The sequence below is a fragment of the Flavobacterium humidisoli genome (assembly GCF_023272795.1).
In the GTDB taxonomy this organism is placed as follows: domain Bacteria; phylum Bacteroidota; class Bacteroidia; order Flavobacteriales; family Flavobacteriaceae; genus Flavobacterium; species Flavobacterium humidisoli.
Map to the genome: position 1 here is coordinate 2,017,979 of NZ_CP096829.1, position 230,686 is coordinate 2,248,664.

207 protein-coding genes and 10 tRNA genes (1 of these 217 only partly in view) are annotated in these 230,686 nt (G+C 33.4%); 121 read left to right on the plus strand and 96 right to left on the minus strand.

Annotated elements, in window-relative coordinates; all coding sequences use genetic code 11:
* Positions 1–8 precede the first annotated feature (8 nt).
* Both M0M44_RS09040 and M0M44_RS09045 read right to left on the minus strand, forming a co-directional pair.
* The gene (locus M0M44_RS09040; protein ID WP_248729457.1) at positions 9–1,199 is read right to left on the minus strand and encodes a pyridoxal phosphate-dependent aminotransferase; all 1,191 of its coding nucleotides are present in this window, start codon (positions 1,197–1,199) and stop codon (positions 9–11) included.
* Between the two features lie 73 nt (positions 1,200–1,272).
* On the minus strand, positions 1,273–2,370 hold the full coding sequence (locus tag M0M44_RS09045) for a fatty acid desaturase family protein (protein ID WP_095928544.1): 1,098 nt from the start codon (positions 2,368–2,370) through the stop codon (positions 1,273–1,275).
* A 107-nt stretch (positions 2,371–2,477) separates the two neighbouring features.
* On the opposite strand from M0M44_RS09045, the gene rsmG reads away from it, so the two are divergent.
* Positions 2,478–3,107 (plus strand): 16S rRNA (guanine(527)-N(7))-methyltransferase RsmG, encoded by a 630-nt coding sequence (rsmG, locus tag M0M44_RS09050; protein ID WP_248729458.1) that lies wholly within the window; start codon positions 2,478–2,480, stop codon positions 3,105–3,107.
* A gap of 56 nt (positions 3,108–3,163) precedes the next feature.
* Here the strand turns inward: rsmG and M0M44_RS09055 are convergent, their stop codons facing one another.
* The 8 genes from M0M44_RS09055 to map form a co-directional block, all read right to left on the minus strand.
* Positions 3,164–3,895: a hypothetical protein gene (locus M0M44_RS09055; RefSeq protein WP_248729459.1), complete on the minus strand. Its 732-nt coding sequence runs from the start codon at positions 3,893–3,895 to the stop codon at positions 3,164–3,166.
* Positions 3,896–4,228: 333 nt separating this feature from the next.
* A complete protein-coding gene (gene pruA, locus M0M44_RS09060; protein WP_248729460.1) occupies positions 4,229–5,854 on the minus strand; it encodes an L-glutamate gamma-semialdehyde dehydrogenase in 1,626 nt (541 codons plus the stop codon).
* Positions 5,855–6,007: 153 nt separating this feature from the next.
* On the minus strand, positions 6,008–6,394 hold the full coding sequence (gene apaG / locus M0M44_RS09065; RefSeq protein ID WP_008467225.1) for a Co2+/Mg2+ efflux protein ApaG: 387 nt from the start codon (positions 6,392–6,394) through the stop codon (positions 6,008–6,010).
* Positions 6,395–6,473: 79 nt separating this feature from the next.
* Complete coding sequence (locus M0M44_RS09070; protein ID WP_248729461.1) at positions 6,474–7,727, minus strand: type IX secretion system plug protein; 1,254 nt, start codon at positions 7,725–7,727, stop codon at positions 6,474–6,476.
* Between the two features lie 74 nt (positions 7,728–7,801).
* The gene (locus M0M44_RS09075) at positions 7,802–10,705 is read right to left on the minus strand and encodes a DEAD/DEAH box helicase (RefSeq protein WP_248729462.1); all 2,904 of its coding nucleotides are present in this window, start codon (positions 10,703–10,705) and stop codon (positions 7,802–7,804) included.
* A gap of 112 nt (positions 10,706–10,817) precedes the next feature.
* Positions 10,818–11,591 carry a class I SAM-dependent methyltransferase gene (locus M0M44_RS09080; RefSeq protein WP_008467221.1) on the minus strand — a complete coding sequence of 258 codons (774 nt, stop codon included), beginning with the start codon at positions 11,589–11,591 and terminating at the stop codon, positions 10,818–10,820.
* Between the two features lie 82 nt (positions 11,592–11,673).
* Positions 11,674–12,048 carry a GxxExxY protein gene (locus M0M44_RS09085; protein ID WP_248729996.1) on the minus strand — a complete coding sequence of 125 codons (375 nt, stop codon included), beginning with the start codon at positions 12,046–12,048 and terminating at the stop codon, positions 11,674–11,676.
* A gap of 64 nt (positions 12,049–12,112) precedes the next feature.
* Positions 12,113–12,931: a type I methionyl aminopeptidase gene (gene map / locus M0M44_RS09090; RefSeq protein WP_057117239.1), complete on the minus strand. Its 819-nt coding sequence runs from the start codon at positions 12,929–12,931 to the stop codon at positions 12,113–12,115.
* A gap of 234 nt (positions 12,932–13,165) precedes the next feature.
* On the opposite strand from map, the gene M0M44_RS09095 reads away from it, so the two are divergent.
* Positions 13,166–14,416, plus strand: a complete 1,251-nt coding sequence (locus M0M44_RS09095; protein WP_248729463.1) for a DUF445 domain-containing protein — start codon at positions 13,166–13,168, stop codon at positions 14,414–14,416.
* Positions 14,417–14,675: 259 nt separating this feature from the next.
* Here M0M44_RS09095 and gpmI read toward each other — a convergent pair whose 3' ends face one another.
* Both gpmI and M0M44_RS09105 read right to left on the minus strand, forming a co-directional pair.
* Complete coding sequence (gene gpmI / locus M0M44_RS09100) at positions 14,676–16,193, minus strand: 2,3-bisphosphoglycerate-independent phosphoglycerate mutase (RefSeq protein ID WP_248729464.1); 1,518 nt, start codon at positions 16,191–16,193, stop codon at positions 14,676–14,678.
* 141 nt (positions 16,194–16,334) lie between these two features.
* A complete protein-coding gene (locus M0M44_RS09105; RefSeq protein WP_248729465.1) occupies positions 16,335–18,764 on the minus strand; it encodes a DUF5916 domain-containing protein in 2,430 nt (809 codons plus the stop codon).
* A 304-nt stretch (positions 18,765–19,068) separates the two neighbouring features.
* Between M0M44_RS09105 and M0M44_RS09110 the strand changes: the two genes are divergently transcribed.
* Positions 19,069–19,794, plus strand: a complete 726-nt coding sequence (locus tag M0M44_RS09110; protein ID WP_248729466.1) for a murein L,D-transpeptidase catalytic domain family protein — start codon at positions 19,069–19,071, stop codon at positions 19,792–19,794.
* On the opposite strand, the gene M0M44_RS09115 is transcribed toward M0M44_RS09110, so the two are convergent.
* Together M0M44_RS09115 and M0M44_RS09120 are read right to left on the minus strand one after the other, a co-directional pair.
* On the minus strand, positions 19,783–21,366 hold the full coding sequence (locus M0M44_RS09115; RefSeq protein WP_248729467.1) for a L,D-transpeptidase family protein: 1,584 nt from the start codon (positions 21,364–21,366) through the stop codon (positions 19,783–19,785). The two genes, M0M44_RS09110 and M0M44_RS09115, sit on opposite strands and share 12 nt — an antisense overlap.
* A 1-nt stretch (position 21,367) precedes the next feature.
* Positions 21,368–21,805, minus strand: coding sequence for a GNAT family N-acetyltransferase (locus M0M44_RS09120; protein WP_248729468.1), 438 nt, complete (start codon positions 21,803–21,805; stop codon positions 21,368–21,370).
* Between the two features lie 134 nt (positions 21,806–21,939).
* On the opposite strand from M0M44_RS09120, the gene M0M44_RS09125 reads away from it, so the two are divergent.
* Both M0M44_RS09125 and M0M44_RS09130 read left to right on the plus strand, forming a co-directional pair.
* A tRNA-Gly gene (locus M0M44_RS09125) sits at positions 21,940–22,012 on the plus strand.
* A gap of 98 nt (positions 22,013–22,110) precedes the next feature.
* Positions 22,111–22,183: transfer RNA gene (locus M0M44_RS09130), tRNA-Gly, on the plus strand.
* 140 nt (positions 22,184–22,323) lie between these two features.
* Here the strand turns inward: M0M44_RS09130 and pepE are convergent.
* On the minus strand, positions 22,324–23,031 hold the full coding sequence (gene pepE, locus M0M44_RS09135; protein WP_248729469.1) for a dipeptidase PepE: 708 nt from the start codon (positions 23,029–23,031) through the stop codon (positions 22,324–22,326).
* A gap of 163 nt (positions 23,032–23,194) precedes the next feature.
* Here pepE and M0M44_RS09140 point away from each other — a divergent pair, with 163 nt between their 5' ends.
* The 7 genes from M0M44_RS09140 to M0M44_RS09170 all read left to right on the plus strand — a co-directional run bounded on the left by M0M44_RS09140 (position 23,195) and on the right by M0M44_RS09170 (position 29,296).
* Positions 23,195–23,962 carry a carboxypeptidase-like regulatory domain-containing protein gene (locus M0M44_RS09140; protein WP_248729470.1) on the plus strand — a complete coding sequence of 256 codons (768 nt, stop codon included), beginning with the start codon at positions 23,195–23,197 and terminating at the stop codon, positions 23,960–23,962.
* A 61-nt stretch (positions 23,963–24,023) separates the two neighbouring features.
* A complete protein-coding gene (locus M0M44_RS09145) occupies positions 24,024–24,677 on the plus strand; it encodes a carboxypeptidase-like regulatory domain-containing protein (RefSeq protein ID WP_338030084.1) in 654 nt (217 codons plus the stop codon).
* Positions 24,667–25,422, plus strand: coding sequence for a BamP family beta-barrel-assembly machinery protein (locus tag M0M44_RS09150; protein ID WP_248729472.1), 756 nt, complete (start codon positions 24,667–24,669; stop codon positions 25,420–25,422). Before M0M44_RS09145 ends, M0M44_RS09150 begins: the two co-directional genes overlap by 11 nt.
* Positions 25,419–25,925 (plus strand): DUF6702 family protein, encoded by a 507-nt coding sequence (locus M0M44_RS09155; protein ID WP_248729473.1) that lies wholly within the window; start codon positions 25,419–25,421, stop codon positions 25,923–25,925. Before M0M44_RS09150 ends, M0M44_RS09155 begins: the two co-directional genes overlap by 4 nt.
* A gap of 66 nt (positions 25,926–25,991) precedes the next feature.
* Positions 25,992–28,232 (plus strand): M1 family metallopeptidase, encoded by a 2,241-nt coding sequence (locus M0M44_RS09160; protein ID WP_248729474.1) that lies wholly within the window; start codon positions 25,992–25,994, stop codon positions 28,230–28,232.
* A 153-nt stretch (positions 28,233–28,385) separates the two neighbouring features.
* Positions 28,386–28,733 (plus strand): Sec-independent protein translocase subunit TatA/TatB, encoded by a 348-nt coding sequence (locus M0M44_RS09165; RefSeq protein WP_248729475.1) that lies wholly within the window; start codon positions 28,386–28,388, stop codon positions 28,731–28,733.
* A complete protein-coding gene (locus M0M44_RS09170; protein WP_248729476.1) occupies positions 28,733–29,296 on the plus strand; it encodes a phosphatase PAP2 family protein in 564 nt (187 codons plus the stop codon). Before M0M44_RS09165 ends, M0M44_RS09170 begins: the two co-directional genes overlap by 1 nt.
* A gap of 220 nt (positions 29,297–29,516) precedes the next feature.
* On the opposite strand, the gene M0M44_RS09175 is transcribed toward M0M44_RS09170, so the two are convergent.
* The 6 genes from M0M44_RS09175 to M0M44_RS09200 form a co-directional block, all read right to left on the minus strand.
* Entirely contained in the window at positions 29,517–30,158 is a 642-nt protein-coding gene (locus M0M44_RS09175) for an O-methyltransferase (RefSeq protein WP_144215353.1), read from the minus strand.
* Positions 30,159–30,268: 110 nt separating this feature from the next.
* Positions 30,269–30,667 carry a hypothetical protein gene (locus M0M44_RS09180; RefSeq protein ID WP_248729477.1) on the minus strand — a complete coding sequence of 133 codons (399 nt, stop codon included), beginning with the start codon at positions 30,665–30,667 and terminating at the stop codon, positions 30,269–30,271.
* 175 nt (positions 30,668–30,842) lie between these two features.
* Positions 30,843–31,394 carry a hypothetical protein gene (locus tag M0M44_RS09185; protein WP_248729478.1) on the minus strand — a complete coding sequence of 184 codons (552 nt, stop codon included), beginning with the start codon at positions 31,392–31,394 and terminating at the stop codon, positions 30,843–30,845.
* A gap of 10 nt (positions 31,395–31,404) precedes the next feature.
* The gene (locus tag M0M44_RS09190) at positions 31,405–32,856 is read right to left on the minus strand and encodes a hypothetical protein (protein WP_248729479.1); all 1,452 of its coding nucleotides are present in this window, start codon (positions 32,854–32,856) and stop codon (positions 31,405–31,407) included.
* Positions 32,857–32,861: 5 nt separating this feature from the next.
* Positions 32,862–33,431 (minus strand): YceI family protein, encoded by a 570-nt coding sequence (locus M0M44_RS09195; protein WP_248729480.1) that lies wholly within the window; start codon positions 33,429–33,431, stop codon positions 32,862–32,864.
* Between the two features lie 299 nt (positions 33,432–33,730).
* On the minus strand, positions 33,731–34,291 hold the full coding sequence (locus tag M0M44_RS09200) for a YceI family protein (protein ID WP_248729481.1): 561 nt from the start codon (positions 34,289–34,291) through the stop codon (positions 33,731–33,733).
* A gap of 373 nt (positions 34,292–34,664) precedes the next feature.
* On the opposite strand from M0M44_RS09200, the gene rlmN reads away from it, so the two are divergent.
* Positions 34,665–35,714 (plus strand): dual-specificity RNA methyltransferase RlmN, encoded by a 1,050-nt coding sequence (gene rlmN / locus M0M44_RS09205; RefSeq protein WP_248729482.1) that lies wholly within the window; start codon positions 34,665–34,667, stop codon positions 35,712–35,714.
* Between the two features lie 94 nt (positions 35,715–35,808).
* On the opposite strand, the gene M0M44_RS09210 is transcribed toward rlmN, so the two are convergent.
* Positions 35,809–36,669 (minus strand): hypothetical protein, encoded by an 861-nt coding sequence (locus tag M0M44_RS09210; RefSeq protein WP_248729483.1) that lies wholly within the window; start codon positions 36,667–36,669, stop codon positions 35,809–35,811.
* A 162-nt stretch (positions 36,670–36,831) separates the two neighbouring features.
* Between M0M44_RS09210 and M0M44_RS09215 the strand changes: the two genes are divergently transcribed.
* The 5 genes from M0M44_RS09215 to dnaG all read left to right on the plus strand — a co-directional run bounded on the left by M0M44_RS09215 (position 36,832) and on the right by dnaG (position 42,650).
* Positions 36,832–37,809, plus strand: coding sequence for a polyprenyl synthetase family protein (locus tag M0M44_RS09215; RefSeq protein ID WP_248729484.1), 978 nt, complete (start codon positions 36,832–36,834; stop codon positions 37,807–37,809).
* A gap of 211 nt (positions 37,810–38,020) precedes the next feature.
* A complete protein-coding gene (locus tag M0M44_RS09220; protein ID WP_248729485.1) occupies positions 38,021–38,581 on the plus strand; it encodes an RNA polymerase sigma factor in 561 nt (186 codons plus the stop codon).
* A complete protein-coding gene (locus tag M0M44_RS09225; protein WP_248729486.1) occupies positions 38,568–39,323 on the plus strand; it encodes a hypothetical protein in 756 nt (251 codons plus the stop codon). The genes M0M44_RS09220 and M0M44_RS09225 overlap by 14 nt, the downstream gene beginning before the upstream one ends.
* A gap of 36 nt (positions 39,324–39,359) precedes the next feature.
* Entirely contained in the window at positions 39,360–40,448 is a 1,089-nt protein-coding gene (locus M0M44_RS09230; protein WP_248729487.1) for a hypothetical protein, read from the plus strand.
* A gap of 129 nt (positions 40,449–40,577) precedes the next feature.
* Positions 40,578–42,650, plus strand: coding sequence for a DNA primase (gene dnaG, locus M0M44_RS09235; protein WP_248729488.1), 2,073 nt, complete (start codon positions 40,578–40,580; stop codon positions 42,648–42,650).
* Positions 42,651–42,741: 91 nt separating this feature from the next.
* Here dnaG and M0M44_RS09240 read toward each other — a convergent pair whose 3' ends face one another.
* Positions 42,742–43,371: a response regulator transcription factor gene (locus M0M44_RS09240; RefSeq protein ID WP_008467169.1), complete on the minus strand. Its 630-nt coding sequence runs from the start codon at positions 43,369–43,371 to the stop codon at positions 42,742–42,744.
* A 92-nt stretch (positions 43,372–43,463) separates the two neighbouring features.
* Entirely contained in the window at positions 43,464–44,270 is an 807-nt protein-coding gene (nadE, locus tag M0M44_RS09245) for an NAD(+) synthase (RefSeq protein ID WP_248729489.1), read from the minus strand.
* A 99-nt stretch (positions 44,271–44,369) separates the two neighbouring features.
* Between nadE and gldB the strand changes: the two genes are divergently transcribed.
* Positions 44,370–45,326 (plus strand): gliding motility lipoprotein GldB, encoded by a 957-nt coding sequence (gldB, locus tag M0M44_RS09250; RefSeq protein WP_248729490.1) that lies wholly within the window; start codon positions 44,370–44,372, stop codon positions 45,324–45,326.
* Entirely contained in the window at positions 45,326–45,658 is a 333-nt protein-coding gene (gene gldC, locus M0M44_RS09255) for a gliding motility protein GldC (protein ID WP_248729491.1), read from the plus strand. Before gldB ends, gldC begins: the two co-directional genes overlap by 1 nt.
* Positions 45,659–45,773: 115 nt before the next feature.
* Here the strand turns inward: gldC and M0M44_RS09260 are convergent, their stop codons facing one another.
* The 3 genes from M0M44_RS09260 to M0M44_RS09270 all read right to left on the minus strand — a co-directional run bounded on the left by M0M44_RS09260 (position 45,774) and on the right by M0M44_RS09270 (position 47,990).
* Positions 45,774–46,403, minus strand: a complete 630-nt coding sequence (locus tag M0M44_RS09260; RefSeq protein ID WP_248729492.1) for a hypothetical protein — start codon at positions 46,401–46,403, stop codon at positions 45,774–45,776.
* A gap of 157 nt (positions 46,404–46,560) precedes the next feature.
* The gene (yihA, locus tag M0M44_RS09265) at positions 46,561–47,181 is read right to left on the minus strand and encodes a ribosome biogenesis GTP-binding protein YihA/YsxC (RefSeq protein ID WP_248729493.1); all 621 of its coding nucleotides are present in this window, start codon (positions 47,179–47,181) and stop codon (positions 46,561–46,563) included.
* A 44-nt stretch (positions 47,182–47,225) separates the two neighbouring features.
* Positions 47,226–47,990 carry an alpha/beta fold hydrolase gene (locus M0M44_RS09270; protein ID WP_248729494.1) on the minus strand — a complete coding sequence of 255 codons (765 nt, stop codon included), beginning with the start codon at positions 47,988–47,990 and terminating at the stop codon, positions 47,226–47,228.
* 377 nt (positions 47,991–48,367) lie between these two features.
* Between M0M44_RS09270 and M0M44_RS09275 the strand changes: the two genes are divergently transcribed.
* The 16 genes from M0M44_RS09275 (at position 48,368) to M0M44_RS09350 (ending at position 65,643) form a co-directional block, all read left to right on the plus strand.
* Positions 48,368–48,841 carry a division/cell wall cluster transcriptional repressor MraZ gene (locus tag M0M44_RS09275; protein ID WP_035691746.1) on the plus strand — a complete coding sequence of 158 codons (474 nt, stop codon included), beginning with the start codon at positions 48,368–48,370 and terminating at the stop codon, positions 48,839–48,841.
* A complete protein-coding gene (gene rsmH / locus M0M44_RS09280; RefSeq protein ID WP_248729495.1) occupies positions 48,816–49,724 on the plus strand; it encodes a 16S rRNA (cytosine(1402)-N(4))-methyltransferase RsmH in 909 nt (302 codons plus the stop codon). Before M0M44_RS09275 ends, rsmH begins: the two co-directional genes overlap by 26 nt.
* Before the next feature lie 21 nt (positions 49,725–49,745).
* Complete coding sequence (locus M0M44_RS09285; protein ID WP_008467159.1) at positions 49,746–50,093, plus strand: FtsL-like putative cell division protein; 348 nt, start codon at positions 49,746–49,748, stop codon at positions 50,091–50,093.
* Positions 50,084–52,090, plus strand: a complete 2,007-nt coding sequence (locus M0M44_RS09290) for a penicillin-binding protein (RefSeq protein WP_248729496.1) — start codon at positions 50,084–50,086, stop codon at positions 52,088–52,090. Before M0M44_RS09285 ends, M0M44_RS09290 begins: the two co-directional genes overlap by 10 nt.
* On the plus strand, positions 52,087–53,550 hold the full coding sequence (locus tag M0M44_RS09295; RefSeq protein ID WP_248729497.1) for a UDP-N-acetylmuramoyl-L-alanyl-D-glutamate--2,6-diaminopimelate ligase: 1,464 nt from the start codon (positions 52,087–52,089) through the stop codon (positions 53,548–53,550). The genes M0M44_RS09290 and M0M44_RS09295 overlap by 4 nt, the downstream gene beginning before the upstream one ends.
* Before the next feature lie 110 nt (positions 53,551–53,660).
* Positions 53,661–54,893, plus strand: coding sequence for a phospho-N-acetylmuramoyl-pentapeptide-transferase (gene mraY, locus M0M44_RS09300; protein ID WP_248729498.1), 1,233 nt, complete (start codon positions 53,661–53,663; stop codon positions 54,891–54,893).
* On the plus strand, positions 54,894–56,225 hold the full coding sequence (gene murD / locus M0M44_RS09305; protein WP_248729499.1) for a UDP-N-acetylmuramoyl-L-alanine--D-glutamate ligase: 1,332 nt from the start codon (positions 54,894–54,896) through the stop codon (positions 56,223–56,225).
* Positions 56,226–56,353: 128 nt separating this feature from the next.
* Complete coding sequence (locus M0M44_RS09310; RefSeq protein ID WP_248729500.1) at positions 56,354–56,674, plus strand: four helix bundle protein; 321 nt, start codon at positions 56,354–56,356, stop codon at positions 56,672–56,674.
* Positions 56,675–56,734: 60 nt separating this feature from the next.
* The gene (locus M0M44_RS09315) at positions 56,735–58,045 is read left to right on the plus strand and encodes an FtsW/RodA/SpoVE family cell cycle protein (protein ID WP_248729501.1); all 1,311 of its coding nucleotides are present in this window, start codon (positions 56,735–56,737) and stop codon (positions 58,043–58,045) included.
* A 45-nt stretch (positions 58,046–58,090) separates the two neighbouring features.
* Positions 58,091–59,179: an undecaprenyldiphospho-muramoylpentapeptide beta-N-acetylglucosaminyltransferase gene (gene murG, locus M0M44_RS09320; RefSeq protein ID WP_248729502.1), complete on the plus strand. Its 1,089-nt coding sequence runs from the start codon at positions 58,091–58,093 to the stop codon at positions 59,177–59,179.
* Between the two features lie 108 nt (positions 59,180–59,287).
* Positions 59,288–60,637 (plus strand): UDP-N-acetylmuramate--L-alanine ligase, encoded by a 1,350-nt coding sequence (murC, locus tag M0M44_RS09325; RefSeq protein ID WP_248729503.1) that lies wholly within the window; start codon positions 59,288–59,290, stop codon positions 60,635–60,637.
* Positions 60,624–61,346, plus strand: coding sequence for a cell division protein FtsQ/DivIB (locus M0M44_RS09330; RefSeq protein ID WP_248729504.1), 723 nt, complete (start codon positions 60,624–60,626; stop codon positions 61,344–61,346). Before murC ends, M0M44_RS09330 begins: the two co-directional genes overlap by 14 nt.
* 6 nt (positions 61,347–61,352) lie before the next feature.
* Positions 61,353–62,759 (plus strand): cell division protein FtsA, encoded by a 1,407-nt coding sequence (gene ftsA, locus M0M44_RS09335; RefSeq protein ID WP_248729505.1) that lies wholly within the window; start codon positions 61,353–61,355, stop codon positions 62,757–62,759.
* A gap of 79 nt (positions 62,760–62,838) precedes the next feature.
* Complete coding sequence (gene ftsZ / locus M0M44_RS09340; protein ID WP_248729506.1) at positions 62,839–64,833, plus strand: cell division protein FtsZ; 1,995 nt, start codon at positions 62,839–62,841, stop codon at positions 64,831–64,833.
* Positions 64,834–65,037: 204 nt separating this feature from the next.
* Entirely contained in the window at positions 65,038–65,487 is a 450-nt protein-coding gene (locus M0M44_RS09345; protein ID WP_198854339.1) for a GatB/YqeY domain-containing protein, read from the plus strand.
* An 82-nt stretch (positions 65,488–65,569) separates the two neighbouring features.
* Positions 65,570–65,643 (plus strand) — tRNA-Arg (locus M0M44_RS09350).
* A 237-nt stretch (positions 65,644–65,880) separates the two neighbouring features.
* Here M0M44_RS09350 and M0M44_RS09355 read toward each other — a convergent pair.
* The 11 genes from M0M44_RS09355 to M0M44_RS09405 all read right to left on the minus strand — a co-directional run bounded on the left by M0M44_RS09355 (position 65,881) and on the right by M0M44_RS09405 (position 74,149).
* On the minus strand, positions 65,881–66,774 hold the full coding sequence (locus M0M44_RS09355; RefSeq protein WP_248729507.1) for a hypothetical protein: 894 nt from the start codon (positions 66,772–66,774) through the stop codon (positions 65,881–65,883).
* A 160-nt stretch (positions 66,775–66,934) separates the two neighbouring features.
* A complete protein-coding gene (locus tag M0M44_RS09360; protein WP_248729508.1) occupies positions 66,935–67,366 on the minus strand; it encodes an SMI1/KNR4 family protein in 432 nt (143 codons plus the stop codon).
* 120 nt (positions 67,367–67,486) lie between these two features.
* Positions 67,487–68,038, minus strand: a complete 552-nt coding sequence (locus M0M44_RS09365; RefSeq protein ID WP_248729509.1) for a GNAT family N-acetyltransferase — start codon at positions 68,036–68,038, stop codon at positions 67,487–67,489.
* A 201-nt stretch (positions 68,039–68,239) separates the two neighbouring features.
* Positions 68,240–68,419, minus strand: coding sequence for a hypothetical protein (locus tag M0M44_RS09370; protein ID WP_248729510.1), 180 nt, complete (start codon positions 68,417–68,419; stop codon positions 68,240–68,242).
* 34 nt (positions 68,420–68,453) lie between these two features.
* Positions 68,454–69,224, minus strand: coding sequence for a hypothetical protein (locus M0M44_RS09375; protein WP_248729511.1), 771 nt, complete (start codon positions 69,222–69,224; stop codon positions 68,454–68,456).
* 12 nt (positions 69,225–69,236) lie between these two features.
* Positions 69,237–70,097, minus strand: a complete 861-nt coding sequence (locus M0M44_RS09380; protein WP_248729512.1) for a hypothetical protein — start codon at positions 70,095–70,097, stop codon at positions 69,237–69,239.
* A 106-nt stretch (positions 70,098–70,203) separates the two neighbouring features.
* Positions 70,204–70,707 (minus strand): hypothetical protein, encoded by a 504-nt coding sequence (locus M0M44_RS09385; RefSeq protein ID WP_248729513.1) that lies wholly within the window; start codon positions 70,705–70,707, stop codon positions 70,204–70,206.
* Positions 70,708–71,086: 379 nt separating this feature from the next.
* Positions 71,087–71,551, minus strand: coding sequence for an Mpo1 family 2-hydroxy fatty acid dioxygenase (locus M0M44_RS09390; protein WP_248729514.1), 465 nt, complete (start codon positions 71,549–71,551; stop codon positions 71,087–71,089).
* Positions 71,552–71,596: 45 nt separating this feature from the next.
* Positions 71,597–72,112: a DUF2199 domain-containing protein gene (locus M0M44_RS09395; RefSeq protein ID WP_248729515.1), complete on the minus strand. Its 516-nt coding sequence runs from the start codon at positions 72,110–72,112 to the stop codon at positions 71,597–71,599.
* Positions 72,113–72,115: 3 nt separating this feature from the next.
* A complete protein-coding gene (locus M0M44_RS09400; RefSeq protein WP_248729516.1) occupies positions 72,116–73,363 on the minus strand; it encodes a TMEM143 family protein in 1,248 nt (415 codons plus the stop codon).
* Positions 73,364–73,684: 321 nt separating this feature from the next.
* The gene (locus M0M44_RS09405) at positions 73,685–74,149 is read right to left on the minus strand and encodes a hypothetical protein (protein WP_248729517.1); all 465 of its coding nucleotides are present in this window, start codon (positions 74,147–74,149) and stop codon (positions 73,685–73,687) included.
* A 324-nt stretch (positions 74,150–74,473) separates the two neighbouring features.
* Between M0M44_RS09405 and M0M44_RS09410 the strand changes: the two genes are divergently transcribed.
* Positions 74,474–74,893: a DoxX family protein gene (locus M0M44_RS09410; RefSeq protein WP_248729518.1), complete on the plus strand. Its 420-nt coding sequence runs from the start codon at positions 74,474–74,476 to the stop codon at positions 74,891–74,893.
* Between the two features lie 42 nt (positions 74,894–74,935).
* On the opposite strand, the gene M0M44_RS09415 is transcribed toward M0M44_RS09410, so the two are convergent.
* Both M0M44_RS09415 and M0M44_RS09420 read right to left on the minus strand, forming a co-directional pair.
* Positions 74,936–75,649: a LytR/AlgR family response regulator transcription factor gene (locus M0M44_RS09415; protein WP_248729519.1), complete on the minus strand. Its 714-nt coding sequence runs from the start codon at positions 75,647–75,649 to the stop codon at positions 74,936–74,938.
* Positions 75,625–76,230, minus strand: a complete 606-nt coding sequence (locus M0M44_RS09420; RefSeq protein ID WP_248729520.1) for a sensor histidine kinase — start codon at positions 76,228–76,230, stop codon at positions 75,625–75,627. Before M0M44_RS09420 ends, M0M44_RS09415 begins: the two co-directional genes overlap by 25 nt.
* 560 nt (positions 76,231–76,790) lie before the next feature.
* On the opposite strand from M0M44_RS09420, the gene M0M44_RS09425 reads away from it, so the two are divergent.
* The 4 genes from M0M44_RS09425 (at position 76,791) to M0M44_RS09440 (ending at position 80,869) form a co-directional block, all read left to right on the plus strand.
* Entirely contained in the window at positions 76,791–77,036 is a 246-nt protein-coding gene (locus M0M44_RS09425) for a hypothetical protein (RefSeq protein WP_248729521.1), read from the plus strand.
* A 247-nt stretch (positions 77,037–77,283) separates the two neighbouring features.
* On the plus strand, positions 77,284–78,813 hold the full coding sequence (locus M0M44_RS09430) for a SulP family inorganic anion transporter (RefSeq protein ID WP_248729522.1): 1,530 nt from the start codon (positions 77,284–77,286) through the stop codon (positions 78,811–78,813).
* A 215-nt stretch (positions 78,814–79,028) separates the two neighbouring features.
* Positions 79,029–79,937 carry a helix-turn-helix domain-containing protein gene (locus tag M0M44_RS09435; protein ID WP_248729523.1) on the plus strand — a complete coding sequence of 303 codons (909 nt, stop codon included), beginning with the start codon at positions 79,029–79,031 and terminating at the stop codon, positions 79,935–79,937.
* A gap of 92 nt (positions 79,938–80,029) precedes the next feature.
* A complete protein-coding gene (locus M0M44_RS09440; RefSeq protein WP_248729524.1) occupies positions 80,030–80,869 on the plus strand; it encodes an SDR family NAD(P)-dependent oxidoreductase in 840 nt (279 codons plus the stop codon).
* A gap of 244 nt (positions 80,870–81,113) precedes the next feature.
* Here the strand turns inward: M0M44_RS09440 and M0M44_RS09445 are convergent, their stop codons facing one another.
* The 9 genes from M0M44_RS09445 to miaB all read right to left on the minus strand — a co-directional run bounded on the left by M0M44_RS09445 (position 81,114) and on the right by miaB (position 90,743).
* On the minus strand, positions 81,114–82,313 hold the full coding sequence (locus tag M0M44_RS09445) for an alkaline phosphatase family protein (RefSeq protein WP_248729525.1): 1,200 nt from the start codon (positions 82,311–82,313) through the stop codon (positions 81,114–81,116).
* Positions 82,314–82,568: 255 nt separating this feature from the next.
* The gene (gene groL / locus M0M44_RS09450) at positions 82,569–84,200 is read right to left on the minus strand and encodes a chaperonin GroEL (protein ID WP_095928620.1); all 1,632 of its coding nucleotides are present in this window, start codon (positions 84,198–84,200) and stop codon (positions 82,569–82,571) included.
* 82 nt (positions 84,201–84,282) lie between these two features.
* Positions 84,283–84,558, minus strand: coding sequence for a co-chaperone GroES (locus M0M44_RS09455; protein WP_008467105.1), 276 nt, complete (start codon positions 84,556–84,558; stop codon positions 84,283–84,285).
* 143 nt (positions 84,559–84,701) lie between these two features.
* On the minus strand, positions 84,702–85,046 hold the full coding sequence (gene secG, locus M0M44_RS09460) for a preprotein translocase subunit SecG (RefSeq protein WP_248729526.1): 345 nt from the start codon (positions 85,044–85,046) through the stop codon (positions 84,702–84,704).
* 3 nt (positions 85,047–85,049) lie between these two features.
* On the minus strand, positions 85,050–86,828 hold the full coding sequence (locus M0M44_RS09465; protein WP_248729527.1) for a hypothetical protein: 1,779 nt from the start codon (positions 86,826–86,828) through the stop codon (positions 85,050–85,052).
* A 98-nt stretch (positions 86,829–86,926) separates the two neighbouring features.
* A complete protein-coding gene (locus tag M0M44_RS09470; protein ID WP_248729528.1) occupies positions 86,927–87,430 on the minus strand; it encodes an LptE family protein in 504 nt (167 codons plus the stop codon).
* Positions 87,431–87,528: 98 nt separating this feature from the next.
* Positions 87,529–88,788 carry a sigma-54 interaction domain-containing protein gene (locus M0M44_RS09475; protein ID WP_248729529.1) on the minus strand — a complete coding sequence of 420 codons (1,260 nt, stop codon included), beginning with the start codon at positions 88,786–88,788 and terminating at the stop codon, positions 87,529–87,531.
* Between the two features lie 52 nt (positions 88,789–88,840).
* Positions 88,841–89,212: a GxxExxY protein gene (locus tag M0M44_RS09480; protein ID WP_248729530.1), complete on the minus strand. Its 372-nt coding sequence runs from the start codon at positions 89,210–89,212 to the stop codon at positions 88,841–88,843.
* Between the two features lie 85 nt (positions 89,213–89,297).
* On the minus strand, positions 89,298–90,743 hold the full coding sequence (gene miaB, locus M0M44_RS09485) for a tRNA (N6-isopentenyl adenosine(37)-C2)-methylthiotransferase MiaB (protein WP_248729531.1): 1,446 nt from the start codon (positions 90,741–90,743) through the stop codon (positions 89,298–89,300).
* A 370-nt stretch (positions 90,744–91,113) separates the two neighbouring features.
* Between miaB and topA the strand changes: the two genes are divergently transcribed.
* The 8 genes from topA to M0M44_RS09525 all read left to right on the plus strand — a co-directional run bounded on the left by topA (position 91,114) and on the right by M0M44_RS09525 (position 102,098).
* Positions 91,114–93,630, plus strand: a complete 2,517-nt coding sequence (gene topA, locus M0M44_RS09490; protein WP_248729532.1) for a type I DNA topoisomerase — start codon at positions 91,114–91,116, stop codon at positions 93,628–93,630.
* A gap of 6 nt (positions 93,631–93,636) precedes the next feature.
* Positions 93,637–94,788, plus strand: a complete 1,152-nt coding sequence (locus M0M44_RS09495) for a formimidoylglutamase (RefSeq protein ID WP_248729533.1) — start codon at positions 93,637–93,639, stop codon at positions 94,786–94,788.
* Positions 94,789–95,051: 263 nt separating this feature from the next.
* On the plus strand, positions 95,052–96,446 hold the full coding sequence (porK, locus tag M0M44_RS09500) for a T9SS ring complex lipoprotein PorK/GldK (RefSeq protein WP_095928630.1): 1,395 nt from the start codon (positions 95,052–95,054) through the stop codon (positions 96,444–96,446).
* 56 nt (positions 96,447–96,502) lie between these two features.
* A complete protein-coding gene (porL, locus tag M0M44_RS09505) occupies positions 96,503–97,150 on the plus strand; it encodes a type IX secretion system motor protein PorL/GldL (RefSeq protein ID WP_248729534.1) in 648 nt (215 codons plus the stop codon).
* Between the two features lie 51 nt (positions 97,151–97,201).
* Positions 97,202–98,743 (plus strand): type IX secretion system motor protein PorM/GldM, encoded by a 1,542-nt coding sequence (gene porM, locus M0M44_RS09510; RefSeq protein WP_248729535.1) that lies wholly within the window; start codon positions 97,202–97,204, stop codon positions 98,741–98,743.
* A 44-nt stretch (positions 98,744–98,787) separates the two neighbouring features.
* Entirely contained in the window at positions 98,788–99,777 is a 990-nt protein-coding gene (porN, locus tag M0M44_RS09515) for a type IX secretion system ring subunit PorN/GldN (RefSeq protein WP_095928633.1), read from the plus strand.
* A 180-nt stretch (positions 99,778–99,957) separates the two neighbouring features.
* Positions 99,958–100,947: a type IX secretion system ring subunit PorN/GldN gene (gene porN / locus M0M44_RS09520; protein WP_248729536.1), complete on the plus strand. Its 990-nt coding sequence runs from the start codon at positions 99,958–99,960 to the stop codon at positions 100,945–100,947.
* A 77-nt stretch (positions 100,948–101,024) separates the two neighbouring features.
* Entirely contained in the window at positions 101,025–102,098 is a 1,074-nt protein-coding gene (locus M0M44_RS09525; RefSeq protein WP_248729537.1) for an NAD(P)/FAD-dependent oxidoreductase, read from the plus strand.
* On the opposite strand, the gene M0M44_RS09530 is transcribed toward M0M44_RS09525, so the two are convergent.
* Positions 102,079–102,462 (minus strand): DUF983 domain-containing protein, encoded by a 384-nt coding sequence (locus tag M0M44_RS09530; RefSeq protein WP_248729538.1) that lies wholly within the window; start codon positions 102,460–102,462, stop codon positions 102,079–102,081. The genes M0M44_RS09525 and M0M44_RS09530 overlap by 20 nt on opposite strands.
* Positions 102,463–102,526: 64 nt before the next feature.
* On the opposite strand from M0M44_RS09530, the gene M0M44_RS09535 reads away from it, so the two are divergent.
* Positions 102,527–104,446 (plus strand): ABC-F family ATP-binding cassette domain-containing protein, encoded by a 1,920-nt coding sequence (locus tag M0M44_RS09535; RefSeq protein WP_248729539.1) that lies wholly within the window; start codon positions 102,527–102,529, stop codon positions 104,444–104,446.
* 234 nt (positions 104,447–104,680) lie between these two features.
* On the opposite strand, the gene M0M44_RS09540 is transcribed toward M0M44_RS09535, so the two are convergent.
* On the minus strand, positions 104,681–105,643 hold the full coding sequence (locus M0M44_RS09540; RefSeq protein ID WP_248729540.1) for an App1 family protein: 963 nt from the start codon (positions 105,641–105,643) through the stop codon (positions 104,681–104,683).
* A 61-nt stretch (positions 105,644–105,704) separates the two neighbouring features.
* On the opposite strand from M0M44_RS09540, the gene M0M44_RS09545 reads away from it, so the two are divergent.
* The gene (locus M0M44_RS09545) at positions 105,705–106,574 is read left to right on the plus strand and encodes a diacylglycerol/lipid kinase family protein (RefSeq protein WP_248729541.1); all 870 of its coding nucleotides are present in this window, start codon (positions 105,705–105,707) and stop codon (positions 106,572–106,574) included.
* Between the two features lie 2 nt (positions 106,575–106,576).
* Here the strand turns inward: M0M44_RS09545 and M0M44_RS09550 are convergent, their stop codons facing one another.
* Together M0M44_RS09550 and M0M44_RS09555 are read right to left on the minus strand one after the other, a co-directional pair.
* Positions 106,577–107,722: a GNAT family N-acetyltransferase gene (locus M0M44_RS09550; RefSeq protein WP_248729542.1), complete on the minus strand. Its 1,146-nt coding sequence runs from the start codon at positions 107,720–107,722 to the stop codon at positions 106,577–106,579.
* Positions 107,723–107,842: 120 nt separating this feature from the next.
* Positions 107,843–108,331, minus strand: a complete 489-nt coding sequence (locus M0M44_RS09555) for a DUF1761 domain-containing protein (protein WP_248729543.1) — start codon at positions 108,329–108,331, stop codon at positions 107,843–107,845.
* 178 nt (positions 108,332–108,509) lie between these two features.
* Here M0M44_RS09555 and M0M44_RS09560 point away from each other — a divergent pair, with 178 nt between their 5' ends.
* Complete coding sequence (locus M0M44_RS09560) at positions 108,510–109,352, plus strand: leucine-rich repeat domain-containing protein (RefSeq protein WP_248729544.1); 843 nt, start codon at positions 108,510–108,512, stop codon at positions 109,350–109,352.
* Between the two features lie 259 nt (positions 109,353–109,611).
* Positions 109,612–109,917 (plus strand): hypothetical protein, encoded by a 306-nt coding sequence (locus M0M44_RS09565; RefSeq protein WP_248729545.1) that lies wholly within the window; start codon positions 109,612–109,614, stop codon positions 109,915–109,917.
* A gap of 75 nt (positions 109,918–109,992) precedes the next feature.
* On the opposite strand, the gene M0M44_RS09570 is transcribed toward M0M44_RS09565, so the two are convergent.
* The 3 genes from M0M44_RS09570 to M0M44_RS09580 form a co-directional block, all read right to left on the minus strand.
* Positions 109,993–111,249, minus strand: a complete 1,257-nt coding sequence (locus M0M44_RS09570) for an outer membrane protein assembly factor BamB (protein WP_248729546.1) — start codon at positions 111,247–111,249, stop codon at positions 109,993–109,995.
* A gap of 167 nt (positions 111,250–111,416) precedes the next feature.
* Positions 111,417–111,488, minus strand: a tRNA-Glu gene (locus tag M0M44_RS09575).
* 425 nt (positions 111,489–111,913) lie between these two features.
* A complete protein-coding gene (locus M0M44_RS09580) occupies positions 111,914–113,068 on the minus strand; it encodes a helix-turn-helix domain-containing protein (protein ID WP_248729547.1) in 1,155 nt (384 codons plus the stop codon).
* Between the two features lie 364 nt (positions 113,069–113,432).
* Here M0M44_RS09580 and M0M44_RS09585 point away from each other — a divergent pair, with 364 nt between their 5' ends.
* The 6 genes from M0M44_RS09585 (at position 113,433) to M0M44_RS09610 (ending at position 118,970) form a co-directional block, all read left to right on the plus strand.
* Entirely contained in the window at positions 113,433–114,137 is a 705-nt protein-coding gene (locus M0M44_RS09585; RefSeq protein ID WP_248729548.1) for a hypothetical protein, read from the plus strand.
* A 2-nt stretch (positions 114,138–114,139) separates the two neighbouring features.
* Positions 114,140–114,841, plus strand: coding sequence for a M23 family metallopeptidase (locus M0M44_RS09590; protein WP_248729549.1), 702 nt, complete (start codon positions 114,140–114,142; stop codon positions 114,839–114,841).
* A gap of 240 nt (positions 114,842–115,081) precedes the next feature.
* Positions 115,082–115,267, plus strand: a complete 186-nt coding sequence (locus tag M0M44_RS09595) for a hypothetical protein (RefSeq protein ID WP_248729550.1) — start codon at positions 115,082–115,084, stop codon at positions 115,265–115,267.
* A 306-nt stretch (positions 115,268–115,573) separates the two neighbouring features.
* Positions 115,574–115,951, plus strand: a complete 378-nt coding sequence (locus M0M44_RS09600; RefSeq protein WP_248729551.1) for a DUF4440 domain-containing protein — start codon at positions 115,574–115,576, stop codon at positions 115,949–115,951.
* 228 nt (positions 115,952–116,179) lie between these two features.
* Positions 116,180–117,658, plus strand: coding sequence for a serine hydrolase (locus M0M44_RS09605; protein ID WP_248729552.1), 1,479 nt, complete (start codon positions 116,180–116,182; stop codon positions 117,656–117,658).
* A 238-nt stretch (positions 117,659–117,896) separates the two neighbouring features.
* On the plus strand, positions 117,897–118,970 hold the full coding sequence (locus M0M44_RS09610; RefSeq protein ID WP_248729553.1) for a hypothetical protein: 1,074 nt from the start codon (positions 117,897–117,899) through the stop codon (positions 118,968–118,970).
* Positions 118,971–119,059: 89 nt separating this feature from the next.
* On the opposite strand, the gene M0M44_RS09615 is transcribed toward M0M44_RS09610, so the two are convergent.
* From M0M44_RS09615 to M0M44_RS09630, 4 genes are all read right to left on the minus strand, one after another.
* Positions 119,060–119,132: transfer RNA gene (locus tag M0M44_RS09615), tRNA-Met, on the minus strand.
* Positions 119,133–119,223: 91 nt separating this feature from the next.
* Complete coding sequence (locus M0M44_RS09620) at positions 119,224–119,748, minus strand: DUF4269 domain-containing protein (RefSeq protein WP_248729554.1); 525 nt, start codon at positions 119,746–119,748, stop codon at positions 119,224–119,226.
* Positions 119,741–121,273: a glycosyltransferase family 39 protein gene (locus tag M0M44_RS09625; protein ID WP_248729555.1), complete on the minus strand. Its 1,533-nt coding sequence runs from the start codon at positions 121,271–121,273 to the stop codon at positions 119,741–119,743. Before M0M44_RS09625 ends, M0M44_RS09620 begins: the two co-directional genes overlap by 8 nt.
* 144 nt (positions 121,274–121,417) lie before the next feature.
* Positions 121,418–121,966: a DUF4494 domain-containing protein gene (locus tag M0M44_RS09630; RefSeq protein ID WP_248729556.1), complete on the minus strand. Its 549-nt coding sequence runs from the start codon at positions 121,964–121,966 to the stop codon at positions 121,418–121,420.
* 418 nt (positions 121,967–122,384) lie between these two features.
* Here M0M44_RS09630 and M0M44_RS09635 point away from each other — a divergent pair, with 418 nt between their 5' ends.
* Entirely contained in the window at positions 122,385–122,627 is a 243-nt protein-coding gene (locus tag M0M44_RS09635) for a hypothetical protein (protein ID WP_248729557.1), read from the plus strand.
* A gap of 29 nt (positions 122,628–122,656) precedes the next feature.
* Here the strand turns inward: M0M44_RS09635 and M0M44_RS09640 are convergent, their stop codons facing one another.
* Positions 122,657–123,595, minus strand: a complete 939-nt coding sequence (locus M0M44_RS09640) for a hypothetical protein (protein ID WP_248729558.1) — start codon at positions 123,593–123,595, stop codon at positions 122,657–122,659.
* 88 nt (positions 123,596–123,683) lie between these two features.
* The gene (locus M0M44_RS09645; protein ID WP_248729559.1) at positions 123,684–124,223 is read right to left on the minus strand and encodes a helix-turn-helix domain-containing protein; all 540 of its coding nucleotides are present in this window, start codon (positions 124,221–124,223) and stop codon (positions 123,684–123,686) included.
* A 179-nt stretch (positions 124,224–124,402) separates the two neighbouring features.
* Between M0M44_RS09645 and M0M44_RS09650 the strand changes: the two genes are divergently transcribed.
* Positions 124,403–125,869 carry a glycoside hydrolase family 130 protein gene (locus M0M44_RS09650; RefSeq protein WP_248729560.1) on the plus strand — a complete coding sequence of 489 codons (1,467 nt, stop codon included), beginning with the start codon at positions 124,403–124,405 and terminating at the stop codon, positions 125,867–125,869.
* A gap of 2 nt (positions 125,870–125,871) precedes the next feature.
* On the opposite strand, the gene M0M44_RS09655 is transcribed toward M0M44_RS09650, so the two are convergent.
* Entirely contained in the window at positions 125,872–126,648 is a 777-nt protein-coding gene (locus tag M0M44_RS09655; RefSeq protein ID WP_248729561.1) for a TIGR03915 family putative DNA repair protein, read from the minus strand.
* Between the two features lie 5 nt (positions 126,649–126,653).
* Positions 126,654–127,910 carry a putative DNA modification/repair radical SAM protein gene (locus M0M44_RS09660; RefSeq protein WP_248729562.1) on the minus strand — a complete coding sequence of 419 codons (1,257 nt, stop codon included), beginning with the start codon at positions 127,908–127,910 and terminating at the stop codon, positions 126,654–126,656.
* 295 nt (positions 127,911–128,205) lie between these two features.
* Here M0M44_RS09660 and M0M44_RS09665 point away from each other — a divergent pair, with 295 nt between their 5' ends.
* A complete protein-coding gene (locus M0M44_RS09665) occupies positions 128,206–128,451 on the plus strand; it encodes a hypothetical protein (RefSeq protein WP_248729563.1) in 246 nt (81 codons plus the stop codon).
* A gap of 208 nt (positions 128,452–128,659) precedes the next feature.
* Here M0M44_RS09665 and M0M44_RS09670 read toward each other — a convergent pair whose 3' ends face one another.
* Together M0M44_RS09670 and M0M44_RS09675 are read right to left on the minus strand one after the other, a co-directional pair.
* A complete protein-coding gene (locus tag M0M44_RS09670) occupies positions 128,660–128,875 on the minus strand; it encodes a hypothetical protein (RefSeq protein WP_248729564.1) in 216 nt (71 codons plus the stop codon).
* 75 nt (positions 128,876–128,950) lie between these two features.
* Positions 128,951–130,231: a tetratricopeptide repeat protein gene (locus tag M0M44_RS09675; protein ID WP_248729565.1), complete on the minus strand. Its 1,281-nt coding sequence runs from the start codon at positions 130,229–130,231 to the stop codon at positions 128,951–128,953.
* Positions 130,232–130,660: 429 nt separating this feature from the next.
* Here M0M44_RS09675 and M0M44_RS09680 point away from each other — a divergent pair, with 429 nt between their 5' ends.
* From M0M44_RS09680 to M0M44_RS09705, 6 genes are all read left to right on the plus strand, one after another.
* Positions 130,661–131,887, plus strand: coding sequence for a DcaP family trimeric outer membrane transporter (locus tag M0M44_RS09680; protein ID WP_248729566.1), 1,227 nt, complete (start codon positions 130,661–130,663; stop codon positions 131,885–131,887).
* Positions 131,888–131,922: 35 nt separating this feature from the next.
* On the plus strand, positions 131,923–133,371 hold the full coding sequence (locus tag M0M44_RS09685) for an aspartate ammonia-lyase (protein ID WP_248729567.1): 1,449 nt from the start codon (positions 131,923–131,925) through the stop codon (positions 133,369–133,371).
* Between the two features lie 21 nt (positions 133,372–133,392).
* Positions 133,393–134,463, plus strand: a complete 1,071-nt coding sequence (locus tag M0M44_RS09690; RefSeq protein WP_248729568.1) for a type II asparaginase — start codon at positions 133,393–133,395, stop codon at positions 134,461–134,463.
* Between the two features lie 81 nt (positions 134,464–134,544).
* Entirely contained in the window at positions 134,545–135,024 is a 480-nt protein-coding gene (locus M0M44_RS09695) for a YybH family protein (RefSeq protein ID WP_248729569.1), read from the plus strand.
* 81 nt (positions 135,025–135,105) lie between these two features.
* Positions 135,106–135,585: a hypothetical protein gene (locus M0M44_RS09700; protein WP_248729570.1), complete on the plus strand. Its 480-nt coding sequence runs from the start codon at positions 135,106–135,108 to the stop codon at positions 135,583–135,585.
* 77 nt (positions 135,586–135,662) lie between these two features.
* On the plus strand, positions 135,663–136,727 hold the full coding sequence (locus M0M44_RS09705; protein WP_248729571.1) for a hypothetical protein: 1,065 nt from the start codon (positions 135,663–135,665) through the stop codon (positions 136,725–136,727).
* Between the two features lie 238 nt (positions 136,728–136,965).
* Here M0M44_RS09705 and M0M44_RS09710 read toward each other — a convergent pair whose 3' ends face one another.
* From M0M44_RS09710 to M0M44_RS09725, 4 genes are all read right to left on the minus strand, one after another.
* Positions 136,966–137,385 (minus strand): arsenate reductase ArsC, encoded by a 420-nt coding sequence (locus M0M44_RS09710; protein ID WP_248729572.1) that lies wholly within the window; start codon positions 137,383–137,385, stop codon positions 136,966–136,968.
* 131 nt (positions 137,386–137,516) lie between these two features.
* Positions 137,517–137,990 carry a DUF6428 family protein gene (locus M0M44_RS09715; protein ID WP_248729573.1) on the minus strand — a complete coding sequence of 158 codons (474 nt, stop codon included), beginning with the start codon at positions 137,988–137,990 and terminating at the stop codon, positions 137,517–137,519.
* A gap of 59 nt (positions 137,991–138,049) precedes the next feature.
* A complete protein-coding gene (locus M0M44_RS09720; RefSeq protein ID WP_095928690.1) occupies positions 138,050–138,376 on the minus strand; it encodes an ArsR/SmtB family transcription factor in 327 nt (108 codons plus the stop codon).
* A 123-nt stretch (positions 138,377–138,499) separates the two neighbouring features.
* Positions 138,500–139,597, minus strand: coding sequence for an exopolyphosphatase (locus tag M0M44_RS09725; RefSeq protein ID WP_248729574.1), 1,098 nt, complete (start codon positions 139,595–139,597; stop codon positions 138,500–138,502).
* Between the two features lie 368 nt (positions 139,598–139,965).
* Here M0M44_RS09725 and M0M44_RS09730 point away from each other — a divergent pair, with 368 nt between their 5' ends.
* From M0M44_RS09730 to M0M44_RS09740, 3 genes are all read left to right on the plus strand, one after another.
* The gene (locus tag M0M44_RS09730) at positions 139,966–140,499 is read left to right on the plus strand and encodes a hypothetical protein (protein WP_248729575.1); all 534 of its coding nucleotides are present in this window, start codon (positions 139,966–139,968) and stop codon (positions 140,497–140,499) included.
* Positions 140,500–141,107: 608 nt separating this feature from the next.
* On the plus strand, positions 141,108–141,629 hold the full coding sequence (locus M0M44_RS09735; RefSeq protein WP_248729576.1) for a hypothetical protein: 522 nt from the start codon (positions 141,108–141,110) through the stop codon (positions 141,627–141,629).
* Complete coding sequence (locus M0M44_RS09740; RefSeq protein WP_248729577.1) at positions 141,622–141,894, plus strand: hypothetical protein; 273 nt, start codon at positions 141,622–141,624, stop codon at positions 141,892–141,894. The genes M0M44_RS09735 and M0M44_RS09740 overlap by 8 nt, the downstream gene beginning before the upstream one ends.
* 183 nt (positions 141,895–142,077) lie before the next feature.
* Here M0M44_RS09740 and M0M44_RS09745 read toward each other — a convergent pair.
* Positions 142,078–142,150, minus strand: a tRNA-Met gene (locus M0M44_RS09745).
* Positions 142,151–142,267: 117 nt separating this feature from the next.
* Between M0M44_RS09745 and era the strand changes: the two genes are divergently transcribed.
* The 3 genes from era to M0M44_RS09760 all read left to right on the plus strand — a co-directional run bounded on the left by era (position 142,268) and on the right by M0M44_RS09760 (position 147,607).
* Entirely contained in the window at positions 142,268–143,149 is an 882-nt protein-coding gene (gene era / locus M0M44_RS09750; protein ID WP_248729578.1) for a GTPase Era, read from the plus strand.
* Between the two features lie 242 nt (positions 143,150–143,391).
* The gene (gene der / locus M0M44_RS09755) at positions 143,392–144,699 is read left to right on the plus strand and encodes a ribosome biogenesis GTPase Der (protein ID WP_248729579.1); all 1,308 of its coding nucleotides are present in this window, start codon (positions 143,392–143,394) and stop codon (positions 144,697–144,699) included.
* A gap of 157 nt (positions 144,700–144,856) precedes the next feature.
* A complete protein-coding gene (locus M0M44_RS09760; protein WP_248729580.1) occupies positions 144,857–147,607 on the plus strand; it encodes an outer membrane beta-barrel protein in 2,751 nt (916 codons plus the stop codon).
* Positions 147,608–147,704: 97 nt separating this feature from the next.
* On the opposite strand, the gene M0M44_RS09765 is transcribed toward M0M44_RS09760, so the two are convergent.
* From M0M44_RS09765 to M0M44_RS09800, 8 genes are all read right to left on the minus strand, one after another.
* Positions 147,705–148,448, minus strand: a complete 744-nt coding sequence (locus M0M44_RS09765) for a DUF2490 domain-containing protein (RefSeq protein ID WP_248729581.1) — start codon at positions 148,446–148,448, stop codon at positions 147,705–147,707.
* 144 nt (positions 148,449–148,592) lie between these two features.
* Entirely contained in the window at positions 148,593–151,139 is a 2,547-nt protein-coding gene (locus tag M0M44_RS09770) for a TonB-dependent receptor (protein WP_248729582.1), read from the minus strand.
* 250 nt (positions 151,140–151,389) lie between these two features.
* Positions 151,390–151,803 carry an RrF2 family transcriptional regulator gene (locus M0M44_RS09775; RefSeq protein ID WP_012023964.1) on the minus strand — a complete coding sequence of 138 codons (414 nt, stop codon included), beginning with the start codon at positions 151,801–151,803 and terminating at the stop codon, positions 151,390–151,392.
* Positions 151,804–151,896: 93 nt separating this feature from the next.
* Positions 151,897–152,733, minus strand: coding sequence for a TPM domain-containing protein (locus M0M44_RS09780; protein WP_248729583.1), 837 nt, complete (start codon positions 152,731–152,733; stop codon positions 151,897–151,899).
* Between the two features lie 3 nt (positions 152,734–152,736).
* A complete protein-coding gene (locus M0M44_RS09785) occupies positions 152,737–153,174 on the minus strand; it encodes a TPM domain-containing protein (RefSeq protein ID WP_248729584.1) in 438 nt (145 codons plus the stop codon).
* Between the two features lie 57 nt (positions 153,175–153,231).
* Positions 153,232–153,816: a LemA family protein gene (locus tag M0M44_RS09790; RefSeq protein ID WP_095928713.1), complete on the minus strand. Its 585-nt coding sequence runs from the start codon at positions 153,814–153,816 to the stop codon at positions 153,232–153,234.
* 34 nt (positions 153,817–153,850) lie between these two features.
* Positions 153,851–154,183 (minus strand): MerR family transcriptional regulator, encoded by a 333-nt coding sequence (locus M0M44_RS09795; protein WP_026730479.1) that lies wholly within the window; start codon positions 154,181–154,183, stop codon positions 153,851–153,853.
* Positions 154,184–154,231: 48 nt separating this feature from the next.
* On the minus strand, positions 154,232–155,209 hold the full coding sequence (locus M0M44_RS09800; protein ID WP_248729585.1) for a M23 family metallopeptidase: 978 nt from the start codon (positions 155,207–155,209) through the stop codon (positions 154,232–154,234).
* A 277-nt stretch (positions 155,210–155,486) separates the two neighbouring features.
* On the opposite strand from M0M44_RS09800, the gene alaS reads away from it, so the two are divergent.
* Complete coding sequence (gene alaS, locus M0M44_RS09805; RefSeq protein ID WP_248729586.1) at positions 155,487–158,117, plus strand: alanine--tRNA ligase; 2,631 nt, start codon at positions 155,487–155,489, stop codon at positions 158,115–158,117.
* A 283-nt stretch (positions 158,118–158,400) separates the two neighbouring features.
* On the opposite strand, the gene M0M44_RS09810 is transcribed toward alaS, so the two are convergent.
* Positions 158,401–160,146: an ABC transporter ATP-binding protein gene (locus M0M44_RS09810; RefSeq protein ID WP_248729587.1), complete on the minus strand. Its 1,746-nt coding sequence runs from the start codon at positions 160,144–160,146 to the stop codon at positions 158,401–158,403.
* A 358-nt stretch (positions 160,147–160,504) separates the two neighbouring features.
* Between M0M44_RS09810 and M0M44_RS09815 the strand changes: the two genes are divergently transcribed.
* The 5 genes from M0M44_RS09815 to M0M44_RS09835 all read left to right on the plus strand — a co-directional run bounded on the left by M0M44_RS09815 (position 160,505) and on the right by M0M44_RS09835 (position 170,787).
* Positions 160,505–161,254 carry a hypothetical protein gene (locus M0M44_RS09815; protein WP_095928718.1) on the plus strand — a complete coding sequence of 250 codons (750 nt, stop codon included), beginning with the start codon at positions 160,505–160,507 and terminating at the stop codon, positions 161,252–161,254.
* A 194-nt stretch (positions 161,255–161,448) separates the two neighbouring features.
* Positions 161,449–162,411, plus strand: a complete 963-nt coding sequence (locus M0M44_RS09820; protein ID WP_248729588.1) for a GSCFA domain-containing protein — start codon at positions 161,449–161,451, stop codon at positions 162,409–162,411.
* A 180-nt stretch (positions 162,412–162,591) separates the two neighbouring features.
* Positions 162,592–167,691 (plus strand): translocation/assembly module TamB domain-containing protein, encoded by a 5,100-nt coding sequence (locus tag M0M44_RS09825; RefSeq protein ID WP_248729589.1) that lies wholly within the window; start codon positions 162,592–162,594, stop codon positions 167,689–167,691.
* Positions 167,675–169,990 carry a translocation and assembly module lipoprotein TamL gene (gene tamL, locus M0M44_RS09830; RefSeq protein WP_248729590.1) on the plus strand — a complete coding sequence of 772 codons (2,316 nt, stop codon included), beginning with the start codon at positions 167,675–167,677 and terminating at the stop codon, positions 169,988–169,990. The genes M0M44_RS09825 and tamL overlap by 17 nt, the downstream gene beginning before the upstream one ends.
* A 167-nt stretch (positions 169,991–170,157) precedes the next feature.
* Positions 170,158–170,787, plus strand: coding sequence for a DUF4230 domain-containing protein (locus tag M0M44_RS09835; protein ID WP_248729591.1), 630 nt, complete (start codon positions 170,158–170,160; stop codon positions 170,785–170,787).
* A 195-nt stretch (positions 170,788–170,982) separates the two neighbouring features.
* Here M0M44_RS09835 and M0M44_RS09840 read toward each other — a convergent pair whose 3' ends face one another.
* The 3 genes from M0M44_RS09840 to M0M44_RS09850 all read right to left on the minus strand — a co-directional run bounded on the left by M0M44_RS09840 (position 170,983) and on the right by M0M44_RS09850 (position 173,820).
* A complete protein-coding gene (locus M0M44_RS09840; RefSeq protein WP_248729592.1) occupies positions 170,983–172,758 on the minus strand; it encodes an aromatic amino acid hydroxylase in 1,776 nt (591 codons plus the stop codon).
* 137 nt (positions 172,759–172,895) lie between these two features.
* On the minus strand, positions 172,896–173,333 hold the full coding sequence (locus M0M44_RS09845) for a hypothetical protein (RefSeq protein ID WP_248729593.1): 438 nt from the start codon (positions 173,331–173,333) through the stop codon (positions 172,896–172,898).
* Between the two features lie 76 nt (positions 173,334–173,409).
* Positions 173,410–173,820, minus strand: a complete 411-nt coding sequence (locus tag M0M44_RS09850) for a group III truncated hemoglobin (protein WP_248729594.1) — start codon at positions 173,818–173,820, stop codon at positions 173,410–173,412.
* A gap of 375 nt (positions 173,821–174,195) precedes the next feature.
* On the opposite strand from M0M44_RS09850, the gene M0M44_RS09855 reads away from it, so the two are divergent.
* On the plus strand, positions 174,196–176,613 hold the full coding sequence (locus M0M44_RS09855; protein ID WP_248729595.1) for an RICIN domain-containing protein: 2,418 nt from the start codon (positions 174,196–174,198) through the stop codon (positions 176,611–176,613).
* Between the two features lie 79 nt (positions 176,614–176,692).
* Here the strand turns inward: M0M44_RS09855 and ilvA are convergent, their stop codons facing one another.
* The 5 genes from ilvA to M0M44_RS09880 all read right to left on the minus strand — a co-directional run bounded on the left by ilvA (position 176,693) and on the right by M0M44_RS09880 (position 182,347).
* Positions 176,693–177,937 (minus strand): threonine ammonia-lyase IlvA, encoded by a 1,245-nt coding sequence (gene ilvA, locus M0M44_RS09860; protein ID WP_248729596.1) that lies wholly within the window; start codon positions 177,935–177,937, stop codon positions 176,693–176,695.
* 274 nt (positions 177,938–178,211) lie between these two features.
* Positions 178,212–178,748 (minus strand): DUF4136 domain-containing protein, encoded by a 537-nt coding sequence (locus M0M44_RS09865; RefSeq protein WP_248729597.1) that lies wholly within the window; start codon positions 178,746–178,748, stop codon positions 178,212–178,214.
* Between the two features lie 29 nt (positions 178,749–178,777).
* Entirely contained in the window at positions 178,778–180,754 is a 1,977-nt protein-coding gene (locus M0M44_RS09870; protein ID WP_248729598.1) for a urocanate hydratase, read from the minus strand.
* Positions 180,755–181,181: 427 nt separating this feature from the next.
* Positions 181,182–182,156: a 2-hydroxyacid dehydrogenase gene (locus M0M44_RS09875; RefSeq protein WP_248729599.1), complete on the minus strand. Its 975-nt coding sequence runs from the start codon at positions 182,154–182,156 to the stop codon at positions 181,182–181,184.
* Between the two features lie 11 nt (positions 182,157–182,167).
* Positions 182,168–182,347, minus strand: coding sequence for a C1orf53 family protein (locus M0M44_RS09880; RefSeq protein ID WP_095928730.1), 180 nt, complete (start codon positions 182,345–182,347; stop codon positions 182,168–182,170).
* A 115-nt stretch (positions 182,348–182,462) separates the two neighbouring features.
* Between M0M44_RS09880 and M0M44_RS09885 the strand changes: the two genes are divergently transcribed.
* The 4 genes from M0M44_RS09885 to hemL all read left to right on the plus strand — a co-directional run bounded on the left by M0M44_RS09885 (position 182,463) and on the right by hemL (position 185,999).
* On the plus strand, positions 182,463–182,798 hold the full coding sequence (locus M0M44_RS09885) for a hypothetical protein (protein ID WP_248729600.1): 336 nt from the start codon (positions 182,463–182,465) through the stop codon (positions 182,796–182,798).
* The gene (locus M0M44_RS09890; protein WP_248729601.1) at positions 182,795–183,703 is read left to right on the plus strand and encodes a 1-aminocyclopropane-1-carboxylate deaminase/D-cysteine desulfhydrase; all 909 of its coding nucleotides are present in this window, start codon (positions 182,795–182,797) and stop codon (positions 183,701–183,703) included. The genes M0M44_RS09885 and M0M44_RS09890 overlap by 4 nt, the downstream gene beginning before the upstream one ends.
* Positions 183,696–184,595 carry a glucosaminidase domain-containing protein gene (locus tag M0M44_RS09895; protein WP_248729602.1) on the plus strand — a complete coding sequence of 300 codons (900 nt, stop codon included), beginning with the start codon at positions 183,696–183,698 and terminating at the stop codon, positions 184,593–184,595. Before M0M44_RS09890 ends, M0M44_RS09895 begins: the two co-directional genes overlap by 8 nt.
* Positions 184,596–184,712: 117 nt before the next feature.
* Positions 184,713–185,999 carry a glutamate-1-semialdehyde 2,1-aminomutase gene (hemL, locus tag M0M44_RS09900; RefSeq protein WP_248729603.1) on the plus strand — a complete coding sequence of 429 codons (1,287 nt, stop codon included), beginning with the start codon at positions 184,713–184,715 and terminating at the stop codon, positions 185,997–185,999.
* Between the two features lie 44 nt (positions 186,000–186,043).
* On the opposite strand, the gene M0M44_RS09905 is transcribed toward hemL, so the two are convergent.
* The gene (locus tag M0M44_RS09905) at positions 186,044–186,484 is read right to left on the minus strand and encodes a hypothetical protein (protein WP_248729604.1); all 441 of its coding nucleotides are present in this window, start codon (positions 186,482–186,484) and stop codon (positions 186,044–186,046) included.
* Between the two features lie 280 nt (positions 186,485–186,764).
* Here M0M44_RS09905 and M0M44_RS09910 point away from each other — a divergent pair, with 280 nt between their 5' ends.
* The 8 genes from M0M44_RS09910 (at position 186,765) to M0M44_RS09945 (ending at position 194,628) form a co-directional block, all read left to right on the plus strand.
* Positions 186,765–188,234, plus strand: a complete 1,470-nt coding sequence (locus M0M44_RS09910) for an MFS transporter (protein WP_248729605.1) — start codon at positions 186,765–186,767, stop codon at positions 188,232–188,234.
* Between the two features lie 6 nt (positions 188,235–188,240).
* Positions 188,241–189,290, plus strand: a complete 1,050-nt coding sequence (locus M0M44_RS09915) for an MFS transporter (RefSeq protein ID WP_248729606.1) — start codon at positions 188,241–188,243, stop codon at positions 189,288–189,290.
* 83 nt (positions 189,291–189,373) lie between these two features.
* Positions 189,374–191,590 (plus strand): molybdopterin oxidoreductase family protein, encoded by a 2,217-nt coding sequence (locus M0M44_RS09920; protein ID WP_248729607.1) that lies wholly within the window; start codon positions 189,374–189,376, stop codon positions 191,588–191,590.
* Positions 191,591–191,609: 19 nt separating this feature from the next.
* Positions 191,610–192,179 (plus strand): 4Fe-4S dicluster domain-containing protein, encoded by a 570-nt coding sequence (locus tag M0M44_RS09925; RefSeq protein WP_248729608.1) that lies wholly within the window; start codon positions 191,610–191,612, stop codon positions 192,177–192,179.
* Positions 192,180–192,190: 11 nt separating this feature from the next.
* Positions 192,191–192,700: a QcrA and Rieske domain-containing protein gene (locus tag M0M44_RS09930; RefSeq protein ID WP_248729609.1), complete on the plus strand. Its 510-nt coding sequence runs from the start codon at positions 192,191–192,193 to the stop codon at positions 192,698–192,700.
* Positions 192,701–192,718: 18 nt separating this feature from the next.
* A complete protein-coding gene (locus M0M44_RS09935) occupies positions 192,719–192,973 on the plus strand; it encodes a DUF6755 family protein (RefSeq protein ID WP_248729610.1) in 255 nt (84 codons plus the stop codon).
* A 12-nt stretch (positions 192,974–192,985) separates the two neighbouring features.
* The gene (locus M0M44_RS09940) at positions 192,986–194,005 is read left to right on the plus strand and encodes a 2-hydroxyacid dehydrogenase (RefSeq protein WP_248729611.1); all 1,020 of its coding nucleotides are present in this window, start codon (positions 192,986–192,988) and stop codon (positions 194,003–194,005) included.
* Positions 194,006–194,031: 26 nt separating this feature from the next.
* Positions 194,032–194,628, plus strand: a complete 597-nt coding sequence (locus tag M0M44_RS09945) for a hypothetical protein (RefSeq protein ID WP_248729612.1) — start codon at positions 194,032–194,034, stop codon at positions 194,626–194,628.
* A gap of 62 nt (positions 194,629–194,690) precedes the next feature.
* Here the strand turns inward: M0M44_RS09945 and M0M44_RS09950 are convergent, their stop codons facing one another.
* The 5 genes from M0M44_RS09950 to lysS all read right to left on the minus strand — a co-directional run bounded on the left by M0M44_RS09950 (position 194,691) and on the right by lysS (position 202,696).
* Complete coding sequence (locus M0M44_RS09950) at positions 194,691–197,498, minus strand: VIT domain-containing protein (RefSeq protein ID WP_248729613.1); 2,808 nt, start codon at positions 197,496–197,498, stop codon at positions 194,691–194,693.
* Between the two features lie 85 nt (positions 197,499–197,583).
* A complete protein-coding gene (locus M0M44_RS09955; RefSeq protein ID WP_248729614.1) occupies positions 197,584–198,729 on the minus strand; it encodes a S1 family peptidase in 1,146 nt (381 codons plus the stop codon).
* Positions 198,730–199,070: 341 nt separating this feature from the next.
* Positions 199,071–199,580: a hypothetical protein gene (locus M0M44_RS09960; RefSeq protein WP_248729615.1), complete on the minus strand. Its 510-nt coding sequence runs from the start codon at positions 199,578–199,580 to the stop codon at positions 199,071–199,073.
* A complete protein-coding gene (locus tag M0M44_RS09965; RefSeq protein WP_248729616.1) occupies positions 199,577–200,905 on the minus strand; it encodes an AAA family ATPase in 1,329 nt (442 codons plus the stop codon). The genes M0M44_RS09960 and M0M44_RS09965 overlap by 4 nt, the downstream gene beginning before the upstream one ends.
* An 87-nt stretch (positions 200,906–200,992) precedes the next feature.
* Positions 200,993–202,696 carry a lysine--tRNA ligase gene (gene lysS / locus M0M44_RS09970; protein ID WP_248729617.1) on the minus strand — a complete coding sequence of 568 codons (1,704 nt, stop codon included), beginning with the start codon at positions 202,694–202,696 and terminating at the stop codon, positions 200,993–200,995.
* 291 nt (positions 202,697–202,987) lie between these two features.
* Between lysS and M0M44_RS09975 the strand changes: the two genes are divergently transcribed.
* The 4 genes from M0M44_RS09975 to M0M44_RS09990 all read left to right on the plus strand — a co-directional run bounded on the left by M0M44_RS09975 (position 202,988) and on the right by M0M44_RS09990 (position 206,462).
* Positions 202,988–203,791 carry a hypothetical protein gene (locus M0M44_RS09975; RefSeq protein ID WP_248729618.1) on the plus strand — a complete coding sequence of 268 codons (804 nt, stop codon included), beginning with the start codon at positions 202,988–202,990 and terminating at the stop codon, positions 203,789–203,791.
* A gap of 67 nt (positions 203,792–203,858) precedes the next feature.
* Entirely contained in the window at positions 203,859–204,602 is a 744-nt protein-coding gene (locus M0M44_RS09980; RefSeq protein ID WP_248729619.1) for a hypothetical protein, read from the plus strand.
* 5 nt (positions 204,603–204,607) lie between these two features.
* On the plus strand, positions 204,608–205,306 hold the full coding sequence (lipB, locus tag M0M44_RS09985; RefSeq protein WP_248729620.1) for a lipoyl(octanoyl) transferase LipB: 699 nt from the start codon (positions 204,608–204,610) through the stop codon (positions 205,304–205,306).
* Positions 205,307–205,610: 304 nt separating this feature from the next.
* On the plus strand, positions 205,611–206,462 hold the full coding sequence (locus M0M44_RS09990; protein WP_248729621.1) for a nuclear transport factor 2 family protein: 852 nt from the start codon (positions 205,611–205,613) through the stop codon (positions 206,460–206,462).
* Between the two features lie 31 nt (positions 206,463–206,493).
* Here M0M44_RS09990 and M0M44_RS09995 read toward each other — a convergent pair whose 3' ends face one another.
* The gene (locus tag M0M44_RS09995) at positions 206,494–207,159 is read right to left on the minus strand and encodes a ribonuclease HII (protein ID WP_248729622.1); all 666 of its coding nucleotides are present in this window, start codon (positions 207,157–207,159) and stop codon (positions 206,494–206,496) included.
* 660 nt (positions 207,160–207,819) lie between these two features.
* Between M0M44_RS09995 and M0M44_RS10000 the strand changes: the two genes are divergently transcribed.
* The 7 genes from M0M44_RS10000 (at position 207,820) to M0M44_RS10030 (ending at position 218,475) form a co-directional block, all read left to right on the plus strand.
* Entirely contained in the window at positions 207,820–211,107 is a 3,288-nt protein-coding gene (locus M0M44_RS10000; RefSeq protein WP_248729623.1) for a SusC/RagA family TonB-linked outer membrane protein, read from the plus strand.
* A 3-nt stretch (positions 211,108–211,110) separates the two neighbouring features.
* Entirely contained in the window at positions 211,111–212,625 is a 1,515-nt protein-coding gene (locus M0M44_RS10005) for a SusD/RagB family nutrient-binding outer membrane lipoprotein (RefSeq protein ID WP_248729624.1), read from the plus strand.
* 337 nt (positions 212,626–212,962) lie between these two features.
* Complete coding sequence (locus tag M0M44_RS10010; RefSeq protein WP_248729625.1) at positions 212,963–214,858, plus strand: putative porin; 1,896 nt, start codon at positions 212,963–212,965, stop codon at positions 214,856–214,858.
* A 47-nt stretch (positions 214,859–214,905) separates the two neighbouring features.
* Positions 214,906–216,267 carry a pyridoxal-phosphate dependent enzyme gene (locus M0M44_RS10015; RefSeq protein WP_248729626.1) on the plus strand — a complete coding sequence of 454 codons (1,362 nt, stop codon included), beginning with the start codon at positions 214,906–214,908 and terminating at the stop codon, positions 216,265–216,267.
* A 78-nt stretch (positions 216,268–216,345) separates the two neighbouring features.
* Complete coding sequence (locus M0M44_RS10020) at positions 216,346–216,828, plus strand: 3'-5' exonuclease (protein WP_248729627.1); 483 nt, start codon at positions 216,346–216,348, stop codon at positions 216,826–216,828.
* A 75-nt stretch (positions 216,829–216,903) separates the two neighbouring features.
* Positions 216,904–218,175: a DUF2851 family protein gene (locus tag M0M44_RS10025; RefSeq protein ID WP_248729628.1), complete on the plus strand. Its 1,272-nt coding sequence runs from the start codon at positions 216,904–216,906 to the stop codon at positions 218,173–218,175.
* A 72-nt stretch (positions 218,176–218,247) separates the two neighbouring features.
* A complete protein-coding gene (locus M0M44_RS10030; RefSeq protein WP_008466940.1) occupies positions 218,248–218,475 on the plus strand; it encodes a PspC family transcriptional regulator in 228 nt (75 codons plus the stop codon).
* Between the two features lie 49 nt (positions 218,476–218,524).
* Here M0M44_RS10030 and M0M44_RS10035 read toward each other — a convergent pair whose 3' ends face one another.
* The gene (locus M0M44_RS10035) at positions 218,525–219,991 is read right to left on the minus strand and encodes an APC family permease (protein WP_248729629.1); all 1,467 of its coding nucleotides are present in this window, start codon (positions 219,989–219,991) and stop codon (positions 218,525–218,527) included.
* A gap of 263 nt (positions 219,992–220,254) precedes the next feature.
* Here M0M44_RS10035 and M0M44_RS10040 point away from each other — a divergent pair, with 263 nt between their 5' ends.
* From M0M44_RS10040 to rpoB, 17 genes are all read left to right on the plus strand, one after another.
* On the plus strand, positions 220,255–221,142 hold the full coding sequence (locus M0M44_RS10040) for a ComEA family DNA-binding protein (RefSeq protein WP_248729630.1): 888 nt from the start codon (positions 220,255–220,257) through the stop codon (positions 221,140–221,142).
* A gap of 13 nt (positions 221,143–221,155) precedes the next feature.
* The gene (locus M0M44_RS10045; protein ID WP_248729631.1) at positions 221,156–222,298 is read left to right on the plus strand and encodes an acyl-CoA dehydrogenase family protein; all 1,143 of its coding nucleotides are present in this window, start codon (positions 221,156–221,158) and stop codon (positions 222,296–222,298) included.
* Between the two features lie 150 nt (positions 222,299–222,448).
* Positions 222,449–222,643: a 30S ribosomal protein S21 gene (gene rpsU / locus M0M44_RS10050; protein WP_026730435.1), complete on the plus strand. Its 195-nt coding sequence runs from the start codon at positions 222,449–222,451 to the stop codon at positions 222,641–222,643.
* Positions 222,644–222,732: 89 nt separating this feature from the next.
* On the plus strand, positions 222,733–223,626 hold the full coding sequence (locus tag M0M44_RS10055) for a tyrosine-type recombinase/integrase (RefSeq protein ID WP_248729632.1): 894 nt from the start codon (positions 222,733–222,735) through the stop codon (positions 223,624–223,626).
* Positions 223,627–223,658: 32 nt separating this feature from the next.
* The gene (gene hpf / locus M0M44_RS10060) at positions 223,659–223,961 is read left to right on the plus strand and encodes a ribosome hibernation-promoting factor, HPF/YfiA family (RefSeq protein WP_248729633.1); all 303 of its coding nucleotides are present in this window, start codon (positions 223,659–223,661) and stop codon (positions 223,959–223,961) included.
* Between the two features lie 90 nt (positions 223,962–224,051).
* A tRNA-Thr gene (locus tag M0M44_RS10065) sits at positions 224,052–224,125 on the plus strand.
* Positions 224,126–224,184: 59 nt separating this feature from the next.
* Positions 224,185–224,265 (plus strand) — tRNA-Tyr (locus tag M0M44_RS10070).
* A gap of 88 nt (positions 224,266–224,353) precedes the next feature.
* Positions 224,354–224,425 (plus strand) — tRNA-Thr (locus M0M44_RS10075).
* Between the two features lie 55 nt (positions 224,426–224,480).
* Positions 224,481–225,668 carry an elongation factor Tu gene (tuf, locus tag M0M44_RS10080; RefSeq protein ID WP_026730432.1) on the plus strand — a complete coding sequence of 396 codons (1,188 nt, stop codon included), beginning with the start codon at positions 224,481–224,483 and terminating at the stop codon, positions 225,666–225,668.
* A 56-nt stretch (positions 225,669–225,724) separates the two neighbouring features.
* A tRNA-Trp gene (locus M0M44_RS10085) sits at positions 225,725–225,795 on the plus strand.
* Between the two features lie 18 nt (positions 225,796–225,813).
* Positions 225,814–226,011 (plus strand): preprotein translocase subunit SecE, encoded by a 198-nt coding sequence (secE, locus tag M0M44_RS10090; protein ID WP_008466927.1) that lies wholly within the window; start codon positions 225,814–225,816, stop codon positions 226,009–226,011.
* A 10-nt stretch (positions 226,012–226,021) separates the two neighbouring features.
* Positions 226,022–226,573, plus strand: coding sequence for a transcription termination/antitermination protein NusG (nusG, locus tag M0M44_RS10095; RefSeq protein WP_008466925.1), 552 nt, complete (start codon positions 226,022–226,024; stop codon positions 226,571–226,573).
* A gap of 67 nt (positions 226,574–226,640) precedes the next feature.
* Complete coding sequence (gene rplK, locus M0M44_RS10100; protein ID WP_008466923.1) at positions 226,641–227,078, plus strand: 50S ribosomal protein L11; 438 nt, start codon at positions 226,641–226,643, stop codon at positions 227,076–227,078.
* Between the two features lie 13 nt (positions 227,079–227,091).
* Positions 227,092–227,781, plus strand: coding sequence for a 50S ribosomal protein L1 (gene rplA, locus M0M44_RS10105; RefSeq protein WP_025572415.1), 690 nt, complete (start codon positions 227,092–227,094; stop codon positions 227,779–227,781).
* Between the two features lie 22 nt (positions 227,782–227,803).
* Positions 227,804–228,304 (plus strand): 50S ribosomal protein L10, encoded by a 501-nt coding sequence (rplJ, locus tag M0M44_RS10110; protein WP_248729634.1) that lies wholly within the window; start codon positions 227,804–227,806, stop codon positions 228,302–228,304.
* 92 nt (positions 228,305–228,396) lie between these two features.
* On the plus strand, positions 228,397–228,768 hold the full coding sequence (gene rplL / locus M0M44_RS10115) for a 50S ribosomal protein L7/L12 (RefSeq protein ID WP_008466917.1): 372 nt from the start codon (positions 228,397–228,399) through the stop codon (positions 228,766–228,768).
* Between the two features lie 264 nt (positions 228,769–229,032).
* Positions 229,033–230,686 carry the 5' portion of a DNA-directed RNA polymerase subunit beta gene (gene rpoB, locus M0M44_RS10120; RefSeq protein ID WP_248729635.1) on the plus strand. 2,159 nt of this gene lie beyond the right edge of the window, so 1,654 of the gene's 3,813 nt are visible here — the first part of the coding sequence; the start codon lies at positions 229,033–229,035; its stop codon lies off the right edge, out of view.

Consider the following 230,686-nt stretch of genomic DNA (forward strand, 5'->3'; position numbering starts at 1 on the left):
GAATATTGTTATGCAGTCAAAGCCTCTTTGATTCTGCGTAATGCTTCTTTTAAAATATCGTTGCTTGTTGCGTAAGAGAAACGAATACAGTTTGGATTTCCGAAAGCGTCTCCAGTTACCGTTGCAACGTTTGCCTCAGCTAAAAGGTACATCGAAACATCGTTTGCATCTTTAATTTCGTGACCTTTTAAAGTTTTTCCGAAGAAAGAAGAAACGTCTGGGAATACATAGAAAGCTCCCTCTGGAACGTTGATTTTTACTCCTGGAATTTCTTTTAATAATCCAACTACTAAATCTCTACGTCCGTGGAAAGCCTGAACCATTTCGTTTAGTACGCTTGGATCAGCATCTACAGCTGTAATTGTAGCTCTTTGTGCTACAGAATTTGCACCAGAAGTTACTTGTCCTTGAATTTTTGTACAGGCTTTTGCGATGAATTCAGGAGCTCCGATGTAACCAATTCTGTATCCAGTCATGGCGAAAGCTTTTGCAACTCCGTTTACAGTAATTGTTTTTTCTAACATTCCTGGGATAGAACCGATACTACAGAAAGTTCCAGAGAAGTTGATGTGCTCATAAATCTCATCTGCAACTACGTAGATATTTGGGTGTTTTTCTAAAACTTTTGCAATCGCTGTTAATTCTTCTCTGCTGTAAACAGATCCAGAAGGATTACATGGAGAAGAAAACCACATCATTTTTGTTTTTGGTGTGATAGCTGCTTCTAATTGTTCTGGCGTAATTTTGAAATCAGTATCTACTGATGTTGGAACTTCAACAGGAACTCCTCCAGAAAGTTTTACGATTTCGAAATAAGAAACCCAGTATGGAGCTGGAAGAATAACTTCGTCACCATCGTTTAGCATTACTTGCGCAATGTTGTATAAAGATTGTTTTGCTCCTGTAGAAACTACGATTTGTGATGGTTTGTACTCTAAATCATTGTCCCTTTTGAATTTTCTGCAAATAGCTTCTCTTAAATCCAAATAACCTTCTACTGGAGAATATGTACTGTAATTGTCGTCGATTGCTTTTTTTGCAGCTTCTTTAATAAAGTCTGGCGTATTGAAATCTGGCTCACCTAAACTTAAGCTGATAATGTCTTTTCCTTGTGCTTTTAATTCTCTTGCCAAAGCGGCCATTGCTAATGTCTGCGAAGTTGCAAGATTGTTGATTCTGTCCGAAAGAATATGATTCATTATAAAAATTTTGAATGTCCTTAATTTGCTGCGCCTATTAAGGAAGGTTAATTATTAATAGATTTTTTTTAGTTTAAACAGATAATTCAGGTTTCATTCCTAAGTCACGTAAATGTTTGAAGTGAGCTACAATAGCGCTTCCCATTGTTTTATATTCGTAATAAGGTAAATTACATTCTTTTGCAGTTTCCTTCACGATTTTTGCAATTTTACCATAATGAATGTGACTAATATTAGGGAAAATATGGTGCTCGATTTGATGGTTTAATCCGCCTGTATACCAGTTTACGATTGCATTTTTTGGTGCAAAATTAGTAGTAGTGTACAATTGGTGAACAGCCCAAGTGTTGTCCATTTCTCCTAATTCATTTGGAGAAGGATTTGTAGTATGATCTACAACGTGTGCTAACTGAAATACAATACTTAAAATTAATCCGGCAGTATAATGCATTACGAAAAATCCAAGAAGTACTTTCCACCACGTAATTCCAATTACCATTGGTAAAACAATCCAAATAGAGATATAAATAACTTTAGTTATAATAAGGGTTGTCCAAAGAATTTTCGGACTTTTTGGTTCACCGTACGATAATTTCCTTTTAAGATAATTTCTCATCTGCTTAAAATCAGTAGTAATGGCCCAGTTAAAAGTTAGTAAACCATATAAGAAAACAGAGTAATAATGCTGGAAACGGTGAAAACTATGCCATTCTGCATGTTCTGTAAAACGGATAATTCTTCCTGCATCCAGATCTTCGTCGTGACCAGGAATATTGGTGTAAGTATGATGAAGTACATTGTGCTGTACCTGCCAGTTGTAAACATTTCCGGCAAGAACATAGATTGTTCCTCCCATAAATTTATTAATCCAGCTTTTAGTCGAATAAGAACCGTGATTACCATCGTGCATTACGTTCATTCCAACACCAGCCATTCCAATACCAATTACGATAGATAAAAGCAGCATTACCCAAAATGGCATGTCAAGTGTAAGAATTAAAAAATATGGAGTTAAAAAAACTGCAAATAGAATAACGGCTTTTAAGTGTAATTTCCAGTTTCCGGTTTTTTTGATATTATTTTCTTTGAAGTAATTGTTTACCCGAGAGTTAAGCGTTCTGAAGAACTTCAAATTGTCTTGCCTTGCAAAAGTTGGAGCCGTGTTATTCATAATTGTTTTAAATAGGTTTCAAAGGTAATTATTATAAATTCTCAATTTGCAAAATTGAGTTAAATATTTCAATCGTAAAGTAGTACTTTTGTTAAAAATTTACAGCAATGGATGAGATATTGAAATATTTTCCCAATTTGACCGATCTTCAAATCGAACAGTTTCAAAAATTAGACTTATTATATCACGATTGGAATGAAAAAATCAATGTGATTTCGCGCAAAGACATTGATTCTTTATATACAAAACATATTTTGCATTCGTTAGGAATTGCTAAGATTATGAAATTTGAACCTGGAGCGACAGTTTTGGATGTTGGAACAGGAGGTGGTTTTCCGGGTATTCCGTTAGCGATTCTTTTTCCAGAAACCCGTTTTTATTTGATTGATGTGATTGCCAAAAAAATAAAAGTAGTGCAAGGAGTTGTAGATGCGTTAGAATTAAAGAACGTGAAAGCGGAACAAAAACGTGCCGAATTGGTAAAAGGTGATTTCGATTTTATCGTTAGCCGTGCGGTAACCAATATGCCAGATTTTGTTTCTTGGATAAAAGATAAAATCAAAAAGCAGCACAAGCATACTTTAAAGAATGGAATCCTATATTTAAAAGGTGGAGATTTAACAGAAGAATTAAAAGATTTTCCGAATGCCACTTTGTATGACTTAGCAGCAATATTTGAGAATGAATTTTTTGAAACTAAAAAAGTGGTTCATCTTCCTTTAAAATTTAAGCCTTAGTTTGATATAAAAAAACCGGAAAGAATTCTTTCCGGTTTTTGAATTAATAGGCCTAATTAAGATGCTTTTTTAGAAAAATCTAAGAAAGGATTTGCTTTTATATTTAAATTATCAATGAAATTATGAATTGAGTTTTCGGCTGCTTCAACTGTATATTTGAATTCTGCATCAAAGAAAAATTCTCTAGAAATTACAGGTTCGTTTGAAGAATCGTAAACAGCTTCATCGCTTTGATCTAATTCATCGTTTTTGTATGGATTAGGATGAGAGTGAATTAAATTTATAATGGACTTACTAAACCACTTGTCAAATTTTTTCTTTTTAGGAGTAATATGACGTGCAAGAAGAACCAGTCCAATAAGTTCGCTTTGTAAAAAGTAAGAACCTTTTCTGTATCTCACATCAATCATTCTAACATTCATTAAAGCAATCCATAATGCGCCATTAATAGCTCCTTCTGCTGATGTTTCTAGGTCGGTGTCAAATAACAGAGGATTTGTTTGCTCGCGATTATTAATGGAACACCAAAGTGCTTCAATGCGTTTCTGTGTATCGGTTGTTGCTTGAGTGTACCCTGTAAAACGCCAATAAATCCATTCTAGTAATGCAGCAGTTAAACCAATTGACCCCTTGTGATTAATTTGCATTAGAGTGTCTTCAAGGTTAATATTTTCTTCTGAAGGATCTAAAAGTTCGTTTATTTTCCTTTTTGTCCATTTGTAATCTATTGGATGTCCAATACTTTTTGATTCCATAATAATCTTAGGAACATTGTTTAGATTTCTCATTCTTATATTGTTTATTGTATTAAATCTTTTAAGATCGTTTAAGATGGAAGCAAATTTATAAGGATGATTTTTTTTTGACTGGAACAAAAAGTTTTTAAAGTATTAAAATAAGGCATTTAAATTTTTTAAAGTGCTGATTTTTAAATAAATAAGAAAAGTATTACAAAATTTAAGTGTAAAATTACTTTAATGTAAGAAATGATATATTTTGATAAAGGAATTGTTGATTTGGGAAGGGTAAATGCTTAGCTCTTTACTTAAAAAAATAAAGGCTTAAACTTCAGAATGAAGTTTAAGCCTTTTTATAATCTATAATTTGAACTCTAAACCAAATTATCCTAAGAAAGGATATCTGTAATCTTCAGGAGTTACAAAAGTTTCTTTAATTGTTCTTGGAGAAGCCCAACGTAATAAGTTTAAGGCAGATCCTGCTTTATCATTAGTTCCAGAAGCTCTTGCTCCACCAAATGGTTGCATACCTACAACAGCTCCAGTTGGTTTATCGTTAATATAGAAGTTTCCAGCAGAGTTTTGTAATTTAGTTGTAGCTACTTCAATAGCGTAACGATCTTGGCTGAAAACTGCTCCTGTTAAAGCGTACTCAGAAGTAGTATCTACTAATTCTAAAGTTGCTTCCCATTTAGCATCTTCGTAAACATAAATCGTGATAACTGGTCCAAACAACTCAGTTTCCATTGTAGTATATTTTGGGTTTGTCGTTACAATAACTGTTGGCTCAACAAAGTATCCTACAGATTTATCATAATTTCCTCCAACGATGATTTCAGCATCAGCATCTTTTTTAGCTTGGTCAATATAGCTAGCTAATTTGTCAAAAGAACCTTCGTGAATAACTGCTGTAATGAAGTTTCCAAAATCTTCCGGAGAACCCATTTTCATAGATTTTACATCAGCAATTAACTGTTCTTTTACGGCTGGCCATAAACTTTGAGGAACATAAGCTCTAGATGCAGCAGAACATTTTTGTCCTTGGAATTCAAATGCACCACGAGTAATTCCTGTAACTACTTGTTTTACGTTTGCGCTTGGATGTGCAATGATAAAATCTTTACCTCCTGTTTCACCTACAATTCTTGGGTAAGTTTTGTAATTATGGATGTTAGCTCCAATTTTAGCCCAGATATCTTTAAATACGTGAGTTGATCCTGTAAAGTGAATACCAGCAAAATCACGGCTCGCTAAAACAGTATCTGTAATCATTAAAGCATCTCCAAAAACTACGTTGATAACTCCATCAGGAACTCCAGCTTCTTTGAAAACATCGATAATAACTTTTGCAGAAAATACTTGGCTGTCACTTGGTTTCCAAACCACAACGTTACCCATCATAGCAGCACTTGCAGGAAGATTTGCAGCAATAGCAGTAAAGTTAAAAGGAGTAATAGCGTAAACAAAACCTTCTAATGGTCTGTACTCTACACGGTTCCAAACAGTAGAATCTGATTTTGGCTGATCGTTGTAGATTTGAGTCATAAACTCAACATTGTAACGTAAGAAATCGATTAACTCGCAAGAAGAATCGATTTCTGCTTGGTGAATATTTTTAGATTGACCAATCATTGTAGCAGCATTAATACGAGCTCTGTATGGTCCTGCGATAAGTTCAGCAGCTTTTAAGAAAATAGCAGCACGTTGTTCCCATGCCATGTTAGCCCATGCTTTTCTTGCTTCAAGTGCATTAGCAATTGCTTTTTCAATATGTTGTTTTTCAGCTAAATGATATTTTCCAACAACATGTTTGTGGTTGTGTGGAGCTGTAATGTTTCTTGTATTTCCAGTTCTAATTTCTTCGTTTCCAATATATAAAGGAACGTCAATTTGAGAATTCCACATTGTGGTATAAGCAGCCTGAACAGCAGCTTTTTCTGGTGAGTTTGGTGCGTAGCTCTTTACAGGCTCGTTTACCGCTTTTGGTACATGAAAAAATCCTTTAAGCATGTTATTTAAAATTTGTGAATTAGACAATTTAAAGTTAGACGATTTGTTTTGTTACGAATAATCTAACGCTGCACAAAAGTACAAAGGATAAATTAATAAATTGACAATTTTATGATTAAGATAACGATAAAAGCTATAGATGTAAACTATATCTTAATTTAATGCAAAAGGAGCGCACATTCTAAAAGTAGGAACAATTACTTTGAATGTTTTTGTGGTAGTAAAATTGATCATATTGAAATGACCTTTCATTGCGCCGTAAGGAGACGATAATAAACAGCCAGAGCTGTACGTATGGTTTTCGCCAGGTTTTAAAACTGGTTTTTTACCAATTACACCTTCACCATCTACAACTTCTAGATCATTTAGAGAATCAAAAATTTCCCAGTGACGTGAAGTTAATTGTACAGAATCTTTACTATGATTTTCGATCGTAACTACGTAGCTAAAAGCAAAATGAATCTTGTAGTTTTTGAAGTATGTACCTTCAAAACTAGTCAAAACAGATATTTTTATGCCTCGTGTAATTTGAGAAACCATACTAACGCCGTATATATGTGAGTGTTATAGTGGCAAAGCTACGAAAAAAAATCGTTTAAACTAAAACCTTAACATTGTTTTAATTGACTATATTGATAGAGTTTGCATTTCCCTTTCCGATTACACGTTGATAACGGTCCGTTGCCTCTTTGTAATAAACCAGAACGGTGTACTCGTTTTCAGTCTGATAAAAGTTTCCGTCAATGGCATTTTCGTAATCGACAACCCCTTTTTTGTCTGCAACGGTATACTGAAAATTAGTAAAGCCTTGTTTGATCATAATAGCTTTTTCGAAAACTCCTTTATCAGTATTGTAATCCATTTTATATTCTGGTGAAAGGCTGTAATTGTTGAACATTCCAGTAATATAAATATCTTTGTTCATTCTAAAAGCAGGAGCAGAAAGAGTAAAATAAACCCAAGCATAATCGGCTTCAATATCGTTGTTAGAACCGTTGATATTCTTCACTACAAAATTTCCGTTTACATCTTCATAATTAGTATAAAGCTGATTTCCTCTTGCAGCATTGGTGTACAAAAACGCATTGTAAATATCATTATTCGAACCTATTTTGGCAACATTATTATTGGCCGCTCGAATGTCTTTGTTTTCAAAATACAAAAACTCATTTCCGCCCCAAAACTGGGTTTCTTTATCATATTTATAAACCAGCTGATTGCCAATTGTGTATTGAGGAACAATGTTTTTTATCTCGTTATGAAAGTTGCCATTTTGAAGTAAAAGCACTTTTACATTTTGCAAAGGAGTTTGAAAAACAATATCATTGGATAAAATGGCAAAATCAAGATTCTGCTTATACTCAATATTGCTAAGGTTGCGGCTTCTTTTTACTTGAACTCCAACTGTACAATGGTTTTCATACAAAATGAATTTTCTAGAGAAAATAACTTCTTTGTCTTCATTCAGAATTCGAAGCATATAATTACCCGAAAGCTTTAGAAGCTGTGTAAACTGATTCGGAAAAGAAAGTCTATAATGTGTATAAACCTGCAGTGTGTTAAAAGAATTCGAAAAATCGGTTATTCTCTGATTATCCATGCCGAGAATATAGTCTGTTTTTGGAATATTTGTTGGAAACCAATTGTAATCGCAATGAATAATTTCAAAGTAATAATTGGCTTCATTACCAAATAAATCATCAAATTGAAAGGTAAATCCTGAACCTAATTCGAAAATTGGCGGAACATTACTGCCATTCTGGATAAACGAAACCGTTTTAATATTATACGGTGGGTCGATTTCTTTTTCTTGAGCTTTCGCTAAAGTGAAAATAAAAAGAAAAATTAAGCTTGTATATAAAAATTTTGGCATCTTAAAACATTGTAAGATTGTAAATATAACAATTTTATATAACGAAAAAGATGCCGTTCTATTGGATTTAACGATTATGAACCCAAAATATATTCTAAGTTACCTTCAATCTCATCATTAATATAACTTTCTTCTAAAAGGGAATCAGATAATAGTTTTTTATTTTCCTGCAGTTTGATGATTTTTTCCTCAACTGTGTTTTTAGAAATAAAACGAATCACGTTTACTTTATTCATTTGCCCAATTCTGTGCGCACGTCCAACTCCTTGTTTTTCTGCGAAAGGATTCCACCATGGATCCAAGAATAATACATAAGAAGCTTTTGTAATATTCAAGCCAACTCCACCGGCTTTTAGCGAAATAAAGAATAACAACGGATTTTCTTTTTCCTGAAATAATTTTACTTGCTGTTCTCTTTTATCGGCAGGCGTTTCACCTGTAATTTCGCAAAAATCAATTTTATTTTCTTTACACCAATCGGTATAAAAACTTAAATTGGTAACAAACGAACTGAAAATAATCGCTTTCTGTTTTCCTTTTACTAAGCTTTCCAAATAATTGGTTACCGCAATATATTTTCCAGAATCAATTTCAGAATCTGCATCGATCATTTTTGGGTGATTGCTCAACTGGCGTAATTTCATCAAAGTATTGATAATACTAATTTTGTCAGGAGATCCGTCAGTTTTAAGAAGGAAATTACGAGCTTTAGATTTTTCTTTTTCGTATAATTTTTCCTGTTCAGGATCCATGGCACAGTAGTAAATCTGTTCTGTTAATTCTGGTAGATCTTTTAAAACCTGTTCTTTAGTTCGTCGTAAAATATAAGGCTGAATCAAATTTTTTAATTCTGCTAAAACTTCTTCATTCTGTTTTTTCTCAATCGGATTTTTGAAATTTTCCATAAAGAAAGCATAGCTTCCTAAAATCTCAGGATTAATAAACTGCATTTGCGACCATAAATCGTCAAGCGAATTTTCGATCGGCGTTCCGCTCAAGGCAATTTTATGTCCTGTACTGATTTTATTTATGGCTTTAAAAATCTTAGAATTTTTGTTTTTAATGTACTGGCTTTCGTCCAAAATCAAATAACGGAAATCGTATTTTTCTAAAATAGAAATATCTCGGTGAATGATGCTGTAACTTGTAAAAATCAAATCGGTTGAATTGATTCTGCTTGCTAATGATTTTCTGTCATTTCCAACATATTGCATTTTCGAAAAGTGAGGTGTAAACTTTCCTGCTTCATTAAACCAGTTGAAAACCAGCGAAGAAGGTAGAACGATTAAAGCTTTAAGTGGTTCTCTTTCTATAGTGGTTTCGTTGGCAAATAAATCAAAATTGGTAGTTTTGGTTGTAAAGCCTAATTGCTCTTGCACCGAAACCAAAACAGATAAAGTTTGCAACGTCTTTCCAAGTCCCATATCATCAGCCAAACATGCGCCCATATTGGAATTAAAATGGCCCAAAAGCCATTTTACTCCATCAACCTGATACGGTCTTAAAGTTGCTTTTATTAAGTCTGAAGCTGTAAATTCGGCTTGATGAATTTGATCTAAATCATTATCAATTTCTGAAATTCCGTCCAAAGCAGTAAAATTGCTTTTTCGTAAAAGTAAAACACCATTTTCTGTTTTGGCTAATTTGGCCAAAGAACCATATTTGCTAAACCATTCTAGCGGAATCAAAAAGTAGTTTCCGTCAGGTAATGCAAAAAGTCTTTCTTTGCTTTTTATATTCGGAATAATTTCGCTGAAATTGATTTTATAATTTCCAACGGTAATAATTATTTTAATATCAAACCAATCTCCAGTTGTTTCTTTTGAAGCAGAAATGGTGTGGTTTTCTGTAATGATTTCTTTGCTTTCCAGTTTTAAATTTTCGATAGTAAAATCTAAACGTTTCAGCTCTTCTTTGTTATTAATAATCAGTTGGATATTAACGTAAGGATCTGTGTTTTCAACTTCTGAATTTAATCCAAATAATTCGTTTTTAATTTTGGTTAAACCAATTTCATTTAATTTATCGATATATAAATTTTCGTCAGGATTTCTTTTAAATTGAATTATTTTAGGTTCATTAGCAACACTGAAATCTACAAAAGAATGTGATTTTTTAGTTTTGCTCGCATCAAATGAATATCCATTATAATCAAAATAAAGATTGAGATAATAACAGTTTTTGAAGAAATCATGAATAGGCTGGATCGTACACGAAATGATTTTATCACGAAGTTCAATTTCAAAACCAGTTGCTTCAATATCTATTTTCTTTGCAATTTGCGGAATAAAACTCTTGAAATAATCATCAACTAATTTGGATGGAATTTCAATAGATTTTTTCTTTAAAAAAGGCATTAATTTTTTAGAATTAAGCTCTTTTAACTGCCCAAGTTTTTTATTGATAATCAGCCAGCCTGGTTCATCTAAAAGAATATCAACTTTGCTATCCATTGGAGGGAAAACAGTTTCATTTTCTTTTAAAGATAGAGTATAAGTGATTCCTTCGGCATGTTTGTCAAATTGAATCTGAGGTTCAAAATCGATAGGCTCAATGCTGATTCTAGAACGGTAGAAATCTTTTTCAGGCCCGAGGTTTAAAGACAAAGGAAATTGTTCTTTTACTATTAAATCGTAAAACGAACTTAAATTGAATTTTAAGTGCTGGCGAATGGCAAATTCAATTTTTGAATCTTTCTGTAAATCAGCAATTGTTTTAGCTGATTTAATTTTGGCACCAAACTTTTTAAAAATAAATTCAGGTTTAAGAGAGTCGCAAGCTGTTAATATTCTTTTTGAATTGGAATCTAAATTGTCAAAAATGATTCCAAAACTTTCCAGTACATCGGGACTTGCTTTTTTGTCTAAGTATTTGATTTCACTAGTATTCTCAACAATGTAAGCGGTTGGAATATAGACATTCAGATTTTTTTCCAAACTGATGTCAAAACAGAACTGAAATGATTTTGTAGGTTCCAAGATTTAGGGATTTGGTTAGGCTTATATTTTAGGGATTGGGCAAAAAAAATAAAGAGTTTTCAAATCTGATATTTTGAAAACTCTTTATTAAATGAACTTATATGATGAAAAATTAGTTTTCCTGTTTAAAGCAAAGCGGAATAATCTCGCCTTTTGCTAAACAATATTTTTCAACCAATTCTGGTGCGATTTTATTGGTATAGTCTTCTTCGATAACTATAAAGCCAATGCTTCTTAGTTTATCGAAATAATCACGTCCGTAAACGCGTACATGGTCGTATTGTCCAAAGATTTTAGCGCGCTCTTTTTGATCTGTAATCGAATCATCGGCAAAAGTAACTTCGCGAGATAAATCCTGAGGAATCTGCAGAATTGCCATTCCGCCTGGTTTTAAGACACGGTATAATTCCTGCATTGCTTTTGTGTCGTCTGGAATATGTTCTAAAACGTGATTGCATAAAATAACGTCATATTCGTTGTCTTTAAACGGTAAATTACAAATGTCCGCTTTTACATCGGCCAATGGCGAAAGTAAGTCAGTTGTAGTGTAATCTAAGTTTTTCTGCTTGCGAAATCTTTTATAAAAAGCTTGTTCTGGAGCAAAATGCAATACTTTTTTTGGTGCTGTAAAAAAATCAGTCTGATCATTTAAATACAGCCAAAGCAAACGGTGTCTTTCTAAAGAAAGCGTACTTGGTGAAAGCACATTATTTCGCTGTTTTCCGTATCCGTAAGGCAAAAACGATTTGAAGCTTTTTCCGTCAATAGGATCTGTAAATTTATCTCCTTTTAAAGAGAAAGCTAAAATTGGACGCGCCACATAACTCAAACGAATTAATAATGGGCGTGGAATGGTATTAAGTACTAATTTGAAAAGTTTTTTCACAGTTAAATAAATTTGAACACGAATTTCACAGATTAACACGAATTAATACTGTGGTGAAATTTCACGAACTTTTGATTTGGGTTTAAAGTATTATTCTTTTGTATTTAAGGCTGTCTTCTCCAAAATTAACCAATAGGCCTAATTTGTTTTTTGATGCAGCTAAATAATTTAATGTTTGCTTAATTTCACTTGTTGTTAATGCTGTAATGGCTTTTAATTCCAGAATAATTTCATCGAAAATAACAAAATCTGCAAAATAGTAACTTGGCAATATAATATCCTTGTAGGCAATATTATACCTTAATTCGCGATTATACGGAATATTATTTCTTCTGAACTCGTATTCAAGAGCATCTCCATACACTTTTTCACTATGTCCTTTTCCTAAAATTTTATGGACTTCCATGCAGATTCCAATAATTTTATAGGATTCATCTTTTAGATATAACTCACTCATCATTCAATCATTCATTTCCTAAATTTCAACAAAAATTAATTCGTGTCAATTTGTGAAATTCGTGTTATAACACTAACGGCACTTGTCTAAATTCATCTTCTTCATTGCTCTCGATTCCAAGGGCTTTATAGATGTATTGGAAAGTTGATAATAATTCTGGTTTTCCATCAATTAAAGCAACATCATGCTCGAAATGTGCGCTTGGTTTTCCGTCAGCGGTCAAAATTGTCCAGCCGTCTTTAAGCTGTTTAATGTTTCTAGTTCCCATGTTGATCATAGGTTCGATTGCGACAACCATTCCTTCGACAAAAAGTTTTCCGCGTCCACGTTTTCCGTAATTTGGCATTTCTGGTTCTTCGTGCATTTTTTGCCCAACACCATGTCCAACCAATTCACGAACTACTCCGTAACCGTGAGCTTCAGTATATTTTTGAATCGCATTTCCAACATCTTCTACGCGATTGCCAGCTTTAAATTCTCTGATTCCAACGTAAAGAGATTCTTTAGTAACACGTAAAAGCTTTTTAACTTCTGGCGCAACTTCTCCAATTTCGAAACTGTATGCATGATCTCCATGGAAACCATTTTTGAAAGCACCACAGTCAACCGAAATAACATCACCATTTTTAAGAGGAACATTATTAGGAATACCATGAACAACTTGAGCATTTGGGCTCATGCAAAGCGAATTCGGGAAATCATACAATCCAAGGAAACTTGGAACTGCACCGTGATCACGAATAAATTCTTCGGCTAATTTGTCAAGATATAATGTAGTTACTCCTTCTTTAATTTCAGAAGCAATCATTCCTAATGTTTTTGATACGATTAAAGCACTTTCGCGCATTAATTCGATTTCCTCTCTAGTTTTTTGGATAATCATATTTTTTCCATTTTTCAGTTCGCAAAATTACAATTTTTATCTCATTTTTTATGTAATTTTTTTTCGCCACTAATTCATGTGTTATCGCAAATAAAAATCTTTTAAAATCCTATTTCATAGACTTCATAAATGAAGAATTTAAAGATAAAGATTTGAGATAATTGGCTAATTCGTGGCTAATAACTCATGAGTCTTTCAGAAAAAAGCCATAAATTAGTGTAAATATTTACTATTATGAAAACTATTATAGGGCGAGATATTGCTAAAGTAAAAGCTTTGAAGAAAATGAAGCAAAATGCTTTGGCGCTTTTAGGTGTTGCGGTGCTGTTGTTTATAATTGCCATTTATTTTAAAATTCCGATGCTTCAGGCTTTTAGTGAAGCAGCAATGGTAGGTGGAATTGCCGACTGGTTTGCGGTTGTGGCACTTTTTCGTCATCCGATGGGAATTCCGATTTGGCACACAGCGATTATTCCAACCAAGAAAAATGAAATAGGAGAGAACCTTGGAAATTTTGTTTCCGAAGAATTTCTAGATCGCGAAAAAATGGAGATTAAATTGGACGAATTTAATTTTGCTGTTAAAGCTTCAGATTGGATTTCACACGAAGAAAATGCCAATAAAATAGCAAATGTTGTTGCAGTAAATATTATTCCTGGAATTTTACGAACAATAAAAGACGAAGAGATCAAAAGATTTATTCAGGTTCAATTTAAAGAAAAAATAGAAGGCATTAATTTCGGAAATTGGGTTGCTGTTGCTTTGGAACCTTTGCAAAAAGGAGAATTAAAAAATCAAATGCTGACTAACCTTCTTGAAGTAATGAGCGCTGAATTAACGAACAATAAAGATTTAATTAGGCAAAAAGTAAAAGCTTCGACTCCGCTTTTAAGTTTTGGCTTGGCAGATAAAAGCATAACAGAAGGTGTTTTTAATGGCTTGCAAGATTTTTTAAATGAAGCTAAAAAAACAGAAAGTGCAGTTCGTCTAAAAATTGACGAGTACATTTTTAATTTCTTGGAAAAAGTGAAAAACTCCGAAGAAATGAGAATTAAAATCAATGATATGATTTTGGGTTTTGTTGGAAAGAAAGAGGTTCAGGATTACATCAACGGAATTTGGGATGAAATAAAATTGTCCATTACAAATGATTTAAATAAAGGTGATGATTCTTCAATAAAAAATAGCATTTCAAATTTAATTCAAACTTTTGGAAACGGAATTAAGGAAGATCCTGTTATGATTGATAAAATCAATAGTTTCATAAAAAATGATTTGTTATCGGTTCTTTTAAATAACAAAAAAGTAATTGGAGATTTGATTTCTTCAACCGTAAAAAGCTGGGACGGAAAAGAGGTCTCTGAAAAATTAGAATTAGAAATCGGAAAAGACCTTCAATACATTCGAATCAATGGGACTTTGGTTGGTGGAGTTATTGGGCTTGTTATTTATGGAGTGGAGCAGATTTATCATTTTGTTTTTTAAACCATATAAGTTATATAAGTAAATGTAAAAAGCTTTGTCTTTAAGTAGAATATTTTATTAAATGAACTTATAAAATAGAAAATATGTTGCTCCGCTGGAGCTTTTTCTGTGGAGGAATATTGTTTTTCTATAAATATTATACTCCTCCGGAGTATGATGGAGATATATAAAAAATAAAAGAGGCGAATTCTTTAGAATTCGCCTCTTTTCGTAAGTTCTTTTTAAATGAACTTATATCACTTATATGGTTCAAAATTTTTTACAAAAGCGAATGACAAGTCATTGCATTTGGCTGTTGAACTCCCATTAATTCTAAAATTGTTGGAGCGATGTCGCCTAACACACCATCTTGAATGCTTTTTAATTGTTTGTCAACTAAAATAATCGGCACTGGGTTTGTTGTGTGAGCCGTATTGGGAGAGCCATCAGGATTAATCATGGTTTCGCAGTTTCCATGATCGGCAATTACGATTGTTGTGTAGTCATTGGCAAGAGCAGCGTCGATTACTTTTTTCGCGCAAGCGTCCACAGCTTCACACGCTTTAATTGCGGCTTCCATAATTCCTGTGTGCCCAACCATATCGCCATTTGCGAAGTTTAAACAAACGAAATCAACCTCGCCTTTGTTCAATTCAGGAACAAGAGCATCTGCCAATTCGTAAGCACTCATTTCTGGTTTTAAGTCATAAGTTGCCACTTTTGGTGAATTTCTTAAAATACGAGATTCGCCTTCAAAAGGAACTTCACGGCCACCAGAGAAAAAGAACGTTACGTGAGGATATTTCTCAGTCTCTGCAATTCTTATTTGTTTTTTGCCTGCTTTTTCTAAAACCTCACCAAGTGTTTCAGTAATATTATCTTTATTGTAAACTACTTTTACGTTTTGGTACGTTTCATCGTAGTTGGTCAATGTTACATAATATAGGTTTAGTTTATGCATGTTTTGCTCGTGGAAATCTTGCTGAGAAAGCGCTTCAGTAAGTTCACGTCCTCTATCTGTTCTAAAGTTAAAGAAGATCACAACATCGCCTTCAACAATTGTAGCAAGAGGTTTTGCATTTTCATCAACAATAACAACAGGTTCGATAAATTCATCTGTTACGTCTTTTGCGTAGCTGTCCAAAACACTTGCAACAGCATTTGTGGATGGAGTTCCAACGCCATTTACAACTAAATCGTAAGCCAATTTTACACGTTCCCAACGTTTGTCACGATCCATTGCGTAGTAACGCCCAATAATCGAAGCAATTTTTACTGGAGTATCTTTAATGTAATCTTCTAAATCGTGAATATATTTTCCTCCTGATTTAGGGTCAACGTCACGTCCGTCTGTAAAAGCATGAATGTAAACTTGATCTAAACCATATTCTTGAGAAGCATCGATTAATCCGCGAAGGTGTGAAGTATGTGAGTGAACACCACCATCTGAAACTAATCCTAAAAAGTGTACTTTTTTATTGTTGTCTTTAGCATAAGTAAAAGCATCAATTAAAACTTGCTCTTTTGCTAAAGTTTTGTGTTCTACAGCTAAGTTTATTTTGGCTAAATCTTGGTATACAATTCTTCCAGCACCTAGATTCATGTGTCCAACTTCACTATTTCCCATTTGTCCTTCTGGTAAACCAACATTTAATCCATCAGTCCTAAGCTGCGCGCTTGGATAGTTTTTATATAAACTGTTTATAAAAGGAACATTTGCATTGTCTATTGCAGATACTTTAGGGTCAGGAGATTTTCCCCAACCATCTAAAATCATAAGGATAACTTTCTTGTTCATTACATTTTTGTTTTCTACAAATATAAGGCATTTCTAAAGTTTGAAACCTGAGGAATGTTACATTTATATTTAATAAAATGAACTATAAAAAAAAATATTGATTTAATTAAAGATGCCTTTATTTTTTAAAATTAATTCACGCTAAGCTCTTTTTCTGACTTTATTTTTGACGGCATTGTAGTCAATAAAGTATTTTACGCTAATAGAAAAGATATGTTTTAGGGCATCATTGTTTAATAATCCTGCCACATTGTGTCTGTAATCTTTATCAATAACTCGTTCAAAATTAGCTGCATTATTTCTATACAGGGCCGAAAGCTGACTTCCAGGCGCAAACCACCAAGAATAAGATAAATCGGCATTCCAAGAATAGAAACTTGAATTTTTGTTGTCAGTGTATTGAGGATACGGACTAAGATTTCCGTTTGATTCTAAAGTCAGAATATCTTTATTATCTGCATAGGACCAATATTGACGAACGGCCAGATTTATGGTCATAGCGCTATTTATCGCGTACTTGCCTCCTAAAGTATTAGAATACGTAATAACGTTTCGGTTGGCAAAAATGATGTCATTTGGAGTGGCGTCATTCTGGTCAGCATCAATTTGATCGATGTAACCTTTATTGTTGTTTTTTCTAATATAACTAAAGAAATAAGTCAGTAAAAGTTTATCACTGAAACGATATCTAGGGCCAATATCAAAGCCATATGTGATACGTTCAGATTCATCAAACACATTCAGTGTTCCATTTAAGTCAATCGCAAATTTATGATTGTAATTGGTTGAAATACTTCCCCAACTTTCTATCCTTCGCGGAATTGTCACATATCTGTTGTTGGCACGAGGTTCATAATAATCATAAATTTCTAAGGGGTAAAAAGTGATTCCGGTTCCGTAGTAATTGTTTTTTACCGTTGTTAGATTTAAGTTCGCATTAATATTATTGTCCTGCAGTTTTCCAGATTCTTTATTGAATTCGGTATACATATTATAATTGATTCTAAATGTATTAAAACGCTTGGTCGGATTTAAAATTCGATAATTGGCATTTCCGTAAAAGTTGTAATAATTGGTATAGAAATTAATACCCAAATCATTCGGATCATAATCTTTCGTAACAAAATCTGAACCTATGCTGTATCTGTAATTTCCGCTAGTTTCGGCTAAACTTACAGTAGAATAAAATCCATTTTTATCTTGAGAATCATTAATGTGACTGTATTTTACGTTTCCAAATAAACTATAAGTATTGGCTTTTGTGTTTAAGTCCCAAGCCAGACCAGTTACGTTTGCATCTCTAGTATGGCCATTTCGAGTTACATTGGTGTTAATAAAAGTAACCGATGAGTTTTTTCTAAAGCGCTGATCCAAAACCAATACATTATAATTGGTAAGTGGCTCTACAATTACTTGTCTCGTTTCGCCGTTTTCGGTATTTTTTATGGTAGCAAAAGTTTTTTCTGTAACAGCATTTAAAACCCCAATTCCAAGTCCGTCTTTTGTTCTTCCTGATAATTTTAAAGCATTAACTAAATTTACAGCAGCGGGCAATTCTGTAATTTCTTCATTTTCATTTAATGTAGGATCGATCGATGGAGTGCCTCCAATTCTTCTGGAATAGAAAATATTTCCTTTACTAAATAAATCTGTTCCTTCTGTAAAGAATGCTCTATTTTCATTAAACTGCTGTTCAAAAGGGCCAAGATTTAAAATCTGATCATCATATTTTGTTTGTCCAAAATCTGGAATTAAAATGGCGTCGACTGTAAAGGCGTCAGTTATGCCGTATTTGATATCCATTCCGCCTTTAATTGTTCCGTATGTTTTTTGTCCCTCAGCAGCATTTAAATAATACGATGCATAAGGCATAAAGAATAGTCGAGTAGGGGGTTTGATGTTTTCAATTCCTTCCAATGTTCCAGCCTGTTGTGTAAAAGTGCCAATCTTTCTGTCGACAAAATTCCAAGTATATTTATAACGGTCACGTTTGATTTCTCTAAAGAAATTGATTCCCCAGATTTGTTTGTTTTCTCCTGAAAAACGCAATGCCGAGTACGGAATTTTCATCTCGACAACCCATCCATTTTCTGTCAGAGCGGCTTTACTGATCCAAACAGCATCCCAAGAATAATCTTCACCATTTGCATCGGTCATGATACAATCGCCTTGAACATCGGCAGCAGAAACGTAAAACATAAAATCCTGTTGTCCGTCATTGAAGCCGTTTATGAAAACACCAAAAAGATCCGCCGTTCCAAAATTATCACGCTGAGAGATTTCCTTTAAAATTTTAGAAGGCTCGTCATCGTACATCATTGCACCAATATAAATTGCGTCATTATTATATAGGACTTTTACTTCTGTACGTTTTTCATGCGGAATAGCTTTTCCATTGTCTGGCTCCAGCATGATAAAATCTGCGGCAACTGGTACATTTTCCCAAGCAGGTTCATCTAGTTTCCCATCAATAGAAATAGTGTGCGAAGTTACTTGTGCCTGAATGGATTTTTTCTGGGCATAACTCCATACAGAGCATATTAGGAAACAGAAGAGTATGTTTTTTCTCATTGGTTTTTTTGGTGCAAAATAAAATGCAAATGTATTTTTTATAGTAGAAATAGACTCTATTTTGTTCTACTTGTTACAGTTTTAGTTTCAATATTTTCATTTTTTGTTTTATTTTTTTTAAGAAATGGGCTAAAAATGTTGTGATTTTTTCTGTAAGACAAAATCTTACAGAAAAAGCATTTTTATGTTAATTATGTTAAAGTTTAAGTAAAAAAGGCCTGAAAATCAGGCTTATATTTTGCAAGGATTGATTTTTTTATATTTTTGCGATACCCAAATTTTTTGTTTAACCTAAAGAAATTCAATGATTTACAAAATTTATCCGTTATTTGTGTTTTTGCTGTTGTCTTTTGGAAAAGATTCAAAAAGCACACCCGACCTTAAAAAAAATGCCACTGTAAAAGCGATTGCTAAAGTCGAAAAAGTTACAGTAGATTCTAAAATCGAGAGCGTTTATAATTCATTAAATTCAAACAACTTTAAAATGCCTGAACTTAAAACTTTCTCGGAAGCTTTAAAAGGATTTTATTTGTTGAAAGAAAAAGGAGTGATTAAGAAAAACATCTTAACACTGATTGATTTTAGTTTGTCATCAAACTCAAAACGTTTGTGGGTGATTGATTTAACTACCAATACTATTTTGTTTAATTCGCTTGTAGCTCACGGAAGAAATACTGGTGAAGAATTTGCTTCAGCATTTTCAAATCTTAATTCTTCATTTAAAAGCAGTTTAGGATTTTATGCAACTGGTGAAATTTATCAAGGCAAACATGGTGCTTCACTACGTTTAGACGGCTTAGAAAATGGCGTAAACGACAATGCTCGCGAAAGAGGTGTTGTAATGCACGGTGCAGACTATGTATCTGAATCTTTCATCAGAGATCATAAAAGATTAGGCAGAAGTCAAGGCTGTCCTGCAGTTCCGGTTGAATTGACAAATGAAATTATTCAATTAATAAAAGACAAATCGTGTTTATATATCTATCATCCATCTAGAAGCTTTTCGATGGAGGAGAGGCTAATTTCTTAATTGCTCATATAAATCCGAATCTAAATCATAAATATCAGCTCTGAAAATGAGCTGATTTTTTTTGCTCCATGCGGTCCAATACCATTGGTATAAAGCATATTTTTTGGTAATCTTAAAACTCATAGTTGTCTTACTTGCAATAATTGTGTCGATTCTGTCTTGAGGCCAGTTTCCGTCAACGTCTAAAATATGCTGAGCAAGTTCTAGTGGGTTTTCAACACGTACACATCCAGAGCTTAGAGAACGATTATTACGTCCAAAAATTCCGCGGTGATTGGTATCATGCAGATAAACACTGTGATGGTTTGGAAATAAAATTTTCATTAATCCCAACGAATTATCAGAGCCAGGACTTTGTACGTATCGATAATTGTTAGGTTTGTTTTCGTTCCATGCCATTGGAGAAACTACCTTTCCGGAAGTATCATAAATCGTTATGTTTTTATTGGCCAGATAATTTCGGTTTCTTTTCATTGCTGGAACGACATCTTCTTTTAAAATTGTTGGCGGAACAGTCCAAGTAGGATTAAAAACAACTGTTTTTAAGAAAGATGTGATAATAGGAGTTCTTCTTTTGCTAGTTCCTACAACAACATTTCGAACCAAAGTGGTGTCCTGATTTTCAACAACATTTAAGCTGTAATCGGGAATATTAATGATAAAATAATTTTCAGCCAATTCTGACGGATACCATCTCCAGCGCTCCAAATTGGCAATGATCTGTTTTTTTCTACTTTCTTTAGAATAGTTTAAAGCGCGAATAGTTCCTGTTCCGATAACGCCGTCAGAAGCTAAGCCATGTCTTTCTTGAAATCTTTTAACGGCTTCAAAAGTTTTTTGATTGTAAATCTTTGTAAGACTGTCTTTTCCTGACATATCGTTCCAATACAAAAGTCTTTTTTTAATGTTTATTAAAGCAGGATTGGTATCGTTTAAAACAATTTTATCAGCAGATTCAATCGTTTTTACATTGTCATCTGGAAAAGTATTTATAATCTCAAGTGCTTTTAGCAACTCTTTGTAAATTTGTGTTTTAGGCTGAATGTTTTCAACAACGCTGTCCAATTTGTTTTTGTTGAATCCTTTAATTAAAACAGAATTTACATCAAATTCCTTGGCGTCCAAATCCCAATTGGTATATAATTTTTTAGGATCGAGCTTTCCTTTATAAATATGATTGAGATATTTCTCAAAATTATAAGTCAGTAAAATGTCATAAGCGGCCAAATCTTTATTGCTAAGCGATGTCACTTTGCTTTCAAATTTTTTCAGCTGAGATATTTTGTAATCTTCTGGATCTAAGCCTAGTTCTTCAGATTTTTCTAATTGTGATAAAACAAAAGCTCTCTTTTTAAGATTTCCCCACACCGTTTGATTTTCAGATGCGATGTAAAATTGTTTCAACGTTTCACTTTTAAAAACGTTTATCGTTGCAGTATCTATTTCAACTTTTCTCTCATCAGTAAGTATGATTGCTGGCACCTTTTTTTTGACAATAGGTGTGAGTTCTGGGCGCTCTTTTTTGCAGCCCACAAGAATACATATTACTACTAAAGAGTAGATTTTTTTCATATTATAATTTTTTAAACATTAAATAATGTTCGCCAACATCTTTAATATCAAACGCTTCGCCTAGTGGCTGGTAATTCATTTTTTGATAAAAGCCTACAGCGGCTGTTCTTGCATTGAACCAAATTATATCAACTTGATTTTCATTGCAATAGGTTTCGAAATGTCTTACCAAAGCCTCTCCAAACCCCTTTTTTTGATGGGTCTCTAAAACAGCCATTCCGCGAATTTGCGCTTGATTTTGTGCGGCAAATATAGTGTTGATTTTATTAAATAAGGAAATAATTCCTATTAAATTTTCGCCTTCAAATAAACCAAAATGATGAGTAGACTCTAAATCATCACCTTCAAACACGCAACTTTCGATAGGTTTTCCTTTTCTCAATACAGGTTGGCGAACAGCATAAGTTTCTTTTGACGTAATTTCTTTAATTGTGACCATAATTTTTTTAAAAATATTGCATTTATAACGTTTTAATTTTAAATCAGTTATAAATAATTGTTGTTTTTTATTAATTTTTTTTGCCGAAAAGCTTGTTTTTAACTGAACTTTCTTTCTATATTTGCACAACCAATGCGAAAGTAGCTCAGTTGGTAGAGCTCCAGCCTTCCAAGCTGGTTGTCGCGAGTTCGAGCCTCGTCTTTCGCTCTAAAAAACAAACTTTTTAGTTTTGTTTTTGTGAAAATAAAATTTTTGATTTTTATTTGTTTTTAAAATTAAAATTTTTAAATTTGCACCCGGTTAATGCGAAAGTAGCTCAGTTGGTAGAGCTCCAGCCTTCCAAGCTGGTTGTCGCGAGTTCGAGCCTCGTCTTTCGCTCTTCAAAAGCCTCAAACATTGTTTGAGGCTTTTTTGTTTTTAGATTAAGCCTAAATCCCAATAGCTTTAAAAATTCCAAATTCCAATTCTGTATTCATTTGTTGGCTTAATTTTGGAATTTAGAATTTTTAAATTGGATTTTACTTTAAATCGCTTAAGTCGCTTTCTGGATCTAATTCAACAGGATCTTGGTTTTGTCTGAACAGACGAGCTTTAAGATCTCCCTTTAATGTAATTTTTTTTCCTTTAACTTCTAACCAGCTTCCTTCTCTTAAACCTAAAACCGGAATAGAATTGAATGCATGAAATTCTTTAATTCTTGTTTCGCGAGTTTCTCCCATGTGTTTAGATTGTAAATCGGCATCTAAATAATGTGGATTTAAGTTGAATGAAATTAATCCTAAAGTCTGAAAACTTGGAGGATAAATGATAGGCATGTCATTCGTAGTCTGCATTGACAAACCGCAAATGTTGCTTCCTGCGCTTGATCCTAAATAAGGAGTTCCATTTTTTACAGTTTCAGAAAGTAACTGCATAATATTATTTTTATAAAGCTGAGTAACTAGTAAAAACGTGTTGCCTCCACCAGTAAAAATTCCTTCTGCATTTTTTACAGCATCTTGCGGATTTTCAAATTCATGAATTCCTTTAACATCAATGTTGATGCTTGCAAAAGCCTCTGCGGCTTTTTTGGTGTACTCTTCATGTGAAATTCCGCCAGGACGCGCATAGGGAATGAATAAGATTGTTTTACAATTTTTAAAATGTGTTTTTAATGTAGGTAAAATATATTCTAAGTAGTTGCCTCCGTGTAAAGTAGAAGTGCTTGCAATAATAACGCTTTTCATGATTTTTAAACTCAAATTTTGTTTGTTAAAGATATTAAAAACTCTGTTTTTGTTTAAGTTTTTAATGGTTTAATTAACATATTTTTACGAAGTCATTAGTATTAAATTTGGAAGGACTTGAGATATTTTTACCATTTTAAGAATATTTCTAATTTATTTTATTTTGTTTCAGAAAATTACTTGTTTTTTAATTGTTATCGCGGGACAAGTTTGTTGGTCTCAAAGTCAAGATCGTTCTGCTTTCAATGGAAAAGTGGTTTCAAATACTTTAGATTTGGAAGGTATTTATGTGATTAACGCACAAACAGAAGAAACAGTAACAACAAATGCATCTGGATCTTTTTCAATCTTAGCAAAACCAAATGATGTTCTAGTTTTTTCTTCAATAAGCTTTAGGGAAAAAAGGGTTATGCTAAAACAAGAAGATTTTTCAAATCTTAATTTTACCGTTAATCTTAGTATGATTATGTATCAATTGCAAGAGGTCGTTGTAAAAAGGTATGATAATATTAATGCCGAAAGTTTGGGTATAACTCCAATGGGGCAAAAGAAATATACCGCAGCAGAACGTAAATTGCAAACGGCGACTGCATTAAATGCTACAGCAAATGCAGGATCAATGGCTGGAGGTTCTATTTCGGCAGATCCTTTGCTGAATTTCTTCTCAGGAAGAACAGCTATGCTTAAGAAAGAAGTTGCCGTTGAGAAAAAGGAATTTTTTATGAGACTTCTAGAAAATATGTTTAGTCTGGATCATTTTATTGACCGATTAAAAATTCCGGCAGATTATGTAAAAGGATTTGAATATTATGCTATTGAAAATGACAAGTTTACTGTGATTTTGAATTCTAAAAATAAAACTTCTACAGAATTTCTTTTAGGAGAATTGGCCGTAAAATATAAAGAAATGATTGCTAGTGAGGGTAAGTAAGATTATATCAATTATTGTTTTTCTTTTTTTTGTTCAGATTGGTTTTGGACAAAAAACAGATTTGAAGCTATTAGTGGGAAGAGTGCAAGAGCAATCGACTTCGATTGAAGGTGTTAATATTATAAATAATGCCACGCAAGCCGCTACAGTTTCAGATTCTGATGGTAATTTTTCCATTGCAGTGCATGAAGGGGATGTTTTGGTTTTTTCTGCTGTAAACTTAGAGCCTGTTAAACGCAGGATATCGGTAGAAGATTTGATTGTTAGCTCTTTAGTTATAAAAATGACGGCTAAGGAAGTGGAGTTAAAAGAAGTAATTGTCAATGAAAATGCAAATATAACTGCTGAGAATTTAGGAATTATTCCGTACGGCCAAAAAAAATATACGCCTGCAGAACGAAAAGTTTATACAGCAACTTCGACTTCTGTAGATAAGTTGTTAAATGCGATTTCGAGACGAACTGCGATGCTAAAAAAAGAGGTTAATGTAGAGAAAAAAGAAGCGCTTTTTAGAAAACTGGAATACCTTTTTGAGGAGAATTATTATACAGATAGATTGAAAATTCCAGTTGATGATATTAAAGGATTTCAATTATTTTGTGTGGATGATGCTGATTTTGCTGTATCTTTGAATACAAAAAACAAAACAATGAGTATGTTTTTAATCACAGATCTAGCAAGAAAATATCTAACAATTCTCGAAAATGAAAAATAAATTAGGAGTACTCGTTGTATGCTTATTTTGTCAAATTGTATTAGGGCAAAACGGTTTCAGGAAACCATTACACGGTCAGGTTATAAATGATTTTTTAGCCATAGAAAGTGGTTATGTAATGAATATTAATGCTAATGTTAGGACATTTATTGGTTCTGGCGGTTTGTTTGATATTGTTGCACAGCCAAAAGATACTTTATTATTCTCAGGGCTTACATTTCAATCAAAAAAAATAGTTTTAACTGAAAAAGATTGTGCTGAGATTCTTTTAAAAATAAAATTAGATTTAGTCAATAATCAGCTTAAAGAAGTTGTTGTTCATAAAGAATTAAAGGTAAAAGCTTTACAAGGCGGTTCGCAGAAATATGTTGATATGCAATTTGAAGACGATCAACAGTCTGCTGCCAAAAACAATGCAATGCTTTCGGATCAAACTATAAAATATGGAACCGATTTTGTGCGTATCTTTAAAGATGTCAAAAAACTATTAAGTAAAAAAGACGAAGTAAAAGAGGAGGAAGTTACAGATATTGCTTTTGTAGAATACGCGAAAGATAATTTTACAAAAGATTTTTATTCTAAAACGCTTAATCTTAAAGATGATGAAGTAGAGCTTTTCTTAATGTATTGCTCAAACGATCCGCATTCTAAAGACTTAGTAGACCCAGATCAGAAGTTTCAGTTAATGGATTTCATGATTAATAAGAATAAAGAATTTAAGAAAGCTGAGGCTACTCAAAAATGAAAAAAAAGTTAATTTATCCTTTGCTGGGAGTTTTATTTGTATTGTCTTCGGCATTTGCTTTTCATAAATTTTATGTAGGTGTTTTTCAGATAAATTATGTGGCAGAAAAGAAAATGCTGCAAATTACTTCCCGCATTTTTATTGATGATTTGAATAATGCAATGGAGAAAAAGTATCACAAAAAGACATATGTTGGTACAAGCAAGGAAACTCCGGCAGATGTTGAATTATTAAAAAAATATTTATCAGAACACTTTCTGATTAAAGTAAATGGGCAATCAAAAGCGATAACTTTTTTATCCAAAGAAGTCGAAGCTGATGATGTTTTGGTCTGTTATTCAAGAATTAAGGATATAGATAAGTTTAAAACACTTGAGATTTCAAATACGATTTTGGTAGATTGGAATTCAGAACAGCAAAACATTACACATATTTCAGCATTTGATACGAAAAGAAGTGTTCTTTTTACAGAATCTTCAAGGAAAGAATTGTTAAAATATTAATGTATTGGTAAAATTAATGTTTTAATTACTATTTTCACAGCCTAAAGAAATTACCATTAAAAATTTATGAAAAAACTTTCATTATTATTACTTTTTCCTGCAATGATAGTGGCGCAGGATAAAGCAACAACACCAACCAAACAACAGGGAAAGTACGATACTAACAAGTTTAGCCAAATGTACGATTTGCTGGCAACACCAAACATGTTTCGTACGGCTTCTGGAGCTCCAGGACCTGCTTATTACCAACAGCAAGCAGATTACAAAATTGATGTTGAATTGGATGATAAAAATTCAAAATTAAGTGGATCTGAAACAATCACTTACACCAATAATTCGCCAGACAGTCTGGAGTATTTATGGGTACAATTAGATCAAAATCAAGCAAAAGCCAATACGCAGACTTCATTAGCAGAAAGCGATAAAATTAGTCAAGTTCTTCCACTTGATGGTTTTTCTTCTAAATATTTGAAAAAAGATTTAGAGCGCGGTTTTAATATTGAACAAGTTAAAGATGCTAAAGGAAGCGCAATGTCTTATACGATCAACGAAACCATGATGCGTATTAACTTGACTTCGCCATTAAAACCAGGAGAAAAAATTTCTTTCTCAATAAAATGGTGGTACAATATCAATAACTACAGAAAAGAAGGCGGTCGTTCAGGATATGAATTATTCGAGAAAGACGGAAATAAATTATATGTAATCGCGCAATTCTACCCAAGAATGGCAGTTTACAATGATGTTGAAGGATGGCAGAACATGCAGTTCTGGGGAAGCGGAGAGTTTGCTCTTCCTTTCGGAAACTTTGATGTAAATATTACAGTTCCTGCAGATCACGTGATCGATGCAACTGGTGAATTAATGAATAGAAGCGAAGTTTTTACTGCTGAACAAGTTAAAAGATATGAGCAAGCTCAAAAATCATTTGACAAACCCGTTGTTATTGTAACGCAGGCAGAAGCAGAAGCAGCTGAAAAAGGTTTTTCTGAAAAGAAAAAAACGTGGAAATTCAGCGCAAAAAATGTTCGTGATTTTGGAATTGCTTCTTCTAGAAAATTCATTTACGATGCAATGGCTGTGAAAATTGGAAACAGAACTGTTATGGCAGAATCTGTTTATCCAAAAGAAGCAAACCCATTGTGGGGAGAAACTTCAACAATGGTTGTGGCGCATACTTTAAAAAGCTATTCGTCTCATACTTTTGATTATCCTTATCCAAAAGCAGTTTCTGTTTCAGCAGAAGACCAAGGAATGGAATATCCAATGATTTGCTGGAATTATGGCCGTCCAGATGAAAACGGAGTGACAAGCAGAGAAGTGAAAAACGGAATGATTGGTGTTATTATTCATGAAGTTGGGCATACTTTCTTCCCAATGATTGTAAACTCAGATGAGCGCCAATGGACTTGGATGGATGAAGGGTTAAATTCATTTTTAGAGTATTTGGCAGAGCAGGAATTAGATCCAAATTTCCCTTCAAGAAGAGGACCAGCAAAAAACATCGTTCCTTATATGAGTGGAGATCAAAAGTTCTTAGAGCCAATTATGTCAAACTCTGAGACCATTCACCAATTTGGAAATAACGCTTACGGAAAACCAGCTACGGGTCTTAATATTTTGAGAGAAGTAGTTATGGGAAGAGAATTATTTGATCATGCATTCAGAACGTATGCAAACAGATGGAAGTTTAAGCACCCAACACCAGAAGATTTCTTTAGAACAATGGAAGATGCTTCGGCAGTAGATTTGGATTGGTTCTGGAGAGGATGGTTCTATTCGACAGATTTCGTAGATATCGGAATTAAAGAGGTAAAACAATATTACGTTTCAGATACACCAACTACAGATATTAAAGATGTAAAAGTTAGAAAAGGACGTTTTGGTTTTGAAAAAGGGCCTTTTGTTTACTTAGTTTCTGGAGATAATGCAGAAGTAAGCGACTCTAAGAAAAAAGCTTTAAAAGTGCAAGATTTCAAGCCTTTGGCAGATTATGTAGACCAGACTTTTACTGCTGAAGAAAAAGCTTCTATTAAATCTCCTAAATATTTCTACGAAGTAGAATTTAATAAGCCAGGCGGAATGATTATGCCAATTTTAGTTGAGATTACTTACGAAGATGGTTCTAAAGATAATTACAAATATCCAGCACAGATCTGGAGAAAAAGTAATGATACAGCTAGAAAAGTGTACGCTACTACAAAAGCAATTAAGAGCATTCAAATTGATCCACAATTGCTAACAGCAGATATTGATGTGACCAATAATTCTTGGCCAAAAGTAGAAACTAAGTCAAAATTTGACTAAATAAAATAAAAATCAATAAAAAGCTCATCAGGTTTATAAAAGCTTGATGAGCTTTTTTCTTTTAATTAAATGCATTTTCAAGGACTTTTTAAGTTAATTTTAAAACTCTAAGCTTCAAAATTTAATATCTTTGCGACAACAAAAATAAAAGTTATGTTTGGTATAGGAGGAGGAGAATTAGTTTTCATACTGTTTATAGTGCTAATGCTTTTTGGTTCTGATAAAGTGCCTGAAATTGCACGTACAATGGGAAAGGCTATGGCTCAGTTAAAAAATGCAACTAATGATATTAAAAGTGAAATTCAGAAAGGAGCAGAGGCTAATGGTCTTGATGCGAAATCTTTGAATGATATTACTGGAAATATCAATGCAGAAATTGATAATGCAAAATCTAATTTGCTTGGAGATACAGGAAATCTTTTAGGAGACACTGCCACTGAAATCGAAAAAGTAAAAGAAGATATTGATACTCTTTCTGGACCTATTAAACGCCAAATGTAATGCTTGAAAAAATACAGGAATTAGATAAAGATCTTTTAATCTTTCTTAACGGATTAGGTTCTGAAACATACGACAAATTATGGCTTATTATTACTAATCAATTGTATTGGACGCCATTTTTCCTATTGCTATTCTATCTTATTTATAAAAAAATAGGAGGAAAACAAACCCTGTATTTGTTGCTTTTTATAGCTGTTCTAATTGCTTTCACAGATCAGACCTGTAATTTATTCAAACACACTTTTCAGCGTTTGCGACCATGCAATGATCCGGAAGTAAACACAATTATTAGAGTGGTTCAGGTTAGAAAATCATATAGCTTTTTCTCTGGACATGCTGCCAACACTATGGCGGTTGCAACTTTCTTATTTTTGATTTTAAAACGCTATTTCAAATATTTCGGATTCATATTTCTGTGGCCTTTAGTTTTTGCTTACAGCCGAATTTATTTAGGATTGCATTTTCCAGGTGATATCCTTACCGGATATTTCTTCGGAGCACTTTTCGGATTTTTACTTTATTTAGTTTATAGAAAACTAAAACCACAGTATTTTCCAGGATAGTTCTTTTAAGATTCTAAGGTCCTGATTTTCTGAGATTCTAAGGTTTTAAAGATATATATTGCAAAAAACCTCCAGCTAAGCTGGAGGTTTTTTTATGGGCAGATAAAAGGCTTTAGTCAAAATACAAATAGGTATTTGGCTAAAGCCTTTTTTAGCAAAAAATACTTAGAGTCTTAGCATCTCAGAAACTTAGTATCTCAGAACTTAGCATCTTAAAAATCTACAGCACTCTCGAAACCGTCAACCCATCTCGAATTGGTAATAAAACCGTTTCTACTCTCGGGTCGTCTTTTAAAAGCTGATTGTATTCTAAAAGTACTTTTGTGCTAACGTCATTTGGATGAACAGGATCAAGTATTTTTCCGCTCCATAAAACATTATCAGATAAAATAATACCGCCCTTATTCATTTTTGGAACAATCATTTCCCAGTAATTCAGGTAGTTTTCTTTGTCAGCATCAATAAAAACCAAATCAAATTTTAAGTCTAAATCTGGGATAATATTTACGGCTTCACCCAAATGCTGAAAAATCTGTTTTCCCCAAGGAGATGCGTCGAAATATTTTCTCTGAAAATCGACCAATTCTTCTTTGATATCAATGGTGTGTAATTGACCATTTTCCTGCATTCCTTCACATAAGCACAAAGCAGCATAGCCCGTATAAGTTCCTATTTCAAGAATATTAACCGGACGAATCAATTTTGACAACATGCTTAAAACACGTCCTTGAAAATGACCGCTGAGCATTCTAGGCAAAAGTATTTTCTGATACGTTTCTTTATTAAGTTTAGCTAACAATTCTGGTTCATTTTCAGAATGCTGTTCGATATAATCTTCTAATTCTTGTGATATAAAATGCATGGTGTAGTATCTTGTAATTTGAAGGCAAAAATACAAAAATATCTGCTTGCTATTGGGCATAAAAAAACCATTCGTTTTGCGAATGGTTTATTTTAAGATTTAAAAAGGTTTTATTTTTTCAAAGCTTCGTTTACATCTTTGGCTGTTTTTACAGTTCCGTCTTTGGCGGCTTTAGCTGCATTTTCAACTTTTTCGGCTCCTTTTTTAGTAGCATCTTTTACATCAGTTGCCGTTTTTTTAGCTGCATTTTCAACATCGTTTGCCGCTTTTTTAGTAGCGTCTTTTACATCTTGAGCAGCAGTTTCTGTAGCATCTTTTGCTTTAGCAGCAGCGCCTTCTGCTTTGCTTACAGCACTGTCTTTTACTTCTTCGATATCTGTTGTAAGAGAATCGACTTTGTTGCCTAGTGTTAATTCATCTTCGGCAGGTTTATTTTCTTTTTTTTCACACGACTGAACAGCAAATGCTAATAAGGCAACAACAGCTAAACTTAAAATTTGTTTTTTCATAATTACATTTTTTTAGGTTGATAAAACTTAAAGGTTATATGGCTGAAAAATAAAAGTACAAATTTTAAAATGATTGAGCTCTTTGTAAGATTATTTTTCTTTTAAGAGCAAAACAATTCTTGTGCCAAATTTTGACTTTTTAGCTCGCGGTTCGATTTTTTTTTTACAAGAAAATTTAGTTTTTATATAAACTGAAATTAATTACAATATCATCTTTCACTTTAATCAAGCCAGCCATTTTTACTGGCGGTTCCAACTCAATATCAGAGAACTTTAAACTAAGCGTTCCTTGAATTTTATCATTTGTATTATATAGTATAAAATCTTTGTATTTGAGCGTCTTGTCGGTTATGAAAAAGTTTAGTCTGCATTTGTAGTTCTTTCCCATTGGCTTTATGTCGCTTATAGAAACAGTGCTGTTTGGGAATTTTTTTGCTTTTACGGTTCCTTGTAAATCTTTCGTCATTATTTTATTGCCACAATCAAAGTCAGACATTTTAATTTCGGTATTGAAAGTGTTTTTTTTAATGCAGTTTACATAAACAGTGTCCTTTATAGCAAAGGTATTTGAGCAATTATATTTGCCAACTGTAGATAGTCCTGTGATTTCTATTTTAATTTTATTAATTGCCACAGCGCTATCTTCTGCGAAAAAAGTGGGTTTAGCACTTCCTAATAAAAAGAACATTGCTAAACCCATTATTAATATTTGAAATCTCGTTTTCATTTTTTTTATATTAGAACGCAATGGTTGCTTCGAATACTATACCTTCAAATTTACCGCCATAAAAGTTGTTTAGATTTCCAGTAGCAGGATCTCCTGTAAATTGTGAATAATTTTTATATTTTTGATTCACGTAGTTTAATTTAGCTAAAATGTTTTTAGTCATAAACCAACCAGCACTTGCTTCAAATTTATCTACGGTAACCTTTTTATCATCAGCGTTAGATAATTTTCCAGATACGGTATTGTATTTTCCTCCGATATAGAATTGTTCAGTTCCTCCAAATCTGTAAATAAGCTCTGATGCATATTGATTAGCAGTACGTTTGTCATCAGTACCCGCTTTATCTCCTCCTGAAGCTAATTCGATTGTTCCGAAGAATTCAAGTCCTTTATATTTTACAAAAGGGTTAATCATGTATGTAGTAGCCCAATTTTTGAAATTAGGGTTGAATGTTGCCTCTGGCGTAGATGTTTTACTGAAACTAGTAGGAACATCAGTAGTAGTTGTAGAAATAACAGTACCATTAGCATCAGTCTTAGTAATAGTATTTTTATAAGCGTTATTATTCAATATGCCCCAGTAGCCAAATCCAGATCTATTAGCAGAATATATGTTTGCATTTCCAAGATTTGCATTATGGTAATAAGACCCAGTTATTCTTACTCTTAAGTCTTCATTAAGCTGTTTGTCATAACCCAATTTAGCTAAGATTGAAGGACTATGTGTTGTGTTTGCATTTGGACCAGAAGGATAGAAAACTTCTTCGTTACTTTGATTTAAATTACCATTTGTAACTCCTAACATGCTTACCAACCCATTTCTGTTGTAGTAAACCTCCATACCCATTTCTGTAGTGAAAGAATACATGATGTTGTTTCCAACAAATGCATTTCTAATTGTATTACCATTATCAGAACCTCTGAAGTGAGCATCACCAAAATTGTTCTCCATTTGTCCAATTTTAATGGTAGCATATTTCATTACATCTGCCAAGAAGTCTTTTTTGATGAAGTCTAACTTGTCAATTTGTAAGTATCCACCTTTTACATAAGAATCATTGTGGTGTCTTGATGCTAAATAAACATCTAAATTTACTCGTACTCCATCAAACAATTGAGCGCCAATATACATATCAGCTGCAGGAAGAGTAAAATTGTTTTCAGTATTCATTAAACGATATCCGGTAATGGTTCTAACAGTCGTACCAGTACTTGTAGTAGTCGTAGTGGTAGAACTAGCAGGCTGATTGTTGAATGAATTTGTTGCTTGGAAATCCATGTTGAAAGCACCACCAAAGTCGATGCTAATGCCTTTAAATTCTCTATTGTCTTTTTGTACGTCAAAAACGTTGATGCCGTCTTTCCCTTTAGAGATTTGGTTTTGCATGTTTCCAAAGCTTACTTGTGCATTTACAGCGAACGTACTTAATACTGTAATAAATAGGATATAAATCTTCTTCATGGCGTTTATAAATTAAAGTTTAAATTGAATTTTATAGTCAGGTCTTGACCTGTTTTTATTGTTCCAAGCATTGCTGTTGGCGATTTCATTCCGAAGTCTGCAAAAGTGATTTTGTTACTTCCCTGCATATTTAATCCATTTGCAGTAACATTCGTTTTTACAGAAGTTTTGTAAACTTTGCTAACTCCGGCAATGGTGTAAGTACCGGTTAGTTCCCAAGTAGTTTCGTTTACTTTTTCAGCAGATTTCAGAACATATTTAATTTGCTTGTTTTTATCCGTTTTTAGCGTTTCGTAAGCCACTTTATCCATGCTTTTTTTCTCACTTTTTACGCTTTCTGCCAATAGAGTAACGGTTAGAGCATCAATGTCAGTTAGCTTTCCGCTAGCAATGTTTAGAGTTGCTGTTCCAGTTCCAGACGCCGATTTCATCTCCCAGTCGTGAAGTGTAGATGTGCCAGCTACAGAAAAAGTTGATTTACTATCTAAGGCATATGATTTTTGTGCTGTCGCAAATGAGGTAATTCCGAAAATTGCAATAACAAGAGCGAATAATTTTGTTTTATTAGTTTTCATTTTGTCATGTTTTTATTGTAAAAAATAAGTTAATAAAGCCGGCAGGTTTTCTTAATTGATCAAGTTATTATTTTAACTTGTACCAAAGGTCAGCCTATAAATCAGCTTAATACATGATAAAAATCATTGTTAAAATTTTATTAAATTGATATTTAATAACTACAACGTTTTCATTTTTAGCGAAAACAATCTTATTAATAAAAGTAGGCTTGGTTTTTTGCTAAAAAAGTAAAATAGTTAGTTGTATATAAAAAAAGGGAACCTGTAAGGTTCCCTTTTAGAGATCATATTTATATTTATTAACTTAGAACAATATTGAAAATAACAGTCAAATCTTTTCCTGCTTTAACAACTCCAAGAGCCGCTTTAGGAGGAGTCATTTCAAAATCGCCAAAAGTAATTTGGTTGGAACCTTGCAAAATAATATTTCCTTTACTAGTAGTTACTTTTACTTGAGTTTTGTATTCTTTGCTTACTCCAGCAATAGTGTAAACTCCCGTTAAGTTCCAAGTGTTATCATCTATCTTTTCAGCAGATTTTAAAACGTATTCGATATTCTTGTGTGTTTCGGTATCCAAAGCTTCGTAAGCTACTTTGTCCATACTAGTTTTATAGCTTTTTAAGCTTTCGGCCAATAATGAAATTCTTAAACTATTTATTGTAGCAAGTTTAGAATCCTTAATTATTAAGTTGGCCATTCCAGTTCCTTCTGTAGATTTCATTACCCAGTCGTGTACTGTAGAGGTTCCTGCTACTTCAAAAGTTGAGTTTGCAGCTACACTATAATTTTTTTGAGCATTTGCCTGTAATGCTATTGTTGTAAAAATTACTGTCAGTAAAAATGATTGAATTGTTTTCATGTTGATAAAGTATAGGTTAATCATTTAAATGAAGGCGTTTTAAAATTCAGTTAGTGGTTAAAGAATCAAAAACTCTCCTTATTTCTGACACCAAAATTATCGCGCGCGTGAAGAAAATGAAATGATAAAAATCATGGCTAAACTTTTATTAAATTATTATAGTAAAGGTGGTAATGGCCTATTAACGCTCAGATTTTATCTTTAAAGGAAGGGAAATAAGGTATAAGTAATTGCCTATTAGTTTATTGTGTGTTTTCATCGGAAACATCTCAGACAGCTTTTTTTCAGTCTATTTTTTTGGAAATAAATCAATAAAAAAGAGGGAAAGTGCTTTAAGTTTTAGAAAATACTGGAAATAAACTAACTTTGCAGCATGCAAATGGAGAAAAAAGACATACGGGCCTTATCAAAAGATCAGCTTCGCGATTTTTTTGTTGAAAATGGAGATAAAGCGTTTCGCGGAAATCAGGTTTACGAATGGTTATGGAGCAAAGGGGCTCACAGTTTTGAAGACATGACAAATGTGGCAAAAGCTACAAGGTCTATGCTTGAAAATAACTTTGTTATCAATCATATTAAGGTTGATACAATGCAAAGAAGTAGTGATGGAACAGTAAAAAATGCTGTTAGACTTCATGACGGACTTGTGGTAGAGTCTGTTTTAATTCCGACAGAAACTAGAACTACAGCTTGTGTTTCTAGTCAAGTTGGTTGTAGTTTGGATTGTAATTTCTGTGCAACAGCAAGATTAAAAAGAATGCGAAATCTAGAACCTGGAGAAATCTATGATCAAGTTCTAGCTATTGATAAAGAGAGCCGTTTGTATTACAATCATCCGCTTTCTAATATTGTTTTTATGGGAATGGGAGAACCTTTAATGAACTATAATAATGTCATTAAAGCAATAGACATGATTACTTCAGAAGAAGGTTTAGGAATGTCTCCAAAACGAATTATGGTTTCGACTTCAGGAATTCCGAAGATGATAAAAAAAATGGCAGATGATGATGTGAAGTTTAAGCTGGCAGTTTCTCTGCACTCAGCTATAGACGAAACTCGCGCTCGCATTATGCCTTTCAGTAAAAACTTCCCTTTAAAAGATTTACGAGAAGCATTAGAATATTGGTATAGAAAAACCAAAAGTAAAATTTCTTACGAATATGTAGTTTGGAAAGGAATCAATGATGACAAAGCTTCGGTTGATGCTTTAGTTAAATTCTGTAAATATGTGCCTTGTAAAGTTAATTTGATTGAATACAATCCAATTGATGATGGCGAATTCCAGCAAGCTTCAGAAGAATCGATTATGGCTTATATAAAAGCGCTAGAAAATATCGGTGTTGTCGTAAAAGTAAGAAGAAGCCGAGGAAAAGACATCGATGCAGCCTGCGGCCAGTTAGCCAACAAAGAAGCAGAAGTATAATCCGCTACGATATTTTATCGGTATAAAATAAAAAGAGCATTAAAAACGAGAATTTCTCGTCCTTAATGCTTCTTTTTTTGGACAAAAAGGATGCTTATTTTTTCAAATCTACTTCTTCTGTAACTCCATCTTTTGTTACTTTTACAAGTGTATCGCATTCTCCGCTACCATAATCAATAGTTGCTGCAGCGCCATTTTTAGTTATAGAGACAATTCCTTTTACAGCAATAGATTTTCTGCAAGACGCATTAAACTCTAGAGGAGTTGTAATTTCTGCCGAAAAAGTATCTCCGTTCGGGAAAGTTGTAGAACCGCTTCCGGTAACTACAAACACGTTATCATCCCAATCAAACCATGTGTCATAGCCAGAAGTCATTTCTTTTGTTAGAGTTCCTTTTCTCGTGTACACTTTTCCATCATCGAAGGTAATGGTTAAATCTATAGAAGCTGTAGAAACAGGATGTGCTGTCACCAATAAATTAGTCTCTTTAATAGTTCTCACGATACTTTTGCTTCCTTGAATTTTTTTACCATTATGATAAAATCCATCAAAAGTGTAGCTAATGGTTTGTGTAGAAGAAGTAAAATCGTTTGAAAAAGAAACAACCATTTTACCTTTTACTGTATTTCCGTTATTAAGAGTGCAGCCTTCCACGCCAAAATCTACTGTTTTGGTCCAAGTATTATTGGTTAAAACTGTAGTGATTGTAGCACAGCTAGGAAGATAATTTTTTATAGGTCCGTTTGGTTTTGCATTTACATTCAATTGAGAGCTAAATTGATCTTCAGCAATATCAGTAACATCCTCAACAGAAGCATCGATTTTAGCGTTGGTTATAATCTCATCGTTGGTAATCGCAGCTGCCGATCCGTCATTTGTTTTTTCATCAGAATTACAGCTCATGAAAAAAGACATAGTAATAAAAGTACTAATTAATAAAAGTTTTGTTTTCATAAAAAAAATGGTTTTAGGTTTTTCTTTTAACTTAATGAATTCAAATCAGTATTAGTTAGAGCTATTTTTGGAGTTTTTTTTCAGGTTAAAACATAAAATATTTAAATGCTAACCTAAAATACACAACGTATTTTTATTTAAAATAGTATATTTGGAGTCTAAATGAATATTACGTCTCAAATAAAGCAGCCTATTTTTAACGAGATGGAACTTTTCGAAAAAAAGTTCCATGAATCGATGACTTCCAAGGTTGCATTACTAAACAGAATCACTTATTATATCGTAAACCGTAAAGGAAAACAAATGCGTCCGATGTTTGTTTTTCTTACTGCAAAAATGGTTTCTGGCGGTACTGTAAACGAAAGAACCTACCGCGGAGCTTCGGTAATTGAATTAATTCACACGGCAACTTTAGTACACGATGATGTGGTAGACGACAGTAATCGCCGTCGCGGATTCTTTTCAATCAATGCACTTTGGAAAAATAAAATTGCCGTTTTGGTTGGAGATTATTTATTGTCTAAAGGTTTATTGCTTTCTATTGATAATGGTGATTTTGATTTGCTGAGAATCATCTCTGTAGCCGTTCGCGAAATGAGCGAAGGAGAATTGTTGCAAATCGAAAAAGCAAGAAGACTTGATATTACCGAAGATGTTTATTACGAAATCATCAGAAAGAAAACTGCAACACTTATAGCGGCTTGTTGTGCGCTTGGCGCGAAAGCTGTAATTGAAGATGATATTCAGGTAGAAAACATGCGAAAGTTTGGTGAGCTGATCGGGATGGCTTTTCAAATCAAAGACGACTTATTCGACTATAGCGAAGAAGCTATCGGAAAACCAACCGGAATCGATATTAAAGAGCAAAAAATGACTTTGCCTTTAATTCATGTTTTAAATACCTGTACTCCGCAAGAAAAAAAGTGGCTGATAAACTCCATCAAAAACCACAACAAAGACAAAAAACGCGTAAAAGAAGTGATTGCCTTTGTAAAAGATAATAATGGTTTGGCTTACGCCGAAAATAAAATGGTCGAATTCCAACAGGAAGCGCTTTCTCTGCTTCAAAACTTCGAAGATTCTGAGTATAAAGATGCACTTACTTTGATGGTCAACTACGTTATTGAAAGAAAAAAATAATCTTTTAAATTAGATAATCAGAAAATTTGTCAATTAGATAATTGATTTACTTTGTTGTAAATCAGTTGGGTATTGCTATGCGTTGGAATTTGGAATTTTAAAAAATTGAAATTTTTTTACAGTTGATGCAACCATTTCAAATCGACAATCGTCTATGCTAATAGAAGTCTGTTTCTAAAACCAAAAACAAACCAAAACCAAAAACTTATAAATGAAAATTATTCATTTACATCAAGAAGAAACCAAAATCATACAGTTGGCTGTCGAAAACAATCGTCAGGCACAACAACAGATTTACAGTAAGTTTTCTTCAAAAATGTTAAGTGTATGTCGCCAATATATAAAAGACATTCAATTGGCAGAAGATGTAATGATAACGGCTTTTATGAAAGTGTTTACCAATTTAAAAAACTTTGAACACAAAGGAAGTTTTGAAGGCTGGATCCGCCGAATTATGGTTAACGAATGCATTTCGTATTTAAGAGTTCAGAAAAAAGTAAAATTTGCCGAAGATGAATTTTTTGTAGAAGAAAGTTTTAACGAAATCGACAGCCAGTTTACAGTAGAACAGATTCAGTATTTAATTGATGCTTTGCCCGACGGCTATAAAATGGTTTTCAATTTATATGCGATTGAAGGTTACAAACACAATGAAATTGCCAAGATGTTAGGAATAAATGAAGGAACATCAAAATCGCAATTATCGCATGCCAGAAAGATGTTGCAAACGCAAATTACTATTTTAAAAAAACAAGATAATGGAACCGAATAATTTTGAAAAGGATTTCCGTGAAAAACTAAACCAACGCGAAATAGAACCAAGCAACAAAGCTTGGGATCGATTAGATGCGATGTTGAGTGTGGCAGAAGAGAAGAAACCAACAGTTCCTCTTCGTTCAGTGCAAGTATCAAAAAGAAAATGGCTGTATATAGCAGCAAGTTTCATCGGATTTCTATTGGTTGGAACGTTTTTTTTCAATCAAAATAAAAAGGCTGTTAAAATGCCAGAAACGATAGTTGTTGAAAAAGAAAAAGAAGCTGAAACCGAAAAAGAATCGGTAACAGAACCTGTTTTAAACACTGTTGATTCAGTAAAAACGGAAATAGCAATTGCCAAAAAAACTTCGGAGGAAACAGTAAACAAAAACAAAAAAAACAATTCCGAAGGTTCGGAGCAAATTTCAAATAAAATCATTCAAAATGAATCCAATCAAATAGCGGAGTCTTCAATCATCAAAAACAATCAAGAAAAACAATCTACAAACAATCCACCTTTAATTGACGAAATGTCTAAACAAGACAATGTCGATCGGTTATTAAAAACAGCTGAAACGAAAATTTTAGCAGAAAATGCAGTTAAATCAAAATCAAAAATCAAAATTAATTCTAACGATTTATTAGATCAGGTTGACGGCGAACTGGAACTTTCTTTTAGAGAAAAAATGATTGCAAAAATCAATAAAAGTTACCACACCGTTAAAGTTGCTGTTGAAAATCGAAACGTTAAAAATTAAATCATCAATCAAATCAATCAATCAAAAAAAGTAATCATGAAAAATTTTACAATTTATCTATTTCTCTTAGTATTCCTGTTTGTTACTAAAATGGTAGGACAAGAAACTTTTGAAAACAAGGCAAAAGCAATTGCGGTTAATATCGAAAATATAACCAATGAAGAGAAAGCGGCATTAAAGAAAGAAGTCGATGAGGTTAATAATCAATTAGTAGAAGGAACAATTTCAAAAGAAGAAGCAGAAAAAAAGAAAAAAGATTTTGCAGAAAAAAGAGCCCGTAATATCGAGAATAGAGTGGCTCTTGAACAGGAAAAATTGCAAGAATTGGTTCAGGAAAAAGTCGATGGCAAAGTGAATTATAATAAAGAAAGAGGAACGGTTTTGTTAATTGGTACTGGCGGCGATTCGATTAGTCCGCATAAAACAGAAATTAAGATTCCTGCAATGAAGGTGTACAACGGTCAAGATGACAAAATTAAAAGGGAATCAAAAAGAACAACTTCTCAATTTGTATTTGCAATGGGGTTAAACAGTACAATGATCGACGGTAAACTGCAGGATTCCAATTATGATTTTATCGGATCACATTTTTACGAATGGGGTTTAACTCTTAATTCCAGAATTTTAAATGATAATAATTTGCTGCATGCCAAATACGGACTTTCCTTAATGTATAACAATCTTAGACCAACAGATAATCGCAGTTTTGTTGTAAATGGCGACCAGACAGATTTAGTGACAAATCCGATACATTTAAAGGAATCTCGTTTTAGAAATGTGTATTTAGTGGCGCCAGTTCATTTAGAATTTGATTTTTCGAAAGACGGAAACTACGATGGGAAATCTTATTTTAGAACACATAAAGGATTTCGAATGGGATTTGGAGGTTATGCAGGAATCAATGTAAAATCGAAACAGATTTTAAAATTTGAAGACAACGACTATAAAACAACGCAAAAAACAAAAGGCGATTATAATGTAAATAATTTCATTTACGGTTTGAGTTCTTATATAGGTTATAAGGAAATAAGCTTGTATTTGAAATATGATTTAAATCCAGTATTTAAAAATAATGCTGTCGATGAGAATAATATTTCGTTAGGTATTCGCTTCGATTTCAACTAAGAATAAAATTAAGTTTAGTTAGTAAAAGGGCATCTCGTTAGGGATGCTTTTTTTGATTTAAAAATGATTAAAATTCCAACAAGATTTACGTATTTTTGCAAGCTCTCAACTTTTAAAATTTAATACACTTTGATTTCACAAACCACCATTGATTCTGTTTTTGAAACTGCTCGAGTAGAGGAGGTTATTGGCGATTTTGTGAATTTGAAGCGTGCAGGAAGTAATTTTAAAGGGCTGAGTCCATTCTCAGACGAGCGTTCTCCTTCGTTCATGGTTTCTCCGGCAAAAGGAATCTGGAAAGATTTTAGTACCGGAAAAGGCGGAAATTCTGTTAAATTCTTAATGGAACATTCGCAATTTACCTATCCAGAAGCCATTCGCTATTTAGCTAAAAAATACAATATCGAAATTGAAGAAACGGAGCAAACGGAAGCAGAAAAAGCAAATACAGATCTTCGTGAAAGTATGTATTTGGTTTCTGAATTTGCTGCTAAGTATTTTCAGGATGTTTTGGTTAATTCTGAAGAAGGAAAAGCAATTGGTTTATCGTATTTTAAAGAAAGAGGATTTACGAATGAAACCATTAAAAAATTCAATTTAGGATACTCTCCCGAAACTTGGGATGCTTTGACGAAAGAAGCCTTAGGAAAGGGATATAAATTAGAATTTCTAGAAAGTACAGGTTTAACAATTCCGAGAGAAGATCGGCCATTTGACCGATTTAAAGGGCGTGTAATGTTCCCAATTCAAAGTATGTCGGGTCGTGTTTTAGGTTTTGGAGGTCGTATTTTAACGAATGATAAAAAAGCGGCAAAATACCTCAATTCGCCTGAAAGTGATATTTACCATAAAAGTAAAGTCCTTTATGGAATTTATCATGCAAAACAATCTATAGCAAAACAAAACAATTGTTACTTGGTTGAAGGTTATACCGATGTGATTCAGTTCAGCCAAGCTGGAATAGAAAATGTTGTGGCTTCATCTGGAACCGCTTTAACGCCAGATCAGATTCGTTTGATAAATCGTCTTACTAGAAATATAACGGTGCTTTTTGATGGAGATGCGGCGGGTTTGCGTGCTTCTATTCGAGGAATCGATTTAATTCTGGAGGAAGGAATGAACGTGCGAGTTTGTTCGTTTCCTGATGGAGAAGATCCAGACAGTTTTGCGCGAAAAAATTCACACGATGATTTAGTATCTTATCTAGAAAATAACAGTAAAGATTTTATACAATTTAAGGCTTCGATTTTAATGGGCGAAGCCAAGAATGACCCGATAAAAAAGGCAGATCTGATTCGCGATATGGTTACGAGTATTTCTAAAATTCCAGACCGTATTCAGCGTGAAGTTTATATTCAGGAATGTGCTCGAATCATGGATATTTCGGAGCAGGTCTTGACGAGCACTTTGGCGCAGCTGATTCAGAAAGATATAGCTGACGCTAATAAAAAGCAGAAACAGGAACAAAAGCCTTTTGAGGTAGTCAGAAATCAGCCTCCGCAAGCGGGTACATTTTCAGGAGGAGATCCAGAAGATCCAAGAACTGGTCCTCCAGATGGTTACGATTATCCGGGGGATCCAGGATATTTTCCGCAAGAACAAAATCAAAAAGTAGATATTTTATATGGTTTCGAAAGAAAAGTCATTGAGATTTTGCTATTGTACGGAAGTGTGGTAGAAAATTTTGAAGATGTTTTTTTGAGGGCAGATGAAGAAGGAAATGTAAAAGAAGTTTCAGAAAAAAGACAGTATAAAGTATTCGAAAAAATATACTTAAGTCTGCAAGAAGATGAGGTAGAGTTGTCGAATGTTTTGTTTCAAAATATTTACAAAAATATTATTGATTTTTATAATCAGAATGAAGCATTTAGTTTAGATAAATATTTGATGCATTTAGAGCCTGAGTTTGCTCAGGAAGTAACTAATATTTTGATGGAAGATGAAAGATTAACCATTCATAATTGGGAAGGGCAGAATATTTTTCCAAAACATAAAAGTGAAACCATTGAGCAGAATGTTTCAGATACGATATTTTCTATGAGATGGTATTTGGTGTCTGGGATTATTGCAGAATTAAAGAATTCTCTTTTAACCGATCCGCAGGAAGATAATTCGGAAGTTTTGAGTATGGTGATCGATTATTCTAAATTGCTGAATAACTTTTCGAAAAAATTAGGACGAGTAGTAGTGCCCTATCACTAAAAAGAAAAAACTCTATCTAATTTGATAATTCAAAATAGATAGAGTTTTTATAATTTTCGATTCTCTTAAAAGGCTAAGATTTTCGACTTGATTAAATAATTTCTAAAGTCTTAGCTTTATTAACTAAATCAACAAGATTAGTAACATTCAATTTTGTTAATAATCTCAGTTTGTAAGTACTGATTGTTTTTTCGTTCAGATTTAAGATTTTAGAGATTTCATTGTTTTTCTTACCATCACTTAAATAACGTAAAACTTCGATTTCGCGGTTAGAAAGTTTTCTGTACAGACGTTCACTTTTGCTTTGTTTAGCAATAAGTGCCATGTTTTTACGTACTGTTTCGTTGATGATAATTTTTCCTTCGTGTACTTTAATAATAGAATGACCTAATGTTTCAAGTTTTTCTGTTTTGTGTACATACCCAGAAACTCCTGCTTTAATTGCGTTTGGAGCGTACATTTGCTCAGCAAGATCACTGAAAATAACAATTTTTGTTTTTGGGAAATTTTTTAAGATAGATTTAATTTCAAAGATGCTTGAAAGACCTTCTAACTCTAAATCTAGAATTAAAATGTCGATCTCCTTCGTTTGAAGAATATCTCTAACCATTGAAAAATTGCCTACGTTGGCAACAATTGAAATTTGATCGTGGTCTTTAAAATAAGACTTAACGCCAAAGTGCGTCACAGGATGATTGTCTGCTAGACATACTTTAATCATAATTTTTACCTTTTTTAGAATTGTTCATGTTTTTGGAGTGGTAAAATTAATAAATAAATTCTGTAATAACTCGCAGAGAATGTTAAAATGTATTATTTTAACGTTTTTGGTATTAAACAAACTGGAATTGGATCCATTTTATGCTTGTTGCTGGTGTTTAATCGTTTATAGATTTCAAAGACAGATTTTTCTCTCCCTTCAAAGTCAGATGCCGTTTTTCCTGACTCCGCGGCTAACATCGCCCATTCTAATTCGTCATAACTTGCCCCTAATTGATCTTCATCTGTACGATTGTCTCCAAATAATCCATCGGTAGGTGCGGCTGTTAAAATAGATTGTGGAATTTGCAAAAATTCTCCTAAAGCGTATACGTCAGATTTCATTAAATCAGCAATCGGACTTAAATCTACGCCGCCATCTCCGTATTTTGTGTAAAAACCTACGCCAAAATCTTCCACTTTGTTTCCTGTACCGGCAACAAGTAAACCATGAATTCCTGCTAAATAATATAAAGATGTCATTCTAATGCGTGCACGTGTGTTTGCTAAAGCTAAATTAACTTTTGCTGCATCTTCAGTTGAAGGCACTGCGCTTTTAAAAGATTCAAAAGTTTCTGTCAAATCGGTCTTAACGTCAGAAACATTAGGGAAGCGTTTTTTGAGCTGTTCAATATGCTCTCTTCCTCTTGAAACTTGATTTTCTGCCTGGTGAATAGGCATTTCGACACATAAAACATTCAGTCCTGTCTGTGCGCATAAAGTTGAAGTTACTGCAGAATCTACACCTCCTGAGATTCCAATTACAAAACCATTTACTTTTGCATTAGCAGCGTAATTTTTTAACCACTCTACAATGTGCGTATTTACTTTTTCTGTCTGAATTGTGCTTTTTTTAGCCATAATAGTTTAAGTTTTAAGATGCAGGGATGTATATTTGCAGAATTATTTTGAGTATGCAACTACTTAAAATTCTGATAACACAAATCTAATTAAAATAAAATGAAAATATATCGCTTTGCAGTGGTTCTATGCCTGTTTTTTTTGTCTTGCAATCAAAAAAGTAAGGTTGAAAAAGAAGTAGAAGAAATTCCTGTTGATATTAAAGTGGAACGATTTGATAAGGTGTTTTTTGAAACCAAACCGCAAGATCTTGCGAAAGTAAAAAAACAATATCCGTTTTTCTTTCCTGGTAATGATGATAACGTTTGGGTTCAGAAAATGAACGATCCGATCTGGAGAGAAGTTTATGAAGAAGTTCAGAAAAAATACAGCAATTTTGAGCCGGTTCGCAAAGAGTTTAATGAACTTTTTCAGCATGTAAAATATTATTTTCCTAAAACTAAAATTCCAAAGGTAATTACCGTAATTGCAGAAATGGACTATAATGCAAAATCGATTTATGCAGACAGTCTGGTGGTTGTAGCTTTAGAATTGTATTTAGGAAAAAATCATAAGTTTTATGAGTTTCCAAATTACTTAAAAGAGAACTTTGAAGAAAGACAAATTATGCCAGATGTAGTTTCTAGTTTTTCGTATCGAAATATTCCAAATTCTATAGATAAGAGTTTGGTTGCTCAAATGGTTTTTGAAGGAAAACAGCTTTATGCAAAAGATTTGCTGATTCCTGACTATACAGATGCAGAAAAAATGGGATATACTCCAGAGCAGATAAAATGGTGTGAAGAAAACGAAGCCTATATGTGGCGTTATTTCATAGAAAATGAAATGCTTTACAGTGAAGACCCAAAGTTGAGAGCACGATTTATAGCTCCAGCACCTTTCTCTAAATTCTTTTTAGAAATAGATAACGATTCTCCAGGACGAGTGGGAGCTTGGATTGGCTGGCAGATGGTACGTTCTTACATGAAAAATAATAGTGATGTTACTTTGGCTGATTTATTTAAAATTGAGCCAAAAGAAATCTTCGAAAAATCAAAATATAAACCTAAGAAATAATGGCAAATATAAACTCAGAAATTAAATTTAATATAGTATTAGACGAAAACCGCGTTCCTGAAAAATTAACATGGAGTGCGCAAGACGGCGGAGTTCAAGCGGAAGAAGCAAAAGCAATCATGCTTTCTATTTGGGACAGTAAAGTAAAAGAAACCATGCGTATTGATTTATGGACAAAAGATATGCCGGTAGATGAAATGAAGATTTTCTTCCACCAGACTTTAGTTGCAATGGCCGATACTTTTAAACGTGCAACAGACGATGAAAAAATGTCTGACACAATGAAAGACTTCTGTGATTACTTTGCAGAAAAACTGGAACTTACAAAGTAATAGAAATTCCAATATAAAAAATCCCAAATTCCAATTTTAAAGATTGGGTTTGGGATTTTTTTTTATTGTAAATTATCTAAGTAAGCCAAATAGCATTCTATTTCCCGTTATTCTTTTATTTGACAGATCTTTTGTCTAGGTCTTTGAATATCTTTTTTAAAGCTCCTGTCATTAATTTATCTGATGTTTTGTAAAACTTTACATTATCAATAAACTTGTTTGATTTTTCGGTAGACCACATCGGTTCGGTTTTTGTTTTTTGAGAAATACCGACGACATTTTGAGAATAGATGATTTCTTGGGAATTTAAATCGTAAATTTCAACAAGTACAGCGGCTTCGTTTTTCCCTATTTCATCATCGGATTGATAGAGTTCGATATAAGAAAAATCACTTTTGCGTTTTGTAGTTGAGATATTGATGAAAAAATCAAAACCGGTTCCGTCTTTTAATTCTTTTAGTTTGGTTTTACTAGGATTTAAATGAATCTTTCGGCTCACTAATAATCCGTTAACATCATTTATATAAAATAAACGGTCTCCCAAATTCTTTTTAAAAAAAGCTAAAGATTCTTCAGTTAATTTGTCCTTGGATTTTTTTGGACAATCTAATTCATTCATCAGCCATCTTCCTGAGGTAAAATTAACACCAGATCTCGGTCCAGATGTAAACATATAAGTTGGTGTTTTGCAAGATGTCAGAATCAGGGTCAAGAAAATAAAAAAGAATGGTTTTGGATTCTTCATAAACTGTTTTTGGTTGGGTCAAATGTAGTTTAAAAGATAGTTTGCGGGCTATAAAAAACGATTTATTTTTTAAGATTTTACTTTCAAAACCTAAAAATCCCAAATTCCAGATTTACAATTGGAGTTTGGGATTTTAATATTGTGAGTTTTTTAAACTTTAAAATTCAGAATTGTTTTTAAAAACCTCTTGGTTTACTTCATCAATGTAAGACAAAAGTTCTTCTTTTCCGGTAGATTCTGTAGATGAGGTTACAAAATATTGAGGCATTTCGGCCCAGTTGTTGGCAAACATCTGTTTTTTGTAAGCTGTAATATGCGAATCTATTTTCGTTTTGCTAATTTTATCTGCTTTAGTAAAAATAATGCAGAACGGAATTTCGCTTTCGCCCATATAAGACATAAATTCGATATCTATTTTTTGAGCTTCGTGGCGAATGTCAATTAAAACAAAAGCACAAACCAGTTGTTCTCTGTTTTCAAAATAATCAGTAATAAATTGTTGAAAAACTGATTTTGTTTTTTTAGAAACTTTAGCGTAACCATAGCCAGGCAAATCGACCAAAAACCAATTGTTATTGATTTTGAAATGATTTATTAATTGTGTTTTTCCTGGTTTTCCAGATGTTTTGGCTAAGTTTTTATTGTTGGTAAGCATATTAATCAAAGATGACTTACCTACGTTTGATCTTCCTATAAAAGCATATTCTGGCAAAAAATCCTTTGGACATTTTGATGCGTCAGAATTGCTGACAATAAATTCGGCGGTGTTAATTTTCATGTTCTTTCGTTTTAAAACCTCCTAAAAAAAATAAATTTTGACGGCTATAAATTCTTTTCAGTAAGCCATTTTTCAAGAATTTCATTAAATTCCTGAGGGTGTTCCATCATTGCTGCGTGTCCGCATTTGTCAATCCAGTATAAAGTTGAATTAGGCAGCAATTTATCAAATTCTTCAGCTACATTTGGAGGAGTTACAGAGTCATTACGACCCCAAATAATACAGGTTTCAACATCCATTTTTGGCAAATCTTTAGCCATATTATGACGAATGGCACTCTTCGCAATGGTTAAAGTTTTGATTAATTTGATGCGGTCATTAGCTGTAGCGTAAACTTCATCAATCAAATCGGGAGTTGCAATTTTTGGGTCATAAAATACAGCTTCAGCTTTTGTTTTGATGTATTCGTAATCGCCTCTTCTTGGATAGCTGTCTCCCATTGCGCTTTCGTAAAGTCCAGAACTTCCAGTAATTACAAGTCCGGCAACTTTCTCAGGATAAAGTTTTGTATGGTACAAAGCAATATGTCCTCCAAGAGAATTTCCTAGAAGAATAACTTTGTCAAACCCTTTGTAAGTGATAAAGTCTTTTACGTATTTCGCAAAACTTTTTACGTTCGTTTTTAAAATGCTTTGGGTGTATATTGGCAAATCTGGGATAACAACTTTATATCCTTTCGTTGGGAAATATTGTGCTACACCATCAAAGTTACTTAGACCTCCCATTAAACCATGCAGAATAACGATCGGAGTTCCTTCTCCAGCTTCGAAATAGCTGTATTTGCCTTCTTTTTTATAGTGTTTGTCCATCTAATCTAATGCCAATTTCAATTTCGACAAATATAGGGTTAATTCAACAAAAATGAATTTTTGATGCCATTTTTTAACTAGATAATTTCAGTAGAATATGTAAGATGTTAAAAATCAGTAATTAATATGGTATTTGTTAAAATACGCAAATGTTAAGAAATGTGCATTATAATCAATTTTTTAAGAAAATTAGCGCATTATTTTTTTGAATAAATAATGCAATTTAGAATCTGTTAATTAATAGTTAAGGTATTGATTAAATGTAGATTATGAAAAGTGGTAGCAAAGTGGTTAAACTTATTAACAAAGTGGTATAAAGTGGTAAAATGTGGTAAAATTTTTTATATTTTTGCTGTATAACATGTTAACTAGTTTTTTTGAACACAATTGTTGGAACATATGAATGTAAAGTCGATGCTAAAGGAAGGCTAATGATGCCTGCGCCTTTAAAAAAGCAATTGACGGCTTCTCTTCAAGACGGATTCGTTTTGAAGCGTTCTGTTTTTCAGCCGTGTTTGGAGTTGTATCCTATGGTAGAATGGGATGCTATGATGAAAAAAATCAACAAGCTTAATCGCTTTGTAAAAAAGAACAACGATTTCATTAGAAGGTTTACTGCTGGTGTTAAAGTGGTTGAGGTTGATGCATTAGGAAGATTGCTTGTTCCAAAAGATTTGGTAACGTTTGCAAGTATTTCTAAAGATGTGGTTTTTTCATCTGCGGTTAATATTGTTGAGATTTGGGACAAAGATTTATACGAGAAATCAATTAGCGGCGAAGATATGGATTTTGCAGATCTAGCCGAAGAAGTAATGGGAAATATTAATGACGACGAAGATGGAATATCATAATCCGGTTTTGCTTCATCCAACAGTAGATGGTTTAAATATTAAACCTGATGGTGTGTATGTAGATGTTACGTTTGGAGGCGGTGGTCATTCAAAAGAGATTTTAAAAAGATTAGGGCCAAACGGAAGGCTGTTTGCATTTGACCAAGACGAAGATGCGCTTGCCAATGCACTGCCAGACGAAAGGTTTACTTTGATAAACGAAAATTTTAGGTTCATAAAAAGGTTTTTACGTTTTCACGGAGTAAAAGCAGTAGATGGAATCTTGGCAGATTTGGGAGTTTCATCACATCAGTTTGATGTTCCCGAGAGAGGTTTCTCTACAAGATTTGATGCCGAACTAGATATGCGGATGAGTCAAAAAAATGATTTAAATGCTTATCGAGTGGTTAACGAATATGAAGAACAGGATTTACGTCGTGTTTTTTTTGATTATGGGGAATTGAAAAATGCGCCAGTTTTGGCTAGAACAATTGTTGAGGCAAGAAAAGATTATCCGATCAAAACGACTGAAGAGCTGAAAGATGTTCTGAAAAAGTTTTTGCCAGAGAAAGTTCGAAACAAAGTTTTGGCTCAGATATATCAGGCAATTCGAATCGAGGTAAATCAGGAAATGGATGTTTTAAAAGAATTTATTGAGCAGTCGTTGGAGATTTTAAAGCCAGGAGGAAGATTTTCGGTAATCTCGTATCATTCTTTAGAAGATCGTTTGGTAAAGAGATTTATTAAAAACGGAATGTTTGAAGGAGAACCAGAAAGAGATTTTTACGGAAATTTTTCAGTTCCATTTAAAACTATCGGAAAACTGATTGTTCCAGACAACGAAGAAATCAAAATTAATAATAGAGCAAGAAGTGCCAAATTAAGAGTCGCAGAAAAGCTATAATATATATTAAGGTAGGAAATAATGAAAAGTGGTGTATTTAGCATATTAAAAGCAAGATTCCTGATTCATGAAGATGCAGTGAAAAATTGGCGTTTTATCGTCTTTATAATTCTGCTGGCCATTTTGATGATTGCCAATACACAGCGATACGAACAAAAGGTTTTTGAGATCGCAAAATTAAATAATGAAGTAAAAGAACTAAGATCAGAATTTGTAGATCGACGTTCAGAATTGATGAAATTAAAAATGGAGTCAACCATCTCGGATAAAATGTTAGAAAAACAAATTTTTCCGTCGACGGTTCCACCAGTGAAAATAGAAGTTAAAAAAGAAGAAGAAAAAAGTTTCTTTAAAAGAATATGGCAGTAGACGATAAACATATATCCTACAGAATTTACCTCGTAGCAGTTTTCATCTTTTTGATGGCAATTGCTATTGTCGTTAAATTAACCAATATTCAATGGGTTGATGGTGATTACTATAGAAAATTGGCGAAACAGCGTACGGTTAGAAACTTTGTAATTCCTGCTAACAAAGGAAATATTTATTCTGCCGATGGGAGTTTGTTGGCAACATCAATTCCGAATTACGAAATTCGTTTTGATGCAAAAGCGCCAAAAAAAGAAACATTCGAAAAGTATGTAAAGCAATTGTCAGATTCACTAGCAACTGTTTTAGATAAGCCAAGCGGCTATTTTCAAAAAGAATTAAGAAAAGCACGCGAGAATAAAAACCGATATTATTTGATTGCCCGCAATTTAAGTTATACAGAATATGTAAAAATTAAAGGATTTCCATTATTCAATTTAGGGGCTTTCAAAGGTGGAATTATTGTTGAGCAAGAAACAGTTAGAAAACATCCGATAGGTAAAATTGCAGAAAGAACAATTGGTTACGACCGTATTGATCCTGCAACAGGAATAGAAGTAGGAAAAGGAATTGAATGGGCTTTTAAAAGCTATTTGAACGGAAAAGATGGTAAGATTCTAAAGCAAAAAATCGCAAAAGGACAATGGAAGCCTATTCGTGATGTTAACGAAGTAGATCCAATTGACGGTTACGATGTGATTTCGACTATAGATGTTTTTATACAAGATATCGCTCACCACGCTTTGTTGAAACAATTGGAAGATTACGAAGCAGATCATGGTTGTGTGGTCGTAATGGAAACGGAAACAGGATACATAAAAGCGATTTCAAATTTAGGAAGAGCAGAAGATGGTTCTTATTACGAGACAACAAATTATGCGGTTGCTGAATCTCACGAACCTGGATCGACTTTTAAACTAGTTGATTTGCTGGCGATTTTAGAAGATAAAGTGGCTGATACAAGTACAGTTTACGATAGCCATGGAGGAGAAATTAGATATTATGGAAGAGCTGTTCGTGATTCGCATAAAGGGGGTTATGGGAAAGTTACTTTGGCGCGCGGATTTGAGCTTTCGTCTAATACCGTAATGGTTCAGGCGGTTTACGAAAATTACAAAAGTAACCCTTCTAAGTTTGTAAATCATATCAATAATTTAGGCTTAAATAAACCATTGGGATTGCATTTTAAAGGAGAAGGAAGGCCTTATGTTCCACAGCCTGGAGACAAACATTGGTCGGGAACTACGCTTCCGTGGATGGCTTTTGGATATAACGTTTCGGTTACGCCAATGCAGACTTTAACTTTATATAATGCGGTTGCAAACAATGGGGTAATGGTAAAGCCACAGTTTGTGTCAGAAATTAAAGAATGGAACAAAACCATTAAAAAGTTTGATACAGAAGTAATGAATCCACAGGTTTGTTCGCCAGAAACACTTAAAAAGGTAAAAGCAGTTTTGGCAAATGTTGTGAAAAAAGGAACAGGTTCTAAGCTGTATTCAAAAGATTTTTCAATGGCAGGAAAAACAGGAACGGCTATGGTGAATTATGGTAACGCAGGAAGAGAAGGAATGTATTATGCGTCTTCTTTTGCGGGTTATTTTCCAGCTGATCATCCGAAATATTCATGTATTGTAGTGGTTCATAAGCCAAATACATCTCGAAATAATTATTACGGAGCAGATGTTGCAGGACCAGTTTTTAAAAGAATTGCTCAAAAGATTTTTACTGATGCGCCTTCAACAAATAAGATTAAAAAATTAGATACTAGGATTCCAAAACAGGAGGCTAGTTATGATAAATATACGGCTGAAGCTAATAAAAAGCTTAACCAGATTCCTAATTTAAAAGGAATGCCAGGAATGGATGCAATTGCTTTACTAGAAAATTTAGGTTTGAAAGTTAAAGTAAATGGAATGGGGAAAGTGAAGAATCAATCGATTCAAGCGGGTACCAGTATAAGTAAAAACACAACAATTGTATTAGAATTATCGTGAAAGTATTAAAAGACATATTATATAAAGTAGCTATTGAATCTGTGAAAGGTTCAACGGATATTGCTATTCAGAAAATTGAATTTGATTCTCGTAAAGTAGAAGCAAATGACATTTTCGTAGCAATTCGCGGTTCACTTTCTGATGGACACGATTATATCGAAAAAGCAATTCAGCTTGGAGCAAAAGCTATTATTTGTGATACGCTTCCTGAATATACGGCTAATGAAATAACTTATGTTCAAGTAAAAGACACTAACACCGCTTTGGCTTTTATGGCGGCTAATTATTTTGCAGATCCATCTGCAAAGTTAAAATTAGTTGGTGTAACAGGAACAAATGGAAAAACGACGATTGCATCATTATTATTTCAGTTATTTCAAAAAGCAGGCTTTAAGGTTGGATTATTATCAACTGTAAAAATCGTAGTAGATCAAACAGAATATCCAGCAACGCATACAACACCAGATTCTTTAACTATTAATCATTATTTGAATGAAATGGTTGAAGCGGGCGTTACACATTGTTTCATGGAAGTGAGTTCGCATGGAATTCACCAAAAACGTACAGAAGCTTTGCATTTTGTAGGCGGAATTTTCACGAACCTTTCTCACGATCACCTAGATTATCATCCAACTTTTGCTGAATATAGAGATGTTAAAAAGTCATTTTTTGATTCACTTCCAAAGTCAGCTTTCGTTCTGACAAACATTGATGATAAAAATGGATCAGTAATGCTGCAAAATACTGCAGCTAAAAAACTGACTTACGCTTTAAAATCTTATGCAGATTATAGAGCTCAGATTTTAGAAAGCCAATTGTCTGGATTGTTGTTGAAAATTAATGATAATGAAGTTTGGGTAAAACTGATTGGTACTTTCAACGCATACAATGTTTTAGCGATTTATGGAACCGCAGTAGAGCTCGGAATTGATAGTCTTGAAGCGTTGCGATTACTGTCTGATTTAGAAAGTGTTTCGGGTCGTTTTCAGTATATAGTATCGGATGGCGGAATTACGGCTGTTGTAGATTATGCGCATACGCCAGATGCTTTGGAAAATGTGTTGAAAACAATAAATGATATTCGTACAAAAAATGAACAGCTGATTACTGTAGTAGGTTGTGGAGGAAATCGTGATAAAACAAAACGTCCAATCATGGCAAAGATTGCTTCAGATTTAAGCGATAAAGCAGTTTTGACTTCGGATAATCCAAGAAATGAAGATCCTGAAGTTATTTTGGATGAAATGGAGCAGGGAGTTGAGCCTCACAACTATAAAAAAATGCTGCGAATTACGGATAGAAAACAGGCAATTAAAACCGCTTGTCAATTGGCTCAGCCTAAAGATATCATTTTAATTGCAGGAAAAGGGCATGAAACGTATCAGGAGATAAATGGTGTTCGCCATCATTTTGATGATATGGAAACGGTAAAAGAGATTTTAGAACAATTAAACAAATAACAAAATCAAAATTCCAAAACCCAATGTAGCATTGGATTTGGTTGCGAAGCTTCGGGATAAAAATTGGAATTTAATTCGAAACTGGAATTTTAAAAAAAAACAGAAAAAATATGCTGTACTATTTATTTGAATATTTTGATAAAACATTGGACATTCCTGGAACAGGAGTTTTCCAGTACATCACATTTAGATCAGCTTTGGCATTTATGCTTTCGTTGCTTCTGTCGACTATTTATGGTAAAAGAGTAATTAACTTTTTACGCCGTCAGCAAGTTGGAGAAACTGTACGTGAGCTTGGTCTTGCAGGTCAGAATGAAAAAGCCGGTACGCCAACAATGGGTGGATTAATTATCATTTTTGCAACCTTGGTTCCGGTTTTGTTATTTGCAAGATTGCATAACATTTATATCGTTTTACTAATTGTAACTACATTATGGATGGGAACAATTGGTTTTGTTGACGATTATATCAAGATATTCAAAAAAGACAAACAAGGTTTAAAAGGTATCTTTAAAGTAATTGGTCAAGTTGGTCTTGGAATTATAGTAGGAGCGGTTCTTTATTTTAACCCTGCTGTTACTGTAAGAACAGATACTGGGCGTACAGATGTATTTAAAGCCGCAGCAAATTCGACAATTATTGTGCCTGCAGGTGTTGAAGAAAAATCTACAGCAACGACTATTCCTTTCGTAAAAAACAATGAATTTGATTATGCTGAAGTATTGTCTTTTATGGGAGATGGATATGAGAAATGGGCTTGGTTAATTTTTATTCCAGTAGTTATTTTTATTATAACAGCGGTTTCAAATGGGGCTAATTTAACAGATGGAATCGATGGGCTCGCTGCAGGAACCTCGGCAATATCTGTCCTCGCGCTCGGGATTTTTACATTTGTTTCGGGTAATATCATTTTTTCGAATTATCTGAATATTATGTATATCCCCAATTCGGGAGAAATGACGGTCTTTATTTCAGCTTTTGTTGGAGCCTTGATCGGATTTCTTTGGTATAATTCTTATCCAGCGTCTGTATTTATGGGAGATACAGGAAGTTTGACTATTGGAGGGATTATTGCAGTTTTAGCTATTGCAGTTCGTAAAGAAATATTGATTGTTTTATTCTGTGGAATTTTCTTAGCAGAAAGTGCTTCAGTAATTATTCAGGTAACTTATTTTAAATATACTAAAAAACGTTTCGGTGAAGGACGAAGAATTTTCCTGATGTCGCCGCTTCACCATCATTATCAGAAAAAAGGGTATCACGAAAGTAAAATTGTAACCCGTTTCTGGATTGTTGCTGTAATGTTAGCCATTTTGTCAATCATTACCCTAAAATTAAGATAAATGAGATTAGTAGTTTTAGGTGGAGGAGAAAGCGGTGTAGGAACCGCGATCCTCGGTAAGAAACAAGGTTACGATGTTTTTGTATCCGATTTTGGGAAAATAAAAGAAAGCTATAAAGAAGTTCTTATCATTAATAAAATAGCCTGGGAAGAAGAGCAACATACAGAAGATTTAATTCTAAATGCAGATGTGGTTATGAAAAGCCCAGGAATTCCAGACAAATCTCCGATAGTAAAAAAGCTCATTGCCGCAGGAATAAAAGTGATTTCGGAAATTGAATTTGCGATTCCTTACACAGAAGCAATGACCATTGGAATTACGGGAAGTAATGGTAAAACAACCACCACAATGCTGACACATCACTTGCTGAAATATGCAGGATTAAATGTAGGATTGGGAGGAAATATTGGAAAAAGCTTCGCCTGGCAAGTAGCAGAAAATAAGTTTGATGCCTACGTTCTTGAATTAAGCAGTTTTCAGTTGGACGGAATAATAGATTACAGACCTGATATTGCCATTATAACGAATATCAGTCCGGACCATTTAGATCGATACGAATATAAATACGAAAATTATATCAATTCGAAGTTCCGAATAACAATGAACCAGACTGAAAATGATTATCTGATTTACGATGCAGATGATGAAGCAAGTACAGAATGGTTAAAGAAGAACAAAACAAAAGCAAAATTAATTCCTTTTTCATTGACGAAAAAATTTGATGAAGGGGCTTCTATAAATAACAACAAAATGGAAATAAAGATCAACCAAGAAGAGTTTACAATGGATACAGAACACATTGCGTTAGAAGGAAAACATAATATGAAAAACGCCATGGCAGCAAGCTCTGTAGCTAAATTGATGCAAATTAGAAATGCAACGATTCGTGAAAGTTTATCTAATTTCCAAGGGGTTGAACACCGTTTAGAAAAAGTATTAAAAATACAGAACGTTCAATATATCAATGATTCAAAAGCAACAAATGTAAATGCTACTTTCTTTGCTTTGGATAGTATGAATTCACCAACGGTATGGATTGTTGGAGGTGTTGATAAAGGAAACGATTACAACGAATTAATGTCGTTAGTACGTGAAAAAGTAAAAGCTATTATCTGTCTTGGAATCGATAACCGTAAAATTATTGATGCTTTTGGAAACGTTGTTGATATTATGGTTGAAGTAAATAATATGAATGATGCAGTAAAAACTGCTCAAAGATTAACAGAAAAAGGCGACGTGGTTTTGTTGTCTCCAGCCTGCGCAAGTTTCGATTTATTCGAAAACTACGAAGACAGAGGAAAACAATTTAAGCAAGCAGTACATAATTTATAATTTTAGATTTTAGAGTTTGGATTTTAGATTGTTCTAAAGTTTGAGATTTTAGATTTATAAATATTTAAGTTCTTTTTGATTGTATGACGACTGATGAAATGAAATTGAGAACAAAAAAGTTCTCATTAATGATAATTGAACTGGCAGAAAAAATGCCTAATACAAATGTAATTAGATCAATTACTAATCAAATAGTAAGAAGCGGAACATCAGTTGGCGCTAATTATCGAGCTGTATGCAGGGCAAGAAGTGATAGGGAATTTGTGGCTAAAATGAATATTGTTTTAGAAGAGGCAGATGAAACTCTGTTCTGGTTAGAAATCATAAAAGAAAAAATGTGGATTGCTAAATCTGAACTAGAAATAATTTGGAAAGAAGGAAATGAGCTGACAGCCATTTTTGTCAGCAGTTTAAAAACAGTAAATAATAGAATTAATAATAAAAATTGATAGGAAAGGTTTAGGGAGAAAAAATCTAAAATCTAAAATCAGAAATCTAAAATTGCACTCATGAAAGAGCTGGTAAACAAACTAAAAGGAGATAGGGTAATTTGGTCATTTGTGGCCTTATTGGCGTTGTTTTCGTTTATGCCTGTTTTTAGTGCAAGTAGTAATTTGGCTTATATTGGGCATGGTACAGGAAATACATTAGGATATTTAGTAAAACATCTGGCGCATATTTGTATCGGATTTTTAATTATTTACTGGGTGCATAGAGTTCCGTATCATTATTTTAGAGCAATTTCGAAGATTGCACTTCCAGTGGTTTGGATTTTACTGCTTTATACGCTTTTAAAAGGAACTGTTATCGCTGGTGCAAATGCTAGCCGTTGGATTCAGGTTCCTTTTATCGGAATTACGTTTCAGACATCAACATTGGCATCTATTGTTTTGTTTATTTATGTAGCGCGCTATTTGTCAAAGACTAAAGAAGAAAATGAGCCTTTTCAAACATCATTGATTCAACTTTGGGTTCCAGTATTTATCACATTAGTATTAATTCTTCCAGCAAACTTTTCGACTACGGCGTTAATTTTTGCAATGGTTTTGATGCTGACATTTATTGGTAAATATCCATTAAAATATATTGCTTTTATTATTGGTTCAGGAGTTGCGATGTTGGCATTTTTCCTTTTAGTGGCAAAAGCTTTTCCTGATTCAAGATTCTTTAGCAGGGTTTCAACTTGGGAAAGTCGAATTACAAATTTTACAACAGACAAACCAGACGAAGATGACTATCAGATTGAGAAAGCAAAAATTGCAATTGCATCTGGAAAATTAGGAGGATTAGGTCCAGGAAAAAGTGTTCAGAAGAACTTTTTGCCGCAATCTTCTTCCGATTTTATTTATGCTATCATCGTTGAAGAATACGGTTTAGTTGGAGGGGTTTCAATTGTTATTTTGTATTTGTTGCTATTGTTTCGATTTGTAATTGCTTCTCACAAAGCACCTACAATATTTGGGAAATTAGTTGTCGTCGGTGTTGGGTTTCCCATGATATTTCAAGCAATGATCAATATGGCGGTTGCGGTAGAATTATTGCCAGTTACAGGGCAGACACTTCCATTGATAAGTAGTGGGGGAAGTTCGATCTGGATGACTTGTCTTGGACTTGGAATTATAATTAGTGTAACGAGAAAAGAAGAAGAAATTGCAGAGGATAAACTTGAGAGAGAAAAACGTAAAGAAGCCTTACAGCGATTAATAGATAAAGAAATGGCGGAAGAGGATTTGCCTGCAGACGAAATATATGAAGAAGAGGCAATGTATTCGATAGAAGACAATTCTAGAAATCCGATGAATGCGGTTTTAAACAAATAAGATTAGAATATAAAAATTTTTAAAAAAGTTGTAATTTTTAGAAAGATGACAAAGTATAAATTCATACTTAGCGGAGGAGGAACAGGAGGGCATATCTATCCTGCGATTGCAATTGCAAATGAATTAAAATTACAATTTCCTGATGCAGAATTTCTTTTTGTAGGCGCCAAAGATAAAATGGAAATGCAAAAAGTGCCTCAGGCAGGTTACGAAATAAAAGGTCTTTGGATTGCTGGTTTGCAGCGAAAATTGACCTTACAAAATTTGATGTTTCCGCTTAAACTGGCAAGCAGTTTATTAGAATCGAAAAGAATAATTAAAAAGTTCAAGCCTAATGTTGTAATTGGTACAGGTGGTTTTGCCAGCGGACCTTTATTGCAAGCGGCAGGTTCAACAGGAATTCCAACAGTGGTTCAGGAGCAGAATTCTTATCCAGGAATTACAAACAAATTGTTGAGCAAGAAAGCAAATTCAATTTGTGTGGCTTATGAAAATTTAGAGCGTTTTTTTCCAAAAGAAAAAATTGTTTTAACAGGAAATCCAGTTCGTCAGGATTTGATTGATATTGAAAGCAAACGTGACGAAGCAATTGCTTTTTATGATTTAGATCCGAATAAGAAAACATTATTGGTTTTAGGAGGGAGTTTAGGAGCAAGACGAATCAATCAGTTAATTGAGAAAGAATTGCAAAATTTCCTTTCGCAAAATGTTCAGGTAATCTGGCAATGCGGAAAACTGTATTTTGAAGATTATAAAAAATACAATCAGCCGAATGTAAAAGTGGTTGATTTTATTGAAAGAATGGATTTTGTTTACGCAGCATCAGATGTCATAATTTCACGTGCAGGTGCTTCATCAGTGTCAGAATTGTGCATTGTTGGAAAGCCAGTGATTTTTATTCCGTCACCTAATGTAGCTGAGGATCACCAAACTAAAAACGCACAAGCCATTGTTGATGCTAAAGGCGCCATTTTGTTGAAAGAATCTGAGCTTGACAGTCAGTTTAGCATTGTTTTTGAAGCGCTGCTGAAAGATTCTGGAAAACAGAAACAATTAAGTGATAACATTGAAAAACTAGCAAAACCAAGAGCTACACAAGATATTGTAGCAGAGATTGTAAAGTTAATTCGATAAGCTGTAAGCTTTAAGCTTTATAACTGTTGTCTAAAGCAAAAAAGAATCAAATAATAAAGGGCAAAGTTAGAAAAGACCTAAAGCTTAAAGCAAAAAAAGAAAATAAAAATGAATTTAAATCAAATACAAAACGTTTATTTTATTGGTATCGGAGGAATCGGAATGAGTGCTCTGGCTCGTTATTTCAAGTTTATTGGGAAACAAGTTTCAGGTTACGACAAAACTCCTTCTATGCTAACTAATGAATTGATTGAGAGTGGTATTGATATTCATTTTGAAGACAATATTAATTTAATTCCGAGTGATTATTATGTAGAGAATACATTGGTAATTTATACGCCAGCGGTTCCAAAAACACATTCAGAATGGAATTATTTTATTGAAAGAAATTATGTGGTTAAAAAAAGAGCTGAAGTTCTTGGAATTATAAGTAAAGACACTTTTTGTTTTGCAGTGGCAGGAACCCATGGAAAAACAACAACATCTAGTATTCTGGGGCATATTTTGTTTCAAAGCGGTGCCGATGTAACGGCTTTTATTGGTGGAATTGTAGAGAATTATAATTCAAACTTGATAGGAAGCGGAAAAACTGTAACGGTTGTAGAAGCAGATGAATTTGACAGATCGTTTTTGCATTTACGTCCAGACATTGCTTGTGTAACTTCTATGGATGCGGATCACTTGGATATTTATGGAACTAGTGATGCAATTCAAGCTTCATTTAGAGAATTTGCTTCTAAAGTAGAAGATAAAAATAATCTCTTTATAACCAAAGAATTGCTTTTAGATGGTGTTCAATGCGCTATAAATGAGGATGCTGTATATAAGGCTTTTAATGTTCGTATTGAAGATGGGGCTTATGTTTTTGATGTGCAGACGCCATCAGAAATTATGAAGGACTTACGATTCGGACTGCCTGGAAAACACAATTTAATGAATGGATTGATGGCTATTGCGATGGCTAAAACTTATGGCACCCCGACCGATTCTATTGCAAAAGCCATTGCTTCATTCAACGGAATTAGAAGACGTTTTTCATATCAAATTAAGAGCGAAAATTTAGTATATATTGATGATTATGCGCATCATCCAACAGAAATAAATGCTGTTCATCAGGCAGTTAGAGAGTTGTATCCAGGACGTAAAGTTTTGGCAATTTTCCAGCCGCATTTGTTTAGCAGAACAAGAGACTTTATTGACGAATTTGCGGCAAGTTTATCGCAGTTTGATGAAGTGTTTTTGATGGATATTTACCCTGCTAGAGAGCTTCCGATGGAAGGAGTGACTTCTGAGTGGCTTTTAGGTAAAATGACAAATTCGAACAAAAAGATTGTTGCAAAACAAGATTTATTAGGTGAAATTAAAGCCAGTGATGCACCTATTATTGTAACAATTGGAGCTGGTGATCTGGGAGAGATGGTTCCGTCAATTAAAAAGGTTTTAAATGAAAATATTTAATTGGGCAAATATTAGATTAGTACTTATTTTCGGACTGGTTTTGTTTCTGTATTCTTTCGCTAAGCACCGAAATGGCGATCGAAAATTGAAAAAATCTGTGGTCGTTTTTGTAGGAGAAAATACGCTTTTTGTGAAGCCAGAGACGGTTAATAAATTGTTGATAGAAAATAGAAGAGACGCTTCCAGTATTAGAAAAGATGAACTAGATTTGAATAAGATAGAGAAAACCCTCGATACGCAAGAGATGATTGAGAAGTCAAATGTTTTTGTAAGTATTGATGGAGTTCTAAAAGCAGTAGTAAAACAGAAGACGCCCATAGCAAGAGTTTATGACGGCGCTGCTTCTTTTTATATTGACTATGAGGGAAATAAAATGCCCTTATCGGACAATTTCACTGCGCGAGTTCCTCTTGTTTCAGGGGCAATAAATGAAAAAAATAACGAAGATTTAGCAGCCTTATTTCGCACAATTTATGACGATGCGTTTTTGAAAAAAAACATCATTGCTGTAGAGATTATGCCGAATGGAAGCTTAAAAATGTTTAATCGTAACTATGATTACTTCATAGATTTTGGCAGAACGATGAATGTTGATAAGAAATTTAGAAACTATAAAGCCTTTTTTCAAAAAGCAGTTTTAGATAGTTCGTTATACAAATACAAAAAAATTGACCTTAGGTTTACGGAACAAGTAGTTTGCACTAAATAATAGAAAATGGAAAAAGATAATATTGCAGTAGGTCTAGATATTGGAACAACCAAAATCGTTGCCATGATTGGCAAAAAAAATGAATATGGTAAGTTGGAGATTTTGGGCATTGGCAAATCCAAAAGTTTGGGTGTTGCCAGAGGAGTAGTAAACAACATTACGCAGACGATTCAATCGATACAGCAAGCGATAGTCGAAGCAGAAAATAATTCAGGATACAAAATTAAAGATGTGGTTGTGGGTATTGCCGGACAACACATCAGAAGTATTCAGCATACGGATTACATCAGTAGAAATAATCCAGAAGAAGTAATTGGCGAAAAAGATATTCAGCTTCTAATCGATCAGGTAAACAAACTGGCGATGTTACCAGGAGAGGAAATTATTCACGTTTTGCCTCAAGAGTTCAAAATTGACGGACAGTCTGAAATTAAAGAGCCAATCGGAATGTATGGCGGAAGATTAGAATCTAGTTTTCACGTTGTAGTTGGACAGGCATCTTCAATCAGAAATGTGGGAAGATGTATTCAGAGTTCAGGAATAGAGTTGTCTGGATTGACACTAGAACCATTAGCTTCGGCAGATGCTGTTTTGAGTCAGGAAGAAAAAGAAGCTGGTGTTGCACTTATCGATATTGGTGGTGGAACAACAGATTTAGCCATTTTTAAAGACGGTATCATTCGTCATACGGCTGTAATTCCTTTTGGAGGAAATGTAATTACAGATGATATTAAAGAAGGCTGTTCAATTATCGAAAAACAAGCTGAACTTTTAAAAATAAAATTTGGATCTGCTTGGCCAGGCGAAAATAAAGATAACGAGATCGTTTCTATTCCAGGTTTAAGAGGAAGAGAGCCTAAAGAAATTTCGCTTAAAAACTTATCTAAAATTATCCACGCAAGAGTTGTGGAAATTGTAGAACAAGTTTTTGCAGAAATTAAAGCGTATGGACACGAAGATCCTCGTAAAAAATTAATCGCTGGAATTGTTTTAACAGGTGGCGGTGCACAATTAAAGCACATTAAACAGCTGGTAGAATATATTACAGGAATGGATACAAGAATTGGTTATCCGAACGAGCATTTGGCAGGAAACTCTGGAGAAGAAATCTCTAGCCCGTTATATGCAACTGCAGTAGGATTGGTAATGAACAGTATCGAAAACAGTTCGCAAAGCGCTGTTAGAATGGAAATGGTGCAAGAGCAACCAAAAATTGTTTATAGAACTGCTCCACCAGTACAGCGATACGAAGTTGAAGAAAACTACGTTGAAAGAGTAGAAACTATTGATGAGCCTGAAGAAGTTGTAAGTCAGAAGGCACCTAAAAATGAATCTACTGAAACCAAAATAAGAAGATCATTTTTTGATCGATATGTCGACAAAATCAAAGAATTTTTAGACAACGCAGAATAATAAAAAGAGAAGGATTATTTCTTGCCCCAAGTCAAGAAGTAAAAAATGTACTTAATAAGAATTTCAAAAAACCAAAAAGATGATGAGCAACTCAGAATTTGGAAGTATTTCATTTGATTTACCAAAAAATCAATCAAATGTAATCAAAGTAATAGGTGTAGGTGGAGGCGGAAGTAACGCAATTAACCACATGTTCAAACAAGGTATTAAAGGCGTAGATTTTATCGTTTGTAATACCGATTCGCAAGCGCTTCAAAATAGTTCAGTACCCAATAAAATTCAGTTAGGAGTTAATTTAACTGAAGGATTAGGAGCTGGAGCAAATCCAGACGTTGGACAGCAGTCGGCAATTGAAAGTATTTCGGATATTGAAAAAATGTTGGACCGTGGTACTAAGATGGTGTTCATTACTGCCGGTATGGGTGGTGGAACAGGAACTGGTGCGGCTCCAGTAATTGCGCAATTAGCAAAAGAAAGAGAAATATTGACAGTTGGTATCGTGACCATTCCGTTTCAGTTTGAAGGGAAAGTACGTCAGGAGCAAGCTATTATTGGAATTGAGAAATTGCGCAAGCAAGTCGATTCTTTAATTGTAATCAACAATAATAAATTAAGAGAAGTATACGGAAATCTAGGTTTTAAAGCTGGATTCTCGAAGGCGGATGAAGTTTTGGCAACAGCCTCTAGAGGTATTGCTGAAGTAATTACGCACCACTATACTCAGAATATCGATTTACGTGACGCGAAAACTGTTTTGGCTAACAGTGGGACTGCTATAATGGGGTCTTCTGTAGCGGAAGGCGAAAACAGAGCTAAAGATGCTATCGTTTCGGCTTTGGATTCTCCATTGTTGAATGATAATAAAATTACAGGTGCCAAAAACGTATTGTTGCTTATCGTTTCTGGAACTAATGAGATTACTCTGGACGAAATTGGAGAAATCAACGATCACATCCAAGCTGAAGCGGGTTACAATGCAAACATTATCATGGGAGTTGGTGAAGACGAAAGTCTTGGCGAAGCTATTGCAGTAACTATTATCGCAACAGGTTTTGATGTAGAACAGCAAAATGAAATTGTAAATACAGAACCAAAGAAAATCATTCATACGTTAGAAGATGAGCAAAGAAGTGTTCATAATCTAACAAATAAACCGCTTGCATCTTTTGATTTAACTGTGGATACACCAACAGCAAAAGTGGAAGATAAAGTAGTGTTTGATTTAATTGATGACGACGAAACTTTTACTCCAACTCCAGTTCAAGCTGTTGCTCCAGCTATCAATCAGGAAGAGTTAGTGGTTATGTCTGAGTTTATCAAAAATCTGGATGTAACTTTCGAAATTGTTTCGCCAATTACAGATATCGATTTTACAATCTCTGCTCCTGAAACACCAGCAGCAAGAGAAGTGCAACAGCCGCAAGTACAGCAGCCGCCAGTGCAACAGCAAAGAGTTTTTGAAAGAGAAGAGCAAACTACTTTTTCTTTTGATCTTCCTTTGTTTAAGCAAGAACCTATAAAAAGAGAACCAGTTGTTGAAGATAACAGAGTTTTATTTGAATTGACAAATGAAACTCGTGATATTAAAGTAAACGATCCAGTACAATTTGTTCCTGTAACTGAAGTTTCTGATAACGGAATAATTAAGTATTCTCTAGAAGAATATATGGAAGTTGAAAACGATTTATTAGCTTCTAAACCAGTTGAAAAAGTAGTTGAAGATACAATTCCAGAGGAATTAAACATTACGTTGAAACCGAGACCAGATTTTGCTAGCCAACCTGATTTCGCTACAACTTCTGAAGTTTCTCCTTTAGAATTAACTATTGAAGAAACATTACATTTAAGAGCTGAAGAAAGAAGAAAGAAACTAAAAGAGTTTAACTATAAATTTCATAACAATGTTTCTAGAATTGATGAGTTGGAAAAAGAGCCAGCTTATAAAAGATTAGGAATAGATTTATCGAATTCACAGTCTAACAATACAAATTCTAGAATTTCTGTTGGAACAGATAGTAACAACGATTTGCAATTACGTTCAAACAATTCATTTTTGCACGATAACGTAGATTAATTTTACAATCATAATATTTGGTAACCCGAAAATTGGATTTAATTTTCGGGTTATTTTTTTTATCTTCGCACAGAATTTCAAAATTTGACTCCTTAAATAGGTTTTTAAAGTGAATCTTATTGTTACTTTGAATAGAGTCGAGAAAAAATTCCAAATTAATATATCAATTAATAGGCTTTGGCTTATTTAAAATAAAACATAAACATGAGTTTACAAACACAAATAATGGACGAGATCAAAACGGCCATGAAAGCAAAAGATACAGTAGCTTTAGAGGCTTTAAGAGCTGTTAAATCAGAATTGTTATTGGCTTCAACAGCTTCTGGATCTAAAGAAGATTTATCTGAAGATGAAGAGATTAAATTACTTCAGAGATTGGTTAAAACTCGTAAAGAAAGCGCAAGAATCTTTACAGAGCAAAACCGTCCAGATTTAGCTGAACCAGAATTGGCTCAAGTTGCGGTAATCGAGAAGTTTTTACCAGCTCAGTTAAGCGAAGAAGAAGTAGAAGCTGTAATAGCAAAAATTATTGCAGAAACAGGTGCTTCTGGAATCGCTTCAATGGGTAAAGTAATGGGATTAGCATCTGCTCAATTAGGAGGAACTGCTGAAGGAAAAACCATTTCTACAATTGTAAAGAAACTATTATCATAAATAATAATTTTAGATTTTAGAATGTAGATTTTAGATTCCAATCAGTAATCTAAAATCTATAATCTGAAATCATAAATAAACTGACCTCGTAGTTCAACTGGATAGAATATCAGATTTCGGCTCTGAGGGTTGGGGGTTCGAACCCCTCCGGGGTCACTATAAAAAATGAAAGCCTGTAAAGTATTATTTTACAGGCTTTTTTATGGTTCGAAAATTTTCATTATTTTCTTCTATATCTTGAAAGGGTCTATATTTAAAGGAGTTATTGGTTCGAACTCCATTATGGATTTATTTTTACATTAATTATACAGATAATATAATTTTTAAATTCGCCTCCAGCTTATTTCAAATTCAAAATCATGACTAACGTATAGTAGTTGTTTTGGTGTGTAGTTATGTAGTTCTTTCTTTTAATATTTTGTCAAAATCTGTTCCCACTTTATCAATCAGCCCCGAAAAATGGCAAAAATAAAGTTCGCCGTTTTTATCATTTTCTTTTATGGCAATTATACCATCGTCAAATTCCGCTAAATGAAAATAATCTCCATCATCTAATCCCGTTCTCTGTATTTCAGAGATTCCTGAAATTCGAAATTCCTGAAATTCCAAGCCCTCGGTTTGCTCAATGATTTGTATGTAACCATGTGGAAGGAATGATTCAATTTTCCGTTTAAATATCTCAATTTGCTGTGGAATTAACGGATTATATGCAGTTTTAATTGGTTTCACTTTTGCAATCTCTCCAATCACGCCATCAAAATTTGGAATCGTCTTGAATTCTGTTTTTTTTATACTAATTACAACTTTCTCATTTGGATCATTGTTGATCTTTTTACTAATTACTTCAATATTGTCTGTTTTTTGAATTCGCTTGGGATTGGGGCTTATTTTCCATCCCCAAATCCTACCGTCATAACTATCAAATTCAATGCTGTATTTTTCTTTGTTTACTTTAAATCTAATCGTTGCAATTTTACAATCGTCTTGTCTTGAGTATTTTAGGTCAGGCGACATTTTTTTATCTCCATATAGTTCTATTGACATACTCTTCTCCCAGTACTGCCTCCATTTACGCTTATTTTCGAAGTATTCAATTTGCTTCTTGATTTTTCCAGCTAAATCAGCATCAAACATAGATGTAAAAAGATCCAAAAGTTTTTTTTCGAGTTTCGTATAACCTTTTTTATTGAATTTTGGTCTGCGGATTTGAATTAAAATAAATGCTAGCCCAAAATACAAAATTATTAATCCTGTAATTATACTTAATAATATTATGAGTATTTCCATTGTTTAGTGTTTCGGTTCTTTTCTATGCACCACAACGCCTTGGTATTAAAGGGGGGCAAAATGAAGCCCATTCTTGAAATTTTGGTTTTAAATCTTTTCGAGCACCAAATTAAATTTAATAGAGCATAATCTCTCATCTATCGATGTATCATTTCAGTTTTTAGAGACTGCTTTCAGTTTCTTCTTGCAAATTATTTATAAAATCTTCAAAGCTATTAGCGACTAATTCAAAAGCATCTTTTTTTGTTTTCCACTCTATTTCCATTTGGTATAATAATATTTTATCAATTGATTCATCATCAAATGATATACAAAAAACCCAGCCTCCATTATCTATTGCAAAAGGTAGTTTTTTTCCCAAACCTTGTTCTTTGAATTCTTTTACAAAATCGTACATCATCTTATAAGTTATAAATTGTGAAATTTCAAACAACTTTCCATCACTATTTATATACTTATTTTCCTTTACTGACAAATCTGCATATTCTGAAATAAAATCTTTAATATTATCAGGAATTTTTATACCGACTTCATTTTCAATTCTACGGAATTGATGCGGTAAAAAGCGATCATTTAGAGTTAACTTCCTCATAGTTTTTTTTGCTTGTACTTTTTCATTTAATGGATTATTTCCACGGCAGTTTTTTTAGATCAATGATGCAGCTAATATCATTCTTAAATTCGTTTTATTAGCTACGAATTGGCTGCAATTCTAGTTGTTAATTTGATTATTTCTTAAAGTATAAGTTACCAAGTTTTTTATATTCTGATGGGTGTTATTATATTTTTTCTTCTCCAATTCAAAGTTCAATTTTTTTAATATTGATACAGAATTAATATTGTCAGAAGACGGAAAAGCAGTTATTATTTTTGCTTTGATTTTTTCAAATGTATATTCTACAATTTTTTTGATTGCTTCGGTCATTATGCCTTTACTTTGAAATTCACTCAACATTTCATATCCTATTTCTACAATTTCATTTTCTACATCAAAATTCCATAAACAAATTGAACCCATTAGATTATTATTTCCTTTTTCCGTTATAACCCAATAAATGCATTCATTTTTCGCTATTAAATTTTGCATTTTAATTATGTATTCTTCTGCTTTTTTTAAGCTCGAGGAATTCTCTCTTCCAACAAAAGCATTTACAATTGCATCAGAATGTAATTTATGGATTAAGACAACATCAGTGTTTTCAATATTTCTTAATGTTAATCTTTCGGTTATTAGTGTCGGAAAATCTTTAAAATCCAATTCCATTCTGTAATTTTTTTGATTAAAATTTTATGTGAAATTTTAGCTTTTGCTTGCCGTTAACGGGAATATGCTACTGATAACATAAGACAGCTCAGCCCCAAATTGGATGGATATGTTTTATAGATTTCAGGGTTTGCTTTTTATCAAATATAAAATTAATTACTTCAATTTGATTTGTCTATGTTTCAGTTTTGGCTCGTTGGATTATTTTTTAGAATTTTTAATGATGTAATAAACCGAAAACGCAAAAACTACAAAATATATAACTGCCAATGCGGGATTTTCAAATTTTAGACTTTTAAAATCAAATTGTTTGTATAAAGTTACGCCTAAAATGATCGCAATAATCCAAAAAACAAATGTGATAGGTTTTTTATTTTCCATGGTTTTAAGTTTTTAAAGTTAATTTTAATGCCAATTAGTTGCCATCGTATATGATAACACTTTGAAGTCCTAGTTTTTCTAAATCTACTTCGATATTTATATTTTGATTTTCTGCCAGTTTTAAGATTGATTCTCGCATATTCGTTCCAGAAACAACTCCAAAATCATTTTCAATGGCAATTTCTATAAATTTCAAAAAATCATTGAAATATTCTTTGGAATTAGTTGGAACTAAATTAGAACGGTCTAGCCACAATAATTTTAAGTCTTCGTTTGTAATCCAGTTCATGATTCCCGAACCGTAAGAGTGGGTAAATCCGCATGGTGAATTGTCTATTTGCGAAATAATTGCTTCTGCTACAGATTTTGGTTTTGCACCAACATTTCCAGAAAAAATTCTACGTCCTAAAATGAGATGCGGATTAAATGCAGCACATTCCGAAAACATTATTAACGTTAGTACCGTCGCAAGATCATCAGCTGCGGTTCCATTTTGTTTGTAGAATTCGTCTGTATCTTTTAGCATCTTCTGCATGAATGTTTGATATTCTTCGTCTGGTTTTTTCTTCCGGGTTTCTATCTCATAGAGAAGTTTATGAGTTTTAAAATCTTCGTCAAAAAATTGACAATATTCCAAGACAGAAGTGATTCTTTTATCATTGTCAGAATTATGAAACAAAAGATAGTTGCCTAATTTTGAATCAAAGTATTTTTTAAGCAAATTTCCTTTGCCTGTAAGATCAGGAACTACTTTTTCATAAAAGTGTTTGTCACTAAAAAAATGTAAGGTATTCCAATCTCCCATTATAATTTTTTTTTACAATTTACTCTGTTCCGCACGTAAAATATCAAAAATACTCTCACTCTTAAAGTTCTCTAGAAACAAATTGATTAGAGGAACAGTTGGGCTTTTTGGATATTTTTTTAAGAAACGATTAAACTCCTGAATGTTTTCTGGATAAATATATTTTTCATCTGAAGACCTTTCGGCTGTTGGCGTATTGTCTTGGCCCACCAGATAATCCATTTGATAATTTTTGTATTCCTCTTTTACAGAAGCAATTAATTTTGAATTAGGGTATTTGGTCATAAAATTTTCCCACGAAATGATTCGATCGCCCAAATCTTTAAAAGAGATTACTAGTCCTGCATCTGCAGAATATAGCGACTTGTTTTCTTCGCTTTTTAAGTACAAATAATCTTTGTAATCATCTGTGACATAGTTTTTGAAAATCTTATAATAGAAATCATTTAGAGGCTCAATTTCAACATATCCTTCTCCTATTTCCCAATATTGCACTTGATGTTTTGAAAGCTTTTCACCTAAAAGTTTAACCGCTTTTTTATCGGCTTCATCATCATTATAAAACTTATCTAATACTCCAGATTCTTTTGCGGCTATCTGTTGCAATAAAGTACTGTTTTCTTCAAAATATTTTTCATACAATGCATTGGCAGCTTCTTTATTGGATAATGATTTTAATTGGAGAACCAGTTCGTTTTTGTTTTTAGAAAATTGTTCTAATAAGTTAGAATCTGATTGTTTTATTTTTGCAGCATCTTCAACTTTAATACTGTCTTTTTTTATTTCTGTTTTTCCAGAAACGCTTTCATTAGCTGTTTGTTTGCAAGAAGAAAGTAAAATTACAGAAGTAATAGCGATAATGAATTTTCTCATTTTATGGCTGAATTTTTTTTGTAATGTTTTTTAATAAAAAAGGACAAAAAGATAAAACTCTTCTTTGCCCTTTAATTTTTTTAGAAATGAATTAGATTGAAGAAAATTACAAAGACTTAAACTCGCCCGAGCCCTTAAAATCTTTAAATTCTGAGTATACTTCTAAACCAAGAAGTATCCATTTTCTAGTTCCTCCAACCTCATATTGAAAGGTGTTTTTCTTTTCTGTTTTATTTATAATAATGTATTGTGTCGACCATGATGTACCACAAACAAATCCAATTCTTCGAATCATTGCTGAACTAGCATTTTCGCCATTAGAAATAACGTATAATTCGATATTTGAAAAGAAATCCCCTTCAAGAATAATATTTGAAAAATAGTTGTTGTGATTTAAAGACTGTGTTTTGGTTTCCCTATTTTCAAATTCAAATTTTTTATCTTTTTCTTCGTTGCTTGGTCTTGTGATAAAAGATAAAGCAAAAAAAGAAAAAAGAATCGCAGCTGAAAGGCTAATTTTTTTGCGAATTTCTGAAGCCGTTTTTATGCAAAAAATGGCAAGCCCTAAAAATAGTACAATGTTTATTATCGCCCAGATTAACTGTATCATGAATTTAGTTTTGGTATATCAAATGTACATTTTATTTTAAAAATAAGAGAATACTTATTTTAATTGTTCATCAATAATTGCTGCGATGTCGGTATTTGAATAGTCGTAAGCCAGAATAGTTCCGTTTTTGTCAATAACAATTCGCGTTGGGATGCCGTTTACTTTGTAATTGGCAACTACTTCTGTTTTTGAATCAAAAACAACGTTAAAGTCAAATTTTTTATCCGCTATATAAGAAGATACTTTTTTAAATATATCTTCTTCTTTGCCATTTTTCCAAATGTAGCATACAAAACATTTGCTTTAACATTGTCTTCTATAACAAGACCTTGAGGAGGTTCGTAAATATAGGTGTTGGGTTTGCCTACATTGAATAGTTTTATTTCTTAGAAAATAAATTCTCTACAACCCAAGCTGGGCCAATCAATAAAAACTGAAGATCTTTAAGGAATGAAGGTTTTTTTCCTTCGATATTATGCCCATAAAATTGTCCAATCCAGGCCAAAGCAAAAACACTAAGCGAGAAGATCCATAGCGGAACAAATTGCGAGATATAATAATTGACAATTAGGCAAAGCAGAGAAAAAATGGCAATTTTAGCAGCCATTGCAATGGATAATCGGATGTAAAAAACGAGAACAAAAAGCAAAACGAGAAATGCCCAATTTTCAACAATAGGCATGTTTAATTGTAATGCATTGGATATTATCGTACTCGGAATACTCATAAGTAAACCAACAATCGAAAAGTAAATAGCAGGGACACAAATATAATGTATCGCTTTGTTTTTTGGGTTCTGATGACTTACGGCATATTCTGCAAACCATTGATCTAATGTTCTCATTTTTGTGGTTTTAAGGTTAGATGCGTAAATCTAATGAAATTTCTTTTAGGTTTTACTGTGCTGTATTTTCATTATTTCATCGACAATAGCAATGGCTTTTTCTAATGTAATTCCGTTTTCTTGATCTATCGTCAAAGGATGATTTTCTTCGATCATTTTTATTTCTGGAATTAGTCCTAAACCTTGTTCAATTGCAATCGATTTTAAAGATAAAGTTTTGCCATAGGTAGGCACGTTGGTCTGCATCCAGCCAAAATAAGGTTCTTGATTTACTCGGTTTGGATCTTCCCATAAATCCATTCGTAAACAAAAATTATCTTCACTTATTGTAGTCCATACATTAAAAACCAAATCTTCATGATAATCTATAATCGGAATAGTTAATCTGCCACGATGAAAAAAATGTTCTTCATCAATGTAATACCAGCTTCCTCCGTATTCAATTCTTTGTTCTCTTTCTTCGGGCGGAATGTTAAAATAATAAGCAGGAAATTCATTTCCAAAACACAAAGGCATTTCATCAAAAACCTCTCCGCAGCAAGAACATTTGTAGGTATACATTTTTTAATTTTTTAAAGAATCAACTTTTTGGTTATACTGAAAAACATTATCCCATAATTCGTCAATGGCAACAAGTGCTTCATGGAGCCGAATGACATTCCATTTTCCGTTAGTTTCTATTCCTAAACCAATGCTTTTTAATTTTAATAAAGCATCGTTTACATCAAAATCCAAATCGGTATTTAGTTTGGTTTTAAACCAAGATTCTATTTGATTGTCTAGCTCTTCGGCGGTTAAAGATTTTTCACTTTCGTGCAAAAAAGTATAAGCGAGAATCGTTTCTTTTAAAGCTTCTTCTTCAGAAGAGTTTAATAAAGAATAGAAAGCCCCGCTGTTGTTTCCGACATTCTTAAAATACAAGCTGTCTGAAAGTGTTTTAGAATATCGGATTTTTTTGTTTATAAAATTGTTGTATTGACGGAAACAGTATGCTCCTAAAATTCCAAGCGCAATTAAACCTTGATTTAAAGAAGTTTTACTGTTTAAGAGATCGATTGTTTCGCCTGTTTGATAAGCTTCGTACATATTAATTAGAGCAGGAATCACTTTGGCACTTAATAGAGAAAGCCCACCAAAAACACCCGGAACCCAAAGCAATAGTTTATCCTTCAAAGACATTTTCGGAATGGCATTTGGAAAAACCGTTTCGAGATCATTCTTAGGAACACGTTTAAAGATCTTTAATGCAATAGAACCTGGATCGATTGGCATTTTGCCCAATTTGACTTTCTTTTCTTTAAGGTAATCTGCATCGCTGTAATTTAGGTAAATAAGAACACGATCGTAATATTCAATCTCAACTTCTTTAGTCCAGAAAAAATATTTTTTGACTTTTTCTTTTGCTTTATGATGCCCGCGCGCGTAGAGTTCAAAATCTTTAAAAGCATTAAAATCAATAGCAAGATTCAGACCCACCAAATCAGATTCGTTAAAGGCTTCGTCTAATGCTGCCTGATTGATTCTGTAGTAATTGCCACGCTCTAAAACTTTAAGAAGTGTTTCTTTAAAAACAGGAAAACTGCTTTTATTGATAAATTGCTCCCGTTCTTTTTCACTTAAATCTGGATCATAAAGTGCATAATGCTGTTTTAGATTTCGATTAAGATTAAAAGATTCGTAATGATAATAATGTTCGATGATTTCGAACAATTTCTTAAAATCGCTAGCCTTTTCTGGATTTTCGGCAAAAGCTGAAATTTGCTGTTCCAGTAAGAATTCTTTATTGAATGGAATATAATGTTCTCTAGTCATTTGGACTTTAATTTCGTGGCATTTACAGAACGCAAAAGTACTGCTTTTTTTTTAGGCGCAAAGAGGCAAAGAGACAGAGAACCTACCGTTCCTCAGGATGGCAAACAAAAAAAAGTGAAATTTCCAATCGGTACCAGCGATTTGAAATCCCACTTTCTGTTCCAAAAAAAAAGTGACAAAAAATTAAGAAGCTTTCTCCAAAGCTTTTTAGAAACTAAAAATTATTTACTACAAAATTACCACTAAATAAAATGGTGGCTATAGGTGTTTTTACCTGTTTTTGTAAACGGTTGTAGATTTTGAGTAGCTGAGCCGCAAATGTTATTCTATTACCGTTTTCTTTAGTTCGATTACGCCTTGAATGTATTTTATTAATTCTTCTTTGGTTACAGCAAAAGGAGCTTTTTCTGCCTCGAATTTTAAATACAAATTGGCAATGCTTTCGGCATCAAGATTTTCAGTAAGGTGATGATGTTCTGAATATTGTATAAGATGATCTACAAAAAGTTCACGTAGTTTTCCTTTTTCGACAGTTTCAGGATCGCCTTCTTTTATTTTTTCGATTACAGATTCTGGTAAATCGATTGTGAGATACATACAATCGACAGAAACTTTTGAAAGCATTTCTTTTGGGACTCTTCCTGTTGCATCGCAATAGGCGCATGGTGCAGGAACCCATTTCAATTGTCGGTTTAAACGGCGGATATCATCCCAATCAACAAATCTTTTTCCAAGGCATCTTGGACATTTTACAGTAGATCTTTTAAAAAGATTAAAAATGGACATTGGTTCTTAAATAGCTTAAGGGGTTGGTTTGCGGCGAATTTAAAGAATTAAGTAGGAAAAGTTGCTTTAATCTATACTTTTTTTAAGAAAAGAATTAACAAAATTGCAAATTTGTATATTTTGAGAGACGATTAGAAGTAGAAAAAAAATAGTTTCGGTAACAATATTAGGCGATGACAAAAACGAAAGAAATCATTTTTTGTTTTCAATTAAAATAAGATGATATGGTTATTAAACAAAAACGACATTAAAAATATAGAAAAAATCTCACTTTATTTCTTGTAAATTTGATAGAAAGTTCATTAAAGAAAATAATAATTACATATGGAACATATAAAAACTTCAAAGCTTCAAAATTTTATTCGAATATTTTTGGGATTGTTTATGATAACAGCTGCTATCGGACATTTTACTTTTCAGAGAACAGATTTTCAGGCACAGGTTCCCAATTGGGTTCCTCTGGACAAAGATTTAGTAGTTATACTTTCTGGAATTGTCGAAATTTCTTTAGGTTTGGCAATGGTATTTTTAACCCAATACAAAGTGAAAGTTGGAATAACGCTGGCTATATTTTACGTTTTAGTTTTCTCAGGAAATATAGCGCAATACCTAAACGGAACTTCTGCCTTTGGACTCGACACAGATCAGGCGCGTTTAATACGATTGTTTTTTCAACCCGTTTTAATTTTTCTGGCTTTATGGTCAACTGGGGCGATTGCTGCGTTGTTTAGAAATAAGAAATAACTGGGAGCTTTTCAAAAATTATTTATTATCCAAATTGACCAATTATCTCATTGGCAAATTGTTTAGCAGAATCTGATACTTTCTTCCCACAGGAATAATATCGCCATTAGACATCGTAAGATTTTTGGTCGTAACAGCAGAAATTTTAGTGGTATTTACAATATAAGATCTGTGAACTTGTACAAAATGCGCACAATCAATTTCGGCGCTTATACTCGCAAGCGAACCGTAAATAACAATAGGAGATTTTAATTTGCAGTTGTAGAGTTTCATGTAATTGCCTAGACTTTCGATGTATAAAATATCAGAAAGAGGCGTTTCAATTATTTGTCCGTTGGAGCGGTAAGAAAGCACTTTTTCGTCGGTGCTGTTTTCTTTTTTAAGGTTATTTCCAGAATGATACGTTTTGGCTTTTTCTATTGCCTTTGAGAATTTATCAAACGAAATGGGTTTCATTAAATAATCGATAGCATCGTTTTGGTAGGCCGAAAGTGCAAAATCAGAATAAGCGGTTGTGACAATCGTGAGCGGGCGATTGGGTTGCAGCTCCATTAATTCTACACCCGAAATTACAGGCATATTAATGTCGAGAAAAATAATATCGTATTGGTTTTCGTTGAGCAGTTTTATGGCTTCCATACCGTTAAAAGCGCTTCCAGAATGTTCCAGTTCGTCAAATTTTGAAATGTGCGAAATCAGGGCCTTGTGTGCCGGCGATTCGTCATCAATTATCAGACAGCGGTAGGTAAGTGCCATATGGTCAATTTTACGGTAAATATATTTTTATCTTTTTTACAGCTCAAATTGTGTTTTAAGCCATAAACTTCCAAACGTCTTTTTAGATTTTCAATTCCGATTCCTGTGCTCGAAAGTCGCGAACCCGAATCGAGATAATTGTTTTTTAATGTAAAAATAACGCCTCGGCATTGTACTTTCAAATCTAGATTGATAAACGGCTCTATTGTTTCGGCAGAAAACTTGACAGCATTTTCAACCAAAGGCAGAAAAAACAAAGGCGGAATCTCAATTTGACCATGCAGACCTTCAATGTTTTGTGTTACAGCGAGCCTTTCGTTTCTAAAGGTATAATATTCGATATATTTTTTAATAAAGGCGATTTCTTCTTCCATAGAAACAAAATCTTTTTTAGAAGCTTCAATTTGGTAGCGCAGCATGTCTGAAAGATTTAGGATTCGATCAGGAACTTTGTCTGGTTCTGCAAGGGCTTCTCCATAAAGATTATTCATTGCATTCAGTAAAAAATGCGGATTCAGCTGCTGTTTTAAAAAAGAAAGCTCAGACTTAAAATTCATAATGTCTTTATCAGCCTGACTCATTTTTTTGCTAATAACAATATGCAGGAAATAAAAAAAGCAGCCGTTTATGACCAGTGATACAATTTGAAGGGTTTTTAGATTTCCTAACTCCACAAGCGGAAGGAACCAGTTCATGAAGAAATAAAAGCAAGTCCAATAGATTGCTAGAAGCGTAAAAAAGATTTTGAACCTTTTATGAAATAAAAAAGGCTTAATGATACAAATATTAAAAATCGTAATCCAGACGATACAAGGAAAATAGCCCATGGCAATTTTACCGAGAATATAAGACCAGCTATGTCTGTCGAGTCTGACTTCGTCGTAAATACAGGCGAAAATGACTAAATAAACAAGTGTGTTTACAATTAGGTTTCGTAGAAAAAAGTTCTGGTAGATTTTTGCAATTGTCATAGTGGCAAAAATAATACAATCGTATAGTTTGTAGGTCTTTATCGAGAAAAATTTATACCAACGCCATTCGTATAAATCATACGCCATTGGTATAAAATTGCTGTTAAAATAGCGACTTCTCCTTTATTTTTGAATTCGAATTTCTAATCTCTTTTTAATAAAAAATAAAAATGTACCAGTTTAAAGAATTAAAAGATACCGATATGGTCGTGGAGATTTTTAAAACAAATGTTCAGAAAGAATCTGATCGAGACTATGTTGTCAACATGATGCAAAAGCAGTTTCCAGAATGCAAAATTAATTTTGATTTGGAAGATTGTGATAAGATATTAAGAATTGAAGGTTTTGATTTACAGTACGATAGTGTTGTGAGGCATGTTGCAGGTTTAGGCTATACCTGCGTAAGATTAGAATAATGTTTTAAAACCATCAAAACTAAATCGGGTAAAAATACGCAGCTGTATTTCCTTTTTTTGTAAGTATTTTGCATAATATTTTAATTTAAAATTAAATACAGAAATGATCGGTTTTATACTTTCGATTTTAATTTTCCTTTTAGAACAGCTAACTTAATATAGCTGTTTAAATTCTTCTGTCAATACTGCTTTTTCATTACGAAAAGGTTTGTGCTTTTTTGCATATTATTTTTCTAATTTTGTGCCCATGAAAAAAGCATTCCAACTCTTCGATTTTAGCCAGAAAGTCAATTACAAAAACGAAATTTTAGCGGGTTTAACCGTGGCAATGACTATGATTCCAGAATCGTTGTCGTTTGCTATTTTAGCTGGATTTCCGCCATTAGTTGGGTTGTATGCTGCTTTTATTGCGGGATTGGTTACGGCTATTTTTGGAGGAAGACCCGGAATGATTTCAGGCGGTGCAGGGGCAACGGTAATTGTTTTGATTGCCTTAATGAAATCGCATGGAATAGAATATGTTTTTGGCGCAGTCGCATTGGGTGGCGTGGTTCAGATCTGTATCGGACTTTTTAAACTTGGAAAATTTATTCGACTAGTTCCGCAACCTGTTATGTTTGGTTTCGTAAACGGTTTGGCAGTTGTGATTTTTATGTCGCAGCTAGAACAGTTTAAAACCATGGTGAACGGCCAGGTTTGTTGGCTTCAAGGAACTCCGCTTTACATTATGTTAGGTTTGGTAGCTTTGACTATTGCGATTGTTTTGATTTTTCCGAGGATTACAAAAGCGGTTCCATCATCTTTAGTAGCCATTATGGTAGTTTTTGCTTTGGTCATTGTTTTTAACATCGAAACCAAAACAGTAGAAGATATTGCTTCAGTTCAAGGCGGATTTCCACCATTTCATATTCCAAATATTCCATTTTCTTTTGAGACTTTTAAAGTGATATTTCCGTATTCTGTAATTGTCGCCGCAGTTGGTTTAACAGAAGGTTTGCTTACGCTGAATTTAGTTGACGAAATTACAGGAACTAGAGGGAACAGCAATAGAGAATGTATTGCGCAAGGAAGTTCAAACATCTTAAACGGCTTTTTCTACGGAATGGGTGGCTGCCCAATGATTGCACAAACATTAGTAAATCTTGGAGCTGGTTCTAGAGCTAGGCTTTCGGGGATTATTGCAGCCTTAACGATTTTAATTATCATACTTTTTGGAGCGCCCGTAATTGGAAAACTACCCATGGCGGCCTTAGTCGGCGTTATGATGATGGTTGCCATAACAACTTTTGAATGGGCAAGTTTTAAGATTATCAATAAAATGCCAAAACATGATATTTTTGTTGGAATTCTAGTCGCTCTTATTACAATTGTACTGCACAATCTGGCTTTGGCGGTTTTAATTGGCGTAATTATCTCAGCTTTGGTTTTTGCATGGGAAAGTGCAAAGAGAATCCGTGCAAGACATTTTATTGACGAAAACGGAGTAAAACATTACGAAATTTACGGCCCATTATTCTTTGGCTCAACTGCTGCTTTTTTGGAAAAATTTGATATCCAGAACGATCCTGATCATATTATAATTGATTTTAAAGAAAGCCGTGTTTCTGATATGTCGGCAATAGAAGCTTTAAATAATCTGACTAAAAAATACAATCAGTTAAATAAAACAGTAGAGTTGCAGCATTTAAGCCCAGACTGCAGGCAATTACTCAAAAATGCCGATGCGGTTATTAATGTCAATGTTATTGAAGATCCTACGTATAAAGTGGTTAGTTAATTAGATAATGTGTCAATTTGATAATTAGATAATGATATGTTGGAAACGCGCATCTACACAATGTAAATAAACGACAAATCCGATAGGTTTTAGAACTTGTCGGGTTTTTTTTGTATGTTTTGCTCAGGGTAACAATCAGTTCATCATCAAATTTTCTAATCAACACATTCTCAAAATATCTAATTGGAATAATTTGATTTTCGTAACTTTGCCAAATGAAACTGACAGAAACTTTAGAAGACTTTTATACAGTAAAAATAAAAGGAATGCCCGAGAATCTTAAAAAAGAAATCGGACATTTTAATGTTTTTAAGCTAGACGAATATGTTGGAAGTACTTGTAATCCATTGCCTTATACTAGGAAAGACTTTTATAAGATAAGTCTAATCATTGGTAAGAACAAAGTGCATTATGCAGATAAAATTGTAACAATTGAAGATCAGGCATTATTCTTTGCAAATCCACAAATTCCATATAGTTGGGAGCATATTGATGAAAATCAAACTGGCTTTTTCTGTATTTTTACAGATGCATTTTTTAGTCAGTTTGGAAATTTAAAAGAATATCCATTATTTCAGCCAGGCGGGAATCCCGTTGTTCCTGTTTCTGCAGCATTAGCAAAATCTCTAAAAACTGTTTATTTAAAAATGTTCGAAGAAATCAATTCTGATTATGCTTTTAAATATGACGTGCTTCGAAATCTGGTTTTTGAAATTATTCATTTAGCATTAAAAACACAAACCATAACTGCTTCATTATATAGTAAATCGAATGCTACAATTCGAGTTTCTTCTTTGTTTTTAGAATTATTAGAAAGACAATTTCCTGTCGAATCCATTTCACAGCAGATTAATTTTCGTTCGCCGTCAGAATATGCCAATCAGCTAAATGTACATGTGAATCATTTAAATAAAGCGTTAAAAGAAACAACAGGAAAAACTACTTCTCAGATCATTTCGGAAAGAATTGTTCAGGAAGCCATGATTCTTTTAAAACAAACCAATTGGAATATTAATGAAATTGCTTGGTGTTTAGGTTTTGAAGAGTTGTCCCACTTTATCAATTTCTTCAAGAAAAACGTCCAGGTTTCTCCTAAAAACTATCGATTAGCAGAAATTGATTGATTTTTGTAACTTCTTACTTGATTGCTTTAATTTTTAAGAAGCACTTTGCCAATACCTTTGCCCTGTAATTATAGACGTAAAAATTTAAAGTCATGGGAAATAACAAAGTTTGGTTTATCACAGGTGCTTCAAAAGGACTTGGATTAGAGTTAGCTAAAAAATTATTAGCAGAGGGGTTTAAAGTGGCTGCAACGTCAAGAAATGAAGCTTCTTTAATTGCTGCATTAGGAAAAACATCAGAGAATTTTCTTCCTCTTGAAATGGATTTAGTAGATGAAAAAAGCGTTAAAGATGCTATTGAAAAAACTGTAAATCATTTTAAAACAATCGATGTTTTAGTCAACAATGCTGGTTACGGATTGTTAGGAGCTTTAGAAGAATTAACAGATGCAGAAGCTAGAAAAAACTACGAAGTAAATGTTTTCGGATTATTAAATGTAATTAGAAATGCAATGCCTATTCTTCGTGTCAATCAATCGGGTTATATTTTTAATATTTCTTCTGTTGGAGGATATTATGGAGAATTTCCAGGATGGGGAATTTACTGCTCAACTAAGTTTGCGGTTGCTGGTCTAACCGAATCTTTAGCGGCAGAAATTAAGCCTTTTGGGGTTCACGCTACAATTGTCTATCCAGGTTATTTTAGAACCGATTTCTTAAAAGACAGCTCGCTTTTAGTGCCAGAAAATCCAATTGCGGAGTATAAAGAAGTGAGACAATCTGAAAGTGCTCATAAAGAGGATATCAATGAAAATCAGCCAGGAGATCCAGTTAAATTAGCTGAAGCTTTAATTAAAGTAAGTCAGGACCAAAACCCGCCTTTGCATTTATTTTTAGGTGAAGATGCTTTTAATATGGCAAATTTAAAAATAGCAAGTGTTCAGAAAGAATTAGAAGGATGGAAATCGGTTTCGGTTTCGACTGGTTTTTAATGTGTTAATTTGATAATTTGTCAATTAGGAAATAATTTGACATCCTAAGTCAATATATTTTGTGAATTGCCTTCAGCTTTAGTTGGAGGGAAGTATTGAGAATAGAAAAAAGGCTTTAGCCAAATGATAAAGTTTGACTAAAGCCTTTTTCTTATGAAGTTTAATTATTTTTTTTTCGGCTTTAGCTGGAGAAAAAAATATTTAATTCAAGAATTTTCTAATTATCAAATTGCCCATTCTCTCATTAGCGAAGCATCGATTTTACATCGCTTAATTTCCCATCAATTTCGCCAATTTGAAGACCTAAAATATGAGCAATTAATGGATAAACTGAAACATTCTGAAATGTTTTTACTGTTTTATCAACTTTAAAAGCAGGACCTTTTGCATAAAAAATGGCGTGCATGTCTTTTTCATTATTATCATAACCATGTGTTCCGCCATTGATGTGCGTACTTTCTTTGCTGACTAAACTCCAACCTTTATCAGCTTCAATTACAAAATCATGCACACGCGGATTCGTTCCGTAATGCAGTCTTTTTGGGACTTCAGTCGATTTCCAAAATTTGATATGTGGCACTTTTTTCAAAGCTGTAGCAATAGAATCTTGATAACCCGGTTTTACCTGCAAACTCATAATTGGATTGACAACATCCTTATAACCTAGCCATTCTGGTTTTAAATAGTCTAAAACAGCTACTTTTTTATCGTTACTGATATTGGCCATTCCGTGGTCTGAAACGATAATTAAATTAATTTGTTTTCCAATCGGCAATTGATCTAATCTTCTAGATATTTCGCCCATAATCGAATCCATTTTGATCACTGTTTTTTCAGTTTTTGGCGAAAGCGGACCAAAATTATGACCCGTATGATCCGGTTCGTCAAAATATAAAGTAACCAAATGTGGACGTTGTTTTTCTGGAAGTTGGAGCCATTTCATGACGGTATCTATTCTAGCGCCGTATGGAACTTTACCATCGTAATTTTTGAAATAACTCGGATTTCTTTTGTCAATATCAGAGCCTGGCCAAAAGAAAGAAGCGGTTTTTACACCTTGCTGTTCAGCTAAATTCCAAATTGGATTTCCGCCATAAAATCTCGAATCGTTTTTAGCATTGCTAGATAATGAAAAAGATTGATTCAAAGAAGCATCATAAAAAACATTATTGATGATTCCGTGATGATCTGGGTAAAGTCCCGTTACAATCGAATAATGGTTTGGAAAAGTTTTACTCGGGTAAGAAGGTTTCATTGATTTGGCATGAACGCCTTCTTTTTCAATTTGCTTAAGATTCGGAAGATTATACATTTTGCCATAATCCCATCGGAAGCCATCCATCGAAATTAAAACAACATAATTGTCTTTGTTACTTTGAGCGTTTGAAAAACTAGAAAGAATTATGAATGTTAAAAGTAATAGGTGAGTAGTAAATTTTCTCATTATATGATTTTAAAACCGCAAAGTTAACGCTAAACCATTTTTTAAAGAAAAAGAGAATGTTAAATAAAAAAGTTAGCCACGAATTCACGAATTATTTATTCAAATCTTTGTGTACAGAATTTTACATGGATTAAAATCCTTTTAATCTGTGACTAGAATTATCGTAAAGATTAGAATAAATAATTCGTGAATTCGTGGCTAAAAAAAAAACGCCAGATAAATATCCGGCGTTTTAAATTTTAAGAGGAAAATGAATTACATCATTCCTGGCATTCCGCCTCCCATTGGCATTCCGCCTCCAGCATTTTCTTCTTTAATATCAATTAATGCACACTCTGTAGTCAAGATCATTCCAGAAACAGATGCAGCATTTTCTAATGCAACACGAGTTACTTTCTTAGGATCGATAATTCCAGCAGTAAGCATGTCTACATACTCGTCAGTTTTTGCATTGTATCCAAAATCACCTGAACCTTCAGAAACTTTTGCCACAACAACAGAACCTTCAAGACCAGCGTTTTCAACGATAGTTCTTAATGGAGCTTCAACAGCGCGAGAAACGATTTGGATTCCAGTAGCTTCGTCAGCGTTGTCTGCTTTTAAGTCAGCTAAAGCAAGTTTAGCTCTCAATAAAGCTACACCACCACCAGCAACGATTCCTTCTTCAACAGCAGCGCGAGTTGCGTGTAAAGCGTCATCAACTCTATCTTTTTTCTCTTTCATTTCAACTTCAGAAGCTGCACCAACATAAAGAACTGCCACACCTCCAGCTAGTTTAGCTAAACGTTCTTGTAATTTTTCTTTATCGTAATCAGATGTAGTAGTTTCCATCTGACCTTTAATTTGGTTTACTCTGTTTTTGATGATATCAGCTTCACCAGCACCGCTTACGATAGTTGTATTATCTTTATCGATAGAAACTCTTTTTGCGTTTCCTAACATTTCGATAGTTGTATTTTCTAGCGTATAACCTCTTTCTTCAGAAATTACAGTTCCGCCAGTTAAGATTGCGATATCTTCTAACATTGCTTTTCTTCTGTCTCCAAAACCAGGAGCTTTTACAGCAGCAATTTTAAGTGCACCTCTTAGTTTATTTACTACTAATGTAGAAAGAGCTTCTCCGTCAACATCTTCAGCAATAATCAATAATGGTTTTCCTGATTGAGCAACTGGCTCTAAAACTGGTAGTAATTCTTTTAAAGAAGATACTTTTTTGTCGTATAATAAAATGTAAGGAGAATCTAATTCAACTTCCATTTTCTCTGGATTTGTAACGAAGTAAGGAGAAAGGTATCCTCTGTCAAACTGCATTCCTTCAACAACGTCAACGAAAGTATCAGTTCCTTTAGCTTCTTCAACAGTAATAACACCTTCTTTTCCAACTTTTGCAAAAGCTGTAGCGATTAATTCACCAATAACTTCATCATTATTAGCAGAGATAGAAGCAATTTGTTTGATTTTATCAGAATCACTTCCAACAACTTTAGCTTGTTTTGCTAAGTCAGCTACGATAGTTTCAACAGCTTTGTCGATACCACGTTTCAAGTCCATAGGATTTGCACCTGCAGCAACGTTTTTAAGACCTTCTTTTACGATAGCCTGAGCCAATACTGTAGCCGTTGTAGTTCCGTCTCCAGCTAAATCATTAGTTTTAGAAGCTACTTCTTTTACCATTTGCGCACCCATATTTTCTAGTGCGTCTTTTAATTCGATTTCTTTTGCAACAGAAACACCATCTTTAGTAACAGTTGGTCCACCAAATGATTTTCCGATAATTACGTTACGACCTTTTGGTCCAAGCGTTACTTTTACAGCATTTGCTAATGCATCAACACCACGTTTTAATCCGTCACGTGCTTCAATATCAAATTTTATATCTTTTGCCATTTTAATTTTTGTTTAAAGTTTGATTTGTTTCAAGTTAAATGAAGTTCTTAATTCTTAATACTCCGTACTTAATACAATGTTTTTAGATAATCGCTAAAATATCATCCTCGCGCATGATTAGATAATCAGTGCCTTCCAGTTTTAACTCGGTTCCTGCATATTTACCATAAAGAACCGTATCTCCAACTTTTACAGTCATTGTGTGATCTTTAGTTCCGTTTCCAACTGCAACTACAGTTCCTTTTTGAGGTTTCTCTTTGGCAGTATCTGGAATAAAAATACCTGAGGCAGTTTTAGTTTCAGCTGCAACAGGCTCAATAAGTACGCGGTCTGAAAGCGGTTTAATGTTTAAAGCCATGATTTTATATTATTATAAGTTATACGATTTTTTTCTGTTCTATAAACTTTCAGAAACTGTGCCATGCTAGAAAAACTGACATTATTTCTTAAAAAAAATGCCAGCTTTGACAGGCTGGCATTAGATTGTATATCGAGCTACTTTTATTTTGCTGGTGCTGGTGTTGCAGGAGCAGGAGTAGTTCCTTGTGCTGGAGCTGCAGGTGTATTTACTGGAGCTTCAGTTTTATCAATGATTTTAGAATCTGTATCGCTTAAAGATCCAGAGAAGCTTAAGCTAGAAAGTAAAATTAACACAATTAAAACAGTAGCTAAAGTCCAAGTACTTTTATCTAAAAAGTCAGTTGTTTTTTGTACTCCACCTAACATTTGCGTTCCGCTGATAGTAGAAGACAATCCGCCTCCTTTAGGGTTTTGTACCATGATAACGATGATCAATAGAAAACAAACTATTGTAATTAAAACTAAAAAAATTGAAAATGTGCTCATTACTTAATTATTGTTATTGTTATTTTGTTGTAAAATCTTTATATCCGATATGCGGTCTGCAAAGAAAGTAATTTTTTCTGGATATTTCAAAATTAATATTTCATAAGCTTGAATTGCTTTTGTATATTTCTTTTGTTCCAGATATACTCTGGCCAGAGTCTCGGTCATTAAATACGAATTGTCTTCTATAACAGGCTCAATTTGAACTGCTGGAACACTTGTTCCAGGTTTAATTGGAGAGATTTTCGGGTTGGTTTCGATAAATTTATCGATAATTTCAGCCTTCTTTTGTCTCTCTTCTTCTTTAGCAGCTTCAATTTTAGCTTGTTCTTCTGGAGAAATTTCATTTGAGCGGTCAATTGGTTCTGTTCGAGACAATTGAAGCCATTCTTGAAAGGAATGTTTTTCGCTAAGAGAAAAATCCAAAGGTTTTCCAATTTCCAAATGTTCTGCAGCTGTTTTTGCAGGTTTATTAGGCTCTTCTTCTTCGATTATTTCTTCAAGTGGCTCTTCATTTTCTTCTATGATTTGCTCTTCTTCCTTATCTTCAGATTGAAGAACTTTTGCAATTTCTACTTTTAGTTCCTCAGGTGCTTTTGTTTCAGCTTCTTTAATTGAAGAAAGAATAGATCGTTCAACAGAACTCATTTTAAATTCTGGAATAATCATTTCTTCAATTACGCTGTCATCTTCATCTTCTTCAACAACATTTAAAGCAGGTTCTTCTATAATAGGATCTGCTTTTACTTCTTCAGTTTTTACAGTTTGTGCACCAGTTTTGGCTTCTGCTTCTTTAATCGAACTTAAAATAGAGTTTTCGACACGCTCATTTTTAGGTTCTTCAACTTTTACAGGTTCTGGAATAGAAGGTGTTTCTGAAACCTTTATAGAACTTAAAATTGAATTCTCTATGCGATCAATTGTAGGTTCTTCAGTTTGACTAGATTCTGAAAACGGAGCTGTTTCAACTTCTTTTACGTTATCTACATTATTAAGTTCAACAGAATCGATTTTCTGATCTTCTTTTATTGCAGTAAAAGTAGATAAATCTATTTCTGGAAGTGGTTTTGGTTTTTCCTCTTCTATTACGGGCTTTTCAAAAGTTACCGTTTGCGCTTCTTTTATTGCTGCGAAAATAGAGAAATCTATTTCTGGAAGTGGTTTTGGTTCTTCTTCCTTAATTGTTGGTTTTTCAAAAGTTATCGTTTGAGCTTCTTTTATCGCAAGAAAAATAGAAGGATCTATTTCTGGGAATTTTTTAGGCTCTTCAACAATTACTGGCTCTTGAGTTTTAACTTCCTCAATTTGTACTGTTTCTTCGGTTTTTGCAGATTCTTCAACTTTTACAGACTGTACAGATGAAGGTATTTCAACAACCGAAGTTTGAGTTTCTTTAATTGTATCTGAAACAGGCAGTTCTTCAATGTCGGTTTTTACTTCAATTGCTTTTTGAATCTGTTCAGGTGAAATTATTTCACTGTCAAAAACAGTAATTTCGAGAAGATCTCTCAATTTCTGTTCGTAAAAATCATTTTGAATAGAAGTAAAAGCTTCAGATGTAATAAAATCAAATAAAACAGAACGATCAGACGTGTGTGCTGCTGTAACTTTCAAAGCATAATTATACTTAAAACTATTTTGATTGTAAAGTCCTTTTAATCGCAATGCGCGTGCACTTTGAAAATACGGAAATTCATTCAAAACACTTCCTAATGCGTCCGCCTGCTTTTCTGTAATAGCATCGGGTTTGTTCATTAAGTAGGTATAATCGCTAACGTTCATTATTTGTTTTTTGTTTAATCGGTTAATTGTTTATTTGTTTTTGGTTGTTTTATCGATTAAACGGTTTTACGATTTAATGATTAAACAAACAGCCAAAACTACCATTTTGCCAATGATGCATTAAAGATATCTTGAGTGATTCTTTCAAAAATAACTCTGATGGCTTCATTTAAAACAGATCCCGTAGGAAGGTCTCGTCCAGGGAAATCATAATAGAATTCAAAAGATTTTTCAAAATCGTCTGTTTCTTTCTTTTTATTTGTAAATCTCACATTGACACGAATAGATAAACGGTTTTGTGCAGCCTGCTGATCTGCAGTTGCAGTCATTGGTGTAATTCGGTAATCTGTAATTTCACCTTCGTAAACCAAATCGCCACTATTGCTAACTAAGTTTAAGTTGGTCTGATTCATAATCAGATCCTGCAAAGCCAAAGTAAAAGTTCTATCGATTCCTGGTTCAATCAAATCTGCATTATTCTGAAAGAAGTTAACCTGAAATGTTTTGGCATCGATTTTCCCGGTTCCTGTAAAGTTGTAAACAGAACATCCGCTCAACATAAAAAGGCTTAATAGTGCGAAAAGAGAATATATTTTTTTCATAATGTTGTATTAGTCAAATTCCAATATTTTGAAATTCAAAATTCCAAATTTCGCCAAATATAGTAATTTGGGATTTGGGATTTAAAAATTGAGATTTATTATAGGTCGAATTGCTTGATTTTACGGTATAAAGTTCTTTCAGAAATACCTAATTCATCAGCAGCAGCTTTACGTTTTCCTTTGTTTTTTTCTAATGATTTTTTGATCATTTCGATTTCTTTTTGCTCCAAACGTAGAATTTCTTCTTCCTCGATAGTTTCAGCAAATAAATAATTATCGTCTTGCATCTGATAATTATCTTCACGAACAACAGGAGTCGTCACAACAGCAGTTCTTGGTTCTTCTTCAAAATCAATTTCGCTGTCATTTTGCTGATTTCCGTAAATTTTCTGAATTAAATTGGGGTTAATGTCTTGAACTTTAGAAGTTCCATTTTTCATCAATTCGAGAGTCAGTTTTTTCAAGTCGTTCAAATCACTTCTCATATCAAAAAGCACTTTGTACAAAATGTCTCTTTCGGTACTGAAATCACTTTCTTTTTTGCTGTCGCTAATAACTGAAGGTAAGTTGCTTCCTTCGGCAGGCAAATAAGATTGTAATGTGGCTAAGGTAATATCGCGATTAGTTTCTAAAACCGAAATTTGTTCTGCCACATTTCGAAGCTGACGAATATTTCCGCTCCATCTAAATTTTTGTAAAAGCTGAACAGCATCATCATCCAGTCTTAAAGGAGGCATTTTATATTTATGGGCAAAATCGGCTACAAACTTTCTGAACAGCAAATGAATATCGTCGTTTCTTTCTCTTAATGGAGGTAAAGTAATTTCGACTGTGCTTAAACGATAATACAAGTCTTCACGGAATTTACCTTTTTCAATAGCATTAAATAAATTTACGTTGGTTGCAGCAACAATTCTCACATTTGTTTTTTGAACCTGAGAAGATCCTACCTTTATAAATTCACCGTTTTCCAAAACACGTAGCAATCTTACTTGAGTTGTTAAGGGTAATTCTCCAACTTCATCAAGGAATATTGTTCCGCCATCAGCCACTTCAAAATAGCCTTCACGCGTACTTGTTGCGCCTGTAAAAGCTCCTTTTTCGTGACCAAAAAGTTCGCTGTCGATTGTTCCTTCCGGAATTGCACCACAGTTTACGGCAATATATTTACCATGCTTTCTGTGCGAAAGCGAATGTATAATTCTAGGAATATTTTCTTTACCAACACCACTTTCTCCAGTTACCATAACCGAAATATCAGTAGGAGCAACCTGAATGGCTTTTTCAATGGCACGATTTAATTTCGGATCATTACCAATAATCTCAAATCGCTGTTTTATTGCTTGAACTGTTTCCATTTATATTTTTTGTTTTGCCACAGATTAAAGTGATTAACACAGATTCCCTAAATTATAAAATATATCTTTTATATTGTAGGGATTTTGTTTGAAAATTAATTAGTAATCCTACCTCCGAATTCGATAATTTAATATAGTTTAAAATCTGGGCAATATGTTCACTTGAAAATTCTTTTATTGCTTTTACCTCTAAAACGATATCTTCATTAATTATAAAATCAGCATAAAATTTATGAGGTAAAATAGTTCCTTTATATTCAATTGAATATTCTTTTTCTCTTTCAAAAAAAATGTTATTCTCTTTAAATTCTAATTCTAAAGCATCTTTGTAAACTACTTCTAATAGACCTGGTCCAAGATTTCGATGTACTTCCATACAAATTCCGATAATCTTATAAGTCTCTTTTTCTCTATAATGTTGCATGAGTATTCAATTTATCACAAAAAATTAAAAGTAAGAAAAATAATGCAAAAAATCATTTTAATCCTTTTAATCTGTGGCAAAAAAATTAATTCATACTACTCAATCCAACTGCTTCACCTTTTAAGGTTCCAGAAGTACAGCTTGTAATTTTTACATTTACGAAATCTCCAATTTTATAATTCTCCTTTGGGAAAACCACTGTAATACTTTGAGAGTTTCTTCCAGAAAATTCGTCTTTTGACTTTTTAGAGACTTTCTCTACAAGAACTTCAACTGTTTTTCCAACAAATTCTTCGCTTCTAAACCAAGCATGTTTTTGCTGTAAATCGACAATTTCCTGTAATCTTCTTGCTTTGGTTTCTTCGTCAACGTCATCCTTCATTTTTCTTCCAGCCAAAGTTCCAGGGCGTTCAGAATACGAATACATATAACCGAAATTATATTTTACATATTCCATCAGGCTCATTGTATCTTGGTGGTCTTCTTCAGTTTCTGTTGGAAAACCAGCAATCATATCTTGTGAAATCGAAGCATCAGGAACAATCGCTTTAATTTTATCAATCAAGGCCATATATTCTTCACGAGAATGCAGACGATTCATTTCTTTTAAAATTCTATTACTTCCAGATTGAACCGGTAAGTGAATATGTTTACAGATGTTTGGATATTTCGCGATAACATGCAGAATACTCTCATGCATATCCTGCGGATTAGAAGTCGAAAATCGAATACGCATTTTTGGAAAACCAACAGCAACCATTTCTAGCAATTGATCAAAATCGACTGCAGTTGCTTTTTGCATTTCAGAAGCGTTTACGAAATCTTTTTTCAAACCGCCGCCGTACCAAAGGTAACTGTCAACGTTTTGGCCTAAAAGAGTAACTTCTTTATAGCCTTTGTTCCATAAATCCTGAATTTCGGCCATAATACTCTGTGGTTCACGGCTGCGTTCGCGTCCTCGTGTAAAAGGCACAACACAGAACGTACACATATTGTCACATCCGCGAGTGATTGAAACCAAAGCTGTAATTCCGTTACTCATCAGACGAACGGGTGAAATATCTCCGTATGTTTCTTCTTTTGATAAAATTACATTAATAGCGTCACGGCCTTCTTCAACTTCTGCTAATAAATTCGGAAGATCTTTATAAGCATCTGGACCAACAACTAAGTCAACGATTTTTTCTTCTTCTAAAAATTGGCTTTTCAAACGTTCTGCCATACAGCCCAAAACGCCCACTTTCATTTTTGGATTGGTTCGTTTTACTGCATTGTATTTCTCAAGACGTTTACGAATAGTCTGTTCTGCTTTATCTCTAATAGAGCAAGTGTTCACTAAAACCAAATCGGCTTCTTCTAGAACAGAAGTAGTGTTATAACCACCGTCAGACAAAATGGAAGCTACGACCTCACTGTCCGAAAAATTCATCGCACAGCCGTAACTTTCTATAAATAGTTTTTTAGTATTCTCAGGTTTATTTTCTAAAACAAGACTTTCGCCTTGTTTGCTTTCTTCAATAATCTTTTCCATTGTAAAAATTCAAAGTGCAAAGATAGCGTAATTGAATCTAATATGACAAGATGTCAGATAAAGAATTAACAATGTTTTAAAAATTTTAGATTGCAGATTTTAGATTGTAGATTATGGGTATTTTTCAATCGATATGTATCGTCGAAAAGTTTAAATTCATTAGCAAAAAAAATAAAATCTAAATTTGCAATCTAAAAATAAAGGGATTTCTTGGTTAAAAATCACTAAAAGTTATACCTATATATATTATCGAGATTATTACAGATAAATCTGCAATTTTAAGTTTCATAATATCAAAATACCTCAAAAATGCATTCGTAAGGTTAATATTTAAAAAAAATAAATACTTTTGTTGCAGAAAAATAGAGCAATGGCAAAGAATTTAGTAATAGTGGAGTCACCTGCAAAGGCGAAAACGATCGAGAAATTTCTTGGGAGTGATTTTCAGGTGGAGTCAAGTTATGGACACATAGCAGACTTACCATCAAAGGAAATAGGAGTAGATGTAGAAAATGGTTTTAAACCTAAATATGAAGTTTCTCCGGATAAAAAAGCCTTGGTAACGAAGCTGAAGTCACTTTCTAAAAATGCCGAAACGGTTTGGTTAGCATCCGATGAGGACCGCGAGGGAGAGGCTATTTCATGGCACTTGGCGGAAGAATTAAAGCTAGATAGAAAAAAGACCAAACGTATTGTTTTTCACGAGATTACAAAATCTGCGATCCTTAAGGCAATCGACAATCCAAGAGAAATTGATTATAATTTAGTAAACGCGCAACAGGCACGTCGTGTTCTAGACCGTTTAGTGGGTTATGAATTATCTCCAGTTTTATGGAGAAAAATCAAAGGTGGACTTTCAGCTGGTCGTGTACAATCTGTTTCTGTACGTTTGATTGTAGAAAGAGAACGCGAAATTCAAAGTTTCAATGCCGTTGCAACCTATTCTATAGTTGCAGAATTTGTAAACGAAGCAGGAAAAGCTTTTAAAGCAAAACTTCCAAAAAACTTCAATACTAAAAAAGAAGCCGAAGATTTCTTAAATCAAAACATCGGTTCTAAATATAAGGTAGCAGATTTAGAAACTAAACCTACCAAAAAATCTCCAACAGCGCCTTTTACAACTTCTACATTGCAGCAAGAAGCAGCAAGAAAATTGTACTTGCCAGTTGGAATTACCATGCAGTTAGCACAGCGTCTATACGAAGCCGGACTTATTACTTATATGAGAACCGACTCGGTAAACCTTTCTAAAGAAGCAATGGATGCTGCACAGGCAGAAATTATTAAATCTTACGGAAAAGAATTTTCGAAACCGAGAGTTTTCGCTAATAAAAGTAAAGGAGCGCAAGAAGCGCACGAAGCAATTCGTCCGACTGATATGTCTCGTCACACTGTAAATATTGACCGTGATCAAGCTCGCTTATACGATTTGATCTGGAAAAGAACTTTAGCTTCGCAAATGAGCGATGCGCAACTGGAAAGAACAAATGTAAAAATCGAAGCAGATAATCATAGCGAAATTTTTACAGCTTCTGGAGAAGTATTGCTTTTTGAAGGTTTCTTAAAAGTATATTTAGAAGGTCACGATGACGATGAAGAAGAGCAAGAAGGAATGCTTCCTGCTTTAAAAGTAAACGAAAAACTGGCGAATAGCTATATTACAGCCACAGAACGATATTCAAGACCGCCTGCACGTTACACTGAGGCATCTTTAGTTAAAAAATTAGAGGAACTTGGAATTGGTCGTCCATCTACATACGCGCCAACTATTTCGACAATTATCAATAGAAATTACGTTGAAAAAGGAACTCTTGAAGGTGTAGAACGTAATTATACACAGCTTACTTTGCAAAATAGTAAAGTAGGAGAAAAGGTTCTGAAAGAAAATACAGGTTCTGATAAAGGAAAATTGGTTCCAACAGATATCGGAACTATTGTTACTGATTTCTTGGTAAAGAATTTTGGAAACATTTTAGATTATAATTTTACTGCTAAAGTTGAACAGGACTTTGACGAAATTGCCGAAGGAAATATCGATTGGGCAAAAATGATGCAGGATTTCTACAACAAATTTCACCCAAATGTAAAAGAAGTTGAGGCAAATGCTGAACGTGAAAGCGGGGAAAGAATTTTAGGAAAAGATGCAGACGGAAGACAAGTTTCTGTTCGTTTAGGGAAATTTGGGCCAATGGCGCAGATTGGAGAAGCAGATGATGAAGATAAAAAGTTTGCTAGCTTAATGGCAGACCAAAATATAGGAAACATTACACTTGAAGAAGCATTGAATTTATTCTTGCTTCCAAAAAGTTTAGGTGAATATAAAGGAGAAGAAGTAGAAGTGAGCAATGGCCGTTACGGTCCTTATGTTCGTCACGGAAGCGTTTTTATTTCATTGCCTAGAGGAGAAGATCCTTTAAGTGTTTCTAAAGAAAGAGCTCAGGAATTAATTGACGAAAAAGCACTTGCTGATGCGCCAATTGCAGTTTATAAGGGAGAAGCCGTGCAAAAAGGAGTGGGACGTTTTGGGCCATTCATTAAATGGAACGGACTTTTTGTAAATGTTAGCAAAAAATACAATTTTGATAATCTTTCTCAAGCTGATGTTGAAGAATTGATCGAAGATAAACTTCAGAAAAATATTGATAAGGTTGTTCATAATTGGGAAGAAGAAGGAATTGTAGTAGAAAAAGCCCGTTGGGGACGCTCTGTGATTCTGAAAGGAAAAATCAAAATTGAATTAAGTAAAGATGTTGATGCAACGAAATTGACATTGGCTCAAGTTCAAGAAATGATCGCAGCAAAAACACCAGCAAAGAAAACTGCTGCTAAAAAAACAACAACAGCTAAAAAAGCTCCAGCTAAAAAAACGGCTGCTAAAAAGAAATAAGTATAAATGGAATTTGATTTTCTAGAACCAGTTAATGACGGAATTGTAAAATTCGTCGGCGCACTGTCTTCACAAGAGCTTGGAAGCAAAGTTGTCTTTCATACCCAAGATCAGTTTCCTGATATTGCACAGATTAATATTGCTATAATTGGTGTTTTAGAAGACCGTACCAATATCAATATGATCAACGAAGTTAATCTTACTGCTGTGCGTAAAAAGCTTTACGGAATGTTTCCTGGTAACTGGGATGCTTCAATTGCAGACTTAGGAGATATATTGGCGGGCGATTCTGTAGAGGATACTTATTATGCACTAAAGAAGGTTACGGCTACTTTAATTAAGAATAAAGTCATTCCTATAGTCCTGGGAGGTTCCCAAGATTTGACCTATGCTTTGTATCGTGCTTACGATGATTTAGAGCAAATGGTAAATTTGGTTGCAGTTGATAATAGATTTGATTTTGGTAAGGAAAATGAGTCAGTTTCGGCTAATTCGTACTTGACCAAAATTATTATTGATGAGCCAAATAACCTTTTCAATTACTGTAATATAGGGTATCAGACCTATTATAATTCGCAAGAAGAAATTGACTTGATCGAAAAGTTATTCTTTGATGCATATCGATTGGGCGAAATTTCAAACAAAATCACTTTGGCTGAGCCGGTTTTTAGAGATGCGGACTTAGTTAGTATTGATTTGAATTCTGTAAAGTCTTCTGCTTCAGCAAACATGGTTACTTTTGAGCCAAACGGATTTAATGGAAAAGAAATTTGTGCTTTAGCAAGATATGCTGGTATTAGTGATAAAGTTTCTTCATTTGGAATATTTAATCACAACAGTACAACGGCGGAGTCGGCTATTATTGCACAGATTGTTTGGTATTTTATTGAAGGCTATCATTATCGCTCAAAAGAATATCCATTTGGAAGCCGAGCAAACTACTTAAAGTATATAGTTCCGCTGGATGATGAAGAATTGATATTCTATAAAAGTGATAAAACGGATCGTTGGTGGATTGAAATTCCATTCGAATCAAACGGCAACAATAAATTGAAAAGAAATACGTTATTACCCTGTTCTTACGACGAATATTTGTCGGCTTGCAATCAAGAATTGCCAGAAAGATGGTGGAAAGCGCAACGAAAAAATGCTTTATAGTTCGAAAATTTAAGCGAAATCTTGAATTTTTAAAACTTGTTTAAAATAGTTAAAATTAATTAGTAAGAAAATACGTATAATACATAAAAATTAACGTTTTACATCGATTTTTTTAGAACAGTTTATCGATAAAATATTTTTTTTTTATTTTATTTAACATTATTTTTGAACGGTAAAATAAATTCGCAAGTAGTATTGTTTTTTAGATAAATAATAAATACGTTTACGGACTTTTAATAATGAATAGATAATCCCAAATTTATATGAAGAAGTTTATTGCATTTGCAGCAATGTTAACACTAGTAATCGGCTGTGGTAAGTCAGGTGACAAAGGTGAATTAGTTGGTGTTACAGGAGGGAAATGGCATCCCGAGAAGCCTTATGGAATGACATTAGTTCCGGGCGGATCTTTTATTATGGGTAAATCAGATGCTGATTTAGCTAACGTAGAAGATGCTCCAACTAAAACTGTAACCGTGCGTTCATTCTATATGGATGAAACAGAAATTACAAATAGTGAATATCGTCAATTCGTAGAATGGGTGAAAGATTCTACAATGAGAGTTCGTTTAGCAATTTTAGCAGATGAAACTGGACAGAAAGCTACTGATGGAAAAGGTAAAAAAGGCGGAAGCATTGCTGATTACGCTTTTAATGATTCTGATCCAGAAAAAATGACAGCTTATGATAAATATATGTATGACAACTACTATAGTGTTGGTACTAAAGATGATCCATATGCTGGAAGAAAATTAAACAGAAAAGTTAAGTTAATTAAAGATACAAAAGCATATCCAGATGAGTATTACGCTGAAGTAATGGATTCTATGTATTTGCCAATTGAAGAATCATACAATGGTTTAAGAACAATTGATGTAAATAAATTGAAATTCCGTTATTCTTGGATGGATATTCAAGCTGCTGCAAAAGCTAAAGTTGGAAAAAGAAGTGACTTCGTAAAAACAGAACAGGTAAATGTTTATCCTGATACTGCAGTTTGGATTAAAGACTTCGCTTACTCATATAATGAGCCAATGCATAACGATTATTTTTGGCACAAAGCTTATGGAGATTATCCTGTAGTTGGTGTTACTTGGAAACAAGCTAAAGCATTCTGCGCTTGGAGAACTTTAAACAAAAACAGTTATATTAAATCTAAGAAAAAAGGGCGTGATCTTGTAAACTCTTTCAGATTACCAACTGAGGCAGAGTGGGAGTACGCTGCTAGAGGAGGTCTGGAATCTGCTACTTATCCTTGGGGAGGTCCTTATACTAAAAGTGATAGAGGTTGTTTCTTAGCAAACTTTAAACCAAGTAGAGGAGATTATGCAGCAGACGAAGCTTTATATACAGTAGAAGCAAAATCATATGACGTAAATGGTTACGGATTATACAATATGGCAGGAAACGTTTCAGAATGGACGGATTCAGCTTACAATCCAAATGCTTACGAATATGTTTCTACAATGAATCCAAACGTAATTGATGGTAAAAACCAAAGAAAAGTGGTTCGTGGAGGTTCTTGGAAAGACGTTGCTTATTTCCTACAGGTAAGTACTCGTGACCACGAATATGCTGATTCTGCTAGAAGTTATATCGGATTCAGAACTGTACAAGATTACATGGGTACTCAAGTTACAGGAAACAGAAAAAAGTAATTTTATAATTTTATCAATATCCAACAAATCTATTTTAAACCTAAAAAAAAAGTATTATGGCATTATTAAGTAAAAAAGCAATGAATTTCGCTTATGGTATGGGAGCGGCAGTGGTAATCGTTGGAGCGTTATTCAAAATTACTCACTTTGAGATTGGACCTTTAACAGGTACAGTTATGCTTTCAGTAGGATTAGTTACTGAGGCGTTAATTTTTGCGCTTTCTGCTTTCGAACCAGTTGAAGAAGAACTAGATTGGACTCTAGTTTATCCAGAATTAGCTAATGGACAAGCAAGAGAGAAAAAAGCTAAACCTGAATCTGCAACTGATGCTCAAGGATTATTATCTCAAAAATTAGACACATTATTAAAAGAAGCTAAAATTGACGGTGAATTAATGTCAAGTTTAGGAAACAGCATCAAAAATTTCGAATCTGCTGCTAAAGGAATTGCTCCAACTGTAGATTCAATCGCTGGACAAAAGAAATATTCTGATGAATTAACTTTGGCTGCTACTCAAATGGAATCATTAAACAGTTTGTACAAAGTACAATTGGAAAGTGCTTCTAGAAATGCTGAGGCTAACAAAGAAATCGCTGAAAACGCTTCTAAATTAAAAGAGCAAATGGCTTCTATGACAGCAAACATTGCTTCTTTAAACAGCGTTTACGGTGGTATGCTTTCTGCAATGAGTAACAAAGGATAATTAGTTTTTAACTAAATATTAAATTTATTAATAAGAACTAATTAAAGAAAAATGGCAGGAGGAAAATTAACCCCTAGACAGAAGATGATTAACCTGATGTACCTGGTTTTCATCGCAATGTTAGCAATGAACGTATCAAAAGAAGTAATTTCTGCTTTTGGTTTGATGAATGAAAAATTCGAAGGTGCAAACACTAGTTTTATAGAGTCAAACGCTGGTTTATTAAGCTCTTTAGATCAAAAAGCTGCTGAAGCAAAAGGAGAATTTGCTATTGCTGCAGTAACAGCTCACAAAGTTGAAACAATTACAAAAGATTTTTATGATTATATAGCTACTCTAAAAGCTCAGGCAGTTAAAGGTTTCGAAGTTGATAAAGCAACAGGAAAAATGCCTTACGAGTCTATGGATAGAGGAGATAATATCGACGACTGGTTTACAGGAGACGGTTACACTAAAAAAGGTAACGAAATTATATCTAAAATCGAAAAATATAAAGCTGATATCAAAGCTGCTTTAGGAACAGACAAAAAATACGCATCAATTATTGCTGAGGTTGAAAAGAAATTTGATGTTTCTGATGTTAAAAACAAAGAAGGAATTAAAGAAAAATACTTAGCGTACCACTTTAAAGGATTCCCTGCAATTGCTACAGCCGCAAAACTTTCAGCTTGGCAGAATGACGTTAAAAAAGTTGAAACAGACGTTTACAATAGTGCTTTAGGTAAAGCTGCAGTTGCTGCTGCTTCTTACAGTAACTACCAAGCGATCGTTGTTTTAGATAAAAATGCTTATTTCCAAGGAGAAAAAGTTACAGGTAAAGTTGTTTTAGGTCGTTATGATGAAAATACTACACCAACTTCTTTCCAAGGTCCAGGACAAATCGTAAACGGACAAGCTGTTATCTCTTTAACTGCAGGTGGAGTTGGAGAACAAGACATTAACGGACAATTTACTTTCTTAGAGGATGGAAAAAATATTCCTTTAAAATTCTCTGGAAAATATGTAGTAGTTCCAAGACCAAACGCAGCTACAATTTCTGCAGACAAAATGAATGTTGTGTATAGAGGAGTTGTTAACCCAATCTCTGTATCTTTTGCAGGAGTTGATGCTAACAAAATTGTTGCTAGTGCTCCAGGTTTAGCTTCTGCTGGAAAACCAGGAAAATATAACATGAGCCCAGGTCAAGGTACTGAAACTACAATCTCTGTAACTGGTACATTGCCAAACGGTGATAAAGTAACAGATAAGAAAACATTCAGAATTAAAGGTATTCCTGGTCCAACAGGAACAATTAGAGGTGAGATGGGGGTTGTTAAAGGTCCTAAATCTAACTTAGAGATTGCTACTATTGGTGCAAAACTTCTTGATTTTGATTTTGAAGTTGGTTTAGATGTTGTTGGATTCAATATGAAAATTGCTGGACAACCTACAGTTGTTGTTACAGGAAACAAAATGAATGCACAATGTAAACAAGTACTTTCAAGAGCAGGTAAAGGAGACCAAGTTACTATTTCTGAAATTAAAACTAAACTTGTTGGAGCTGGTAGTTATTTATTACCAAGAACTGCTCCTGTAATTTACGAAATACAATAATAAAGTAGTGTAAGCTACATTCAATATCTTATAACGATACCACGATGAAAGTAAGAAATTTTTTAATAGCTATTGTTTCTATCGCTGGAGGTTTTGCTTCTAATGCGCAATCTAATTTGCTAAACGCTAAAACTCCTGCTCAGATTGGACTTAAAACTCCAGCTCAATTAATATCTGATAATGATAAGCCATTGGCTTATGGTTATGTAGATGATAGAGACATCTTGATGGGAAAAACAACATGGGAGATCATTGATTTAAATGAAAAAATCAACTTTCCATTATATTTTCCGGTAGATACAGCTAATATTGGTCCTAACAGACGTTCTCTTTATGACGTTTTAACTAAAGCTATTAAAGGTGGAAAAGTTACTGAAGTTTATACTGATAGTTATTTCAATACTAAAAAATCTATGAAGGACATCGAGGGCTCATTATCTCGTATTGATACAACAGATGCAGGTAGAGAGTTAATTAACCAATATCCAGATGACTACAAATCACGTGTTGTGAAGAAAAAAGTAGTTTCAGGTAAAGGTAAAAATAAATCAGTTTCTTATGTTGAAGAGACAGTTGGACCAACAAGAACTGTTCCTGCTGAATATATCTTAAAACAAGATCTTACTGCTGCAGATGTTACTCAGTATAAAATTAAAGGATATTGGTATTTTGATAAGCGTCAAAGTGAATTAAAGTATCGTTTACTAGGAATTTGTCCTGTAACTCCTGACGTTTATACAATGAATAGTGATGAAAAGGATTATATTGAATTGTTTTGGGTATTCTTCCCAAATGCCAGAGAAGCATTGCATGAAGCAAAAGCGTTCAATGACAACAACTCAGCTCTTCCAATCTCATTTGATCAGATTTTAAATTCAAGACGTTTTAATGCGGTTGTTTACAAAGAAGAAAACCTTTATGGAGACAGAGCAATTAGCGATTATATGAAAGACAACGCACAAAATCAGTTGTTGGAATCTGAAAGAGTGAAAGAAAAAATTCGCAACTTCGAGCAAGATATGTGGAACTACTAAGTTGATACATAGCATGATAATTAAAAAACTCTTACTACCTTTGTAGTAAGAGTTTTTTTTATGTCAATATAGTAATACAAGCTGTCTAATATAGGTTAGGTATATTATTTTATATTTATGTAAGAAAAATAACAATATTTGTAATAAAATTTCGTTTAATGTCTTGTAAAAATTATCATTATGAAAGTAAGAAATTTATTAATTGTTATTGTTACTGTTCTTGGAAGCTTATCTTCTAATGCTCAGTCTAATTTGCTTAATGCCAAAACTGCCGATCAGATCGGGTATAAGACACCTGCTCAAATGATATCTGATAATGACAAACCTCTGGCGTATGGTTATGTTGATGATCGAGATGTTTTGATGGGAAAGATGGTTTGGGAAATTATTGATTTAAATGAAAAAATAAACTTTCCATTATATTTTCCAGTAGATACGGCCAATATTGGCCCAGATAGACGTTCGCTTTATGATATTCTAACTAAAGCAATGAGAAACGGTAAAATAACAGAAGTTTATACAGACAGTTATTTTAATACAAAAAAGACTTTAAAAGACATTCAAGGATCTTTATCTCGTGTTGATACAACAGATGCGGGTAGAGAACTTATTAATCAATATCCTGATGATTATAGAACGCGCGTTGTTAAGAAGAAAGTGGTTACAGGTTCGGGAAAAAATAAGAAAGTCAATTATGTAGACCAAACGGTAGGACCAACTAGAACGGTTCCGGCCGAATATATTTTGAAGCAAGATCTTACGGCTGCTGATGTAAGTCAATATAAAATTAAAGGATTTTGGTATTTTGATAAGAGGGAAAGTGCATTGAAATATCGCCTTTTAGGAATTTGCCCAGTAACGCCCGACGTTTATACTATGAATAGTGATGAAAAAGATTATATTGAGCTGTTCTGGGTTTTCTTTCCCAATGCTCGAGATGTGCTACATGAAGGAAAAGCTTTTAATGATCAAAATTCAGCCATGCCGATTTCGTTCGATCAGATTTTGAATTCAAGACATTTTAATGCAATCATTTATAAAGAGGAAAATGTTTACGGAGATCGTGAGATTAAAGATTATATTAAAGATAATGCGCAAAGCCAATTGTTAGAGTCTGAAAGAGTAAAAGAGAAGATTCGTAATTTTGAAGAAGATATGTGGAATTACTAAGTTCATAAACTCATAATAAGAAAAACTCTTGCTACCTTTGTAGTAAGAGTTTTTTTATTTTATCTATACACTTCACAATGCTTGATTATTTAATCGTCGGATCTGGGTTGGCTGGAATTTCTTTTGCCGAAATTGCCTTAAAAAACAATAAATCTATTTTAGTTGTTGATGACAAATCTCAGAATTCTTCGAGAATTGCTGGAGGTTTGTATAATCCCGTTATTCTGAAACGTTTTAGTGAAGTCTGGAATGCTAAAGAACATTTGGTTTTAATGAATGAATTTTACGAACAGGTTGAAGATAAGCTGCAGGAGAGATTTAATTTTAAAATGCCAATTCTTCGAAAATTTTTTTCAATTGAAGAACAGAATAATTGGTTTGCAGCGTCAGATAAAATAAACTTAGCTCCTTTTTTGTCAACCAAACTAATTACTAAGAAATATCAAGGTATTGATTCTCCTTATGATTATGGAGAAGTTCTGCATACGGGCTATGTTAAAACTGGACAACTATTAGAAAGTTATAAAGCCTATTTAAAAGATAATAATTTGCTTCTTGAAGAATCTTTCCATAGTTCTTTCTTGGAGATTCTTGATTTAGGAATTCAGTATAAAAATATTAAAGCACGCCATATCATTTTTGCAGAGGGTTTTGGGTTGCATAAAAACCCTTATTTTAATTATCTCCCTTTGGATGGAACAAAAGGGGAACTGTTTTTAATAAAAGCACCAGATTTGAAATTGGATTTAATTGTTAATACCAGTGTTTTTATTTTACCAGTAGGTGGCAATTTGTTTAAAGTTGGAGCTACTTATAATTGGCATGACAAAACGGATCTCCCTACCGAAGAAGGGAAACAAGAGCTTTTAGATCGCATTAAAGAAATTATTACCTGCGACTTTGAAATTGTAAAACATTTTGCTGGAGTTAGACCAACAGTTGCCGACAGAAGACCTTTGGTAGGTACTCATGAAGCATTCGAATCTATTCATCTTCTTAACGGGTTAGGGACACGTGGTGTAATGCTCGGACCTGCTTTAGCGAAAATGTTGTATGATAATATTGAAAACGGAACTCCAATAGATAGAGAAGCAGATATAAAACGCTTCCATAAAAGATATTTAAAATCTCTTATTCCTGACCGGCCTTAGGATCGTACGAAACAAACATATTAATGTATAAGTTTCTTGAAAGACGAAGTACAAAAGGAAACAACACGACTAATGTCAAGATAATTGCAATAAAAGCTTGTTCGATTGTGGCTCCAAAAAAGACAAATGAAACAATAAAAGCAGCAATTCCTACCGCAACATTTAATCCGTAACTAACATACATTGCGCCATAAAAAAAAGAAGGTTCAATTTGGTATTTGAATCCGCAATGGCTGCAATTTTCGTTCATTTTGAGAACTTTACTCAAATGAAGCGGATTTTTGTCTTCATACATGCTTTCTTTTTGGCATTTTGGACAACTTCCTGTTAAAATGCTATTTAGTTTCGATCCTTTTTTTAACATTTGCAAAAATTTTATCAAAGGTACATTTTTACGCCTTTATTTCTTGTAACAACAGTCACAAATTATGCTTAATATACACAATCTTTCCGTTTCTTTTGGAGGAACCTATTTATTTGAAGAAGTTACTTTTCGTTTAGGCGCCGGCGACCGCGTAGGTCTTGTTGGTAAAAACGGAGCAGGTAAATCTACAATGCTAAAAATGCTGGCAGGAGATTTTAAACCAGACTCAGGAGTTATTTCGCAAGAGAAAGATATCAGAATGGGTTTTCTACGTCAGGATATTGATTTTGAACAAGGAAGAACCGTTTTGGAAGAAGCATATGAAGCTTTTACAGAGATTAAAGTTGTAGAGAAAAAACTGGAAGAAATCAATCATCAATTGGTTACTAGAACCGATTATGAAAGTGAAGAATATGGACAAATCATCGAAGATTTATCTGATTACACACATCGTTTTGAACTTCTTGGAGGTTACAATTATGTGGGAGACACAGAGAAAATTCTTTTAGGTCTAGGTTTTAAAAGAGAAGTTTTCAATAACCAAACAGAAACGTTCTCTGGAGGATGGAGAATGCGTATTGAACTTGCAAAACTGTTATTACAATCAAATGATGTATTGCTTCTGGATGAGCCAACTAACCACTTAGATATTGAAAGTATCATTTGGTTAGAAAATTTTCTTCGTAATTATCCTGGAGTTGTTGTGATTGTATCGCACGATAAAATGTTCTTGGATAATGTAACGAATAGAACAATCGAAATTTCGTTAGGTAAAGCCTATGACTTCAATAAACCCTATTCTCAATATTTAGAACTACGCCATGAAATTCGAGAAAAGCAATTAGCTACTCAAAAAAATCAGCAGAAAAAGATTGAAGAAACAGAAAAATTAATCGAGAAATTCCGTGCAAAAGCTTCAAAAGCTTCGATGGCGCAATCGTTGATTAAAAAATTAGATAAAGTCGAAAGAATCGAAGTGGACGAAGATGATAACTCAGTAATGAATATCTCGTTTCCAGTTTCAAAAGAACCAGGAAAAGTTGTTATTGAAGCTGAACATGTAACGAAAGCTTACGGTGACAAAACGATTCTTAAAGATATAAGTTTACTGGTTGAAAGAGGAAGTAAAATTGCTTTTGTTGGGCAAAATGGACAAGGGAAATCTACTTTCATTAAAGCTCTTGTAAACGAATTTGAATACCAAGGAAATATCAAATTAGGACATAATGTACAATTAGGATATTTTGCTCAAAATCAAGCCGAATATTTAGACGGAGAAATTACTTTGCTGCAAACAATGGAAGATGCGGCAACTGACACAAATCGTATGAAAGTACGTGATATGTTAGGTTCGTTTTTATTTCGTGGAGATGATGTAGAGAAAAAAGTGAAAGTGCTTTCTGGAGGCGAACGTAACCGTTTGGCACTTTGTAAATTGTTGTTACAGCCAATTAACGTTTTGCTGATGGATGAGCCTACGAACCACTTAGATATTAAATCTAAAAACGTTTTAAAAGCTGCTCTTCAAAAATTTGGCGGAACTTTGTTATTAGTTTCTCACGACAGGGATTTCCTTCAAGGAATGTCAAATATTGTCTACGAATTTAAAGATCAGAAGATTAAAGAATATTTAGGAGATATCAACTTTTTCTTAGAACAGCGTAATTTGGAAAACATGCGCGAGGTTGAGAAAAAAGATGTTATAAAAGCAGCGACTCCAAAAGAGAAAGAGGTTGCTAAAGTGTCTTATGAAGATCAGAAGAAAACAAAAGCACTTCAAAACAGATTGAGCAAAATCGAAAGCCAGATTCAACAATTGGAAAAACAAATTCAGCATGATGATAAAATGTTGGAAACCAATTATGACAAGCATATCGAAGATGCCTCATTCTTTACTGCTTACAACAAAAAGAAACAAGATTTAGAGCAATTATTAATCGATTGGGAAGTTGTATCAGAAGAGATTGATGGTTTTAATGGTTAATTTTTTTTGTTTCAAGTTTCAGGTTTCAAGTTGTAATCTTGACGAGTAAATTTAACTGCAAAACATGGTAAGTTTTTTTATAATTTGAACTTACAACGTACCAAGCTCGCAAAGCTCTATTTAAAGCTTTGCGAGCTTTTTGTTTTATAAAACCTCGCAGATCAAAAAAAACTTACCATGTTTTGCAGTTAAATATTCATTCAGTTCAAAACCTGAAACCTGACCTGAAACAAACTACTTAATAATCCCGATCGATCTAGAATGATCAATTGCTTTACTGCTTTCTTTAAAATAGCAAACAGAAACATTTATTGTTTCGAGATTTTTTAGAATCTTTTGAACTTCTTTTTTAGGAGATTTACCAGTTTGTCTAATATAAACCGCAACAACTGTAACGGGAAATATTTTGCAAATTCTTTCGTAAAGCATTGGATCGTGCTGCGAGTCATCGCCCATTAAAACATATTTTAAAGTTGGGTAGAATTCCACAACATGCTTTATTTTTTCATATTTATGATCGTGATTTCCTCTTCCGCTCATAAAGAAATCGGTGATTCCTCTTTTGATGTCTTTTAGGAGAAAAACTGCTTTAGGAAGTTTGTTAATTTGGGCGAATTTAGCAATAAAACGGTATAAGTTCCATTCGCTGCTAGAGATGTAGAAAAAAGCATTTACTTCTTCTACATTGTCTCTTCCTGCAGAACTTAAAGCTTGATAGTGAGGTACAACATCTTTAAAAACTTTTCGGTCATTTACATTTTTAAATAATAAAATATAAAGTTTTCGAAAAAAATTATTTGTGTGCGAAATAAGAAAAGTGTCGTCAATATCAGAGATGATTCCGAGTTTTCCTTTATGAGGTCTAATAAAACTGCCTTTACAAGTTGTGGTTTCCTCTTTATATTTTAAACTCACTTCGTATGGCATCCATCCAAAATGAGTTTCTTTTTCTAATGGAATGCAAAAATTGAAAAAGCCGTCATCTAATGTTTTAGTGTGGATGACTTCGCCATTGTAATGAAGGTAAACATCAAAATTTTTAATGGTTTTTATTCTGAACAATCTGAGTATCGAAGTGGCATTTTTTAATTTTCTTTTCTCAAAATCGTATTTGTTTTCTCTTTTTAAAACATGCCCCATTACAATTAACTCTTGTTCATTTGCATAACCTCGATATAATTGTAGAATTGGTTTCATTAATTACGTATATTTATGTAACTGTAAATTACTTAATTTAATTGGTATTAAAAATAAAATTTTGAAAAAGAATATTCTATTTGTTGTCAATCCGATTTCTGGAGATTTGGATAAATCAGATCTCATTGAGGCTGTTGAAGAGTTTGCTGCAACCAATCATTTCGATTTGGAAGTATATGAAACTACGGGAAAAAATGATCTAAGAGCAATACAATCTTTATATAATGAATCTGAGCCAGAGCGTATTATTGTTGCAGGAGGTGACGGAACGATAAAAATGGTGGCAGAAGCGGTAGAAGAGCAAGATGTAATAATTGGGATTTTGCCAGCAGGTTCTGCAAACGGACTTTCGGTCGACTTAAATCTTCCTGATGGAATAGAGGAGAACCTTAAAATAGCGTTTCTACACCATTACATCGAAATGGATATGATTTGTATTAACGGGAAAAAAAGCATCCATTTAAGCGATATCGGATTAAATGCTAATTTGGTTAAAAATTATGAAGAAAGTGATGTGCGTGGTTTTTGGGGCTATGCATTGCAAGCTTTCACAACGCTCAAAGAATCTGAAGAACCATTTGTGGCGACAATTTTGGCAAATAACAAAACTGTAGAACATGTAGCAAGAATGATTGTTATTGCCAATTCGCAGAAATATGGAACTGGAGTTGTAATTAATCCAAATGGTGCTATGAATGACGGTAAGTTTGAGCTGGTAATTTTAAAGAGTCTTGACCTGCTTTTGATTGGAAAAATAATTACAGGAAATATGCCAATTGATTCTGATGACATTGTGATTATTTCAACCGATAAAGCAGAAATAAAAACGGATTATCCCGTTAATTTTCAAATTGATGGTGAATATTGTGGGGCGCAGACTTCTTTAGAAATTCATATTCTACACAAGCAAATGAAAATTGCGGTTCCGTAGATTTATTTAAATGGATTGCGTTCCTGCCATTCTGTTTTTGGTTCTAAATAACTGAAAAACCTTGAAATGTTATGGTTGATTAAAGCATTGCTATGTGTGATTAAACCATACATTTTAACAGGTTTTGCTCCAACCGAACTTTTGATTTCAAGAGCTGTTCTAGCAAAAACAATTTCTTTGAAACCTTTCTTGATAGAATAGGCAATCATATCGTAGAGCATATTTAAGTATAGCATTTTTTCGCGCTGAACACTTTCGTCATAACCTAAAAAATACGTGTCCATTACATCGCCGTTTTTGATTAAAGTGTTGAAGCCGATTAGTTTTTCATCTAAAAAATAGCCGTATAGAAGAAAGTTGTCTCCCATGATTTCTTTAAAAAAGCTGAAATGATTTCTTGCCAGAAAAAAGGTATTGAAAGGCGCATTTTTTGCAACATGAAAATACAAATCGTAGATCACATCTTCATATTGTTTAATGTCGGAGAGAGTCATTTGCTTTTTTATAATTCCTTCCGATTTTTTGCGCGCACGTTTGTATTGGTCGCGATATTTTTTTAATAAAGCATCAATATAATCTTGTTCTGTTTTCCAGTTTTCATTGATTTCAAAAATCATATTTGGCTGTGTCGAAAACGTGTAGTTGTTTTTGAATTCTACTTGAAGCGATTCGATTTCTTTTGCTGTAAAATCTTTTATGCTCGTTATGTGAACTTTTCTTCCGCTTTCTTTCAGATCTTTTTTAAGCTGATTGATAGCCTTGTGAAGTGTTTTAATCGCTTTGGATTTTTTGATGGCCTTGTCAAAAATAAAAGCATTTTGTCCTGTAAGCATATTGTTTCCAACAAACAAAACGTGCGAAGCAAAATTCTTTAAGGCAAAATTACGAACCGAAGTTTTTAAGCATTTATCGCGCTCTCCAAAAGATTCAAGTTTTTCTGCAAATAGGAACTGCGTTAACACAATTCCGATTAGTTTTTTTTCTTCAAAAAGCCCGATAAAATGGCAAGTCATATTTACTGGACAAGAGTTTTCCAGCACTTCGAGATATTCTCGAGTCAAAAAAATGTTATTTGCTGCAAGCGAGTTCCATTCTAAAGGCAGTAACGATGCGCTTTTGTAAATTTGGAAAGAATAAGTTGTATTCAAAAGAGTGAGCTAATTTCTTCAAAATTAGAGAATATTTATAATAACTAAACTGCTTTAAGTTATTATTAAGAAAAACCCGTTTGAGATAAAATTTTCAAACGGGTTTTTGTATGCTGTTATTTAGGCAAATCCGCAGATAATACCTCCCATAAGAGTCAGTGTAAGAATCCAGTAACCGCTATGGATAAAGATGTATTTCCAAGATTTTCTTTCAAATAAGCCGTTAATTCCAATTAGAGGAAACGCAAAAAATAATCCCGACATAAAACCGTGAAGCGCACCATGTTTAAAAGTTCTGTAAGCCATTCCGTAATCGGCCATAAAAGCAGCAAATGACGGTTTTGCGCTATCAATTAATGGAGGGCCGCCAACCATTCCGATTGCGCCAGATTGGTGAATGGTAAGAGACATTAAAGTCATTGTAATCATTAAAGAAAAAATATACGTTAGTCCGAAGATTTTAAGCATATTTCCTTTTCTTAACTCTTCTTGAGTAAGATTATTTTCTTTCATCCAGATTGTTCCGAATACTTTTGGGCTGTACCAGATAAAACCGGTTACGAGTGTGACAATTGCTGCAAGGAATAAAGCAACGAAGTTAATTTGCATAATATGAGGTTTTTAGAATTAGTTGGTCAAATGTAATTAAAAAAAAGGCAGGTTTTAAAAAATAATAAAAGCAGCTTAAATCCTATGAATAAAATTTTTTTCAACAGTTTGCCGATATTTGGTGTATTATAACTGTGAATTGCATAATTTTACGCTAATAACAAATCCCAAATCTGTTATGAAAATTTTAATTACTCTTTCTTTATTATTTGCTTTTTCGCTAAACGTTTTGGCAGATACCATTTCGGATAAAGAAAAAGAGGCGCTTATAAAATTGTATCATGCAACAAATGGTTTGCAATGGAAAAACAAATGGGATTTAAGTCTGTCTGTTTCTACTTGGTACGGTGTTAAAGCCGAAAACGGAAAAGTTGTCGCGCTCAATTTGTCAGATAATAATCTGCAGGGAGAATTGCCTGAAGCTTTTTATGATCTTGTGAATTTAGAATCGCTGAATTTAGAAAAGAATAAAATTGAAGGAAGTTTGTCTTCTGCCATTTTTAATCTGAAAGAATTGGAAATGCTTAATGTTGCCAATAATAAATTGTCAGGTACAATTCCGTCTTCAATTTGTCAGTTGGCCAAGTTGAAAGATTTGGAGCTTTTTATGAATAAGATCTCTGGAGAGCTTCCGTCAGAAATTGGAAAACTAAATCAGTTAGAAATTTTAGCTGTTTGCAATAATGAATTAAACGGAAAACTGCCTGTTTCGATTTATAAAATTTCTGGTCTTAAAGTATTGCTGCTGAATAATAATAAGCTGTCGGGAAATTTGACAAATGAAATTATTAATTGGAATGTATTAGAAAATTTTAGTTTATTTGACAATGAATTTTCAGGCGTAATTCCGCAAGAAATTGAAAAACTTAATAAGTTGGAAGAATTGAATCTTTCGTATAATAAATTTACAGGCGAAGTTTCAAAAAAAACAGCATTATTAGATGCTTTGAATATGACCATGATGGACGAAAATGGAAATCCGTTTTTATTAGAAATAAACCAAGAAAATAAATTACAATAATTACCCAAAATTAATCGATGCTTATGAATGAATTTTACACTCGTTAAACAAGTTGATTAAATATATTTAGTTAATTGCCAAAACCGTAATTCATTACGGTTTTCTGGTTTCTGGAGGTTTGATCTTTTGAAAAAATAACATTTAATTTAGAATTGAATTCTTTATGTTTGCTTAAATTTTTATAACTTTAATAAAAGTATCCGGAGAACCAAAAACCGATTAACCAACGGAATTACTAATCACTTAATAAGAAGAAATTATGACACTGCAATATCAAGGAGAACAGTACGGAAAACCCACAACTTTTACAATTAGAATTATTGGTAATAACTTATCAAAAAGTAGTTCAAACTACCAGATAGATCTTTTGGTAGGAGATAAAAAACTGCCAACTTTTACAAGTGAAATTCACCAAAGTCTTTCTAATTGTTTAAAAGAAATTTACTTGTTTAGAAAACATAACGGAATCACGTTCAATGAGTCATCAGAGAAAATAGTTTCGCTTTATGTCGCTTATGATAAAGTTTTGTATAACTATAATAAATATGCTTTGTTTAGAGCATAAATTTTTCTCAAAAGAGTATAAAAAAGACCATTTGAAAAAATGGTCTTTTTTTTATTTCAAAATGCAACAAGGCTATTATCGAATTATCTTTAAATAAGCGCTGTAAGGATCATCTTTAAGTGAGGTGCGCATGTAGTATACGTTTTCGTCTTTTTCTTTTAAATCAAATTGAATTAAGCCTGCATCGCAATAATAGTAAAGTAGGTTATCATCGGCAGGGAATTCTATATTGGAAATTGGCAGTGTAGTTAGTTTTTCTTCAAATGCAATTTCACCGTTTGATAAGTCCAGTTCAAAAAGCTTCTTTTTGCGTGTATATCCCCAAAGATTATCCACTTCCTTAACGATGTATTCTACATTATCCCCTTTAAAATCTGTTTTCCAAAGCTGAGTTCCTGTTTTAGAATCTACAGCGTATATTGAAGAAACTTCTGGTCCTTGCGCTGCAAAATATAGCTTTTTGTCGTGGCATACTATGCGTTCCTTAACGTTGTTCTGGTTTTCTTCTATTTTAAATTGCCACAAAACATCAAGACTGTTTGGTTTTAAAGCATACAGCCAATTTTTATCGCCTGCAATAAAAACACTTTCACCATCTGTAACTGGTTTTCCAGTCATGGTTTCATCAAAGCTTTTTTGGTAAAGCAATTTTCCTGTATTAGCTTCAAAACAATACACATTATTTGCGCTTTGAGTAAAGATCTTATTGTCGAAAAATAATGGCTCAATATCGTTGTTTGGAGTGTCTAATTTATAATTCCAAGCTAAGCTTCCGTCTTTTAGATCCAACGCGTATAAATTACTGCTCTGGTTTTGATTTTGAGCCGTAATAAATAATTTTCCGTTTGCTATAATCGGAGTTTGGTCTTTTAGGACAATCTGATCTGTAATGTTTCCTAATCTAGATTTCCAAAAAATAGTTCCTGTTCCGTTGTCTACGGCATAAATTTCCCCATTAATAAACGGAATATAAACAACTCCGTCCTGAATGGTTATTTTGTTAGCGCACATTTCTGTGTGGGCGTCTGAAGCTTTTACCGTCCAAACAATGCTTTCGACCTCCAGATCCCATGAAAAAAGTGAACCATCATAATCGTAAATTAAAATTGAGGTGTCGTCTAGAGAAATCTTTTTAAGTGGTTTTAGAGACTTATTCGTGACAGCTTCTTCGGTAGGCAGTTTGCTGTTGGTGTAGTTGGTTTTGCTGGCGGGCGATTGTCCAGACATATTTGCAAAGGTGAATACAAATAAAAGGGCTATTAATTTGTGTTTCATTTTAAGATTTGGGTTGATTTTTTGATTGTGTTTGTAATCTGAAATTACTTCATTCATAACTTCTTGTTTGCTTTGTTATTGTGTTTGCTGTATTTGTGTTTTATTAATTGCCAATTTGTAGGTTTTGCGCGCTTTTAATATTGTTCTCAAATCCTCAAACATTTAAAGAAGTAAATATAAATAAAAAAAGCTCCAGATTTCTCTGAAGCTTTTGTCTTAGTAAGTAGTCCGTGGGGGAATCGAACCCCCCTTACCAGGATGAAAACCTGGCGTCCTAACCGATAGACGAACGGACCTGCTTTGCTATTGCGGCTGCAAAAGTGCAACTATTTTTGAGATGTACAAAGGATTTTGAGAAAAATTTTTATTTTTTTTTGATGGGAAATCATTTTGGGCGATCAATATTGATGTGTTGATCCAGTTATTTGCTTTGTATTTGTTTGATTAATAAATTGTTGTTGATGCATTATGTAAACGAAAATATTTGTTTTTTTAGAGAAAAATAATTTTCAGAAATATTGAATAATTTTGTTTTTGAAAGAATATTTTTATGTGTTTTTAATAGGTGAGGCAAGTAAAAAAAACAGATTTCTCTGAAGCTTCGTTTAAAAGCAAACATCATGACAAATAGTAAATAGTTTTTTTATAAAAAAGAATTTGATTTATGGAATGTCAAAAATCAAATAATAAAGATCTTATAAGGTTTCAAAAACTTAACGCTTTACAAAATGGAACTCATTTTTTTGCTATTTCTGTATTCCTTAGGTGTCTTGCCAGTAACTTTTTTAAAAGCGCTGTAAAAAGTAGTTTTTGAAGTAAATCCAGATTCCAATCCCATGGTTAGCAAATTGTAATTTTCATATTCAGCATTTAAAATCATCTCTTTTACGGCTTCGACACGATATTGATTAATGTAATTGGCAAAGTTGTCTCCCGTGATCACGTTTACAATTTGTGAAAGATATCCCGTGCTTATACCTAATTTTTCGGCAATTTTTTCTCTGTTTAATGTACTATCAGTATAGATATGATGTTCTTTGCAAAGAAGTTCCAGTTTTTGGAAATGAAGATTATCAGCGTTTATTGATTCTTTGTTTTCTTCTTTATGATTGCTTCCTGAAATTGAAAATGGGTTATCATCTGCAATTGCTAAATCTTTATTTAGAAAATTGTAAATGCTGTCTCTGTCTTTGGCAAGTTTGTATTTGTAAATGCCAAAATAAGAAGTCCAGTGGATTAAAAATGTTCCGAATAAAGCTAAAATTCTCATCGTTGCCGAAATGTCAAATTGGAAAAACAAACCTATGATGATGGCAATAACCCACGAAAATAATAATGCAGAAACTAGGCTTAATAATATAATTACCCATTTTTTTTCCTGTTTGTCTTTTAAATGCTTTATCATAAAATAAGAATAAACCAGCACGAAGGGGATAAATGTAAGCGCGAAAATAAGCGCAATCTGATTTAATACATCGATTATATTGAGGCCTAATTCGGGAATTTTATATAAGCCAGCTACAGCATCAAGATCATATGTAACATTAAGAACAGCTGAATACGCAAATGGAATAAAAAATAAAAATATCTTTTGTCTGCTTTTCACAGCGTCATCAACTCGGTTTATAATAAATAGGAATATGAAAACAGGTAAAAGAAAAGCGGTTTCAACATCGTCAATAAAGCGTAAAAAAGGAAAGACTGAATAAGCATCTTCAATCTCGAAAACCAAATTCAGTAAAAGTAAGGAAAGGGTAAATATCGCATAGGCGAGATATTGGTTTGATTTACTATTGAACAATGAAGACTTTAAAATAATTATGCCTAATACTATTCCCTGAAAAATTGCAATATTTAGAAGTGTTGTATAAATCAAGTTTTTAGTATAAAGTTGTTTTTAAGATTTGTCTTTTCAGTTATTCTTGACAATGCAATAGTCAGTTGTTTATAAAAAAATAGCTTATTTCATGCGAATTGACAGAACGAATTTATAGCAATGCAGATGATTTTCTTAACAGATTAAGAAATGATTAACTAAAATGATTTCTCTATAAATGAAATTGAAATTTTTTATTTATGATATTGATTTTTAATTTTTTAAGTAGAATTATTCTCGATTTTTTCTTTTTACAAGTAGTGGTTCTTTAGTTCGGATTTCTCAAGTGTTAAGGTATTGAAACCTTGTCACTCTTCAATTCACATAGTTTTGACCAATAATCCACTTAATCATCTCAAATTTTATGAAATTAAATCGACTCTTGTTTAGTGCCGCCATTTTGTCTGCGGTATCTGTTCAATCTCAAATCACGCAAAAAAAGAATCAGCTCGAGTTTTCTGTTGGAAATAATTGGGGGTATTTGAAAAATCTCGAATTTGCTCCCGTAGCAATGTATGATTATGAAGGTTTGGTGTATAAATTAAACTATACTCGAACCAGTAAGAATGATAATTTGTTTGAGGTAAATCTAGACTATCTATCATCAGACCTAAAAACAGATAAGCTGTCCAATCTCAACACAGATTACTACAAAGGCGGAATGAACTTTTCGTATCTAAAAAAGGTTTACGATAGGGATCGATTTAGAATACACGCAGGATTGCAGTCCCGAACTTCTTTGGCTGCTTATCATCATGGAGATTATGTTTCGTTCCATCAAGAATTTGGAATTGCGGGTAGATTCAGTTATCAGATAAATGAAAAACAATATTTATCTTCAAAATTAACCCTTCCTGTTATTCTTCTTCGAGTTACCAATGCCGAAGGTAAATTTTACACTTTAGATAACTATCAGAGTGTATTTTGGGATTTAGAATATGGTTATAAACTCTCCAATCATTTTGACGTAAAGGCAACTTACAATTTTAATTATTCTCGACTTCAAATTCCAAGTGCTTATAGAGAATTACAGCATCAATTAAATCTTGGTATTAACTATAAATTCTAATTATGAAATACATCAAATCTGCAGTTTACGTTTTTATATTCACATCTTCTTTTTTGCTCATATCTTGTGCAGATATGCTGATGGGAGACGAAGGAAAATACGATGAAGAAGTCTATTTAAATTACAAAACAAAAACAGTGCTAGAATTGCCTTTTGAAGATGACTGGTACATAGTTGCAGGCGGAAAATCGCTAGAAAAAAATCATCATTTTGCACCTGTCCGCCACCAGAGATATGCACTCGATATGGTTAGTATTATAAATAGAAGCAACAAAACGGGAGACGGAACTAAAAATGAAGATTATTATTGTTTTGGCAAACGTTTAAATGCACCTGGCGATGGAAAAATTATTGCAATGGAAAATGCAATAGAAGATAATGTTCCTGGGATTAAAAACAGTAAAAAAGCATTAGGCAATTACGTTGTAATTGATCATTTAAATGGAGAATACTCTTTTATGCTTCATTTTAAAAAGAACTCGATAATAGTTGCAGTAGGAGATACTGTAATAAGGGGGCAGCAGGTAGGTTTGGCAGGAAACAGCGGTTATTCTACTGGTCCGCATTTGCACTACCATTTGCAGACAACTCCGTCACTGGAAACAGGTGTTGGTATTCCGATGCAATTTATAAACTACTATACTGACGATGTTTTTACAGAAAGAGGAGAACCTACAACCGGTCAAACAGTAAGGAAAAAATGAGATCTTATAATCAATTGATTACGGTATTCTTGGCGGTTGGTTTAAATGATTAAATAAGATTGAAAAAATGAGACAAACCGTAAAAGTTTAACATTAAAATAAAGTATATTCGTACACTGTTTTTAGGTCTTACATTTATTTATTATTAAATATAGAAAACATTCTTGCGCGAGGATAGACAAAAATCCCAAGTGTCTTTAAATGATTGGGGTATTGCTGAATTTTAAAAACTTTATCATTATGTTTAAAAAAAAATTAAAATTGGAAGGAGCTCAAGAATTAACTAAAAATGAGCTAAAAGCTGTAAAAGGAGGAGTTACAGAGGTTTGCGCTAAAGCACTTATAAGCGGAGAGGCAATCTTAAAAAATGGTGCATGTCCTCCAGAATATCCTCTAGCAGGTGGAGGTTGTTGTTTCTCATTGTAATAGTTAATTTTATATAAAAAGAAAATAAACTAATACGCTTACTCGGTGGATTGTATAAATGGTATATAATCTTCGATAATAGGTTTATATTTTTAAGAAGAGAGAAACTTGTTTTCTCTCTCTCTTTATAATCCAATAAGAAAATTTTAGAGATGATAGAGTTTGGAGAATATTTAATTTCTCCCTGTCTTGAATAAGACAGCTATTAAGAAGCTTTGTTGCGAAATTAAATCTATGTTAAAAGAGCAACTTTATTTCAATTTTAATGTGAAATTTGTGAAATGTCTAATTAACAAAGAGATAATTATGGAAGGACAAATTATAGAATTGGAAAAAAAATACTGGCACGGAGTTGAAAATAATGATTACGAAACGGTAAAAAATCTGACGCTGTTTCCTTGCATAGTTGCCGGAAAAAATGGTATTCAGAGTATCAGTGAAGCTGATTTTAAAAATATGTTCGACTCAGGGCAAACCAATAAAATAAAAGTACTGAACATCTATGATGTAAAAGAAGAACTAATTGCCGAAAACGCTGCCGTAATAGGATATCGTCTCGATTTTGAGATAGTAGATCATAGCCCAAAAGAACCTATCAAATGTGTCTGTACTTCTACCTGGATTAAAGAAAATAGCAAGTGGACATGTGTGATGCATACTGAAACAGAGCTGGAAAAAAATTAGAAATCATATATATTTTCCAAATTGCGAGAGCGTGCCGCTGTGAACACAAACGAATAAAAAAAGCTTCAGATCTGAAGCTTTTTGTTTTATAGCGTAATTTTATTTTAGTTTAATGGAAAATATATAGTTGCACTATACTTTTAGAAAAAAAATACAGTAATAATATTTCATTATATTCGTTAAAAAATCAATCAATCAATCAATCAATCAATCAATCAATCAATCAAAATGAAAAAACAAGTATTTCTTTATTTTACGGTTTTACTTTTTACAAGTAGTATATCAGGACAAGAGATAAAAGATTTCTTTTCAACACTTGCTAAAAATAATCTTTTTAATGGCAGTGTTTTAATTTCCAAATCAGGAGAAACTATTTTCTCTAATTCTTATGGATATTCTAATATGGAGAAGAAAGAAAAAATCAATGAAAAATCTCAGTTTACAATTGCATCGGTATCAAAAACATTTACTGCGGTAGCAATACTGCAGCTTAAACAAAAAGGAAAATTAAATATTGATGATCCAGTCCAAAAATATCTTCTGGATTTTCCTTATCCAAATGTTAGTATTAGACATTTGCTAAGCCATACTTCTGGATTGGCGCAATATTATCGTCTATTTGATAGTGCAATGAAGGAAAAGCCAGAAAAAATTTTTTCTAATGAGGATATCATACCGGCATTAATTGAGAATAAAGTACCGCTTTCATTTGCTCCAGGAGACAAATGGGAATATAATAATGTTAATTTCTGTCTTGCGGCTTTAATAGTGGAAAAAATAGCTGGGATTAATTTTAGAGATTATTTAGCGAAAAACATTTTCGAACCTGCAAAAATGAAAGATTCATTTCTTCCTAAGAATAGAATGCTTAAAGAGCCAAATCAGGTAGAATTGTATACTTATCCCAATTTTTACTCGACTAGTGTAGTGAATGTTCAAACCCTAAAAGAAACTTTTTTGATAGATGAGAAAAGCAATTTCTATGGACCAGGAGGCATTGTAAGCACAGCTCTAGATTTGCAGAAGTACCAAAAAGCATTATTTAGTTATCAGCTTTTAGGCAAGAAAGAATTAGAAGAAGCACTGACACCAGCAAAACTTAATGATGGAAAAATTGCTTCTTATCGCGCGTACGAAAAAGAGATTGCCTATGGTTTGGGTTGGCAGACCTATACTAATGAGAGTAATGAAAAAATAGCTTTTCACGATGGACTCAATACTGGGCTTACATCAATTTTAATGCACAATATTACTAGAAATCACACTGTTATTTTGCTGTCTAATACAGCAAGTCAGGTTTTTGTTATAGGCAATGAAGCTTTGAAAATAATTGAGAATAAGCCTTATAAAATGCCTCTACCGAGTCTTTCGAGAGTCTATGGCAGTTTGCTCGAAAGTGGGAATAAAGAAAAAGCAAATCAGTTAATTGAAGAATATTTAAAAAAGCCAGACAGCTACGAAGTAACAGAAAGAGATTTCAATAGATTAGGGTATCAATTTCTTAGATCGCAAAAAACAGACAATTCTTTACTCACATTTGCGTCAGCGACATTAATTTTTCCAAATAGCTCAAATATGTATGATAGCTATGGAGAGGCGTTGCTCCAAAGTGGTAAAAAAGAGGATGCAATTAAAATGTATCAAAAATCTCTTGAATTAAATCCAGATAATGAAAATGGTAAAAAGGTATTAAAGAAGTTGTTGTAATTGCCAAGATATTAAAGCATTTAATCAAAGCGTAGAGAAAAGCTTCAGAGAAATCTGAAGCTTTTGTCTTAAATAGCGGGAAGCATTCAATTATTTAACCAGATTATGAATGATTTTTATGAAGTTGCTTGTGCTAATAATGTGGCTTAACTTTGATTTTACTATTTGTTTTATTATTAGCTAAAATAAATAAATTACCTATTTTTGAAATTACATAATTAAAATTTCAAAGCTAAAAATGAAAAACTTTTTTTTAATATCGATAATTATATTTCTTACTTCATTTAAATCTTTTGAGACAGATTCATATTTGAATTTCGATTATGAAGTAAAATATTTAATTAATAAAAGTGAATGTTCTGTTTTTATATGCAAATCAAATCCAAAAGATTTTTTTATAATTTACGATAAATCTTATTTGTTTGATCTTTTACGAAATGATAATTTATTTAAAATAAGTTTCACTAAAAATGAAATTGATTATGATTTATCTAAATATCAGCCATCATCAAAAAAAGTATTTACTGAAATAGTTGAAACTAAAGAAACAAAAAATGTTGGAGGCATAGCTTGTACTAAATTTATCGGGGAGATAAAATCTAGAGATTTTCAAACTGTAGAAGTTTTTATTGCAAAAAACAATAAAATCAACAACGTTAATTTTTTGACCATTCAGGGATTTAAAGTTAATTCTGAGGTCAAAGGTTTAGTAGTAGAAATAAATAAGGTAAATAATAAAACGAAAGAAATTAAATCGGATTTATCGCTAATAGATTTTAAGAAAAATGAGAAATCTTTAAAAATTAATGATGAGATCTTAAATAAAATGGTCTACAAAAATAAAGTAGATTCTGAATTGCTTAAAAGAGAGTGGGATAAAGAAATAAGCGGAGGTAATAATGGTGTTTCTATTTCTGTTGAAGATGCTATTGCTTTCAATGACGCTGATTCGGGTAATAAAAATCAATTAATATCTAGAAATAAAAGCGATGAAAATAAACAGAAGTACATAAATATTGCTGAACGAAATCATAAATATTTTAAGTTTAAAGACGGAAATTGGGATCAGTATGTTGCAACCAATTTTAAGTTTACAGGGAAACGACCTAGTGGATCTACTTATAATTTTAAAGCGTATTGTACAATTTCTAAAGATGGAATTATTACAAAAATAAGTGATGTACAGCCAGAAGAATACAAGGAAGAATATACTAATTTTTTGAACTCTGTAAAGAATAAGTGGTTTCCTGATGAAGAGTATGGAGAAAAAGTTGAAAGTTCGTATTACATTTTAGCAAGAATTGTTAAATAAAATGATAGAGGTGCATTTTGAAATTTATCCTTAAAAAAAACAAAAATAAACAAAAAAGCTTCAGATTTCTCTGAAGCTTTTTATCGTTGTAGCGGGAACAGGACTCGAACCTGTGACCTTCGGGTTATGAGCCCGACGAGCTGCCTACTGCTCTATCCCGCGATGTTTCGGGTGCAAAGATACACACTAAATACGGTTATGCAAATAATTTTAGTACTTTATTTTTTATAATTTTTAGAAAAGACGGTTTTTCTTATAATTTAAAATCCAGTAATTCTTGGTAAACGTTTCCGTTTAAGCCTAATAGCAAGCCAAATGCAGGTTCTGTTTTTATACCTTTTTCTTTCAGTTTTATGACCTCCAATCGGAAGTTTTCGTCTTTTGAACTTAGAATTTGGTGCTCCATGAGCATATGTCTGTAACCATTTTGAAGTTCGGTCGGGATATTTTGTCCAAAGATTTCGATTTCAAAAGCATCAATAAAAAAGTTTGCTACAACAGATTCTTTTTTATCAATCACGATTTCTTGAATGGTAAAATTGCTTTCTTTTTCGAACTGACTTTTAATTTTTTGAATAAAATCAGATTTGTTTTTCCAATAACAGACAATATCCAAATCGCTGTTTTCGATATCAATATTTATCGGAATTGTACCAACCAAAATAGGATCGAATTCAGCAAGATTGTCCAAAACTCCATGTTTAGTCAACATATGAAATGCAGCTTGCTGTCTTAGATTTCCAGTTTTTAAATAAGATATGTTCTTGAAATTAATCATTTATGATATCACTTTTTTCTTCGTTGATTTCTTGTTCTAATCTTTTATTGATATCGACTTTTGCATTCTTAAAAACAAAAATCGTAGCGCCATATCCTCTAGCATATTGATTCGTGACTTGACCGCCAATAACTGCCGATTCAAAATACGGACTTGTTTCTTTCATTTCTTTGTCGTTTTCTTCGAAATCCTTAATGCGAATAAGATTTTTATATTTAATGGTAAGATCAAACCAATTCAGATAATCGGCATTAAAAGAAACCGCTTTAATTCCTTTTTTAGTGTAATAATTAATCGCTCCAGCTTGTCCGTAATTATCACAAAGTACAATCGTTTCTTTTTGATTTGGCAGTAAAGCATAAAGCGAGTCTGTTTTTCTGGCCAATTCTTTCCAGCCTAGCATATCGGCAAAGTCCTGAGGCAGATGATGATCTTTTCCGTCTTCCCAACGAAGCAGTCCAAGTTTTTTGTAAGGCTCAGAATGTGCAACCATATATTCTGGACTTTTATTTGGAAAAGCAACATTATAGATCGGTATAAAAAGCAATAGAGGAATGAGAATAAAAACAGGTTTAAGAAAGCGTTTCCATCCCGTATTTAGAATTTCTGCAATATAAACTGCTCCAAAAGAAATGTAAATAGGATACAATCCGATGGCATAATAAGCTTTTGCTTTGAAATAAATAAAAATTAAAAGGGTGAAAAAAAACGAAGCAAAAAAGAGCTGATACTTTTTGAAAGACTTATAAAATAATACTGCATAAAGTCCGGCCAAAATCACCAATAATCCGCCGATGAAAAAGAGAATCTGTTCTTTTAGAAAATCACTTAAATTAACGTTAACCAATTGCGTTTCGGCCAATTCTTTCATATGATGTACAATTGGTAAATGGTTGCAGTACTGCCAATACAGATTAGGAAGAATTAGAACTAATCCTAAAATTAAGGCAAAATAAAACTCTTTTTTTGCCAGCATTTTTCGCTGTTTAGAAAGTAAAATAGCAGGAATTAGTCCCAATAACAAAAACAGGATATTGTACTTATTCAAGAAACCGAAGGCAAAAACAACAGCTCCGAAATAAAGCCATTTTGTATTTTCTGAAGTTAGATATTGTATTAAAACATAATACAACGCCGTCCAGCATAAAACATCAAAAGAGTTGGGTTGATAAAGCATGTTCAAGCGTAACAAACAGGAAAGTAAAACACAAATCGCCCCAAGAATTAAAGCGTAGAGATTGCCTTTTAAAAGTTCAATGGTTTTCCAGACAATCAAAAGTGTCAGCGCGCCAAATAGGGCAGGGAAGAACTTAACCCAAAAAACTGAATTTCCGAGCTGAAGAATAATATACGAAAACCAAGAGGTAACAGGCGGAACAGATAAATAACCCCAAGCCAAATGATTTGCTTGATCCAAGTGCAGGTACTCGTCGCGCTGTAAATCGTATTCTGGGCTAATTAAAACGTATTGCAGGATGAATTTTAGAATTATAAATCCAAATAAAATCAGGTTCTTTTTGGTCATGGAGTTTTGGTTTTTGGTCTTCGATTGATAATCTACAGCTAATATATTATTTATTTTGATAAAGTTAAACGAATGAATTTTAAGGAAATAAAAAAAGCTTCAGACAATTCTGAAGCTTTTTGTTTTTTCATGCTTTTTAGGATATTACTCCTCTACAGCAGTTTCAAATTCCATGTGGTCGATCATTTCTGCCTCTGGTTTTTCTGGCTTAGACGCTTTTAAAGCGTTGAATCTTTCTAGCATTTCTGTTTCGCCTTCTTCACCGCTGAAATAAGGGAAAACATCCATAATTGCTGTTTCTGAAATGGCCGGAATAGAATATTCGCCCATTGTATTTTTCATTACGTGAAGTGTGTTGTCAAAGGCTTCGCGAACATCGTTTGCCTGAACCAGCATATACATGCTTGTTTTTCTTTCCTTGCCACTTTCTTCATCATAAGCAATTAGAGTGATTTTAGATTTAAACCATCTGTCCGCATTCTCAAAAGGATGAATTTCGGCATAATTTGCCACTTTGATAGCCGTGATTTTAAATTCTTCACTTGTATACGCGGCCATTTCTTCAGTCATTCTTTTTTCAGCTTCTGTGTAAGACAAAGCATCAACCAAATAGGGCTCGGTTAAAACTTTTTGTCCTCCGGTTTCATCTGTCTTTCTATATTTTACTTTGCATTCGTACCAAGTTGCGCTCATCTCTTTTTAAATTTTAAGGATGCCAAAGATAAATCTTACTGCAAAATAAATAGTTAAATCTTCAAATAGATATTCACAATTTTAGATGATTTTTGCTAATGTTTTGAGATTCTGAATGTTGTATTTTTAATGGTAAAAATGATTTGTAATCACATTCATTCTTTTCTATTTTGCCTAAAAGTAAAAATAATTCATCCCTGTTTTTAATTTAAACATTTGTATTTCAGTTGTTTATTTTTCTTGATTTGAAAATTGTAAAAAAAAGGAAAATTACTAAATCCAAAAAATCAATTTGTTCGTAAGTAGCAATAGCAATGGCTGGAAACGGAGTTGAATTCAAATGATATTGGTTTTTGGAGCATATTGAATTTTGTCACATTTCCAGCTATTGTTTTTATAAATTATTAAAAATAAAAGGTTGGGGAAATTAAACGTTCAGAAGTTAAAAGAGACTTTAAAATATTTGGAAAGCAAACAGCGTGAATTAAAAAAACAAAATCAAAACGATACGCGAAGTCTAGAATCAATGATTAAATATTTAAAAAAAGATATGATGGAGCAGCACGACTTGTCTGAACATCATCAGCTAATAAAACAAGAAATCAAAGACACAGAAATTTTTATCGAAAATGTCAAAAACATCATTAAAATCAATTCCTAAAAGCCGTTTTTTATTGTAAAATTTTACTCTTATTCCAACTTAAATTTTTCGTTTTTACAATCCAGAATTAATTTGTGATGGAGGAAAAGTTTGTTGCCAATCATTCCTTGCATTCCAGAACGCTTCATTAAGAATTTTTGAAGGTCTGAAGTGCCTTCTATGTAGGTAACTTCAGAGAGGTTTAGAATCACTTTGTCAAATTGTATTTTCTTTTTCGTACAAGCAGAATAAACACTCAAAGTATTTCCCCACGAATTTCCTTTTTCGATTCTTACAGCACTGTTTTTAATTCTGTATTGCTGCCAAATTTCCTTTGTAGTTATCAGTTCGTAACCACTAGTTCCAGAATCATACAGCAGTTTTAGTTTTTCATTTTCGATATTTGAAGGCATTAAAATTTTACGTTTTTTAAATTCAAAATTGGAAAAATCATCTTCTTTAATTTTTTCGATGAAGGAACATTGATTGTTTTTGAAATCTAAAATCGCAATGCGTTTTTCTAATAAATCGGTTCCAATTGTTCCAATGATATTGGTTGCTTTTGGGTCATCAAAATTGATTTTTTTGCTATAATTCAAAACTTCAAAATTGGTTGAAACAACTTTCATATTTCCTATTGTTAAAGCAATCGAAATGGGATTGTTTGTCGCATTAATTTTAATCTGATTTCGAAATTTTTCAGCAATAGATTCCAATGATTTTTTGTAAAAAACAGTAACGGCAGAACCCGAATCAAATTGCATATAAAAGGTTTGGTTGATTCCATTCAATTTTACAGGCAAAAGCAAAGCTGAATGGGAATTTTCGTCACTCGAAATCCATTTTATGGGAAGATTTTCTACAATTCCCGAAACCTTCAAATAGTTTTCTGGCGGAGAGAATTTCTTTTGAAAATAAAAATATCCTCCCAACAAGAATAAAACAATAATGACTAAAAAGATGGCTGCAATTTTCTTAAATAATTTCATGGTTTATTTTTTCTGCAAGATTCGGATTTCGATTCCGATTTTGGTGCAAAAACAATACGACAGTTTTACGTCATTTTTGTGACTTTTATTATAAGAATTTGTTTTTCAGTTTTATAGCTAATTCTTGTTTTTGGTTTAAACTGATTCCGTTTAAAATAACAATCAGAAATTTTATGCAAAGAAAGGCAATTAAGGGAATGATGAATAGCGGAAATTTGAAAGTAAATAAACGTTGAATAAACGGACTCACAATCATGATAACCGAAAGAATAAGACTTAAAACAATTTGAAGGCTAACAATTTGTTTTCCTATTTCTTTGTTTTGGGCATCTTGTGTTTTATAAGTTAAAACTAAAGGAAAAATAACACTTCCAAACGGAATAATAAGTCCAGATAAAACAGAAAGGTTAATGAGTATGGCTCTTTCGATTTGGATATTTTCCTTTTTGATAATCAGGTTTTCGGGATTGGTTTCTAGAGCTTCGGCAATTGTTTTTAAGGTAAAACCTTTCAGGATATTCCCCGCTTCAATTCGCTGAATGGTTCGTAATGAAAGACCCGATTTTTCGGCAAGTTCATTTTGAGTCATGTTTTTTTCTTCTCTCAAAAATTTAACTTTATTCTTCATTGTTTTATGTTGGAGGTCCAGAGACGAAATTATGAAAAAACTTTTGATGAAATCAGTATAAAAGAACCTAGTATTATAGGCTAATTCTAAGATTTAATAAAAAATTAAGTTTTTTACTTTAACAAAAATCACTAACTTGTTGGATAATAAATGATTTATTATCATAAAAATTCCCAGTTATGCGAGTATCCGTTGTCCGAAAAAATATAAAGTTTTTACCAGATTCAAGAAGAGTTGTTGCCCGATATTTTATGAATGGGCAAGAACGAACCCAGCAAATGGTACTTCGGATAATGATGCTGGATGAGAAACAGGTACTGCAGACTTTGGAGCAGACGCTTCGTGAATTTGCTAGGAGGCACCGAAATATTTCGGCAGTATTCTTTAGACACTGCGAAAGAATACGACCTATAATAGAAGGAATGCAGATCGATTACGAAGGCATGTCTCTAGACCGAAAAATGCTTATTGGATCGTATTGTACAATGGAGTATGCCATAGAATCTGCGGCGATTTTTAATCCTTCAATTGTAGAAGATTTTGATCAGACGGGATTAGAAGCGGGAGAAAAACGCGTTATTATTTCTTTTCGTGCAACGGGTGAAGGGCATATTTCGTCGATTGTTTTTAGAAGAGCAATTCTAGATCGTGACAATAATCTGCATATCATGAAAATAGGAAATCATATTGATCAGGCAGAAATTGAACATAAAACGTTGTTTAATAAAGAGCGTTTTTTGACCAAACTGTATGAGATGCATACTACTGATAAATATATCGCTCAGATTATGCAGGATCTTCCTGAAGAATTTGAATTTGTTGTTCTTAAAAATATGCTCGTTGAGTCTTTAAAAGATCCTTTAATTCGTGAAGAGAGAAAAGTTGCGTTGGAAGAAATTTTGTGGCTGGCCAATTCTTTTTACGATTTGCAATTCAAACACGATTCTGATATAACGGAACGTGTCATTTTTCCGATTTCTGATTCTGAAAGTCGAGGAATAGAAGATGCGCGTTTTGTGCGTTTTGTTGATGATAATGGTTCAGATCGTGTTATGGCAACCTATACGGCTTATAACGGACACACCATCCTGCCGAAGTTAATTTCTACCGAAGATTTTTATAGCTTTAGAGTTATGCCGCTGCATGGCGAAGGCGCACAGAACAAAAATCTGGCTTTATTTCCTAGAAAAATAAAAGGTAAATATGCTATGCTGGCCAGAATTGATGGCGTTAATAATTACATTATGTATTCTGATCGTGTCACGCAATGGAACACACCAATACTTTTGCAAAAGCCTAAGTTTAATTGGGAATTGACGCAAATAGGAAATTGCGGTTCGCCGTTATGGACAGAAGAAGGCTGGCTTGTTATTACACATGGAGTGGGAACAATGAGACGTTACTGTATTGGTGCTTCATTATTTGATCTGGACGATCCATCAAAAGAAATAGGAAGATTGACAGAACCGTTGCTTTCTCCTTTGGAAGATGAGCGCGAGGGATATGTTCCTAATGTAGTATATTCTTGTGGAGCGATTATTCATAACAACAGTTTAATTCTGCCTTATGCCGTATCTGACTATTGTTCTACTTATGCCGTGGTAGATATGGTAGAGCTGCTGGACGCGCTTAAGAAAAGTAAATAACATTATCTTTTGTTGAGATTTGGGATTTTCTCCGTCAAGTTTTTCCAATATCGTTTTGGCATGTGTTTGATATGAAGTTTGGTGTTTTTTCTTGATTCGATATTGACACTCTTGAAATAATTACGCCATAAATTCTCGAAAAATTCTTCGTTTTCATCATTGATTTCGGCTAGAAAACTAGAGGACGTATTGGACTCAAATTGCATTTCGACCGTAGAAACATTTTCAAGGTCGTAATAAATTCCATACTTGCGTTTTGAATCATAGATGAGCCAGCGCTGGTCGGCGTAACGGTTTTTAAAATGCTGTTCGATAAGTGGTAAAATGTCGCAATCTGGTTCGATAATGGCATAATATAATCCGTCTTTTGTTAGTTTAAAACGAACAAAAGCCTTCATTCTATGGCTTTCTTTTCCCGTTAAATGCGCCGCTTTTTTTACATTCAATACTTCGCTTCGGCTTAAATCTCTTTCAATATTAATTTTACTTGCAAAAACATATGCTGTAAATCGGAACAAAATTTCTTCAATTTGATCCAATTCAGATAAAAAAGCAAAATAAATAGCATGGAAGCCATGATGCGAAAGGCGTTGCTGTAAACCATTCAAAACTCGATTAGCTTTTACCTCATCAGTTGTTACAGAATGGGTATTGGAGAAAAGCAAAGTATTTGAAGTCTCTTCTTTGGCAAAAACAACATCTTTAAGTTTGTATTCGTAGATTTCAAAAATAGCTGTAAGCCAGCCTTCATAACTTCCATCGTAAAGAATTTGTGTCATTTGAATTAAAATAAAGCAAGCTGGTTCGAAAAATTATTCTTGTATTTACTGTTTTGCAGATTCAAAATCTGATTTTTTATTTGAAGCGGAGTCAAGTCTTTCTGTAAATAAAAAGGCGAAGAGAAAGCCAAAAAATACTTGGATCGGCTGTACGAAATTCCAAGTTTCTTTAAATCATCAGGCTGTAATTTTTTGAAAGTTCTAGCAGCAACAATCTTTTTTGCTCCCAAAAATCCTATTCCTGGAATACGCTGAATCATTTCTAAATCTGCGGTATTAATATCAACAGGAAACTGATGAAGATTTCGTAAAGCCCATCCTAATTTTGGATCAATATCTAAGTCAAGATTCGGTTGGTCAAAACCAACAATTTCATTTACATTAAATCCATAATAACGAATTAGCCAATCGGCTTGGTATAAACGATTTTCGCGAATCATAGGTACGGGAGTTCCAATTGCAGGAAGCCTGTTGTCGTGGCTTATTGGTACATAACCAGAATAATAGACACGACGCATTTTCATTTGTTCGTAAAAGTAATTGGCCATTCCAAGAATTTCAAGGTCATTTTCTTTTGTTGCGCCAATCACCATTTGCGTGCTTTGTCCAGCAGGAGCAAAAAGCGGTGTTTTGTAATTCGTTTTTTTCTCTTCTTGGTAACCAATAATCTCATTTTTTAGATATTGCATTGGTTTAATCACATCCTTATGATTTTTGTCTGGAGCGAGTAATTTGAGACTTTGTTCTGTCGGCATTTCGACATTTACACTCAAACGGTCGGCGTATAACCCAGCTTCTTTTAGCAATTCTTCGCTGGCACCTGGAATTGCTTTTAGATGAATATAGCCATTAAAATTTTCTTCCAATCTCAGTTTTTTGACAATTCTAACCAGACGTTCCATTGTGTAATCTGCATTGTCAAAAATTCCAGAACTAAGAAATAGTCCTTCAATATAATTTCTTCTGTAAAAACCAATTGTTAAGTCTACAACTTCTTGTACGGTAAAAGCAGCCCGTTTGATGTCGTTGCTTTTTCGGCTTACACAATAAGCGCAATCAAAAATGCAATGATTGGTAAGAAGGATTTTTAGAAGAGAAACACAGCGTCCATCTTCCGTAAAAGCATGACAGATTCCGCCTCCAGTATCTCCTAATCCCTTATTTTTATTTTTTCGCGTGCTTTGTCCCGATGAGCAAGAAACATCATATTTTGCTGCATCTGCTAAAATTGCCAATTTCTCCATCACTCTTTCCTGTACCATTTTGCTATTTTTTAGTCGTTTTTGAAATAAAAATTCATTCTTTCAAAACTAGGAATTCATGCTAAAAAAGGAACAAAAGAAGCTGTTCTAAATTGTATCATTTTTTTTTTTGGAAGGTAATTTTTACATTAAAAAATTAATTATATTTAAGATTCAAAAAACAGGTATAAATACGGGGTTGTAAATTGTCAAAACTTTATACATTCGCCGAAATAGAAAAACTGATTTCCCCCCTTAACATTGGTTTTTCAGATTTAGAAGTGTTAGCAAATATTAGGAACAAAAGGCTAAAACAATGAAATTTGTAAAAGGACAAGATGTTTCCTACACAGCATTGAGTGGGAGATCTTACAAGGGAACCATTATCGAAAGAAAAATGGATTTTAAAAAGGGGCTTATAATAAAATCGACTTCAAAGGAGAGAGATTTTCATTATCTCATCGAAATACAAAAGAACGGCACGACCGAGAAAATTTTGTGTGCCGAAAATCATCTTAAATTATTAGAAAAGAAAAAACGTGCCGTAAAGAAAGTGGCTTAGTCGTATTTTACAATCTTTCGGGCAGGTTTGTGTTTTAGTATGCCGCGACAACCACCCGAAAAGAGTAGGGGTAAATTTTACGGTAATTATAAACGTTTCTCTAAACAGTCTACTAAACTTCATTTTTAACTTAAAATAAAAAACTAAGTAAAGCTTTATTATCTGGCTTTGCGTAGTTTTTTAATTTAATTTATGAAAGAATCAAAGGTCATTTTAACCCGATTCTTTTTAAGCTGTTGATGATTCTAAAAACAATTTCATCAGAAAACATAAAGCTAGATAGTGTTTGTTTTATCTCTGCTGCTGTCTGAGGCTGTAGTTCTAGAAGGTAATTCAAATATACTTTTGCTTTTGCATCTTCGCTGAGCAGAGATAAAGAGACGGCTTTCAGCAAAGGATCCCAAATAGTCTCGTCAAAATCCATTTTTTCTGCCCAGTATAAAGACTTTTGATACTCTTTTTTATGAATGAAATAGTAACAATATCCAATGCTAATCCACTATGGATGTGCATGATTTATAAGGGTGGCATTTTCTAATAAATTAAAGCCTTTCTCAAAATAACCTGCAAAAATTAGAATACAGCCTATTCCTGCAGCAATACCCGACGAATTAGGATTCATTTTTATGCATTGTTCCGCAGCATAAAGACAGTTGTCTTCCTCTTTTCTAAAACAATATAAAAGAGCCTGTGCGTACCAAGCCTGTTGGCAATAAGGATCAATATTTAAGGCTTTTGTGATGCAATGATTGCTTTTTTCGATAGTTTTTTTGCAATTGTCTAATCCTAGCGCAATAGAAGCTAAATGCATTTCACCCAGCATTGCCCAAGTAACTGAATGGTTTGGGTTTATTTCTACGGCTTCAGTTAAATTAGAAAGGGCGGTAGCATAATTTTCAATAGAAAAGGAACATTGGTATTCATGATAACTGCAGACTGCCTTTGAAACATTTGAGTGGTTTGAAATTTTAGATGATGATGTTTTTACCATTTCTTTAAAAATAGTACCATAGTAACCACCCATAGTAGAAACGATATCCTTTACGATTTCATTTTGAATTCTAATGCCATCATCTATTGTGGCTGGAGTAAACACTTTAGTAGAAATGAATTTTCCTGAAGATGAACTTATTAGGTTCACCCTTATGTGCAGTTTGTTATCGATAATTTGAATGTGTCCTGTAATAATAAAATCTGCTCCAATCAGATTGGCTGCTTCCAGAACATTTTCGTTAATTTTTGAAAGGACATCAGAAGGGAAATGAGCTATTACAGATATATCCTGAAAACGGGAAAGTTCTGCACTGATCTCCTCTGAAAGTATTTCAGAAAAAGCTTCTAAATCTGGCCGGCGGACCATTGTTTTAAAAGGAAAAACGGTAATTAAAGGATGGGTTTTAGTACTACTGGTAGAGAAATCAGTAGATCTCATTTTATTATTATGAATAAATTCTGGAACGTAACCGCCTTTTGGGACATGAATGATAACCGAATTGCCTTTACCATCGGTAGAATAATATTCAGTAAGCAATTTTCGTAATCGTCCTGCATGAATGCGAACCATGGCGTCATCATGCGGATTAAAATGGGAGGGTCTGCTTAAAGCATTTACAGCTATAGAATATTCTTTGATAAACTGCTGTCTTTCGTCTATAGTTTCGGTAACAATATAGCGAAGAAAATTACTTAAAAGAGTGGAGTTTTTAAAAGAATAAAACTTTAAAACATTTTCCAGCTCATTATAGATTTTATCCGAGGGGATTTTTTTTATAGACTCCATAATAAATTATTTGAAAATTATTAATGTCAAAAAAAAGTCACTGAGGCGTATAAAATCCTAAATGCCAAGCACTTATGAAGTTATAAATTTATGAAAATTTTTAACATCTTAATATTATTTATCTGATATTTTAACGGTTAAATGTAACGGTTAATAACCCTAATGGTGCAATTGTATTAGTTATATTTGTTTGATAATCAGTTAATAAGTATTGTTTTTTTTCTTTTTTAACAAAAAGTAATGTATAGGTGTTGAAATTTTTGCATTCCCGTTTTAAAAGCTTTTAGGATCAGATAAAAGCTTTTGAGGTGACTAAAAATTCGTACGGAGAAATATCAAATTTTTAAAATAAAATGACTTTTATTTTAAGCCAAGACTGCAAAAATCAGATTAAAAGTTGTATCCCATAATAAGCAAACTATAATCATTATGAAGAAAAAGTTCTTACTTCTGGAATCGATGAGGCATCGAGCCATTATAATTTGTTTTCTCCTTTCAGCATTTGTTCGGGCTCAAGACGAAGGGAATAAAAGCATGGAAATCTACGGATTTATTATGACCGATATTGGTTATAATTTTAATCAGATACAATCAGATTGGTACGATGTAGTGAGACCTACAAAATTACCTGCCTTTAAAGACGAATACGGACCAGATGGCAGTTACTACGCTTCTGTACGCCAGACCAGATTAGGTTTCAAAAATTACTTTGATACGGGAATTGGCGAACTAAAAACTCATTTTGAATTCGAATTGTTCGGTACGGGTGTCGATGCTGGACAAACTACTTTTCGTTTACGTCATGCTTATGCCGAATTAGGAAAATTTGGAGCGGGACAAACTTGGAGCCCATTTATGGATATTGGCGTATTTCCCAATTCATTAGAGTATTGGGGCCCAACAGGAATGGTTTTCTTCCGTAATATTCAAATTCGTTATATGCCAATTCAAGGTGATACCCGTTTAACCATCGCATTAGAAAGACCTGGAGCAAGTGCCGATCAGGGAGATTATGCAAATCGTGTGGAACTGCAAGGTGTAAAAGCGAGATTTCCGTTACCAGACCTTTCAGCAGAATATCACGTTGGAACAAAATGGGGTTATGTGGAATTAGCAGGTATCGTAAGAAAAATTGAATGGAAAGATCTGAATAATGATCAGTATGATTTGTCTGGAGATGCTGTAGGATGGGGGCTTAATTTAAGTACCAACATCAACTTTAGTAAAAACGATGTTTTTAGAGGGCAGGTGGTATATGGAGAAGGAATACAAAACTACATGAACGATGCTCCAGTTGATATAGGTATCGAAAACAATTTAGGTAATCCTGTAACTCCTGTAAAAGGTGTTGCGCTTCCTTTAGTGGGTGTTGTCGCTTTTTTGGATCATACTTGGAGTGATAAATTCAGTACGGCAATAGGATATTCCATGATTGATATCGACAATTCAGATGGACAAACAGATGACGCATTTAAAAAGGGACAATACGCGCTTGTAAATGTCTTGTATAATCCTGTAAAGAATTGCACGGTTGGGGCAGAATTTCAGTGGGGTGACCGCGAAAATTTTAATGATGGATGGAGTACCTCAATAAACAAATTACAGTTTTCTTTTAAATATAATTTCTCACAATCATTTTATAAAAGAAATCAGTAAAAGCCTTTGTTTTTAATCAATAAAAAAAAGAAAATATGTGTAAAACTGTACAATACCTGCTATTGTTCGGATTGTCTTTAGGCATTCTTAATGCTCAGACCCGAACTGAAAAAGATCTTCTAGGAGAAAAACAAATCCCAGCAAATGCTTATTACGGTGTGCAAACTGCACGTGCGTTAGAAAATTTTCAGATAAGTAGCTTGACTACGCAATCTTATCCTGACTATGTAAAAGCTTTTGTAATGGTTAAACTAGCTGCGGCACGTGCCAATGCTGATGTAGGACGCCTTAAAAAAGACAGACTCGCTGCTATAGAAAAAGCTTGTCAAGCTGTAATTGACGGCAAATATCATGATCAGTTTTTGGTTGATTTGTATCAAGGTGGAGCCGGTACTTCTGCCAATATGAATGTGAACGAAGTTTTGGCCAATATCGCACTTGAACTAAGCGGTCATAAAAAAGGCGAATATCAATACATTGAACCTCACGACGATCTTAATATGGGGCAATCAACAAACGATGTGTACCCAACAGCGATAAAAGTGGCATTATTGCTTCATAACGATAAGCTGCTTAAAGAGGCCGATCTTTTGGCTAAAGCTTTCCATAAAAAAGGAGATGAATTTAAAGACATCCTAAAAATGGGACGAACCGAAGGACAAGATGCTGTGCCAATGACGGTAGGTCAGGAATTTCATGCTTTCGGGAATCAGCTTGATGCGGAGATTAGCGCTTTAAAAAAATCGGAAGTTTATTTATGTGAACAAAATATGGGAGCTACCGCCATCGGAACAGGAATTACTGCTTCTCCAGGTTATGCAGAAAAAGTAGCAGCACATCTGGCAAAAATTACAGGAAAACCAATCGTAATGAGCAAAGATCTTATTGCTGCTACAACTAGCCAACAAGGTTTTGTAATGTATTCTTCTACACTTAAAAGTATGGCAGTTGCCTTGGCAAAAATAAGCAGCGATTTGATCATTTTGGCTTCTGGTCCTCGTACTGGTTTTTTCGAAATCAATTTGCCTGCACTTCAGCCGGGATCTTCAATTATGCCAGGAAAAGTAAATCCGGTTATGCCAGAGTTAATGAATCAATTGTGTTTTAAAGTAATGGGAAATGACCTAACCGTAACGGTTGCCGCACAATCTGGTTTACTGCAATTAAATGCCTTTGAACCTGTACAGGCTATTGCCATGATGGAATCTCAAGGATTGTTTTTTAAAGCAATGCCTTTATTTAGAAAAAACTGTATCGATGGCATCACGGTAAACAAAGATGTTTTAGCGCATTACATGGATAGAAGTGTAGGTGTGGTAACGGCTCTGAATCCTGTTTTGGGCTATGAAAAAACAACCGAACTAGCCAAAGAAGCACTCGCAACCAACAAAGGAATCTTAGAACTTATACGCGAAAAGAAATTGCTGACAGAAGATCAAATTAAGAAACTTCTAGATCCAGCAACTTTAACGGGCCAAAAATAATTCTCAATCTAAAACGACAAAATGATGAAATTAAATATCAACTTTTACAAAAAAGTGCTTTTACTGCTGATACTGTCATTAAATATCAGCATGTTTGGACAAGCTAAGCCTAAAGTTCTAATATTGGCAACAGGCGGAACAATTGCTGGTTCTGCTAAAACGGGAGTACAATCAGGATATACTTCGGGGCAGGTTACTATTGATGCAATGGTAAATGCCATTCCAGATGCTTTAAAAGTGGCAGATATAAAAGGCGAGCAAATTGCGAATGTCGGATCTCAAGATATGTCATTTGAAATTATGCTGAAAGTGGCTAATCGAATTAATGAATTGGCGAATAGCAATGATGTGGATGGCTTTGTAATTACACATGGAACCGATACGATGGAAGAAACGGCCTATTTTTTAAATCTAACTACAAAAACAGACAAACCAGTAGTACTTGTAGGATCAATGCGTCCATCAACAGCCATTAGTGCAGACGGACCTTTAAATCTTTATAATGCGATTGCAGTAGCTGGCGATTCTAAAGCAAGAGGACGCGGAGTGCTTTTGGTAATGAATGATTGGATTCATTCGGCACAATCTTTAACAAAAGTGAGTACAACGGCCGTTCAGACTTTTATGTCTCCGCTTCGTGGACTTATCGGTATTACTTCTTACGGAACAAATGATTTCTTTAATTACCCTAGTCAAAAATTTGGGAAGAACTCAGAATTTGAAGTGAAAGGTGTTAGCTCTTTTCCTCGTGTAGATATTATTTATGCCGATGCAGATATGAAACCCGATTTAATTGATGCCTCGATAGAACGGGGTGCCAAAGGAATTGTAATTGCTGGAGTAGGAAACGGAAATATGAACAAAGCTTCTCTAGATGCTTGCGCAAGAGCCAGCAAAAAAGGAATTATAGTAGTTCGAAGCACGCGCGTTGCGACTGGACTTGTAAGTCGTAATGTGGAATGTAATGATGATGAACTTGGGCTTATTGCTTCATACGCTTTGAATCCGCAGAAATCTAGAATTTTATTATCAGTAGCATTGCTGAAACAGAGAAGTTTGGCAGAACTCCAAAAGATATTTGAAGAATATTAAAAAGGCCTGTGTTTACGAACAATTTTTTGAACCTGTTTGTAAAATGAAATAATCTTATAACAATTTGAAAATTTAATAGGTATGAAAAGTAAAATAATTACAAGAGCGGTTCTCGCAGGTCTTTGTGTTTTATTGATTTCCTGCAATACAAAAAAGGACGAAAATGTTGTAATTGACTTAAAACAAGTCAAGAAAGAAATTCAGGCAAAAGAAAATGAATATGCTGCAACATACAATGCTGGACAGCTAAAAGAGATTGGCTATTACGCAGATGATGCGATAACTTTTTATCAAAATAGGCCACCCATTATTGGTAAAGATGCCAGATATGAATTTTTAGAATCAGATTTGGCTAATAATACGAATATAATATCATTTGAAACCAAAGAAGTTTTTGTTTCTAAGGATGGTAATATGGTTGTAGAAGTAGGATATTACAAAGTAACCGATTCTACCAACACTCCAATTAATACTGGAAACTATATGAGCCTTTTTGAAAAAAGAAATGGCAAATATGTATGCTTAAGAGACATGAGTGCATCTGATGGATTGACAGAATAAACATTACAATACTTCCAATTTAGTTTGGAGTAACGCTTAGCTAGACTTTAGCAAGTAATTAAAAACTATAAAATTAAGATTATGAAAAAAATAATATTTATACTGTCATTAGCTTTTGGATTGAGTGCCACAGCCCAGAGTTCTGTTGATGAAATTAAACTAATTCAAGACCTTTACGGAAAATCGAAGGCAGAAGTGGTCAAAGAATATTTGGGTTTGACCGATGTACAGGCAGCTGCATTTCAGCCTATTTACGACAAATACGAAACAGAACGCAAAGCCTTAAGCCAAAAGAAGATTCAAATTCTAGAAGATTATGCGAAGAATTATGCCACTTTGAGTGATGCTAAAGCGACAGAATTAACATCATCGAATTTAAAGTATAATCAAGAAGCTGAAAAACTGCTTGCCAAAACCCATTCTAAACTGGTAAAACCTATTGGCGGAATCAATGCGGCAAAATTTGTACAGCTTGAGCAGTATTTGCAAGTAACCATACGAGCAGAAATTCAAGATGCAATTCCTTTTATTGGCGAATTGGATAAAACTAAAAAACAATAAACGATTTCTGGGTACAGATTAAAAAGTATAGAAAGAATCATTTTCTACTCTTCTTATTAATATTTTATACTCTTATTATGATAAAGATATTTACAAAATATTTGACAGTCGCATTAATCATGTCTGCCCAGTTGATTTTTTGTCAATCTGAAAATGATGGTCCAGAACTTGGACTTCCTGGCGATAATTTAGATTTATATGCCGTGATGTCCCTGTTTCAGAAATCAAAAACTATTGAAGAATTTGAGAAGAACCTGAATCTGGAGAAAACAGGAATTAATAATCTGGATTTGAATCTGGATAAAAAAGTAGACTTTATAAAAGTAGTCACTAAGAAAAATGGAAATTCATTTACTTTTATTCTTCAAGTTGCTGTAAACAAGAAGGAAAATCAAGACGTTGCTGTTATTCTTGTTGATAAAGATAAAAATGGGAAGGTAAAAATGCAGATTGTAGGCGATGAGTTGCTATATGGAAAAGATTATGTGATTGAACCAGTAGCTAAATCTGCACCAGCAAAAACAGCAAACCCAGCTTATGCGGGAGACGATCCTGTACAAAGCTCTCCAGCTGTAACGGCAGTTGTGGTAGAAACGGTGCCCATTGTACAATATGTATATTCACCAGCTTATGTGCCGTACTATCCACCTTATTATTACGGATTTTATCCGCCTTACTTCGCTGCTTTTACTGTAATGGCGGTCGGAATTTATCGTCACAACCATTATTACCATCATCATGGTTATCATGGTGGGCATTATCATGGTGGACATAATAATGTATATATTAACAATAGAAACAATTTTAATAATTACAATAATAATAGATCAAGATCTAACACAGTACGAGACAATTCGACCAATAATAGATACAATACCAATCGGGACAATTCGCGCCCTTCGGCAAGCACTAGACCAGCTGCAGGAAATTCCAATCGCGCAGGAAATACTAGCGCATCAGGAAGAACACGACAAAGCGGATCACCAAGTGCAGGGACTTCAAATCTTAATAGAGGAGGATCTTCAAACTCCAATTTTAACAGAGGAGGATCTTCGTCAAGAGCAAGCGCAGGACAAATGGGAGGCGGATCACGCAGTATGGGAGGCGGAGGCTTCGGCGGAGGTGGCGGAAGAAGACGATAAACGGCGTTTTTATAATGTTTCATCAGAAAAAATGCGTAGGAACTTTGGTCTTACGCATTTTTGGTTTTTATATCTGATGAGGTAATGTTTAAAAAGAGACACAAGATTTTTGAAGCAATTCATTCCCTAGCAATATCTTGTTGGCAGAAATAAATTTGAATTGTGTACTCAGCGGAACAACATATTGGTAGAAAATTCAAATTCCATTACCAGAAAGCTCTGGAGAATAGACATTAAATTAAGCTAAATTTTCTGCTACAAAATTTTTGCAATAGTCTTTTATTATTTCGCGTACACTTCTAAACTGCTCCATAATTTCAGAATCTGTTCCTGCTGCTTTTGCGGGATCGGGAAAATTATAATGAAATTTGACTGCTTTCGTTGGAAAAAATGGGCATCGCTCTTTCGCATTATCGCAAACTGTAATGACAAAATCAAAATCAATATGAGTGTATTCATCAATATGATTTGATGTGTGCTTCGAAATGTCTATTCCATCTTCCTTCATTATCGAAATCGCTTTTGGATTGACGCCATGAGTTTCTACACCAGCGCTGTAAACCTCAGCTTTATTTCCTGCAAAAAATTTCATGTAGCCTTCAGCAATCTGACTTCTGCAGCTATTTCCTGTACAAAGTATTAGTATTTTCTTTTTCATAATTAAACAAATAACCAAATGATATTTATGATGCAGAATTTTGGTTCAAAACCGAAAATAAGCTGCAGTAAAATAACGGAGAAGGTTATTATAATTGGTTTCTTGTATTTAAAGATTTGTCCTTTCATTTTTTAGCAGCATCCTGAATTTGGAGTGCAGCAAGAAGCCGTGTCATTGGTTAGTTGAGTAAGATTGATCTTTTGTTTTTCAGCTGGAATACCGCAAGAATCTTGTGCTAAACACGCTGTTGTTTTGTTTTTTAAGACAAAAGTTTTTCCGTTAAACTCTAAATCATATTTTCCAATTGTAACGTTTTGGTATTCTACTTCAATTTCTAAGTCTTCAATGTTTAGCTTATCCTCAGACAATTGAATGATGTGCAGTAATTTATTAGGTTTTAAGCGATGCTCAAAATCATTGGCGTCCCAAAGCTGAAAGTTAACTGCTTTTTCATTTCTGATTACTCCGCCGCAATCAATAAAATTTTTGGTAACTACACCAACTTCTGTCACATGAAAATGTTCTGGCACAAAAGTTCCGTTTTCTAATTGAAATTCAACATTGTCTAATGTTGGTAAAATCTGTTTTATTTCTGATAATTTCATCTTGTTTTTGTTTATTTGTTAATTGCAATATTACGATTGAGTTTGTCAAAAAAAATGTTTTAGCAACATTTTGATTTTGAAATAGTTTGTGTGATGTTTAAAAAATAGGAGTTTAGAATATCAATTGTTTTTTCATCAATACAATAGCAAATTGCATTTCCAGAAATATTTCCTTTAATGATTCCAGCATTTTTCAACTCTTTTAGATGCTGAGAAACCGTAGGTTGGGCAAGAGGCAACTCGTTTACAATATCGCCGCAAATACATTCATTAACCTGTAGTAAATATTCTATTATAGCAATTCTTGCAGGATGTCCTAAGGCTTTAGCAATTGTAGCAATTTGATTTTGCGCGTCTGTAAAATGTTCTGTTTTTGTTGCTCCCATAATGATTATATTAATATTGCAATATTACGATATAGTTTTTGAATGATAAAGTTTTTTACAATTTATTTTAAAAAAAAAGCTCCAGATTTATCTGAAGCTTTATAAGACTGACAATACAAAATATTAGAAGTTTGTATTTATTTTTTTAGAACGATCTGCAATATAAGAGATTAGCCAGATTACTTGTCCTTCTTTTACAAAGAAAATTTTCTTTGTTGCATAGTCTGGAATACTTTCAAGACAAGTTACAAGAATATTGTTTGCCGAAATCAAGTATTTTTGGTCGTAAGTGCTTAAAACTCTCGCAGCTTCTTTATTTGTTTTGGCAAGATTAGTAAACTTGTTAAAGTTGTTTTTAAGAATAGCATCATAATCAATAACATCTTGAAGAGTTAGGGCAACATAATGATCTTTGTTAACATTTTCGTCATAGAAAAGAGTTGAAAACGCCCAAACAGCTCCACCAGATAAGTATAATTTATCCTTTTTTGCTAAAGGAGGATTTGCATCAAATAATTCTTTTGTCTTTTTACGTAGAATTACATTATAGTCAAAAGATTTTTCCTGATAAGTCGACATATCGTTTACCTGACTTTTGTTTACCACCGTTTTTTCTACAGCATCAGTAAGTGTCATGGTACCAAAACTAAGCTCTAAAGGAATAAACTCTAATTTACCGTCTTTAAGTTCGTCGATGTAACCTCCTTTTGTAGTTTGAGCACCAATATCAAGAAGGAAAGCATTAGCAAAATCAACAGGTGGTATAGCACCTTTTACAAGTGTTTTTGCTTCTTCATTAACATCTAATACTTCTAATTGCTTTCCAGTTAAAATTGCAATTTTATTTTTTAAAACATCTAAATTACGTGCAGAAGCAAAAACAGGAGCAGCAACAACAAAAATGTTTTCTTCAAGAATTTTGTTTTCAGCTTTAATTCTTTGCAATTGGTTAGTAACTATAACACTAGTTCTAGTGATATCTTCTTGTGTAAGCTCACCCTTAGCAGTAATATGGTCAGCAAACGGAATTCTTTCAGTCCAGAAAGAAAGAATTTTGTAATCAGCTTTTCTGATATTATTTACATCAATTACAGAAACTTTAATAGCTCTACGTCCAATTTCGATTCCGGCGTAAACACTTTTTTGAGAAAATAAATTGACAGAAAAAAATAAGGCTAAAAGGGCAAAAAATAAGAATTTGGGGTTGTGTTTGTTTTGCATTGTGTTGAATTGTAATTAAAATATAATTTGTTTTAAAGAAATTTTAAAGTTGTTTTTGTGGTATTGATGTGAAAATCATAATTTTAGAATAAAAACCAATGGTTTCATTACGGAATTGCAAATTTAAGAAAACATTTAATAATATAAAATCAGTTATTAAGAAAACATGATATTAAATTATTGTAAAGGAATAACGAATTCTATTTCGATAAAGTATATTTATAGTATAAAGTTTCAGATTTCATCGAAGTTTTGTTTATATAGAAATTTATAAATCGATGAGCTAAGAATTATCTATATATTTGGTTTATATTAAATATGCAGTTTGGCATACATATCAACAAGTTGGCAATAAATAAAAAACCGAAATGATAAAAATAGACAAAAATAAAGTTAGAGATCTAGTTGAGGGTAATATTAGCTTGAATGATTTTGAAATTGATTCAATTAAAATTGATCAAAATTTCCGTGTGATTCCAAGAGAAGAAATTAATGATATTTATATTATAAATCCTGAAAATGAAGGTTACAATTTCGAAAATTCTGACTTTACAATTGCTGAAAGATTAGAAATGTTAGAAAAACTGAACGGTTATATACATTTAGCAGGCGGACTAAACTGTAGAATTGAAAACAAGAAAATAGTAGATTTAAGATTATCTAGAAAATATATTGAATTTGTAAAAGAATATACAAAACAACAAGTCTTTGACTATCACGGTAAGCCAACATTTGAACTTATAGACGATATGGCATTTGGTGGTTTTGACTATTCAATCGAAAACTATATTTTAGTCTACGAAACAAAAAGGATTAGTTTTTATTTTGGCCCAAATAGTCTAAAATTGAAAGAAATAAACACAAATAAACTGAATTATGAATGTTTTACAGTTGAAAAATAAATTACCTACAGCGAACAGCTTTAGTAGATTTGGGTAACTGACTTAATAGAAAGTTAGTTTTGTATTTGGATGATCAACCTTAAGGGGACTCGAACCAAATTTCCTTGAAACAAAGGTTTTTAAATTTCCAAGAAACTGAAACAAAATTTATCGAACCACAAAAAAAGCCTGAGAATCTAGATTTTCAGGCTTTTTCTTTTTTATAGTAGCCCTAACGGGACAATTTTCGAACCATTTTGTGGATGACTTAAAAAAAAATAAACATTATTTTATATTGATTTCATGTTTAATCTAATGTTAGTCATTTATAATATTGAAGCAGTGGAGGAAAGTCTGCTTATTTAGTTTTTTTATTTCCAGAAATTAGAATTAATTAAAGTTCAAACAAGAATTAGTTTGACATAAAGTTTTAGACTATTTATATTGCACTCATATATTTACTAAAGTATCCGACGAATATAAGTTCGTTTGAATATTTTTAAGTAAATATCTTATTTTTGAAAACAAATATAAACTGACATTTGTCAGACATAGCAACCTACTTTAGGAGAGATAAGTCTGATTTTATTAGAACTAAGTTAGGGACATTTTTAAGACCGAAACCACAAATGATAATTGAAGCAGAAATAATAAGTCAACCATATTCAGGAGAATATACAGAAAGAATTTACGATAATGAAAGTCCTTGGAATTCTCAAAGTTGGACTTTTATAATGTTTACAAATGATAACTATTTAGAATGGTGTGGACAATTTCGAGGCTTTCCCAGACAAGTGGCTATTTCGAAACCTAATAAGATTGTTTTGGTTTTGACTTCAGACTATTTGTATCAGCTCGACGCAGAAACGGGAAGCTTAAAATATTTAGAAGACCAACCTCAATATCATAATTTGACAGTCGCTCCAAATGGAGATTTTATAATTGCTGATTATTACAACTTTGAGAAAGTTATAACAACTATAAAGGAAAAAGAACAAATTGAAAGCCCAATTCAAATGGATTTAATTAAATTCAAAAAATGGAATAACTCCAAATTAGAATTTACTTGTGATGAATTTTTAAAGTGGGATAGACATTTAACAATGACATACGACAGTGAAACGAAAAAAATTGAAATTGTAAATGGCTAAATTGAAAATAAGATTTATTGATATTATCTATGGAATTGCAATTATTGTTGCAGATTTAGTCGTCTTTATTATACTTGGGGTTCTTCTTATGGGTTATGACGATAATTATGACAGTTCAGAAGGTGAATATTGGAGCTTTGCAAGTATGAATATGAATGAGAAAATAATTTACATTTGTTACAATGTTTGGATAGTCTTGAATATTATTGGATTTATTTACATCGGACGAAAAATATATATAAAGACAAAGATAAACACCACATAACTGTTGCTCCCGATGTTGTATCAAGATGTTATAAACATTCTACACGAAAGGACCTTAACGGGATTCGAACCAATTTTCGCCGAAAACATTATAGTTTGTATTCTTTTGAAATTAAACAAGATTTTTCGAACCATAAAAAAAGCCTGAGAAATCTATATTTCTCAGGCTTTTACTTTAAAATAGTAGCGGGAACAGGACTCGAACCTGTGACCTTCGGGTTATGAGCCCGACGAGCTGCCTACTGCTCTATCCCGCGATGTTTCGGGTGCAAAGATACGTCGATTTTTGAGAAATCCAACGAAAACTTAAAAAAATGTTTTATTTTCTGTATTGAGTTGATATGACTACCTTTGCAAAATAAATAAAGCAAAAAATGTCACATAAAGCAGGTTTCGTAAATATTATCGGAAATCCAAATGTTGGAAAATCAACATTGATGAATGCTTTCGTTGGAGAACGATTGTCAATCATTACATCAAAAGCACAAACTACACGTCATAGAATTTTAGGAATCGTAAACGGAGAAGACTTTCAGTTAGTTTTGTCTGATACTCCTGGAATCATCAAACCAGCGTACGAAATGCAGGAATCGATGATGAACTTCGTAAAATCGGCTTTTGAAGATGCTGACATTTTAATCTACATGGTTGAAATAGGTGAGCAGGATCTTAAAGACGAAGACTTCTTTAAGAAAATCATTCATGCTAAGATTCCAGTTTTATTGCTTTTAAATAAAATTGATAATTCAAACCAAGAACAATTAGAGCAACAAGTTACTTTCTGGAAAGAAAAAGTGCCAAATGCAGAAATTTTTCCAATTTCTGCTTTGCAGAATTTTAATGTTCCAGAAGTTTTTGGAAGAATTATCGAATTACTTCCAGAATCTCCAGCATATTACCCTAAAGATCAATTAACAGATAAGCCAGAACGTTTTTTTGTTAACGAAACCATTCGTGAGAAAATCTTATTGAATTACAGTAAAGAGATTCCGTATGCAGTTGAAATCGTTACAGAAGAGTTTTTTGAAGATGAAAAAATTATCAGAATCCGTTCGGTAATTATGGTAGAGCGCGATACGCAAAAAGGAATCATTATCGGACATAAAGGAGCGGCTCTTAAAAAAGTTGGAACCGATGCCCGTGCTGATTTAGAGAAATTCTTCGGAAAACAAATTCACATCGAACTATATGTAAAAGTGAATAAAAACTGGAGAAGCAACGCTAATATGTTGAAACGTTTCGGATACAATCAATAATATTTTGTTTCATGTTTCATGTTTCAAGTGGAGCACTAGAGCCTGAAACTTGGCACTTTAAACCTGAAACTTGAAACAAAAATCGAGGTACTTAGAAACTTAGTCCCGAGGCTTCGGGATAGCAACTTTTTTTAACTACCTTTGCAAAAAATTTAAATAAAGCATTTTTGGTTTATAATTTATTGTGATTTAGTCAAAAACGAAATCTGAAATTTTAAATCTGAAATCTAAAATTCAAAAAAATGAATAACATTGTTGCGATAGTAGGAAGACCTAATGTAGGGAAATCAACCCTTTTTAATAGGCTGATACAAAGAAGAGAAGCTATTGTAGATTCAGTATCTGGGGTTACCCGTGATAGAAACTATGGTAAAAGCGAGTGGAACGGAAAAGAGTTTTCTGTCATTGATACAGGTGGATACGTTCGCGGATCTGATGACGTATTTGAAGGTGAAATCCGTAAACAAGTAGAGCTTGCTATTGACGAAGCCGATGTTATTATTTTTGTGGTTGATGTTGAAGAAGGAATTACCCCAATGGATGAAACCGTTGCAAAATTGCTTCGTAAAGTAACAAAACCAGTTTTATTGGCTGTAAATAAGGTTGATAACGCAATGCGTGAGAAAGATGCGGTTGAGTTTTATAACCTTGGTTTAGGTGAATATTTTACTTTTGCAAGTATTTCTGGAAGTGGAACTGGAGATTTATTAGATGCTTTAATAGAAGCTTTCCCAGAAAAGCCAGAAGTTGAGGTTAAAGAAGATTTGCCACGTTTTGCAGTTGTAGGACGTCCGAATGCTGGAAAATCTAGTTTTATCAACGCCTTGATTGGTAAAGATCGTTATATTGTTACAGATATAGCTGGAACAACTCGTGATGCAATTGATACAAAATTTGACCGTTTTGGTTTCGAATTTAATTTGGTTGATACTGCGGGAATTCGTCGTAAAGCGAAAGTAAAAGAAGATTTAGAGTTTTATTCTGTTATGCGTTCTGTGCGTGCGATTGAGCATGCAGATATCTGTATTTTGGTTATCGATGCAACTCGCGGATTTGAAGGTCAAGACCAAAGTATTTTCTGGTTGGCAGAGAAAAACCGTAAAGGGGTTGTAATCTTGGTAAACAAATGGGACTTAGTAGAAAAAGATACCATGTCTACTCGCGATTACGAAGAGAAAATCAAAAAAGAATTAATGCCTTTTACAGATGTGCCCATTTTATTCGTTTCTGCTTTAACAAAGCAACGTTTATTAAAAGCATTGGAAGCAACAGTTCAAGTTTTCGAAAACAGAAAACAAAGAATTGCAACTTCAAAATTCAACGAATATATGTTGAAAGTTATTGAAGCTTATCCGCCGCCAGCAACAAAAGGGAAATATGTAAAGATTAAATATTGTATGCAGTTGCCAACGCAAACACCTCAGTTTGTATTTTTTGCCAATATGCCGCAATATGTTAAAGAACCATATAAAAGATATCTCGAAAATAAAATTAGAGAAAAATGGGATTTTGCAGGAGTTCCGATCGATATTTATATTAGAGAAAAATAAAAAAAGAATCCCCTTGAATTAGGGGATTTTTTTATGTTTGGTGTCTAGATAATTAAAAGATCAATTTTTTATTGGCATTATATTTGAATAAATGTAAAAAATACAATTAAACCTTTTGCGTTTTTCTAAGTCTTATTGATCTAACTAACCTAATTTTATGACCAGAATTTATTCATTACTATTGTTTTTAGCAGCTGTATATTCGGCAAATGCCCAGAACAATATTGTTATTAAAGGAACTGTAGTTGATATTAACTCACAGCTTCCGCTAGAACTTGCCACCGTTTATTTTACAGCTGTAAAAGATTCAACCATTATCGAATACGCTACGACCGATAAAAACGGAAATTTCATTATCAATACTAAAAAGTATGATAAACCAGTTTTCTTAAAAGTAAATTATACAGGATATCAAGCGTATTACGAAGAACAAAAAGGGCTTACAGAAAGTAAAGACTTTGGTAAATTGTACATGCTTGAAAATGCAAATGTCTTAAATGAGGTAATAATAAAAAGCGAAGCGCCGCCAATTACCATCAAAAAAGATACGTTAGAATTTAATGCAGGATCTTATAAAGTACGTCCAGACGCAAATGTGGAGACTTTATTGAAACAGTTGCCAGGATTTGACGTAGATAATACAGGGAAAATTACCGTAAATGGGCGAGAAGTCAATCAAGTTTTAGTCAATGGAAAAGCATTTTTTGATAAAGATGGTGCTATTGCCATTAAAAACCTTCCGGCAGATATTATTAAAAAAGTTCAGGTTTCTGATTTTAAAACGAAAAAAGAAGAATTGGCTAAACAAGAATCGACTTCAGATTATTCAAGTATAAATATTACGATTGACGAAAAGAAAAACAAGGGATATTTCGGAAAAGTACTTGGCGGATATGGTTCAGATGAAAGATACGAAAGCAGTTTGATGATGAATTTCTTCAAGAACAAACAAAAAATTAGTGTTTTAGCGTCTTCAAATAATATCAACTCAACTGGATTTTCTATGGATGAAGTTTTTGATAATATGGGAGGCGGAAGAAATGCTAAAGGAGGCAGTCAAGGCGCGAGTAGTGGTGGAAAAGGAATTACACAGTCTACTTTGGCCGGAATTAACTATTCTGATGATTGGACAAAAGATTTGGAGTTTATGAGCAGTTATAACTTTACCAATGCGGTGACTAAAAACGACAGCAAATCCAATCAGCTTAGTTTTTTGCCAACGGGAAATATCTTGACAGAAGCCGATTCTAAAACTAGAAATGAAAATACAGGAAACAAGGCCAATTTTGAATTAGAATACAAAATCAATCCTACGATGCAGATTGTTTTTGCTCCTAAATTGAATTTATCCGAATCCAATAGTAATTCTTCTTCTTCGACTTTTTCTGAAAATGAAAATGGCGATGCGTTGAACGAAAGTACCGCAACATCGCATACCGAAAGTTCAAATACAAGTTTTGCCAACAGTATCAATTTTAATAAAACTTTTGAAAAGAAATCGCGAAATTTAAGTGTGGTTTTTAATAACAATAACACTAAAAATGATTCGAACGGAATCAACATTTCTGAAACTATTTTCTATCAGGATAATAAACCAAATGACGAAAGAAATCAGAACGCAAAAAATACTTCAAAAAGCGATGCTTATTCACTGGATTTAGAATACACAGAGCCAATTACAGATTCGCTTCGAGTTCGTTTTGGTACCGATTTTGACTGGCAAAGTTCGATGAACGATCAAAAGACATTTAATTTTGATGACGCATCACAAGACTATTCAGATTTAAATTTGTCCCTAACGAATTATACCACATCCAAACAAAATTCGATTACGCCAAAAGTAGGTATTAGTTGGCAGAAAAGTAAATACACGCTTAATATCAATTCTAGAACATCAATTGTGGAGTTTGATAATCATTCTTTTTATTTAAATCAAGCAACTGATTTAAATAAGAGATATATGCTTCCATATGGAACGGCACAGCTTCGATATAAGTTTAATCGTTCTAAAAATTTAACTTTTAAATACGATTATTCAAATGCGCTTCCTTCAGCAACACAATTAATGCCAGTTGCAGATTTAAATAATCCGTTGAATAGTGTAATTGGTAATCCAAACTTAAATCCGATTGAGAAAAATACAGCAGGAATCGATTTTAAAAATTTTGACTTTAGAACGCGTTCCGGCTATAGTCTATTCCTTAAAGGAGATTACTATAATAATGATATAGTTTCGACTTCTATTTATGATGATAGCGGAAAAAGAAATACAACTTATGTAAATATTTCAGGAACTTATTCAGCTTCGGTTGGAGGAAATTGGAATCAGCAGATTAAAAAAGATGCTCATACAATTAGATATGGTTTGCGTTTAAGCGGTAATTATAATTTTGATAAAGGATTTACAAATGCAGTTATGTACAATGCAAAATCGGTTGTAATTACACCAAGTGTTTACGCTTCTTATGATTATGGAGAAGTGCTTTCGATTGCACCATCTTATAGTTTATCCTACAACGAAACGAGATATGAAAACTATTCTAGAGATGCGACTTCAAACGTAATTCACAGAATTAATATGCAGACAACTTCTTATTGGCCAGCCAATTTAATTTTCGGAAATGATTTTGGATATACATACAATTCAAATATTTCAGACGATTTCAAAAAGGATTTTTTCCTGTGGAATACCAGTTTGTCTTATGGATTTTTAGATAAGAAATTATATGCAAAAGTAAAAGTGTATGATGTTTTAAATCAGAACCAAAGTGCAACAAGAACCATTTCGCCAACCTCAATCAGAGATGAAGAAAACACAGTTTTAAAGCGTTATGTAATGTTTTCTTTGGCCTATAAAATTGGAAATTTTGCTGAAAGCAAAAAAGGCAGAAAGCAGAGAGGATCTTAGTTTTTAAGGTGCAAAGGTTCAGAGGAACAAATGTTCAAAGGTTAAAAAAAATGCCTGTCAAATTAATTTGATAGGCATTTTTTGTATAACTCATAACTCATAAGTTTTTCCGATTAATTCTATGATAAACTGTAAACCTAATAATATCACGATCATAAAAATCTACACCGCTGGCACGTCTTTGAAAGTTTTTTAAGTAGCCCAATTCTAATCCAAGATTCGGGGTAAAATGGTAACGCAGTGCAATATAAAATCGGTTTTGGTCAAAAGTATTTTTACGATTGTCTTTTCCAAAATTGAATAACACTTCGTCAGAAATAGTTCCTTTTACGCTCCTTCCTTCTTTTTCCCAAAGGGTAAACATAGATTGTAATCGGTATCTAAATCTGTAAGCAAAGGAGAATTCGTCTAAAAGTCCGTTTTTATCTGCTTTTTGAATGAATCGTTCTTCCAGTTGAAAGCGATTGTGAAAAATGATTTTGGCAACATCATTAATTAAAGTAAGGTCTTGCTGTGCCCGATATTCAGGAACAGAATAATCAGGATCAATATTTGGATTTTGAGTATTAACGTTAAAAAAGGCAAATCCGGCACCAAAATCCATTGTTTTATTTGCTCTGTAACGAGCTTGAGATCTTATTACAAAAAGATTCTCATGAACAGGATTTACAAAACTTCGATTGTCAAATTCAGAATGAATGGCCCATTTTTCGGATAACGGAAAAATATTATAGTATCGAATCCAAGTCAAAGTCTGTTGGTCGATATTTCTTTGGTTTTGCCCTGCAATAGACTGGCAAACAAAGATTATGGTAAAAAGTAATCTAAAAGATCTATTCAAAAACTATAAATTCAGGCTGCGAATTTATACAAATGATCTTATTTCTTTCTATTTTAAAATTTGTTTTGGAATTTATTTTGTGAAATAAAAAAAGGGACACATTTAAAATGTATCCCTTTTTAATACTAAAACTAACTAACCATCTTACAGCGAATACTTAAATGTAACTCCGTAAGTTCTTTGATCACCAAGGACTCCAGCATATTGACCTGAGTTACCACCTGCAGGCAATAATTGCTCGTAGTAATCTTTATTTAAAAGGTTTCTTCCCCAAATCTGAATAGATAAACCTTGCGAAGCGCGGAAACCTAAACGAGCATTAAAGATTGCATAACCTTGTACTACTAAATATTTTGAAGCCGAAGGGCTTGAAGAAAATTCAGAACGAGCATATCCGTCAGCGGCGAAGAAAATTTTTCCAGCATTACCAAAGAATTTTGCATTGTCAGAAAGCTCACCTCCAAGAGAACCAGCCCATCTTGAAGCACCTGGCAATTCGGTTCCAGAAACATCTTTGAACGCAACTGGAGCTCCAGTTTCTTCTAACGGAAGTGGCGCATTAGTAAACTTCACATATTTACCATCTGTATACGTTGCCGCTCCATTAATTGTTACATGCGAATTGATGACGAAACTTGCATCCAATTCTGCACCTCTTACGCGTACTTTATCTGCATTAGCAAGGTATCCACGGTTTACACCCAATTCAGCTGCCTGAACATTAGTTTGGAAATCTTTGATGTCAGTATTAAAGAATGTTAAATTGAAAATTGAGTTTTTGAACGGAGAAGTTTTTACTCCAATTTCATAATGATTTACCTTTTCTGGCTTAACCACTGCAAGGTCTGTCATTGGTTGTCCTGCTGCGTTTGTTGGAAGCCCAGCTACGTTAACTCCAACAGGTTTGTAGCTTTTTGCATAAGTTGCATAAGCATTGATTTTATCAGATGCTTTATAAGTAAGCGTTAAGTTCCCAGAAAAGTCTGTATTGTCAGTATCTGAATCAAATGCCTGATCTGAGTAAACCGATTTTTTCAAGGCCAATAAGGCAGGATCTGTAGTTTGAAGACCTCCGTATGTTGTACGAGAATAACTTGCATCTTTTTTGTCAAAATTATATCTCAAACCTGGTAAAATGTGGAATCTCTCTGTAACTGCCCAATCAAGTTGACCAAATACGGCAGCACTTGAAGCTCTAATTCTTGCATCAGTTTTAATTCCGTAACCTTCAAAAAGGCCTGGAGTCTTCCATAACGGACTAGTTGTACTTTGAGAGAATCTCCATTGTGCATTTCCTGATTCTTCTGTACCATCTGTTTGAGAAGTTTGGTCAATAAAGAACACTCCTGCAACACCACTAATTTTTGAAGTTAATTGTCCAGCATAACGAATCTCTTGTGTAATCTGAGTTTGTCTTGTTGGATTCTGAGATTTAGCTAAAACCTGTAATCCTGTAAAATCCCTGTCGTTTGATGGATCCCAGTTCCAAAAACGCCATGCAGTTGTTGAAGTAAGAGTACCACCGCCAATTTTAGTGTCAATATTTAATGAAACACCTCCTAAATCTTGTCCAGAACGCCAAGGTGTATCGTGATCTATTTTACGGTCAAAAGCATTTAAACTTGGCAATTGATAATTTAAATCTTTAATAATAGCATCAAACTGACGGTATGCAGCCCTTTGAGTAGGGGCAACACCAGCAACAACCTGTGCATATCCGTCAGGACGCTGTGTTGTTAAATCTCCTGCAAAAGTGATATTTGTATTTTCTGTAGGAGTCCATAATAGCTGTCCTCTAAAACCTTGATTGTTTAAAGTATTAGTTGGTCTTCCTGTCGCAACGTTATCAATTAATCCATCACGTTGTGTACCTGAGAAAGATAAACGACCTGCCACTTTTTTTCCTAGTGCTCCAGTAATAGATGCTTTTGCTTGTAAAAAAGCATAATTCCCGTAACTCAATTCAAAATCGGCGCCTGTTGTAAAACTTGGTTTGCGAGAGGTAATATTAAAAGCTCCAGAAGTCGTATTTTTTCCAAATAAAGATCCTTGAGGACCACGTAGTACCTCGATTTGTTCTACATCGATAAAATCTAAAGTAGTTGCTGCAGGACGAGCATAATAAACACCGTCTACGTAGAAACCAACTCCAGGATCGATACCATCGTTGGTAAGTCCGAATGGTGAACCTAAACTTCTAATGTTGATTCCAGTGTTTCTTGGATTAGAAGAATACAATTGTACAGAAGGAACCAATTCTTTAATACGGTTTACGTTAAACGCTCCCGCTGCTTCTGCTTGTTTTCCTGTAACTACAGAAACGGCAATGGGCACGTCTTGTACTTTTTCTATTCTTCTTCTTGAAGAAACGACCACTTCAACAAGTTTGTTTTCTTCGCGTAAAGTGATTAATAATGGTGAAGCAGGAATAGCTGTAATTTCAAGTTCAGCAGTATTATAGCCAATGTATTGAATTAGTATTGTAAGAGGTAATTTTCCTTGCGATTCTATCGAAAATCTTCCTTCAGAATCTGTAATTGTGCTAAAAGTTGTTCCTTTAATTACGACATTGGCTGCTTCTAAAGGAATATTTTGATCTGTGGTAACAACCCCGTCAATTTTTTGTGCGAATGAGATTGAGAATGTTAAAACTGCAAGTATTGTAAATATATTTTTTATAGATGTTTTCATTTTTATATTAAGTATATGTGATTAGTAGAATTTAAAATTAAATTTTTTTTACCAACACATACACATCATAGATGAAACAGTATTCACAGTTCTGAAATTATAATTATGTTTTTTTTGCAAAAGATTTTGTCCACCTGATTTACTAGAATGTACTTTCATGAGTTAAAATTTTGTAAATGATTAGTTAATTATTTTTGGCAAATATATGTAATTAATTCTATCGATTTACTAGACTTTAGAAAATATTTTTTTATTTTTTTACCAATGAGGCGATTGTAATGCCTTCCATAGCCTTCAAAGTTTTATCTCTAATTAGCATTAAACCGTGACGAAGACTGCATTCAGACTCGGTTTTACAATCAGAACAAGGCTCGTAAAAATTTAAAGAAGCACATGGCAAAAGTGCAATTGCACCGTCAAATAAGCGGTGAATTTCTGCCAAAGTGATATCATTTTTGGATTTAATTAGATAGTATCCACCAAATTTTCCCTGCTTACTGCTTACAAAACGACCGCGTTTTAGATCTAATAAAATCTGCTCTAAAAACTTTTTAGGAATGTTAGCGCCATCAGCGATTTCTACAGTTCTAGAAATGTGATTTTCGTCTTGTTCTGCTAAATAAAGTAAGGCCTTAAGGGCGTATTTTGCTTTATGTGATAACATCTATTAATAAATTGTAAAATGTAAATGTATGATATTTTAAGATTGAAACCTAAACTTGAAACCTCAAACAAAGAAAATTAGAACCAGAATAAATTACCAGCCTCCGCTAGATCCTCCACCAGAGAAACCTCCACCGCCAAATCCGCCGCCGAAGCCTCCGCCTCCGCCAAAACCACCGCCAGATGATCCGCCACCGAAGCCTCCAAATCCGCCGCCGCCACTTCTTCCAAGATTACTCAGAATAATAACATCGAGTAGGCTAGGGCCGCCACCGCCATTATTGCCAGAATTTCCTCCACCGCCTCTTTTATTTCGAGCGAGTAAGATTAAAACAATTACAACAATTACGATAAATGGCAAAAGAGGAAAGTCTTGTCCTTTTGCTTGTTTGCGTTCGCCTTTAAATTTTCCTTTAAAAACATCAATAATAGCATCAGTTCCTTTATCAAGACCATTGTAAAAGCTTCCTGCTTTAAACTCAGGTATAATAATATTTCTGATGATTGTTCCTCCAATTCCGGCTGTCAGACGATCTTCTAGTCCATATCCAGGATTAATTGCAATCTTCTTTTCGTTTTTTGCCAAAAGAATTACAACTCCATTATCATCTTCTTTAGTTCCTCCAATTCCCCATGTTTGCCCCCATTTTGTTGCTAATTGGCTTACATCTTCTCCTTTTAAACTTTCAATGGTAATTATTACGATTTGAGTAGTAGTTGAATCGGAGTAACGAATTAGTTTTTCTTCTAATTGTGACTTTTCCGTCGAGCTTAAAATGTTAGCGTAATCGTAAACAGAAGTCTGGAAACTTGGTTTGGGTGGAATCTCAAATTGCGCAAAAATAGCATTGCTGATAAATAATGCGATAAACAAAAAAGTAATCTGAAAAATTCTACTGGAATTTTGGATTGTAATTTTGGAATTTTTCATTATTTATCCTTTTGAGATTTCGTTAGATAGTTCATTTACATCATCTTCCTGAGACGGAAAATATTTTTTGAGCTGTTCTCCGGTATTCAAAATACCGTCAACAATTCCTTGTTTAAAATTGCCGGCTTTAAAATGATTCACCATAATGTCTTTGGTACAATCCCAAAAATCGTTGGCTACAACATCATTAATTCCTTGGTCTCCACAAATCACAAAGTTTTTATCTTCAACTGCAAAATAGAGCAATACCCCATTTTTCAATTTGGTTTCATCCATTTGCAATTCATGAAAAACTTCTAAAGCCCGATCAAAATGGACTTTAGAAGTTGTTTTTTCTATATGCACTCTAATTTCGCCAGAAGTATTGTTTTCGGCCATGCGAATTGCTTCAACAATTTCACGCTCTTCTTCTTTGGTTAAAAAATCTTCTACTTTTGACATGACTAATTTTAGAGTTTAGATTGTTGATTTTAGAGTTTAAACTGTTGTCTAAAATTTTTAGAATTTAACTTCAACAGGTTTATCAGCTCCAGTAGATGCTTCAAAGTATGGTTTTTCTTTGTATTCGCTCAAGAACCAGTTGTTTGGAATCTTTAAAACATATCCGTTGTAAACTTGTACAGCTTCGTTAAAACGAGTTCTAGCAGTTAAAATCTGGTTTTCAGTACTTGCTAATTCGTCTTGTAATTTTAAGAAATTCTCATTTGCTTTTAAAGTTGGATATTGCTCAACAGAAACCAATAATCTTGATAATGATGAACTTACCCCGCTTTGAGCTTGGTTAAATGCCGCTAATTGTTCTGGTGTAACATTGCTAGGATCGATAGTTACCGATGTAGCTTTTGCACGAGCTTCAATCACTGCTGTCAAAGTTCCTTTTTCAAAGTCAGCAGCACCTTTTACAGTGTTTACTAAATTCCCGATAAGATCATTACGTCTTTGGTAAGCCGTTTGAACATTTCCCCATTCTTTATTAACAGCCTGACTGTGTTGTAAAGCAGTATTTTTAATACCAATCGACCAAAATGCGATAATAGCAATAAGTGCTACAATAATTCCTACAGGGATTAACCACTTTTTCATATTTGTTTTGATTTAAGTTTATTTCTATTTTTAATTACAATTCGTTTTTTATGTCGTTTAACTGCGTTTTTATCGATTCTAATTTACGTATTATTTCGAATTTATCTAACGTTTTCTTCTGACCTTCTTTCAAGTGTATTTTGGCTCCTTCAAGCGTAAAACCTCTTTCTTTTACTAAATGATAGATTAATTGAAGGTTGGTAACATCTTCTGGAGTGAACATTCTATTTCCCTTTGCATTTTTTTTAGGTTTTAGAATGTCAAATTCGCTATCCCAAAAGCGTATCAAAGAGGCATTGACATTAAAAGCTTTGGCAACTTCGCCAATACTGTAATATCTTTTGTCTTTAGAAAGTTCAATATGCATGGTTCGTTTTTTTCTATTTTATTTCAAAAATACTATTTTTTCGTGATATTAATCTAATGATTGGTTTTCTTGGTTGGCCATTTGCGAAATCGCCACATATTCTACAGCCGAAATATTTCCATAATAGAAATTCAATGGGTTAACCACTTTCCCGTCTTTATGCACTTCATAATGACAATGCGGGCCTTCAGATCTTCCTGTGCTTCCAACATATCCAATAACATCGCCACGTTTTACCTTCTGTCCCGGACGGCAGTTGTAGTTGCTTAAATGGGCATACAAACTTTCATATCCAAAACCGTGCCTGATCACTATGTGGTTTCCGTATCCCGAAGCTGTATTGTCAGCTCTTTCCACCACACCATCTCCTGTTGCATAAATGGGAGCACCTGTATTGGCCGTGAAATCCATTCCGTTATGCATTTTTCTCACTTTTGTGAAAGGGTCAATTCGGTACCCAAAACCTGACGCGACACGTTTTAAATTTTCATTTCGAACTGGCTGAATGGCAGGAATTGCTAACAATAAATTTTCTTTAGCTCCAGCTAATTTTAAAATTTCATCTAAAGATTTAGACTGAATTGCCAATTGCTTCGATAGTTTATCGACTCTTTTGGTTGCATTTAAAACCAGTTGAGAATTATTATATCCTTCTAGCGCTTTATACTTATCAGAATTTCTGAAACCAGCTTTTCGAATTGAATCTGGAATTTCAGCTTTGTTAAAGTACACGCGATAAATATTATTGTCACGTTCCTCGAGTGCATCCGCAGCTTCATCAATTTCGTCTAACTTTTTATTCAAAATAGCATATTGCAGTTTTAAATTTTCAATTTCGCGGGCTTGTAAACGATCTTTTGGAGTTTCAAAATAAGGTGTGTTTATTAAAAGTACAAAAACTAAAAAACCAAACAGTGCCGATGCCAGTAAAAACAGTAATGCATAACCTATTTTTATTCTTTTTCTGGTTTTTATTTTCGTATAAGCCAGATTTTCTGAGTCGTAATAATATTTTACTTTCGCCATATTTTAAAATACGCTATTTTTGCACCTTGTAAAATGAGTTAGTCGAACGAAACTGATAAATGTTTCGGTTGTTCGACACTTTTTTTGCAAGGATTAATGATTAGATATTGGGGCTATTTTATCATTAGATAATGCGCAAAATAGGCAATTTATTGTTTAAATTATAAGTTTTTTAATTACATTATAAAAAACTTAACGTATCATCAAATGAATAAATTAGCTAATTATCTAATTTTCAAATTGACACATTAAAACAGACACATTTTCTAATTAAAATATGAAATCACAAGACGTACGTAAACAATTTTTAGATTTTTTTGAGAGTAAAGGACATACTATTGTTCCTTCAGCTCCTATTGTTCTTAAAGACGACCCAACCTTAATGTTCAACAACTCGGGAATGGCCCAGTTTAAAGAATTTTTCTTAGGAAACGGAACTCCAAAAAGTCCAAGAATAGCCGATACGCAAAAATGTCTTCGTGTTTCAGGAAAGCATAATGACCTTGAAGAGGTTGGTATTGATACATACCACCACACTATGTTTGAAATGTTAGGAAACTGGTCTTTTGGTGATTACTTCAAAAAAGAAGCTATCAACTGGGCTTGGGAATTGTTGACAGAAGTATACAAAATTCCAAAAGAGAATCTTTATGTTTCTGTTTTTGAAGGAAGTAAAGAAGATAACGTTCCGTTTGATCAAGAAGCTTGGGATATTTGGAAAACTTTAATTGACGAGGATAGAATTATTCTTGGAAATAAAAAAGATAATTTCTGGGAAATGGGTGACCAAGGGCCATGCGGACCTTGTTCTGAAATTCACGTTGATTTACGTTCTGCAGAAGAAAAAGCTTTAGTTTCTGGAAAAAGTTTAGTTAACAACGATCACCCGCAAGTTGTTGAAATCTGGAATAATGTATTCATGGAATTCAACCGTAAAGCAGATGGTTCATTGGAAAAACTTCCTGCACAGCACGTTGATACCGGAATGGGATTTGAGCGTTTGTGTATGGCTTTGCAAGGAAAAACATCAAATTATGATACTGATGTTTTCATGCCTTTGATTAGAGAAATCGAAACCATTACTGGAGCAAAATATACGGTTAAAGCTTCAAACGAAGCTGAAGAAAAAGTAAATATCGCAATTCGTGTTATTGCAGATCACGTTCGCGCCGTAGCTTTTGCTATTGCTGACGGACAATTGCCATCTAACACAGGCGCAGGATATGTAATTCGTAGAATTTTACGTCGTGCTATCCGTTACGGATTTACTTTCTTAGGGACTAAAGAGCCGTTTATTTTTAAATTGGTTGAAACTTTAAGTGAGCAAATGGGAGATTCTTTCCCAGAAATCAGAACACAAAAAGCCCTTTGTTCGAATGTAATTCGTGAAGAAGAAAATTCATTCCTTAAAACATTAGATCAAGGATTGATTCTTTTAGATGCTGTAATTTTAAATAATACAGGAGATACAATCGATGGTAAAAAAGCATTCGAATTGTACGATACCTATGGTTTTCCAATCGATTTAACTGCTTTGATTCTTTCGGAAAAAGGATTGAAATTAGACGAAGAAGGATTCCAAGAACAATTGCAATTACAAAAAGAGAGATCTCGCGCAGCTTCTAAAGTAACTGCAGGAGACTGGAATGTAATTGTTGAAGATGATATTCAGGAATTTGTTGGTTATGACAGATTATCGCAACAAGTTAAGATTACGAAATACCGTAGAGTTGAAAGTGCAAAAGATGGAGAAATTTTCCAATTGGTTTTCAATGCAACTCCTTTTTATGGAGAAAGTGGAGGACAAACTGGAGACAAAGGATATTTGGAAGCTCAAAACGGTGATATCGTTTATATAATTGATACGAAAAAAGAGAACAACCAAACCATACATTTAGCAAAATCGTTACCAGAAAATCTTACTGGAACTTTTAATGCTGTTGTTGATGCTGCTCAAAGAGCTAAAACTTCGTCTAACCACTCGGCTACGCACTTATTGCACCAAGCGTTGCGTAAGATTTTAGGAACTCACATTGAGCAAAAAGGATCTATGGTACGAAATGCTTCGTTGCGTTTTGACTTTTCTCATTTTGCTAAAGTTACAGAGGAGGAATTATTAGAGGTTGAAAACTTTGTAAATGCAAGGATTCGTGAGAGTTTGCCATTAATCGAGAAAAGAGCGATTCCAAAAGATCAAGCTCTTGAAGATGGTGCAATTGCTTTGTTTGGAGAGAAATACGGAGATTTAGTCCGTACAATTAAATTCGGTGATTCTGTCGAATTATGTGGGGGAACTCACGTTGCGAATACATCTGATATCTGGCACTTTAAAATTATTTCTGAAGGAGCTGTTGCTGCTGGAATTAGAAGAATTGAAGCTATCACAAGTGAAGCGGCAAAAGAATATTTTGAGTCTCAAGCAATTTCTTTCGGAGAAATTAAAGAAGTGCTTAAAAATGCTCCAGATCCTGTAAAAGCAATCCAAGCATTGCAAGATGAAAATGCTCAATTGAAAAAACAATTGGAAGTTTTATTGAAAGATAAAGCTAAAAATATGAAAGCTGATTTGGCTAAAGAATTACAAGAAATCAATGGAGTTCAATTCTTAGCTAAACAAGTAGATTTAAACCCAGAGGGGGCAAAAGATTTAGCATACGAATTAGGCGGTTCTTATAACAACTTATTTATAGTTTTAGCGACTGCTCACGAAGGAAAACCAATGTTAACATGTTATATTTCTAAAGAAATTGTAGCAGAGAAAAACTTAAACGCAGGACAGGTTGTTCGCGAATTAGGTAAATACATCCAAGGTGGTGGTGGAGGTCAGCCTTTCTTCGCAACGGCAGGAGGTAAAAATGTTGACGGAATTGGTGAGGCGCTTACTAAAGCTGTAGATTTTGTGAAGTAATTAAAGATTCTAAGATGCTAAGGAACTAAGTTTCTAAGTTTTTTTTAAAATAAACCCGACAGATTTTAAAAATCTGTCGGGTTTTGTGTTTATAGTATTTATTTTTCTCATTTTATGTCATTTCGACGAAGGAGAAATCTTCGCGAGAAGCTCGACAAAGATTTGATTCTTGTTGCGGAGTTACTTGCGAAGATTTCTCCTTCGTCGAAATGACAAATAGAGCGTTCGTTCAATGGTTAAAAAACTTAGAACCTTAGTATCTCAGCAACTCAGAACCTTAAAATTATTTTCTTTCCCCAATCTGCTGGCGCCACATAGCATAATAAAGTCCTTTTTCTACAATTAAATCTTCGTGTTTACCTTGCTCAATAATTTTACCTTGTTCTAAAACAAAGATTCTATCAGCATGCATAACAGTTGACAAACGGTGTGCAATTAAAACTGTAATTCTATTTTTATCTGAGATATTTCGGATCGTGTCGTTAATTTCTTCCTCGGTAATTGAATCTAAAGCAGAAGTCGCTTCATCAAAAATTAATAAATTCGGATTTCTTAAAATTGCTCTTGCAATAGATAGACGTTGTTTTTCACCACCAGAAACTTTAATTCCGCCTTCTCCGATTGTAGTATTTAAACCATCTTCGGCGCGTCTCAGAAGTTTGTCACAGCTTGCGCGTTTTAAAGCATCGTATAATTCTTCGTCGGTTGCATTTGGTTTAACGAATAATAAATTCTCGCGAATTGTTCCAGAGAATAATTGTGCGTCTTGAGTCACGAAACCAAGTTGTTTTCTTAAATCTAGTAAGTCAATTTCTGTAGAATCAATATCATTATATAAAACCTGACCTTCGGCAGGTGTATATAATCCAACTAGTAATTTTACCAAAGTTGTTTTTCCAGATCCTGACGGACCTACAAAAGCAACGGTTTGACCTTGTTTGATTTCGAAATTTATATTTTCAACGGCTTTAAATTTGGCTGTTTTATGCTGAAAACTAACATTTTCAAAAAGCAATTTCTGAATTGCACCAATATGTTTAGGAGTTTTCGGACGAAACTCTTTTGGAGCATTCAATAGATTTTTGAAATTCTCCATCGAAACTTTTGTTTCATTTAGAGCGATGATAAAATTTCCTAATTCCTGTAAAGGACCAAAAATAAAGAAGGTGAAAAATACCATTGTCAATAAATCTCCAACGATAATTTTTCCTCCAAATAGAAAGTAATACAAAGCAAAAACAACACAAGTTCTCAAGAAATGAACGGTTGTTCCTTGAATGAAACTTAAACTTCTGATGAATCTGATTTTTTGCAACTCTAATTGAAGAATCTTAAAAGTATTTAAGTTTAATCGTTTTTCTTCCTGATACGTTAGGCCAAGACTCTTTACCAATTCGATATTTCGCAAACTTTCGGTTGTAGAACCTGCCAATGCATTGGTCTGATTGACAATTTTTCGAGAAACGATTTTGATCTTTTTTCCCAAATACAAACTTACTAAAGCAATAATTGGAGCAGTAATTAAAAAGATAATTGAAATTCTGAGATCAATTCGGGCTACATAAACGATTACGAAAATGAAACCAATAATAGTTTGGAAAATTAGAGAAATAGAAAGTGTAATTAGTTTTTCAGAGTCAATTCTAACTTTAGTCAATTTGCTTAAAGTTTCACCGCTTCGCTGGTCTTCAAATTCTGCGTAAGGAAGATCTAGAGATTTCTTGATTCCGTCCGTATACATTTGTGCTCCAGTACGCTGAATAACCACATTGGTAAAATAATCCTGAAAGTTTTTGGTAATTCTAGAAATCATAGCTGCGCCAAGCGAAAGTCCAAGCCAGAAAGCTAAAGATTTTATAAATCCGATTTTATTTCCTTTGTATTTTGCTAGGCCGACGCCGCAGTCCTGCATTAATTTTCCTGTAATTACAGAGTCGGATAAACTGAAACAAATGTTGATTGTAGCCATTATCAAAGCAAAAAACAGGAGCATTTTATGTTTGATAATGTAGGTATATAATAATTTCATATAAGATTTTAAAAAAATGGAAGATGCAAAAATAAGGAATTGTTTTAGTTTGTGAAGTTCATTTTTGTTATTAAAAATGTAATTTTTTTACAGGTGAAGTTACTGATGGAGTTTTTAAGGTTTTTACGTGTTTCAATTTTTTTTACTCAAAAATAAAATAAGTACTAAAAGCAGGATTGTGCTTTTAAGATACATGCTTTTTTGAATTTTTTTTTTATTAAGTTATTCTTTATATTGTTTGTTATTAGTGTTTTAATTGTTTTTTTAATTGTAAAATATGCTTTGATGAGGAATCCCGTAAGGTTTTGATTTTTGATTATACTAGGTTTGCACTAATAAGAATTTTAACCAAATCAACATGAAAAAATTATTATGCCTTTTTGGTGCTTTAGCACTAGTTTTAACATCGTGTTCAAGCGATGATTCGTCAAGTTCTTCAGATCTTGTTTTGCTTAAAAAAACTGTTATTACAAATCCAGATGGTGATAAAGCTACCATTAATTATAAGTACGACGGTAACAAAATAGTAAGTGTAACAGATGATACTGGATTTTTCAATCTGCATTATACTTATACAGGAGATTTAATTACAAAAATTGATTTCAAACTTCCTAATGGAAAATCAGAACAAGTAAATACTTTTACATACACTAATGACGGAAAGCTATCAAATTTTGTAAGAGTTGAATATGAAAGTGAGGACGGAGAAGCAGTATTAAGAGGATATAAGGAAGTTTATACGTATAATACAGATGGTACAATTTCAGTGAAAGGATATTCTGGAGATGATGTTTCCCAAACTATTCCTTCAGGAACAGCTACAATTAAATTTGTAAATGGTGAAGTAAGCGAAATTATAAGCACTAACTCACCAAATCATAAATATACTTATGATAATAAAAACAATGCAACTAAAAATATTTTAGGAATGGATAAAATCGCATTTGTTGATGGAGAAGGAAATGGAGTTAAATTCAATATTTTAACAGATACAGCAAATGGTGATTTATGGTCAAACAGCACTTTTACCTATAATGATCAAGGATACCCAACTAAAGAAGTTAATACAGGATCTGATAGTTTAGGAACTACTGAATATTTTTATTAATATTTGAAGTTTTTTAAAATTAAGAAAGCCAGAAGCATTTGCATCTGGCTTTCTTAATTTTAAAAGGATAACTTTAGATTATGCAGGAACCATAATAGTTTTTAAATGTTTTAAATTTACCAGCCAAATACTTTTTGTATTTGGCTTTTTTTATTGGTCAAAATTGGTGAAATTCGTGTCTAAATTTAGAAATTATGCAATTCAGAACACAAATACCAATTTCAAAAAGTAATTCGCCAATCGATTATAATTCGAAAATACTTTCTATAGGTTCTTGTTTTGCAGAGAATATGGCGGAGAAATTCGATTATTTTAAATTTCAGAATGAAACTAATCCGTTTGGAATTATATTTAATTCAGTTTCTATAGAAAAATTATTTGAACGCGTTTGCAAAGAACAATGGTTTGAAGAAAAAGATGTTTTTTTTCATAACGAACGCTGGCATTCTTTTGATGTGCATTCTGATTTAAGTAATGCCGACCGGCAAGAATTGTTTGAAACTTTAAACAAAGCGATTTTAGAAACGAATAAACAATTAAAAGAAGCCACTCATATTATTATCACTTTTGGAACTTCATGGATTTATAGAAATCTACAAAAAGATGAAGTTGTTGCCAATTGTCACAAAGTACCTCAAAAACAATTTTCGAAAGAATTATTATCGGTTGAAGTGATTTATGAAAGTATTCAGAATACAATCGATTTAATTCAGTCTTTAAATCCAAATATCAATTTCATTTTTACGATTTCTCCAGTACGACACATAAAAGATGGTTTCGTAGAAAATCAATTAAGCAAATCTCATTTATTTACAGCACTTCATCAAGCTTTTAACTTTCGTCCCGAAGCTTCGGGATCGACTTTCAACTACTTTCCGTCTTACGAAATCATGATGGACGAACTTCGCGATTATCGTTTTTATAATGAAGATATGTTGCATCCCAACCAAATTGCGATCGATTATATCTGGAAGCTTTTCAGCGAAAATTACATTTCTCAGGAAAGTTTTATAACAATGCAGGAAGTTGATGAAATTCAGAAAAGTCTTCGCCACAGAAGCTTTAATCCTGAATCTGAACAGCATCAAAAATTCTTGGCTAAACTCCAGCAAAAGATAAATCTCTTAGGGGAAAAGATTTCTCATATTAAATTCTAACCATAGTTATTTAAAAAAAAACTTCGGTACTTGGGTCTTTGTGGCAAAAACGACAATAAAATTTTAGAATAATTCCTCATAATTGTGTAAATTGTTAAGGTTTAAATTTTACATTTTTGTAAAATGTGTAACTCTGCTTTTTTCAGAAGCAATTTTAATCTAATCCGATTTTATTGACGTATGAATAAGAAACCTGTTTATTTTCTTAAAAAAACACTTCGTATCCTTATGTGGTGCGTGGTTTCTGCAGTTGCGCTTTTATTACTTCTGATCATTCTAATTCAGGTTCCTTCGATTCAAAATTTCGTTAAGGACAAAGCGATTACCTATCTTCAGGGCAAGATAAAAACTAAAGTTTCATTAGATCATATTTCGATAAAATTTCCAAAAGACGTAGTTCTGGAAGGTTTTTATTTTGAAGATCAAAAAAAAGATACTTTGCTGGCAGGTAATCGATTAGAAGTTGATGTCGACCTTTTTAAACTTGTTAAAAGTGAACTCGAAATCAATTCGGTTTCGCTTGAAAATGTAAAAGCCAATATTTCCAGAAACAAACAAGGCATCTTCAATTTCGATTATATCATCAAAGCATTCGAATCAAAAGAACCAAAGGTTGAAGATCCTAATGCCAAGCCCTTTAAAATTTCGGTTGTAAAAGTAAACCTGGATCAAGTTAAATTTAACTTTAAGGATGATTTTGCTAAAAATGACATTCGTGTAAACCTGACTCATTTTGATACTAAATTCAAAAAATTTGATCTGGATCAGATGGATTTTAATATTCCGACAATTAATTTAAACGGATTGAAGGTGGTTTTAGATCAGGATGTGGTCGAAAAAATTGCTGAAGTCTCAGTAAAAACGGTTGATACAATTTCGAAGCGCCCAGACTTTAAATTGGCTTTAAATAAAATAGCGTTGTCTAAAATCGATATTTTATACGATAATAAAGATTCGAAACTAAATTCTGGCATTCGTTTAGGAAACTTAAATTTAGCTGTAAATGAAATCGATCTAAACAAACAGCTTTTAGATTTTGATCATTTTGAAGTAAAAAATCTAAGTGGCAATCTGCGATTGGGAGCAAAAGACAAACAAATTGATGCACCCGATTTAGATACTACAGCGATAAAGCAAGCAGGCTGGAAAGTAAAATTGAACGAAACCAATCTAGAAAATATTGCTTTCAAATTTGATGATATGCAGTCAAAACCCAAATCAAAAGGAATTGACTATGCACATCTTGATTTGAGTAAATTTAATTTTAAAGCCGAGAAATTATATTACGGAAATGATACCATTTCTGGAAATATTAAAGCATTAACGGTAAGTGAAAAAAGCGGTTTGGAGATCCAGTCTTTTAAAACTGATTTCTTTTACGGGCCAAAAAATGCTTCTTTAGAGAATTTATATTTAAAAACACCACAAACTCTTGTGCAAGACAAAGTTAAGGCGCAATATAAATCACTTGAATCACTTCAGAAAGATTTAGGGAATCTGGCCATTGATGCTAATTTAAAACAATCAAAAATTGGTTTTAAAGATATTCTGTTGTTTGTTCCAGATTTGCAGAAAACAAATCCTTTTAAAAGCAATCCAAATGCAATTTTGTATGTAGACAGTCGAGTGAGCGGGAAAGTAAAAGATTTGACTATTTCGAAATTTGAAATGAGTGGAATAGGAACGACAAAAGTTTCGCTTTCTGGGAAAATCGCAGGACTTCCAGATGCTCAAAAAGCGTATTATGATTTGAATATCAAGAAGATTTCGAGTACTTCAAAAGATATTAACCTGTTTGTGCCTGCTGGAACAATTCCGAAAAATATTCAACTTCCATCACAGTTAAGTTTGCAAGGAAAATTTAAAGGTTCAATTCAGAATTTTAAAACGAACCTGGCTTTAAACAGCAGTTTCGGAAATGCAAAAGTTGATGCGTTATTCGATCAGCGCATTAAAAAAAGAGAAAAATATGATGCAGACGTTTCTCTTCAGGAATTCGATTTGGGGCGATTAATTAAAAACGATTCGATCGGAAAAATTACGCTAAAAGCAAAAGTAAAAGGAAACGGTTTAGACCCGAAAACGGCAAATGCTTTTATTGACGGAATTGTTCAGAAAGCGGTTTTTAACAGATATACCTATAAAGATTTAACGCTGAAAGGAAATATCGAAAACGGTTCTTTTGCTGTAAAATCAGGAATGGAAGATCCTAATTTGAATTTCAATTTAATAGCTTCAGGCGATACAAAAGACAAATATCCAACGGTAAAGCTGAAACTAAATTTGGATATTGCCGATTTAGAAAAGTTAAATCTGCATGCGGGGCCTATGAAGCTTCGCGGAAATGTTGATGCTGATATTGCCAACAGTAATCCGGATTTTCTGAACGGCAAAGTACTTCTTTCCAATATTCAGATTTTGCAAGATGCAGAACCAATTGTTTTAGATTCAATTCGTGTTTTGGCTTTTGCAGACAAAGACAGCAATTCGATTAAAATTTCGTCTCAATTTTTAAAAGCCGAAGTAACGGGAAAATACAAACTCACGACACTGGCAAATTCGGTTCAAAAATCATTATCCAAATATATTGATCTTAAAAACCCAAAAGTTAACGCAGAATCAGATGAACAAAGATTAGCTTTTACTTTGAAAGTCGACAATGATCCTGTGCTTTTAAAATTATTGCCAAAATTAACGGGCTTAGAACCTTTTAGCATAACAGGAAATTATAATAATCAGACAGATTCTTTGACTGTGAAAGGAACAATTCCAAGAATTGTTTATGGAGGCAATACCATTTCGGACGGAAAAATAAATATCGAAGCTAAAGAAAATGATTTAGAATATTCGATTTCTGTGGCAACAATTGAAAGCGGCTCGCTTAAAATTCCATTTACAAGTTTATCAGGAAATGTGCAGAATAATATTTTGACTTATGCTCTTGAAGTAAAAGACGCCAAAGAGAAACAGCAATATTTTATAGCTGGTGAATTTAAGGCAGAAGATTCAAAAAACATTGTAAAACTGGACGCTGAAAACTTTATTTTAAATTATGATAAATGGAATGTAGATCCAGAAAATAGGATTGAGTTTGGAGAAAAAAGGCTTTATGTCGATAAATTCAATTTGAATAATAACGGAAATGAGTTAAAAATTCAATCACAAGGAACGCAGGATAATGCGCCGTTGCAAGTCGATTTTGTGAATTTCAAAATCGAAACCATTATGAATATGGTCAAAAAAGACGAATTGCTGATGCAAGGGTTGATAAACGGAAATGCATTGGTTGAAAATGTGATGACGAGTCCAACTTTTATCTCTGACTTAAAAATAGATGATTTCACTTTTAAAGGTTCAAAAGTAGGCGATTTGGAAATAAAAGTTGACAATAAGACGGCCAATATACTTGCTGCAAATGTAGCTTTAAGTGACGAAGGAAATGATTTGAAACTGACAGGCGATTACCGATTAGATGCTGGAAATTTTGATTTTGATGTGGTAATTAATAAACTGTACATCAAAAGTATTCAAGGTTTCAGTATGGGAAATATTACTGAAGGACAAGGTTTTTTATCAGGAAATTTTAAGCTTACAGGAAACACTTCTGCTCCAAAAATTAATGGCGAATTGAATTTTAACGATGCTGGTTTTAGAGTAACACAGCTTAATTCGTATTTTAAAACTAAAAACGAAAAAATCACTTTTAATAATGAGACAATTTCATTTGATAAATTCTCTCTTTTTGATGAGAACGACAACGAATTGTATGTAAACGGAACAATCCAATCTCCAGATTTTGTCAAGTACAATTTTAATCTGCTTGTTGAAGCTGACGATTTTAGAGCCATTCACTCAAAAGCAAAAGACAACGATTTATTCTATGGTGATTTATTCTTAGATACAAAATTGAATATAAAAGGAAACTTGGATAGTCCAGTTGTTGACGGAACGCTCAAAATCAATAAAGAAACCAAATTCACGGTAGTAATGCCACAATCAGATCCTTCTATTGCAGATCGCGAGGGAATTGTAGAATTTGTTGATGAAGACAATATGTATCTTAAACAAACAGTCGATCTTCAGAATAAATTAGATCAATCGGAACTGAAAGGAATGGATGTAAATGTCGCCATTACAATTGATAAAGAGGCCGAATTGACGCTGCTGATTGATAAAGCAAACGGAGATTATTTGAACTTAAAAGGTGAAGCAGAATTGGTTGGAGGAATTGATCAATCTGGAAAAACAACTTTGACTGGAAAATATGAGTTTTCCGATGGAGCTTATGAAATGAATTTTAATGGAATCAAAAGGAAATTTGATATTCAGAAAGGAAGCTACATTACCTGGAATGGCGAACCAACAATGGCGAATTTAAATATTACAGCGATTTACAAAGTAAATACGGCACCAATTGATTTATTAGGAAATCAATTAAAAGGAGAGCCTCAAGCGGTACAAAACACTTACAAACAAAAACTTCCTTTTCAGACTTTATTGAAAATGAATGGAGAGTTGCTAAAACCAGAAATTTCATTCGGAATTGTACTGCCTGAAGGAAATTATAATGTTTCTACAGATGTTGTAGAAATGACACAGACAAAGCTGAAACAATTGGAACAAGATCCTGCGGAGCTTAATAAACAGGTTTTTGCTCTTTTATTACTGAACCGATTTGTAGGCGAAAATCCTTTTGCAAGTGAAAGCGGTGGTGTAAGTGCGGAATCTTTTGCTAGACAGAGTGTGAGTAAAATCCTTTCGCAACAGTTAAATAATCTTGCTGGAGATCTTATTGAAGGATTTGAAGTCAATTTCGATTTAGAATCGACAGAAGATTATACGACAGGAACTATGCAAAATAGAACCGATTTGAATGTAGAGGTTTCTAAAAAACTGTTGGATGACAGATTAAAAGTAACTGTTGGAAGCAGTTTTGGAGTAGAAGGTGCAGAGCGCGCCAACGAAGAAAGCACCAATATTGCTGGTGATGTCGCTTTAGATTATCAATTGACAAAAGACGGCCGTTATATGGTTCGTGCTTACAGAAAAAATCAATATCAAGTGGCAGTCGAAGGGCAGGTTGTAGAAACAGGCGTTGCTTTTATTATCACGATGAGTTACAATAAATTTAGGGAACTTTTCCATCGTAGTGAAAAAGAAAAAGAATTGATTCGGGAAGAAAAGCTTCGAAAAGAAAAAGAAAAACAGAAAAAAAAAGAAGATAAAGAGAAGGAGGAATTGCAGAAAAATCAAATTGAAGGAAATGAACAGAAAACATAATTATATAAATAATCATTTTGCAAATTATTTTGTGTTGATATCGTTGTTTTTTGTCTTTGGATGCAGTAATACAAAATATCTTCCAGAAGGTGATTTGCTTTACACAGGCGGTTCGGTGAAAGTGAAAGATTCTATCATGAAAAAGAAAGATAGAAAAGCACTGCAAACCGAGTTGGAAGGTCTTCTTCGTCCAAAACCAAATAAAACTTTCTTAGGATTACGTCCAAAATTATGGTTTTATAATATTGCTGGGGAACCCAAAAAAGATAAAGGATTTAGATATTGGCTTCGCAACAAAGTTGGAGAAGAGCCAGTACTTTTTAGTAAAGTCGATTTAGATTATAATGCTTCAGTGCTGCGAAATTTTACTGAAAATAGAGGCTATTTTAAAACTCGTGTTAGCGCCGACTCTACTGTAAGGAATAAAAGAGTAACAGCAGAATATACTGTTGTTCCAAAAAAGCAATATATTATTAAAAGCGTCACGTTTCCAGATGACTCTTTAAAGATGTCAAAAATAATTGCCAGATCAAGTAGACGCAGCTTGTTGAAAGTGGGAAAGCCATATGATTTGGATGTTATAAAAGCAGAACGGGAACGTATTGATGCTCGACTGAAAGAAAAAGGGTATTACTATTTCAATCCTGATTATCTTCTGGCGAAAGTAGACAGCAGTAAAGGCGATCACGAAGTAAAAATTAGATTAGTTATTAAAGACGAAACTCCTGTAAAAGCATTAAGAGCTTATACAATAAATAACATTTTTGTTTATCCAAATTATTCTCTGGGAAATGACAGCATGGTTTACAGAAAAAAGAATATTACTCAGTATAAAGATTTTACTATTATTGATACGGCAGAAACTTTTAAACCAAGAGTTTACGACAGAACAATTTATTTCAAAAAAGGAGATGTATATAATCGAACCGATCATAATTTGACTTTGAATCGTTTCGTAAATTTAGGAACTTTCAGTTTTGTTAAAAATGAATTCAAACCTTCAGACAGTATAGACAATGCTTTAGATTCTTATTATTATCTAACGCTTTTACCTAAAAAGTTTATTCGTGTTGAAGTTATCGGGAAAACCAATTCAGCGAGTTATACCGGTACAGAATTAAATCTAAACTGGAACAACAGAAACTTTTTGCGTGGTGCAGAATTGTTTACTGCGTCGATTTTTGGTGGTGCCGATTTTCAGCTTGGAGGTGTAAATAAAGGTAAAAATATTTATAAGCTTGGGGGTGAAGTTAGTTTGACCTGGCCTAGATTTATTACCCCTTTTAATATTGAAGGAAATAGCGAATATGTTCCAAGAACCAAAGCAACTATTCGTTACGAATATCAAAAACGAACGCAGTTGTATGCCTTGAATTCTTTTAATACTTCATTTGGATATTTGTGGAAAGAAAACATTCGTAAAGAGCATCAGTTAAATATTGTAGATGTGACTTATGTGAGTCCGAATCATGTTACACCAGAATATTTGGAAGATATAGAGCAAGATGCAGCATTAGGAAAAGTAATCGAAAAGCAGCTGATTTTTGGCCCAACTTACAATTATACCTATACCAATACAATGCAGAAACGCCGAAAAAATACTATTTATTTTAATGGCGAATTGGATTTGGCGGGAAATCTTACTGGCTTGATTACAGGTGCAGATTATCCAAATAAGGTCAAAACTATATTTGACGTACCTTTTAGCCAATATGTAAAAATCAAATCCGATTTTAGGCATTATTTAAAACTAGGGAAAGAAAGTGAATTAGCCAGCAGATTAATTGTTGGAGCCGGATTTGCCTACGGGAATTCGAATACGCTTCCAGCATCAAAACAGTTCGTTGTAGGAGGGACCAATAGTATTAGAGCATTTAGGGCACGAACTTTAGGGCCGGGAAGTTACGTTATTCCGCCAACGACAAACGATAACTATACGCCAGATCAATCAGCTGATTTAAAATTGGAATTTAATACCGAATATCGTGCAAAGCTTTTCAGCATCGTAAGAGGTGCAGTATTCCTAGATGCAGGTAATATTTGGCTCTTACATGCTGATCCGAACAAACCAGGTGCAGAAATTTCAAAAGATTTTATGAAAGAAATTGCAATTGGAGCAGGAGCAGGTTTACGTTTCGATTTGTCATTTTTGGTTTTAAGAACCGATTTAGCTATTCCGCTTAGAAATCCAGCTTTACCAGATGGTCAAAGATGGGTTATTGATGATATTAATTTCGGAAGCAGTTCTTGGAGAAAAGACAACCTTATTTTGAATATTGCTATTGGATATCCGTTCTAATTTTTTTTGCTACGAATTCACGAATTATCTTTAATTTTTTTAATGTTTAAACTAATTATAATTTGTGAAATTGAAGTATAAATATGTCAAAGTGATGAGCAAAAATTCGTGAATTCGTGGCAGAAAAAGAAAAAATGAAGTAAATTGGTCTAAAATATTTTAAAGGAATGCAAAACTTGATCAAAAGAATTATAGGCGTTGGGGTTATTGTTTTATTAATCGTTCTGGCGTTTAAGTATTGCCAGTTTAAAAAAGAAGAAGATTCTGATATTCAGTACAATACTAATTTAATTCAGCAGCAGATTCTTAACGTTGGAAAATTGGTTGTTACCGAAGGGCATTTTTCAGAAGTCATCACCTATAAAAATCAGCAGAAATATTTGATGGACATGATTTCTTTTGAGAAAAAAGCGCTTATTGTTGTTAATGCAAATGTCACGGTTGCTTACGATCTGCATCAGATGAAATATGATATTGATGAGAAAAACAAAACCATCACGATTTTAAATATTCCAAAAGAAGAGATTACCATAAATCCCGATATTCAGTTTTATGATGTCGAACAAAGTAAACTGAACCCTTTTACGGGTGACGATTACAATAAAATCAACAAATCGGTAAAAGCCAATCTGGCTAAGAAAATCGAAAATTCTACTTTAAAAACCAACGCCCAAAACCGATTGATAAGCGAATTGTCTAAGATTTTAATCATGACGAATTCAATGGGCTGGAAGTTACAATACAACGGGAAAGTTATCGAATCTGAGACCGAGCTGAATCAAGATTTGAAGTTATAGAGGAAAGGTACAAAGGTTCAGAGTAGCAAAGGTTCAGAGGTTTTTTCGCAATCTTGTCATTTCGACCGAAGGGAGAAATCACATTAGAAGCTCCGTATAGTATACTTCAATCTTTGTAGAATCCCGAGTGTAATTGCTCCTCCTTCTAAATGACAAATAAGCTTAAAAAACTCAAATAATAAAAACTTTCGCGCCTTAGTGCCTTTGTGGCAGATCAGGCAAAGAACTATCAAAAATCAAATCCAATCCACCAGAAATTAAATGCGCAATTTCAGGGCGTCTTTCTTTCAACTGATCCAGATATATTAAAACTTCTTGTAAAAGCTGTTTCTCATCTGAATATTTCAAAAGTTCAGCAATTTCGATATTTAACAGCCAATCATTTGGGTGATTACTTTTGACTTTTTCAAAAACCGATTTTAACTCCGATTTAGAGTCTTTATTATTTCTTATGTTTCTAACTGTAGCATATAAAACTTCCAACTCATCACGTTCCTCAGTATGTTTCGCTTTGATTGTTTTTGTTGAAGGGACGATATTAATTAAATCAAAACTATTTACATCGGCTGGACCAGAAAATGCAGAAATAACTTTTTTACCAATTGCCATATCGTAATTTCCCCAATCTGGCTGAAACAAAATCGTTTCTCCGTGGGTAACCGTACAATTTTTAAAACTGATCAGAATGATTTCTCCATGAAGATTTCTGGAGCCTGTAATAATTTCCCCCTCCACAATAATATTGCCTTCAAATTCCAGTTTTACGGTTTCATTTTCAACAATACTGTAAGCCTGCAAATCTTTAGGACTCATATCTTCAATAGCCAGATTAAAACCTTTCAGTTTTCCAATCGGACTTCCAAATCCGTGCGGGTGTGTTAAAGTTCCGTGACCAACTAATTCTTTTTCGCGGTAAGAAAGAGCTGTTTTTCCAGTAGTCTGAATGTAAACTGGTTTTCCTTCTTCTTCAATTACATTGGTAAAAACTCCAGAAATTTGTAAACCTGTGCTCAATTCAATTGTTCCTAAAGCATTTGATTGAATCAGTTTCTGAATTCCAGATAAACCTCCCGTTCGTAAAGCCATTTTATTAGCAAACTCTTCTAAAATCAAACTTAAATAAGAAAAATTAGGAGTTACATACAATTGTGGCTGCAATTGTGTAATATCAAAATTCTGATTGGCAGCAGAAATATCATAAGGAATTTTCTTCACATTATCAGTCATACAGTGGGCACTTTCTCCAATAGAAGAAAGTAATCCCGCACCATAAATTTTTGGATTTTCAACCGTTCCAATCAAACCGTATTCAACTGTCCACCAGTGCAGGTTTCTGATTTGAGCCATTTCAGATAATTCGCCCATGTTGTTTTGCAAATCTGCAACTGCTTTTTCAGCTTCATCGATTTTTTCTTGTGGCGTATCTTCTGCTTCTTTTAAAATAGAAAGCAGACGAATCGCTTCATACATTTGATAATCTTTATGAGAAGAAATCGCTTTACAGCCAATTTCGCCAAAACGTCTTAAATATTCGGCATATTCTGGATTGGCAATAATAGGAGCGTGACCTGCGCCTTCGTGAATGATATCTGGAGCAGGAGTGTATTCAATATGTTCTAATTGTCTAATGTCTGAAGCAATAACCAAAACATTATAGGCTTGAAATTCCATAAAAGCATTTGGCGGAATAAAGCCATCAACAGCAACCGCAGCCCACCCAATTTCGCTTAGAATTCGGTTCATGCCGTACATGCTCGGAATAGAATCAATTTCGATTCCTGTTTTACGTAAACCTTCTAAATAAGAATGATGTGCAACTTTAGAAAGATAATCTACATTTTTGCGCATAACATATCGCCAAACCGCTTGATTGATAGGAGTGTAATCACTATAATCTTGAGGTTTAATAAATTGCTGTAAATGTTTAGGCAATCTCTCTAATAACGGATTGGTTTCAATATTTGGATTCATTTCGAAAACGTTGTAGATTAAAATGTAAAATTACGAATTTAAGACTCGATTTTTTATCATCCATCGCAAAATTTTTATTCGAAATTGACTTTTATTGCATTTTTGTAGATTTTTAAAGAGCTGAGATAAATGCGATTTTAGCAGTCATTATTGTCGAAACTTACTCTTTCCATTGTTTGTTCGTAGTTTTCAATCTCTTTTTTGGTCATTGGAGTTTCTTTTACATCTACTTTCAATTGTTTTTTAGTATCAGGACTAATCCATAAACCAGTGAAAGTATTTCCTATTTTTTGTAAAATTAAAACACCACTGAAATTGTGTTCAACCATAACAAACTCATTTTCTTTCTTTTTGTTCTGAGTAGGATAAATTTGAATCCAATTTTTTGATTTATTGTAACGATACATTGCCGCATAACTTAAATCGGCATTACATTGATTTTCTGATGTCTGAATGTAAAGTGTAATCGGGGTTTTTCCATCGACAGTTCCTTTGTATAAATTAGAAGCTGTTTGTGCTGATAATTGATTTAAAAATGAGAAACAGATTGCAATAAAGAAAATAGCTTTTTTCATAAATAAAAGAATATAGATTTGGGGTTAATTCATTTTATCAAATATAAAGTTCTGCTTTTTAATTGAAAGAAATTTTTTAAGATTTTTTTATCGCATTTCTCATTTCATTTTCAGCATTTCTAAAATATTCAATTTTATGACTGAACATAAATGCCATATTGGTAGCGCGCATTTTGGCTTCTTCGGTTATAGGTCCCGCAAATTGAGAATCGATTGTCGAATTAAAAATAGCAATCCAACGGTCAAAGTGCTTTTTGTCTACTGGTAATTGTTTATGAGGCGGAAATGGAGTTCCAGAATAAGCGCGAACATCAAACAGAATTGTCTGCCAAAAATTGTACATTTTTTGCAGATGAGGTTCCCAGCGATCTTGTAGTTTATCATTAAATATCGGTCCAATTAAATCATCTTTTTGAACATTAGCATAAAAGCTATTAACCATTTGCTGAATGTCTTCTATTGTCGAAATATCTTTTAAAGCTGTCATTTTATTGTATTTTAAGTAAGCTACAAAAATACAATATATCTTTCCTTTAGATCCCTGATAATTGTCATCTGCCCTTTATTTGCTAATAAAATAACATTTTGTAAGGAATTGTATAGATTTTTTATTTTATGATGAGTTATTTTGATTTTAATTGGTAAGTTTTTTATGATTTTTAATTTTTTAAAATATTGTTTTTCAGTGTATTGAAAAACAATAAGATGCGTTTTTGTTATATCATTTTTTTTGATTTGATGTGTATTTGTAAAGTTAAAAAAATGAGAATATTGTAAAAATACTTATAATATTGTGGTGTTTTAGTAAAATAAAACTGAATAAATAAGAAAAAACTAATTATCAAACCAAAACCACAAAAGAATGCACAAAACTACTCAAACACCTACAATTCGGGTAAGTAAAGCGTTGAAACTATTATGTTGTAGTACGCTTTTATTCATGAACAGCTTAAATGCTCAGACGGTAACTCCGTGGATGACCACAGGAGATCAAACTAAATTATTACAGCAGCAGGCAACTGTAAACTTCGGTACCAATTCAGGAACCAATCCTTCGACGGTAACAGTAAATGCGGGAACAACTTATCAAACCATGGATGGGTTTGGTTATACGCTTACCGAAGGAAGCTGCGAAGTTATTGCTGGAATGGCTGCCACTCAACAAAACCAATTATTGAATGATTTGTACAATCCAACAACAGGATTAAATGCAAGCGTAGTTCGTATCAGTATTGCAGCTTCAGATTTAAGCAGTTCTTCTTACAGTTATAACGAAACTTCAGGCGATACGAATATGAACAACTTCAGTTTGAACGGACCTGACTTGACTTATCTAATTCCAATTATTAAAAAAATCTTACTCATTAACCCTAATATCAAAATTTTAGCTACACCCTGGTCTGCTCCAAGATGGATGAAAACCAACGGTTCGTGGGTCGGAGGTTCGCTGCAAACACAATATTATGCAGCTTATGCAAAATACTTCGTGAAATATTTTGATGCTATGAAAGCACAAGGTATTAATATTTGGGGAATTACACCGCAAAATGAACCTGAAAATCCAAACAACGAACCAAGTATGCTGATGAATTCTACAGAACAAAAGAATTTCATCAATCAACAGCTTGGGCCTCAAATGGCAGCAGCTGGTTATGGAAACGTAAAAATCATTGCTTTTGATCATAATTGCGATAATACAGCTTATCCGATCGATGTTCTAAATAATAGTTCTTATGTTGATGGTGCAGCATTTCACTTGTATTTAGGAAATATCTCAGCAATGTCGACTGTAAAAACACAAACGGGTAAAAATGTTTATTTTACAGAACAATATACAGGTTCAGGTGGAAGTTTCAGCGGAGATTTTGGATGGCATATGCAAAACGTTGTTATTGGCAGTACAAATAATTGGTCGAAAACAGTTTTGGAATGGAATGCTGCAAATAATTCAAGTTTAGGGCCGCGTACTCCAGGCGGGTGTACCACTTGTTTAGGCGCGATTACAGTTAATAATAGCACAAGTTATACAAAAAATGTAGCCTATTATATTATTGGTCAAATTTCTAAGTATGTAAAACCTGGCGCAGTAAGAATTGGTTCTTCAAGTACAAGCGGCAGTATTTCTTCAGTTGCATTTAAAAACCCTGATGGTTCAACCGCACTTGTAATTTATAATTCAGGAGGATCATCAAATACGATAAAAGTAGTTTCAGGATCATCTGCTTTTAATTACGCAGTTCCGGCGTCTTCTGCAGTTACTTTTACTTGGGGTGCATCAAATCCTGTTGCGGTTACAGGAGTGAGTTTAAGTCCTACTTCTGCCACAATTGGAATGGGTCAGTCACAGCAATTAACGGCGACAGTTTCTCCAAGCAATGCTACCAATACAGCTGTAAACTGGAGTTCAAGCAATACTTCTGTTGCAACGGTAAATTCAAACGGATTGGTTTCGGCAATTGCTACAGGAAATGCGACAATCACTGTAACTACTGCTGATGGAGCTAAAACTGCCACAAGCGTAATTACTGTAACAGTTGGTTCAACTGGATTCCAAGGATATTATAATATTATTTCTAGAAATAGCAATAAAGGTTTAGATGTTGCAGATAATGCTACTACAAGCGGAAGCAGGATTCAACAATATGATATTACTAATGGAGGAGGAAGTAACCAACGCTGGAAATTTGTTTCGGACGGAAATGGTAATTATTACATCATCGTAAAGTCAACTGGAATGTATCTGGCAGTTGAAAATAACGGAACTGGGGATGGATTAAAAGTACAGCAGAAAACTTTTTCATCTTCAAATGAATTCAAATGGACGGTAACAAATCTTGGCACTGGTTATTACAAAATTATAAACGTAAACAGCGGTAAATCGCTTGATGTAGAAAATGTATCTACAGCAAATGGCGCTAATATTCAAGTTTGGGCTTATACAGGAGGTTTAAATCAACAGTGGCAATTGGTTCAAGTTGAATCTTCAGCGGCAAAAAGTGCTTTAGCAGTAGAAAAAACTGTTGCTGAAAATACGAGTTCAAATGATATGATGATTTTTGTTGATGAAACAGATGATTCTTTAAAAATTGATACCAATCATGAAGGAGATGCTGATGTGCAGATTTTCAATATCACAGGTCAGCCCGTTTTAAAGAAAAATGTAAAATTTCTAAAAGGAAATCAAGCTGAAATAGAAATTTCTCGATTACCAAAAGGGTTTTACGTGGTAAAAGTAAGTGACAATAAAGGTTCTTATTCGAAAAAAATCTTGAAGCAATAATTTATATCCACAATTCAATTAGTAATTTGTATTGAATGCGAAAAGGCTGTCATCCCATCTGACAGCCTTTGTTTTTTATTTATCCAATCAATTGTGTAAACAGATCTTGATTGTCATTCAGGTATTGAAATTCAAAACCATTTTCGGTCATTTTTAATTTAATAGGCATAATGTCATTTTTGTTTTTCAATTCTAAACCAACGACAACAGAACCAACTTCACGACTGTTTTTCTTAGCAAACTGGAAATACGTGATGTCATCATCAGGGCCTAAAATATTATTGACAAATTCTTTTAAAGCTCCCGGACGCTGTGGAAACTGAATCATAAAATAGTGCATCAAACCTTCATAAAGTAGAGAGCGCTCTTTTATTTCGGCAGTTCTTTCAATGTCATTATTGCTTCCGCTTACGATGCAAACTACATTTTTACCTTTAATTTTATCTTTGTAAAAATCTAAAGCTGCAATTGTTAGCGCACCTGCAGGTTCAACAACCATTGCTTCTTCATTATACAATCTTAAAATTGTAGTGCAGACTTTTCCTTCGGGAACCAAAATTATATCTTCTAAATTATAACGACAGATTTCAAAAGTTTTATCTCCAACTTGTTTTACAGCGGCTCCATCAACAAATTTGTCAATTGTTTTTAGCGGCGTATTTTTATTTTCTTCAATCGAAGTTTTCATCGAAGGAGCGCCTTTTGGTTCGACTCCAATTATTTTGGTTTGTGGACTTAAATGCTTAAAAACTTCAGATAAACCAGAAGCCAGCCCGCCGCCGCCAATTGGGACAAAAACATAATCGATAGGTTCTTTACAACTTTCTAAGATTTCTAACCCAACAGTTCCTTGTCCAGCAATTACCTTTTCATCATCAAAAGGGTGGATAAAAGTTTTGTGGTTTTTGATAGCATCAGCAGTTGCAGAAGCATAAGCGTCATCAAAAGTATCTCCTGTCAGAACAATTTCTACAAATGATTTTCCGAATAATTGAACTTGTTTTACTTTTTGTTTTGGAGTTGTTTTAGGTATATAAATTTTGCCCTGAATCTTTAAAAGATTGCAAGAATACGCAACACCTTGAGCATGATTTCCTGCACTGGCACAAACAATTCCGTTAGTCTTTTCTTTTTCGTTTAACGAAGAAATCTTATTGTAAGCGCCCCGAATTTTGTACGAACGAACAATTTGTAAATCTTCTCTTTTTAATAAAATAGTAGATTCAAATTCGTCTGAAAGATTTAAATTCTGGGTTAGAGGTGTTGCAGCAACTACGTTTTCAAGTTGTTTTTTTGCGTTAAGTACTTCGTTAAATAGATCCATAATAAGTTGTTTTTGTTTTTTGCCACAGATTTTAGTGATTTTCACAGATTCAAAAATCATTATAATCCTCTTAATCTGTGGCAAAAAAAATATTTGGTTTTTAATATTCTTAAAATAAAAAACCTCCCAATTGGGAGGTTTCTATAAATTATATTTTACATTCTTATATAGCACCTCGCCATTACTGCTGAATTGCAATAATGCTAATAATAGCGATAATAATGTTATTAAAGTTTTTCATTTTTTTTACTAATTGAATAACAAATGTAAATAATTATTTTTTTACCGGCGGATATTGAGCTAAAATTTTGGCTACGAACTCAGCAATTTTTTCATCTTTTTTGTCGATGTTTCTTGTCAAAGTTCCGATTCCTTCACCTTGCCAGATCATTTCTTTCTTTTTAGCATCGATCAAATCAATGTACAAAGTGCCTTCAGTAGAAGTTGAAACGGTTGTTTGATTACCATACATCATATAAGGATTCCAACCCCAGCCCCAGCCATAACCCCAGCCAGCGCTAAATTGGTTTACATCTACCTGCTCTCTCGATTTAGTAAAAATATTGATTAGCAAATCTGGATTATCGCTTTTGGTAAAGCCTTTAGCCTGCATTTGATCATCAATAGCGCGTAGAATTCTTCTTTTGTCTAAATCTGATATTTCAACCTTGTCAATTCCGGGCTTAAAGTAAGCGTATGTTTTATAAGGCGCAAAATCGACAGTTTTGTCATAATCAGAATAAACAGTCACACTGCTACATGAAGTAAGGATCAAAAGCAGGAAAAACGGAATTAACTTTAGTGTTTTCATATATTCAAAAATTAAATGTTCAGTTTTAATTAAAGCAAACTTTCGTCAACTAAATTTGGTAAAGTCACTTTTAATAAAGGCTCAACTTCCATGGCTCTTTTTATGGCAAAAACAGCACCTTCATTTCGAGCCCAGCTTCTTCTTGAAATTCCGTTGTTAACATCCCAGAAAAGCATTGATGCTAAACGTTTTGAAGCTTCTGTAGAACCATCAAGAACCATACCAAATCCGCCGTTTATAACCTCTCCCCAGCCAACTCCGCCGCCATTATGTATAGAAACCCAAGTTGCTCCTCTAAAGCTGTCTCCAATTACGTTATGAATTGCCATATCGGCCGTAAAACGTGAGCCGTCGTAGATGTTGGAAGTTTCTCTATAAGGAGAATCAGTTCCAGAAACATCATGATGATCGCGTCCTAAAACAACGGCGCCAATTTTACCTTTTGCAATTGCTTGATTAAAAGCTTCTGCAATCTTGATTCGGCCCTCAGCATCAGCATAAAGAATACGAGCTTGAGAACCTACAACCAATTTATTTTCTTGTGCGCCTTTAATCCATTTAATGTTATCCTGCATTTGCTGCTGAATTTCATTTGGAGCGGTTTTAGCCATTTTTTCTAAAACTTCGCAAGCAATTGCATCTGTTTTTAATAAATCTTCTGGTTTTCCAGAAGTACAAACCCAACGGAAAGGACCGAATCCGTAATCAAAACACATTGGTCCCATAATATCCTGAACGTAACTAGGATATTTAAAATCAATATTATTTTCGGCCATTACATCAGCTCCGGCACGAGAAGCCTCTAATAAAAAGGCATTTCCGTAATCAAAAAAGTAAGTTCCTTTTGCAGTATGTTTATTGATAGCTGCGGCATGACGACGTAATGTTTCCTGAACTTTTTCTTTGAATAATTCTGGATTATTTGCCATTAAATCATTTGCTTCTTCAAACGAAATTCCAACGGGGTAATAACCTCCAGCCCACGGATTATGAAGCGAAGTCTGGTCTGAACCTAAATCGATCTTGATATTCTCCTGATCGAAACGTTCCCAAACGTCAACCACATTTCCTAAATAAGCAATAGAAACCGTTTCTTTATTGGCTTTCGCCAAAGCGACTCTCGCAACCAATTCGTCTGTTGAAGTTACCACTTCATTAATCCATCCTTGTTCGTGACGAATTTTAGTAATCTTCGGATTTACCTCAGCACAAACTGTAATACAGCCTGCTATATTTCCTGCTTTTGGCTGTGCGCCCGACATTCCGCCAAGACCAGAAGTCACAAATAAACTTCCTTCAGGATTTTGTTTTATTTTTCTGAAACCGTTCAAGACCGTAATTGTAGTTCCGTGTACAATTCCCTGTGGGCCAATGTACATATAACTTCCCGCTGTCATTTGTCCATATTGCGAAACGCCAAGAGCATTCATTTTCTCCCAATCGTCAGGTTTAGAATAATTTGGAATCACCATTCCGTTGGTAACGACAACTCTTGGGGCTTCTTTATGAGAAGGAAATAATCCCATTGGGTGTCCGGAATACATTGTTAAAGTCTGCTCGTCTGTCATTTCAGACAAATATTGCATTGTCAATAAATATTGCGCCCAGTTTTGAAAAACAGCTCCATTTCCACCATACGTAATTAATTCATGCGGATGTTGTGCAACAGCATAATCCAAGTTATTCTGAATCATGTGCATAATGGCTTTTGCCTGCAATGATTTCCCAGGATATTCATCAATTGGCCTTGCATACATTTTATAATCTGGACGAAGGCGGTACATATAAATACGTCCATATTTTTCTAATTCTTCTGAAAATTCAGGAATTAAGTCGGCGTGATGTTTTGGATCGAAATAACGCAAAGCATTTTTCAGCGCCAACTTTTTTTCTTCTGCCGAAAGAATTTCTTTTCTCTTCGGAGCATGATTTATAGCTGGATCGTAAGCCTGCTTTGATGGTAATATAGAAGGTATTCCTTGTTGTATTTGTTCTTTAAAAGTCATTTTTTTTTAGAGATGCTAAGTTGCTAAGGTTCTAAGACGCTAAGATATTGTGGTTAGATTAACAACAGATTAATTTTTGTTTTTTTAAATTATGCGCCCCGCTGGGGCTTAAATGTGACTGACAGTTAATTGGTTCTATAAATATTTAGCTCCTCTGGTGCTGATAAAATACAGCCTTGGAAAGGCGAAATATTAGCCGACGAAATTGGAATTTAAAATTTGGAATTTATTTTAATTGCCTCATTTTCAAATTGTCACATTTTCTAATTAAAAAGAACTAAGGATAACGGATATCCGACCTATGATACGATTTGTAAATCGTAATCTTAAACTTTCTTGAACGAATATCCATGTAAATATTTTAGATTGTTGAGTTTAGATTTTAGATTGCTGAATTATTTAATTATCAAATTGCCACATTTTCTAATTAAGAATAAACCTCTTCATTTACACAAAACGGCATTTTTTTATCTTCAAAAAGTGCAATTATATTTTGTGCCGCGCAAATTGCCATTGCGTTTCTAGCTTCATAAGTTGCAGACCCAATATGTGGTAAAATGCAACAATTAGGAAGTGATAATAACGGATTGTCTGATTTCATTGGTTCTGGATTGGTAACATCAAGTCCTGCGCCCCAGATTATATTATTCGTTAAAGCCTCAAACAAATCTTTTTCATTTTGAAATTTTCCTCTTGCAGTGTTGATGAAAATAGCGTTAGATTTCATTTTGGCAAAAGCATTTTTATTGAAAATTTCGTTGTTTTCTTCTGTATAATTGGAATGAACACTTAAAACATCACTTTGTGAAAGTAACGTTTCAAAATCTACATATTTCGCATCCAATTCTTTTTCGGCCGTTTCATTATGAGAACGATTGTGGTAAATAATGTTCATTCCGAATGCGGCTTTACATTTTTTAGCCATTTCAAAACCAATTCTTCCCAAACCGAAAATTCCCAGCGTTTTACCGTAAAGTTCTTGACCTAAATTAGCCAAAGGGTCAAAACTTCCCCAATCATCATTTAAAATTCTTTTATGATTGAAAAATGACTTTCTCGCAACACTCTGCATCAATAAAAAGGCAACATCCGATGTAGCTCTGCTTAAAACATCGGGAGTATTTCCAACAGGAATTTTTCTGCTATTCGCCGATGGAATATGGACAGAATCAAATCCGACAGAAAACAGAGCGATTCCTTTTAAATGAGGACATTGCTGAAAAAAATCTTCGTCTAAATTGTTTGTTCCAACATTCAGCAGCGCATCATGTTCTTGACAGATTTTTATAAACTTTTCTCTTGACGATACATTTTCTGTTGGATTTATTGTAGAGCTAATGCCTTTGTCTTGAAGCAATTTAATGCCAACTTCGGGTATATTTTTATTTATAAAAACCTTCATCTTGTGGTATTCTAATTTTTATTTATTCTTCCTGTTTTTTTATCATATCCGTATGGACAGTGTCGACAACCGCTTTTGCAACAATAACCACGTTTTAAATGATGTTTTTCAGTAAAGCATTTGTAACCTTCGGGCGTATAGTAAAAATCTTCACCTTCGATTAATTTATTTTCATTACTTTGCTCTTTCATAAATCAGCTTCGCGTTCTTTTTCCGATAAACTAAAATCAAAAATATAAATATTTGATTATGATTTTATTGAAATCGAACAATTTTATAGCTACAAATTTATAAATTTTACAGCCAATGTTTCTGATTGTTGCTAAATATTTAATTCCGAAAGGATATCGAGGAATGGCTTTATTTCCTTTCGTTTTAGTTAAATATGATTTTGATAAAACAAACGGGGCTTTCGTAAATCACGAAAAAATACATTTGAGGCAACAGCTAGAAATGCTAGTTCTGCCATTCTTTATTTGGTATGTTTTGGAATTTTTAATCCGTTTAATTCAATACAAAAACAAAGATCTAGCCTATCGAAATATTAGTTTTGAAAGAGAAGCTTACACAAAAGAAACCGACTTAAATTATCTGAAAAAGAGATCTTTTTTTCAGTTTCTACATTACATTAAATTAAAATGAATCCAGTTTTCAATCAATCCATCAATATTCAATTTCCGAATGATATTTCGTTGACTATAAAGCGTGAAGATTTAATTCATCCTTTTGTTTCGGGGAATAAATTTAGAAAACTAAAATACAATTTACTTCAGGCGAAAGCCGAAAATAAAACCACTTTACTGACTTTTGGCGGAGCATTTTCCAATCATATTGCAGCAGTGGCTTATGCGGGAAAGGAACAAGGGTTTAAAACTATCGGAATAATTCGAGGAGACGAACTTTTTGATAAAATTGAAGAAAACCCAACCTTGAAATTTGCTCAAGAAAACGGAATGCAATTTGAATTTGTTTCAAGAGAAGCGTATCGTTTAAAAAGTGAAATTTCATTTCTAGAAAAGCTGAAGGATAGGTTTGGCGATTTTTATTTAGTTCCAGAAGGCGGAACAAACGAATTGGCAGTAAAAGGCTGCGAAGAGATTTTGAGAGAAGAAGATTCTGTTTTTAATTACGTTTGCTGTGCAGTTGGAACTGGTGGCACGATTTCGGGATTAATTAATAGTTCGTTGCAAAATCAGAAAATTTTGGGCTTTCCAGCGTTAAAAGGTGACTTTTTAACCGATGAAATTCGTATTTTTGCAAAAAAAGATAACTGGAATTTAATTTCTGACTATCATTTTGGAGGTTACGGCAAGATAAATTTAGAATTAATTGAATTTATCAATTCTTTTTTTGAAGAAACCCAAGTGCCCTTAGATCCAATTTATACAGGAAAGATGGTTTTTGGCGTTATAGATTTAATCAGTAAAAATTATTTTCCTGCACATTCAAAAATTCTAGTTATTCACACAGGCGGATTACAGGGAATTGAAGGAATGAATATAAAGTTGAAGCAGAAGAAATTACCAATACTAAAAACCAATGATTAAAAAAATTGTATTACTTCTCGTAATATTAGCTTTAGCAAGTTGCTCTTCTAGTAAACCTGCTATCGCGACGACTAAAAAAGCGGCAGCAGTTCAAACTCGAACGGCAGCTACAAAAAGAAGTACCCCTGTTAAGCCAATCGGTAAAAATTATCCTTCTACAAATAATACAACTGAGGTTATTCAATCTACTTCCAAAACAGTTGTTACCAGCGATTTGATTAATAATTATGTGTTGCTATACAAAGATATTGCAATGGGAAACATGAAAACGTACGGAATTCCGGCGAGTATTATTCTGGCGCAAGGAATTTTGGAATCTGGTGCAGGAAGAGGAGATTTGGCTGTAGATGCTAATAATCATTTTGGTATAAAATGTCATAATGATTGGTTAGGAGAAAGTGTTCGACACGATGATGATTCGGCTCAGGAATGTTTTAGAAAATATCCTCAGGCATCAGAATCCTATAGAGATCACGCTTTATTTTTGGTTGGGAAAAAACGATATGCTACCTTATTTACTTACGAAAAAGACGATTATAAATCTTGGGCAAAAGGATTAAGAGCAGCAGGTTATGCAACCGATCCTAAATATCCAGACAAGCTAATTAGTTATATCGAACGTTACAATCTACATCAATATGATTGTCAGGTTACAGGAAGAAACTATGTGCCAATTAATACTTCGGCTCCAACAAAAAAAACATCTTATGATGTCGCATCTGATCCAAAGATCAATATGAATGCGTATGATCCAAATTCATACGAAGTTCAAAAAGGAGATACATTGTATTCCATTTCAAAGAAATTCAATTTATTAGTTGACGATTTGAAAAGGAAAAATAACCTGACTGATAATGCTATTTCAATTGGCCAGAGGTTAAAGGTGAAATAAGTTTTGAGTCTCAGTCGCTCCCGATAGCTATCGGGATCAGTCTTGAAAATCAATCTAAAAATCAAAAATAAGTTTTCAGAAAATCTAAAATCTGAACTCTAAAATCTAAAATAAAAAATGTTATATAAAAGAAGTAGTCAGCTTTTTGCTGAAGCAGAAAAAGTAATTCCAGGAGGAGTGAATTCACCAGTAAGAGCATTTAAAGCCGTTGGTGGAACTCCGATTTTTGTAAAAAGTGCTAAAGGTGCTTATTTGTATGATGAAGACGGAAATAAATTAATAGATTATATTAACTCTTGGGGACCAATGGTTTTAGGTCACGCTTATCAGCCAGTTGTTGATGCTGTTATTGAAAAAGCAAAACTAGGAACTTCATTTGGTATGCCTACAGAATTGGAAACTGAAATTGCGGCTTTGGCTGTTTCTATGGTTCCTAATATTGACAAAATTCGTTTTGTAAATTCTGGTACAGAAGCTTGTATGAGCGCAATTCGTTTGGCTCGAGGATTTACAAAAAGAGATAAAATTGTAAAATTCGCAGGTTGTTACCACGGACATTCAGATTCATTTTTGATTCAGGCAGGAAGTGGAGCCGTAACTTTTGGTTCGCCAAATAGCCCTGGAGTTACAGAAGGAACTGCAAAAGATACTTTGTTAGCCAAATACAATGATTTAGACAATGTAAAAACTTTAATCGAAGCAAATAAAGGAGAAATCGCTGCGATTATTATCGAAGCAGTTGCAGGAAATATGGGATGTATTCCGCCTCAAGAAGGATTCTTGCAAGGTTTAAGAGATTTGTGTACTGCAAACGGAATCTTATTGATTTTTGATGAAGTAATGACAGGTTTCCGTTTGGCTCGCGGTGGTGTCCAGGAATTATATGGTATCGATGCTGATATCGTGACTTTCGGAAAAGTTATCGGTGGTGGATTGCCAGTTGGAGCTTTTGCGGCACGAGAAGAAATCATGAATTATTTAGCGCCTCTTGGGCCAGTTTACCAAGCGGGAACATTATCTGGAAATCCGTTAGCGATGGCGGCAGGATTGGCGATGCTAAAAGCACTTGATTCTGATAGAGAAGTTTTTACTCGTTTAGAAGAAAAAACAGCTTATTTAGAAGCAGGAATTGATAGAGTTTTAAAAGCAAATAATATTGTGTTTACAATCAATAGGGTAGGTTCTATGATCTCGGTTCACTTTGATGCTAATCCAGTTACCGATTTCCAAACTGCTGCAAAAGGAGATAACGAAACGTTTAAGAAATTCTTCCACGGATTATTGCAAGAAGGAGTTTATATCGCGCCATCTGCATACGAAACGTGGTTTATTACAGATGCATTAACTTACGAAGATTTAGATTTTACAATCAATGCGATTGATAAAGTATCAAAAACATTTTAGATAACAAAAAAGAGGCTTTTAAAGCCTCTTTTTTTTGCATCAAGTTAGATTTTATCTTTTTTGTGCTCTTTCATTTTATCCCTCATTTTGTCTTTTTTCTCTTCTTGGAGGGCTTTCCATTTTGTGTATTGATCGGCTTTTAAGATCGATTTCATTTTAGCATCATTTGCTGCGATTTCGTCTTCCATTTGTTTTTTGAAAGCGGCTTTTTCTTCAGCAGTTGGCTTTGTGTTGCTATCTTTTTTTTCTTTTCTAGCTTCTCTAAATTTTTCGGCTTTTGCACTTCTTTCCGCCAGTAATTGTTTTACTTGTGCCTGCTGGCTTGCATCCAAACTTAATTCACTTGTCAATTTTTGCAATTGCTTTTCATTACGCTGTTCAGGAGTTAATCTTTCTCTTTGTTCACGTTGAGGTTTTTGATCTGTGTCTTGCGCAAAACTTGCTATTCCAACAAATAACATAGCTGCGATAAATAATTTTTTCATATTCAAGTTTTTTAATTGTTTACAGATTAGACTTTATTAATTAAAACAGGTTTAATGACATTTTTGAAATTGTGTTTTATTTAACAGATTGATAAGTTTTTGAAAGAATGAATTTAAATAAGATTATTATAACGCTAAATGTTTGATGGTTAGTGCTTTGCTTTGAATATTTTTTTTAACTTTAGTAAACTATTGCTTTTTTGTTGTTTAGGAAAAGCAATTTCCATGATTCCCATATTTCAGTAATAGATTTTCAAAACACAATTTAATACTTTATTCTATGGCAGATCTTTCCCAAGCCCACCGCATCCTTTTTTTAAATACTTTGGCATTTGCAATCTGTTTTGCATGCTGGACACTCAACGGAGTATTGGTCACGTTTTTAGTTGATAAAGAAATTTTTAACTGGAGTGTTGTACAGATCGGCTGGCTTTTAGGGATTCCTGTTCTTACAGGATCGATTATGAGATTGCCAATGGGAATTTTAACCGATAAGTTTGGAGGCAAAATTGTACATTCTGCTTTATTGATTTTAGCATCAATTCCATTGTTTCTTTTGCCATTTGCAACTTCTTTTACTGTTTTTGCCATCTTAAGTTTCTTATTCGGAATGGTCGGAACTAGTTTTGCTGTAGGCGTAGCTTCAACCTCTGTTTGGTATCCGAAAGAATGGCAGGGAAGAGCTTTAGGAATTTTCGGAATGGGAACTGCAGGAGCATCAATTACACCATTTCTCGCACCTTCACTATTAAGTGCATTTTCAGAGAGCGATCCCGAAAATGGTTGGAAATGGCTTCCTATTCTCTACGGTTCTGCTTTATTATTGATGGGAATTGTATTTCTGATTTTCGCTAAAAACAAAAAAAGCGAAGCACAGTCAAAAACGGTAAAACAATTATTGCAGCCCTTAAAGAGAGTGCGTGTTTGGCGTTTCGGAACTTATTATTTCTTAGTATTTGGTTCGTTTGTTACTTTCTCGCAATGGCTTTTGCCAAATTTTATGAATGTCTATCACACCACTTTAGTTTTAGGCGGAATCTTCACTTCTTGTTTTAGTTTGCCTGCGGGTGTCGTACGCGCCTTTGGAGGTTTTTTATCGGATAAATTCGGAGCTAGAAAAGTAATGTATTGGGTTTTGAGTTCTTCTGTGGTTTTAAGCTTTTTACTATTATTTCCGAAAATGGATATCACCACTTCTGGAAGCGGATTGTTATCCAGCAAAGCAGGAACAGTTACATCTGTAGCACCAGATAAAATAGTAATAGATGATAAAGAATATGCCATAGCCCAGAAAGACGAAAGTCAGCCGCATTCTAAATTTTTCCCTTCCAAAAAAACATGGCAGGAAGTGGTTGTAGAGCAAAATCAAAAAGTGCAAAAGAAGGATTTATTGGCAGAAGGAATTACACAAATTCATTTTGAGGCCAATATGTGGGTGTATTTAGTTTTGGTTATTCTAATAGGAATTTCGTGGGGAATTGGTTCTGCCGCAGTTTACAAACATATACCAGATTATTTCCCTAATGAAGTAGGTGTAATTGGCGGAATGGTAGGACTCTTAGGTGGTTTAGGCGGATTCTTCGGGCCAATTATTTTCGGCTATTTATTATCATTTACAGGATTTTGGACAAGTTCGTGGCTCTTTATTTTAGCATTATCGCTTACTTGTTTAATCTGGATGCATCGTGTAATTGTGAAAATGACAAAAGAAAAACTGCCTGAAATGGCTAAAGATATTGATCGAAAATAACCTGTCATGAAAGAAAAAACATTTAATACAAAAGCTTTATTAATTGCAACGGCAGCTTCGGTTTTTATGGTTGTATTGGTTTTCTATGGATCAAGAAAACTGCAAAATTTTGATGCGGCTTTAGTTACCTATCTCTTCGGAACTCTGTTTGCATTTTTCGGAGTCGTGTATCGCTATACGGTTTGGCTCCAGCGCCCGCCAACTTGGATGTATTTTAAACGCGGAATTCATTTTCTCTTTACAGGAAAAGTATTTTCGCATTTGTGGTTTTTAGGAAAAGAATCAGTTCAGAATATTGCTTTTCAGAAGTTCATTTATCCAAGAGGAAAATACAGATGGCTGGCTCATTTCTGTATTGCAATTGGCTGTTTTTCTGCTTTTGCTATTACTTTTCCGCTGACATTTGGATGGATCCATTTTACTTTGGCACCCAATTCTATTTCAGTTTACGAAGCTCATTTTTTTGGCTTTAAAGTAATGGATTTTAGACTTGATTCGATCATGGCATTTTTGACTTTCCACGCCTTAAATTGGTCTTCTTATTTGGTTATTCTCGGCTCACTATATTATTTAAGACGCCGTTTGACTAATCCAGGATTAATAGCTACTCAGACTTTTGAAGGCGATTTGCTGCCACTTCTTTTATTAATTGCCATTTCGGTTACAGGTTTATGCCTCACTTATTCATACCAATTTATGAAAGGATTCGCGTATGATTTTCTCGCAGTAATTCATGCCGTAACAGTTATTATGTTTTTGATATGGATTCCGTTTGGAAAGTTCTTCCATATTATTCAGCGACCAGCTCAAATAGGTGCGCATATTTACAAAAAGGAAGGAATGGAAAAAGGAATGGCAATTTGTAAAGAAACAGGAAAACCATTTACGGCACAACTTCATATAGATGATTTAAAAATAGTAACCAAACAGTTAGGGTTTGATTTTAGTGATGACGAAGGAAATTCGCATTTGGATTTAAGTCCCGAAGGAAAAAGAGACCGTTTGGCGAAAGCACATTTAAAAGCAAGACTTGAGGGCGGTAATTTATTTGGATGATTATAAATGTTTCAGGTTTCAAATTTCAGGTTTCACGTATGTGTAGAAACTTGAAACTTGAAACGAAAAAATAACAAAAACACATGGCAAAACTACCTGTATCAACTGAAAAAATAATTGAAGCATTTGGCCCGCATCTGAATTATACGCCAAAGGAAGGATATTCGGGGCGTGATGAACCAGATAAAACGGTAAAAACACATTGCTGTTTCTGCGGTATGCAATGTGGTATTCAATTATCTGTAAAAGACAATAAAGTAGTAGGTTTTGAACCTTGGATGGAATTTCCGTTTAATGAAGGACGTTTGTGCCCAAAAGGTGTGCAGCGATACATGCAAAACAATCATCCAGATCGTTTATTGCATCCAATAAAAAGAGTTGAAGGCAAAGGCTTTGAGCAGACCTCTTGGGATGAAGCGATGGACAAAACTGTTTCTGAAATCAAAAGAATTCAGGAAAAATATGGGAAACATGCTTTTTCAATGCTTTCTGGAGTTTCCCTCACCAACGAAAAAAGTTATCTGGTTGGGAAATTTGCTAGAGTAGCCTTAAAAACAAGAAACTTAGATTATAATGGCCGACTTTGCATGGTAAGTGCTGGTGCAGGGAATAAAAAAGCATTTGGTTTAGATCGCGCCTCAAACAATTATTCTGATTTAGAATATGCAGAAGTTATTATAGTTGCTGGAGCCAATATTAGTGAAACGTTTCCCACTTTAACCCATTGGATTTGGAAAGCCAGAGATCGCGGTGCAAAATTGATTGTAGTAGATCCGCGTGTTATTCCGTTAGCGAGAACAGCCGATATTCATTTGGATGTAAGACCAGGAACCGATTCGGCTTTGTATGGAGCAATGTTGAAATATCTCGTAGATAACGACATGTTGGATCACGATTTTATTGATAATTACACATCAGGATTTCAGGAAACGATTGATGCTGTCAAAGAGTATACTTTGGAATGGGCCGAAGAAATTACGGGAATTTCTAAAGAAAAAATTAAAGAAGCAGCCGAGTTATGGGGAAAGGCAAAAACAAGCTTTTTATTGCATGCGAGAGGAATCGAACATCACTCAAAAGGTGTGGATAATGTTTTGGGATGCATTAATCTGGTTTTAGCAACAGGAAGAATTGGAAGGCCCTATTGTGGTTACGGAACCATTACCGGACAAGGAAATGGTCAGGGCGGAAGAGAGCACGGTCATAAATGCGATCAGTTGCCTGGAAACCGTGATATCGAAAATATGGATCATCGAAAATACATTGCCGATGTCTGGAAAATAAAAGAAGAAGATATGCCTCATAAAGGCATTACAGCTTATGAAATTATTGAAGCGATTCATAGCGGTGAAATAAAAGGATTGATTTCGATTTGTTTTAATCCGTTAGTATCTCTTCCAAACAATAATTATGTACGTTCTGCTCTTGAAAAACTGGAATTTTATGTTGCAATAGATTTCTTCCTAAATGAAACAGCGCGCCATGCCGATATCGTTTTAGCAGGTTCATTGCAGGAAGAAGAGGAAGGAACAACAACTTCAGCTGAAGGGCGTGTTATCCGAATTCGTCAAGCCGTAACACCTCCGGGAGATGCCAGAACAGATACTTCGATATTATTAGAATTGGCAAAAAGGCTGGGTGAAGAAGAACGATTTACATACGCAGACAGCGAAGCGATCTTTAATGAACTGCGTGTCGCTTCAAAAGGAGGAACAGCCGACTATAACGGAATTACTTATAAAAAAGTCGAGGATAATATGGGCGTTTTCTGGCCATGTCCAACTGAAGATCATCCTGGAACGCCAAGATTATGGGAAGATAAAAAGTTTGCAACTCCAGATGGAAAAGCACATTTTAATCCTGCTCCGTATAAATTGCCAGGCGAAATTACGGATGAAGAATATCCAATAATATTAACTACGGGAAGAGTTGTGTCTCAATATTTAAGCGGAACACAAACGAGAAGAATCGGAAAATTGGTAGATCAGTTTCCAGAACCATTGCTTGAAATTCATCCAGAAATGGCCGAGAAATATAATATTCAGCAAAGAGAATTGGTAAAAGTTTCCACACGAAGGGGCGAAGGAATTTTTCCAGCCAATATTGTAGAAACCATTCGAAAAGATACTGTTTTTGTACCGTATCATTGGCCAGGGAAAAAATCTGCCAATCAGTTAACGCCTGGAACTTTAGATCCTATTTCAAAAATACCAGAGTTCAAAGTTTGTGCTTGTAAGCTGGAACCTTTGGGAGAAATAGAAAATTCATCAGACAAATCAAATGCTTATGCAAGTGTTTAATCTATAAAAAGCAACAATTATGAATTTAACCAATTATAATAAAAACGAAGAGTTTTTTGTAGACTTACAAAGATGCATAGGCTGCAAAGCGTGCGAGATGGCTTGTTCTGAATGCGAAACGAATGGTCAGGAATCGATGATTCATGTTAATTATGTAGAACGTGCAGTTACAATTCAGACCACCGTTCAGGTTTGTATGCATTGTGAAGATCCAGTTTGTGCGAATGTTTGCCCAGCTGATGCGATTTCGCAAGATGAATTCGGAGTAGTTCATACCGCCAATACGGAACGCTGTATTGGATGTTCAAATTGCGTTATGGCTTGTCCGTTTGGAGTTCCGAAGAAAATGGAAGAATACGATTTAATGATGAAATGCAATATGTGCTATGATAGAACCAGCGTTGGTAAAAAACCAATGTGCGCTACAGTTTGCCCGAGCGGTGCATTATTTTATGGTACTCGTGCTCAGATCGAAGAAATGCGTCCGAATAGTACGCCTGTAAATTCATTTGTTTTTGGAAAAGAGCGTGTAAATACAAAAGTAAATATCATGATGCCGAAGGGAAGCAACGAATTACGAATATTCTAAATCTAAAATCCATGTCTAAAGAAGATAATTTAAAAGAAAATTGGAAAAAAGATTTTCCTTATAAAAAGCAGGAATCCACACAAGTTAGCCGACGTGATTTTGCTAAATTCCTTACGCTGGTTTCTGGTGGTTTAATGGTTGGTAGCGGATTGGTAGCGGCAAAAGCGTATTTACTTCCAGCTGATGAAGTGGTTGGCGAACATTTTGTATGCGATATAAAAGATATTCCGTTAGGCGGAACGAGAGGCTTTGTTATTGAAGGAAGTACAATTCCGTATATTTTAGTTCATTTGGAAAGTGGAATGTTTAGGGCTTTCGAACAAAAATGCACACACCTTTCGTGTGCCGTTTATTACAAACCTGGAACAGGAATTATTCATTGTCCTTGTCATGAAGGCTCTTTTGATGCTTTGACAGGAGATGTTATTGCTGGACCTCCGCCAAGAGCTTTGCCTCAGTTGGAAGTGGTTTTGAAAGGAGAAAAGATTTTTGTAAAAGCTTTTGAAAATAAAGCGAGTTAATTGTTTAAGAAATATATTATGAGTACATTTAGAAAAAGCCAAAATCAGGCAAATCCAAATAAGTTGAATGTTATTCTTTCTACTTTAATATTTGTTTTAATCTTAAATGTAAGTATCCAAATTTGGTTGTTGTATGCCGCTTTAAACAATGCATTAGATAATAATAAAGAGATTTTGATTCCAGCATTTATTGGTTCGCTTATTTTATTTTTAATTGGTTTTGGATGGCTTTATTATCTCCCAAAAGGGAATTTTAAAAATAATAAAACATAAATATTTACTATTATGAACTTAAATCTTGGCGCAAACAAAATCGCTTTTTTCTCGACCCAGCCTTACGACAAAACGTTTTTCAATAAATACAATGAAGAATTTGGTTTTCAGTTGAACTTTTTTGAAACACAGTTAAATCCGCAGACTGTAGCTTTAATTGAAGAGTGCGAGATTGTTTGTGTTTTTGTAAACGATATTGTAAACGAAACGGTCATTAAACAATTGGCAGAAAAAAAAGTAAAAATAATTGCTTTACGTTGCGCTGGTTTTAATAATGTCGATTTAGAAGCTGCTAAAAAACACCACATAAAAGTTTGCCGTGTTCCCGCATATTCTCCTCAAGCAGTTGCCGAACATGCTATGGCAATGATTTTAACTTTAAACCGAAAAACACATAAAGCCTATAACAGAGTTCGCGAACAGAATTTCTCTTTAAACGGATTATTAGGTTTCGATTTATTCGGAAAAACAATTGGAATTATAGGAACCGGAAATATCGGAAAAGCATTTTCTAAAATAGCATTAGGTTTTGGCTGTAAAGTTTTGGCGTATGATATTGTCGAAAGTGATGAAATGAAAAAAGACGGTGTTTCTTTTGTTGGTTTAGAAGAGATCTTCAAGGCGAGTGATATTATTTCATTGCATTGCCCATTAAACGATCAAACGAAACATGTAATCAATAAAACTTCGCTGACTTTTATGAAAGACAGTGTTATGATCATCAATACGAGCCGCGGCGGATTAATAGAAACAGCATCAGTTATTGAAGGCTTAAAAGAAGGGAAAATTGGCTATTTAGGAATTGATGTTTACGAGCAGGAAGAAAAATTGTTCTTTAGAGATCTTTCTGCAGACATTATTCAAGATGACGCGATTCAGCGTTTAATGAGTTTTCCGAATGTATTGGTAACAGCGCATCAGGCGTTTTTTACCAATGAAGCTTTAACACAGATCGCTTTGGTGACTTTCAATAATATAAAATCATTGCTAACACAAAATGATATTGAAAATAAAGCGGCTTTGTTGGTGTAAATTATAATAATTTAAAATATCAGATTATGAAAACTAAAATTTTAATTCTAATCGGAATTCTGGCGTTAAGCTCTTGTCAGAATAAAAAAGATTCAAAAAATATTGTCAAGGCTGTTGTTCAAGATACGCTGTCTAAAACACTTGGAGGAACGGCAGATTTGAGTAAAGTTACTCCAAAAGAAGACCAAGCAGTTGAACTCATTCGAAAACAGCTGAATATATTATTAAAGAAAGATATTCCAGCAATGACAAAAGAAGATCGTTATTTTTATTATGATGCTTTCGATTTGAATAACGATAAGAAAAACGAATATTTTGTTGGTTTCTCTAACTCTTATTTTTGTGGAAGCGGTGGCTGTTCTGGTTATATTTTAAATAATGATGGAAGTGTAATCAATCATTTCACTGTAACTGATTTTCCAATTTATGTAACGGCTTCCTCAACCGATAAATTTTATGATCTGATCATGAAAAGCGGCGGAATAGCTCATCTTATAAAAATGAAAAATGGAAAATATCCATCAAATCCTTCCATTCAGGAAAAATTAAAAGGCGATATTCCGAAAGAAAGCACTTCTGTTTTGGATATTCACGGTAAGAAATTAGAAAAGTATTCGTTTTAAAAAATAAAAACCCGACAGATTTTAAATCTGCCGGGTTTCAATATTAGTAAGTTTGGTAATTTTTAAAATTCAAATTCTCCAATTAAAATTTTACTATCACTTTCACGTTTGTTTTCTTTTTGACTCTGGAAAACAGCAATTTTTCGTTCTTGTCTACCATCAGAATAGTAAAGATACACTTCTGCCATTATGGTTGTTGGTCCAGAAAGAATATTCTGTCTCTCACCGAAGAAATTAGTCTTGATTTTATATTTTCCTTTAATTGCTTTTTTTAGTAAAAACTGTTCAGGACCAAAACCTTGAGTGAAATCGTTGCTTAATCTTCCTCCAATTTCTGTAGATTTATGTGAGTACGAACAATCTTCTCCTCTTGGATCTGTAACCCAAAGATCAATATCTGTATTGTCTTTATTCCAGTTAATAACAACACGGATGTCAACAGGAAGATTTGCTTTGAGACGATCATCTACTTTGCTAGCATCAACATTTTTGTTTTGGCTCAAAATATTATTGATTTCCATAATCAAAATCTCTTCAATACCAGTATCTCTCACAGAAATCTCATCGGTATATTCCTGATAGAGCATACCTTTATAGATATTAAGAGCTTCTTGAGGTTTTTTATTGTCAACCAAAGCCAATGCATAATCTCTATGACTTTGAGGATCAAATGGTCTCCATTCTAGAATCTTTTGAGTTATCCACAATTCTTTTTCATAATTACCTCTCTGTTTTAACAGATAAGATATCGTCTTGTATAATTCTTCATTTTCCAAATCAAGTTCTGCTAATGTGCTTAAAACCTTTAGAGAGAGTGCTTTGTCTCCTTTTTTGAAAAGTAGTTTAGAAACATCAAAATAATAAGTTACCTGTTTTTCATATTTTGGACGATTTTCAAGATATTTCTGGTAAATCAATTCAGGAGATTGTAAAGCCTGAAAATCTTTCATATACTCTTGAGTGCTTTCTACATCTACCAAAGTTATTTTTCCAGAAGATGTTTTTTTATCAGCTAAAGAGTTGCTTTCTGCAGAATACACAGCATTGTCGCTAACAACACTTTCTTCTGAAGATAATTTTTGCGACTGCTTAGAAATTTTTGGATACTGTTTTTTTTCTGTAGGTTTAAATTCGCTATTCCACCAAGTTGTCAATTCTCGTGTTTTATCAAAAGCTTTAGAGAGAAGATCTCTTCTTTTTTCTAAAATCTGTTTTTTGTTTTGCGAAACTATTTTGTTGTATTCTGATAATAATTCCTGAGTAGGAGTGATGCCAAAACGTACATAATCGTTCACATCCTCCAATACAATAAGACTGGTGTTCTTGCTTACCACACCAAACTGTTCGCTCAGATTTCTGATTTCATCGCTGTTTTGTGTTGAATTAAGTTCAAGATCATTAATTTTTCGTTGTGCCCAAAATTGTGCAACAGGCCAATTATCTACTTGTACTGCATTAGTAAAATCTACAGGTACTTCAAATTTTTTATTTCCTACTGAAAAAACAGCAGTAAGTTTACTCAAATTAGAAGATGAAATCCCGAATATGTTGACTGGTTCGTTTACTGCAGTTCCAACGTTTGGAAACAGTTCCTGAAGTGTATTTGTTTCTTTAAAACCTAAAAATACAATAGGAAGTCTTTTATACGTTTTTAGAGCAGATTGCGTATCTAATTCGTTAAGATTGATAAAATTTCCTCCAGATTGTGACGCTAAAAGTTTCATCAGATTAAAATCAGAAGTTGGCGTGCTCGTTATACTGTTGACAGGTTTTTTGAATTTTAAAGTTAAATCACCAAAATTTGAAATTCCGTCAGAAAATAAAAGATATTCGTCTATTGATGAAATTTCTTTTAAAGCACTAAAATCGGTTCCGCCATCATATTTTAGATTCAGAATTCTGTCTTTTAATGCATTCCAGTTTCCTCCAGAAACAGTAAATTCTTCTGTTTTTTCTAAAATGTTATTTAAAAGAACAAAAGAGACTGTGACATTCTTGTTGTCTAAGAAATAAGCATTAAGAAAGTCCAGTTCTTTTTGATGATCTCTCTTTGATCCGCTGAATGAATTATCCCAAATAATAGCAATTTTTTGAGATTTTGCTTTTTCTTGTACAGGAAAATTCATTGAAACGCTTGCAGCAAAATAAGATTTGTCGTCAGAAGCTTTTTGAAGCATCACATTAGACGATTCGCTTACTTTTGGAATACTTACTTTAAGACTCTGAGTTGGCGTAAAATTAGTTTTCTTAATTTCAGCAATCCATTGATTTCCTTGTTTCTGAAAAGTAAAACTTCCATCTGGATTTTCTGTAATTTTAGGAGTTGACAGATTTTCATTAACCAACACTTTCAGATTGAATTTAGGAATACTAACAGCATTAGCAAAACTTAAAAAATATTGGTAATCAGTAGCCGAATTTTTCAACTCCTGATTGTAAGTAATTTTAATGATTCTGCTGCCTCTAGCCGTAAGTGGGTAAATTCTAGTTCTGAAATTGTTTCCGGCTACTTTTTCAATAATACCTGGATCTATATTTCTTTTTTCAATACTTTCAAATACTTCTTTAGCTCGTTCTTTTGGAACAGGAACTGCATCTCTTAAGCTTCCATTAATGTCCAAAGCATAACCGCTTACGCTTACACCTTCAGGCAATGGAAGTGTGAAATTTCCCTCTAAAATTCTGTCGCCAGGATTGTAAAATGTATAAGTAGCTGTAGTTGAGGCAAGATTTCCTAAAATCTTGGTTTCAATTTTGACCTCCTGTAAGATTACCGAATTTTTTTTCTGATTTTCGATATCCAGAGTTGGAATCTGTGAAAATGCGACGCTACAGAACAGTAGTGCACAGATAGTAAAAAATTTATTCATAATTAATAAACGCGATTTTTGTTTGATTGGAAATGTGAAAACCCGATTAGCTTTTAGAGTCTTTATTTTTTGATTTTTTTTCCAATTAAAGTGATTGAATATGCTTAGCTACAATTCCAAAATTGAAACCCTGAACCTGATCGAATCCACTGAAATTAACGGCAATCAGTTGGCCACATTCATTAAAAACCGGTGAACCACTAGCACCATGCGTAGAAGTTATACTGTATTGAATTTTGTTGCCATCAGATTCTTTACTTATTTGACCATTGTAAAGCTGTACTTTTATACCAGAATTGGTCTGTGCCAAATCTATTCCCATTGGATAGCCCACCATTATCGCTTTTTGCCCAGGAGCTAGAGAAGTATCATTGTCAACAATATTATCAAGGCTAATGATGTTAGTAACAGTTTGCGGAGTTTTATGATCGGCTACTTGCAAAATGCCTAAATCAATATTGGTGTCATCAGAAACTTTTTTCATTTCACAATTAATCCATTCGCTATCAGAATTATGAAGTGCAACTTGAATATCTACCGTTTTTACATATACTTCAATATTTTCGATTGAAACATATTCTTTTACTGGAATAGATGCAGCGATATCAGTTGATACTTGAGAGGTATCTGTTTCTGTTTCATTAGAACTAACAAATTCTTCACCCGCTGACTCAGTAGTTTCTTCGCTTGGTTCTTCATAATCTCCATCTCCCTCGCCTTCATCATACGAGATTGAAGCATGTGACCAGTTGTTATTAATAAAACTTTCATACTCATCTTCAGAAACATCGGTAGTAAGAATAGAAGCAACCTTCATTCTTAGATTTCGAATAGTAGTATTTACTTTTTCACTTTCTTCTTCAGTTGAATTCCATGGTTGTAAAACATGTCTATTGGTAATCATGTCTCCTTCTGTATCTACAAAAAAGCCAGTTCCGTAAATTGTTTCTTCCTTAGCCTCCTCAACGTCAAGTGGAATTTCTTTTCCATTAATTTTAGCAAAATAACCATATCGATGCTTTATAAGTACAACTGCGTTTTTGTAAGTATCATAGATTTTGGTATCTGTGCCTAAACAAACAGCTTCTTTTTTAGGTGTAAAATATTTAAATCCTAAGAAACCTGCCGCTGAAATAAAGATAATAGCGATGAGAACAAATTTGAATCGATTTCTTTTTTTATTGATTGTTGTTTCTAAGTCTTCGTTTGGGGCGATTTTTCTAATTTTCATTTAAAGTATTGGTTGAAAAATGTTAATTGAATGGTTTTGGGTTAAAAAAAAATAGACTTTGTATAAAGTCTATTTTTTCTTCAAATGTAGTAATTTGTTTGCTAAAAAAAAGCAAAAACAAAATCAATTGCATATTCAATGCTAACCGAATTTTGTTTTGGTTTTTAGTGTTATAATAAGGCTTGTGAAAGTATTTCTGGTAAAACAATTTGATAGAAGTAAAAATGTTGTTTTCCAATTTTTTAAGCGCTATTTTTTGTTTTGATTTTAATGTGATGGGAAGAAGTATTTGTTTTAAGAAAAAGAAACCCGACAGGTTTTTAAAACCTGTCGGGTTATTATTACTCGAAACATATATAATTGCCTTCTTGAAGATCTATTTGATATTTGTTTTTAAATTCTTTCTGTTTTGTTGAAACACTTGCTTGAGGTGCAATTCTTTTGTGATTATCAAAACAAATTATCGCATTTTTACTTTCAAGATTAATAGAATCAATTTTCTTTAAATAAAACTTAATGGTGTTTTCTAATTGTTTTATACCTTTTTTTCTTCGAACTGATAAGTTTTCGTCTGTAGCTTTTATTTCAGTAAAGTAGACACAATTATCATTAAGGATAACGTAGTCACATTGTCCTCCTTTTACACTTTTCATAAGGCAATCATCATTCTGAATGAAGTTATATGATGAAATTGTATTATTTTGAATATGAAAATGATATTTTTCTTTAGCATCGACCAAAACTCCTTTTTTTGATTTCGGGTCTTCAAAAACAAATGTATGTTTGTTATTAATTATGGTTAGGCAATTTTCTTCGATTTGAGGAAAAGCTTCTCTAAGTTGATCAATCATAAATTTAATAATTTATTAAATTCGTCAGCAAAACTGTCAGAAACAGAGTCAATCATGTTTTCGGAAATTTGTCCTAATTTATCATTCATTATCTTTCTTGCTTTTCCATTTTTCAATTCGTAAGCAATAAAATTTTTAGGATTAAGCCAAGATTCTTTTTTTATAATTTTGTTTACCTCTTTTGTTTTTTTTTGTCCCTTATCATGAGCCAATAATAAATTGTTTATTGATGCTAAAACAAATGGACTATGAGTTGTAAGAATTAAATTTTTTCTTTCATATAAACAATTTTTAACTAAATATTTAATCAATTCATGTTGTGCTTTTGGATATAAGTTCAATTCTGGTTCTTCAACAACAAAATTAAAATTATATTCTTCTTTTAAAGTTTTAGAATATTCAACTAAAAGTAAAATTGGAATTATAGATTGTAAACCAGAAGCAGATTCTAATAAATCAACTTTTTCATTTTCATTATGATATATGTATGAAGTTTTCCCTTCTCTTTTGTATTTTATTTTTTTGTCAATGATGCTTAAAGGCAATTCCTTAATTGTATTTATAGCTTTTTCATATTCTTGACCTATAGTAAGAAGATATTTAGGAATTTTTACATTATTATTAATTAATCCAAAAATGTTTTCAGATATCAGATGAAGAAAACTTCTTTCAGATGGAATGTAAATTGAATCAAACAAAAATATATTAGGAAAGCAATTAACTAATTGATTTAGAAGAAAAAAATAGTCATCAATTTTTCTTTCTCTTTCTAAAATATCAAGTAACCAATCTATATCATCATTATCAACCTTAAGTTTTTTGATCCTCTTATCGGCAAAATGAGCTTCAAATTTTACTTTTTGAATTTGATTTGAAAATAGATTGTAAAATTCATTTTTATGAATCAAGTTGAGTAAATTAATATAAGAAACTATTATGTACTTTAATGTTCTTAAAGCTTCTTCTGTGTCTTCATATGATACTTTTCCATTTTTTGAAATTGAAAGTAACTGATGTATCGAATTTTTTAAATATTTATTATTTGAGTATTCAAAATTAAAATTAGTAATCTCTCTGTTTAGAACTTCATATTTTATAAAAGTATTTAAATCTAAATAACTTAAAATATTATATTTTTCAAGTTCAGTTTCAAATTTCAAATTATGATTATTTCTAAACTCTTCGTCTTCTAGTATTGAAATCAATTTAGCCAAAGTACTTTTTCCTGAGGCTTGTGCTCCAATAAAAGTAACCATTTCTCTAACTTCGATATCAATATCTTTTAAGGGGCCGAAATTTTTAACAATAAGTCTTGATCTTTCCATGTTTTCAAAATTAAGGAAAATATTTATATATGAAAAAGGAGCTTCATAAAAAGCTCCTTTTTAAATTTTATATGATTTTAAAGGAATTTACCCCACCAATTCCACAAATTTAAACTCGCCATCAACGACAACTTTAGTCAAACCGTGTTTAGATAAATTTTTCATAGAAGCATCCCATTTTTTACCGCTTAAGTTAGCAGAAACTTTAAGCTGAGATAAATCCATTTTATTTTCGTTTCCTTTCAATAAAGTAATGATAACTTTTTCTTCTTCCGTCAATTCGATCTGAGTTTGTTTTTTCTCAGGACGCATTTGCGGGAACAATAAAACCTCTTGAATTGAAGCGTTGTTTGTTAAATACATAATCAAACGGTCCATTCCAATTCCCATTCCAGAAGTAGGAGGCATACCGTATTCAAGAGCTCTTAGGAAATCTTCATCGATAATTCCGTTTGCTTCGTCATCCCCTTTTGCTGCCAAACGCATTTGATCTTCAAAACGCTCTCTTTGGTCAATTGGATCATTTAATTCAGAATATGCATTTGCAATTTCTTTTCCGCAAACCATTAACTCAAAACGCTCAGTTAGATCTGGATTGTCACGGTGCTCTTTACAAAGCGGAGACATTTCTTTTGGATAATCTGTAATGAAAGTTGGCTGAATATAATTTCCTTCACATTTTGCTCCAAAAATCTCATCAATCAATTTTCCTTTACCCATTGTTTCGTCAACCTCGATTCCCATTCCACGTGCAGCTTCAAACAATTCCTGCTCTGTTTTTCCAGAAATATCAAAACCAGTAAAATGTTTGATAGAATCTGTCATCGTAACACGTGCGTAAGGCGCTTTAAAATTGATTTTGTGCTCACCAAAAGTCACTTCGCTTGTGCCATTTACAGCAATTGCACAATGTTCTAATAAACCTTCAGCAAATTCCATCATCCAATTGTAGTCTTTGTAAGCTACATATATCTCCATTGCAGTAAACTCAGGGTTATGCGTTCTGTCCATACCTTCGTTACGGAAGTTTCTAGAGAACTCATAAACACCTTCAAACCCACCAACAATTAATCTTTTTAAATATAACTCATTCGCGATACGCATGTAAAGCGGAATATCAAGCGAGTTATGGTGCGTAATAAATGGTCTTGCAGAAGCACCACCAGGAATTGATTGTAAAACCGGAGTGTCAACTTCCAAATATCCTGCATCGTTAAAATAACCACGCATCGCACTGAACAATTTAGTACGTTTGATGAAAGTTTCTTTAACTTGAGGGTTTACTGTTAAGTCTACATAGCGCATTCTGTAACGTAACTCAGCATCATTAAATGCGTCGTGAACATTTCCTTCTTCGTCAACTTTTGGCAACGGAAGCGGACGTAAAGTTTTACTCAAGAAAGTAAAGCCAGAAACACGAATACATTTTGCACCAACTTGAGTTGTAAACAATTCACCTTCAATACCAATAAAATCTCCTAAATCGGTTAATTTTTTGAATACTTGGTTGTATAAAGTTTTGTCGTCACCCTCACATAATACATCACGGTTTACGTACAGTTGAATACGCCCTTCACTATCTTGCAATTCAGCAAAACAAGCTTTACCTTGATCACGAACACTCATCAAACGTCCAGCAACGATAACCTTCTTACCCTCTTCAAATGATTCCTTTATCTGCTTAGATGTGTGATTTACAGGAAAAAGATTAGCTGGATAAGGATTGATTCCTAAGTTGCGTAAGTTTTGAAGTTTTTCTCTTCTGATGATTTCTTGTTCTGATAATGCCATTTTTGCTTTATTTTTTTAAGTGTGCAAAGATAAAGAAAAGAATGCAGATTTTAGAATGCAGATTTTAGATTTTTTGTGACATCAATTTATTGGGTTTCAATCATCTTTAGTCGGCATCGATAGCTGTTAGAATAGATTTGTTTCGAACAAATGTAAAATGTTCTAATGTCAAGTTATTCATTTACAGAGCTTGGATAAAGCCTCAAATGAAAAATTTGAAGTTGTTTTAAAATGCAACTAAAATAATTCTTAAAAGAAAGTATCTTCGCTTGAATAACTTAAACCTCAATTATGAAAAAAATTCTACTTTGCTTTTTTATTGTATTCTGTATTACAAGCTGTATGCTTAAAGAAAAAATGGTTATGAATGAAGATGGATCTGGAACTTTTTCTTACGGTTTTGATATGTCTCCGATGTATAAAATGGGCATGAAAAAAAGTGATTCGACTAAAGTTAATAAAGTCGTTGACACTACTTTTACTTTCAAAGACATGCTTGACAAGTTAACCGACAGTATTTCTAAATTACCAGATGCGGATAAAGAAAAAATCGCGATGCTAGAGAAAGAAAAAGAGAAACTTAAAATTTTGGAGAATTTTAAAGTTAGCATGAAAGTAAACGACGAAAAACAGCAATTCGAATATACTATGTCAATTGATTTTCCTAGTGGAACAGATTTTAAAACTATTGCAACACCTGCCGAAAGTTTAGAAGCGCTGGCTGCGACAGATAAAAAAAGATTAGGAGCTGTAAGTGCTGCGCCAAAGCCAGAAGAAAAGTCTAATACCACCATTTTTTATGATGGTAAGGTTTTTATTAAAACGGTTACTCCTTCTAAAGACGATAAAAAAGTCAAAAAGAAAAAAGAAACTAAGAAAGAAAAAAGCGACGACCCATTCTCTAAAAAAATGGAAGAAATGCTGAAAGAATGTAAATATACCGCCGAGTACCAATTTCCGAAAAAGATTAAAACAATTTCGCTTAAAAATGCAGTACTGACAAAAGACAGAAAAGGTTTTACGGTAGAAATTCCTTTAGATAATATGCAGGAAAGTAATGTGGATTTTGGTTTTAAAGTAGAATTTGAGCAATAATTGAGGCTTTCAATAAAATGTGTTTTTAAAAATAGTCTTTGTATCTTTGATAAAAAATAGAACATTAATGAAACTATCTAAACTACTTAGTTTTTCTTTTTTAATAGCGACTTTAACCAGCTGTACTTTTACTGAGAATATTTACATAAACGATAACGGAACTGGAAAATTCTCTGTAGATATGGATGGCTCTCCTTTAATGGAAATGGCTGGTGATCAGATTGCTGGGCAAATGGGAGAAAATAAAAAAGATATTGATACTACTTTTACTTTCAAAAAAGTGTTTGAAGAGAAAAAAGACAGTATTGCCAAGTTGTCGCCAGAAACGCAAAAAGAACTTAAAAAACTGGAGAGTTATATTGTATCAACGAAAATAAGTTCAGAGAAAAAACAGTTTTTAATGAACATGTCGACTGATTTTAAAAATGTAAATGAACTTCAGGATATTTTACAAACATTAGGTACACTGCAAAAATTAGAAGGAGGCGCAAATCCTATGGGAAGCGGTTTCGGAGATAATGGCAGTAAATTAAGCTATACTTATGATGGAAAGAAATTTACAAGAAAAGCAGTAGTAGATGAACAGAAAAAAGCAGCAAAGGCAAAAGATTCGGCAGCAGATATGTCTAAAATGATGTTTGCTTCGTCTAGCTATATTGTAAAGTATTACTTTCCAAAAAAAATTAAGAAAGTCTCTAACCCAACAGCTTTGTTTAGTGACGATCGAAAATCGATTACAATTCAATACTCTTTTACGGATTATATGGAGAATCCCGACAAACTTAACTTTGATGTTGAGTTTGAAAAATAATTAAAATGAACAAAAAAATCCAACTTCAGGATCTGGGCAAAAAAGATTATAAATCGACTTGGGAATATCAAGAAGAAATCTTTAAAGATATAGTAGATTTAAAAATCAAGAACAGAAGAGAAGAATTAGATCTGCCAACGCCAAATTATTTGCTTTTTGTTGAGCATCCGCATGTTTATACTTTAGGAAAAAGCGGTGATCTTGAAAATTTATTATTAAATGAAAAACAGCTCGAAGCCAAAGGAGCGACTTTTTATAAAATCAACCGAGGTGGAGATATTACCTATCATGGACCCGGACAGATTGTAGGCTATCCGATTTTAGATTTAGAAAACTTCTTTACCGATATTCATAAATACTTACGTTTATTAGAAGAATCAATAATTCTAACTCTGGCTGAATACGGATTAGAATCGGGCAGGAGTGAAGGAGAAACGGGAGTCTGGCTTGGTGTAGGAACTCCGTTTGCGCGTAAAATCTGTGCAATGGGTGTTCGCGCCTCACGCTGGGTAACGATGCACGGATTTGCTTTAAACGCAAATGTCGATTTAGGATATTTCGACAATATTATTCCGTGTGGAATTCGAGGAAAAGGCGTTACTTCTTTAAACGTTGAACTTGGCGTAGAAAAAGTAGACGAACAAGAAGTAAAAGCTAAAATCATCAAACATTTAACCGAGCTGTTCGAAGCTGAATTTGTTTAAAAAAGAATTGCTAATAAAAAGTAACCCGTTTCAAGTGTCGATTTTGAAACGGGTTTTTTTATTTTGTGTATTGAATGCGATTTTTTTTATAATAGTAATGGTACTCTTGAATAGTAAATTAGGCTTGTTTTTTTAATAGAAAGCAGTTTTTTTCTTAAATTTATATTCAAAAAACGGAAAAAACATTTAGCAAAAGTTAAGATTTTGCAGGGATGGCAAATTCCAGACTTCTTGTAGTTCTATTAGCTATTTATGCTAAATTTGGTTTTATACTATTTAATTTAAATTTTATTCCTGATTGCTTATGAGAAAGATCTACTTATTCTGTTTCCTTTTTGTGCTTAATGGTCTTTTTGCCCAAAAGAAAGATAAATTATATCCTATTGCCGTTTATGAAAAAGTGTGGCAGGAAAAAAACAGCGATACCAGATTAAAGATGATTAAATCAATCTGGCTAGAAGATAGTACTTTTGAAGACCCTTCGGCTTCGATAAAAGGAACTGCTGCGTTTAATAATGTTATTAACGAATTTTACAAGAAAAACCCAGATGCAGTTTTAACTTCGGGAGCCAAAATTGTAAAAGATAATTATGTAACCTGGGAATGGAAAATTTTCGATTCTAAAAATAATCTTATAATGGCAGGCCGCGACTTTGCGCGTTTGAATGGAAAAGGTCAAGTAAGTAAAATTATTGGTTTTTGGGATAAAGGAGCAGCACCGTCTGAAGCAGATGTTTTGAAAAATCTGGAAGCCGATAATTTAAAAGTAATAGCAAAATATTACGAAACTCTTTTTAAAACAAGAGACTTTGATACACTAGGAACTTTAATTGCAGACGGAGCCGTTTATAATCAAGCTACGGGTTTGCCTTATGGAGGAACTTATATTGGTTTTAGCGAATGGACTAAAATGTTTACAAAATCGACTGAGTTTTTTGATTTGCAGATAGAAAAAGAACCCGTTTATTTTAGTGATGCTTCTAAAAATGAAGTAATCATTTATTTTACGATAAACTGTAGATCTAAGAAATCGGGTAAAACAATGTCGGTTCCGATTTCAGAACATTTTGATTTAAAGGATGGTAAAATTACTGCTGTCAGGTCTTTTTATTATGACACCAAAACATTTGCAGAATTCTTGAAAAGTAAAAAATAAAAGAAAACGACCTATTTAATAGGTCGTTTTTTTATGGAAAGAAATTGAGTTCTAATTGCTCCGGCAAAAGTCTAAAACTCATTCTGTGATATTTTGTGGTTCCAAATTCTTTAATGGCTTCACGATGTTCTTTGGTTGGATATCCTTTGTTTTGTTTCCAGTTGTACATTGGAAATTCTTCGTGAATTTGATCCATATATTCGTCACGATATGTTTTTGCTAAAATAGATGCAGCGGCGATACTTAAGTATTTTCCATCACCTTTTATAATGCTTTGATTCGGAATCGATTTTAAGAGAGCAATTTCATCGTTAGAAAACTGTTTTCCAAAATTATTTTTAAGCCCAAGTTTAGCATTCAAAGAGCGGTTTCCGTCAACAATAATAAATTCGGGAACGTGTTTTAATTTTAAAATACATTCCTGCATTCCCTTCATAGAAGCATTTAGAATGTTTATTTCATCAATTTCATCTGGAAACAAATGCGTAACGGCATAACACAGAGCCTCTTTTTCTATAATAGGTCTTAAAAGCGCTCTTGTTTTTTCAGACAACTGTTTACTGTCATTCAGAATTTTATTTTCAAAATTTTCGGGTAAAATTATGGCAGCGGCAGTAACGGGGCCAGCTAGACATCCTCTTCCTGCTTCATCAGTTCCAGTTTCTAAAACAAATCCTGAGAAATTTTTTTCAAGCATTTTTTTAGGTTTTAAAAAAGCAAATATTGTACTTTTTTTTCTAAAAAGCATTAAATAGATTCAAATGAATACAATCAGTAATTGCTTTTTTAGAGCAATGATATCAAAGAGTAATACTGACAAAATTACGCTATTTTTCAAATTGACTATAAGTATGCAATATTGGTTAAAAACCCGTGAAAACACTTGGTTTTTATGATTTTTTTTATGAAATGGATAATTGGGTATTTTCTAAAAATGGATTGTAAAAAGATGAAATCATGGATTTTTGCAACTTAGAAGAATTGATTTACAATTTATTACGATTTGAAGACGAAAAGCAAATTGAAAATTTGTCAAATACAACATTTTCAGTCAAGAATGTTTTATTTAATTGTGTTTTTTGTAAGATTATACTTTTTTTTATTTTGATTTTTTGTCTATTTTTTTAAGAAAATAGCTATTCTAAATGTTAAATAAATGTTAATTTATTGATTGAAAAAATTGCAGTATTTTATGCTTAAAATTATGTATTGACTTGTTTTTGCGTTAATTAACTATTCATTAACAAATATATGTTAAAGAAATATTAAAAAAATGTTAGAGAGAGTCTATGAAACGCATTGTTCTTTTAAGAAAATATTAAGATGTTTGCCACATACTAATTCAAAATTTTTAAAAATGAAACTAAAGTTACATGGATTCTTAGTGCTTTTGGTGGCGCTGATTACGCAACTAACCTTTGCGCAAGAAAGAACTGTTTCGGGAATAGTTTCCGATAATGCAGGAATGCCTCTTCCAGGTGTGAGTGTATTAGTTAAGGGAACTAAAAGCGGAACGCAAACAGATTTTGATGGAAAATTCTCTATCAAAGCAACGTCAAGCGAAGTCTTGATTTTTACTTACATTGGAATGAAAACGCAAGAAGTTGCAGCTAGTTCTACAACATTAAGTGTAAAATTAACTAGTAATACTACAGAATTAGAAAGTGTTGTTGTTACTGCATTAGGTATTAAGAGAGAGAAAAAAGCTCTTGGATATTCTACTCAGGAATTAAAAGGAGAAGATTTAGTTGGTGGTACTACTGGCGCAAACTTCCTTAACGATCTTTCTGGTAAATCTGCAGGGGTATACATTAGAAAGAATACAAACTTTGGAGGATCTACAAACGTAGTTTCAAGAGGTGTTAAAAACCTTACTGGAAATAACCAAATGCTTATTGTTATTGATGGTATGCCTATTAATAACTCGAATGTGAATTCAAGCAATGGAGCACAAACAGCTGGAGCACGTAACACTTATGATTACGGTAATGCTGGTATGGATATTAATCCTGATGATATCGAAACATTAAATATTCTTAAAGGTGCTGCAGCATCTGCTTTATACGGGTTTCAAGCTGGTAATGGTGTAATCATGATTACTACGAAAAAAGGAAAAGCTCAAAAAGGTATGGGAGTTACTATCTCAAGTGAGTTTGGTGTTGGTTCAGTTGATAAAAATACTTTTCCTGTTTACCAAAACAAATACGGGCAAGGTTATGGACCAACTTATGACGCAGCAGGAAATCCAAAAGGTACTCCGGTTGGACCAACAGGTGCATTCTTTGTTATAGATAAAAATGGTAACCAAGTAGTAAGTACTACAGATGATGCTTCTTACGGTGTTGCGTTTGATCCAAATCTATCTGTTCTTACTTGGGAATCTTATTCTCCATATTCTTCAAAATATGGACAAAAATCTCCATGGGTAGCTGCTAAAAATGGTCCAATTACATTTTTTCAAACGGCTCAAACATTCAATAACTCAATCTCTTTTGAAGGTGGTTCAGATAAAAGCAACTTTGTTATCAATTACAACAATTACAAAGAGAATGGTATTTTGCCAAATAGTGAATTGAGAAAAAATAATGCAAGTATTAAATTCAATCACAAATTAACAGATAAATTATCTGCTAGTGTTTTTGCAAATTATTTAGCACAAACTACAACAGGTAGAAATACTACTGGTTACGGTGGTGATAACGTTGCAGGTTTATTCCGTCAATGGTGGGGAACTAACGTAGATATTAAATCTCAGGAAGAAGCTTTTAAAAATTCAGGCGGACAAAATATTTCTTGGAACATGGCAGATCCTGCTAATGGAAATACAAGCCCTAAATATTGGGATAACCCATACTTTACAAGATATAAAAACTACCAATCAGACGAAAGAAATCGTTTCATCGGTTATGGTCAGTTAGATTATAAATTTACAGATTGGTTAAGCGCTCAAGGAAAAATAAGTACAGATTCTTATTCAGAACTACGTGAAGAGAGAAAAGCGGTAGGATCTTTGGCTGGAACATTTGGAATTAACCGTTTAGCTGTTGGTTCAGGATACCAAAAATATACAGGTATGTTCTCTGAGCAAAACTATCAGTTTACCTTAAACTTCAATAAAAAACTTAATGATGATTTCTCATTAACAGGTTTAGTTGGTTATAATGCTTTAAGAACAAGACGTACGTCTACATTAGCTTCTACAGATGGTGGACTTATCATTCCTGGAATCTATGCATTATCAAATTCAGTAAATGCTTCTCCATTCCCAATTGAGGTTGAAGATAATACAGCAGTGAATAGTGTTTATGCTTCTGCTTCAGTAGGATTTAGAGATTTCCTTTACTTAGAAGGAACAGTACGTAATGATGCATTCTCTATGTTGCCAGAAGGAAACAATGATGTTAATACATATTCTGTTTCTGGAAGTTATGTTTTTACAAAACATATTAATGCTCCATGGTTAACTTTCGGTAAATTAAGAGCGAGTTATGCTGAGAATCCACAAGGAAGTATCGATTCTTATGCATTACAAGATGTGTTTACTAAATTTAACCCATTTGGTTCAAACCAACTTTATTCAAGACCAAACATTGCTAATAATCCAGAATTACACCCTGTTAAAACTACATCTCAAGAACTTGGTTTAGAGATGCAATTCCTTGACAGAAGAGTAGGTTTTGATGTGAGTGTTTATAAAAGTTTAAGTGAAGACCAAATTTTCCCAGTAGATTATTCTACTGCAACTGGTAACTCTTCTAGATACGTAAACGCGGGATCTGTAGAAAATAAAGGTGTTGAGGTAATCTTCAATGTAACTCCTTTCAAAACAAATGACTTTCAGTGGGATATCAACGTAAACTGGTCTAAAAACGAGAATACAGTTGTAGCTTTAACAGAAGGTGTTGATGTTTTAACAATTGGTACATTCCAAGGTGGTGTTAGTATTGTAGGTACAAAAGGACATGCTTATGGAGATATCCTTGGAAAAGATTTTATCTACAGTGCAGACGGACAAAAAGTAACTAAAAATGGAGTTTATTTACAAACTGCAACTACTAATAATGTAATTGGTAACGTTACTCCAGATTGGATTGGTGGTGTTCGTAACAAATTTACTTACAAACAAGTTTCTCTAGGTTTCTTAATTGATGTTCAAAAAGGAGGAGATATTTTCTCTCTTGACCAATATTATGGACAAAGCTCTGGTTTATATACTTCTACAGCAGGAAACAACGAACTTGGAAACCCTGTAAGAAATACACTTGCTAATGGTGGAGGTGTTATCTTGCCTGGAGTAAATGAAGATGGAACTCCTAATGCTACAAGAACACCAAGTCCTGAAGTAGCTGGAAGTATCTATGGTTACAATAATAATCCACAAAAAGCATTTGTTTACGATGCAAGTTATGTGAAATTAAGAGAGGTAAGCATTACTTATAGTTTCCCTAAACAATTTATAGCTAAAGCAGGTTTGAATGATTTACGTCTTTCTTTAGTAGGTTCTAACTTATGGATCATCAGTAAAAATCTTCCAGATGCAGATCCAGAAAGTGGTATAAGTTCAGGTAACTTATCATCAGGTTATTCAGGAGGTTCACTTCCGACAACAAGAAATATTGGTTGTAACCTAACATTAAAATTTTAAATCATGAAAAAAGTACTTTTATTAATGTCTGTGGTAGGTATGATGGTTTCGTGCAGCCAAGACATTACAGATATGAATGTTGATCCGAAAAGACCAACAACAACCAAAGCGGAATTTTTGTTTACCAATGCTGAGAAAAAATTAGTCGATCAAATGGTTAGTACTAGTGTAAATAATAACGTTTTTAGATTATTTGCACAGCAATGGACAGAGACAACTTATCCAGATGAGAGCCAGTATAACATTACAAACAGAAAAATTCCAGATACGCACTTTTTGGTTTTGTACAGAGATGTTTTAGCAGATTTTCATGATTCAAGAGTTATGATTGCAGCAACAGCTACTGCAACTCCTGCTGATGAAGCGATCAAACAAAATAAATTAGCACTTATCGATATCTTAGAAGCTTATGCTTATAGCGTATTGGTAGATACTTTTGGAAACGTTCCTTACTCACAAGCAATTGATATTCAAAAATATCCTTTACCAGCTTACGATGATGCAAAAACTATTTACCAAGATCTTATTAAAAGATTAAGTGCATCTGCTGCAGTTTTAAAAGCAAATAGTACAGTAGCTAACTTCGGTGCTGCAGATATCATCTATTCAGGTAATGCTGCAAGTAATGCAAAATGGGCAAAATTTGCTAACTCATTAATCATTAGAATGGCAGTTAATATGTCTGATGTTGATCCAGCTTATGCAACAACTCAAGTTCAAGCGGCTCTTGCTTCTGGTGCTTTGGCTAGTAATGCTGACAATACAAAATTGACTTATTTAACTACATCAGGAAATCAAAACCCATTATATGCTGATTTAGTAACTAGTCAGAGATTTGATTTTATTCCTGCTGAGCCTTTTGTTTCTGCTATGGATGCTATTGTTCCTGGTGGTGACCCAAGGATGCCTAAATATTTTACTAACCTAACTTCTCCAGCTCCAGTTATTCCTTCAGGAAGAACATTTGTTGGTGGAACGTATGGTGCAGGAAATGTTTATACAGCTTATTCGCAAATAACGGCTACATTAAACAATCCAGTTTTTCCAGGAACTATTTTTGATTTCGCTGAGTTAAATTTCTTATTAGCAGAAGCTGCTGAGAAAAGCTTAATTCCAGGTGGTTCTGCTCAGGCAAAAGTATATTACGAAGCAGGTATTAAAGCTTCTATGGCAGATTGGGGAGTAACTAGCACTGCAGCTATTGATGCTTATATTGCAAGCCCAAAAGTAGATTACAATAATGCGTTGAGTGGAGCAACATATAAAGAAAAAATTGGTACTCAAGCATGGTTTGCTCTTTATAACAGAGGATACGAAGCATGGACATCTTACAGAAGATTGGATTTCCCTGTGTTAAAAGCACCTCAAGCAGCTATTAACAAACTTATTTTTACTGTGCCTGTTAGATACACTTATCCAGGTGTAGAAGCAAGTATCAATAAAACAAATTATATTAAAGCATCTGCTGATATAGGAGGAGATTTATTAAATACTAAATTGTTCTGGGATAAATTCTAATATTTAGAATATAATCTATATCAATTAAATAGTATTCAAGGTAAATTATGCCCAGTTTGGGAATAAGAATAATAAATATTTTGATTTTTTTTGAGAGCCCCGTATACTTTTGTATACGGGGTTTTCGTTTCCAAAAGACCAAAGCGATTCAAGGTTCATATTATATATTATGTTTTTTCGTTTATACCTTTTTATATTACCTTTGCTTAGCAAATTTTGTCAAAATAAATTTATACAAAGCCATCAAATGAGAATATTCATTTTTTTATATCTATTAGTTGTCCCAACTTTATTGTTTTCGCAAGAAAAAAAAACTGCTTATAAAAATAATTTAGATATGAATACAGAATATTCAAGTGTCACTGATACCGTAAAAAAGAAAAAACAAAAGATTGCAACAATAGATCAGTATAAAATTGTCACTTTAGAACATGATACTATTTATGCAGATACATCGCTAACGATTAAAAGTGCTTATAGACAAAATCATCTTAGAAAAGATCTTTTTGGTCTTATGGAATTTTCTAATATTGGACAACCTTTAAATACACTTCAATATAGTTTGACTAGTTTTTCTCCGTATCCTGAAATTGGTTTTAGCGGAAAGCATTCTAATTATATGCAAGCAGATCAAATAAGATATTATTCTGTTGCAACGCCGCTTACAGAATTGTTTTTTAATACTACTATAAAAAAAGGACAGAATGTAGATTCTTTCATCACATTAAATGCCTCTAAAAATCTTAATTTCTCGATTGCCTATAGAGGTTTAAGATCTGAAGGAGATTATAATAATCAATTGGTTAGTGCTGGTAATTTAAGAATCACAACCAGTTATGCGACAACTAGCAAACGATATGCGATAAATGCGCATTTTACAAATCAGGATATTTTAAATGAGGAAAATGGTGGTATAACAAACGATGCTGATTTTGAAAGTGATAGTCAAGATTATAAAAATAGACAAAGACTGCAGGTTTATTTAACCGATGCAGAATCATTCTTAAAAGGAAGAAGATTGTTTTTTGATCATGCTTTTAGAGTGAATCCAACTGACGGAAGTAATAATTTATACCTTACACATCAATTTAATTATGAGTATAAAGATTATGAATACAAGCAGCCAACGGTAATTTCTACAGTAACTGCAAATGATGGAACGACTAGTCGAGTGCAAAGATTTGGAGAGTCGTATGCGGCAAGCAATATTAACGATCAGACCAAATATGAAAGGCTTTATAATAAAGTTGGAGCAGCTTACGAGAATTCGCTGTTAGGTAAATTTATATTTTTTGTTGACGATTATAGGTCTAATTATAGGTATAATCGAATTATTGTTGATGCAGCTGGAAATGCCGTTCCAGACAATTTGTATTTACAGTTTAACAATTTTGGTGCTCAGTACGAATATCAGAAAAACAAATGGAATGGTCGATTTTTATATTCAAGATCAATTACCAATGAATCGCTTTCCGATTTAGACGCTAAGTTACGTTATGATATGAGTGATGAAATTAAGTTTGATTTTAGATATCGTAACATCAATAAACTGCCAAATAACAATTATAACTTATATCAAAGTAGTTGGATTTCGTACAATTGGTCAAATGATTTTAAAAACGAAAAAATTAATTCGCTAAGTGCAGAAATTACAACTCCTTGGCTAACAGGACAAGTTCAGTATACGGTATTAAAAGATCATTTGTATTTTACAGATGTAGCGACAGATGCGCAAAAAGCGGCGAATATACAGATCGTTAATCCTATGCAATATGGAAATGTGATTAATTATTTAGAAATAAAAGCTAGCAGAGAATTCAAATTTGGACCTTTTGCATTAGATAATACCCTTTTGTATCAAAAAGTAGATCAATCAGATTTAGTTTTAAATGTACCTGATTTTGTAACTAGAAATACATTCTATTATTCGAATCATTTCTTTAAAAAAGCATTATTCATGCAAACGGGTCTTGTCTTTAATTATCTTACAAAATACTACGGAGACGATTATAATCCTGTTATTGCAGAATTTTTTGTGCAGCAAGACAAGAAAATCGGTGGTTTTGCAACATTCGATTTCTTTGTGAATGCCAGAATACGCCAGACACGCTTTTATTTAAAAGCAGAACACTTTAATGCTTTGTTTTCACAAAGTAATTATTATTCAGCGCCTCATAATCCGTATCGTGATTTTGTATTGCGTTTTGGGCTGGTTTGGAATTTCTTCCAATAAAAACTGGCTTTTTTTATTTCGAACCACTAAATAAACTTAAAATAAAAATGGACTTTTCAAATAATATTTTAGAAACAATTGGTAATACGCCATTGGTAAAACTCAACAAAATTGTTGCTGAAATTGATGCGTTAGTATTGGCAAAAGTCGAAACCTTTAATCCAGGTAATTCTGTAAAAGACAGAATGGCTGTAAAAATGATTGAAGATGCAGAGGCAGATGGCCGACTAAAACCTGGAGGAACTATTATTGAAGGAACTTCTGGAAATACAGGAATGGGTCTTGCACTTGTGGCAATTGTAAAAGGCTACAAATTAATTTGTGTAATCTCAGACAAGCAGTCTAAAGAAAAAATGGATATTCTTCGTGCTGTTGGAGCAAAAGTTGTTGTTTGTCCTACAGATGTTGAGCCTACAGATCCACGTTCCTACTATTCGGTTTCAAAACGTTTGGCAGAAGAAACTCCAAATTCTTGGTATGTAAATCAGTATGATAATATGTCAAATTCGTTGGCGCATTATGAGCAGACTGGACCTGAAATCTGGAAACAGACTGATGGAAAAATTACACATTTTGTGGTTGGAGTAGGAACAGGAGGGACTATTTCTGGAGTTGGAAAATATTTGAAAGAGCAAAATCCAAATATTAAAATCTGGGGAATTGACACCTATGGTTCTGTGTTCAAGAAATACCACGAAACAGGAATTTTCGACGAGAACGAAATCTACTCTTATATAACTGAAGGTATTGGAGAAGATATCCTGCCTAAGAATGTTGACTTCTCTCTAATTGATGGTTTTACAAAAGTAACCGATAAAGATGCTGCCGTCTATACTAGAAAGATTGCGCTTGAAGAAGGTATTTTTGTTGGAAATTCTGCGGGAGCTTGTATTAAAGGTCTGTTGCAGTTGAAAGAACATTTTAAACCAGATGATGTTGTTGTGGTGTTATTTCACGATTCTGGAAGCCGTTATGTTGGAAAAATGTTTAATGATGACTGGATGCGCGAGCGCGGATTCTTAGAAGAAAACATTACGAAAGCAGAAGACGTTATTAAAGATCATATTGATAAAGAATTAATCGTTGTTCGTACTGAAGAATTAGTTTCGCATGCAATTGAGCGTATGCGTAAATATAAGATTTCGCAAATTCCGGTTGTTGACATCAATGGATTTGTTGGTTCTGTTGACGAAACAGATTTATTTAGAAGCTATGTTGCAGATAAAAATGTTGCCGAAAAACCAATTAAGGAAGTCATGGGCAAACCTTTCCCAATTGTGAAACTAGGAACACCGATTGAAGAAGTTTCAAAACTTTTTAGTAAAGAAAATGATGCTGTTTTGGTTGACTTAGGAAACGGACATCACCACATTATTACTAAATATGATATTATTGGCTCAATAAAATAAGCCTTTTATAAATATAAAAATCCATAAATCTTGTTGCTATGCAATTAGGTTTATGGATTTGTCTTTTAAAAATAAAAAATGAATTTTACAGCTATAGATTTTGAAACTGCGACAGGATATCATCCGTGCTCGGTAGGTATTGTGACCGTCGAAAACGGAATTATTGTGGACGAATATGTGACTTTAATTAAACCGCCAAATAACGAGTATAATCCTTTTACGATTCGTGTTTATGGAATTTATCCTAAAGATACTATGAATGCAAAATCGTTCTTTCAGATCTATCCAGAGATTGAAAAGAGGCTAAAAAATAAAGTGGTAGTAGCGCATAACGAAAGCTTTGATCGAAATGTCTTAATGAAAACAATGCTTCTCCATGGTTTAAATTATGACGATTTAAATATTGCTACAAAATGGGAATGCACGGTTAAAATCTACAAAGCGAAAGGCATAAAGCCAACAAAATTAAGTGATTGTTGTCGGGAGATGAATATCCAGCTGAATCACCACGAAGCTTTGTCAGATGCAAGAGCTTGTGCTAAATTGTATATGCTCCGTTAAAAATTATTATTTTGTAAGAATAATATTAAAAATTAATTACTTTTAGATTTTGTAATTGTACTATAAAATCTAAAAATGAAAGAGGACTTTCTTCATTATATCTGGAAATTCAAGAAGTTTGATTCTTTGAATTTAAAAACGGTTCAAGGCGAATTGATAACAATTCTTAAAACTGGCGATTATCTAGAACTTGCTGGGCCAGACTTTTTTAATGCTCATATAGAAATCGGAAGTCAAAAATGGGCAGGCAATGTAGAGATTCATTTGAAATCTTCAGATTGGTATTTGCATAATCACGAGAAAGATCCTGCTTATAAAAATGTTATTCTTCATGTTGTTTGGGAAAACGACACGGCTATTTTTAGAGAAAACAATATCGAAATTCCTGTTTTAGTTCTTAAAGATTATGTTTCGAAAGAAATAATCGAAAATTATAAGTCATTGGTTTCTGCTAAAACTTGGATTTTCTGCGAAAAGCAGTTAAAAAATATAGACAGATTTGTTTTTAAAAACTGGCAAGAAAGATTGTTTTTTGAGCGTTTAGAGCGTAAATCTAAATTTATTGCTCAGTTATTGGAAGAAACCAATCAAGATTGGGAAGCGGTCTTATTTTGCCTTCTAGCGAAGAATTTTGGACTAAATACTAACGGGAATTCCTTTCTGCAAATCTCCATGGCAATTCCGTTTTCAGTAATCAGAAAAGAAAGTTTCGAAATTGAAAATCTAGAGGCGCTTCTTTTTGGCGCTGCCGGTTTATTGGAGGTCGAGAAAGAAGATGTTTATTTTAAAGATTTAAAGTTTCGCTATTTTTATCTATTGCATAAATATCAAATAGAAAAGACATATACAGAACCTCTCCAGTTTTTTAAACTTCGTCCGGATAATTTTCCAACAATCAGACTTTCTCAATTGGCGGCTTTATACCATAAATATCAAAATTTGTTTTCTAAGATTATCGATTTAAAATCAGTAGATGCAGTATATCGTTTACTAAGCGTGTCTGCAAGCTCGTATTGGCAAAATCATTACCAATTTGACAAAGAGAGCCCGAAGAAATCTAAAACGCTCTCTAAATCGTTTATAGATCTACTGATTATAAATACGATTGTTCCGCTTCAATTTACTTATTCCAATATTATGGGCGAATCCATTTCTGAAGATTTAATTGATTTTATGAATGAGGTTACTTCAGAGAAAAACGTCATTATGGACAAGTTTAATTCTTTCGGTATAAAGTCAAAAACTGCATTTGAAAGTCAGACACTATTAGAACTTAAAAATAAATATTGCGAGCACAAAGCTTGTCTAAAATGTGCTATCGGATTAGAATTGCTTAAAAATAATTAGATAATTTGTACTTTTGTAATCCTGAGCGGTCAGGAATTTAAAAATCTAAAGCCTTAAATCTAAAATATAGAAATGTCAGCAATTTTAAAACTTAAATTCTTTTTTGAAAAATATGGCTTCCATGTTTCTTCAAGACTAGCAGATAAACTTGGAATGCGTGTAACAAGCGTGCGATTGTTTTTTATCTACATTTCTTTTGTTACAGCGGGTTTAGGGTTTGGAGTCTATTTGACTCTCGCTTTCTGGATTAGGTTGAAAGATTTAATTCGATCAAAAAGAACATCAGTATTTGATTTATAAAAAAAAGCTCCAAATCTAAATTTGGAGCTTTTTTATGAAGTTGTATTTATTATTCTTCAGTAGGATTGTTGAGTTTAGATCTTTTCTTGCTATATCCAAAGTATACAATTATACCAAGAATAAGCCATCCAAAAGATAATAACTGTGCATCCTTACTTAAATTAAAAATTAAATAAGAATTGATTGCAATTCCTAATACCGCAATAACTGGTAAAGCAGGAACTTTAAATGTTCTGGTTAATCCAGGTTGTTTTACTCTTAAAATCCAAACAGCAATACAAACCATTGTAAAGGCAAATAAAGTACCAAAACTGGTCATATCGGCCAATTTGTTGATTGGTGTAAAAGCAGCAACAGTTGCGATAATAGCTCCAAGAATCATTAGGTTCGTTTTTGGAGTTCCAGAAATAGGGTTTACTTTAGAGAAAACTTGTGGAATTAAACCGTCTTTAGACATTCCAAGGAAAATTCTAGATTGTCCCATGATCATTACCATTAATACTGAAACCAAACCAATAGTTGCGGCAACAGTAATAATAGAACCAGCCCAGCCTTGTCCTGCAATGTCAAATGCATAAGCAACAGGAGCTTTAATAGCTTCAGGATATTTTCCTAGTGGATTAAAATCTTGGTAATTCATCATTCCTGTTAATACTAAAGAAACAAGAATATATAAAGTAGTACAAATTAATAAAGAAGCGATAATTGCAAAAGGAACATCTTTTTTAGGATTAATAGCTTCTCCAGCTTGTGTAGAAACGGCATCGAAACCAACATAAGCAAAGAAAATAGCTGCAGCTCCCGAGATAATACCTCCAATTCCGTAAGCATTGTGCGTAGTTTCTTTTTCGATAATCTGAGTCGCTTCAGGAATAAACGGGCTCCAGTTTGCTGTATTAATAAAGAAAAGACCAGCAATAATTACAAAGATTACAGCAGATACTTTAAGAATAACAATTGCGTTATTTGCTTTAGCTGCGCTTTTTGTTCCTTTAATAAGCAATGAAATAACTAAAAGAACGATTAAGAAAGCTGGAAGATTCATAGAAAAACCTTCTCCTGTGTAGCTTGCAGGATCTGTAGTTAACCAATCAGGAAGGTGAATGTGAAATATTTTGAGCAATTTATTAAAGTACCCGGACCAGGAAACCGCTACAGTCATCGATCCCATTGCATACTCGAGAATTAGTCCCCATCCAATTATCCAAGCAAAAACTTCTCCAATTGTACCGTAAGCATATGCATAAGCAGATCCTTCAACAGGCAAAATAGAAGCAAATTCAGAATAGCAAAGAGCCGCAAATACACAGGCAATACCTGCGATAATAAACGAAATAGCTAATGCTGGACCTGCATGATAATAAGCCCCAGTACCTGTAAGTACAAAAATTCCCCCACCGATAATGGCACCAACACCAATGGCGGTAAGACTCCATTTTCCTAGGACTCTCTTTAAATCACTCTTTTTCATATCGGCCTCAAAGGCTGATATAGGTTTAACTCTCCAAATTGACATATTATTTTATTGGTTTATTTGTTATTAAGTGCCAAATGTATTGTTTTTTGTAAAAAATAAAAACAATTATCATCTTTTAAGTTATAAAACCTTTGTTTTTTTTACAGTACTCGTAAGAAAGATTCTCTAAGTATCGACATTCATTAAATTTATTAGACTTTTATAAGAGATTCGATAATTTTTTAAAAGTTACTTTTCTTACTAATTTTCTTAATAAATTTGAAAGATTTTTCTGAAGTTATTCTTTAAAAGTAATTTTAATCATGAATTTTAAGTCTTTAAACAAATATTTTCATTTTACAAAACAACAGCGGATAGGTGTTTTTATGCTTTTTCTTATTATGATAGGATTGCAGTTGTTTTATTTTTTATCCAATTTTAGTGTTTCCGAAGTAAAAAACGCTGAAAAAGAAGAGTGGCTTGCGCTTCAGTCAGAAATTGATCAAGAGAAACTGAGTGATAAAAGCGTAAAACCAATTGCTTATCTTTTCAATCCTAATTTTATTTCAGATTATAAAGGATACAAGCTCGGAATGTCTGTAGAAGAGATTGATCGTTTAATGGCATTTCGCAAAGAAAATAAATATGTAAACTCGGCAGAAGAGTTTCAGGCAGTCACTGGAGTCTCAGATTCTCTATTAAAGAAAATTTCTCCTTTGTTTAAATTTCCAGATTGGAAACAGAATAAAAAGAATTATAGCGTCGAGAAAAAAGAATTCATTGTCAAGAGTTTTGCGAAAAAAGAAAAGTTAGAAATAATGAATATTAATGAGGCAACGCAAGAAGATTTGATGAAAATCTACGGAATAGGAGAAGGATTGTCATCTAGAATCTTAAAGCAGAAAGAAATCGTTGGGTCATTCGTATCGATGGAGCAGATGAAAGAGATTTGGGGACTTTCGCCTGAAGTTATAAATGAACTAAACTCTCATTTTAAGGTTGTAATTCCCTCAAACTTGAAGAAAATAAATGTAAACGACGCTTCGTTAAAAGAATTGGCTCAATTTTCATACTTTAAATATGGATTAGCAAAACAAATTGTAACCTATAGAAGTATGAATGGAAATTTTAATAATATTGAGGATTTGGCAAAAATTAAAGATTTTCCTGTTGAAAAAGCAAAAATAATTAGTTTATATTTGGAGTTCTAAAAGAAACTAACTCATGAACTTTGATTACAACGAAACACAACTAATGATCGTACAGTCTATAAAAGACTTTGCAGAAAAAAATATTAGACCTTATATAATGGAATGGGATGAAGCGCAAATTTTTCCAATTCCGTTGTTTAAGCAACTTGGCGAAATGGGCTTCATGGGCGTTTTAGTTCCAGAAGAATATGGGGGTTCTGGTTTAGGTTATCACGAGTATATTACCGTAATAGAAGAGATTTCAAAAGTAGATCCTTCAATTGGATTATCTGTCGCTGCGCATAATTCTTTATGCACTAATCATATTTTGACTTTTGGAAACGAAGAGCAAAAGAAAAAATGGCTTCCAAAACTTGCCACAGCCGAATTTATAGGTGCCTGGGGACTAACGGAGCATAACACAGGCTCTGATGCAGGAGGAATGAATACAACGGCTGTTAAAGATGGAGATCATTGGATTGTAAATGGTGCGAAAAACTTTATTACACATGCTATTTCTGGAGATGTCGCAGTTGTGGTAGTGCGAACTGGTGAAAAAGGAGATTCTAAAGGAATGACGGCTTTTGTTTTTGAAAAAGGAATGAAAGGTTTTTCATCGGGCAAAAAAGAAAATAAATTAGGAATGAGAGCAAGTGAGACCGCAGAGCTGGTTTTTGATAATTGTCGCGTTCCAGATGAAAATAGATTAGGAGAAGTTGGAGAAGGCTTTGTTCAAGCAATGAAAATTCTTGATGGTGGAAGAATCTCTATCGGAGCTCTGTCTTTAGGAATTGCAAAAGGAGCTTACGAAGCTGCATTGAAATATTCGAAAGAAAGACATCAGTTTGGGCAACCAATCAGTAATTTTCAAGGAATCTCTTTTAAATTGGCAGATATGGCAACAGAAATTGAAGCCTCAGAGCTATTATTGCATAAAGCTGCGTTCTTGAAGCAAAAGCATAAACCAGTAACAACATCAGGGGCTATGGCAAAGATGTATGCTTCAGAAGCGTGTGTTAAAATCGCAAATGATGCAGTTCAAATTCATGGTGGTTATGGCTACACTAAAGATTTTCCAGTAGAAAAATTCTATAGAGACTCTAAATTGTGTACTATAGGAGAGGGAACAACTGAGATCCAAAAGGTTGTTATCTCAAGGAATTTATTGAAAGAATAAAGAATAAAGAATAAAGAATAAAGAATCTTATATCTATAATCTTTTCTCTATGTTCTTTTCTCTTTTTTTTAAAATAATTCACAATTTATAATTCATAATTCATAATTAATATATACATTTGCAGCCTTAACGAGAGGAGGTGTCTATATTATGTTAATTATACCAATTAAAGACGGAGAAAATATCGATAGAGCATTAAAGCGCTATAAAAGAAAATTTGATAAAACAGGAACTGTTCGTCAATTAAGAGCACGTACTGCTTTTATTAAGCCATCTGTTATCAAAAGAGCTCAGATTCAAAAAGCGGCTTACATTCAAGGCTTGAAAGATAGTTTAGAAAGTTAGTATTTAGCTTTTCAAAAATAATTACCGTTAGTGGTCAAAATGTTTTAATTTTGATGCTAACGGTTTTTTTATGCTTAATTTTTGGATTTATGAAAACGAATAAAGAGGCTTTTTCGGATTATCTTTTGTTGGAAAAAAAATATTCTACACATACAGTTGAGGCTTATTTGAATGATGTGGTTTCTTTTGAGGCTTTTGTGAAAGAGTTTTTTGATCAGGAAAGTATTGATTTGGTAAATTATAGTCAGGTTAGAAGTTGGATTGTTTTTTTGGTTGATCATAATATTTCTAATGTTTCTGTTAATAGGAAGATGGCTTCTTTAAAAGCTTTTTATAAATTCCTTTTAAAGACAAAGCAGATAGAAATTAATCCGATGCTGAAACATAAGTCTTTAAAAACGCCAAAAGTGGTTCAGGTTCCTTTTTCGGAAAAAGAGTTGAAAGATTTGCTCGCTACAATAGATGCTCCTGTTGATTTTGAAGGGATTCGGGATAAGCTTATTTTAGAAATGTTTTATGTGACAGGAATGCGTCGCGCTGAATTGATTCATTTGATGGTTAAAAATATCGATCGCTCAAATCATACGGTTAAAGTTTTAGGGAAAAGAAATAAAGAGCGTATTGTTCCAATTCTGCCAATTATTGCAAGTCAAATTGATTTGTATTTGGAAGAAAGAAGTGGTCTGCAAAGTTTGACAGATTGTGACTATTTTTTTGTTTCGAAAAAAGGGTTAAAATTGAGCGAATCTTTTGTTTATCGTTTAATAAATTCATACTTTAGTAGGGTCTCAGAAAAGGTGAAGAAAAGTCCGCATGTGCTTCGTCATACTTTTGCAACTCACTTATTGAACAATGGGGCAGATTTGAATTCAGTTAAGGAATTGCTAGGGCATTCTAGTTTGGCTTCTACACAGGTTTATACTCATAATAGTTTGGCGGAACTTAAAAAAGTGTATAAAGATGCACATCCTAGAAACAAATAGTAGTTCTAAATGTTAACCCTAAAATTTTTATTATGAAGGTAGATGTTCATGCAGTTAATTTTACTGTCGACAGAAAATTGGTCGATTTTATCCAAGAAAGAATGGGTAAGCTAGAGAAATACTACGATCGAGTGGTTTCATCAGATGTTTTTTTAAAAGTTGAAAGAACGAGTGATAAAGAGAATAAAGTGGTGGAAATAAAGATTAATGTCCCTGGTGATGATTTTTTGGTAAAAAAGCAGTGTAAAACATTTGAAGAGGCTGTTGAGCTTTCGGCAGAATCGCTAGAACGTTTGCTTATAAAAAGGAAGGAAAAAATTAGAGCACATATTTAATTGAAATTTTTTTCAAAAAATGTTTTGATTAAAAGATAAAATACCTACATTTGCAGTCCGTTAGAAATAGCGGACTTTTTTAATGTATTCGCCGATGTAGCTCAGCTGGCTAGAGCAGCTGATTTGTAATCAGCAGGTCGTGGGTTCGAGTCCCTCTATCGGCTCAGGAAATTTCAAATGCGATTTGAAATTTGTTCTTTAAAATAATGGAATTTTAAAATTAGGGGAGATACTCAAGCGGCCAACGAGGGCAGACTGTAAATCTGCTGTGTGAACTTCGCAGGTTCGAATCCTGCTCTCCCCACTAAAAAGAAGTTGTAGTTTTAGATTTTAGGTTTTGGATTAATAAAATTCAAGCTTAAAAAATCTGAATTCTAAACTCAGAACTCTCTGCCGGTGTAGCTCAGGGGTAGAGTGCTTCCTTGGTAAGGAAGAGGTCTCGGGTTCAAATCCCGACATTGGCTCAAGTAAGTAGGAAATTGAAAATTAATATATAACTAAGATTAAAAATTAAGTAAAATGGCAAAGGAGAATTTTAATCGTTCCAAACCGCACTTAAACATAGGTACAATTGGACACGTAGATCACGGAAAAACTACATTAACTGCTGCAATTACAAAAGTATTGTCAGATGCTGGTTACTGTCAAGCAAAATCGTTTGATCAAATCGATAACGCTCCAGAGGAGAAAGAAAGAGGTATTACTATTAATACATCACACGTAGAGTATGAAACTGCTAACCGTCACTACGCTCACGTTGACTGTCCAGGTCACGCAGATTACGTAAAGAACATGGTTACTGGTGCTGCTCAAATGGACGGAGCTATCTTAGTAGTTGCTGCTACAGATGGTCCAATGCCACAAACTCGTGAGCACATCCTTTTAGGTCGTCAGGTTGGTATTCCAAGAATCGTTGTTTTCATGAACAAAGTGGATATGGTTGATGATGCTGAGTTATTAGAGCTTGTTGAAATGGAAATTAGAGATTTATTATCTTTCTACGAATATGATGGAGATAATGGTCCTGTTGTTCAAGGTTCTGCTTTAGGTGGATTGAACAATGATCCTAACTGGGTTCCTAAAATTATTGAATTAATGGAAGCTGTTGATGCTTGGATCGAAGAGCCAGTACGTGACGTAGCTAAACCATTCTTGATGCCAGTTGAGGACGTATTTACAATTACAGGTCGTGGAACTGTTGCTACAGGTCGTATCGAAACTGGAGTTGCTAACACTGGAGATCCTGTTGAAATCATTGGTATGGGAGCTGAAAAATTAACTTCTACTATTACAGGAGTTGAGATGTTCCGTAAAATCCTTGACAGAGGTGAAGCTGGAGATAACGTAGGTTTATTGTTAAGAGGTATTGATAAAGCTGATATCAAAAGAGGTATGGTTATTATTAAGCCAGGTTCAGTAAAACCACACGCTAAATTCAAAGCAGAGGTTTATATCTTGAAAAAAGAAGAAGGTGGACGTCACACTCCATTCCACAATAACTACCGTCCACAGTTCTACGTACGTACAACTGACGTAACAGGAGTTATTTCTTTACCAGCAGGTGTAGAGATGGTAATGCCAGGTGATAACTTAACTATTGAAGTTGCTTTGTTAAGCCCAATCGCTATGAACGTAGGTTTACGTTTCGCTATCCGTGAAGGTGGTAGAACAGTTGGGGCTGGTCAGGTTACTGAAATCGTAGAGTAATTCTATAAAATAAATAAAAAAAGCCAGTGATTATTTTTTAATCACTGGCTTTAATTACGGGCGTAGTTCAAGGGTAGAATAGCGGTCTCCAAAACCGTTGATGGGGGTTCGAATCCCTCCGCCCGTGCAATAAAAAATATATCAAATGACAAAAGTTACTAATTATTTATCAGAGGCTTTCGAAGAGTTAAAGTCAAATGTTACTTGGCCAGCTTGGGCTGAAGTACAGAAATTGACAATTGTTGTGGCTGTATTTTCGATCTTATTCGCTTTGGCAACTTGGGGAGTAGACGAATTTTTTGCAAAAGCTTTGGCTGGATTTTTTAACTGGTTAAAAGGATAATTTTTTTGTGATGGCAGATAATAATGTGAAAAAATGGTACGTAGTTAGAGCGGTTAGTGGTCAAGAGAATAAAGTGAAAGCTTATATCGAGACTGAGATTGCGAGATTAGGTATGGAGGATTATGTTTCTCAGGTTTTGGTTCCTACTGAAAAAGTAGTTACTGTAAAAGATGGGAAAAAATCATCTAAGGATAAAGTTTACTTTCCTGGATATGTTATGATTGAAGCTAACTTAGTTGGTGAAATCCCTCATATTATTAAGTCAATTACTAGTGTTATTGGATTTTTAGGAGAAACTAAAGGTGGAGAACCTGTTCCTTTAAGACTTTCTGAAGTGAACCGTATGTTAGGTAAGGTAGATGAGTTAGCTGTAAATACAGATACTCGTTCTATTCCATTTAGTGTTGGTGAAACGGTTAAGGTTATTGATGGACCTTTCAATGGATTTAATGGATCTGTTGAGAAAATCAATGAAGAAAAGCGTAAACTTGAGGTAATGGTTAAGATTTTCGGAAGAAAGACACCATTGGAATTGAGCTTTATGCAAGTGGAAAAAGTATAATTTTTTGTTACACTATAATAAACCATTGTAATCGCTTCCATTGATTACAGTGTAAAATTTTTTAAAAATGGCTAAAGAAATTAGTAAGGTAGTTAAACTACAAGTTAAGGGAGGTGCTGCGAACCCGTCGCCACCGGTTGGACCTGCTTTAGGAGCTGCTGGGGTTAATATCATGGAGTTTTGTAAGCAATTTAATGCTAGAACTCAAGATAAACCTGGCAAAATTTGTCCAGTGCAAATCACTGTGTACAAAGACAAATCATTTGATTTTGTTGTTAAGACTCCTCCAGCGGCAGTTCAGTTAATGGAAGCTGCAAAGCTAAAATCTGGTTCTGGTGAGCCTAATCGTAAAAAAGTAGCTAGCGTTACTTGGGAACAAATTAGAACTATTGCTGAAGACAAAATGCCGGACTTAAACGCTTTCACAATTGAGAAAGCTATGAGTATGGTTGCTGGAACAGCTAGATCTATGGGTATAACTGTATCAGGAGATGCTCCTTTTTAATTAAGAAAAAGAAATGGCAAAATTAACAAAAAAGCAAAAAGAGGCTGCTTCAAAAATTGAAAAGAACAAATTATACTCTTTAAAAGATGCTGCTGCATTAATTAAAGTTGTTGCTTCTGCAAAATTTGATGAGTCTGTTGATATCGCAGTTCGTTTGGGTGTTGATCCAAGAAAAGCGAATCAAATGGTTAGAGGTGTAGTTACTTTACCTCACGGAACAGGAAAAGACGTTAAAGTATTAGCATTGGTTACTCCAGATAAAGAAGCTGAAGCAAGAGAGGCTGGAGCAGATCACGTTGGTCTTGACGATTACTTACAAAAAATTAAAGACGGTTGGACAGATGTTGATGTGATCATTACTATGCCTGCTGTTATGGGTAAATTAGGTCCATTAGGTCGTATTTTAGGACCTAGAGGTTTAATGCCAAACCCTAAAACAGGTACAGTAACTATGGATGTTGCTAAAGCTGTTCAAGAAGTTAAAGCTGGTAAAATTGACTTTAAAGTTGATAAAACTGGTATAGTACACGCAGGAATCGGTAAAGTTTCTTTTGGGGCTGAGCAGATTGTTGACAACGCACACGAAATTATTCAAACATTAATAAAACTTAAACCAACTGCTGCTAAAGGTACATACATTAAAGGTATTCACCTTACAAGCACAATGAGTCCTGCTATCGCATTAGACCCAAAAGCAGTATAATTGGTAGTTAAAAATTTTTAGTATGACTAGAGAAGAAAAATCAATCGCGATTGAAAATTTAACTGCGCAGTTAGCTGGTACAAATATCATTTATATTTCTGATATTTCTGGTTTAAACGCAGAGACAACTTCAAACTTGCGTAGAGCTTGTTTTAAAGCAGGTATCAAATTAGAGGTTGTAAAGAACACTTTGCTTGCAAAAGCAATGGAAGCTTCTTCTAATGATTATGGTGATTTACCTACAGTTTTATCAGGTAACAGTGCTATATTTATTTCTGATGTTGCTAACGCACCTGGAAAAATCATTAAAGATTTCCGTAAGAAATCTGACAAACCAGTTTTAAAAGGAGCTTACATCAATTCTGAAGTATATATTGGAGATAACCAATTAGATGCATTAGCTACAATTAAATCTAAAGAAGAGCTTATTGGAGAAATCATTGGATTATTACAATCTCCAGCTCAAAGAATTATTTCTGCTTTACAAAACAAATTCGCAGGAAGCGAAGAAGCAGCAGAGTAATAAAAGTATGGAAGTTTGCTTCCTTACTGCTTAATTAGCGCACAATAATTAAATTATATTTTTTACACAAATCATTTTAAACGATAGAAAAAATGGCAGATTTGAAACAATTCGCAGAACAATTAGTTAACTTAACAGTTAAAGAAGTTAACGAATTAGCAACAATATTAAAAGATGAGTACGGAATCGAGCCTGCTGCTGCTGCTGTAGTAGTTGCTGCTGGTGGAGGAGACGGTGCTGCTGAAGAAGCACAAACTGAATTTACAGTTGTATTAAAAGATGCAGGAGCTTCTAAATTAGCTGTTGTAAAATTAGTTAAAGAATTAACTGGTTTAGGTCTTAAAGAAGCTAAAGACGTAGTTGACGGTGCACCAAGCAACGTTAAAGAAGGTGTTTCTAAAGAAGAGGCTGAAGGTCTTAAAAAATCTTTAGAAGAGGCTGGAGCTACTGTTGAGCTTAAATAATTAAACTCAGTTTAAGAACTAGGTTTAGGTCTTGAGTTAACACTCAAAGGCCTAAACCATTTTTCGTATAATAAAATATTATAAATTTTATTATCCCATAGTTTAAAATACGAAAAAGTTTTTGATCAATACGAAGAAAGAAAATCGAACTTGTTTTACTGTTTTATTTTTAAAGATGTATTGATTATAATAAGAAAGTATAGATTAAACAGTGTGTTTACACAAACAAAAATTACTTTTTTTTAATCAAAATTTTGTCCATTGATGATAACAAATCAGACTGAAAGATTGAATTTTGCCTCTACAAAAAATATCCCTGATTATCCAGATTTCTTAGATGTTCAGGTTAAATCTTTTAAAGATTTCTTTCAATTAGAAACGAAATCTGACGAAAGAGGCAACGAAGGGTTATACAATACCTTCATGGAAAACTTCCCAATTACAGATACAAGAAATAACTTTGTATTGGAATTCCTAGATTATTTTGTTGATCCTCCACGTTATACAATTCAAGAATGTATAGAGAGAGGTCTTACGTATAGTGTGCCTTTAAAAGCTAGGTTAAAACTATACTGTACAGATCCAGAACACGAAGATTTTGAAACTATTGTACAAGATGTTTATCTTGGAACAATTCCTTACATGACTCCTAGTGGTACTTTTGTTATTAATGGTGCCGAGCGTGTTGTAGTATCTCAATTACACCGTTCTCCAGGGGTTTTCTTTGGACAGTCATTCCACGCAAATGGAACTAAACTTTATTCTGCGAGAGTAATTCCTTTTAAAGGATCTTGGATAGAATTCTCTACTGATATTAACAGCGTAATGTACGCTTATATCGATAGAAAGAAAAAATTACCTGTAACAACTTTATTCCGTGCTATTGGTTTCGAAAGAGATAAGGATATCCTTGAAATTTTCGACTTAGCAGAAGAAATTAAAGTTTCTAAAACAGGAATTAAGAAATATATTGGAAGAAGACTTGCTGCACGTGTTTTGAACACATGGCACGAGGATTTCGTAGATGAGGATACTGGAGAGGTAGTTTCTATCGAGCGTAACGAAATCATCCTTGATCGTGATACTATTATCGACAAAGATAATGTTGAAGAGATCATAGATTCTAACGTAAAATCTATTTTGTTGCACAAAGAGGATAACAACCAAGCAGATTATGCTATTATCCACAACACGTTACAAAAAGATCCAACAAACTCTGAAAAAGAAGCTGTAGAGCACATTTACCGTCAGTTGCGTAACGCTGAACCGCCTGATGAGGAAACTGCTCGTGGTATTATAGATAAATTGTTCTTCTCTGATCAACGTTATAACTTAGGTGAAGTTGGTCGTTACAGAATGAACAAAAAATTAGATTTAGATATTCCTATGGATAAGCAAGTGCTTACTAAAGAGGATATCATTACAATCGTTAAATATTTGATCGAGTTGATCAACTCTAAAGCAGAGATTGATGATATTGATCACTTGTCAAACCGTCGTGTGAGAACAGTTGGAGAACAATTGTCTCAACAATTCGGTGTTGGTTTAGCACGTATGGCTAGAACTATTCGTGAGAGAATGAACGTTAGAGATAATGAGGTGTTTACACCAATTGATTTGATTAATGCTAAAACATTATCATCAGTTATCAACTCTTTCTTTGGTACTAACCAGTTATCTCAATTTATGGACCAAACGAATCCATTAGCTGAGATTACACACAAAAGAAGACTTTCTGCACTTGGACCAGGTGGACTTTCGAGAGAGAGAGCTGGTTTCGAGGTTCGTGACGTTCACTATACTCACTATGGTCGTTTATGTCCGATTGAAACTCCTGAGGGACCAAACATTGGTTTGATCTCATCTCTTGGTGTTTATGCAAAAGTAAACGGAATGGGATTCATCGAAACTCCATACC

Coding starts and splice junctions, on each gene's coding strand:
- M0M44_RS09820 (WP_248729588.1), top strand. CDS start 161,449: ATGCAATTCAGAACACAAATACCAATTTCAAAAAGTAATTCGCCAATC.
- M0M44_RS09825 (WP_248729589.1), top strand. CDS start 162,592: ATGAATAAGAAACCTGTTTATTTTCTTAAAAAAACACTTCGTATCCTT.
- M0M44_RS09115 (WP_248729467.1), bottom strand. CDS start 21,366: ATGAAAAAAATCTACTCTTTAGTAGTAATATGTATTCTTGTGGGCTGC.
- M0M44_RS09185 (WP_248729478.1), bottom strand. CDS start 31,394: ATGAAAACGAGATTTCAAATATTAATAATGGGTTTAGCAATGTTCTTT.
- M0M44_RS09375 (WP_248729511.1), bottom strand. CDS start 69,224: ATGGGAGATTGGAATACCTTACATTTTTTTAGTGACAAACACTTTTAT.
- M0M44_RS09875 (WP_248729599.1), bottom strand. CDS start 182,156: ATGAAGGTTTTTATAAATAAAAATATACCCGAAGTTGGCATTAAATTG.
- M0M44_RS09920 (WP_248729607.1), top strand. CDS start 189,374: ATGGCAAAACTACCTGTATCAACTGAAAAAATAATTGAAGCATTTGGC.
- M0M44_RS09595 (WP_248729550.1), top strand. CDS start 115,082: ATGTTTAAAAAAAAATTAAAATTGGAAGGAGCTCAAGAATTAACTAAA.
- ftsA (WP_248729505.1), top strand. CDS start 61,353: ATGGAAAAAGATAATATTGCAGTAGGTCTAGATATTGGAACAACCAAA.
- M0M44_RS09225 (WP_248729486.1), top strand. CDS start 38,568: ATGGAACCGAATAATTTTGAAAAGGATTTCCGTGAAAAACTAAACCAA.
- M0M44_RS09690 (WP_248729568.1), top strand. CDS start 133,393: ATGATGAAATTAAATATCAACTTTTACAAAAAAGTGCTTTTACTGCTG.
- M0M44_RS09290 (WP_248729496.1), top strand. CDS start 50,084: ATGGCAGTAGACGATAAACATATATCCTACAGAATTTACCTCGTAGCA.
- M0M44_RS09975 (WP_248729618.1), top strand. CDS start 202,988: ATGAAAAAAATTCTACTTTGCTTTTTTATTGTATTCTGTATTACAAGC.
- M0M44_RS09815 (WP_095928718.1), top strand. CDS start 160,505: ATGAAAAAATTATTATGCCTTTTTGGTGCTTTAGCACTAGTTTTAACA.
- M0M44_RS09965 (WP_248729616.1), bottom strand. CDS start 200,905: ATGGAAAGATCAAGACTTATTGTTAAAAATTTCGGCCCCTTAAAAGAT.
- M0M44_RS09740 (WP_248729577.1), top strand. CDS start 141,622: ATGGCTAAATTGAAAATAAGATTTATTGATATTATCTATGGAATTGCA.
- M0M44_RS09810 (WP_248729587.1), bottom strand. CDS start 160,146: ATGAAATTATTATATACCTACATTATCAAACATAAAATGCTCCTGTTT.
- rsmH (WP_248729495.1), top strand. CDS start 48,816: ATGACGACGAAGATGGAATATCATAATCCGGTTTTGCTTCATCCAACA.
- M0M44_RS09600 (WP_248729551.1), top strand. CDS start 115,574: ATGGAAGGACAAATTATAGAATTGGAAAAAAAATACTGGCACGGAGTT.
- M0M44_RS09670 (WP_248729564.1), bottom strand. CDS start 128,875: ATGGATTTTGACGAGACTATTTGGGATCCTTTGCTGAAAGCCGTCTCT.
- M0M44_RS09175 (WP_144215353.1), bottom strand. CDS start 30,158: ATGCATTTTATATCACAAGAATTAGAAGATTATATCGAACAGCATTCT.
- M0M44_RS09420 (WP_248729520.1), bottom strand. CDS start 76,230: ATGAGTCAGGCTGATAAAGACATTATGAATTTTAAGTCTGAGCTTTCT.
- M0M44_RS09525 (WP_248729537.1), top strand. CDS start 101,025: ATGCTTGATTATTTAATCGTCGGATCTGGGTTGGCTGGAATTTCTTTT.
- M0M44_RS09650 (WP_248729560.1), top strand. CDS start 124,403: ATGCGAGTATCCGTTGTCCGAAAAAATATAAAGTTTTTACCAGATTCA.
- porN (WP_095928633.1), top strand. CDS start 98,788: ATGAAAGTAAGAAATTTTTTAATAGCTATTGTTTCTATCGCTGGAGGT.
- M0M44_RS09380 (WP_248729512.1), bottom strand. CDS start 70,097: ATGAGAAAATTCATTATCGCTATTACTTCTGTAATTTTACTTTCTTCT.
- M0M44_RS09790 (WP_095928713.1), bottom strand. CDS start 153,816: ATGAAAAAGTGGTTAATCCCTGTAGGAATTATTGTAGCACTTATTGCT.
- M0M44_RS09950 (WP_248729613.1), bottom strand. CDS start 197,498: ATGAATAAATTTTTTACTATCTGTGCACTACTGTTCTGTAGCGTCGCA.
- M0M44_RS09415 (WP_248729519.1), bottom strand. CDS start 75,649: ATGGCACTTACCTACCGCTGTCTGATAATTGATGACGAATCGCCGGCA.
- murD (WP_248729499.1), top strand. CDS start 54,894: ATGAGATTAGTAGTTTTAGGTGGAGGAGAAAGCGGTGTAGGAACCGCG.
- M0M44_RS09905 (WP_248729604.1), bottom strand. CDS start 186,484: ATGAAAAAATTATTTATCGCAGCTATGTTATTTGTTGGAATAGCAAGT.
- M0M44_RS09410 (WP_248729518.1), top strand. CDS start 74,474: ATGGAACATATAAAAACTTCAAAGCTTCAAAATTTTATTCGAATATTT.
- M0M44_RS09930 (WP_248729609.1), top strand. CDS start 192,191: ATGTCTAAAGAAGATAATTTAAAAGAAAATTGGAAAAAAGATTTTCCT.
- M0M44_RS10045 (WP_248729631.1), top strand. CDS start 221,156: ATGAACTTTGATTACAACGAAACACAACTAATGATCGTACAGTCTATA.
- yihA (WP_248729493.1), bottom strand. CDS start 47,181: ATGAAAATTAACACCGCCGAATTTATTGTCAGCAATTCTGACGCATCA.
- M0M44_RS09760 (WP_248729580.1), top strand. CDS start 144,857: ATGACCAGAATTTATTCATTACTATTGTTTTTAGCAGCTGTATATTCG.
- M0M44_RS09710 (WP_248729572.1), bottom strand. CDS start 137,385: ATGAAAAAGAAAATACTAATACTTTGTACAGGAAATAGCTGCAGAAGT.
- M0M44_RS09370 (WP_248729510.1), bottom strand. CDS start 68,419: ATGGAAAATAAAAAACCTATCACATTTGTTTTTTGGATTATTGCGATC.
- M0M44_RS09435 (WP_248729523.1), top strand. CDS start 79,029: ATGAAACTGACAGAAACTTTAGAAGACTTTTATACAGTAAAAATAAAA.
- M0M44_RS09570 (WP_248729546.1), bottom strand. CDS start 111,249: ATGAATGAAGTAATTTCAGATTACAAACACAATCAAAAAATCAACCCA.
- M0M44_RS09835 (WP_248729591.1), top strand. CDS start 170,158: ATGCAAAACTTGATCAAAAGAATTATAGGCGTTGGGGTTATTGTTTTA.
- M0M44_RS09565 (WP_248729545.1), top strand. CDS start 109,612: ATGACACTGCAATATCAAGGAGAACAGTACGGAAAACCCACAACTTTT.
- M0M44_RS09995 (WP_248729622.1), bottom strand. CDS start 207,159: ATGCTTGAAAAAAATTTCTCAGGATTTGTTTTAGAAACTGGAACTGAT.
- groL (WP_095928620.1), bottom strand. CDS start 84,200: ATGGCAAAAGATATAAAATTTGATATTGAAGCACGTGACGGATTAAAA.
- hemL (WP_248729603.1), top strand. CDS start 184,713: ATGTTATATAAAAGAAGTAGTCAGCTTTTTGCTGAAGCAGAAAAAGTA.
- M0M44_RS09800 (WP_248729585.1), bottom strand. CDS start 155,209: ATGGCGAAAGTAAAATATTATTACGACTCAGAAAATCTGGCTTATACG.
- M0M44_RS09315 (WP_248729501.1), top strand. CDS start 56,735: ATGAAAGAGCTGGTAAACAAACTAAAAGGAGATAGGGTAATTTGGTCA.
- M0M44_RS09430 (WP_248729522.1), top strand. CDS start 77,284: ATGAAAAAAGCATTCCAACTCTTCGATTTTAGCCAGAAAGTCAATTAC.
- M0M44_RS09590 (WP_248729549.1), top strand. CDS start 114,140: ATGAAATACATCAAATCTGCAGTTTACGTTTTTATATTCACATCTTCT.
- M0M44_RS09405 (WP_248729517.1), bottom strand. CDS start 74,149: ATGTCCATTTTTAATCTTTTTAAAAGATCTACTGTAAAATGTCCAAGA.
- M0M44_RS09630 (WP_248729556.1), bottom strand. CDS start 121,966: ATGAGCGCAACTTGGTACGAATGCAAAGTAAAATATAGAAAGACAGAT.
- rsmG (WP_248729458.1), top strand. CDS start 2,478: ATGGATGAGATATTGAAATATTTTCCCAATTTGACCGATCTTCAAATC.
- alaS (WP_248729586.1), top strand. CDS start 155,487: ATGAAATCACAAGACGTACGTAAACAATTTTTAGATTTTTTTGAGAGT.
- M0M44_RS09395 (WP_248729515.1), bottom strand. CDS start 72,112: ATGTATACCTACAAATGTTCTTGCTGCGGAGAGGTTTTTGATGAAATG.
- M0M44_RS09465 (WP_248729527.1), bottom strand. CDS start 86,828: ATGAACGTTAGCGATTATACCTACTTAATGAACAAACCCGATGCTATT.
- M0M44_RS09585 (WP_248729548.1), top strand. CDS start 113,433: ATGAAATTAAATCGACTCTTGTTTAGTGCCGCCATTTTGTCTGCGGTA.
- M0M44_RS09535 (WP_248729539.1), top strand. CDS start 102,527: ATGCTTAATATACACAATCTTTCCGTTTCTTTTGGAGGAACCTATTTA.
- M0M44_RS10030 (WP_008466940.1), top strand. CDS start 218,248: ATGTCAGCAATTTTAAAACTTAAATTCTTTTTTGAAAAATATGGCTTC.
- M0M44_RS09345 (WP_198854339.1), top strand. CDS start 65,038: ATGAGTTTACAAACACAAATAATGGACGAGATCAAAACGGCCATGAAA.
- M0M44_RS09480 (WP_248729530.1), bottom strand. CDS start 89,212: ATGCAACATTATAGAGAAAAAGAGACTTATAAGATTATCGGAATTTGT.
- M0M44_RS09310 (WP_248729500.1), top strand. CDS start 56,354: ATGATAATTGAACTGGCAGAAAAAATGCCTAATACAAATGTAATTAGA.
- M0M44_RS09230 (WP_248729487.1), top strand. CDS start 39,360: ATGAAAAATTTTACAATTTATCTATTTCTCTTAGTATTCCTGTTTGTT.
- M0M44_RS09190 (WP_248729479.1), bottom strand. CDS start 32,856: ATGAAGAAGATTTATATCCTATTTATTACAGTATTAAGTACGTTCGCT.
- M0M44_RS09610 (WP_248729553.1), top strand. CDS start 117,897: ATGAAAAACTTTTTTTTAATATCGATAATTATATTTCTTACTTCATTT.
- porM (WP_248729535.1), top strand. CDS start 97,202: ATGGCAGGAGGAAAATTAACCCCTAGACAGAAGATGATTAACCTGATG.
- M0M44_RS10035 (WP_248729629.1), bottom strand. CDS start 219,991: ATGTCAATTTGGAGAGTTAAACCTATATCAGCCTTTGAGGCCGATATG.
- M0M44_RS09715 (WP_248729573.1), bottom strand. CDS start 137,990: ATGAAATTATCAGAAATAAAACAGATTTTACCAACATTAGACAATGTT.
- M0M44_RS09425 (WP_248729521.1), top strand. CDS start 76,791: ATGTACCAGTTTAAAGAATTAAAAGATACCGATATGGTCGTGGAGATT.
- pepE (WP_248729469.1), bottom strand. CDS start 23,031: ATGAAAAGCGTTATTATTGCAAGCACTTCTACTTTACACGGAGGCAAC.
- M0M44_RS09055 (WP_248729459.1), bottom strand. CDS start 3,895: ATGAGAAATCTAAACAATGTTCCTAAGATTATTATGGAATCAAAAAGT.
- M0M44_RS09845 (WP_248729593.1), bottom strand. CDS start 173,333: ATGAAAAAAGCTATTTTCTTTATTGCAATCTGTTTCTCATTTTTAAAT.
- M0M44_RS10025 (WP_248729628.1), top strand. CDS start 216,904: ATGAAAGAGGACTTTCTTCATTATATCTGGAAATTCAAGAAGTTTGAT.
- M0M44_RS09720 (WP_095928690.1), bottom strand. CDS start 138,376: ATGGGAGCAACAAAAACAGAACATTTTACAGACGCGCAAAATCAAATT.
- M0M44_RS09455 (WP_008467105.1), bottom strand. CDS start 84,558: ATGGCTTTAAACATTAAACCGCTTTCAGACCGCGTACTTATTGAGCCT.
- rlmN (WP_248729482.1), top strand. CDS start 34,665: ATGCAAATGGAGAAAAAAGACATACGGGCCTTATCAAAAGATCAGCTT.
- M0M44_RS09150 (WP_248729472.1), top strand. CDS start 24,667: ATGAAAAATAAATTAGGAGTACTCGTTGTATGCTTATTTTGTCAAATT.
- M0M44_RS09210 (WP_248729483.1), bottom strand. CDS start 36,669: ATGAAAACAAAACTTTTATTAATTAGTACTTTTATTACTATGTCTTTT.
- rpsU (WP_026730435.1), top strand. CDS start 222,449: ATGTTAATTATACCAATTAAAGACGGAGAAAATATCGATAGAGCATTA.
- M0M44_RS10010 (WP_248729625.1), top strand. CDS start 212,963: ATGAATACAGAATATTCAAGTGTCACTGATACCGTAAAAAAGAAAAAA.
- murG (WP_248729502.1), top strand. CDS start 58,091: ATGACAAAGTATAAATTCATACTTAGCGGAGGAGGAACAGGAGGGCAT.
- M0M44_RS09155 (WP_248729473.1), top strand. CDS start 25,419: ATGAAAAAAAAGTTAATTTATCCTTTGCTGGGAGTTTTATTTGTATTG.
- M0M44_RS10040 (WP_248729630.1), top strand. CDS start 220,255: ATGAATTTTAAGTCTTTAAACAAATATTTTCATTTTACAAAACAACAG.
- M0M44_RS09675 (WP_248729565.1), bottom strand. CDS start 130,231: ATGGAGTCTATAAAAAAAATCCCCTCGGATAAAATCTATAATGAGCTG.
- M0M44_RS09555 (WP_248729543.1), bottom strand. CDS start 108,331: ATGCAAATTAACTTCGTTGCTTTATTCCTTGCAGCAATTGTCACACTC.
- M0M44_RS09470 (WP_248729528.1), bottom strand. CDS start 87,430: ATGAAAAAAATATATTCTCTTTTCGCACTATTAAGCCTTTTTATGTTG.
- M0M44_RS09700 (WP_248729570.1), top strand. CDS start 135,106: ATGAAAAAAATAATATTTATACTGTCATTAGCTTTTGGATTGAGTGCC.
- pruA (WP_248729460.1), bottom strand. CDS start 5,854: ATGCTTAAAGGATTTTTTCATGTACCAAAAGCGGTAAACGAGCCTGTA.
- era (WP_248729578.1), top strand. CDS start 142,268: ATGTCACATAAAGCAGGTTTCGTAAATATTATCGGAAATCCAAATGTT.
- M0M44_RS09095 (WP_248729463.1), top strand. CDS start 13,166: ATGAAAACTATTATAGGGCGAGATATTGCTAAAGTAAAAGCTTTGAAG.
- M0M44_RS09990 (WP_248729621.1), top strand. CDS start 205,611: ATGAGAAAGATCTACTTATTCTGTTTCCTTTTTGTGCTTAATGGTCTT.
- M0M44_RS09285 (WP_008467159.1), top strand. CDS start 49,746: ATGAAAAGTGGTGTATTTAGCATATTAAAAGCAAGATTCCTGATTCAT.
- M0M44_RS09160 (WP_248729474.1), top strand. CDS start 25,992: ATGAAAAAACTTTCATTATTATTACTTTTTCCTGCAATGATAGTGGCG.
- M0M44_RS09925 (WP_248729608.1), top strand. CDS start 191,610: ATGAATTTAACCAATTATAATAAAAACGAAGAGTTTTTTGTAGACTTA.
- M0M44_RS09165 (WP_248729475.1), top strand. CDS start 28,386: ATGTTTGGTATAGGAGGAGGAGAATTAGTTTTCATACTGTTTATAGTG.
- M0M44_RS09780 (WP_248729583.1), bottom strand. CDS start 152,733: ATGAAAAATTCCAAAATTACAATCCAAAATTCCAGTAGAATTTTTCAG.
- M0M44_RS09540 (WP_248729540.1), bottom strand. CDS start 105,643: ATGAAACCAATTCTACAATTATATCGAGGTTATGCAAATGAACAAGAG.
- gpmI (WP_248729464.1), bottom strand. CDS start 16,193: ATGAACAAGAAAGTTATCCTTATGATTTTAGATGGTTGGGGAAAATCT.
- M0M44_RS09365 (WP_248729509.1), bottom strand. CDS start 68,038: ATGGAATTGGATTTTAAAGATTTTCCGACACTAATAACCGAAAGATTA.
- M0M44_RS09945 (WP_248729612.1), top strand. CDS start 194,032: ATGAAAACTAAAATTTTAATTCTAATCGGAATTCTGGCGTTAAGCTCT.
- M0M44_RS09120 (WP_248729468.1), bottom strand. CDS start 21,805: ATGGTCACAATTAAAGAAATTACGTCAAAAGAAACTTATGCTGTTCGC.
- tuf (WP_026730432.1), top strand. CDS start 224,481: ATGGCAAAGGAGAATTTTAATCGTTCCAAACCGCACTTAAACATAGGT.
- topA (WP_248729532.1), top strand. CDS start 91,114: ATGGCAAAGAATTTAGTAATAGTGGAGTCACCTGCAAAGGCGAAAACG.
- der (WP_248729579.1), top strand. CDS start 143,392: ATGAATAACATTGTTGCGATAGTAGGAAGACCTAATGTAGGGAAATCA.
- M0M44_RS09040 (WP_248729457.1), bottom strand. CDS start 1,199: ATGAATCATATTCTTTCGGACAGAATCAACAATCTTGCAACTTCGCAG.
- M0M44_RS09915 (WP_248729606.1), top strand. CDS start 188,241: ATGAAAGAAAAAACATTTAATACAAAAGCTTTATTAATTGCAACGGCA.
- porL (WP_248729534.1), top strand. CDS start 96,503: ATGGCATTATTAAGTAAAAAAGCAATGAATTTCGCTTATGGTATGGGA.
- M0M44_RS09895 (WP_248729602.1), top strand. CDS start 183,696: ATGATTAAAAAAATTGTATTACTTCTCGTAATATTAGCTTTAGCAAGT.
- M0M44_RS09890 (WP_248729601.1), top strand. CDS start 182,795: ATGAATCCAGTTTTCAATCAATCCATCAATATTCAATTTCCGAATGAT.
- M0M44_RS09105 (WP_248729465.1), bottom strand. CDS start 18,764: ATGAGAAAAAACATACTCTTCTGTTTCCTAATATGCTCTGTATGGAGT.
- M0M44_RS10005 (WP_248729624.1), top strand. CDS start 211,111: ATGAAAAAAGTACTTTTATTAATGTCTGTGGTAGGTATGATGGTTTCG.
- M0M44_RS09605 (WP_248729552.1), top strand. CDS start 116,180: ATGAAAAAACAAGTATTTCTTTATTTTACGGTTTTACTTTTTACAAGT.
- M0M44_RS09240 (WP_008467169.1), bottom strand. CDS start 43,371: ATGATTAAAGTATGTCTAGCAGACAATCATCCTGTGACGCACTTTGGC.
- M0M44_RS09705 (WP_248729571.1), top strand. CDS start 135,663: ATGATAAAGATATTTACAAAATATTTGACAGTCGCATTAATCATGTCT.
- hpf (WP_248729633.1), top strand. CDS start 223,659: ATGAAGGTAGATGTTCATGCAGTTAATTTTACTGTCGACAGAAAATTG.
- M0M44_RS09045 (WP_095928544.1), bottom strand. CDS start 2,370: ATGAATAACACGGCTCCAACTTTTGCAAGGCAAGACAATTTGAAGTTC.
- M0M44_RS09855 (WP_248729595.1), top strand. CDS start 174,196: ATGCACAAAACTACTCAAACACCTACAATTCGGGTAAGTAAAGCGTTG.
- M0M44_RS09330 (WP_248729504.1), top strand. CDS start 60,624: ATGAAAATATTTAATTGGGCAAATATTAGATTAGTACTTATTTTCGGA.
- M0M44_RS09215 (WP_248729484.1), top strand. CDS start 36,832: ATGAATATTACGTCTCAAATAAAGCAGCCTATTTTTAACGAGATGGAA.
- M0M44_RS09495 (WP_248729533.1), top strand. CDS start 93,637: ATGGAATTTGATTTTCTAGAACCAGTTAATGACGGAATTGTAAAATTC.
- murC (WP_248729503.1), top strand. CDS start 59,288: ATGAATTTAAATCAAATACAAAACGTTTATTTTATTGGTATCGGAGGA.
- secE (WP_008466927.1), top strand. CDS start 225,814: ATGACAAAAGTTACTAATTATTTATCAGAGGCTTTCGAAGAGTTAAAG.
- M0M44_RS09880 (WP_095928730.1), bottom strand. CDS start 182,347: ATGAAAGAGCAAAGTAATGAAAATAAATTAATCGAAGGTGAAGATTTT.
- tamL (WP_248729590.1), top strand. CDS start 167,675: ATGAACAGAAAACATAATTATATAAATAATCATTTTGCAAATTATTTT.
- rplK (WP_008466923.1), top strand. CDS start 226,641: ATGGCTAAAGAAATTAGTAAGGTAGTTAAACTACAAGTTAAGGGAGGT.
- M0M44_RS09960 (WP_248729615.1), bottom strand. CDS start 199,580: ATGATTGATCAACTTAGAGAAGCTTTTCCTCAAATCGAAGAAAATTGC.
- M0M44_RS09775 (WP_012023964.1), bottom strand. CDS start 151,803: ATGTTATCACATAAAGCAAAATACGCCCTTAAGGCCTTACTTTATTTA.
- M0M44_RS09885 (WP_248729600.1), top strand. CDS start 182,463: ATGTTTCTGATTGTTGCTAAATATTTAATTCCGAAAGGATATCGAGGA.
- M0M44_RS09645 (WP_248729559.1), bottom strand. CDS start 124,223: ATGAAGAATAAAGTTAAATTTTTGAGAGAAGAAAAAAACATGACTCAA.
- porN (WP_248729536.1), top strand. CDS start 99,958: ATGAAAGTAAGAAATTTATTAATTGTTATTGTTACTGTTCTTGGAAGC.
- M0M44_RS09200 (WP_248729481.1), bottom strand. CDS start 34,291: ATGAAAACAATTCAATCATTTTTACTGACAGTAATTTTTACAACAATA.
- M0M44_RS10000 (WP_248729623.1), top strand. CDS start 207,820: ATGAAACTAAAGTTACATGGATTCTTAGTGCTTTTGGTGGCGCTGATT.
- M0M44_RS09735 (WP_248729576.1), top strand. CDS start 141,108: ATGATAATTGAAGCAGAAATAATAAGTCAACCATATTCAGGAGAATAT.
- M0M44_RS09725 (WP_248729574.1), bottom strand. CDS start 139,597: ATGCAAAACAAACACAACCCCAAATTCTTATTTTTTGCCCTTTTAGCC.
- rplA (WP_025572415.1), top strand. CDS start 227,092: ATGGCAAAATTAACAAAAAAGCAAAAAGAGGCTGCTTCAAAAATTGAA.
- M0M44_RS10055 (WP_248729632.1), top strand. CDS start 222,733: ATGAAAACGAATAAAGAGGCTTTTTCGGATTATCTTTTGTTGGAAAAA.
- M0M44_RS09085 (WP_248729996.1), bottom strand. CDS start 12,048: ATGAGTGAGTTATATCTAAAAGATGAATCCTATAAAATTATTGGAATC.
- secG (WP_248729526.1), bottom strand. CDS start 85,046: ATGAGCACATTTTCAATTTTTTTAGTTTTAATTACAATAGTTTGTTTT.
- M0M44_RS09110 (WP_248729466.1), top strand. CDS start 19,069: ATGATTTACAAAATTTATCCGTTATTTGTGTTTTTGCTGTTGTCTTTT.
- M0M44_RS09180 (WP_248729477.1), bottom strand. CDS start 30,667: ATGAAAAAACAAATTTTAAGTTTAGCTGTTGTTGCCTTATTAGCATTT.
- M0M44_RS09360 (WP_248729508.1), bottom strand. CDS start 67,366: ATGAGGAAGTTAACTCTAAATGATCGCTTTTTACCGCATCAATTCCGT.
- M0M44_RS09620 (WP_248729554.1), bottom strand. CDS start 119,748: ATGATTAATTTCAAGAACATATCTTATTTAAAAACTGGAAATCTAAGA.
- M0M44_RS09695 (WP_248729569.1), top strand. CDS start 134,545: ATGAAAAGTAAAATAATTACAAGAGCGGTTCTCGCAGGTCTTTGTGTT.
- M0M44_RS09980 (WP_248729619.1), top strand. CDS start 203,859: ATGAAACTATCTAAACTACTTAGTTTTTCTTTTTTAATAGCGACTTTA.
- M0M44_RS09440 (WP_248729524.1), top strand. CDS start 80,030: ATGGGAAATAACAAAGTTTGGTTTATCACAGGTGCTTCAAAAGGACTT.
- M0M44_RS09870 (WP_248729598.1), bottom strand. CDS start 180,754: ATGACTTTTAAAGAACAAATACAACAAGGAATACCTTCTATATTACCA.
- M0M44_RS09655 (WP_248729561.1), bottom strand. CDS start 126,648: ATGACACAAATTCTTTACGATGGAAGTTATGAAGGCTGGCTTACAGCT.
- M0M44_RS10015 (WP_248729626.1), top strand. CDS start 214,906: ATGGACTTTTCAAATAATATTTTAGAAACAATTGGTAATACGCCATTG.
- M0M44_RS09625 (WP_248729555.1), bottom strand. CDS start 121,273: ATGACCAAAAAGAACCTGATTTTATTTGGATTTATAATTCTAAAATTC.
- nusG (WP_008466925.1), top strand. CDS start 226,022: ATGGCAGATAATAATGTGAAAAAATGGTACGTAGTTAGAGCGGTTAGT.
- rplL (WP_008466917.1), top strand. CDS start 228,397: ATGGCAGATTTGAAACAATTCGCAGAACAATTAGTTAACTTAACAGTT.
- M0M44_RS09355 (WP_248729507.1), bottom strand. CDS start 66,774: ATGGAAATACTCATAATATTATTAAGTATAATTACAGGATTAATAATT.
- M0M44_RS09640 (WP_248729558.1), bottom strand. CDS start 123,595: ATGAAATTATTTAAGAAAATTGCAGCCATCTTTTTAGTCATTATTGTT.
- miaB (WP_248729531.1), bottom strand. CDS start 90,743: ATGGAAAAGATTATTGAAGAAAGCAAACAAGGCGAAAGTCTTGTTTTA.
- M0M44_RS09260 (WP_248729492.1), bottom strand. CDS start 46,403: ATGAAGAATCCAAAACCATTCTTTTTTATTTTCTTGACCCTGATTCTG.
- M0M44_RS09680 (WP_248729566.1), top strand. CDS start 130,661: ATGAAGAAAAAGTTCTTACTTCTGGAATCGATGAGGCATCGAGCCATT.
- M0M44_RS09785 (WP_248729584.1), bottom strand. CDS start 153,174: ATGTCAAAAGTAGAAGATTTTTTAACCAAAGAAGAAGAGCGTGAAATT.
- M0M44_RS09390 (WP_248729514.1), bottom strand. CDS start 71,551: ATGAGAACATTAGATCAATGGTTTGCAGAATATGCCGTAAGTCATCAG.
- M0M44_RS09385 (WP_248729513.1), bottom strand. CDS start 70,707: ATGATACAGTTAATCTGGGCGATAATAAACATTGTACTATTTTTAGGG.
- M0M44_RS09220 (WP_248729485.1), top strand. CDS start 38,021: ATGAAAATTATTCATTTACATCAAGAAGAAACCAAAATCATACAGTTG.
- M0M44_RS09770 (WP_248729582.1), bottom strand. CDS start 151,139: ATGAAAACATCTATAAAAAATATATTTACAATACTTGCAGTTTTAACA.
- M0M44_RS09730 (WP_248729575.1), top strand. CDS start 139,966: ATGATAAAAATAGACAAAAATAAAGTTAGAGATCTAGTTGAGGGTAAT.
- M0M44_RS09400 (WP_248729516.1), bottom strand. CDS start 73,363: ATGACTAGAGAACATTATATTCCATTCAATAAAGAATTCTTACTGGAA.
- M0M44_RS09170 (WP_248729476.1), top strand. CDS start 28,733: ATGCTTGAAAAAATACAGGAATTAGATAAAGATCTTTTAATCTTTCTT.
- M0M44_RS09195 (WP_248729480.1), bottom strand. CDS start 33,431: ATGAAAACTAATAAAACAAAATTATTCGCTCTTGTTATTGCAATTTTC.
- M0M44_RS10020 (WP_248729627.1), top strand. CDS start 216,346: ATGAATTTTACAGCTATAGATTTTGAAACTGCGACAGGATATCATCCG.
- lipB (WP_248729620.1), top strand. CDS start 204,608: ATGAACAAAAAAATCCAACTTCAGGATCTGGGCAAAAAAGATTATAAA.
- M0M44_RS09445 (WP_248729525.1), bottom strand. CDS start 82,313: ATGAGAAAATTTACTACTCACCTATTACTTTTAACATTCATAATTCTT.
- mraY (WP_248729498.1), top strand. CDS start 53,661: ATGCTGTACTATTTATTTGAATATTTTGATAAAACATTGGACATTCCT.
- ftsZ (WP_248729506.1), top strand. CDS start 62,839: ATGATGAGCAACTCAGAATTTGGAAGTATTTCATTTGATTTACCAAAA.
- M0M44_RS09910 (WP_248729605.1), top strand. CDS start 186,765: ATGGCAGATCTTTCCCAAGCCCACCGCATCCTTTTTTTAAATACTTTG.
- apaG (WP_008467225.1), bottom strand. CDS start 6,394: ATGGTTTCTCAAATTACACGAGGCATAAAAATATCTGTTTTGACTAGT.
- M0M44_RS09940 (WP_248729611.1), top strand. CDS start 192,986: ATGAACTTAAATCTTGGCGCAAACAAAATCGCTTTTTTCTCGACCCAG.
- M0M44_RS09560 (WP_248729544.1), top strand. CDS start 108,510: ATGAAAATTTTAATTACTCTTTCTTTATTATTTGCTTTTTCGCTAAAC.
- M0M44_RS09665 (WP_248729563.1), top strand. CDS start 128,206: ATGAAATTTGTAAAAGGACAAGATGTTTCCTACACAGCATTGAGTGGG.
- rplJ (WP_248729634.1), top strand. CDS start 227,804: ATGACTAGAGAAGAAAAATCAATCGCGATTGAAAATTTAACTGCGCAG.
- M0M44_RS09795 (WP_026730479.1), bottom strand. CDS start 154,183: ATGCATATTGAACTTTCTAAAGACAAAAGATATTACAGTATTGGCGAA.
- gldB (WP_248729490.1), top strand. CDS start 44,370: ATGAAAATATATCGCTTTGCAGTGGTTCTATGCCTGTTTTTTTTGTCT.
- M0M44_RS09530 (WP_248729538.1), bottom strand. CDS start 102,462: ATGTTAAAAAAAGGATCGAAACTAAATAGCATTTTAACAGGAAGTTGT.
- nadE (WP_248729489.1), bottom strand. CDS start 44,270: ATGGCTAAAAAAAGCACAATTCAGACAGAAAAAGTAAATACGCACATT.
- M0M44_RS09955 (WP_248729614.1), bottom strand. CDS start 198,729: ATGAAAATTAGAAAAATCGCCCCAAACGAAGACTTAGAAACAACAATC.
- M0M44_RS09840 (WP_248729592.1), bottom strand. CDS start 172,758: ATGAATCCAAATATTGAAACCAATCCGTTATTAGAGAGATTGCCTAAA.
- lysS (WP_248729617.1), bottom strand. CDS start 202,696: ATGGCATTATCAGAACAAGAAATCATCAGAAGAGAAAAACTTCAAAAC.
- M0M44_RS09475 (WP_248729529.1), bottom strand. CDS start 88,788: ATGGAAACAGTTCAAGCAATAAAACAGCGATTTGAGATTATTGGTAAT.
- M0M44_RS09070 (WP_248729461.1), bottom strand. CDS start 7,727: ATGCCAAAATTTTTATATACAAGCTTAATTTTTCTTTTTATTTTCACT.
- M0M44_RS09660 (WP_248729562.1), bottom strand. CDS start 127,910: ATGGTACAGGAAAGAGTGATGGAGAAATTGGCAATTTTAGCAGATGCA.
- ilvA (WP_248729596.1), bottom strand. CDS start 177,937: ATGGATCTATTTAACGAAGTACTTAACGCAAAAAAACAACTTGAAAAC.
- map (WP_057117239.1), bottom strand. CDS start 12,931: ATGATTATCCAAAAAACTAGAGAGGAAATCGAATTAATGCGCGAAAGT.
- M0M44_RS09685 (WP_248729567.1), top strand. CDS start 131,923: ATGTGTAAAACTGTACAATACCTGCTATTGTTCGGATTGTCTTTAGGC.
- M0M44_RS09935 (WP_248729610.1), top strand. CDS start 192,719: ATGAGTACATTTAGAAAAAGCCAAAATCAGGCAAATCCAAATAAGTTG.
- porK (WP_095928630.1), top strand. CDS start 95,052: ATGAAGAAGTTTATTGCATTTGCAGCAATGTTAACACTAGTAATCGGC.
- gldC (WP_248729491.1), top strand. CDS start 45,326: ATGGCAAATATAAACTCAGAAATTAAATTTAATATAGTATTAGACGAA.
- M0M44_RS09270 (WP_248729494.1), bottom strand. CDS start 47,990: ATGGACAAACACTATAAAAAAGAAGGCAAATACAGCTATTTCGAAGCT.
- M0M44_RS09850 (WP_248729594.1), bottom strand. CDS start 173,820: ATGACAGCTTTAAAAGATATTTCGACAATAGAAGACATTCAGCAAATG.
- M0M44_RS09865 (WP_248729597.1), bottom strand. CDS start 178,748: ATGAAAACACTAAAGTTAATTCCGTTTTTCCTGCTTTTGATCCTTACT.